Below are 209,841 nucleotides of genomic sequence, written 5' to 3' on the forward strand. Positions count from 1 at the left end.
ACCTATTTCAATAACATCTATCGCTTCCATTTCACCTTTAGGACTATCAGCCAAAGAGGTATGGAAAAACTACACGAATAAACAGGCCTTTTTTTCTAAAAAAGATAAGGCACTTGTAGCCCAGCTTAATTCAGAATCAAAATCAGCGATTGTGCTTTTAAAACAATCCAATCCTAAATATCAGGCCTTAGACAATTCGGTATTATATGCCATACACACAGCAAGGCAGGCCATAAAAAATGCCAATTGGATGGCTACAGACAACTTCGGAATTAACATTGGTTCATCTCGTGGTGCAACAGCCTTGTTTGAAAATTATCACAAAACATTTCTTCAAAATCACAAAGCCGAAACACTAACTTCACCAACCACAACGCTTGGTAATATTTCCTCTTGGGTGGCGCACGATTTACAAACACAAGGTCCCGAAATTTCGCATTCTATTACCTGCTCAACAGCACTTCACGCCATGCTCAACGGAATTGCCTGGATCAACTCGGGAATGTGTGATAAATTTTTAGTTGGCGGAAGTGAAGCGCCTTTAACGCCTTTTACGATTGCGCAAATGCAAGCGCTAAAAATATACGCTAAAACAAGTTCTCATTCAGAGCAAAGTGAAACTTTTCAGTACCCAAACCAGGCTTTAAACCTCAACAAAACCGAAAATACCATGATTTTGGGTGAAGGTGCTGCAATGGCTTGTCTTGAATCTGGCGAAACATCAAATGCTTTAGCTAAAGTTATAGGGATTGGTTATGCTACCGAAATTTTAGAGCACAATGCATCTTTGTCTACGAATGCCATTTGTTTTCAACGCTCTATGGCAATGGCTTTAGGTCATTTAAACCCAGACCTTGTCGATGTTATCGTCACGCATACACCAGGAACTGTAAAAGGCGATCAAGCCGAAATTAATGCAATTCAAACTATTTTTTGTAACAAAATTCCTTCATTAACTACTAATAAGTGGAAGATAGGTCACAGTCTTGGTGCTTCCGGACTTTTAAATATTGAAATGGCGATTATGATGTTACAACATCAAGCATTCATTTCGGTACCTTACCTAAAAGTCGATACACCTAAGCGCATAAAAACAATCCTTGTAAATGCTGTCGGATTTGGTGGAAATGCGGTGTCTATTTTGCTTTCAAAATAAAATTGTAAGACTCTTTTAAAGGTCTTATATTTCAATATTAATTTTTAATACAAACCGATTATGGAATGGTTTTCTGCTTTAGATGGATTCTCTCAATTCTTTTGGATTATTGCGCTGATAGGCTCACTGCTTTTCGTCTTTGTAATCATTACAACTTTCGCAGGAATTGATGGTGGCAGCGAAATTGGTGACGTAGATGCCGATATTGATGCCGACACCGGTATAGGCTTTCAGTTTATTACCTTTAAAAACCTTGTAGGCTTCTTTACTATTTTCGGGTGGACAGGCATTGCTTGTCTTAATGCCGGATTATCGAAACCGCTTAGCGTTGTTATTGCTGCTGCTTGCGGACTCCTAATGATGGCCATAATGGCTGCCATGTTTTTTTCGATGCAAAAATTAGCCGATAGCGGAACTCTAGATTATAAAAATGCTGTCGATGCGATTGGCGAAGTCTACCTCACTGTTGGCGCAAATCGTTCAAAAATGGGCAAAGTAAGTGTTCGTGTTCAAGGCACTTTAAGAGAACTTGAAGCCCTTTCCGATTCGTTAACCGAACTCAAATCGGGAACCATTATTCAAGTGGTAGATGTGACCAGCAATGGCATATTAATCGTAGAACAAACCAAAAAACCTATAGAACCAATTAAAACAAAAACCTATGAAATTCCTTCTGACACAACAAGACTTTGATTTAGGCTTTCCAATAGTTATCGTTATTGCGATACTCATTGTATTTGTCTTTCTAATTATTCTTATTAAACGGTATAAACGCTGTCCTTCAGACCGTATTTTAGTGGTCTACGGAAAAGTTGGTGGAGGTCAATCTGCTAAATGTATTCATGGTGGTGCTGCCTTTATTTTTCCAGTAATTCAAGACTACGAATTTTTAGATTTAACGCCTATTTCAATAGAAGTTAATCTTGTTAATGCCTTATCAAAACAAAACATTCGTGTTAATGTTCCGTCGCGATTTACCATTGGTGTTTCTACCGAACCTGGTGTGATGCAAAATGCTGCCGAACGTTTATTAGGACTTGCACAACAAGATGTACAGGAACTGGCGAAAGAAATTATTTTCGGACAATTACGTCTCGTTGTTGCTTCTATGGATATTGAAGAAATTAATAGCGACCGAGATAAGTTTTTAACCAATATTTCGCAATCGGTAGAATCTGAATTGAAGAAGGTCGGACTCAAATTAATCAACGTAAACATCACCGATATTGTTGATGAATCGGGTTATATTGAAGCCTTAGGTAAAGAAGCTGCAGCGCACGCCATTAACGCGGCTCGTAAATCGGTTGCCGAAAAAACCAGAGATGGATCTATTGGTGAAGCTAACGCTGTTCAAGATGAACGTACACAAGTTGCTGCTGCAAATGCTCAGGCTGTTGAAGGGGAAAACACTGCAAAAATAGCCGTTGCCAATTCTGATTCCTTACGTCGTCAACGTGAAGCCGAAGCAGAACGTGTCGCTATCGCTGCCGAAAAAGTACAAAGTGCAAAAGCCTTAGAAGAATCTTATGCTGCTGAAAAAGATGCCGAAATAGCCAGAGCAGAACGCGAACGCTCATCTCAAATGGCCGATGTTATCGTTCCTGCTGAAATTGATAAACGCAAAGTTGAAATTGATGCCGAAGCCGAAGCAGAAATGATTCGTCGTAAAGCAAAAGGTGAAGCAGATGCTATCTTATTTAAAGCGCAAGCCGAAGCACAGGGTCAGTTTGAAGTCTTAACCAAACAAGCGGCTGGTTTGCAAGAAATCGTTAAAGCAGCCGGAAATAGTAGTCGTGATGCGGTGTTATTATTAATTGCTGATAAATTACCAGAATTAGTAAAAACTCAGGCCGATGCTATTAAAAATATCAAAATTGATAAAGTGACCGTTTGGGAAAATGGTGGCAATGGTGAAGATGGAAAATCGTCTACCGCTAATTTCCTATCTGGAATGTACAAATCTGTACCTCCGCTTCAAGAGATGTTTAATATGGCTGGTATGGATTTACCGGAATACTTAAAAGGGAAAGACAAAACAAAAACGGAAGACCCAAAAGCACTTCCGAAGCAACCAGATAACAAAGAAAGTTAATTCTTAAAAAAGTCCGCTACTAAGCGGATTTTTTTTGTTCATTGGTTTATAATTATATTTACAAGAAACATCCAATTATGACATCGTTTATTAAAATCTGCCTCGCTTTCGTTGTATTTCAAACCATGGCCTTTGCGCAAACCGATCCAAACATATTTGATAAGTTTGAATCCAAGTTTTATACCATCGATGGCTATAAAATCAACGTCGAAGTTTTAGGGGAAGGTGATCCCATTTTCTTTCTGCCTGGAGGTCCTGGAAATTCACATGATTATATGCAAGGCGCTTTTGGTCAGTATTACAAAACGCATACTGTTGTGTTCTTTGACTGGTTAGGTCGTGGTAAAAGTGATAATGCCAAAGATGTTTCAGAATACAGCGTAGAAAATGATGTCGAAATGATTGAAAAACTTCGGAAGCTTTTAAAATTTGATAAAATATCACTGGTTGGTCATTCCTACGGAACAGTGCCTGCACAAGCTTATGCCATCAAGTACAAAAATAATGTCAAAAATATGATATTGATTAATGGCTTTCATTCGGGTGCTATGTGGCAAGCCAATTGCGATAGCTATAACCATTATGCCAAAACTCATTTTCCAGAAAAATGGAAAGTAGTCGACTCCTTACGATCATTAGGTTATGTATCGAGCCAGGAACCTTTAAAAACCGTGTATGGTAATTTTCCGACCAAATATATTTACTATCACAATACCAAACTAAAGTCTAAAGCGCCTAAAACCAAACACCGAAGTTGGGCTGGTGATGTATACACGACAATTATTGGTCCAGACGGTGATTTTGATGTGTCGGGAAGTATGATTAATCAAGATTACAGACAGCATTTAAAAGATGTTAAAGCCAAGACTTTAATCGTTGCAGGCCGTTACGATGGCGTCTCAACACCAGAATTCGCCGTTCAATATAAAACCTTTATGCCGCAAGCGCAATTTGAAATGTTTGAGCAAAGTGCTCATAATCCATACCTTGAAGAACCTGAAAAATTTTATGCGCTTTTTGATAAATTTATGGGTATAAAATAGGTATTTTTGAACGCTATAAAGACGAAACAATATGAGTATAACTAGACATAATTGGACGAAAGAAGACATTTTAGAGATTTATAATAAGCCTTTAATGGAGCTATTATATGATGCGGCAACCATTCATCGCGAGCATCACGATCCTAATACTGTTCAAGTCTCCACATTGCTTTCTATTAAAACGGGTGGCTGTCCTGAAGATTGTGGCTATTGCCCACAAGCGGCACGATACCATACCAATATTGAAGGCAACGACCTTATGTCTGTTCAGCAGGTAAAAGCGCAAGCCTTACGTGCAAAATCTTCAGGAAGTTCTCGTGTTTGTATGGGAGCCGCCTGGCGAAATGTAAAGGATGGTGAAGAATTTGATCAGGTTTTAGAAATGGTAAGAACCATCAATAAACTCGATATGGAAGTGTGCTGCACACTTGGAATGATTACCGAAAATCAGGCGCAACGTTTAGCCGAAGCAGGCTTATACGCTTACAACCACAACTTAGATTCTTCCGAAGAATATTATAAAGAAGTGATTTCTACGCGTGGTTATGAAGACCGTTTAGAAACTATTGATAATGTTAGAAAAACCAATGTAACTGTGTGTTCGGGTGGTATTATTGGAATGGGTGAAAACATCGAAGATCGGGCAGGAATGCTGGTCGCTTTATCGACTTTAAATCCGCAACCCGAATCGGTACCAATCAATGCCTTAGTAGCTGTTGAAGGGACGCCTCTTGAAGATCAACAACCGGTTTCTATCTGGGAAATGATTAGAATGGTCGCAACGACAAGAATTGTCATGCCAGAAACCCAAGTACGCTTAAGTGCTGGTCGTACCGAAATGACACGCGAAGGTCAAGCCATGTGTTTCTTTGCTGGTGCTAATTCAATTTTTGCTGGTGATAAGTTATTAACGACTCCTAATCCTGATGTTGATGCCGATATGGAAATGTTTAAACTGCTAGGTTTAAATCCGCAAAAACCTTTCATTAAAAAAATGCAACCGCAAACGGTAGAAGCTCAAGATTCGCAATACCAGGCTTTAGGAGAAAAACCAAAATGGTCGCGCCCAGAACATACCATTGAGCGCAATGAAGTTGCCAAACAACAAGCCAAAGCATTAAAGTAAGGTTCTTTTAAGGTGTTCTATTCGATATTTTAACAAACAATTAATTCTGTTTGGTAACGTTTTCTTAACTTTGAACACTAATTTTTTTTAATGCCTACACTTAATCTTCAAGATATTCCTCGGGTGAAGACAATCACAAAAGAGGATTTTATAACACACTACTTTAAACCGCAAAAACCTGTGGTTATTGAGCGCTTTATTGAGGATTGGCCTGCCTATACCAAATGGAATCTGGATTATATCAAAGCCATTGCTGGTGATGTGGTCGTCCCACTTTATGATGACAGACCTGTCGATTATGAAGACGGATTTAATGAGCCACATTCTAAAATGAAAATGAGTGACTATGTCGATTTACTAAAAAGTGAGCCGACCAAGTATCGTATTTTTTTATGGAATATCTTAAAGGAAATTCCGCAATTACAAAAGGATTTTACCTATCCCGATTTTGGCTTAAAACTTATGAAAAGCCTTCCGATGCTCTTTTTTGGAGGTCAAGATTCGCATACGTTTATGCATTATGATATCGATCTGGCCAATATTTTCCATTTTCATTTTCAGGGCAAAAAACTGTGCATCTTATTCGACCAGAAGCAAAATGACTATTTGTATAAAATTCCGCATTCCTTAATCACACGAGAAGATATCGATTTCTCAAATCCCGACTTCAATAAATGGCCCGCTTTACAACAGGCAAAGGGATGGCAATGTGAATTAAATCACGGTGAAGTGCTTTATATGCCCGAAGGTTACTGGCATTATATGAAATACCTTACTCCAGGTTTTTCTATGAGTTTAAGAGCTATTGCACGAAATCCTAAAAATTTAGGAAAAGCCATATACAACGTATTAATAATGCGTCATTTTGATAATTTAATGCGTCGTGTTAAAGGACAAAAATGGATCGATTGGAAAAACGAACAAGCCATAAGCAGAACACATAAGAGTTTTTAGCAAAAACACCTCAGAATTAAAAACTTATAATATATTTGCGTTCTCAAATTTTTTAAAGACAAACAATTATGAAAAACATCCTTTTAATTTTCGCTTTAATCTCTGTATCCTTTGTAAATGCTCAAGCGTTTGAAGGTAAAGGAGATCAAAAATTTCAAGTTGGTGCGAATATTCAAGATGAAGCAACAGGAATCAATGTAAGTTTTGATTATGGATTAGGCGACAATATTTCTGTGGGTATATCTTCGGCTTATGCGTTAGGAATTGACGACAGATTAGATGCCGATTTTGGAGATCGTTTTGATTTAAAAGCACGATTTAATGCCAATTTAGGAACTGTCTTAAATATTGATGATAACTTCGATTTATATCCAGGTTTAAGCTTGAGTTTGAAAAATTTTGGAGGTCATCTTGGTGCGCGTTATTTTTTTAGTGATGGCTTTGGGATATTTACTGAAACTACATTCCCATTAGCAAAATACAGCAATGACAAATCAGATATAGGCTATTATATCCACAATCAGTTTGCGGTAAATATTGGAGCAACCTTCAATTTATAATAGCAAAAACATAAATTTTAAAAAAAGCATTTCATCATTGGAGATGCTTTTTTTTATGGAATCAACTCGCGTATTTTATCATATACCAAATGAGATTCCCAACCGCGATACAACAAATAATCGGCTAGCTTTTTTCGTTGCTTCTGAACATTTGTCTCTCTTATCGATGCTAATTTTTTTTCAGCTAAGGCATGAAATGTTTCCAAATACTCTTGGTCATTCAGTTCTTTAAGTGCTATAGTAATAAGTGTATTATTAATCTCTTTACGCTTTAATTCGAGTTTTAAACGCTGTTTTCCCCATTTTTTTATTCGGAATTTACCACGCACAAATGCTTTGGAAAAGCGTTCTTCATTTAAGAAATTATGTGCTAATAAATGCACAATAATTTGATCTCTTGCCTCAGGAATCATGCGCATATCATATAATTTTTGAGTCACATCTTGATGACATCGCTCTTGATAAGCACAATAATGCTCTAAACGCTTTTGCGCTTCATCGACAGTATATGTTTTTGACGGATACATTGTGCAAAAATATAACAATTTGTTAATAAAACTGTGGCTTTCAACCTTTAACAAAAGAGTAATTTTGTATATTAGCACGTTTGCTTTGCGGCAAGCATAAATTTTAATTATCCCTATGAAAAAGAATTACTCTCTAGTCTTCTTAGCAATGCTATGTTTTGTCGTGTCTAGTTATGGGCAAACAGAAATCTTTAACGTAAATGGAGGTGGGACACTTCCTGCTGATTGGTCAGAGACAAACAACATAACGAATGAACCAATTGACAAATCTACGTATTACATGGTGCAGCCAGGTAATCCAGGAGATTTTTTAGAAACAGCTGCTTATGATTTAAGTGCATATGCAAATGCAACTTTTGAAGTAGATATGAGATCTTTTGGCAGTGGTACCCATAGAGCTTTATTAGTTGAAGTGTCTACAGATGGAGGGACAAACTTTACTCAATCCTACTCAACTCCGATTACAACAACTACTTATATAACTAGGACCGTTAATATTGCTACTGTATCGAATAATACTGTTCTCAGGTTTTCTGCTGACGGGACATCAGGGAGAGGTATAAGAATGAGGAACTTGATATTAACAGCAATTCCACCTTCCGGACCTTCAATAACAGCAAACCCTACAACCATTACAGGTTTAGATTATGCCTTTGGCAATGGTCCTTCAGCATCACAAAGTTTTGATATTGAAGGCACCTTATTAGTCGCTGGAACAACTGTAACATCTAATTCAACCGATTTTGAAGTTTCGCTTTCACCTGGAAGTGGTTATGCAAACTCAGTAAATGTTCCCGCAGGTACTTTAAATGGCATTACTACTATTTATACACGTTTGGTTGCTGGATTAGCCGTAAACACCTATAGTAGCACAATTTCAATATCTAATGCAACTCCAGGAATAGGAACAACACCTACCATAAATGTGAGTGGTGAAGTAACACCACCTCCACCTGCTAATGACGATTGTTCTGGTGCTATTAGTTTAACACCTACACTCACCTGTAGTTATTCAACGTATACCAATTTTAATGCTACAGATAGCAGTAGTGAAACAGCACCTGGGTGTGCTAGTTATAATGGTGGTGATGTATGGTTTTCGGTACTAGTTCCTGCATCTGGAGAACTAACCATAGACACCAATAATATTGACTTTACCGATGGAGGAATGGCCGTTTACTCTGGTGCTTGTGGTAGTTTAGCTCTAATAGAATGTGATGATGATGATAGTACTAATGGTAATATGCCTTATATATCTCGTAATGACTTTACACCAGGAACTACAGTATATATAAGAGTTTGGGAGTATGGCGGTAATGATTCTGGTGATTTTGGTATTTGCGTAACTGCACCAGCACCACCAAATACAACTGTAGATTTTTCATCGGCAACCTATACCGTTAACGAAAATGGTGGAAGCATTGACTTATGTGTTGATATTTCGGCACCAAGTGCCAGTGTGAGTACCTTTGTGGATGTTGATTTAACCTCAACAAACGTACCGCATGTGACCTATACCTTAACAACGCTTGAGTTTACTGCGGGTAGTTCGGCACAGCAATGTGTAACTATTCCAATCACAGATAACACGAGTTGTGGTGACAGTAAAAACTATGCATTTGAACTTACAAATGTTACTGGTGGAGATGCTGCTACAGCAGGAAGCCTCGACGCAACTGTATTAACGGTTACAGATAATGAAAGTACAGGAGGCACCATTCGCACTTTAGCTTTTGAAACTGGTGATGACTGGACTTATACAGGTGGCGGCACCGTCAATTCTACAGCTAATAAATTTAACGGTACTGCTTCGTATCGTTTAAGTAATTCTACAAATATCACAACCTCTGATTTTGATATTTCTGCGTATACCAACGTAAAATTATATGTTGCTTTTGCAGCTAATGGCCCTGATTCTAATGAAGATTTATTTTTAGATATTTCTTACGATGGTGGTACGACATGGACAGGCACAGGCTCTATCATGTTAGTAGATGGTTTTAGTAATTCACCACTCGATATTGGTGATACCAGTGCTTCAGACCCTACAACAGTGGCTTCAAACCCTTGGGTAGCCTCAATTCCTGATAGTGAATCTCAAATTAGCGTAAGGCTAAGAACTGCTGGATTAGATGGTGGCGAGTTTTATTTTGTAGATGATATCATCTTAACCGGTGATTATTGTGCGCCATGTACACCAACACAAACCGTGACCAACTTTACACCAACTTCGGGACCTGCTGGAACCGAAGTAACCATAACAGGAACCAACTTAAGCACTGCTGTTGTTTATTTTGGTCTTGACTTAGCGACTATAGTCTCGCAAACCAATACCGAAATTGTTGTTGAAGTTCCTGATGGTGCGACAACAGGTGCCATTACTGTTGAAGAAAGTGGCTGTCCTGTTGATACTGCCGATTTTACAATTATTAGTACATCTGGACCTTGTAATGGTTTAGATGACCTCATCATGACCGAAATCTATGATGCCGAATCGGGAAGTTTAGGCTATATAGAAGTGTTTAATGGTACAGGTGCAACGATAGACTTAAGCACCTATTATATTAGACGTTATGGTAATGCGACGCGTCTAGCTAGTGATACTTACACAGACTACCTTTTCCCTAGTATTTCAATTACTTCGGGACAGGTTTTATATGGAAAAATAAGTACCGATACAGACACCGCTTCACCTGATTTTCAATTTACAGCATCTGGTGGTAGTGCAGGTATTAATGGCGCTGATATTTTTCATTTACGTAATGGCAGTACCGTTATCGATATTTATGTGGAACCTAATACAGATGCCGAAGGTGACAAAGGTTATGTTGCCAGACGTGATGTTAATACAATGGGGCCAAATAACCCAGATGACCCAGCTGATTGGTCACACCTTTCTACCGAAAACGAATCTAATTTAGGCACGTTTGCTTTTACAGGTACTGTGGCTAACTTTTTAACTGTTGATACACATCCTAATGATGTCTCTGGTTGTGGCGATGCTGTGTTTACAACAACGGCAACTCCAGGAAATGCCGGCACCTTAACTTACCAATGGTATTTTAATGATGGTGTTAGCACAGGCTGGACTACCGTTACAAGTGGAAATTTACCCTTAGCAACCGTATCGGGAGAAACCAGTAATCAGCTGACGCTCTCAGGAAACTATTTTAGCTATACAGGGTATCAGTTTTATTGTTTAGTGACCGAAGATGGCACTTGTGATAATGCTTCAGACGCTGCGCAATTAAAATCTGTAGTAGTAACCTGGTCAAGTGGTCAATGGAACTGGAGTAATTCGGCTACGAACGTAAATCCTCCAACAATATCAGAAATCGTTATTATTGATGACACCTATGACACGACTGCCAATGGAGATATTGATGCTTGCCAGCTGGTTATTAATTCTGGTGTTGGCCGTACATTAAACGTGACCAATTCACACTATGTAAGAGTGGTAAATAACGTTATAAATAATGGAACACTAACAGTACAAACTCATGGTGCTTTTGTACAAGACGGACTTGGTCTTGCTGGTACCGGAACTGCAGGTACATTTACCAATAATGGAACCGCTAGTGTTATTAAACAAACTGAAATTTTAAATGATTGGTACGAGTATACCTACTGGAGTTCTCCGGTTTTAAATCAGGATTTAAATGCTGCAACGCCTTTTACGCCAGCAACAAGACGATTCTATTTTGACACTTCCAACTATTGGGATGAGCATACCGATGGAACCACCAATGGTGTTCCAGATGATATTGATGATGCGCCACCTTATGATTGGCAAAACGCTTCAGGTGATACTATGGAAATGGGAAGAGGTTATGCCGCGACATCATCGCCAATGGGCTTATATCCTGGAACAGATCAAGCCACTTTTGAAGGCGAATTTTTTACAGGTGATTTATTTAAATCGGTCATTAGAAATGGCTTCGCAGGAGATAACGATTGGAACTTTATTGGTAACCCTTATGCCTCTGCTATTGACTTTGTAGATTTATATACTGAAAACAGTACAATTATTGATGGTGCTGCTTATTTATGGGCGCAATCATTACCACCTTTAGATACCAATCCAGGTAATGAACCTTTAAATTTCAACCAAGCAGATTATGCTATTATTACAGTTGGTAGTGGTAATACTGCAGGTGCAAACATGGTGACTCCTAACAATTTTATTCCGTCTGGTCAAGGTTTCTTTGTAAGTGCTATCAATACTGGCGGAAACTTAAGATTTACCAATGAAATGCGTCGCGCAGACAATACTAGTAACGATCAGTTTTTTAGATTTAGTGATCCTGAAGACAATGCTATCGCTTATGACACCAATAGATTGTGGGTGAATCTTACTTCAGATAATGGGGTCTTTAATCAAATATTAGTAGCTTATGTAGATGGCGCAACTAACGGAGAAGACAGCTGGAGTTATGATGCGCCTAGAAATCTTTCTAGCGGATTAGCTTCAGTAATATATACCTTTATAGACAATGTAGATACGAGATATGCTATTCAAGGAAAAGCGCCAAGTAGTCTAACTCTTGATGAAGTTATTCCTGTTGGTTTTAAAACCAATATTACTCAAGCGACCATTTACAAACTATCTATTGCAGACTTAGAAGGTGAATTCTTATCAAATAATACCATTTATTTAAAAGATAAATTACTAAATACTATTCATGTGCTTTCTGATAGTGACTATACCTTTACTTCAGAAACCGGTGATTTTACCGAACGTTTCGAAATCGTATTCCGTCAAGAATCGCTTTCAGTAACCGAAAACGAAGTCTCTCCTAACGATGTATCTATCGTGGAATTAGGTGATGGAGATGTTGAAATTTCAGTCGGTCAAAACTTAGTGATTAAACGTGTGGAAATCATTGATGTTGTAGGACGCACCATTTACCAATTGCAAGGAAACAGCAGTGTGGAAGTGTATAACTTATCACGCTTAAGCCAAGCTGCTTATATTGCTAGAATTACACTATCTAATGGTCAAATTATCACAAAGAAAGCCATAAAAAGAAAATAAATAGTAAGACAACAAACGTGTCTAAAAGGGGTTTTAATTTTAAATTAAAGCCTCTTTTTTTTAAAGGTTATTTTATACTGTACTGAAGTGAGAGAATAAGGTTGCGGCCTGGAGCAGCAATTCCAGAAGAATAGGTTTGATACCTTTGGTCTGTAATATTTTCTAAAGACGCTATTAATGTTGTTGCTTCAGAAATTTTATACTTCGTTCTTAAGTTAAAAGTATACCAGGAAGGTGCATAGGGATTACCATTGCCATCTAAAGCATAAATATAATCTTTAGCCTGTTCTGAAGGCGCTAATTGATTAAAAGATAATTCGTTATTGTATTCGGCAAAAGCATCCACTTGAAATCTTTCATTTTGCCATACAAAATGTGTATTTCCAAAACTAGGCGCAATATGTCTTACCGGAATTTCAATACCGTTATCATCTTCGGTACCACCAATAATATTGTATTGAGACTTAAATTTAAAGTGTTTGGTGAAATTAATTTTTACTCCAGCTTCAAAACCATAAATCCATGCTTTTGATGCATTTTGAATGGCTTGTACATTACTTAGTTCACCATCATACTCAATTTGAGATTCGCCGTTAAGGGTAAAATCTCTTCGGATTAAAGCATTATCTAAAAACGTATAATAAGTCGCCATATCAACAATCACCAGATCATTAAAATTGAGCCTTAAACCCAATTCGCCACCATAAGCATATTCAGGTTTTAAATCTTGATTAGGTACAACCACCGAACCCGGTTCTGAGTCAAAAACCTTTCCAATATCATCAATATTTGGTGCTCTAAATGCTGTAGATGCATTGAGTTTCCACTGCATGATGTCATTAGGCATCCAACTTATTCCAGCGGTTCCTGTTAAAGCGCCTGCATCTAGTTTTGCCGAATCGAAAGGCAAGTTTAAATACTCATTATTTTCTTTAAAATCGGCATTAGCCAAAACATGATTGTAACGCAATCCTGATTGAAACACAAACTTTGGATTTGGTTTATATTTAAAGCTGGCATAAGCTGCAATAGACTGCCAGTTGGAGCCATCGGGATATCTGGTTACCGTAGCGTTTGAAGTATTAGACGCAATATTATAGACACTTCCTGTAGAATTAACCTGATTGTAAACATATTCTAATCCGTAGAAAAGTTTACTTTTTGTGCTTACGTCTTTTTCCAAATCGATATTAAGTGAATAGGCATCAACTGATTCTTCTCTTATTGATCGTTCTTCAGATTGAAAATCTCTGTCCATTCTACTTTCCTGAAAATTCTGGTAAGCCGCTGTAGCTTGAATTTTATCATATAAATTGGAATTACTACTCAATTTAGTAACCTGCAAATTGCTCATAAACCAACGTTGCGGACCATAATTCCACTCTGCAGAACGCAAATGATCACCTCTGTATCGTATTAATCGGTCATAACGAGAGTAATCTGATGTGCTAGAATAAAACAAGCCTAAATCGAAGCTTAAATTCTCTTTAGGTTCATAGCGTACTTTTTGCAAAACATTAATCTGGTCATAACCTGTTGGCTTTTGTATAAGCGGATTTTCATTTTGAACAATCACATCTTCACCATTGATGGTTTCTACATATTCTGGCCTTAAATAGTCATCTGGACCATGTTTCCCCATACGTAAATCATCAAAATCAGTATAACTTAAACTGCTTAAAAATGCCCATTTTTTTAAGCCAAAATTAAAATCTAAATGACCTGTTTTTTCCTTATTGGCAGTGGCATATCTTAGGCTTGCATTAGCATTAAAGTAAAGTGAATCTTTGTAGGACAATTGCGGTTTTTGAGTATAAAAACTCATCACACCACCAATGGCATCACTTCCGTAAACAACCGAACCTGCACCTAAGGTAATTTCGGTATTTTGAATGGTAAATGGATCTATAGAAATCACATTTTGTAAATTACCACCTCTAAAAATGGCATTGTTCATTCGCACACCATCAACTGTGATTAGTAATCTATTGGTAGAAAACCCTCTAATCATTGGGCTTCCTCCACCTAATTGGCTTTTTTGGATGTAGACATTTCCTGTACTCTCTAGTAAATCGGCACTGGTTTGCGGATTTTCAAACTGAATATCACTAGCGCTAATATTCACAATAGTTTGAGAGATATCTCGTTTGCTCTGTTCAAATTTTGAGGCTGAGATAATAATTTGATTGAGGTCTTCAATTCGCGGTGTGAGATACACGATAAAATCAACACCTAACTGTTTGATTTTAATGGCTTTCTTTTTGTAAAGAATATTTTGAAAGTAAATGACTTCTTCTTGCGTAAATTGTTTGATAGAAGCTTTTCCATCTAAATCGGTAATGACCGATTTATCCTTTTTAAAGTTATAAATAGCGACACCAGAAATAGGGGCTTTGGTTCCCTCTTCTAAAACTGTTACCGTTTGAGAATTGCTGAATAAAAAAGAAAAGATAAATACAACTGAAAGCGTAAACTTCATAAATCTTAATTAAATACCTGATTAAAAACCTGCAAGGATTTTGGTTTTCTAAAACTGCCCAAATGTAATTCAAAATATAACAAAAGCATCGTTAGAAACGCTTGTCTTTGTTTTGAATTTAATTTCACCTCATTAAGAGTATCAAAATTTGTGCCTAAAAGCTGTTTTAGCGTCGTTAAATTTTCTCCAGAAACGCTGTAAACATCTTGCTTTTTGGTTTCAAAAAAACCGGTATTCAAATTAAAATAATTGTGATTCATGTCTGACACATCCGGATAGAAGCCGAGATGTTTGGTTAAATTCAATAAGAACAGAAGGTGAAAATTAGAAAATTCATCTTCGGCATCGAGCCATCTAAACGCCGTTTCTAAGTAGTGGTACAATTGCTGATTTTCTTCTTCCTCTCGTAATACAGTTGATAAGACTTCGGCTAAAAACATAACAATAGAACTCTTATAGATATTGGTATGTAGACTTGTAAAACTGAAATCTATCCGAACCTCTTTGATTGTTTGTAGCGATTGATTTTTTCTGAAGTTCTCTTCAATTTGAAGTTGCGATAATAATTGATAATATGCCGCTTTAGAAGCCCCTTTTTTACTGCTTAAAACACCTCTGAGTATATAACTAACCACACCTCGGTGAAGTGTAAAACACTTAACAATAAGATCATTATCTCTGTATTTGAGTTTAGAGAGAACAATCACTTTGGTTTTGATAAGCATAGGGTGAAATTAACGTACTATGAGCAGTTTTAAAACTTTGGTTTCAAAAGAATCTAAATCTGAAATATGAAACAAATAGACGCCAGAAGCTACGATATTACCTCTTAGATTTTTTCCATTCCAAATACCTGTCCCGCCATCAATAGCAAAATTATAGTTGGCTTTAGATATACGCTGATTTACTCGAGACTGCGCCTCTGCAACTAGGTTGCCTTCGATGTCTGTTATTTTCACATTCACATTTTCGGTTAATCCCGAAATTTTTACACCATTGTTTATGTCATTCAAATCATCAAACCCCAAAATATTATATTCTGGTCGTACCGGATTTGGATAGACATAAGCTTCCTCTAAGGTTTCTTTAGGTTTAGAACCTCCAGATAAAAATGCCACTAAGCCTTTGGTGGTTGCAATGTAGACTTTACCAGATTGGGGATCAATAGAAATATCGCTAATAGCATTAGAAGGGAGCGGCGAGTTATCTTTGGTAAATTGAAAAATAGTTTCTTGTCCGTCTGGAGAAAAATAAAAGACTCCAGAATCTAAAGTTCCAACCCATTTATTATCTGAACCATCAACTTTGATGTCGGTGATGTATTGATTTGATAAGAGTTCGGTAGGAATACCATTTTCAAGAATTACTATTTCGTTCACACTTGGATCTGGATCATCTATAAAGCCAGAGGTATTAAAAAGCACTCTTAATCCTCTTATGGTACCAATCCAAAGTTGATTACGACTATCTAATGCAATGGATCTAACGTTATCAGATGGCATGTTTTGTGCTTCAGAAGCCACAAAATTAATTGCACCAGTGTCTGTATTATAACCAATTAATCCATGTTCAAGGCTCGTTAGCCATTTCATACCTCCAGAACCAATCTCTAAATCAATAAACCCATTTTCATCATTTAATGCATCAGAAATTATATCAGAAAAGCTATATCCTTGCCATTGATTTGTAGCTGGATCAAATGATTTAAGGGCGCGATCAACCTTAGAAGTAGCTGTCCAGATAAGGCCATTACTGTCAAACTTGAGAGGTCCTTGCCGAATGCCTATAAAATTTGGAGCACCAGGGATCACTAAAGATTCCAGACCGCTGTTATCTTGGTTATATAAAACATCGGCAACTTCATTATTTAATTCTAAAATACCATCCTTAAAAGAACTGATAAATACCTGACTTGGATTAAAGGGATTTATAGCAATATCACAAAGGTTTCTAGCGGTAAGTAAACTATCGAAAGGGATATTATTCCAGTGCTCATCTTTTAGCACACTGATACCTCGGCTATGCAACGGGAATGAATTAAGAAACACATCATATTCGCCATAGGTGACCCATAATTGATCGTCCCCTGCCTGAATCTTAAAAGCAGCATTACTAGAAGGGCCTTCTGGCAATATCACGTCATACTCTAAAGCGTTATCTGGAATGGTTTTTAACACACCTGTGTTATGTGTGCCTATGTACATATTATTTTCTAAAAGCGTAGCACAGGTAAAATTAGTATCAAAGTCTTCGTTGGTAGAGGCATTTTGAATTGGTACAAAATTTTCCGAATACACAAAAACATTTTCAGATAGCGTCACTATTAAATTGCCATCAACAGCTCTGACATCTGATGGTAAATTGCCATAAGTAAATAAAGCATTTAAATTGTCGTTAATAATCTCATGTATTACTTTATTAAGCTGAAGTACATAAAGTTTAGCGCCTACATTTGTTATAGCAGTATAATTACCATTACTTATGGTGGTCCACTGTTGAAAATCAATTAAATTAGGATTAGATAACGCTGCTTTTTTTATCCCGTTATTGGACCCACAAGCTGCGTATATATTGCCATTAAATATGGCGGTTTGGTTCACGGTAATCTGGCTACCGCCATTACCAATAAAATAGGAGTCCCCAAACTGTAAATTGGTGAGATCATAAACCGATATCCCATAATCTGTTGAAATATAAAGTAACCCTTCATATTCATAAAGGTGATTAATTTTTTTCAAGGCAGGAGAAATCGTTTCTTTTTCTAGTATATCTACAACTGATAATATTTCGGATTCGCCATCAAAAATAATTTCTATAAGCCCTGTTTCATAACCAACAATTAATAAATCAAAATCTTCACTATATCGTATGGTGGCTATAGATTCTCCAGACAACCCATTTATGGTTGTAATGGTTTCTATTTCATTTGAAAACACATCATAACTAAAAATTGCATTTTCTGAAGCTGCATAAATTTTATCTTCACTTCTAGTAATATCTCTAATTTCAAAATATGAAAAATAGCCTTCCCAAAGTGTTGAGAAATCTTGAGAAACCCCTTTAAACGAAACTAAAATTAAAAGGACAACAAGTATTCTTTTTAACATATCAAATATTTTTTACCAAATATATTTATATCTAACGACTTTTTCCTCAATATCATATAAGGTATCGCAATAAAAAAAGCTTTCAGTATTACCTGAAAGCTCTTTTCTCTATTATTTTTGAGATGTATTATACGACACCTTGGGCTAGCATGGCATCTGCTATTTTTACAAATCCAGCAACATTAGCACCTTTTACATAATCTACATATCCATCAGGTCTCGTTCCATAAGTCACACAAGATTCGTGGATATCATCCATAATTCTGTTTAGTTTTTCATCAACTTCTGCTCTGGTCCAACTTAATCTGAGTGAATTCTGGCTCATTTCTAATCCAGAAGTAGCTACACCTCCAGCATTAGATGCTTTTCCTGGAGAAAATAACACTTTAGCATTTTGAAAAGCTTCTATGGCTTCTGGTGTTGTTGGCATGTTGGCTCCTTCAGCAACCGCAATCACATTATTACTGATAAGTTGCTTAGCTTCGTCACCGTTTAATTCGTTTTGAGTTGCACATGGCAATGCGATATCACAATTTACAGACCATGGACGCTCACCAGCGTGATAGGTAGCAGAACTATATTGGTTAACATATTCACTTATTCTACCACGTTTCACATTTTTAAGATTCATAATAAATGCCAATTTATCGGCATCAATACCTTCAGAATCGTGTATATATCCGCCAGAATCTGACATTGTAACCACTTTAGCTCCTAATTGAGTTGCTTTTTCACAAGCGTATTGTGCGACGTTTCCAGATCCAGAAATCACTACTGTTTTTCCTTCAAACGAATCACCATTAGTTGCTAACATATTTTTAGCAAAATAAACACAACCATAGCCCGTTGCTTCGGGTCTAATTAAAGATCCTCCATAAGAAATTCCTTTTCCGGTTAAGACACCAGTAAATTCATTTTGAAGTCTTTTGTATTGGCCAAACATATAACCAATTTCACGAGCACCAACACCAATATCTCCTGCAGGAACATCGGTATTTGGGCCAATATGTCTATATAACTCGGTCATAAATGACTGACAAAAATGCATCACTTCGGTATCACTTTTTCCCTTAGGGTTAAAATCAGATCCACCTTTACCACCACCCATTGGCAATGTTGTTAAGGAGTTTTTAAACACTTGTTCAAAACCTAAAAACTTAAGTATACTCAAGTTTACAGAAGGATGAAAACGCAAACCACCTTTATAAGGGCCGATAGCAGAGTTAAACTCAACTCTAAATCCGCGATTTACCTGTGTATTTCCTTGATCATCAATCCAAGGCACTCTAAAAATAATGGTACGCTCAGGCTCAACCATACGCTCTAAAAGCATTTTACCCTGGTACTTTGGATTCTCCTCAATAAAAGGAATCACAGTTTCTGCAACTTCGTGTACAGCTTGTAAAAATTCAGTTTCATGACTGTTTTTATCTTTTACAAGTTTCAGAAAATCTTCAATTTTATCTTTCATTTATTAAAGTATTAATAATGTATGTTGATTTTTACAGCACAAAGATACATTATCTTTAAAATGTATGCTCTTTTTTTTTGATATTCTCAGTCATACTTTAACAAAATATTAAATTAATATTATGTCGTTGTTCGGATATATTTACATTTCGTCTAATTATTTGGTAGTTAGTCTAGTTTTTATATATTTGTTAATAAACAAGCCCTCAGTAAAATAAGACCTATGACGCTTAATTTTAAACAATTAACATTTATATTCGTTTTCATACTCGGTATAAACGAATGTTATTCGCAACTTGGTTTTTCTCATGAAATTGGTGTCATTGCTGGTCCAGTTGCATTTCAGTCTGACTTTGGTGTTCGAAGAGATTTTGAAACCAATGCAGGAAACACTGGTATAGGAATTGGTATCGTACACTATATCAATTTTGCTTATCGGGCAGATTGTAACTGTTACTCTACGGATACATTTTTTAACGACCATTTCAAATTGCGTAATGAAATTTCCTGGAACAAGACCAAATTAAACCATTTTGGTAAATGGGTTGATGCTTCAAGAACGAGTATTAATGCTGAGCGTTTACGACGCCATTCTGGGATTGCTCAAAATTTTGATATTGGAACTCAAATTGAATTTTTCCCTAAGAGTATTCGGTCGTTTCAGTCTTTTAGCTATTCGTTTGCACCATTTGTAAGTTTAGGCGTCCATTTTACAGCCTACAATCCTAAAGTTGAAACCACTTATGGTGATGGTAATATCCAAAATATGGATAACTTTTTTTCTGGTTGGGTAAATGCTGCAGATCCAAATACCAATGAAGATCCGTTTTTATTTAATGAAAGTGGAACCACCTGGTCTATGGTTGGTAGTGTTGGTACGCGCTATAAATTAACGGTGCTTTCCGATTTAATGCTTGATTTAAGATGGCAATATTATTTTAACAATAGAATTGATGGCTTAGATCATAATCTACCATCAAATAAAGCTAACGACTGGCTGGTTTGGTTAAATTTTGGTTATATCTATTACTTAGACTAAACATCATAAACATATCATAAAAAAAGACCAAGTAAAAACTTGGTCTTTTTTTGTATGAACTCTAAGCTATTCGTTAACCAATAGCTTGTTTTAAATCGGCTATAAGATCTTCTTCATCTTCAATACCAACACTTAATCTAATAAGTGAATCGACAACACCTGTTTTTTCGCGCTCTTCTTTCGGGATGCTCGCATGTGTCATACTTGCAGGATGACCTGCTAAAGACTCAACACCTCCTAAAGATTCGGCTAAGGTAAATACCTTAAGGTTTTCAACAATCTTAATAGCTTCTTCGTAATTATTCCCTTTGGTTGTAAACGAAACCATCCCACCAAAATCATTCATTTGAGCTTTAGCAATATTATGATTTGGATGACTTTCAAACCCAGGCCAATAGACCTTTTCAATTTTTGGATGATTGGCTAAATATTCAGCAACCGCTTTTCCATTCTCACAATGACGCTGCATTCTAATGTGTAAGGTTTTAATTCCTCGCAAGGCTAAAAAACTATCCTGAGGACCACAAACTGCGCCACTAGCATTTTGAATAAAATACAAACGATCTGCCAGGTCTTTATCTTTAACGATTAAAGCACCCATGACCAGATCACTATGTCCGCCTAAATATTTTGTAGCAGAATGCATCACAATATCGGCTCCTAAGTCTAAAGGTTGTTGCAGGTAAGGAGTCGCAAAGGTATTATCTACTGCTAAAAGCACCTTATGTTTTTTTGCAATTTCGGCTGTAGCTTTAACGTCAATAATATTCATCATAGGGTTGGTTGGTGTTTCAACCCATATTAATTTTGTATGTTCATTGATATAGCTTTCTATATTTGAAGCATTTTCCATTCCAATGAAATGGAATTTAATCCCAAATTTTTTAAAGACGCTGGTAAACAATCTGTAAGTTCCGCCATATAAATCATTGGTTGAAATAACTTCATCTCCAGGTTGTAATAATTTAATTACAGCATCAATCGCAGCTAATCCCGAACCAAATGCTAAACCATGATTTCCATTTTCTATACTGGCAAAAGCATTTTCTAAAGCGTTCCTAGTAGGATTGTGAGTTCGAGAATACTCGTAACCCTTATGACCTCCAGGTGTAGATTGTGCATAAGTTGATGTTTGATAAATGGGCGGCATAACACTTCCGTAAGCTGGATCATGTTGTTGCCCTCCGTGTATTGTTTTTGTGTTGAATTTCATTCGTTTCTATCTATTTTATCTGAAAAGTCATCAGTCGTAAATCAACCTTCTAAATTTCAATTTCATATGGTAAGCAACAAATTTAAGGTTTAATTCGTTGTATTCAAATCTAAGTAATACCTTTATTGTTTGTTTAACAAAATGCCCAACAGTTTGAAAAAAACCTATGCCCTTTTAGTCGTATTAATCACCTTGATTTCTTGTAATAAAGAAACTAAGATTGAGTTTTCTGAAACCCACATCGAAACTTCGGAACATGCTGATATATCGATGAATTTTCCTAAAGCTGAAGGCACTGAAGAGATTGCCCGTAAAATCAATACAACACTTGAAACTTACATTGTAAATCAAACTAATTTAGGAGAAAGTACAGCGTCAGATTTAACCATTCCTGATGCCATAGCAAAATTTAACTATGACTATAATAGTTTCAAAAATGATTTCCCCGATACCTCTCAAAAATGGGAGGCTTTTATTGATGGCGAAGTAACCCATCGATCACCAGAGCTTATTTGTATTGCGATAAACTCGTATCTGGATACGGGAGGCGCTCATGGGAATACGAATGTTCGGTTTTTTAATTTTAATCCGCAGACTGGAAAATTATACCAGACTAAAGATCTTATCGGAAATATTAAAGGCTTTTCTGAAGTGGTAGAGCAAAAACTAAAGGATGAAATAAATAAAAATTCTGAAGCATCGATGACAGATGAATTCTTCGGAAAGGATTTTCAGCTACCAGAAACTATAGGTTTTAGCGATGAAGGTGTTATCATTTTATACAATCCTTATGAAATTGCTTCTTATGCTCAAGGCATCTTAGAATTTACAATTCCTTTTGAAGACTTGAATTCCTTTTTAAACATCTACTAATCGGCATCCTTTGTTAAACGTTTGATCACAGGTTCAACAGTGAGCCCTTGACCAATAATGGAGAAAACGACGATGATGTAAGTCATTACTAAAAACAACTCACGATGCATATCTTGTGTTAAACTCAAAGCCAATGCTATTGAAATACCACCGCGTAATCCACCCCAAGTCATTATTAAATTGGTATGTTTTACAAATTGTAATTTTTTATCAAAGAACTTGATCGGCAGCCATAAAGACACATAACGACTCAACAATACTAGTGGCACCGCAATTAAACCGGCTAAAATATAGTCCAGACTAAAGGTTAGCACCAGCATTTCCATTCCGATCATGACAAATAAAATCGTGTTAAGCAATACATCTACTAATTCCCAAAATTTGTCGACATACATTTCAGTAACATGAGACATTGAATTTTTCCGAACCGTATCATTTCCTACGATCAATCCGGCAGTAACCATGGCTAAAGGTGCAGATAAGTGCCAGTGGTGTGCCAGCAGACTTCCACCCATTACTGTGGCAATGGTGATAATAACTTCAACCTCATAATCATCGATAGACTTTAGCAATTTATAAGTGATATAACCCAAAACAAGCCCTAAACCTATTCCTCCTAATACTTCTTGCCCAAATAGTTTAGCAATTTCACTAAAAGCAATGGCTTCATCAGGTTTAGCAGCAATTGCAAAAATGGTTAGGAATACCACAACGCCAACGCCATCATTAAATAAAGATTCACCCACAATTTTTGTTTCCAGTTTCTTAGGAGCTCCGGCTTTTTTTAAGATGCCTAAAACAGCTATTGGATCGGTTGGCGAAATCAATGCTCCAAATAACAGACAGTAAATAAACGAAACATCAAGCGATAAAAGTTGTAACAAATAGAAGGTTAAGGTTCCTACTAAAAATGTCGAAACCAGCACGCCTAAAGTTGCAAAGACTAAAACTGGCCATCGTTGAATTTTAAGCTGATTAAAATTGGTATGCAAAGCACCAGCAAAAAGCAAAAAACTTAACATAATATCAAGCAAGACCGTTTTAAAATCTATTTGTGATATAAGTGCTTTTTCTCGTAATAACAAGGTATCATCAAATTGCCCGATAGCTACAACTATAATAGTAAACACAATAGTAATGAGCATCAAACCAATGGTAATTGGAAGTTTTAGAAACCTTACATTAATATACCCAAAAAGTGCAGACATTACGATTAAAATCGATGCTATTGCATAATAATCCATAAGCGCTTAAATTTTCGATAAAAGTAACTAATTTTCTTCTGAAATCAGTTTACTTTGTAACCAGCGAAATAATAAAACATCGTCTTGACCTATTTCAAGATTTGCAAAACCATATCATGAAAAAAGTTTACCACCTAAAAACATGTAGTACTTGTGTAAGAATTATTAAAGCTTTAGACTTACCCGATGATGTCATATTTCAGGATATAAAAACTGAAGAAATAACGGTTAAGCAATTAGAAGAACTCGCCAAATTAGCAGGAAGTTATGAAGCCTTGTTTAGTAAAAGGGCAAAGCTTTACAAAGAAATGGATCTGAAAAATCAAACACTAACCGAAAAAGATTTCAAACATTACATTTTAGAGCACTATACATTTTTAAGCCGACCTGTTTTGGTTTATAATGATCACATTTTTATTGGTAACAGTGCCAAAACAGTAGACGCAGCTAAGACTTTTATACATTCTAATGAATAGCAGAAAATTTGCAATTATCGCATTGTCACTGGTTCAGCTGCTATATGGTTTGAACTATACCTTTGCAAAATTCATTATCAATGAAGGGTTCATTAAAACATTCGGATTAACCCTTTGTCGTGTTGGTGGTGCAACACTATTATTCTGGATTTTTGGATTCTTTTTTAAAGCCGAAAAGATTGACAAAAAAGATTATTTTACCTTCTTTCTTGGCGCTGTGTTTGGAGTTGCCATAAACATGCTACTTTTTTTAAAAGGATTAGAACTCACCTCACCTATTCACGCTTCGGTGATTGTTACAACAACACCAATCATCATTTTAGTTTTATCGTCTTTCTTCTTAGCCGAAAAAGTCACAAAACTTAAAATTTTAGGGGTCTTTCTTGGGTTTTGTGGTGGAATTCTACTCACCGTATTAGGGAAATCTACTCGTATAGGAGATAATGTTCCCTTAGGAAACCTCTTTATTTTTATCAATGCAATTTCCTATAGTATTTACATCATAATTATTAAAAAATTAACGGCAAAATACCATCCGTTTACATTTATCAAGTGGCTGTTTTTGTTTGGGCTCTTTATGGTGATTCCTTTTGGATATACTGAAGCTTCAGAAATTCAATGGCATACCTTCACACCTTATGTTTGGTTTTCGGTAGCCTTTGTAGTTATTGGAGCAACATTTGCAACCTATGTTTTAAATCCGCTAGCTTTAAGATCACTCAAAGCTTCCACAGTTGGTGTCTTTATTTACCTTCAACCTGTAATCGCTGGTGTATTTGCTATCGTAATGGGAGTTGATGCTGTAAGTCCGATAAAAATTATTGCGATGTTACTTATTTTCTCAGGCGTTTATCTGGTGTCTAAAAAACCCAAAGTATCAGCTTAAATTTTTAGGGACTTTTCCTTCTATTCTCGTATCTGCTTTAGTTAGTCTTTTAAAGTTTTTAGTTCTAGGAAATGCCTCAGATAACTTTAATAGCGCCTCAGGTAAAGTGGTTAGTTTTCGGGTTTTTAAATCAATCCAGGCGCCCAACATATCACTAGATGCTAAGTGTTCCCCTTGGTCATTATAAAAATTATGCTCAAATTTAAAGAACATCCCATCCTCACTTAATCCAGATAATTCTAAACTTACAGTAATAGGTTTTCCTATAAATGATTCTTTGTAATAATAGGTATGTTCATAAAATACAACCGGACCAACACCAAATTTAGAAAGTGTTTCCATAGAAAATCCGTAATCTATAAAAAACCCCATTCTGGTATGACTCATAAAATTAGTATATGCCGAATTGGCCAAATGACCATTAGCATCAATATCGCTCCAGCGTATTTCAAAATCTTTTTTATACATCTCAATAATTTTTTAAGGCTGCAAAGTTATGGTTTTTTGATAATGTCTTACTATGATTCATAACTTTATGATTTTCCTTACCTTTGCTCAACTTTTAAAATTCGTTCATGATACAATCAATGACTGGTTATGGTAAATCTGTTATACAGCTACCAACTAAAAAAATTTCAATTGAAGTCAAATCACTAAATAGTAAAAACCTTGACCTCAACACACGTATGCCTTCCATGTATCGTGAAAAAGAATTAAGCATTAGGAAACTCATCGCTTCAAAATTGGTGCGAGGTAAAGTAGATTTCTCTTTGTACATGGAAATTACAGGTGAAGAAACTTCAACACAAATAAACAAAACGGTTGTGACCCAATACATGAAGCAACTCAAAGAGGTTGTTGATGGTGATGCCACCGAATTATTAAAAATGGCGATTCGTCTACCTGATGCTGTAACTACCGAGCGTGACGACATTGATGAAGATGAGTGGAAACAGATTGCTGAAGCTATAGACAATAGCTTAGAAAAGATTCAAAAGTACCGATTAGATGAAGGTAAAAGTTTGGAAACCGATTTCATCAACCGGGCAACCAATATTTCAAAATTACTCGATGAGGTCATCGCTATGGATCCTGATCGTATTGAAGGCGTTCGTGAACGTTTATCAAAAGGCATTGCCGAAATTAAAGAGAAAGTTGACGAAAACCGTTTTGAACAAGAACTCGTCTATTATATCGAAAAATTTGACATCACCGAAGAAAAAGTGCGTTTAAAAAACCACTTGGATTACTTCCAAAAGGCTTTAAAATCTGATGATTCTAACGGAAAAAAACTCGGTTTTATTTCTCAGGAAATGGGACGGGAAATCAATACTATAGGTTCAAAATCAAATTATGCACCTATGCAAAAGCTGGTGGTTCAAATGAAAGATGAACTCGAAAAAATTAAGGAACAGTTATTGAACGTGCTTTAATATAAACGAACTATAAACCATACTTGTGTCAGAAATAAAAAACAAAAAGAGAGGTAAATTAATTGTATTTTCAGCCCCTTCAGGTTCGGGAAAAACAACGATTGTAAGGCATTTGCTAAAACAAGAAGAACTCAATTTAGAGTTTTCAATTTCAGCAACATCCAGAGAAAAACGTGGCAATGAAATTCACGGAAAAGATTATTATTTTCTAGACATCAAAGATTTTAAAAACCGAATAAAAAATGATGAGTTTTTAGAATGGGAAGAAGTGTATCGCGATAATTTTTACGGCACACTAAAAACGGAAATCGAACGTATCTGGGGAAAGGGTAAACATGTGATTTTTGATATTGATGTGTCGGGCGGACTTAGAATTAAAAAGAAATTTCCGGAAGAAACCATTGCTATTTTTGTAAAACCACCAGACCTTAACGAACTTATTATAAGACTTAAAGAACGTGGTGAAGAAAGTGAAGATAAAATCAGCATGCGTGTTGCCAAAGCACCTGCCGAACTCGCTACAGCGCCTTTATTTGATAAAATTGTGCTCAATAAAGATTTAGATAAAGCATTAGATCAAGCCTATACGTTGGTTTCAGATTTTATTAAACAATAGATTATGAAAATCGGACTCTATTTTGGGACGTTTAATCCCATTCATGTTGGTCATTTAACGATTGCAAATCACTTAGCCGAATACAGTGATTTAGACAAAATCTGGTTTGTTGTGACACCACACAGCCCTTTTAAAAAGAAAAGTTCATTACTAGATAATCGTCAACGTTATGAAATGGTGTATCGCGCCACCAAAGATTATATCAAACTCGAACCAAGCGATATAGAATTTAACTTGCCGCAGCCCAATTACACCATAAATACTTTAACTTACCTTCAGGAAAAATATCCTCAGCATACATTTTCTTTGATTATGGGAGAAGATAATTTGAAGAGTTTTCACAAATGGAAAAACTACGAGCTCATTTTAGAACATCACCATATTTATGTGTATCCAAGAATTTCTGAAGGCCTTACAGATACTCAGTTTGACAAGCATCCTAAGATTCATCATGTACAAGCACCTATAATGGAATTGTCTTCTACATTCATCCGTAACTCAATTAAAGACGGTAAAAATGTTCGCCCTATGCTACCAGAACATGTTTGGGAATATGTAGATGAAATGCATTTTTACAGGTAAGTTTTTGTATAAGCTTAAAACGTTTATACTGAGTTGTGTATCCATATTGTTTTAAGAATACGGATTCTTCATTGTATTCTGAAGGACAATTATCAAAAATGATAGTAAGCATTTTCAAAGTGCTCTAACGACTTTTCCTTTTTATTCCATACTATAGCGATGATATCAAAACGGACTTCAACATCCATGGCGTTTGAAGTAACATAATAATCTACAGCCTTAATGATTCGCTGAATTTGTTTGGGTTTTAGAAATTGTTGCGGGTCGCCAAAATCAGCACTCGTTCTGGTTTTTACTTCTACAATTGCGAGTATGTTTCCTTTTTGAGCTATGATATCGACTTCGGCTTTTTGATACACATAATTACGAGTAAGAATCTCATAACCGTTTTTTAGCAGAAAATCAACTGCCAAGTCCTCACCTTTTTTTCCTAATTCGTTGTGATTTGCCAAAATTTACGTGATTGGTTGTCAGCGTATAATAACAGTCTACGCTTTATAATGTTTGTCAATATACGCAATTGCTTCATCTTGAGAGTAAACCGCAAATTTTTTATAGCGATGATGTACATCTACAATCTCATCTAAAGCCTTTTCTACAAGCGCTTTATTTTCCCAGGTATTAAGATGTGCGACAACTGTTTTTAAACATCCGTTTTTGTAGGCAATCTGCCCAAGCACATGTACCAATGTATCTGAAACGCGACGTGTTTCGTCAAATTCCAATTCCTTTAGCAACGGCAAAATATCCTGCGGATGTGTACGTCCTCGAAGTTCAATCCCATGACAAATCTCTCGTCTAATTTCTTTATCAGGATGATTTAAATAGGTTTTGCACCAGGCCAGAACAGGAACAGGGTTTTTCTCTCCCATTTTTTTAATTGAACCAATCACTGCATTTCTAACACGATGATGAGCATCAAAAAGTCCGATATCCATAAAGTACTGCACCTTATCAAAATGAAACTTACCAATCTCACCAGCAGCATTCACAACGGTTTGACGTATCAATTCATCATCAGATAACATCAGTGTTGTTAATACGGAAAGAATATTTGCCTGTAAATGTGTTTGCGAATAAAAGATTTTACCGATGGCTAAATAACCTGCTTTCCGAATATAGGTGTCTTCATCTGAAAAATAGGTAGTAATATAATTTGTTTGCCCTTGACTTAAGTTGTTAGTAATGTTTGTATTTATGTGTACAACAAGAGCGTCTCGTTCAGATTTAGACAAATCGTAAAATGCCATAATTAGTGTTCAAAAACAAGAGTTGTATTTTCTTTTTTAACAGTTAATGTCACGGTTTTCCCTAAAACCATAGCGCGATTATCTTTTTCATGTCCTGCTGGCATGTTAAACGCAATAGGGAAATCATAATCTGATAAAGCATCTAAAATCAATTGCTCAACTGAAGTGCCCCAAAGTGTTGTATTTTTTCTCAATTTACTCATATCACCAACTAAAACACCTGCACAATTATCAAAATAACCAGCGCGCTTCATACTTTGCAACATACGGTCAATATGATATTTATACTCGCCAATTTCTTCAATAAATAAAATTTTTCCAGAAGTATTTATACTTGTTTTAGAACCTAACATAGTGTGTAACATCGTCAGGTTTCCCCCTACTAATGGTCCGCTAGCCTCGCCAATTCTATTATAAGAAGATCCTTTTAAAGTATAATTCACTGGCATTCCAAAAATGGTCGATCTAAAGGTTTCTACGGTGGCTTTGATGTCTTCTAAATCTTCGGTTAAACTCACACCCATTAAAGCATGAATGGACTGAAACCCTTCGTTATGCAACTGGCTATGTAAAGCGGTAATATCACTATACCCAATCAACCACTTGGGATGTTTTCTGAATTTAGTATAATCTAATTTATCTAAGATTCTAACCGCTCCGTAACCACCTCTAGCACACCAAATGGCACTAATAGTAGGATCGTCTAATGCATTTTGAAAATCTTCACAACGCTCGTCATCTGTACCTGCAAAATGGTTAGCCTGTTTAAACACATGCTTTCCAATAACCGCATGTAAGCCAAAACTATCTAATAGTTTTACAGCACGTTCTACTTCTTCATCTCTGTTTTTAAGAATTCCAGAAGTTGCAACAATAGCAACAGTATCTCCAGCTTTAAGGTATGGTGGTTGAATCAAAACGGCTTGTTGTTTTTGAATAGACTTATCTTGTGCTTTTACAGTTCCGAAGAAAAAAGAGAAGCAAATCAAGGCTAAAAAATAATGAATTTTCGACATACTGTAAATGTACATTTTTTCTCATAAAATAAATCCCTAAAATTTGTAAATACTGCGTTTCAAAATCCTTTGCAAAATGCGTACTTTTGTCCCAATTTAAATGAATCCATTGTCATTAAAAATAAAGTGAAAATTCTTGTTTAAGACTTTTCGACTAAGATCGACATGACACAATCAAAACGCTATGAATACGCCTAAACGATATACAATTACTGCGGCCTTACCTTATACTAATGGACCAATTCATATTGGTCATTTAGCTGGTGTTTATGTCCCTGCAGATATTTATGCACGCTATAAAAGATTAACGGGAAATGATGTCGCTTTCATGTGCGGAAGTGACGAACATGGCGTGCCTATTACAATTAAAGCTAAAAAAGAAGGCGTTTCGCCTCAGGATATTGTCGATAAATATCATGCGATTATTAAAAAATCTTTTGAAGATTTTGGGATTACCTTTGACAACTACTCACGTACATCGGCAAAAATCCATCATGATACAGCATCAGCGTTTTTTAAAACATTATACGATAAGCATGAATTTGTTGAAGAAGTTACTGAGCAACTCTACGACGAAGAAGCTAATCAATTTTTAGCCGACAGATTTGTTACTGGAACTTGCCCAAAATGTGGAAACGAAGAGGCTTATGGTGATCAATGTGAAAACTGTGGGTCGAGTTTAAATGCTACCGATCTTATCAATCCGAAATCGGCCATCACTGGCAATGTCCCAACCTTAAAAGAAACCAAGCACTGGTTTTTACCTTTAAATAAGCATGAAGATTTCTTAAAAGAATGGATTTTAAAAGGCCATAAAAAAGACTGGAAGCCTAATGTTTACGGACAAGTAAAATCGTGGATTGATGACGGTTTACGACCGCGAGCTGTGACCCGCGATTTAGATTGGGGAATTCCGGTGCCAATCCCTGGTGGCGAAGGTAAAGTGCTTTACGTATGGTTTGATGCGCCTATTGGTTACATATCGGCAACTAAAGAATGGGCTGAAAAAGAAGGTAAAGACTGGGAACCTTACTGGAAAGACCAAGACACCAAATTGGTTCACTTTATTGGTAAAGATAATATTGTATTTCACTGCATTATTTTCCCTTCCATGTTAAAAGCCGAAGGCTCGTATATCTTGCCAGACAATGTTCCTGCCAATGAATTTTTAAACTTAGAAGGCAACAAATTATCGACCTCCAAAAACTGGGCAGTCTGGTTACCTGATTATTTAGAGGATTTTCCAAATCAGCAGGACGTATTGCGGTATGCATTGACGGCTAATGCTCCCGAAAGTAAGGATAACGACTTTACCTGGAAAGATTTTCAGGCGAGAAATAATAATGAATTAGTAGCCATCTTCGGAAACTTTATCAATCGCGTTGTGGTGCTTACCAATAAATATTACGATGGAATAGTTCCGGAAGCTTCAGAATATACCAAAGTAGACACCGAAACATTAGCTGCTGTAAAAGCGTATCCGGCTGTCATTGAAAGTTCTATTGAACGCTACCGCTTTAGAGAAGCGAGTCAGGAATTAATGAATTTAGCACGTTTAGGCAACAAATATCTAGCCGATGAAGAGCCTTGGAAACTTGTAAAAACAGACGAAGCTCGTACCAAAACCATCATGAATATTGCCTTACAAATTGCCAGTGCTTTAGCAACATTATGCGAACCGTTTTTACCATTTACTTCAGAAAAATTAAAAGGAATTTTAAATACTTCTGATAATTCTTGGTCTAGTATTTCAACAAAAGACGTCTTAATTCCGTCAGGTCACCAAATTGGAAAAGGCGAATTATTATTTTCAAAAATTGAAGATAAAACCATTCAAGAACAACTAGACAAACTGGAAGCCAGCAAAAAAGCTAATGAAGCGGCAAACAAAGCCGTCGAACCTCAAAAAGACCTGATAACGTTTGATGATTTCACCAAACTGGATATACGCGTTGGGACCATTCTTGAAGCCGAAAAAATGCCAAAAACAAAAAAACTATTAATTCTAAAAGTTGATACCGGAATTGATATTAGAACCATTGTGTCTGGGATTGCTGAAAGTTTTACGCCAGAAGAAGTGATTGGCAAACAAGTTACCGTTCTGGTCAACTTAGCACCAAGAGCCTTACGAGGTGTTGAAAGTGAAGGTATGATTTTAATGACCGAAACGCCTGAAGGCAAGTTGGTATTTGTAAATCCGGATACGACGGTTAATAGTGGCTTGCAGATAAGCTAATTGGCCTGATTCTTGAATTTGTAAAACCAACTAAAAACAAACACTATGAAATTATTAACACTAAACGTTTTTGCAATACTTATACTTATCACCAGTTGTGATACTGCAAAAAAAGAAAACACCACAAGTTCTGAGGCTACAACTCCAAAAACTGAAACGGCTTTAGAAGATACCAAATGGAAATTGGTTACCTTAATGGGTAAAGATGTGAGTGATAAAGATGCTTATATCACCTTATCTTCTAAAGATCATAAGGTTTATGGTAATGCGAGTTGTAATAATTTTAATGGAACTTATCAATTAAACGAAGGTTCCAGAATCACATTGTTAAAAATAGCAGCAACACGTAAAGCTTGTCCGGATATGTCTGTTGAAACACCTTTTTTAGAAATTCTAGAAAAAGCAGATAATTATGCGCTCAACGGAACCAAATTGACTCTCAACAAAGCTAAAATGGCACCTTATGCTGTTTTTGAAGCGGTCAAATAATCTTATAACATCTAGTAATCAACCTCGTCGTTTAAATACTGCGAGGTTTTTTATTACTTTCAAGTTTTCAAAATTGTCCTATGATAGCCTATATCGTTTCCCAAACCAAACTACCCGAATCTTCAGTAAAACAAACTGTTAACCTACTCAATCAAGATTGTACAATTCCGTTTATTTCGCGTTATAGAAAGGAAGCTACTGGCAATCTGGATGAAGTACAAATTGGTCAAATTGTTAAGTACAAAGAACAATTTGAAACTATAGAAAAACGAAAACTAAGCATCTTAAAAACACTCGAAGAGCAAGGTGTTTTAACTTCAGAATTAGAAGCTAAAGTTAAAGCATGTACAGAAAGCACAACACTTGAAGACCTCTACCTTCCGTATAAAAAAAGCAGAAAAACTAAAGCTGAAACTGCCCGTAAAAACGGATTAGAACCTTTGGCAAAAATCATCATGAGTCAAAATGCCAATGATCTGGAATCTATAGCATATCGCTATGTAAAAGGTGTAGTCGCTTCGGTAGAAGAAGCATTTGAAGGCGCCCGTCATATTATTGCCGAATGGATTAACGAACGATCTGATATTAGAACGAATCTCAGACATCAGTTAGAGCGTCATGCCATGATTTCTACTCAAGTTGTGAACGCTAAAAAAGCCGATGAAAATGCTCAGAAATTTAAAGATTATTTCGATTGGGAAGAAGCTTTAAGCCGTATTCCATCTCACAGATTATTAGCTATTTTAAGAGCAGAAAATGAAGGTTTTATTCGTGTAAAAATCGAGATTGATGACTCACGTGCTCGCGATCGTATAGCCCAAAAAATCATTAGGAGTCAAAATGCTTGTGCCGATCAAATAGAGCTTGCTATATCTGATGCCTATAAACGTCTTCTATTACCTTCATTAAGTAACGAAGCACTACAAAAAGCAAAAGATAAAGCTGATGAAGCTGCCATTTCAATTTTTGCCAAAAACTTAAAACAATTACTACTTGGTTCTCCTTTAGGAGAAAAGCGGGTTTTGGCGATTGATCCCGGATTTAGAACTGGCTGCAAAGTGGTTTGCTTGGATGAAAAAGGCGATTTAAAGCATAACGAAACTATCTACCCGCATCCACCCAAAAATGATCAAAAAGGAGCGATGAAAAAAATTAGTTTTCTAACTGAAGCCCATCATATTGAAGCTATTGCTATTGGAAATGGTACAGCCTCGCGTGAAACCGAAGCTTTGATTAGAAACATAAGATTTAAAAATGATATTCAGGTTTTTGTGGTAAGTGAAGCTGGAGCTAGTATTTATTCGGCATCAAAAATTGCTCGTGAGGAGTTTCCTAATTATGATGTTACCGTAAGAGGCTCGGTGTCTATTGGAAGACGCTTACAAGATCCCTTAGCCGAATTGGTAAAAATTGATGCCAAGTCTATTGGTGTTGGACAATACCAGCACGATGTTGACCAAAACAAGCTAAAAAAGGAATTGGATGTTGTGGTCGAAAACTGTGTGAATTCGGTGGGTGTTAATATCAATACTGCCAGTGAGAGTTTACTGAGTTACGTTTCCGGAATTGGTCCTAAATTAGCTAAAAACATTGTAACGTATCGTAGTGAAAATGGTGCTTTCACCAATAGGACCAGCATTAAAAAAGTCCCTCGATTAGGTGAAAAAGCCTTTGAGCAAGGCGCTGGATTTTTAAGAATTAAAGAAGGTGATAATCCGTTAGATGATTCGGCAGTTCATCCGGAAAGCTATACTATAGTTAAAAAAATGGCCAAAGATGAGGCTGTTTCGCTTTCAGAATTAATAGGTCATAAGGCCTTACTTCAAAAGATCGATTTGAAAAAATATTGTACCGAAACCGTTGGATTATTAACGCTTAAAGATATCGTTAAAGAACTTGAAAAACCTGGCTTAGACATTCGGGAACAAGCCAAAGTATTTACTTTTAATCAACATATTAAAACCATAACCGATTTAAGAACTGGGCAATTATTACCTGGAATTGTCAATAATATCACCGCTTTTGGATGTTTTGTTGATATAGGAATTAAAGAAAGTGGTCTAATTCACGTTTCTAATTTATCTGATAGTTTTGTCAAAGATGTTAACGAGCATGTGCATTTACACCAGCAAATTATTGTTAAAGTCTTAGATGTTGATGTACCAAGAAAACGTATTCAGCTAAAATTACATCAACATTAAACGCTGTCTTAAGTACCTAATTTTAAATTTTTAAGCCTCATTAAATTCATTTAATGTAAATTTAGGTTAAAACACATTTATGAATACAGCATATTTTCACAGCCTGAAACCTAGTCTAATTCTTACATTTATTTTAGTGCTTTTTGTCAATTTCTCAAGTCTTAAGGCGCAAAATACGACTAAGGACGATAAGGTATTATTAGATCTCTATGAAACTTATAGTGAATCTCCAAGAGAAGTTGTATACGTGCACTTAAATAAATCCACCTACGTAAATGGAGAAATGTTGGGATTTACAGCTTATATCTTTGATAAATTTGCCAAACAACGATCGGTCGCCACCACCAATTTATACTGTACCATATCAGACCTTGACGGAAATGTAATTAAGCAAAAATTAGTGCATGTAAAAGATGGCATTGCTTCTAATGTATTCTACTTGGATGAAACACTGCTCAGCGGAAGCTTTATGTTTAAAGCCTATACCAACTGGATGTTCAATTTTGAGGAACAAAATCATTTTCAACAGGTATTTAATGTGCTGGATGCCGATACACAAACTGAAATTGATTCCAAAACAACAGACAACCAACTTGACATTCAGGTGTTAGGTGAAGGCGGACACTTAGTTTTCAACACACTTAATACAGCGGGTGTTATTGTTAAAAACAAATCTGGAAAAGGCCTTGCAAATGCGACTGCCGAACTTATTGATGATACCAACCAAGTTATTAGTTCATTTCAGTTAAATGCTTTCGGAATTGCTAAAATTATTTTAAATCCAGAGCCAGGTCGTCGTTATTTTATTAAAGTATATCACAATGATCATTTTGAAAAATCGGAAATAAGCAACATCAAAACCCTAGGGTTTAATATGACTGTTACCGATTTAAAAGATACTTTCTTAGTCACTTTCGCAACCAATACCGCCTCATTAAAAACCCTACAAAAAAAACGCTTCAAGCTTGCTGTTCACAATGGAAATGAAATCCTTATTGTGCCTTTTTTTATGACTGAACTTTCTGAAAAACTAATGGTTTACAAATCAGATGTATTTACAGGCATTAATATTTTAACCGTTTTTGACGAACAAAACAATCCGCTTCTTGAACGTATGGTGTTTAATCATTCAGGAATGGAAAGAGGTGCAACCCAATTTGTGTCTTCTATTCCCGATAAAGATTCGTTGCTAATTAAACTTAAAGTAGACCATCATCAACTCAACAGTTTTCATAATGTGAGTGTTTCGGTATTACCTTCAAGTACAAAAAGTTACAATCACCATCACAATTTAATCTCTCAAATTTATTTACAACCTTACATCAAAACGCCTATTGAGCACGCCGATTACTATTTTAAAGATACCAGTAGAAAAACAAAATATCAGTTAGATAATCTTTTACTTACACAAGGCTGGAGTAGTTATAATTGGACCCGTATTTTTAATTTTGAAAGTATTTACAAATATCCTTTTGAGCAAGGTATTAGCGTGACCTCAAATATTAACGGTAAAACTAAAGCTGCAACTTATATTAGTTATCCTTTAAAATCGACTTCTTCTAAAATTTATACCATTACCGAAAATGATAAGGCCATACTCAGTCAAAATTTAGTTCCGGTTAATGACGAACAGTTTAGAATTGGATATCTCAATAGAAAAGGAGAACCACGAGCTCCAACCATTTACCCTCAATTTTACCCTTCTGTATTTCCAAAATTTAGCGCATCGTATGCCTATGTTCAACCTGAACAATCTGAATTAACCCCAAATATGGTGATTCCAAAAACACCGAGTTCTTGGAGCGATTTAGAGCAACTAGATGAAATTGTTATTAATGCAAAGAAAAAGAAAACAAAGCTTCAAAAATTACAAGAGAAAAAAACGAAAGGGCGGATTTTTGAAATCAATGACGATCAACGACTCAGAGGAACTCCGCTGTATATTTATTTAAATGAAATTGGCTTTGTAGCCAATTACGACCTTCAAAATGGAAAATTTACCGTTACCAATCCTAGAGTACATTGGGGAAATAATAAACCAATCATCTATTTAGATGACGCCTTTCTTCAAGAAGACAGTATTGACTTTTTGGCCACACTAACTCTTGAAACCATTGATTATATCGATGTGGAATACCATGGCTTTGGAGGCGGCATTAGAGGTCAGGCTGGATATATAAAGATTTATACAAGCAGCGAATTCTTTTACAGAAATGATGGTAAAAACAATACCGTATCTAGTTTTGATTTTCCATTAACTTTTGATGAAGACAAACAATTTTACACGCCTAAATATCAATTTTACAACACGACGTTTTTCAGTGAATATGGCACTATTGATTGGAAACCAAATTTAAAAGCAGATCAAGATGGTATGATTCGTTTTAAAGTGAAAAAACTAGAGAACGAAAGCATGAATATATACATCAATGGTATTGTAAATAATCACCTTCTGCTCTCTGAAATTAAAGTTATAGATACTAGCAATTCTAATTAATAGTAAAAAATTGTGTAATGTTTTAAAATTAAAAGAGACCATTGTTACATGGCAAAAACATTTACAGAATTTTCTACAAACGCGATTTTAAAAGTTGGAAATGAAACTTTACTTCAAGCTTATGACACTTCAAAACCTATAGGTTTATACACTTTTGTATGGGCTACCAACACGCCTGTAAAAGTTATTGTAGATGGTGTGCCTTTGCATTTAGAACCGCATCAAATTTTATCATTAACAGCCATTCAGTATTTTCAATTTGTAGAAGGCAGCGCTGTGATTGTCTATCAATTTAATCGTGAGTTTTATTGTATTAAAGATCATGATAAAGAAGTGGGTTGTGTTGGTTTGTTATTCTTCGGAAATGAGCACATTCCAATTATTACTTTGCAAAAAGAAGAGCAGCATAAGTTCTCTCTGTTACATGAAATGTTTTTAGACGAACTTGAAACAACGGATACTATTCAGGCAGAAATGCTACGTATGCTGATGGCTCGATTTATTATTAAAACGACACGCATACTTAAGTCTGATACCGAAAATCATAAAACCTTAAAAGGGAACAATGATTTATTGAGGCATTTTAATCTTTTGGTCGAAACCCATTACAAAAAAGAGCACAGTGTTGCTTTTTACGCCGAAAAACTGAACAAATCTCCTAAAACCTTATCCAACAATTTTGCCAAGCATCAAAAAAGTCCGTTACAGATTATACACGATCGCATCGTTTTAGAAACCAAACGGCAATTGTTATATACCGACAAATCTTCAAAAGAAATTGCTTACGACATTGGTTTTGATGACGCCTCTCACTTAAGTCGCTTATTCAAAAAACAAACAGCATTAACGCCTTCAGAATTCAAAAAAAGCATCAAACCTTCCAATTAGGGAAAAATTGACAAGTCGCAAGGAAGTCTTTCCATTTTTTAAGATTCTAACCCATTGCATCTTTGTACTGTAAAATTAAAACACTATAAAGATGAATTTAAAACACATATCTATTTTCAATTTAATTGAAATATTCAGAAGAAATCACAGCAAAATCGCACACACTATCAGTCCGAAAACTCATTGTGAACAAAGTCACATTCACGATTTTTATTGTGATGCAGAAAAACCTTTTATTGGTCATCCTTCCGAAGCACAAGCTTAACAAAGGGAAAAATTGACATCTCAAAAGGAAAAAACTCCATTTTAAAACCCTTAACGGCATTGCATCTTTGCAGTGTAAATTTTTAATAAACATTTAAAATAAATATTATGACAACATTTGATATCCCAACAAGAGACAAGGTTAGTGAAAACAATCAAGCCATTTTTGACAACCTCAACAAAGCTTTAGGTTTTGTTCCAAATCTTTATGCAACCTATGCTAATAGTGACACAGCGTTAGAAAACTATCTCAATTTTGCCAATGCAAAAACCTCGCTATCTGCAAAAGAAAAAGAAGTTGTAAATCTAGCTGTAAGCCAGGTAAACAATTGTATTTACTGTTTATCTGCTCACACAGCCATAGGAAAAATGAATGGTTTTAATGATGCACAAATTTTAGAATTAAGAGCAGGTAAAGCCTCATTTGACAACAAGCTAGATGCTTTAGCCCGATTAGCAAAAAACATTACAGAAAATAGAGGCAACACCGATCAGGATGTCTTAGACAATTACTTTGCGGCAGGCTATACCAAAGCAAATTTAATAGACACTATTTCATTGGTAGGTGACAAAACAATTTCAAATTATGTACACAGTACCACTAAAGTTCCTGTAGATTTTCCATTAGCGCCATCATTAGAAGACGCCTTAGTATAAACCTAATTAATAACATAAATATATAACAAGATGAAACAAATAATTTCAATATTCGTAATGGTTTTAGCATTTACCTTAACCTCAAATGCACAAGACAAAATGATGAAAGATGCTGTTGTTAAAACGGTTTCTTTAGAACAAACTAAAGGTGAATTCACTCAAAAGGAAATCACTTTAAAAGAAGGAGCTTATATTTTTGAGATTTCAAATAATAGTGTAGGTCATGACGTTGGATTTGTTCTGGTTAAAAAAGGCAAAGATGCTTCAAACCCAGAAAACCACATCAAATCGGCTTATGTTACAAAAGCTGTTGGTAATAACAAAAAAGAACAATCTAACCTCACCAAACTGGAAAAAGGTTCTTATGTTTATTTTTGTCCGTTAAACCCAACACCAGAATATACACTTACAGTCAAGTAATTTATTTTTGACCGATTATTTAAAGGCTTCCAAATTGGAAGCCTTTTTTTATTGTACAGCTATTGTAATTTTAATATTTATATTGCGACTCTTATTTACATAAATACTTATTTTGTAGATTTGGACTCCTAAAAATTAAACTAGAAATTAATGACACACAAAACTACCTACATTCAAAACATTTTCACATCAAGAACTAATAAACGACGCCTACTTACCTCTATTTTTACGTTCGCTATATTAACGATTTCAACAGCTCAAGAGTTTCAAATTACCGGAGAAGCCATAGAGGTTGAAGGTCCTGTTTGTGAATATTATCCAGCTCCTAACCAAGAACCTTATTCTATTCCTAATACTTTAGTACGTGCCAGACAAGGTGCCGAATCTAATGGAACCGTATGTTCTAATTTTATTGTCACTTACAATGGTTTTACACCTGAAGCTCAAGCTGCATTTCAGTATGCTGTTGATATTTGGGCCAACACCCTTGAATCTGATCAACCTATTAGAGTTGATGCTACTTTTTCTCCTTTAGGGGCTAACGTTCTAGGAAGTGCCGGACCAACGGGTTTTATTCCATTAACAGGACCCGGAATTCCACCTAATACAGCCTATGCAAGAGCTTTAGCTGAGCAAATTACTGGAACCGACACTAATGCTGGAGGTCCTGATATTTCTGCTAACTTTAGTAGCACCGCAAACTTTTACTTTGGTTTAGACGCTAATCCGCCTTTCAATCAAGTTGATTTTGTCTCGGTTGTATTACATGAATTGGGTCACGGACTTGGTTTTTTGGGTTTTGCAACTACAGATGAGACAAATACTCAAGGTGTATTGAGAAATTCTGGTTTTGTACATAGTTATGATAATTTTGTTGAAACTTTAAATGGGGATTCTATTTTAAGCTTTACAGATCCTTCAGCAACCTTATTAAATCAGTATACTGGAGGTAATTTATTTTCTAATAGTCCATTAGCATTAGCTGCAAATGGCGGACTCATACGACCAGAGTTATGGGCTCCATCACCATTTAGTCAAGGTTCAAGTTACAGTCACTGGGATGAATTTGTGTTCCCTTCTAACAATGTAAATTCGTTAATGACGCCTTCTATAGGAAATGGGCAAGCAAACCATAATCCTGGACCTATTACTATTGCCCTTTTTGAAGATATGGGCTGGGCTGTTTGTCCGTCACTTAGTGTTGAAGATATTACACTGGAAAGTTTACAAGTGGCGCCTAATCCGTTTAATGAATCCATCCGAATTACACTTCCTGGAAATTATAACGACAGTGATTTTAATCTATCAATATATGATATAAATGGACGTGTTGTTTTTGAAAAAGAAACCTCTAGCGCCAATAGAACAATTGATATTGATTTATCGCCATTAAAAACATCAATGTATTTTATGCAGTTAGAAGACCAAGCAACTGGTGTAACCATCACCAAAAAAATTGTTAAGCACTAATTAAACTGAAAATTATACGTAAAACCCATGAAATCTATTCATGGGTTTTTTTGTGTCTAAAAAAAGCGTGACACTTTAAAGTTAAGGTCACGCTTATCTGCTATTCATCAATAGATATTATTAATCATTAATCCCTAAACTAACGCTATCTATTGCTGCTTACTTTTGTTGAATATAAGACAGGGACAATAAACGTTAATATACTGATGCCTGCAAAAATTATCATGGACAAATTCATGGACAAAATTACTTAAACTCCTAAGCCTCAACAAAATCGGTGATTGAAGTAGCTCTCGAAATCCCTAATTTCTTTCTTAATCTGTATCGGTTTTTTACAACACTATCGGTTGAAACGCCTAAAATGTTTGCAATTTCTGGTGTTTTTAAATTTAGTTTCTCAAGGGCAAGTAATCGTTCTTCAGCATTTGTTATATCACTGTGAGTCATTCTAACTTTTACAAAAAACTTAGGGTATACATTTTCAAATTTGGATTTAAAGGTTTCCCAGTCTTCGGCAGTTAATATTTTAGACGTGGTTAAATCCTGAAGTTTATCCAATTTATTTTCTGATTTTTGATCCGCTTTCAAGACTTTTAATTCAGAGGACAGCAATTCATACTCTCGACTTTTGTGTAATAATTCGGAAGTAAAAATTTCCAGCTCTTTTTTATGATTTGCTATGTTAAGTTTTAACCGTTCGGCGCGTTGTTTGATGAAGTAAATAATTGCAAGCGCTATTAAAATAATAACAGAGAGTACAAAAACCCATAGTTTCTTTTTACTTTCTTGTATGGTCTTGTCTTTTTGAAGAAGTTCTATTTTAGCATTTTGCTTTATAATTTCTTGCTCTTGTTCTTTTGTTTCATAAAGAGTTTGATAATAAGAAAAGGCATTCGTTTTGGTAACGCTATTTATAGAATCATTTAATTGACTATAAGCTCTAAAATAGTCTAAAGCTTTGGCTTTATTATTTTGAATCAGATGTATGTTTTGTAAAACTTCATACAATTCTAATATAAGGGATACTTCGCCCCATTTTTTAGCAGATTCTAATGTTTGCTCTGCTAAAAACTTCGCCTGACTGTATTTTTTTTCTGCACTTAAAACATTGATTTTTGAAACATTAAATGCGAGGCCAGCAATGGTGTTTTTATCTATACCTTCTATTAGATTACTCGCCTTCTTATAGTGTAGATTAGCTTCGGTATTACGATTTGCTTTAAGATATAACTTGGTTAATTCGGAATGTAGTAAAATCAAATCCAAATTGGACTTCTCATTATAATCATCATAATATTCCAAAGATTTTAATAAGCTGGCTTCCTTAGATTGGTCGTCTTTAAGTTTTCCATAAATAAGGCCTTGATTAAAATAATCAATAAACAATCCGCTTTTTTGATTTGCTTTTTTTCGTTTTTCAATAAGTGCTTTATTCTCTTGAATAGCCTTATCATAAAACCCTAAAGAAGTATAAATATTTGCGATACTTGATTTTATATAATAGACATATTCCTGATCTCCTAAATTTTCATAGTATTGAGCAGCAAGATTATAATCATTAATCGAAGTAGCGAGATTTCCTTTTGAAAAATAAACTTGACCTCTAAAAAAGATAGCATCTGCGATGTAAATTGAATCCTTATCAGAATAATTATCTATCGCTTTTGAGTAATTTTTAATCGCTTCATCATAATTTTTACCATTAAAATAAGCCCCTCCTTTTTTAAGGTATATTCCTCCTAACAAATACGTGTCATCGGTTTTATCCTTCAGCCCTTCAACTTTATTTAAAAGCTTGAGTGCTCTTTCTCTTTGTCCTAAATGCGTGTTGATAGCGTTTGAGGCTCTTAGGGTTGCTTCAATAGCAGACTCATACTTTTTTTTCTTAATTGCTAAATCAACATAGGTTTCGGTAAAATTTGCCAACTTAACGATATCATCTCTCCAATTAAAATTAAACAGCAAACTATCTAAAGCATTAAATTTCTCTTGGGCTTCTGTGGTCGTTTCAATAATATGAACATAATACTCAGGAGTCTCTTGGGCTGTTATAAAAAGCGAATAAAAAGACAGTAAAACAGTAAAAGGAGTCCCTCTTAATCTCAACATTTGAATGGTTATTTTTAAAGTAAGCAGATGCGTTTTTATAAACTTGGTGTGGGATATTGACCATACAAGATAGTGCTTAAAGTATCAAATAAAAAGTAATATTCTTAAAAAATAAATGGACAAATAAATGGACACCCAAGCCATAACATCATTAAAACTCTTCACCTATAGATAGCACCATTTAGGTTTAATTCATTGGCTCTCCTCTATTGTTTTATAAAATACTGGATTATATAATCAGGTAGTATTACTCGATTTTTTACCCTTAAACAGTGCTAAATTGCTGATAATCTTATCACTAACACTAAATTATCGAAGTTATGAGCACTAACTCCTATCCCATTGGCCCCATATGGCAAGCTGTTTTAAAAAGCATATGGAAGCAATTATTTAATCCCAATAGCTCACTATACCTACCCAACATTATAAAAAATGGTGACCCAAGTTTAGGCCTTCCATCATATGACCCAGCTACATTTACTGGTAAAAGCAAACCTTTTATAATTAGTGGCGTAGATCCTTCAGTGATTAGCCAGGCCTGCACAGATACAACATCTCCCATACCTCCAGTAGGAAGTGAACCAACATTAGCCTTAGGAGATGTGCTTTTACATAATTTAAGCAATATGAGTTCTGGTAATATGACGTTTGCTACTGATGCGCCTAACGTAACTATTGATGTCACCGTAGGAACTGAAGAAACACCTTTCATCTTAGAAGAAGTCAATGCTACCGATCCCAATTTCTTTTTTAATGTCAAGTGCTGCGATCCAGAATCTACAGGGTCACAAAAATGCAATAAAAGCTGGTCAACATCTGCTCATGGGCAATTTCAAGCAAACGTTTCGGCGTTCAACATAACCTTAGAATCTAAGTTAAACACACCTAACGGAGCACCTCCTACAATTACCATATTAAATATAGTTTTAAAGGTATTACCTAAAGATATTGATCTCAACTTTAATGTAGCCTCATTACCAAAATGGGCACAAACACTGGCCAAAATCGCAGTACAGCAAGGCGTAAACACTAATGCGATTGCTGATGTCATTCAAAGTTTTTTAAATCAGCCGAGTGTAGAAGGGCATATAGAGAAACTTATTAATGCTCAACTCGCTAAAATTTGGGGACAGAGCTCATCACTTGTCTAAGTAAAATTTAATAATAACTAAATACATGTCATTACCTAAATCACATCCTTATCACAAGGCGATTGAAATTGTAAAAGATGACTTTTTAGCCGTAGAAAATTACATGACCAACCTCATTCAAAGTCAGGAAAAATACTTAAATGAGGAAGAACAACTCTTCTACAAGAAAGGCAAAAAGTTAAGACCACTACTCTTTTTATTAGCCGCAAAAATAGCATCTCGTAATCCTAACGAAATACTAGCCGAAAAAGTGCATGCAGGTGCCGCCTCCATAGAAATGGTACATGTAGGTAGTTTAATCCATGATGACATTGTAGATAAGGCACCTATACGACGTGGCTTACCAACAATATCAGCATCTAGAGGCTATGAAATAGCTCTTATTATTGGTGATCTTCAATGGATTAAAGCCACAAGACTGATGTCCAGTTTTATGGAAACCAAAGAAGATATCCTATTAATGAAACGATTCCTTGAAACAGGAGAAGAAGTTTGTAAAGGGCAGTTAGATGAAATGCTTAGAGAACCTGAAGAAGATATCAATACCCTTATAAATAGATACTACCGAACTATCGACAGAAAAACCGGGCAACTTATTTCTTTCGCTTGTGAAGGTGGTGCTCGGATTGTTAACGGACAACCATCAGTGGTTGGTGCTTTACAAAGATATGGCACTTTAATGGGTCGTGCATTTCAAGTAATGGATGATGTGTTTGATATCGTAAGACCTAATTCCACTTCAGGAAAAGAGCAATTAATTGATTTAAAACAAGGAAGGTTATCCTTACCAATTATCTATGCCTTAAGAGCATTGCCAAAAGACCATTTCTTGCAAAACATACTTAAGAACCTTCCTTTAACTGAAGAGCAATTACATGAAGGAATCTCTATTATAAAAAATGGAAATGGCTGGATTGAAGCCGCTTCTGAAGCTCGTGGAATCGCTTCAAAAGCAATCAGTCAATTAATGCTTCTCCCTGAAAGCCCTTACAGAAACATTTTAATTGAACTGGCAGATTTCACTGTGAACCAAGGAATCTTTGATGAACACGAAATAGAAACAAATACCAATTAAACAACATATAAACCTTTAATAAACAATATTATGAAAACTAATCAACTACTAGGAAATGACGATTGTAGCCTCATTGACAGATTATGGAAATTCTTATCAGACCCTGCTTCAGATAAATACTATATCAAAAACATTATAAATGACGGTTTGAAAGTCCCAAGTTTGGGTATTGACATCGCTCCTTTTGCAACTGTAGATGTTGGAGACATCCCAAAACAACAAATGTTTAAGGAACCTGTAATTGGTTATATGAATTTGACAATGACCGATACTGTACTCAGCGGAATTGGCTCTTATTCTAGTGGCAATCTTACCTGCAAAGCAATATCTCCAACCGATACGCAAGTCGATCTTAATGTTTTGTTTAGTTCGGTGGCTTTTTCAGGAAAATATGATGTTGGATCAGGTGGGCTTGCTGGATGCGCCTTAGCCACAGGCGCTGCTCTTACTGGAGGCCATGTACACGGTAGCACTTTGGCTTCTGGAGTGACTCCACCAGATAACAATGTTGAATTGGCACAGTGGTATCGAGATGTTGCATTGCCGAAATCTGAAAATGGTAAAACCTTAGTTGGCGCTTATTATACACATCAAGACACCATTCAAAAAGTGCAATTAGCAAACAATAATATGTCGCAGCAATACCGACAAGTATTAGCGCAGTCGCAGCAAGCACAAACCAAAGGCGCGGTCGTAGACGCTACAACGTTCTATCAAGAAGAACAATCAGGATCAAATCCTCCAGGATCTGCTCCTAAAGTAGGAAATGGAGACCAATATTCTGGTGGTTTTGCAGCTCATATTGCTTTGGTAAAAGCTACAGCATATATGATGGGGTCTGAAGGCTATACACTTGAAGACAGCAACGATTATAGCGAATTATTAAATGCAATGAGTCAATTTGATGATAATATCCTTGCGTTTCAAAAAACCAATCCTACTGAAGTTGATACAACAACTATAATGCAATACGTAGCAACGGCGACACCTGTAAACGCTGATTCTAAAATTCCTGTTTTTGAATTTACTCAAGATAAAAACGGTGACATTACGGCAACTCAAGTTGGAGAAAAAGACACATGGCCTTTAAATACAGCTTTATACGATCAAACATACGCTGCCAGAGTCGAACCTCTAGTAATTAGTCCTGAAGACACCTTCAATATTGATGGTAATTTTAGCGATGCAGCTCAACAATTAAAAATTGGAGTCACAGTTGATTTTTCTAATGCTACAGGAACTTTAGTAGCTACAGCCAAATCCATAACAATGTCTTTAGGAAGTCTTAAAATCACCATTTCAGACAGCGGATGGAATGGTCATGAATCCTTATATGACAAAATCGCTTCTTGGATTGCAAACAGTAAGTTTTTCCAGGATATCCTAAAAAGCAAAATGCATAAAGCGCTTAATAGTCAAAGCACATTAGATAGTTTCTCTAAAGTATTAAACGCAGGTATTAAAAAGCTGGGGCTCTAGAATAGATTCATAAATAAATTAAAACCAAAGCAGATGAGTTTTTCTAACCTTACCGAACTATTAAACTTCTTAAAAGGATGTGTGAACAGTAATGGAACTCAGTTTTCCTTAACCATAGGGAAAATTGGTTCTGAAAGTATTGATCATATTATCAAAAGCTATCTGTCAAGCAATCAAACTGCATTAGTTCTTAAAGACCCAACAACACCTTCAATTTCTGAAAACCATATAAGTTTTAGTGGTGTTATAGATACTTTATTAGGACTAACCCCTGCGTTAATTGATCTTGAATTTGGCTTAGATGGTACTCAAAAAGCGACACTTATTGTAAGTTTAAGTCCTTTAAGTTCAAAACAACCAAACCTTAATAAAAACTGGACATTAGGAACATCGTTTCCTATCTGGGCTACCTTAAAATCACCACTTTCAAAGTTAGAATTTGCAACTCCAGTATTCTATATCTCTTCGATATCGAGTCCTGCTACATCAACGCACCCAACGCTTTCAGAAGGGTTAAACTTTACGGCTGCTGAACTTGAATACAAAGGAGTCTTGGCGATATTGAATAATTTTCCAAGTACATTTAAATTTAAACAACTACATGGAGGTTTTAAAAACACCTTAGAAACTCCTTATGTTACAATCAGTTCAGATCCTATAAGTCCAATACCGATAGCTTATTTGGATATTCCATTTGTTTTTTCGGCGGTTAGTGAAAAATACACTCAAAGGGGAAAAATACCAACAAATCCTCCTGACATAAGTACGTACCTTCAGCTGTCATCAAGCATTAAAATTGGAAGTGTTGTTATTCCTCTAAAAATGCAGTTCACTCAGCTTGGAGCTGTAATTGCTTTAGTTGCTGAATTGGAAGGCGTTAGTAATTATGCCCTTTCTGAATTTAAAGCGCTTATTAATAAAGCACCCATTGGTAATTACTTAAGCCAATATGTTGATATCGGAAACACTGTCGGGCTTAGAGATCTTGGTATAGTTTTAAGCACAAGTCCTTTTGGACTCGCCGCCATTTACTTAGATTTAGGCACAACAGCTCCTTTGACGGTTATTAAAAATTATGTAGAAATTCCAGACATATCTGTGAACTTCTGGGTAAATGACCCTCAAAACACTAAAGATATTACAGCAACAATCAAAGGTCAATTTAATTTTTTAACTGATGTTCCTGTAGATATTACAGCTGTTTTTCCGCAAATGATTTTTAGTGGAGGCTTAGAACAAAACAGTAACCTTACCATTAAAAATCTCTTTCAAAAATTTATCCCATCTGTTAAAAACATACCAGATATTACCATTGCCAACCTGTTTGTCATGGCTAATTTAAAGGAAGAAAATTACAACTTTAATCTAAACGTTGTCAGTGAATGGAAAATTCCTATAGGTATCGCTGCGTTTCAATTAAAAGAAGCCGAAGTGGCATTATCGTACCAAAAAGGTGCTAAAGGATTTGGCGGTGAAGTTTCTGCTAATGCTGCACTTTTCAATAGTTCTAATACTGAAATTGCCTCATTCTATGTAGACTGGAATTTACCTAGTGATTTTCTTATTAAAGGTGAATTTCCTAAAATCAATCTTTCTGATCTTGCAAGCACATTAACAGGAGGATATTTGAATGCAACAAATGGTCTCCCAGAAATTGAATTAGAAAACTCAACAGTTTCCATCACAATAGGTGAAGCTGGTGTTTCCAATTATTATGATTCCAATTATTATGAAGTAATGGACGCCAATACCACTTATGATTTTTCTCTTAGCACAGAAATCGATGTGGATAAAATAGGCAAAGCAGATTTATATTTTGAAATTAAAAAAACATCTGAATTAGGCTTTATAACTGGTCTTGTAGTGCAACCTAATTGGACGCCTGCTTCTATATGGTCTGGACTCAAAGGTGTTTTTGACATCTTGGTTTTGAAAGAAGCCGGACTTATATTGTCTTCAATTGATGATTCAAATTTTAGTCCGCCAAATTTTGAAAAACTACCTTATAAACCGGACGCCATTCAGCCAGGAATTACATTCTTTTCAGAATTAGAATTAAAAGGTGACGCGTTATCACTTATTGGAAAATTATTTGATTCTGATATCACACTTCAACTCTATGCTTTTGTAAATCCGAAAGATCTTAGTACTTCAGAAATTAAAGCTACCTTACCGGGTTCTCAAGGACAAGGCATTATCACCTTTAACGGGCTCACCATTGATATGAAGCCAGGTGCAGGAGAATTCTCTATTGATGCTTCTGCAATTTTAAGAATTCATGGTGAACAATTAACGGTTATTGGCTCAGGAGTTTTACATATAACTCCGCCGTCAGCAACATTCTCTCTAGATATTCATTGCTGGAAACACCCTTTTGGTATCAAAGGGCTTACCATAATAGATTTTGGTATTGGTGTTGGGATTAATGATACAGGTGTTACTATGGGGCTTCTTGGAAATTTTTTAATTGGTGAAGCAGGACAGGACCAATTTAAGTTTCTAATAGGTGGAGAGATTATTGATTTTGAAGCTCCTGGCGCTTTTGTATTTGGTCTTGATGATACAGATCCTAACAATCCATTAAAGATTACAGATTTAATTCAACAATTCACATCATTAAATTTAAGTGAAGTGCCGCTTCTCAATGGTCTTGCTTTTAAAAATATTGACTTTTATGTAGTCGATGATCCCAATGGCTGGCAGGCTCCTAACGGACATTTCTATAAAACAGGTATAGGTGTTGATGCCGATATTTTATTCTATACCTATGAACTAAAACTATTGATGGAAGTCAATTTTGATAAAGGAATTATTGCCAATGGGAGTATTAATAAACCTATAAGTATCCTAGATATACTCACAATATCAGATGCAACTGGAGATAAAGGTCCAAATGCTTCAATAGATACTACTAATCTAAGCCGGTTAAGCACTGTAAACGGGCTATTAAATGATGCTTGGGTAACGGCAAAAAATGACGATGATTGTACGGTTTCAAATATGGACCGCCTATTATATCCGGAAACTTTTACATATCCTGAAAACAGCTTGCCTGCAGCCGTTGGTTTTTTACCAATTAATATTTTAAGATCTGATATGGAAGCTGATCCATACTTTAGTTTTTCTGGCGGAATACAATTTTTAGGACTAACAGAAACATTTTCAGGATCTGCCACAAGTGATGGCTTTGAAGTGAATTTTCATGCTGAATTAGCAGATTTGTTTAGAGCACAGTTTATGTGTTCTTATGCCAAAGGTAAAAGCTTTACTGGATCTGCTCAAGGTCATTTTGACCTAAGTTTAGATTTTCCTAACGGTTTATCAATAGACGGAATACCTATTTTACCTGCATTTTCAATTCACGGACCCAATGCAAGTTTAGATATTGCTTGTGCTATTAATTTAAGCGACCCTTATCTATCCTTTGATTTAGATTTTAATTGGGGAAGCTTTCATTTTAATCCCAAGTTTAGAATCGATGCAAAAGCCGTTGTAGATTTACTCTCTAACCTTTGGGAGCATATTAAAAATTGGATTAATACCAATTTAAAAACATTCTTTAAAGACCTTTTAAGCGATGTTACAAAATTTGTGGAAGCCATTGCTAACGGTGTACTCAAACTAGGTCAAGATGCCTTTTTTGTGGCCAGAGCTCTTTATAAATTTTTCAAACAAGAAATAACTGCTGTCGCTAAATTTTTATACCACGAAATAGAGTTTGGATTTACAGCTGTAGTAGAAGCCTTAGTCAAAGTATTTGATGTAGGGATAGACGAAGTATTGCGAATAATGGAAGCCATCGGAGAACAGTGTGCTGTTGCTTCAGGAGACCTTTTAATTGGAAGTGGTGACCCTATAACAGAAAATAACTTTTAAAAATAAATATTATGGCAAATTTTGATATGGCTGTTGGAATAGACGGCGGAACAATGGATCAAGGAAGTAAAATTATTTATGAAAAACTGTATCCAAAACTGTTTACAGGAAGTCAAAAAATTAAATTGGAAGGCATTGATTTTACTGTGGGATGGAATGTAAAATCGGCACCAACATTCACCCTTTCGGCACCTAGTAATCCCGAAGCATTAATTCGTGCCCATTTAATGGACTGGAATCATCAATATCCTGTTGAAAAACAAACCATAGTTGAAACCTATTTGAACTCTATGTCTGGCAGTATTTTTCAAATGAACATGAAAGATGTTGAGATGACTGTTTCCAGTACGAGTCATTCTGGAACCGATCAGGTAGATGTAACTATTATCGTTGAAGCTAGCAGTACTAACGGAGTTATGACTTTAAACCCAATCAAAGCAACAGGAAAAACAAGTAACCCATCAGATCAATCATTAATCAATTCTGTTATTCTTCCTCAGGCAATGACAATGGCTAGAACTATTTTAAGCGGTATTAACCTTCCGCCTCTAAAATTTGGTGATGTTAAGCTTACGGCTCCTAATTTGATAGTAACTCAAAATCATATTGTAGCTTTAGCTAATCTGGAGGGCAAATCTGTTCCGGCTCCACCATTTCCTTCCTCGTGGCCATCAAACCCGTTTTTTGCACTCTTAAGTAGTGATGCTAAAATGGAAATGGCAAAAACATCGACCAGTTATATTAACGGGAAATCATTTGGGAAAAGTGGTAAAATTGGTTTTAAAATAGGCGACTTACATTATGGTGCTAAAATAACAATGGGAACATTAAGCATCGCTGACGCTGGTGCAACATCCATTAAATTTGAAACTACAGGAACTGGTAATGTAAATGCCGGAATTAAGATTGGATGCACAAATATTGGTATTAATTACGATTTATATGCCAAACCAAAACTAGCTGGCCAAATAGATCTTAGCATCGAGAATGGTGTAAATATTGTGGCTAAAACCTCAAAAACGGATACCTTCGTACTGGTTTTAAAACCTTCAGGAAATCCTATAGAATGGATTTTGTCAGCAATAACCGACCCACTATTACAAACGATAACGGCTGCATTTTCACCCTTAATTAGCACGTTATTTAATGGGTATTCCTATAATACAGGACCTTTACCTTCGATCCCAATTGCAATAGACGGCATTACACTTACAGCAACTCCAACAGGTGTGACACTAGGCGACTATAATGGTATGATGAGTGCCACAGGTAATATTAACATTTCATAAATTAAAACCACAATATTATGCCACCTACTACAAAATTTATGAGTTCAGGAAGTGTGAGTTCTGCAAAAGCTATGACAGTCGATTTTATCAACGTTGGGCAAGGAAATGCTGTTCTGGTGAGTTTTCCAAATGGAAAATTTCTATTGGTTGACTGTGGTTCACAAAAAACTAGTTTAAGTGGAAAGCCATTTACTCATGCAAGAGACTATATTACTAAAGTAACTAATGGCAGTCAAATTGATACCGTAGTTATTACTCATGGAGACACAGACCATACTGCTTTTATTCCCTATCTACAGGAAACTAAAAGTCCGGAATATGTATTTTATGGCGGAAAACGATCACATTTAGATGCCGATGTTTTAAAATGGATTCAAGGTTTGGAAAAAACTAAAAAAAACGTGTTCTACTATAATAAAAATTATTCTTCTTTAGCTCCTGATGCCGAATATGGCTCACCGACCAATGATGGTGAACCTGAGGTTTACACCCTATCAGCAAACTTTGATGGAGGTGATCCTAATTCGAACAGTGTTGTTTTATTAATCGTTTATGGAAGTCAAGGCGTGTTATTAACTGGTGACGCTGATGTATCTACCGAGAATTTTATTATTCAAAATATTCCAAAAGTCATTCTGAAACGATGTACATTGTTTATGCTAGCACATCATGGGTCATATTATTCTACGGGTCAAGCTTTTCTAGATATTATTACACCAAATTTTTCTACAGTTTCTGCTAGTGGAACCAATAAAGCGTATGCACACCCAGATTGTATAATTATGGGTATGTTATCTAAAAAAGTTTTGGATGGTGCCATCAATCATGGAGTAATTTGTAGTGATGGTAAAAATTTACCTTATAAAAAATCGAACACAACCAAAGCTATAATAACAACGGCTACCAATGGAGATATTCGTTATGTAACGGATGGTACTAATTATAAAATTTTAGCTAGTTCTACTAATACTAATCGTTTTATGATGCCTATGGAAGAACGTGCCATATCAATTAAGGAAAACAAAAAAAGCCCAAACTATCATATCTAGTTTGGGCTTATAAATTAATTGTTTATTTCCCTAACATTAAAAGTTCATTGCAAACAATTTCAGTCACATAACGTTTTTGACCATCTTTATCATCATAGCTTCTTGATGTTAATTTTCCTTCAATAGCAACCTCTTTTCCTTTGGTTACATATTTCTCAATAATTTCGGCGGTTTTACCCCAAGCGACTACATTGTGCCATTGCGTATCGGTTATCTTTTCGCCTTCTGCATTTTTATAGCTTTCATTTGTAGCTATTGAAAATTTGGCTAACATTTTTCCTGATTCAAGATTAATGATTTCTGGATCATTTCCTAAGTTTCCGATTAATTGTACTTTGTTTCTTAACGTATTCATAAGATAAGGTTTTAATTATATTGAATGTCATTTGTTCGATTCAACACTGCAAATATGAAACAGCTTGCAAATGTTAGTCGGTAGTTACTTGCTTAAAATCGTTTGTAAATGTTTGTAGTCGTTTGTACATGTTTGTAAGTTTTTGACCCACGGCATCTATATACAATTTACCACAAGTTTCTAAAGTTTGATTTATAAGTGAAGATTATCACTTTTTTTGAAGTACGTAATTCATTTAACCCTCTACCGTTTACCGCTAATTCAGTAAATCTGAGATTGAGCATCTTGCCGACCATTCAAGGTCTAATTAAACTATTACAGTCAATGAACTTGACAAACTACATCTATAATTCTACTAACATTATAGACTTATTTGTCCTTTTTGTCCTCTTTAGGTTGAGGAATAGACACTTTTAGAACATCGTCTAATGTGCCTCTTATTTTTAAGCTGTCTTTTTCGACTGGCTTTTTTTCTTTCTCGTTATTCATGTTATTAAGTATTAAACCGCCCACTCAATAGGCTTTCTGAATTTAACATCTTCAACCTCAACTACATCATCTAGCATGGATTTATTCCATCTCGGCTTATATTTACCCATATCAATAACCGTACACCCAAAATTTTGCAAGGGACTTGCAAATTGGGTCGGAGGGAATAAAATCATTTGCTCAACTTCTTTATGAATCGTATTTATTAATCTTAGTGGTGGTAAAAAATCACTGTCAGCTGATACAAGAACAACCTTATCACAAGATTTATTATAAGAATCTTCAATCATTTTAACCGCTAAATTAACATCTGTTTCTTTCTCTTCCCAGTGCATATAATTTCCTCCACAACCACTTCTTACTCTACATGTCATTGGTTTATCTGTATATCTTCCATAATGAATTTTAAGTTTGTCTTTATTGATTTTTTTATTTATTTCCATCAACATATTTTGACGCTTGGTTTTACCATAATTTTTAGGTCTTGCAGTAAAATACCTAACCAAAGTAAGCTCTTCATCTTCTTTTAAAAATTGTTCAAATAGGGAAACAAAATCAATCCAGTAAAACTTTCTCCAATCAGGTTTATGTTTTGACATTCCTTTAATTCCGTAATAAAAATTGAAGCCATCTACATAAAATGTTACTCTTTTTTTTTGCATAAGTATCTGCATTAAAATTATTTACACCAAAGATATATTAAAAAATAAAATATGTATAGGAAAGTATAAAACAAAAAAAAGCCCCTTGTTTCAGAGGCTGACTAAAGTAATAGAATACTTTAGGGTGCGTGCTACTACATCTGAGTAACAGTACAAATATACAAATAATATGTTAAACTTTATGCATTTAATCGATAAAATATGTACTTCAGCAGAAATATATGCATTTCATCGAGTGATATGTTTTTTTAACACTTGTTTTAACAATTATTACAAATCATTTATTAATCGTTTGTAACTCAAAACACTCTCACTCTCAACCAAAAACTTCTCAAAACGCTCTTGACTAGATAATGTACGAGTATTAAAACGCGCGCTAAATTCATCTAAATAACGCTCTAAATGTTTCTCGCTTACTTGGTGGTATACACCGTATAAACCACGCTTTAAAACGCTCCAAAAGTTCTCTATTGAATTCGTGTGAACGTTCCCCTCAACATAAATATTAAGTGAGTGTTTAACGTTGTCATGTGTATAACTCTTTTTTAAGTGATTATAAACTGGTGCTTCATCTGAATATATCGTAGAACCTTTAGGAACATGCTTACTAATTAAACTCCCAACATTGTTTAAATCAGCACTAGGTACATGCTTTAAAACAACTTTACCATTTCGCTCAATGATACCTATTACCATTTTCTTTGGTTGGTACGGTTTACCTTCGTTGGTAAATCTGTAATCCTCTTTAGAGCGTTTTTTACCGTAATGTCTGTTTTTGTTGTTTCCGCCAATATAAGCCTCGTCAACTTCTACCATATTATTTTCTCCTAACATTTGCGGAGACTTCTCTTTTAGCATTTCTCTAATTCTATGTAATACGTGCCAAGCTGTTTTTTGTGTGATGCCTAAATCTAAAGCAAGCTGAACAGAACTAATCCCTTTTTTATGTGTTGTAGCTAAAAATATAGCTGCAAACCATATTCTTAAAGGAATATTAGAATTATGAAAGATCGTTCCAGTAGTGACTGTGAAATCCTTTCTACATTCTTTATCACCACATCTAAAGCCTCTTTTAGTTGTATAAACTTTTAAACTCCCGCAATGCGGACATGCCTCTTCTCCATTCCAACGGATTTGTTGGTAGTAGTCTCTACATGTTGATTCTTCTTTGAAGTAATCTAAAAGCTGCGGAAGTGATTTAAAGTTCATGGTTGTTGGTTTTGATATATACAAATATATACGTATTATTTTGCAATATCAAATATATTTGCATTTATTTACGTATTATATTGTAATTATTTATAAATTTGTATTGTGATTAGAGACTTGAAAAGTTTATATGCTGTTATAGTTGAAAACAAAGTCGTTGTCTTTGAGACTAATCTTAAACTATTTGTTGAGAAGTTTAACGAATTGGAAAAAGAATCGAGAAATTACGACTACTATTATAGACAGTTTAAGAAAAAAGAAACACTAGAGTTTGAAAATACTAATGGTGTCAAATATCACTTACAAAAACTTTTGTAGTTTTGTAAAATACAAAAACGCCAGAGGGTTCAGTCAATGGCGTTTTAATAGTAATCTTTTGTAGTGTTTAGGATTTTTGGTTATGAATCAAGCCCTAATATCTCTTGCAGCGATGTATATATTTGCAAAGCCTTTCGATTACTTGGTAAATAAAAGAGGTTGAGTATACTAAACTCGATTTAGGAATGGCTAATGAGACCATCTTCAACCCCTCTCTCATCTACGGTATTTTAAAGCATCCTATTAGGATGCTTTTTAATTATATACATTGTTACTCGGTTTAACAAAATATCTATATTTCTTACCTACTTTAGTTGCCCCAATAATTCCATCACGATAAAGTCTAGAAAGTTTTATTGTAGCAATATTAAAGGCTTTAGACTCATCAAACTCATTATCTAAAGACAATAGGGTTTTAGCAACATCTTCTGCTGTACCTTTAGTTATATGTTTTAAAGCATAAAGCACTTTTTCTTTCTGAACCCATTCTTGATCGTATCCGTCACTCATAGCTGTAAAATCATGAGCAGGCTCATTAAAAGGGATTGATGTTTGAGGTTTAGAATCTGCCTCATATCGCTTCTTAAGAAGTCTTACTGCCTCTAAAGTAGCAACCAAATCTTTTTCTTCTTGCAATAGCTGTTTGTAGAATAGTTCCTTGTTCATGTCGTTTATTTTTAGTATATTTGACTCTTATAATTAGAGTCGGTGGCGGGATTCGAACCCGCTAATCCTCTCCTGCAAAAAGAGACACCTTAACCGTTTGGTTACACCGACAACAATTGTATTTTATCAAAGAAAAATAGGATGTTAATAGTTTCTCAGGACTAGCATCCTTTTTTTTATTCCTTCTTGTCTACAAAGCTACAAAATATTATTGAATAACATAGAAAGTAAAACAAATTTTTTTGTATTTATTTTTATTTCACTTTATTTAAAAAAATAAGTACGTAAAATTCACACTATCCTAGTGTTTACATGACAAATACAATTTTACAAAATAGTTTTGTTGTGTATAACAAAACATACAAATAGAGTTATTTAGTGTTAAATAGTATTGTTTTTATATACTTTGCTTATATCTAAATAACTCTATTTAATATAATCAATCTATAAAGTTTATCAAGTACTTTGTGGTAAGTAGTATATAGATGCCTGACCCACAACCTTTTAACTCAAATAAGCCTCTTTTTAAAATAAAACACTTATCTTTAATTATCATGAAGTTTTATAATCAATATCGTTTATATTTTATCCTTTTTTTGCTTTTGGGATGCTCAAAACCAGATGTAGCGCCCTCTTCAACTTATAATGACAATGACAACGAAACAGGCGGTGGTTCTAATAACTCAAACCCTTCTGGATTAACCATTGATAATGAGTTACGGCCTTTTTATGATAGCTTTATTGAAGCCATGCAAGAACGTGGGCAAAACTTAGGAGACTTACCAATAAGTATCGAATTCGTCAATCAAATATCGGCCCCAAACAGCAGTCAATTTTGTGCTTACGGCTATCCTAATTTTAATAATACAGGAGCCGCAAGAGTGGAAGTCATAAATTCATTTGGTTGTTGGGATCGATGGACAAGCATTCAAAAAGAAAATTTAATGTATCATGAGTTTGGCCATGCGCTCCTATCTAGAGGTCATATGGCAGGTTATTTGCCCAATGGCTCCGAACGCTCTTTAATGTGTAGCAGTAGCGATTGTAATAATTACCGAGTCTATACGGTGTATCAAGAAGTACAAAGAGATTATTATTTAGATGAATTGTTAAACATAGGCATTGCCATTCCTGATTGGGCTGTAGAAAAAAACTATACCGCAACATTACTCGAGGATTCATTTTCAGATATCCAAGACTGGGAATTTGAAACCGAAACCGTCAACGGAGAGAGTAGCACAAACCCGTATACTTTTTTTATAGAAGATACTGAATATTTTTCACCTCCGTTTGCGCTCGGGATAGCTTCAGAAAGTAACTCAGAAACTGCAACTTATGGCCATTGGTATAAGGATTATACGATTGATAATAGTAACGACTGTTCGAATCTTATCGTAAAAACGGACCTAAAGTACAATGGTTTAAATGAAGGTTTATTTGCGGTTATTGTAGACCTTTATGATACCGTTGATACCGATTTAGAGTTTGCTCAATATTATACTATTTTAGATACTAATTCGTCAACAACTGTTTTTGAAAACTTCGAAACTAATGTCATTTGTATTCCAAATGAAACCACTAAATTTAGAGTTAGGTTTTATCTAGAAACACAATCGGCTTCAACAGTTTATATTGATAATCTTGAAGTTGATTTATACGAATAAATTAGATATAGATTATGCAAAAACAATGTCCAGAATGTGGCACCAAGATCGTCGGTAGAATTGATAAGAAATTCTGTAGTGATGCCTGCCGAAATTCCTATAATAATGCCATTAATAAGGATTCTAAAAACTTGATTAGAAACACTAATAATCGCCTTCGGAAAAACTATCGCATCCTGGAAGCACTCAACCCTGAACAAAAGAAAAAAGTCTCCAGAGCACGACTCATTGAACAAGGATTTGATTTTAATTATTTTACGAGTATCTACACCACAAAAGCAGGTACAATCTACTATTTTGTGTACGACCAAGGGTATTTACCTCTGGAAGAAGATTACTTTGCCCTTGTTAAACGAGACAGTTAATTTACTGTAACAATTGCATAAATCTCACGACCTATAAGCACTAACCTATCCTTCTTAAATGAACGCTATTTTATTTATCCCTGTTGTTTTGGTTTTAATTTTTATAAGTGTGGTCGGACTCATCATCTTCATAACTTATTATTTTAGCAAAAAGCAGGTTATTATTAGAACCTTATCAAAAATTCCGCGCAAACCTGCATCTAGTTTAAAAACCAATGAGCTTTCAAAAGTCACCGGCAAGGCTTTACATGTTACAGCGCCATTAATTGCACCTTATACCGAACGCAAATGTGTATTTTACCAAATTAGGATTCAGCAAAAAGTAAGCTCTGGGAAAAATTCACGATGGAAAACCTTAGTCCGTGAAGAAAAATTTCAAGATTTTTTTGTCGACACAAATAATGATTTTGTCATCGTAAAACCTCAAGAACATCCGCGAAATTACATTTGTTATCTGGTAAAAGACAGCAAGCAATCGTCGGGTACATTTGACGATCCTACACCACAATTTGAAGCAGTTTTGAGACGCTATAATATTAATCCTGAGAATTTCTTCGGATTTAATAAACGTCTGCGTTATGAAGAAGGTATTATCGAAATTGGCGAACGCATCACTGTGGCAGGTATTGCAACATGGAAAACTTTAAGCGAACCTATTTCTGAATATCCCTATTCAAAAATTGCGGCTTTAGAAAATGATCACAAACAAAAGCTAATCATCACCGATTTACCTGAAGTCATCAACCAAAGACGAAGCTTATAAAAGCATTATTTCCAGTTTTGACCTTTCAATTCAATGGCCGCTTTTAAAATATCTTTCTGACTTATTTGCCCGACTAATTTGCCGTTTTCTACAATAGGAAAACGCCTAATTTTAGATTCTAAAAATTTATTAGCCGCATCAAAAACGTTCATATTACCATCAATGGTTTCTACGTTTTTTGCCATTCGGTTTTCAACGGTATGTTGCTCCATAGGCATATTATAATAACGACTTTCACTAATATCCTTCAAACAGTCACCTTCCGAAATAATGCCCACCAATTCGTTATTTTGATTAACTACTGGTCCGCCAGAAATTTTATTTTTAATCAATATTTGTATCACTTCTTCAACCGTTTGTTCCGGTTTAAACGTAATTAAATCACGTGTCATAAAATCATTGACCGTAATTGAAGTTGCTTCAGCAGTATTTTGCTGCTTTCGTGCGCCTTGAAAACTTTTTATGCCCATAACCAATTTTTTTTGTGTTGACTTAAAGTTACTGAAAATAAGTGAATAATACCAACCTGTACATTCAATCGATAATTTGTAAATTACAGACTTATTAAAACCACACATGACACATCAAAAAATTGCTGTTATTGGCTGCGGTTGGTTGGGTTCCCCTTTAGCAAAAACACTTGTTAAAGCGGGTTATAAGGTTCATGGCTCTACAACAACCAAAAGTAAATTAGCGGTATTAGAAGCGGCTCAGATCAAGGCGTTTTTGATTCAATTATCTTCGGAAGGCATCACTGGTGATCTTCAAGCATGTCTTTCGGGTTGCGAAACATTAATTCTAAATATCCCTCCTGGATTGAGTAAAAATCCCGACAAAGATTATGTTCAACAAATGTCTTATGTCGTCAAAACCATTGAAGCTTCTTCCGTAAAACAGGTCCTTTTTATAAGCTCAACTTCAGTCTATGACGATGAGGAAAGCTTTCCTATTATCACCGAAACTTCAGCTACCTCCGCTTCAAAAAAAGCTGCGCAACTCATAAAGGTTGAACGTCTTTTTCAGCAACATAAAAGCTTTAAAACGACACTTTTAAGATTTAGTGGATTATTTGCAGAAGACAGGCATCCAGCACGATTTCTTTCCGGAAAAACAAACCTTAAAAATGCTGATGCTCCCGTTAATTTAATTCACCGAGAAGATTGTATTGCCATCATTATAACACTTTTGCAGTTAGACATTTGGGATGCTACTTTTAATGCCTCAACACCAATACATCCTACAAAAAAAGACTATTATACTTCGGAATGTAATCGCCTTCAAATAGCGATTCCTGAGTTTGATGAGACCAAAAAAAGCCAAGGAAAAATTATAGATTCAAACACATTGGTACGCCTTTTGAATTATGATTTCAAAGTAAAACTTTAACAATTAGCAGACTTTTAAGAATATATGCCATTTAATTTTTTAGTTTTGGCGCTATAAATTATGAATATCATGAAAAAACTTATACTTCTTTTAGCTTTAGCAGCTACCTTTGGTGCAACTGCACAAACCAAATCAGAACTCACTAAACATTTTGAAGCCTACTATAAGCAAATGAAAAGTCAAGGAGATGTACAAGGCGTTATTAACGCTATGACACATCTTAATGTTCTACAGCCTAGTCAGGCACGATTAGATACCTTAGCTTACATTTATGCTTCAGAAAACAGAAATCTTGAAGCTCTAAACACCTTAGGTATTGATCAGAATCCTACAGATACAGATATGAATACTGAGGTTAAAGCGATTGCATTAAAAGCTTTAAATCAACCACAACGTGCTCTGGTTTTTTATGAAGAATTATTTAAACGCAGTGCCAATTCCTATTTGGCTTACGAAATTGCCGATCTTAAAATTCAAACTAAAGATCTTGCAGGCGCTAAAGCAAAAGTAGACTATGGTTTGGTAAATGTAAAACCAGAAGAAAAACGCGCTTATTACGAATCTCAAAGGCCTTATGAAGTCTCTCTTAAAGGCGCATTAACCTATTTAAAAGCGTTGATTTTATTCAATATGAATCAAACAGATAATTTAGATGCTGCCATTGGTTTGTTAGATGAAGCACTTGCTTTAGATGCCAACTTTAATCTTGCTAAAATTAGTAAAGATGCCTTGGTCGCTAAAAAAGAAGGCAAACAATAATTATTGTTAATTAAGACAAAAAAAGCACCCAAATTGGGTGCTTTTTTTGTGTTGTATAACTAACAAAATTACCAGATTCTAACGCGCTTTTCGGGAGCTAACCACATAGCATCACCTTCTTTAATATCAAATGCTTCGTAAAATGCATCGATATTTTTAAGCGGTTGTGTCGCTCTTACAACACCTGGAGAATGCACATCTGTTTTTACCTGAGTCTCTAAAGCGTCTGGTCTACTTAAGGTTCTCCAAACGGTTGCCCAAGACATAAAGAAACGTTGTTCGGCAGTAAACCCATCGATATCTTCTGGTCTTCCATGTTCTTCAAAATACAATTGTAATCCATCATAGGCTCCAAGTAAGCCTCCTAAATCACCAATATTTTCACCTATTGTATTACGGCCATCAACATATAAACTGTCCCCTAACTGTATTGCAGAATATTGTTCGACAAGCGCATCACCTCTTTTGGTAAATTCGGCTAAATCTTCTGGTGTCCACCAGTTCACTAAATTCCCATCACTATCAAACTGAGCTCCCTGATCATCAAATGCATGTGAGATTTCGTGACCAATTACAGCTCCGATGCCTCCATAATTTACAGCTTCATCTGCAGTCCAGTTATAAAAAGGCGGTTGCAAAATTGCGGCTGGGAAAACAATCTCATTATTTAGTGGGTTAAAATATGCGTTTACCATTTGTGGAGGCATATTCCATTCGGTTTTATCTACTTTCTGACCTAAGTCTGACAAGGTTTCTTTTAGATTCCATTCAGAAAAAGCCATCATATTTTCAGCATAACTATTACCTTCTTTAATCATTAACTCTGAATAGTCTCTCCATTCATCAGGATATGCAATTTTAACTGTAAATTTATCTAGTTTTTCAATAGCTTTAGCTTTAGTAGCATCACTCATCCAATCTAATTTATCAATTCTGGTTTTGAATGCTGTGATCACATTTGCAATCATTTTTTCTGCTTTTTCTTTTGCTTCAGGCGGAAATTTAGCATCGACATATAATTGACCAATAGCCTCACCTACACGTCCAGTCACATGATCCATTGCACGATCTTCGGCAGGTCTTTGGGTTTCTGTACCTCTTAAAGTTTTACTGTAAAAATCCCAGTTTGCTTTTTCAATTTCAGTAGATAAAAATCCGGAAACACCATTTAAAGTATTCCATTTCATTATCGTTTTTACATCTGCAATTGGTGTTTCTGTTAATATATCCTGAAGTGCTTTCATATAACGAAGCTCTACCACATAAACTGTATCTAGTTTTTGCTGAACACCAGAATCCTCTAAGAACTTACTCCAGTTAACAGCTGGTGTTAATGCTGTAAGTTGTTCAATACTTCTAGGGTTATTAAAATTACTAAAATTACGTCTTTCAGCTTTATCAAATTGCGGCTCGGCCAATTTGGTTTCTAAGGCTAAAATCATCTCAGCTGCAGCTTTCGCTTCGGTTTCGTTATAATCAATAAACTGCATCATTTTGGTCACATGATCAACATATTGTTGACGACGCTCTTTAGATTTTTCATCTTGTAATACATAATAATCACGATCTGGCAATCCTAATCCGCCTTGAGTAATATATGGTGCATAAATACTACTGTCGTTGATATCTGGAAATATCGAAAGATTAAAAAATGGTGCCCCAACACCCGTAGTTTTGGCATATACCGTTTGCATATCAGAAATCGTTTTAATACCATCAATAGCTTCCAGTAAAGGCATTAAGGGTTTGGTTCCTAATTCATTTCTTGCCATCGTATCAAGCTCAGATTCAAAAAATAAAAGTGCTTTTTTCTGATCTGATCCTTCTTCATAGGCATTTAACTCTTTTGCTCCCTTAACAATGTCTAACACATCATTGCGTGTTGATTTACGCAATACGTTAAAGCCTCCCCAACTGGCTTCTTCCTCTGGAATACTCGTTGTTTTCATCCAGGTACCATTGACGTAATTGTAAAAATCGTCTTTTGGATTCACAGAAGTGTCCATGTTTTCGAGAACAATTCCAGGAATTTTCTCTACTGAGGTAATCTCTTCTTTGGGTTCTTCCTTACATCCTATCAAGGCAAAAAGTCCCAACACAGAAACTACCAAAATACTTTTGATATTGGTTTTCATAATTGTGATTGAAAATTAAATTTGATTAAAATTAGTTACTAATTAGAAGTCTCAGCAGGTCTTTTGTTACATATTAACAAAACATTAAGAGAAATTTCTACTTACAAATTAGTACTATTCGGGCTTTAGTATGTTGTTTTTTTCAAACTCATACTTCTTATTAATCTGTAAATTAAGGTGAGACACCGTTACCAACAACTCTTTGATAGCTATTAGTTTTTGCTGCTTAGGTGTATTATGTAGCTTTAAAAAACTATTCAATTTTTGAGCTTTGGTCTCTAGAGCTGTTATCCTAGCCATAATTTCATTGGTTTGTAATGCTTTGGGCATTTCGGCACTAAACTCCAGTAAGAAGGTTTTTAATAGTAAAGGATCGCCTTTAAAAAAGGCTAAATCTCCTTTTTTTAATAAGTCGATTTGAATATTAAGCTCTTGAAATTTTTGCCAATCGTTAACCCCTTTTTGAGATTCTGAACTTAAACCAAAATCAACATATTTTAAAGCTTCAATGTCTTTTTGAGTAATGGTTTTAGCATCTGTTTGTTCTTGAGTCTCTACTATGACTTCAGAACTTTTATCGTCTTTACACTGAGTAAACAATAATAAGCTAATTAAAAAAAATGCTAAATTACGTATCATTGGGCATATGAATTTCAGGGTAAATATAGGCAAAGCCACTAAATTCTAATTGCAATTAACAAAATTTAATATGCTGTTAATTTTACCATTTTATGTTTTATGTAGTTCTTATTCTTATTACTTTTGATGAACATTTAAACATCTTGCATCTATGCCTAAAGTATTAATAATTGGTGCCTGCGGACAAATAGGATCTGAACTCACATACAAACTTCGCGAAATTCACGGTAATGATGCTGTGATTGCAAGTGATATTAGCTATAATAACCTTGACGTTGTCAACTCTGGAATATTCGAAATTGTTGATGCACAAGATTACAGTTCTGTAAAAATTTGTGTCGAAAAATATCAAATAGATACCATTTATTTAATGGCTGCTATGCTAAGCGCCACTGGAGAAAAATACCCGATGAAAGCTTGGGATTTAAATATGAATTCTCTTTTTCATGTTTTAAACTTAGCTAAAGAAGGCTTTATTAAACAAATTTTCTGGCCCTCAAGTATTGCGGTTTTTGGACCTACAACACCTACTTTAAACACACCTCAACACACCACTATGGAACCTACAACAGTGTACGGTATCACAAAACAAGTTGGTGAACGTTGGTGTGAGTATTATTTTAAAAATTATGGGGTTGATGTAAGAAGCTTGCGCTATCCTGGTATTATTAGCTGGAAAACCATGCCTGGAGGCGGAACGACAGATTATGCTGTTGAAATCTATCATCAGGCCATTCTTGATGGGCATTATCAGTCTTTTTTATCTGAAAACACCGAGCTTCCGATGATGTTTATGGATGATGCCATTGACGCTACGATTAAATTGATGCAAGCGCCTTCAGAAGCGATTACCATTCGTTCATCTTATAATTTAGCAGCCATTAGCTTTACACCTAAAGAGATTTCCGAAGCTATTAAAAAGCATATTTCAAATTTTGAAATCTCTTATGAACCCGACTTTAGGCAGCAAATTGCCAACAGCTGGCCAAAGTCTATTGATGATTCTTCAGCCAGAACAGACTGGAACTGGAACCATAAGTATGATCTGGAAAAAATGACTTCTGAAATGATCAATCAGCTACGTAAGAAATATCAGAACTCTAAAATTAATTCTTAAAACTTTGATGACATTTTAACTGTTGGGAGATGTACCTACAAAGAGGTATTAATCTTAAACATTATAAAATGAACTCAAAACTTATTCCCTTAGCTTTAACTTTAATTGGAGCACTTTGCTTTGGTGGAAGTTTCTTTGTGTCTAATTCGTCATCTGGTGATTTAGATATTGAAATTGATAAAACAGCGTTTATAATGCCTGCTGCACATCGCGTTTATGCGAATCCTGATGCTCTCAACGGGAAATACTACTTATTTAAAGCAAAAATCACCAATACAAGTGACGTGACTTTAGAAGATGTTACGGTAAAATACCGCATTCCAGATTATATTGACTGGACAGAACTTACGGTATCTGGGGAAATGTTTCCCGGACAAACCTTGGTGATTCCATGTTATCCAAAATTTAAAGACAACATCACCGAAAAAACGACGGAGTCTATGGAAAAAGCCGAAATTGAAATCTCCTGGGATGGTGCTGAAGACGATGATATTATCGAAGAAGAATTTGCGTTTAAGCTTACCAATCGCAACGAATATGTATACACCGGAATAAAAAAAGAAGAAATAAGCACCTGGAGTGATGTTTATGACAATGATGCTCTTATTGCTTGCTTTGTAACTCCTAATGATCCTATTGTCAAATACTACACACAAAATCTTCAGGAAAAATTAATGAAAGGTGAGGCTGCATCAGTTTCAAAAAAACCAGAAGATGGGGTTAAGTTCTTAGCAGGAATATACGAAGCTACTAAAAAATCACATATGGTTTATAGTGGCACTAAAGGCATACCGCAATCTACAGATGATGTCGCTTCCATGATACAACAAGTGAGATTACCTCGCGAAGTGATTACTGGAAATACAGGCTTATGTATAGAGTTAAGTTGTTTGTATGCGAGTGTACTGTCTGCCGCTGGTATTGATCCTATAATTTACATGGTTCCAGGTCATGCATATCCTGGTTTTAGAATGAATGGTCAATATTATGCCATCGAAGCCACTGGAATTGGAGGTGAAGGACTCGGCAATATTATGTCTGCAGAAGATGCTTTTAAACAAGGTCAAAAACAACTTCAAGAATTTATGCAACGATCGCAAAGTGGTGATCCTCGCTATACCATTGTCGATGTTCATGCTGTCAACCAACAAGGCGCAACCGCCATGGATTTAAAAGACAACGATTTTATGCGAAAAAAAGTAGATGATATTGTAGCGTCTTGGTCAAACGGACAACCTGTAACCCAAGACAACACGTCTACCAAGCCAAACAATAGAATTAACATGCCAGATAATCGTATTAGAACAACCAATGCCCTTTCATTTTCAATTCCTAACGGCTGGCAAACCATGATGCGTCCTGCTCCAGACATGCCCATTCTTACTGCGCAAGTTGTGGCACCAGATCAAATGACAACGGTGAGTATTTTTGATATTCCGGTTTCTAATACACAACAAGCCATGGCAGCTATCAACCAATATTTTTACAATTACGGTATGGAAATGCAATACCAATCAAACGGAAATGCACTTGCAGGGCAAACCCACTCTGCAAATGGTACTTTTAATTGGGTGGGGAAAACCTTAAAAACACAACAAGGAATTCGATTTGTCGCTGTTGGAGCTCCCGATTATCTATACAATCAAAATTCAGGAATTATTAATCAAGTCTATAATAGCATCCGATAATTTTAAAATACAATATTATGAAAACAATAATCACATTTATAGTTGCTGCCTTATTAGTCAGTATAGGATATTCACAACAGTCTAACCAAAAAATAGAAATGGTCATTGATGCTATTGGAAATGCAAAAATTAATATTTCAATGACGATGAATGCAGCACAATGGCAACAATGGAATGGCACATATGGTGCCAACCCTTCAGCTCTAAAAAGAGATATGGAACGCAGTATGCCTGCTTATATCGTTGACGATTTTAAGCTAGACAAAGACGATATGAATCGCTCATTTAATTTGAGTTTGAATGCTTATGGGGTTTGTAAAATTGACAAGCGTGGACGATGGATTATGGATACCGATCAAAAAGATGCACAACTTACTGAATTAACAGAACATAAATACATGTTAGTAAGTAGTCCGCCAGAATTTGGAGGAACAGTACAGCAAACCTTTATTATTGAATTTCCTGAAGCTGCCGAAGACATCAAAATTGATAAGGATTCTTTTGGTAAATCGATATTCGAATTTGAAATGGAAAACCCTTCCACATCTTTTAGCTTATTGCGTTGGTCTGGTTTAATATTACTGCTTCTTGGCGGAGGTTGGTTAGGAAAAAGCACCTTGTCTAAAAATTAATGATGACATTTTAACCCTAATTCGATGTCTGATAAATAGAACATTATATCATAAAAACAAAATAATCGTTTCAAAATTCAATATAAAACTGGTCGTTTAACGTGTAAAATTAGATTTGATAGCATAGTATTTGTTGGAAAATGAAATAGTTGTATCTTTCTCTTGCTTAGCTATAAAACATGGGGGAAGCTTACAAAATTAACCATCAACTACAACTAATTACAGCTATTAAAGACAATAATTCTATTGCCTTAAAAGAATTCTACACGTCAAATTACCCAAAAGTTGAAGCATTAATTTTAAAAAATAGTGGATCGCAAGAACATGCAAAAGATGTGTATCAAGAAGCGTTTATTAGTATGTGGAATAACGTTAGAAACGAATTATTTACCCCTCAAAATGATTCGGCATTACAAGGGTATTTATATCAAATTGCTAAAAACAAATGGATGGATGTTCTACGATCAAAACGTTTTAAAACCACTCAGTCTTTGACTGAAGAACGCACCTTGTTTTTAAAGCAAGACGATACTATCGAAGAGGACACCTATGATGAAAAACTAAACATAACCATGACCGCTTTCAAGGATTTGGGTCAGCCTTGTAAAGATTTATTAAAGACCTTTTATTTTGAAAAAAAATCACTGCGTGAAATCGCTTTGCATTTAAATATTGAAGAGACCTCTGTGCGTAATAAGAAATACAGATGTATGGAAAAATTACGAGCCATTGTTCTAGCTTCTAAATCATAAAAAATTGAAAGATAATAGCAACATATCACAAGAATTATTAGAAACCATTGAACGTTATTATAACGATACAATGTCTAAACAAGAACGCTTGGACTTTGAATTACGGTTAGATGAAAGCCCTGAGTTTAGAACTCAGGTTGAAGACATCAAAACTTTAATTTTAGGTATTGAAAACCAATCGTTAAAAGAGCAACTGGATGTTTTTCACAAAGACATCCCTACAACCCACTCTGAAACACCAATGGCATCAGGTGTTTTTACGTTCCGGAAATTAGCTGCAGCTGTCGTTATACTTCTGGCCGTCACTGGCTTTTGGTGGTTTAGCACGCCTCAAAATGACAAATTGTATAGTAAGTATTTTACTCCAGATCCTGGTCTGCCTACAACCATGAGTAGTCATTCTAACTATGATTTTTACGAGGCTATGGTCAATTATAAACAAGGTGATTACCAAACAGCCATAGCAAAATGGGACGCCATACAACCTAAAAATGACACCTTGAATTATTTTTTGGGAGTTGCTTATTTAGCAGATAAAAATGAAACTAAAGCCATCGGTTTTTTAAATGAAGCGACTCAAAATACAGATTTCCCATTGTTAAATGATGCCTACTATTATTTAGGCTTAGCGTATTTAAAAGATGGTAACATTGACTTTGCAAAAAAGAACTTACAGAAGAGTTCAAATGAAAACAGTAAAAAGTTACTCGAAAAATTAAATTAAGTTTATGGAATCTATCAAGAAAATTATTATTGCACTATGTTTCTTGACAGCTTCACTTGCGTCTGCTCAATATGCAAATTCTGAAAGTTTAAAACAACTTGACAGACTTATAAGTGAAAAAAAATATACTGAAGCTCAGCGTTATCTTGAGGAGAACATCGACATATTTAAAGCAAAAAAAGACTATTATCTTCTAACCGACTATATTTATTATACAGGTAAAATCAATCTTCAGCTTTATAATAAAAAACAAGCCAGCACCTCTGTACATGACTATGCAGAATCATTAACCTCAGCAACAGATTCTGCAAAAGTATTACGACAAGTTAAGCTCGAACTTGCCACCTATTATGAATTGGTTGGAGACACACAAAAAGCATATGATTCAAATTTGGAGGCGCTTCAGATCACTAAAAGCTGGAAAGAGGCAACTCCAGAACATTTTGGGCTGATTGAAAATAATCTTTGCGTGCTCTTAACAAGAAAAGGTGATGTAGCAAACGCCATAAAACATGGTAATAACGCACTACGACATTACGAATCCTATCCTAAAACCAATAAAACCAATCTTTATGTGCTTTACAGCACCATGGGTGGTTCAATGTGGTATGAAGCTAAAATTGACAGTGCGTTATATTTTTATCAAAAAGCTGAAAAGACCTTAAAATTGATGGAACCAAATCCTACAAATTCATTTTATAGGCCAGCTATCTTAAATAATAATATTTCAGCAATCTACTCGACTCAAGGTAATTTGGACAAAGCCTTAGATGCCATGAAATTCACGGTTAATAATCTTAATCAATACATTGTTTCGGATGTTGCCGATTCTAAAAAGGAAAGCGCTTATGAGTTCCTATTTATGTCTATTGAGAACTTTGCTGGAATTTATAAGGATATCGGCAATTTTGAAAAAGCAAAAGAGCTGTTAGAGTATTCCTATAATGCAAAGAAAAAACACTTTGACTCTGAAAGTCCCGAATTATACAAAGCGAAAATTTTACTAGGACAAATCCATTTAGCATTAAAAGATTACAATCAAGCTAAAACCTTTTTAGACGATGGTCTATCACATATAGAAAGAACTGAAGGCGGTAATAATTTTTGGGCAGCTGATGGGCATTCCTATAAAGCAAGACTCCATGAAGAATTAGGAGATATTAGCCTTGCAAAACAGCATTACGAAAATGCCGAAAAACTATACCAAGCTGCGCTTCAAGGTGCTTATGATAATATTTATTTAGATTTCATCATAAATGCGAGTCATTTTTACGCCAAAAATAATGACGAAGAAAAAGCATTGGCCATGGCACAAAAAGCCTATGACTATATTAAGGAAAATCAAGGTTCAACGACTACTTTTGAAATTCAACAAGCCTTAAATCTTGGTGAAATACATTATGAATTAGGAAATTATAACGCCGCATTAAACAATGCTGAGGCGACTGAAGGATTGCTCAAAAAAATGCTTCCTACGCAAACCAATCCTTTAGATTCCACAAAAATTATTTTGTACAAACCACAAACTATTTTACTTAAATCGCGCTCAGCATATAAACTAAACGGAAAAAATAATTCTATTGCTGACTTAAAAGAGCAATTTAAGACTTTAAAAGAAGCTATTTCTATTGTAGAAAAGCAAAAAACATTCCTTGGAGATGACACGAGTGTTTCTCTTTTAATTGAAAGAAATTCTGATCTTTTTGAGTTTACAAAACAACTGGCTTTAGATTTATATGAAAAAACCAAAGACAAGGCTTATCTCTTAGAAGTGATAAGTATGCACGAATCTATTTTATACAATAGGATTAGAGCTCAATTAAACTCAAGAACTTCGATGACTTATGCCAATATCCCTAGCGACGTCCTTGAGCAAGAAAAGATAATTAAAAATGCCATTCAAGAATCTTTAGGGAAAAGTGACAATTTAGACGCTTATATAAAAGCCAATTCGCAATGGAAAACGCATTTGGAAACCTTAAAAAATGATTATCCAAAATATTATAATCTGCGATTTGCTTCTATAGCTAAGTCTTTAAAAGACATTAAAACCAAACTCCCAGAAAACACAACAATCGTTCGATATATCTACATCGATAAAGAATTATACGTCAATCTAATTTCAAAAAGCGGAATAGAAATTTTCAAACTCCATCCTGAAGGGTTAAACTCAAAAATTACTAGTCTACAAGATGAAAATGCCTTATTTCAAAACAATTACAATCTCTCCCATGAACTATATCAGCAATTGTGGAAACCCTTTGAACAACACATCAAAACGAAAAAGGTCGTTATCATTCCAGATAGGGATTTATTCAACCTCAATTTTGAAATGCTTACCAATAAGGAGCTTTCCAATCCTAAGGAATTAGCAACACACAGTTTGCTTTCACAATACACAATCTCATATAATTACAGTCTTTTTTTAATTGACAACGGAAGTCATAGTGTTTCATATAATAACAATTTTGTCGCCTTTGTTCCTGAGTTTAATGATCAAATGAAATCTGATTATCTTTTGTCTATTAAAGACTCCCTAAACATAGACAAAACCTACCTCACCTTGTTACCACAACCCTTTACAAAAGATTTGGCAAACCTTTCTACGCGATTATTTAAAGGCACCTCTTTTTTAAACGAAAATTCAACAGAGCATATTTTTAAGAATAGCGCCAAAGAGCACAAAATAATTCATATTGGCACACATGCCGAATCGAACAATATTTCACCAGAACTATCACGATTGGTATTTGCCAAGTCTATGGATTCTTCAAATACCGACGACAATTATTTGTATACTTATGAGATATACAACACCAATCTCTCTTCAAATTTGGCTATTTTAACTGCTTGCGAAACCGGAAAACCAACCTACCAAGCTGGAGAAGGCATGATTTCTTTGGCGCACGCCTTTAATTATGCTGGTAGTGAAAGTATGCTGACCAGTTTATGGAAAATTGACGAACAATCCAGTGCTCAAATCATTCAAAGCTTTTACAGATACATCAAAAAAGGATTACCAAAAGATGAAGCCTTACAAAAGGCAAAATTAGATTATATTACAACCGCAAAAGGAAGAACAGCAGCTCCGCAATATTGGGCTGGATTGGTTCTTATTGGAGACACGAGTCCTATTACACTTAATAACTCCTCAAACCTTGTGTTTTGGTTAGGTCTTGCTATTGTAATTATTATATTAATTGTAATCAGGATACGGAAAAAGTCTAAGGCATAAAAAAAGAGTTTTCATTAACTGAAAACTCTTCTTAAACAATAAACCTGTATTAATATTCCCTAATAAAATTAATAGCATCCAAGCTTATTAATAAGTCATCGATTTTTTTATCAAATGTGAGCATAAAAAAAGCCAACAAAATAATTTGATGGCTTTTATTGTTAGGTATTCTTATTTAATTTGATATCATCACTTTCTTAATAATGACTTGATTTGTTGATTTATCATTAATATTTAAAAAGTAAAGACCAGATGTTAATTGACGAATATCTATCATCGTATTGGTAGATGTAAAGTCTCCCTTATTTACAACTTGTCCCAGTTGATTAATTAAGTGCCAATCTCCGTTAATTAATGTTTCAGATTTAATATTTAAAACATCTTTTGCTGGATTTGGATAAATACTTAAAATCTCTGTAGTAGAAAACTCATCTAGATCTAATGTTGCACCTGGACCTAATAAATAAATTGAACCATCTTTAACTTCTACAGAAAAAATTACAAAATTACCACCATATTCGGCTTCGATAGTTTCGGGTATATCAGTAACTGTGAGTGAATTTGAAGTCAGAATTTCAAAAATAGCTTCACTAGATGGCAGATAACCTAAAACAACATTAAACTCGCCACTGATATCAGCATTGTTTTGAACTACAAGTCGGTCATATTCGGTGCCAACTGTAGGTCCATCTATTTCAATATTAAAAGTTGCATCAGTTCCTGTGGTAAGATTCCCTGCAATGTTTAAAACACCTGGTGAATTTCCTGGAGATATTTCAGAATTTACTTCAAAACCAGAAGGAAATCGAATGGTACCACTTCCACCAAAATTAGAAAACTGACCTTCAGTAAACACTTCTTCTATAACCAAGGTTCCTGCATCACTAATAATATCTGAACCATTATATAAATCTGTCAAGTTTATAGTTGAAATTCCTAAACCAGCTGTTTTTATAATTCCTCCAATGCCTTGATTTTGAAAGGAATGATTTGTTCCGCTAACATAACCTATAGTAATATTATCAGCATTAATATTGTAATTCACCAAGTTAAAAATTCTAATTCTTCCATTATTAATATTTAAATCTCCTTGATTGTGTTCAATATCTGTTTCGAAAGCCCAGATTTCAAAATCATCTTCTATTTCTTTCAAACCAGGACCATCTATAATTAAACTTCCATAATTAATCAAAAGCGATTGAACATTGACATCTTGCTTTGAAATTTCACCAGCATTCCAAATAATTGTACCTCCTACATTATTGTTAATTAACGAATACATCGACAAATCTCCATTGATAACAAGTGTATTATTTCTTCCAACGATAATCTCTTTAACACTGGTCGTACCTGCTCCATCTGTATACGCTATATCGCCTACACCAGGTTGATTAAAATACACAATGTCATCTGCGGTTGGGAGACCATTTGGGTCCCAATTGGCTGGATTGTTCCACAAGCCGTCACCACCTTCACCATCCCAGGCTATCGCAGAGGCATAGTTTATATCGGTTACTGTATAGTAGACACCATCAGACTCACACTCAACACCAAAAGTAACCTCAATACCAGAAGTTTGATTTTCAGGAACTAAAAGTGTTGTTGCAGTACCACAAGAACCTTGAGCTCCTTCAATAATTTGAAAAGAATCTCCTATTTGAGGTCCAAATCCGGTCATATAAATTACCATAGAACCGTTAAAAAAGTAATTTCCTTCACAACTTATTTGTGTGAAAATATCAACTTCATTGACATATAATTCTACTGTACTTGTCACATCAACAATAAAGTCACCCAATAACACAATATTGCTTTGGGTAAATAGGGATGATCCATTTCTAAGTTCAAGAGTCCCATAAGGTTCAAACGTAAAGCCTTCGTAGTAAACAAAACCATTATCAATTAAAATATCGTCACCATACTGAGGCACATCAAAATAGGACCAGTTGTAGGGGTCACTCCAACTATAACCATCACCACCTCCCGTAAATTCGTTTTGAGATAAAGCACTCATTGAGACACAAAGTAGTGTCATAAAAAATAAAATTCGTTTCATAATTAATAGCATTTAAATGTTTATATAAGAACACATCGAAACATTATTAATATGTGAGCATAAAAAAAGCACTTCGTTAAAAGTGCTTTTCAATTTTAAAACTAAATTAGATTACATTTTGAAGCTATCGGTAAATAATCTGTTACCCGATTTTAATCTTAAGAAATAAGAGCCTTTTTCTTCAGCAGATAATTTATAAATACGCTTAAGTATTTTACTCCCTTTCAATTCATCAGCATAGATGAGTTCTCCATTAAAGAATAATTCAATCACTAACGGTTTTTCTTCAAGTGTTAAGTGGGATATCATTAAATCATGATTTTCTAAACGCACTACAGGTTTAAATTCTTTGGTTTCCATATCGTGTAGAAATAAAACCTGTTCTGCTGCTATTTGAAAAGGCTTAACTGTAATTTCAAAATCCTTAATGATTTCAAAAGTATAGAGTCCATCTGCCAAAGCAGTAAAATCAAACTCTTGTGTATACGTTCCATTTCTATCTATTGTCTTTGAATAGATTACAAATCCTTGATTGTCTTTAATTGTATATTGGTGTCCTTTTTTAACATTCGAGAATTTTAAAACAGTAATCACTTTGTTTGAACCATCAATGTAATTTTCATTGGCGTAACCTGTTGCTATCGTCAACATCATTACAAATACTACTAAATTTTTAATTGTTTTCATCATTTTTTGGGTTTTATGATTAACACTACAAATGTATAGCAGAACAGTCTCTAAGAAAACAACAGATTTGGCTGATTTATATGTTATATTAACAATAACTTATGATAATAAATATATGAAGGTTAAAATAGTATAATTTTGTGCTAATTCTGAATAGAATTTTAAAATCTATTGCCTTAAATTTGTAAGTAATTAAGACCTATGAAAAAAAGAAAGCCTACACTCGAAAAAATTAGCCCGAATTTTGGTAGTTCCGTTTTTGTTAAAAAGAGTACCTCTAAAGACAATGAACAAAAACCATTTTGGCATTTTCATCCAGAAATAGAACTCGTTTACGTTAATAAAGGTCAAGGTAAACGGCACATTGGCAATCATTTATCCTATTTTAATAACAGCCAGTTAATTTTAATTGGCTCCAATTTACCTCATAATGGGTTTACAGATCGATTAACCCAACATGGAACCGAAATTTTAGTTCAGTTTAAACCCGAATTTTTAGGACCTTACTTTTTTGATATCCCAGAAATGAGCCATATCAACACGCTTTTTGAACGTGCTAAAAATGGTATTATTTTTAAACCCGAAACCAAACGACGTATTGGTAAAAAAATTGAAAAACTTAATGATGTTGTAGGTTTTGAACGTGTAATACTGTTATTGAAAATTTTACAAAAGTTAGCAGAAGCTAAAGATTATGAGATTTTAAATGCCGACGGCTTTGTTTTTGAAACCGAACTTCAGGATAGCGCAAAAATTGATATTGTCTATAAACACATTAATCAGAATTTTCGAAACCATATCTCTTTAGATGATATCTCAGATAAAGTAAGTATGACGGTTCCTGCATTTTGCAGATACTTTAAAAAATCTACTGGAAAAACATTTACAAAACTCGTCAACGAATATCGAATTGTTCATGCGACCAAATTATTATCAGAAAGTCAGATGAGTATTAGTGATGTTGCTTTTGAATGTGGTTTTAACAACTTTTCCCATTTCAATAAATTATTTAAAGAATTTACTGGAAAGAGCGCTTTAAAATATCGAAAAGAACTCACGCAAATTATGCAATCTTAGGTGCTACTTTTCACCATCCCATTCGGCATAAAACTGTTCTAAAAACTGCTCCATAAACTGATGTCTTTTCAATGCAATTTTATGAGCTGTTTTCGTATTCATTAGATCTTTTAAACGCAGTAATTTTTCATAGAAATGATTAATTGTAGGTGCCGTAGACGCTTTATATGCTTGTTTGGTCATATGCAAATTAGGTCGTATTGATGGATCAAATAGCTTTCGGTTTTTAAATCCTCCGTAATTAAACGTTCGTGCAATACCTATAGCGCCTAAAGCATCCAAACGATCGGCATCTTGAATGACATCCAATTCGGGTGATTTAAATTTTTGAACTTCGTTTCCGCCTTTAAATGATATGTTTTCAATGATTTTAACAACATGCTCAATAACTGCGGAATCGGTATTAATTCCGAATAAAAACGTTCGTGCCTTTTGGGGCCCAACTGATTCATCTCCATCATGAAATTTGCTATCTGCAATATCGTGAAGTAAAGCCCCAAGCGCAACCACAAATACATCGACATTTTCATTTTTAGAAATGAGCATACTGTTATTAAACACTCTTAAGGTATGAAACCAGTCATGTCCGCCTTCAGCATGTTCTAAGGTTTTTTTTACAAATGATTTTGTTAACTCAACTTGTGCTGCTTCGCTTGTGGTCATGACTCTAAATGAATAGCGTTAGTAATGGTTGCTTCTAAAGTGCTTATTAATTCTGAATGATTTTCAACTTCACTTAATAGTATGGGTTGATGCACTTTAAATTTAATATGGCTTCCAATTCCCATCGGAAAGGCTCCATATTGAAGTGTTTTCCATGAATTATTTACAGTAACAGGAACGATAATAGCCGAAGGCACATGCTTGAACAACAATTGCAAGCCTCTGGTTTTAAAAGGCTTCGGAATCCCATTTTTACTACGAGTGCCTTCCGGAAAAATTGCAGCAGCTCGTCGATTTTCTTCAATGTATTTACCAAACTCTGCCATAGCAGATAAGGCTTGTCTCGGATTTTTACGATCTATTAAAACCGAACCGCCATGACGCAAATTATACGACACACTTGGAAAGCCTTTTCCCAGTTCTTTTTTGGCCACAAATTTAACATGATGCTTCCGCAGGTACCACATAATTGGAGAGATATCGTACATGCTCTGATGATTAGAAACAATAATTAAGGGCTTGTTTTCAGGGATTTCATAAGCATTATCCCAACTAAAGCGCGTTCCTAAAACATTCAAACAACGTAATAAAAAAAACTGAAGCGCATCAACACTTAGTTTATGTGCCTGATAACCAAATACGTTAAAGCAAAACCATTGTATCGGATGAAAAATAAGCAAGGTCATTCCGAAGACAATAAAATACACTACAGTTAATGGATAAGCTATGAGTTTTTTCATAGCGTAAAAATACTAAACCTAATCAAAAATTGATTCAGTTATTTCAATTTCGTAAAGACCACGTTTTGGACTAGTGTAGAAGATTCAAGTTAGATAACCTCAGGTGTTCTGGTTTTGACGAAATGTTTGCATCATGGGATAAAAAAAGCCACGATATAATCGTGGCCATATGTTATTGATTGTCTTTTTTGTTGTCTTGGCCTAAGCTCAAGACGCTCATTTAACAGTGTTCGTTGTAAGCATCCATAAGGTTTTCAGCAATTAATTCAGCTGGACGACCTTCAATATGATGACGCTCTAACATGTGTACCAATTCACCGTCTTTAAATAATGCCATACTTGGCGAACTTGGAGGAAAAGGAACCATATGTGCTCTTGCAGCATCAACTGCATCACGGTCTACACCTGCAAATACAGTGACAATATGATCTGGACGCTTTGCGTTTTGTAAACTTTGTCTTGCTCCAGGACGCGCATTAGCTGCTGCACATCCACAAACTGAATTGACAACAATTAAGGTTGTTCCTTCTTTTGCTAAAGCAGCTTCTACAGCATCAGCTGTTTGTAATTCTTCAAAACCTACTTTGGTTAAATCCTCACGCATTGGTTTTACTAATTCTGCTGGATACATATATTTTTATATTTTAATTATTACTAATATTGAACTGCAAAGATAAGCAAAATTAGTAGGACCTATACCAATTTTAGTAAGCTGTTTGAATAGTATTATTCAGGTTTTCAATACCGATATGTTTCAAGGCGAACTATGATTTATCTTGTGAAAGTGTATAAAAATCCATCGAAAGCAATCCCTTCATCTAAAACAAGTTGACTATTAGTTAAAACATTGATTTCTAGATTAATGTTGTCGTCTATAACTATGGTGGTAATTTCACCATTTGTTAGTGCTTGAAAATCATAGACGCCTGAAGGGTAACCATCAAAAACAACATCTGTATTAGTGTTGACGATAGTTAACTGTTGTGTTTCAATATCAAAATCCCAGGTAATAATACCCAATTCAAAATCTTGGTCTACACCTGCTAACCCTCCAGAGACATTCACTAAAGACCATGGACCTTCAAGTGTTGGTTCATTATTTGGCGTTCCATCATCATCATTTTGGCAAGACATCGCCACAAAAATAAGAGCAACTAAATAGATATATTTTTTCATGATTCGTTTGATTTTATATGTAGTAGATGCTATGACCTCGAAAAGGTTGCGTTGATTAGTAACAAAACTAAAAATATATCAACTAACAAATGTTATATTTGAAATTCATAACAAAATAAAATACATACATGAGTTTTGCAAAATGGATAGGAGGTGCCTTAGGTTGGTCTTTTGGAGGACCAATAGGAGCAATTATTGGACTTGCTATAGGAAGTTTCATTGATGGTGCATCAGAAAATGGTGGCTTTTTATTAGGTGACGGAAACCCGAAGCAGCAAAGACGTTCTAGTCGTCCTTCATCGCGACCAAGAACCCAAACCAGAACACGTCCGCAAACACGTTCGGGCGACTTTGAAGTAAGCCTGTTAATCTTGGCTTCGGTGGTTATAAAAGCAGATGGTAAACAAGATCAAAGTGAACTGGATTTTGTGCGTCAGCAGTTTGTTAGTATGTATGGCAAAGATAGAGCAAATCAAGCATTTAGGCTTTTTAAAAACATAAGTAAACAACAAATCCCTACACGTAAAGTATGCTTACAGATACGTGAAATGATGGACCATGCATCACGACTTCAATTGTTACATTTTCTCTTCGGAATAGCCAAAGCCGACGGTATGGTAACCGATGATGAAGTCTCTCAAATTTATATGATTTCTGGTTATTTAGGTATTAGTTCGCGAGACTACGGAAGTATTAAAGCGATGTTTTATAACAGTAGTGACAACGCTTATAAAATTTTAGAAATCACCAAAGAAGCTACTAATGATGAGGTAAAAAAAGCCTACCGAAAAATGGCAAAAAAATACCATCCTGACAAAGTCATTCATTTAGGTAAAGAACATCAAGCGGGCGCTGAAGAAAAATTTAGGCAAGTTCAAAAAGCCTATGAACAATTGCAAAAGGAACGTGGGTTCTAATACTTCCTATATTTTTTCAAACCTAAAACCTATTAAACATCTGTAATTATTGTCTGACTTAAAGCACATTATAAAATTCTATCGCGACTGCTACCAATTTGATTTAAAAGGAATTAGAATTAAAAATTTTATTTCAAATCAATGTGAGAAAAGATGGATTCCTGGCTCTTCTACTTTTTTTAGAGATCCTAATTTAAGAATCCCGGTCGATAAAAATTGGGCTAAAACTGCAGAACAAATTTTGTTCTTAAACTCTAAGGAAAAAACACTCTATGCTGGTTCGGTTTTTATTAAAGGGAAACAACACACCTTAGGGTCTAAAAGAACAGCTTACGTACCGCTTTACATTCATGAATTAATTTTATTTGAAGATAATAACACGCCTTATGTTTCGGTCGAAGATACCTACATAAATCCAGACTTTATTGAACTGGCCAATAGTATGGACAACAGCTTAGATATTTCTCAAGATGTCGTAGCAAAAAATACACCTTCAAATCCGTTTGGTTCAGAAAACTTAAAAGACCTCAAAACATTTTTCAGCAAGTACTTTTCTTCATGGAATTCTTACGATCTTAAAAACTATGAGGACATCAACTTTAGCTTTAATAACTATTTTGAAAGAAGCAAAATAATAGAAATCAGTTCCTTAAAATTGCTATCGTGTTTCATGCTAGGCATTTTTAAAAAACCCGAAGGTTCCGTAGGTATTTTAAACGAATTGACATTCATTTCTGAGCATCATAGCAAATCATCTATTTTAAATTTATTCTTCAAACTCGATACGTTTGAAATCACATTTTTAAAGAAGCGTGACATCTACTTACCTACGACTTTAAGTCGTAAACAAGAGTCTGCTTTTTATGCTACGGATGCCTATCCTATTACTCAAATAATTGGGCCTCCCGGAACTGGCAAATCCTTTACTATAGCGTCTCTCGCCATAGATGCCATATCTAATAATAAATCGGTTTTAATTGTAACACGAAATGCGCAGGCTTCGAAGGTTATAACCAATATTATTGAAGAAGATTTTAAGTTAAAACGTATTGTGATAAAAGCCTATAACCAAATTTATAAAAGGAGTCTATCTTCCAAACTGGGCAAGGCTATTTCTATTAATCCGCGTCGGAAACTAGACCCAAAAGCGTTACAAAAACAAATCAAAAGCATCCTAAAAACCATTGATAATATTGAAAATGCTATTATTGATGTTGAAAATGAAGAATTAAAATGGGGCGCCTTTTATTCAGAATATCAAGAAAATTTCTTTTCTAAGTTTAAAGATAAATGGTTTCAATATCAGAAAAGAAGAACGAAACCAATTGGAGTTCTCAACGATTCACTCAAATATGCTCAAAATGAAAAAACCAGACTTGTAAAAAAGTATATTACACAAAAGATTCAATACGACTTATTACAGTTAGTTCAACGAAAAAAAATAGAGTTTCTAAAACTCAATGCTTCGCTAAAAGAAAAAAACCTCACACTTGTGGATAAAAAATTGAAACAGGTAGATTTTAAACTTATTCTAGAAGCATTACCATTATGGGCCACAACCACAAAAGAAATTTCCAAATGTTTACCATTACAGGAAGAACTATTTGACTTGGTTATCTTTGATGAATCATCGCAATGCGATATTGCATCGAGCATTCCGGCATTATACAGAGCAAAAAAAGCAATTATAGTAGGTGATCCTCATCAATTGCAGCATATTTCGTTTCTGTCAGATAGTAAGCAATCAGAGTTAAAGCAAAAATATAATATCCGAAAAGCAATTCCCGATTATAGAAAAGAAAGTCTCATCGACTGGATTGATAGTCGACTCTCTAACCCAGAGCAAACCACTTTTTTGGACGAACATTTTAGAAGTAAGACGGATTTAATCCAATTTTCCAATCAAAGTTTTTATGATAACCAGCTAAAATTAATAAGATCTAACCCTATTTCGGATGCGACATCTTCAATTGAAATAGTAGAAACAAATGGTATTCGTAACGACAACGGAACTAATCTTATAGAAGTTAATAAAATTCTAGAAAAGTTAAAAGAAATCGCTACTGCGCATCAAGATCTGGACGAATCATTAACGCCTTCTATTGGAATTATTAGTCCGTTTACTCAGCAAGTTCAGTTGTTGAAAAAAAGTGTTTCTAAAACCATTCCATTCGACATCACAAAAAAACATAACATTTTAATTGGTACGCCGTTTCATTTTCAAGGTGAAGAACGAGACATTGTATTTATTTCTTTTTGTGTTGATCAAAATACTCATGTTGCATCTCTCAACTATTTAAACAGAGAAGATGTTTTTAATGTACTCATTACCAGAGCGAGAAACGAACAACTTTTATACACTTCTATAACGCCCTCTTTGTTACCAGCAAACTCACTTTTAAAACGTTATCTCGAATCTAAAACAGCACCAGTCAATAAAACAAATGAGGAGCATATTTACGATGAATTTGTAATGAACGTTTCTAGCTTTCTTTTGGATCAAGGAATAGAGGCTGTGCACAAAGCCATTATCGTATCTGGTGTGGTAATAGATTTAGTCGTCGTTCAAAACGGCCATTATTACTGCATCGATTTAATAGGATATCCTGGAGATTTTGAGGCCCAGTTTAGTTTAGAGCATCTTAGGATTCTAAACAGAATGAACACACAACTTTTTTTCTTAACTTATAGCAGTTGGTACTTAAATCAAGAAAGTGCACAAAAAGATCTTGTGAAATTTATTCGAAAGGAACCTATTTTTAAGAATGGATAAAGCCCATATACAACAAATCATTCTTCAAGAAATTGAGACAACTAAATCTCAAATATTAAACTATGAGGAACTCACAAAACCTATTGCTCCAAGTGATGCTATAGGTCGTGTAAGTCGGATGGATGCCATCAATAATAAAAGTGTTAATGAAGCATCTTTACGACAAGCCGAAACAAAACTTAACAACCTAAAACGTGTACTAGCTAACCTTAAAAATGAAGATTTTGGCATCTGTTTAAAGTGCAAGCAACCCATTCCTGTTGGACGCATCCTTATAAGACCCGAAAGCTTACTTTGCGTTAATTGTGCCCGATAACCTCCTCTGTTTAATTTGGTATCATAATTGTGAACTTTAATCGAATAATTTAAGGAGACCTTTTCAACTTTTGACCATTAATAAGTAAAACAGTGTATGAGCGATCAAGACATTTTAGTACTATTTAAAAATGGTCAACGCGATAAAGCGTTTAAAAAACTATACCACCTCTACCCTAGAATTGAAAAATTAATTCTCTCTAAAGGAGGTTGTAAAGCAGATGCCAGTGATGTGTTTCAGGAAGCGCTTATCATCTTAAACCGAAATCTCGAAACTTCCAATTTTAAGTTAACCGCTTCATTTTATACCTATCTGTATTCGGTTTCCAGATTTGTGTGGTCAGACATTCAAAAAAACATCTCCAAACAACAACTACAAGAACTCAATGCGCAAGAGGTTGCAGTCTTTCAGGAGGTGATTGAAGAAAAAAAATACCAGCTTGCCGAGCATGCTTTTTCCGAAATAGGAACCCGATGTCAACAATTGCTACAACTGTTTTATCTCAAAGCCATGTCATTTCATGATATCGCTAAAGTCATGCAATTTAAATCTTCAAAAATTGCAAAAAATCAGAAGTACAAATGCTTACAAAAAGCAAAAGACATCTATCAAACCCAACTAAAATCGGTTCAATCTTAAAATTAAAAGCATGGAAACTTACAATCAACATATCGCCTATATAAACGATTACCTCAATAACTTACTTTCAAATGAGGCACGTCAGGATTTTGAATCAAAACTTCAAAACGATAACGAATTCCATTCCCTTTATGAAGAACATCTTGTGTTTATAAACGGATTAAAACGTCTAGAAATTAAAGCCGATATCCTACAAGGGAAACGTGCTTATCTCACCGAAAAATGGCTAAAAATTGCAGGTATATCTATCATCCTTATTGGTGTTTTGGTCATGGTATTTACGTTGGTTTTTAAGGCTTCGGAAGTTGAGCCAACTTCAAATAATGAGAATCTAAATACGATTATTAGTGATACCGTTTCTACAGAAAAACCCGCATCTGAAATCCATATAGATGCTTCCGAAGAAAAAAAGACCACAAGCACGGCTGAAATTCCTACATCTCCTTTGGAAACAACACCCCATTTAGATGCATCTGAAGCTATTTCAACAAAGGCCAACACGTTCAGAAAAAGAGCGCAAATGGTCACCCTAAATACCCAGAAAGACACAACCATTAAAGCACCCGAAGGCACCATTTTAAAGATTAGTAAAGGGGCGTTTATCAATCCAAAAACCAAACAAGTTATTCAGGGTAACATTCGTTTAAACATTACCGAATATTATAAACTTTCGGATATATTGATGGCAAATTTGACAACGGTTTCAAACGGAAAACAATTAGAAACTGGCGGCATGCTTTATATTGAAGCCCTACAAGGGAATACCAAATTAGAACTCCAAAAAAACAAACCTATTGAGATTTCGTTTCCTAATCAAAGCCCAAAATCTGGTATGCAATTATTTTCTGGTGAATGGGAAGATGAAACTATCAACTGGCAGCTTCAAAATGAATCTATAGAAGAATTAGAACATCTCGAAATCCTTGAAGCAGGTATCGAAGTTCCGTTTTCTGTTGTTGAGCAAGCACCTACATTTCCAGGTTGTGAAAATGCAGACAATGATATTAGAAAACAATGTACGACCAAAGCCATTTCAAAATTTATTAGCCGAAACTTCAATACCGATTTGGCTCCTGGTCTTAACTTAACCGGAAAACAACGAATCAATTGTATTTTTAAAATCGATCCAGAGGGTCGTATCGTTTTTGTTCAAACACGTGCCGCTCATCCGAGACTAAGTGAAGAAGCCGAACGTGTAATAAATTTATTACCAAAAATGAATCCTGGTCTGCAACGCGGAAAAGCGGTAACAGTTCCTTATTCTTTACCTATTGTTTTTGATATTCCAGACGAACGTACCGTAACTAGTTTCTTTGGAACTATAGACAGCGTGACCACCAGCACCTCTGTAATTTCTCCTCAAAACATAAGCGTAAACCCTATTGAAATGGACACTATTTATAGTGATCGTAGAGGCATCGTTGAACAGATAAGAGAAGTCATGCATGATAAAGATTTCCCTGTAGATTCATTATTTATAAATGCATGGCAACGTTACAAACAACAACGACTCATAAGAGAAATTGGTACTGCAAATTTGAGACGTTATATGTTAAGAAAATCACTTTTTGAAATGGATAACACGAAATTCAAAATTCTTGATGATGATTCGATAACACGTGGCGGACATATACTAAGAGTTCCTTGGGATGAAACTAAAATACCAACAACTACCAGAGTCATGAATCTCACTCCGAAACAAGTGTTTGCTGCTGGATCAGAAGCTATAACTGCTAAAGCGTTTGAAGCGCGATTAAGCAACGAAAGCGATACTAGTATTTCTTCGAGAGACGCCAGCTATTATGTACTGAGCACTTCAAAATTAGGATGGATTAATTGTGATCGCTTTATCAATAGAAACACAAAACGTATCCCCTACAAACTCAAAATTAAAAACGCAGAAGGCGCACATATAAATATGGTTTTTAAATCGTATAACTCTATTTTACCTAGCTGGCATACAAATGGCGTTTATGATTTTCAAACTGTTGGTGCTAATGAAGCTATTATTCTGGTTGCTATACAACGAAAAAATGGAAAACTCTACTACGATACCATAGATACCAAAACAGAAGCCAATCCTAAAATTGATTTTAACTTTAAGGAAGTTACTATTGAAGAATTGAAGAGTCAATTGGAGATTTTAAATACCTTTAAATAATATGAAACTAATCATACCCATGATGTTAGCTTTATGCGCTGTGTCTCTAAATGCACAAGACCTAACGGGCATCTATAAAGTTGAAAGACATGGTACAACGACTTCACTCTCACGTACATTAACCTTAAATGCAGATGGCACTTTTGAGTTTTATGCCTATAAAAAACATGAACGAAGAATTCCTAATGACGTCCATCTTTACGGAAAAGGAACTTGGACAATAGACAAAAAGGTGATTACTTTTTCTACGGAAACTTTAGACCTTGATGAAAAGTACACGCTAAATTTTAATAGTTCTAAAGCTAGATTCGATACAAAGTCGCCAAGAGATACTTCGAATCGTACTATAAAAACATCCATCCGGTTTTATGATTCTGAAGTGTTAATTGCTAAAGGATTGAAACTTATTAAAGACTAACTGAAAATACTTTTGTTTTTTGACAGACAAGGAAGCACAACTGAAGAATCTAACCTCTAAACAAAAAGAAGTCATCTTTCATATCTTCTATCTGAGCATCTTCGTTAGTTATAATATAATCAATAGCTTGGGTCGTAAATTCGTTCCCTTTAGATGTTAATGATACAATAGCATTGTTTATGACTATCATATTATTTTTTAGAGCCAGATCCAAAACGGTTTTAGAGCGTACTTTCTGCCAGTTGATATGCTCATTTAAATGGTTAACATGACGCTCGGCTTCTTCGTCATGATTTTTTAAATGAAGTAAAAACGTAAGTAATGAAACCTCTGTACGCTGTTGTTTCTCTCTGTACATTACCGCAATTATACCTTTACTAGGCGCGAATAAATACACCATTAAAAACAAGACACCAAGCATGGTTGTAATAGAGCCCGCTATAGAAGCATCAAGCCAATGAGCAAACCAGTACCCAGAAATGGCACTAAACACACCAAAGACTATAGAAAGTAGGAGCATTTTCTTTAAATCTGTCGTTAAAAGATAGGCCGTGGCCGCTGGAGCAATCATTAAAGCAACAACTAGAATCGCACCAACAGCATCAAAAGCGCCAACCGTAGTTACCGATGAAACAGACATTAATCCGTAGTGAATAATCGCAGGAGAAAAGCCTAAAGAAGCAGCCAGACCTTTATCAAAGGTACTCAGCTTTAATTCTTTAAAAAACGCAATTAACAAACCTATGGTAACTAAAAGAATCCCACCAATAATCCACAATGATTTGGGACCGACATCAACACCAGAAATAATTAAACGATCAAAAGGAGCTAGAGCCAATTCGCCTACCAAAACTGCGTCAATATCTAAATGAACATCATTGGCTTTTTTAGCAATCATCAACACACCAATACTAAACAGTACTGGAAATACTAAACCAATAGCTGTATCTTCTTTTACCAAACCTGTTTTCTGAATATACTCTACCAAAACCACTGTTATTACACCCGTTAAAGCAGCTAGTAAAATTAGTAATGGCGAATTTAAATCCTGAGTAATAAAGAACCCAACAACAATTCCCGGAAGAATTGAATGGCTTATCGCATCACTAATCATGGCCATTTTTCGAAGTACCAGAAAAGTTCCTGGAATGGCACAGGCGATGGCAACTAAACTAGCAATAAGTTGTATTTCTATTTGTGCGTTACTCATCGTTTTTATTTAATTGATTGTATAAGTTCGAAGCCGATTTAAAGCCTTCATGGGTTAAACTCCAAGTCGTGCCTTGCAGTGTAACATAGTTTTTTTCAACCAGTTTCTTTAATGTTCCTCTAGTAAAACCCTGAAAATTGTTTAAGATTTTAATCTCGTGAGGATGTGAAATATCATCATGTGTTTCGGCAATATGGTACATGAATGCTAGTGTTTTATGCAACTCTAAATCACGTCGGTTTTTTATAAATCGAATCTGTTTAAATAATAAGCCTCGACTTGGAGAAAACACAAAAGAAACGAATACAAATACTGCAGCAATAAGAACAATTACTGGTCCTGTAGACAAATTGTTTTGACTGGCACTTATTGCGGTTCCGAATACTCCAGAAAGCGCTCCAAAAATCGCTGCCAAAAACACCATAGTTGCTAAACTATTCGTCCATTGTCTAGCTGCTGCGGCAGGTGCTAACAACATAGCACTCATGAGTACAACACCTACTGTTTGGAGCCCTAAAACAATCGCCAATACAATAAAACTTGTGATTAATATATCAATCGTTTTGGTATTAAACCCAAGTGTTTTAGCATAGTCTTTATCGAAAAGTAAAATCTTAAATTCTTTCCAAAACAACAACAGTACAATAAGGCAAATTCCGGTAACGATGGCCATCATCCACACATCACTTTCAACAAGCGTAGCCGCTTGCCCAAATAAATATTTATCCAGTCCTGCCTGATTAGCATTAGGTTGTTTTTGTATGTGTGTAAGTAAGAGCATTCCGAAGCCAAAAAACAAGGACAAAATGAGTCCGAGAGCTGTATCAGATTTCAAATGGGTTTTAGTAATAATACCTCGAATCCAAAACGTACCAATTAATCCGCTAACCAAAGCTCCCAATAATAAAGTATTACTGTCTTTTGCTCCTGTCATAAGAAATGCAATGGCAATACCGGGAAGTGCGGCATGTGAAATGGCATCACCAAGTAAACTTTGCTTTCTGAGCACTGCAAAGCTTCCCAGCATACCTGTTACGGCACCCAGAATGGCTGTACCAAGTGTAATGGTTCTGAGCGTGTAGTCAGAAAACACTAAAGAGAAATACTCCTGAATATTCATTATTCCTGTATGCTTACCTTATAATTAATACCATAGGTCTTGGTCAAATTATCATCATTAAAAATATCTTTCACCGGACCCGTTGCAATTTTTTTCACATTCAAAAAGGTGACCCAATCAAAATATTCGGGAACTGTTTGTAAATCATGATGCACAACGATAACTGTTTTGCCTGCTTTTCGTAATTCTTTTAAAATATTGATGATGGCAATTTCAGTTGTAGCATCAACACCTTGAAACGGTTCATCCATAAAATAGATGGATGCATCTTGTACAAGAGCACGTGCTAAAAATATACGCTGTTGCTGGCCACCAGACAACTGACTTATTTGTCGGTTTTTAAAAGGCAGCATACCAACTTTTTCAAGGGCTTCTAAAGCTGCTTTTTTTTCTTTTTGACGCGGACGCTTAATCCAGCCTAAACTTCCGTAGGTGCCCATCATTACGACATCGAGTGCTGTGGTTGGAAAATCCCAGTCAACACTTCCCTTTTGAGGCACATAAGCTACTAAAGACCGTTGTTTTTCGTAAGATTTTCCATAAATTGTAACACTTCCTGCAATAGGTTTTAAGATGCCTAAAATAGATTTGATGAGCGTTGATTTTCCAGCACCATTGGGACCAACTATAGCCATAAGTACACCTTCAGGGATTTCTAAATCAATATCCCAAAGTACTGGCTTGTAGTTGTAAGCTACTGTTAAATCGTCTACTTGAACTGCAATTTTAGTCATATTTTATGTTTTTGTCTTTCAGAATGAGGCACCTCTTAAGAATCTTTTGTGTGATTACAGATTAGATGCGTATGCCAGTTGATTTATTTCAGTGCATTAACAATCGTATTGACATTATACTCAAACATCCCAATATATGTGCCTTCGGCTGTTCCTGCATTTCCTAAGGCATCAGAATATAAAGTTCCTCCAATGGCTACTTCATGATTTTTAGATTTTACAGCGGCTTGTAAGGCTTCAATGGTTCGCTTAGGAACAGAACTTTCTACAAAAATAGCTTTGATGTTTTTCTCAATAATGAATGCTGACAGTTTTTGTACATCTTTAACTCCAGCTTCGGTTGCTGTTGATAAACCCTGTAAACCAACCACCTCAAAATCATAGGCCTTTCCGAAGTAATTAAAAGCGTCATGAGCCGTCACCAAAATTCTTTTATCCTTAGGAAGCTCATTAATGATTGTAACCACCTTGGTTTTAAGAGCTGTGAGTTTTTCTAAATAAGTTTCTAAATTTTTAGAATAGGCTTCTGCATTTTTAGGGTCCTTTTCGGAAAGCACTTGAGCCACTTTGTTTGCAAATTGCTTAAAATAATCTATATCAAACCATACATGCGGATCGTAATTGGATGCAAAATAATCGGAACCAATCAATGTCTTTTTATCGAGTTCTTCTCCTAAAGCAATTGGTGTTTTGGTCGCACTTCCCATTTTTTCAAATACCTCAACAAGCTTTCCTTCAAGGTGCAATCCGTTATAAAAAATGACGTTTGCTTCTACCAGTTTGGTCACATCACCTTCACTTGCTTTATAAAGGTGTGGATCAACGCCACTTCCCATTAAACCTTGAACATTTACATAATCACCACCTATGTTTTTTACCAAATCGGTAATCATGGTTGTTGTGGTTACTATATTTAATTTGCCGTTGGATGGCGTTTCTTTTTTACAACTGAAACTTACGATGATTAATACTAAGAGTATATTTTTTTTCATTTTTGTTTTTTTAATAATCGTTATTAGTTAGCGTTCATTAAGCATTCTGAAACTTGCGCCTAAACCCACTAATAGATCTTGTCCTTTGGTGATGCTTGTTCCGAAGTAGGCATCTAATTGTAAATCGTTAGACACCAAATACGTAAAGCCAGCATCCCAATAATGGTTGGCCGAACTATCTTCAGGTAAATCGCCATAGAGCTCAGCGTACATCCCAAATTTATCCGTAATACTATAGCCATAAGCCAGCGTATAGATAGCTGCAGCTTCAGGAGAATCATTTCCCCATTCTGCACCAATATTATAGCCTAAGCTGGATTTTTCACTTAAGGTATGTGACAGAGAAAATCTAAAATCGACACCTGTTGTTTCCGGACGGTAATCTTGAGCTGCTGTAAACAATGGGAAAACGTGACCAATTAAGGCTATTTCTGGCATACCATTGTCTTCTTTGGCAATATCAATTTTTACCCCAAGTAACAATGGAGATAAACCGCTGCTTACATTAGCTAATTTATGACCATTAACTTTTGTTACACCTTCTACAAAATCCCAACCCAAACGCAATTCTAAATTATCAAGAATTCCATATCTAATTAGTGTTGTATTGTAGGTATAGGCTTCCTGTTTTGTAGAATTGGCTTCAAAAGATTCATACAAACCACCTGTTTCGATTTGGAGAATTCCTTTCCCTACTGTTGACGAAGCTTCGGTAGCATCAGGTCTGTCTGTGACTAATGCTTCAGTCGTTGAAGGTAACTGACTTGTGTTTTGAGCATAAGAAAACACAGACCACAAGACCAATACTGTACATAATAAAAGGGCCTTGGGGCTATAATTAAGACCATCTAATTTACTTTTAGTTTTCATCAACATAAATAATTTTTGTAAAATCTTCATTTAAAACAATGGTATTTGATGCTATTGAAATTTGAGTCATTTTGTTACTAACAAACTGCTTGGACACCGTTATTGTATTTCTATATTTAATTTGGTTTTGCGCACAAAAATCAAAGAATTCTTTATCATCACTCATCAATCTAGAAATCGTATAGGTGTTCCCTTCGATGGCATCAGACAAAGCAATCGATGTATCTTCAGTAGTGATTTCGCCATCTGCATTGGGGATGGGATCACCATGAGGATCAAACTTTGGATGGCCTAAATAATCACTTATTTTTTCTGCTAATAAATCTGAAGTTTGATGCTCTAATAATTCGGCTTCCCGATGAATATCATGCAGAGACATATCAAACATTTTGAATAAAAATGCTTCCCAAAGCCGGTGTTTTCTTACGACATTGAGTGCCATTTTGGTTCCTTTTTCAGTAAGTTGAAGCGCTTGATATTTTTCGTAATTCAATAAATCTTTTGCCGCTAGCTTTTTAGCCATATCGGTTGCAGCTGCATTTGAAATTCCCAGCTTCTTGGCGATATTTCCAGGCTTGGTATTTTTTATATCGTGCTTGTCGTTGTTGTAAATGGCTTTTACAAAATTTTCAATAGCTATAGACATTTTTAAATAGCTTTAATTAATTTTTAAGTATGCTTAAATATTTTACAAATGTAACTAAAATTTTAATGTTTTGTTAATCCTAAACAGATTAATGTTTGTTTTTAGTTAAATTCAAGCTATGAAAAAAATTACGCTTACGATTGTAATCAGCCTGTTATGTGCCTTTACATTTATAGAAGCTCAGACGCCTTTTACGAAAGACTCGCTTAGCGTGAGTTCTATAATAGGGTTGAATGAAAAAACAAACTACAAAGACTATCAGGTGAAATTCAAGAATGTTATTTCTGATTCTAGATGTCCAAAAGAGGTGATGTGTATAAGAGCAGGTGAGGCTAAAGTCCGTTTAGCGCTTTATAAAAACGGAGCATTTATTTCTGATAAAATTATAATTATTGACGCCAGTGGCTATGTTATTGAAGACAACAATCTGGCTTTTAATGCCGATGATTTTAAAATTTACGGAATGGCTTTAACTCCCTATCCAAAAACCACAGCAGCGATTCCAAAAAAAGAATACCATCTTGAAATTGTCTTTCAGCCTAAGCGACTTTAGTGACAGCCACAATCATCTTTACCACAAGCTTTAGTTACAGCTGTTTTTTTCTTCGGAAGAACGCCAAACTTATTCAGTAAAAACCACAACGCTAAGGCTACTGCAGCAAAAACCAATATATTTTGTATAATCGTATTCATGATAGGTTTGTCGTTACTAATATTGTTTTATTTCATCAGAATCCTAATTAGCAGTAGGAAACTTACTTTAAAAATTGATAAGCTATTAAAGCTACAAGATACGCAAATGCACTCATAATCACCAATTGGTACATTGGCCATTTCCAAGAGTTCGTTTCTCGTTTTACAATGGCCAGAGTACTCATACACTGCATTGCAAATGCATAGAATAAGAGCAAGGAAATCCCACTAGCAAAATTAAATAACGGTCCGCCTAAAATTGGATTCACTTCTCCTGCCATGCGGTTTTTAATGGTTTCTTCTTCGTCACTTCCTACGCTATAAATAGTTGCTAAGGTTCCCACAAAAACTTCTCTTGCCGCAAATGAACTGACAATGGCGATACCAATTTTCCAGTCGTAACCTAAGGGTCTAATCGCAGGTTCGATGGCATGTCCTGCAATACCTATAAAGGAATGTTCTAGTTTATGCGACGCTATTTTTTGATCTAGTTCATCTTGTGTAAGGTTATCTAAAGCGTGTTGTTGTGTTACAATATCTTCTGCATTATTGAATTGTTCACCAGGACCATAAGAAGCTAAAAACCATAATACTATCGAAATTGCTAAAATGATTTTACCGGCTCCAAAAACAAAAGATTTAGTTTTTTCTAAAACGGTTAAGGCTACATTTTTTAATAAGGGCACTTTATAATTGGGCATTTCAACAACAAAAAATGTTTTGCTTCTAATTTTTAAGACTTTATTTAAAATCCACGCAGAAACAATCGCTGCTCCAAATCCGATAAGGTAAAGTAACATTAGGGTTAATGCCTGATAACTTAATCCGAAAAATCGTCCTTCAGGAATCACCAGTGAAATGATAATTAAATACACTGGTAAACGTGCCGAACAAGTTGTAAAAGGTGTAACCAAAATAGTGATAAGACGCTCTTTCCAACTTTCAATATTTCGCGTCGCCATGATAGCAGGAATGGCACAAGCTGTTCCAGAAATTAAGGGCACTACACTCTTTCCGCTCAATCCGAAACGCCTCATAATACGATCCATTAAAAAAACAACACGACTCATATAGCCACTTTCTTCTAAGACAGAAATAAACAAAAACAGAAATGCAATCTGCGGAATGAATATAACGATACCGCCTAGTCCCGGAATAATGCCTTCGGCTATCAAATTAGTAAAAGCGCCTTCTGGCATTAGGTGTTTTGTCCACTCACTTAAGGATGCAAATGCACTATCTATAAAATCCATAGGAACACTTGACCAATCGTAAATGGCTTGAAAAATGGTAAGAAGAATGATCCCGAAGATCAAATAACCCCATACTTTATGAGTTAAAATCCGATCCAGTTTAATGCGCAAATCCTTGGCAGAATTTAAGTCGATAGTTTGCCCTTTTTTAAGCGTATTATTAATAAACTGATATCTCTTAATCGTTTCTTTTTGCTGTAAACGTTTGAGATCTGCCTCACTTTTTGTCTTAAAACTATGAATGGCATCTATTTGATTTCGGTCTACTTTTCCGAAGTTAACATCTTGAGTAATAACCAACCAAAGCTTGTATAATAACTGATTAGGGAAGGCTTTTCTGAGTTTATCAAAATAATCGGTATCAATTTCCGAAGCATTTAAACAGGGCTTAACAGATAATTCTTTATAGTTAGCAATCACTTCTTTGAGCTCGTCTATACCTCTATTTTTTCTTGTACTTATAAGTGCAATTTTGGTCTCCAGCTTCTGTTCCAGATAAGGAATATCTAATTTTATCCCTTTGTAGGTCATCCTATCAGACATATTAATGACTAGAATCGTTGGAATTTCCAGGTCTTTAATTTGCGTGTAAAGTAATAGGTTTCGTTTTAAATTTTCGACATCACTAACCACGACTGCAACGTCGGGAAAATCTTTATCATTTTTATTAAGAAGTAATTCAATAACCACATTTTCATCAAGCGATGATGCGTTTAAGCTGTAAGTCCCTGGCAAATCGATGATATGGGCTTTCACACCTCTAGGGAGTTTGCAAATCCCTTCTTTCTTTTCAACCGTAATCCCAGGATAATTTCCTACTTTTTGATTTAAACCTGTTAAAGCATTAAATACAGACGTTTTTCCTGTGTTAGGATTTCCAATAAGAGCAACATTAATTTGTTTAGCCATTTGAAATCTCGATTAAAATGTGAATTGCAGTTTCTTTTCTAATCGCTAAATGGGTTCCATTAATATTGAGATACATAGGATCTGCAAAAGGCGCCACTTGTACGAGCTCCACCAAATTACCAGGTAAACATCCCATTTCCAATAACTTAAGAGGAATATGTATGGATGAAACATCAGTTATAATACCTTGTTGGCCGCGTTTTATATCTGCTAAAGTGAGTTGCAAGCTTATTTAGATTGATTTTAAGTAAGCAAAAATAAAGTAAAAATTCAGTGTAAAAAAATTGTAGTCGTTTTTTATTGATATTCCTTTTTAAGTCGTTGAATATCTTGTATTAAAGAGTCAATAGAAGCAGGACTTACGCCATTATATAATCCTCTGATTTGCTTCTTCTTATCTATCAATGCAAAGTTTTCGGTATGTATCATTCCGTAATTTTCAGAGCCATCATCTTTAACCACGAGATAGGATTTTCGAGCTAAATCATAAATGTGTTTTCTATCGCCTGTGACCAAATTCCATTTGTAATCGTTAACACCTTTTTCAAGAGCATACCGTTTTAATTGTTCAACAGAGTCTATTTCTGGAGTGACCGAATGAGATAAAAGCATCACTTCATCGTCATTTAGAATTTCTTTTTGAATGCGGTACATCTGTGTGGTCATTATCGGACAAATAGTTTGACAGGTTGTAAAAAAGAAATCAGCAACATAGATTTTATCCTCATAGTTGGCTTGTGTAATTGTGTCTCCATTTTGATTGATGAGTTTAAAATCGGCAATGGTATGGTATTTCTTTTTATGCTGAATGCTACTATCAACAAGAGAGGCATCGATTCTATTGGGCTGATAAATTGGTAAAGGTTTATTGGTATCTAGTGCAGAATACATGAAATAAATAATAACCCCAGACACTACGGCTAACACTAGAAAGAATATTTTGAGTTGTTTTACATATCGCAACATAAACTGATAATTAAGGCTTTATATCGTGTAGAATTGTAAGTTTAGACTGCAAAAATACGACACAATAGCAACAAAATGACTACTTTTAACATGCTATAGTGTTAAAAAAGAAAAAATGACCATCATGAAATTACGACTACTCCTCCTATTGGGACTGTTTAGCACAGTGTCATTTTCGCAAGATTATAATGAAACATTAAACACTATTAGAGTGGCTGAGGCAAAATCTGCATTAAACCGAATGATGCATCGAGCCAATCTTAATACAGGTAACTACGATTTAAAATACCACAGGTTAGAATTGAATGTAGACCCATCGGTTGCTTTTATTTCTGGAGCAATAACCTCCTATTTTGTTGCTAAAAGTGATATGTCTAGCATTACTTTTGATTTGGCATCAAATATGACCGTTACACAAGTCCTACAACGCGGAAACACCTTATCATATACTCATAATTCGGATGAGCTTGTAATCACATTACCAGCCACACAAACTACTGGCGTTTTAGATTCCCTGACGGTTAGTTATTCGGGTAATCCTCAATCTTCTGGATTTGGATCCTTTGAAGTGAATCAACATAATGGTGATCCTGTTTTTTGGACCTTATCAGAGCCTTATGGCGCTAAAGCCTGGTGGCCTTGCAAACAAGATTTAATTGATAAAATTGACTCTGTAGATGTGTTTCTAACAACACCTAGGTTTAATCCCTCTAATGAAGAATACATTTCGGTTTCTAATGGCTTAGAGCAAAGTCAAGTTATCAACGGAAGTAACAAAACCACGCATTTCAAACATCGCTATCCCATTCCAGCTTACCTTATTGCCATAGCAGCTACAAATTATGAAGTGTACTCGCATACGGTATCCAATAATGGAAATCCCTTTGACATCGTCAACTACGTGTATCCCGAAGATTTAGCTGCAGCACAATCTAGCACCGCAGTTACGGTAGATATAATGAATGTGTTTTCTAATTTATTCGAAGAATATCCTTTTGCAAATGAAAAATACGGTCATGCACAATTTGGCTGGGGAGGCGGCATGGAACATACAACGGTTTCGTTTATGGGGAATTTTAGCCGCAACCTTATAGCACATGAACTGGCTCATCAATGGTTTGGAAATAAAATTACCTGCGGAAGCTGGAAAGACATCTGGCTTAATGAAGGTTTTGCTACGTATCTCTCTGGACTGGTTTACGAAAATTTAGATGGTACTAATGTGTTTTCTGTTTGGAAACAACAACGTATAGACATTATTACTTCTGAACCTGATGGCGCTGTATATTTAAGTGATGTAGATACGACAAGTGTGAGCAGAATATTTAATGGCAGACTCAGCTATACAAAAGGTGCAATGGTCTTACATATGCTTCGAAAAAAACTTGGAGATGCTCCTTTTTTTCAAGCCTTACAAGATTATCTTGCTTCGGAAACACTTGCTTTCGACTATGCAAAAACGGAAGATTTTATCGCTATCACTGAAACTTCTTCTGGTGAAGATTTAACCGAATTTTTCAGCGATTGGCTCTATAATGAAGGATATCCGAGTTATACTGTAGAATGGCATCAACCCGCAGCAAACGAAGTTTCTATCACACTCAGCCAAACCCAAAGTCATCCGTCTGTATCGTTTTTTGAAGCACCAGTACCCTTACGTCTTATTGGTACTCTTGGCCAAGAACAAAACATTGTTTTAGACCATACACAAAATCAGGAAAGTTTTCTAGAAACGATAGATTTTACTGTAAATAGTATTGTATTTGATCCTGAATCTGATTTAATTTCAGCAAATAACAATGTGCTTTTAAGCACAGATGAACCAGAATTACACCAACAACTGGTGGTGTATCCTAATCCGACATCCGAAGTTCTTAATGTCGAAAAACCTGAAGGCTTAGAAATTTCAGAAGTAAGAATCTATAATACGCTGGGGCAGTTAGTGAATCAACACGCTTGGAATTCAACAATAGACACCTCGTCTTGGGCTACAGGATTATTTTTTATACAATTTCAAACATCCGATCGGGTGATTACTAAATCGGTGTTAAAAAAATAAGCATAAATCAGGCTAAAACACTACTTTTGTCGCTTAGAATTTTTATGATTTAAGATACATGGAGTTTGTAATAAAGATATCTCAGTTTTTATTGAGTCTTTCACTACTAATCGTATTACACGAATTAGGACATTTTATACCTGCCAAATTATTTAAAACCAAGGTCGAAAAATTTTACCTCTTTTTTGACATTAAATACTCATTATTTAAAAAGAAAATAGGTGAAACGGTCTACGGGATTGGTTGGCTTCCTCTTGGTGGTTATGTGAAAATTGCCGGAATGATAGACGAAAGCATGGATAAAGAGCAAATGTCTCAACCACCGCAACCATGGGAATTTCGCTCAAAACCTGCCTGGCAACGTCTTATTATTATGCTTGGTGGTGTTACGGTTAATTTTATTTTGGCCTATTTTATTTATGTGTTTATTTCGTTTGCTTATGGCGATACTGATATTACTTCCGAAAGTTTAAAAGATGGATATTGGATTGAAAATCCGTTACTCAAAAAGTTAGGTTTTCAAACCGGAGATAAAATTATTAAAATAGACGATGTTAAGGTTCATGCACATTCTGATGTCTTAAAAAATATTGTCAAGACCGAAAAATATACGATTGATAGAAATGGTAAAGAAATTGACATTCAATTACCTGAAGATTTCCTAGGTCAATTATCATCAAGAAAAATACGAGGTGGTCTTTTTAATTTAAGATTTCCATTTATGGTTGGCGAAGTTATAGATACTATGGCTAATAAAACTGTGGACCTTAAAGAAGGTGATATCTTATTAACTGTAAACAACCAAACCGTTAAGTACTACGACCAACTTAGTACTGTTATGTCTAACTATAAAAACCAAACCGTATCCTCTGCTTTTTTAAGAGGAAATGATACCATCACACGCGAATTAAAGGTGAACAAAGATGGACAGGTAGGGATTATTCCTGCTAAGGATTCTGAACGATTTGATGCATTAGGTTATTATGATTTAACATTAAAAGAATACACCTTTTTAGAAAGTTTTGGAGGTGGTAAGGATAAATTTGTTGAAACTGTATTTAGTTACTGGGATCAATTAGGAAAAATCTTCACGCCAAGCACTGGAGCGTATAAAGGTGTTGGAGGATTTAAAGCGATTTTCGATATATTTTCAGACACTTGGGTATGGGAAGATTTTTGGAGAATTACAGCCTTTTTATCGATCATGTTAGGTGTCCTTAATTTGTTGCCAATTCCTGCATTAGATGGTGGTCACGTTATGTTTTTATTATTTGAAATGGTTTCTGGACGTAAACCAAGTGAGAAATTTTTAGAGCGTGCTCAATTAGTTGGATTTATCATATTAATTGCCTTAGTCCTTTTCGCAAACGGAAACGATATCTTCAAGGCTTTTTCCAGTTAAATGAACGACCGAATGTCGATTCTAATTTTAAATTTTAAAAAAAATTAAATAAATTTTAAAAGACGTTTTGACAAACTTAAAAAATAGTATATATTTGCGCTCGCTAAAGCGATAAACACTCCTCCTTAGCTCAGTTGGTTAGAGCATCTGACTGTTAATCAGAGGGTCCTTGGTTCGAGCCCAAGAGGAGGAGCTTTCTTAGACTTCCCGTCATTTTTGACGGGATTTTTTATTTCTAATCTCTTGAAAACCTTATTTTTATTAAGGATGAGCGCAATGAAAGAATCTAATTTTACGGTTCGATACTTATTTTTAAAATAAATCAGTTTTTCAGGAAATATCGAACCGGTAATCTTTTTTTTGATGTTCGCTGGTGATGATTTGTAGAGTTTGTCAATACCATGCATGAATGATATTCCTAGTTTCAAATACTCCTCTAGATTCTTACTCAGACTTTCTATTCTAGCTTTTTCTGCCTTAAGGTCATTAAGCTTTTTTTGAGTCTTCCCTTTCATGCTGTTGTACGTTCCAACATCGATAAGATCATCAAAAAACTTATCCTCAATAGATTCCATTCGGTTACTTAATTTTTTGAGATCCAACCCAATCTGTCTAATACGTAAATCTCTTGATTTTTGTTCACCACTAAATGTCTCCTCTAGTATTTCTTTGTAGAGCTCCAACACATCTTGTTTTATTACAAGCTCACTCAATAAGTCTTCATAAAGTTTATTGACCTCATCAGCTTTATACCTTTCTTTACATTTCGGCTGACAATGATAATAAAAGTGTCTTTTACCATTTCTACCTTTAGATGCACTTCCTGTTAATGACCTTCCACAGTTTTTGCATAACAAATGTCCTCGTAGTGGTAACTTTTCATCAATCTCTGAAAACTTATGAATCTTAGCTTTATGCTTTCCTGATATTATACGTTGAACAGTGTCGAATGTATCTTCATCAATAATAGCTGGATGTAAACCATTAACAATGACCTCATCGTCCTTCTTCCATTCCTTTATCAATATCTTGCCACAATAGACTGGATTCTTAAGCATATTGAGCATACTCTGCTTGGTAATCTTTAAGCCTTTATCGTAATACTTTTTCCTAACTTCTTCAGCTGACAAAACACCCTTGGAATAATCTATAAACGCTTTTCTAATAACATCAGATACTCTATTATTAAAAGTTAAAGTTGCCTTTCCGTTTTCATTTCGATAGTTTTTATAACCATAAGGTGCCATTCCAACAAAACATCCTTCTTTCATGGCTCTTCGTAACCCTTCCTTGGTTCTTATGCTATTCTTATCATTTTCAACTTCTGGAATTACCAAATAGACAGCTAACATAACCTTAGAATCTGGTTGTGATAAATCCAAGGGTTGCTCGATAGCATTAACCTCAATACCTAGATTTTTGAATTCTCGAATAACTCTATACGCTTCCTCTTGATTTCTACTAAATCTATCCCATCTTGTGAATAATAGACAATCAATCGTTTTTCTATTTGCTTTGATGTAAGATGTTAGTTCTTTGAAGGCTGGTCTATCAAAGTTTTTAGCTGAATAATCTTCCTTGAAATGGCGAAGTATATTTATATTTTTATGTTGACAATAAAATTCCAGCACACTCTTTTGATGAGGTAAACTAAAACCTTTGTTGGCCTGCTCATCAGTTGAAACTCTGGTATATATTATTGCGTTTGGCATTTAGCAGATATTAAATAGCGTTCATACTCTATAATGGCAAAAAAGAGTAACTTAGACTTTAGAGTCCTTTCAACTCCAGGAGCTTTATTGGAGTTAGCAACTATATTTTTTGATTTTAGCAGCATAATATATTCAAATATATGCCTTAAAACACACAAAAACAAACAAAATATGTTTTATTAAGCGTTTATACGTAAATATTTATTAAGTTTGATTAAAACAAAGTGAAATGAGTCCAATTCAACAGTTACTCTCAGATAATTTAAAGGCTATACGAAGAGAGAAAAAGATTAGTCAGCAATATATAGCTGATCGAAGTGATATGTTGGCTTCTACATATAATAGGATTGAAAATATGAAGGTCTCCCCTTCTATTGAAACCATTGAAAGGATTGCAAATGCAATTGATATCCCTATTGCTGAACTCTTACAATCTCGTCAAGTCTCAGATAAGTCAATTCTTCAAAAATTGGAAATAATAAATAATCTTTCTGAATATAATAAAAGTGTTGTTGAAATTCTTTTGGATTCAATTATTGAAAAGGACATGCTTGAAAAGGCTCAGAAGGCTAAAATGAAAAAACGATTGGCTGATTTAGATAAAGCTCGTAAAAAATAAGCTAAGTTTAAATTCTTAGAGTTACTACATTGCTTAAAAAAAGAGCTATACCTTACTTTTTTATTTTTTTACACCTACAATAGTGTGGTACAAGTATTATTTTAAAGAACGTTTTATTGTATTCAAATTTAAGTAATCGATTAACATTAAAAAAAAATTAAAATCTACATCAGACCAACTAAAAGATTTAATTGGTTTAATTGGTCTAATCTCTTTTACTCCTTTTATAGGCTTTATAGATTTTAATGGCTTTAACGGTCCTCCACTTGCATTTTAATTAAAATTAAAACAATAAAATAAATGAGCCCATCTAATAAAAGTACTCATTAATTATTTACGGATTTCCGCAGTACTGATAATTATTTATAATAGGGAGATACTGTAAATGTACATTTTTTATCACCGATTATCAAGGAGATTTTCCTTTTTTACTTTTCAAATATTTCTTTAGTTTTTTTCCTCCAAAAAATCCAGCCAAAATCATTGATAATGGAAAACTTATTGGATATAGTATTTTCTCGAAGAAGTCTCCAATAACTTCAACTCTAGTGATTGGAACAAAGCAAAAGACAACTACCAGAGCAAATACAAAAATCAATGATGCTTTAAAATTTGATACATTTTTCATAATTATATTATTATTTATTTCTCCCATAGGGTTTCAACATCTTAAAAGGACGCTTTTCTATTTCACTCCTATTAAGACATGATTTTTCAAGCTACAAAATTTGGTCCCTTACTAAAAGGACACTCCTTTTTGACAACTAAGAAAGCAAGGTAATTACTAGCTTTAACATAAAATAGGACACTAAAAAACACAAGTTAAATCAAGCATTTAGATATTACTGTGACATGGTTTGCACTTGTTTTTAGTAAATGAAAGAAATTGAAATTCAAAAAGCATTTAGTAACAATAATGAAAAATACTTGTACTTGTAAATTACAGAAGAACAGAAGATTTTTTTTATTTAATCAATCGTCTATAATGAAATAAAAATTATATTAAACCAATAGAAAAAGTTTATAAAAACAATGGAAAACAAAAATATAATTATCAATGATATAGCAATCGGCAAAAAGGAAGAAGATTTATTGAATTACTATCCGTACGCTGAAAAAATACAAAGTGTCATACAAGGTTATGCTAATAATCCAGAGCCTTTGACTATAGGAATATATGGTAAATGGGGGGCTGGTAAAAGTTCGCTTTTAAATCTCATTGAAAGGCATATTGAGATGTTTCACAAGGACAAAGATGACAAGCCATATATAAAATTTCATTACAACCCTTGGATATACCAAACTAAAGAAGAGATGCTTTATGATTTCTTTGAAACACTAACACGAAAATTGGTTTACAGTGGTAATGATACATTAAAGAAAGCTGGAAAATTCATCAAAAAATATAGCAAGTATCTAAAAGCTGTAAAATTATCTGCATCAGTTGGTGTTCCAAAAATATTCAACGCTGGCATTTCGGTTGAACCATACGAGATACTTAAGAGGCTTGGTGAAGATTTAGAAGGTGAAGAAAAAAGCTTAAATGAACTTAAAAAACAAATAGATGATATTCTAAAAGAATCAGATAAAAAGATTATAATTTTTATTGATGACGTTGATAGGTTGGATAAGGACGAAATATTTACATTATTCAAATTAATCAAAATAAATGCAGACTTTAAGAATCTGATTTTCATTATATGTCTTGACCAAGAATATGTCGCTAAGGCTATACATCATAGATATGGAAATGATGAGAAATCTGGCAAAGACTTCTTAGAGAAAATAATAAATATTCCTTTAGAGTTACCATTAATTGAGGAAGCAGATTTAGACCGCTTTGTTAAAGAGAAAATAAAACCGATTCTATCAAGTAAAAAGATTAAAGAGGCGGATTTAAAAGAATTATATGACAGTCTAAGTGGGGGTTACTTCAGTTCTCCTAGAGAAGTTGTACGTGTAATAAATTCCTTTGCATTTTCATTCTATGCGATTGGAGATGAAGTTAATGTACATGATTTATTTTGGATTGAGTATCTGAAGGTTAAGTATATAAAGACTTATAATAGTATTAAAGATTATGCTAGTAGAAGTGGTATAAAAACTAATATGCTTTTTATAGATAAAATAGATTTTAATAGTCCATTCGCAAAAGATAAAAACGAGACAGGTTTCAGAAAAGATTTAATGGATAAGCATAAAGAATCATATCCAATTATTAATTTTTTATTTCCAATGATTAGAACAGGAACCGTTTCAGCATATCAAACTCCAAAAATTAAACCTACAAATGTATTAGATGCAGAATTACGCATTAATCATATGAATCATTTTGAAAAATATTTCTCTTTTCATACAAAAGGTAAAATTTCAGAATTAATGTTTTCAAATTTTAAGGCATTAATAAATTCAGACAAAGATAATGAGGCATTAGAAATTATGCATAGAATGATACAGAATACTGGAGAATGGAAAATAGTGTATCGAATTTCATCCGAAATTGAAGTATTATCTGATGAGCTTCATGATAAGTTTGTTTGGTTTTTAATTAAACATATTAATGAGTTTAAAGGAAGGTCAGACACTAAACCATTCAACATAGAGATTGTTCAAAGTATCGCAAAAAAGCTTGTTGAAAAGCGAGACGAGAAAAAGAAACTTATTATTTCTATACCTGATGAATTAGACTATTTGCAAACCTGCTGGTATTTAGGAGTATTTACCTATGATGGAAATGAAATCGAATACATGGAAGAGATTGAGAAGAAACTGATTGCCAAAGCAAAAACTATTGAAAACCATCCATTTTTTAAAGATAGAAATGTAGCTAAAATGACTATGGATATATGGTCTAGGTTGGAGTTTGATGAGTTTCAAGAATATATATTACAGTATTTGAATTCTGAAGATAACATAGTATCATTTATTAGAAGCTTTACTTATCTGTGGAATGGAACTATTAATGGTGTGTTTAAAGAAGAAAATTATCAGTACATATCAAATGTTCTAGGTCTAGATTGTAATTTAATTTTTGATAAGATAATAAGGGTATTGCCAGAATATCAAGACAACAATGACCCAGACCAAATCGAGATTAATTGGAGTGAATACGATGGTAATTCTAATGCACAAAACATTTTACAATTTATTTATTGGCATTTGAAAAGTAATATAAAAGATGGTATTGACAATGAAGATGATGGTGCTCCGATTTATATAAATTAAGATTATTGTATCACATGATACTTATCCGCAGCCTCTCTATTGACATTTGGGTCGTATTTCTAGTAGTTTTCTGTTGAAGTTATAAAACGATGTCTGGACTTTCTTTGAGCTGTTCTTAAATCATCATTTTGTGTCTAAAGTGCAATTACCGAAGCCACGGAGCGGTTTTACTTTATCATATGTTCATCATAATCATGAACATATTACCTATTGATTAGGAACTTAAAATTTCTAGCATTAATTTAATAATCAATTGTAATGTTGTTAGATCTGTTTTATTTAATTGCTCTATAATCTTCGATAATACATAATATAATTTTGCCATTGATAGTCATGGGGTTTATTTTTTAAAGGGTTTAGCCTTTTATTATTTATGTATTTATTTTACTATGAAATCCTAGAAAGTAAAGTCTTTATAGAAAATTAATTAGCTGGTGTTTGATTTCTATAAAACCAAATCACATCTACCGCCTCAATATTGATAGGTTTTTTACGTTAGAAATCTTAACTTTATACTATATCTATATAAAATGTATATTTGGGTTATACTAGAAATATTATGGGAATATTAGAACTTAGAAAAAAATGGATGAAGTCAATTAAGACTGTTGATGATCGTTTCTTGCTGATGGTAGACGCTCTCTATGAAGGTTACTTTAAAAATGAAGTGGTAGCTTACCACCCAAATGGACAGCCTATGACCCGTCAGGAGTATAAGATGGCCTTAGATACTGCCGAAGCCCAGATTGAAAAAGGAGATTTTATTTCTGCTGATGACTTTGAGCGTGAAGAAGACTAATGGCTGATAAGATCAAAAATGTTGTTTGGACTCGCCAAGCAAGAGAATCTCTCAATGCAATCCTTGACTATCGGTATAGAGATATACCAACGGCACGAAAGATAGTGCGTAAAGATATCATCACCTCTTCAAAAGAAATTGTGTTTGCAGAGCAATTTCAAAAAGATGAGATTTTTCCTGAGTACAGAAGAATAGTGGTTCGGGATTATAAAGTACTTTACAAGATGGACAATAGCACCGCATATATACTGAATGTTGTCTGCACAAAGGCAAAAAAATAAAATTTTTTCAAAAGAGATTTTTTATCGCTGATATTATCAATATGAAAATCTTAAATATCTCCTTCTATTTCACTTTCTATTTACTAACTTAGCCATAAGTTAAGAGAATGAAATTAAAATATAAATATCACTAAAGTGATTTAAAATAACTATTTATGAATTTTAATGACCCAAACGACGACGAATTTGATTTCCCCGATATTCCTGGGAGTGACCCTTCGCCTGACACGACTGAAAACCCTATTGAAATTAGCTAAAAATATAAAAAGCTATTGATAAATAAATAGGAAATAGAACTGTAATAAAATACAAACTCACTTCAAGTTTTATTCGTCTTTGCCTATTTTTATTTAAATTATAATTTATCTTATCTTGGGTGTTTTCTATTTCTCTAATAACATACGACAAATAAATCTCTTCTGATGTTAATTTACTGTTTGTTAGGAACTTTTCTTGTGCCAACTTCGATGGAATTCTTCCTTTCTGCATTATTGAACGTGGAAAAACTAAAGTTGCTAAAAATAATATAAACCCTGAAATAGCGAAAGAAAAATACAAATTCATAACAATTACACTTGAAATAGAATCTGTAGTGATTTTTGTAAAAGTATAACCAACAATAGCCGCAAGAATTGTTGATAGAAGTATAATCAAGGAATAAGCTCTGTTTGTTATTTTATCAGATTCTTTAAGTGTATAATCTAAATAATCTTTACCCTCCTCTAATATAAATTTTGCCGAATCAATTGGAAATGATTTCCATTTGGTTTTTGGAATTTTGAAATTCTTCATATGTAGTAAATTTAATTAAAAAATCATTTTCTTTTACTAACTTGGTTAGAGTCATTACAACTAATCTTCCATTAAAAATTAATGAGAACTAATACTAACATTTATGTAAATAGATAAATTGAATGGGAATATCATTAAAAACACATAAAATTCTTTGGGGAAAATCAGGTAATAAATGCTCATTTCCTGATTGTAAAATAGATTTAGTTATGGATGAGAGTGAAACAGATGACCCTTCTATCATTGGCGAAGAGGCGCATATCGTTGCTCGAAAAAAAAACGGACCAAGAGGTGAATCAGAATTAACTGGAGAACAGCGTGATAGATATAATAATTTGATTTTGCTATGTAGTATTCATCATAAGTTAGTAGATGATCAGAAAAACAAATATACAATTGATATATTAAATCAATATAAGAGAGAACATGAACATTGGGTAAGCCAAAATCTCTCACTTGATAAAATAAAAGAACGTGATGAAATTATCTATGCAGGATATATTGATACAATTATTGAACTTGCGGATGTCAATTCTTGGAAAGCTTGGACATCTTATGTTTTTGGAGGAAGTTCACCCACTATGAATAATAAAACCATAAGAAATCTTCGAAAATTAATAGAATTTATTTTATCGAGAGTTTGGCCAAAAAGATATCCTAAATTAGAAATTGCAATAATTAATTTCAAAAATGTAACTAATGAATTTCTTTCTGTGTTTGATAAATATGTAGAAAGGGACAGATCGTCAAGTAAAGGAAAAGAAGATTTCATGGTTTATACTGAGAAATTTTATAGAATAGGAGATTGGGATACTGAAAGGTATAATGATCTTTTAAATAAGTATAAATATCATTGTTTATTAGTAGAAGATTTACTTTTAGAAATGACACGAGCAATAAATCATATTTTTGATTTAGTTCGCTTACACTTATTTCCAAGTTTTAGAATTAATGAAGGTGTATTATTGATAGAAATTGGTCCTTTCTCAGATTTATCATGGAGAACATATAGAACTGAATATAAACAGGAAGAATTAGAAATTCTCTATCCTGGTCTTAGAAAGTTCATGGACATTAGAGAAAAAAGAGATCAAAGTAGAGGACAAGGTATTAACGAAGATTACTTCCCAAAAACCTATTAATAAAAGATTATACTAAAAATTATCAAATTCCTTCGTCTCCGAATGAAATTCCTCCCAAGTAATAAATTTTATAGTTTTGTTTATAAATTGCCTTAAATTATTATTTGTCTCCTCTTCTAGTTTATGCTTTAAAACTTTCATGAAATTCACTCTCTCTTTTTCCGATAAAAGTTCTATAATATCCTTATTGGAATTAAGCATTTGAATGGCATCCAAAGAAATCGACATAGTAGTAGGAACATCATAAATAATACATTGTTTATTATCTACAGCGGAAAGACGTTTCTTAATATTCATCCCCATGTTCCTTGATTTACCAGGCAGGTTATATCTGTCAGTAGACTTTTTCAAAAATGCTTTAATAATATCTGGATCGGCACCCTGGATTGAAGAAGGCTTAATGATCTTAAATTGAATATCATCGCAAGTAGTTAAATAGGATACAAACTCTTGAATCTGAGGTTTTTTGTCAATCTCTTCTTGAACGGAGGCTGATATATTATTGGATACAACATCAAAAATATTTTCAATTACAATTTTTAAAAAATTCTTGTAATAACCTATTGCTAATGATGTAGAGGGTAGAAAACCAATGTCGTAACCTTTAAAAGTCTTAACTATTCTTTTTTGAATCTTCTCTACTTGTAATTTAAAATCATTATAATCAAATTCCTTTTTTCTTTGCTCTTCACTTTCTATTTCCCTATCTGTGCCTTTATATTGGTATAATTCTAACCTGAACTTATTAGAATTATCGACATCATCGTCAGTTATTTCCTCTGTATCGTTAATGTTTTCTTTAAGGTCAGTAAAAAAGTCTTCAATAAAGTCTTTAGAATTATCATCAAAAAGAATAAAGCTTCGCTTTGCTCCAATACGACCTAAAAAAAGTCCAAATTCGAAAACAACATTATGCCTCGTAGCAAGTGCTTTTTTGTATTTACCCGATTTATCTTTTCTGTACTGACTAACAATTTTGTCATCTGGAGAAAAAATAAAAATAGCAAAATCATATATATCGGTAAAATTCTTTAACTGTTCAGCATTGTTAGCACTGCCGCCACTCGTTTTTGTTAATTGAAAAATCCCTTGGTGCCATGCATCGACCTCAAAAACCTCTTTATCAAAATATGATTGAGCCAGTTCTGAAATCCAAATAGATTCTGATACTGAACCTATGAAAACACTTGGCTTTCCAATTTCATCTATTTTCCCCTTTAGATTTTTGACAGCTTCATCATCTGGCAAATGTGGAAAATCATTATTATCCTCTCCCATCTTATTTAATTTTTGATTTGTAAAACTCTATAGCCTTAATATAAATATTCTCATTTTCCTTAAACTTGACTGAGTAGTTTAGAAAGACCTCTTCTGCTTTTAAGTAAATAAGCCTCGCTTCTTCAGATGCTAAGAATTTCGCTAAAATTTTCTCTTCATCTTCACTTAGAAACTCATGATACTTTTCGTCAAGCTCTGCACAAAAAGAGATATTGGACGCTTGTGAAATCACCTGTCTTGGATAAGGCTCGAAACCTCCTATTGGTGTTGTATCTATAGCTAGTCTTTCAAATGCCTTGCTGTAAGCAACATCTCGTTGACCATAAACAACCCTTTTTACAGCAGTCATGGTCATCATTCCTGCACACATCACACATGGTTCTAAAGTAGTATATATTGAATAATCCTTGAGGTTAAAAATTCTTGTTTCCTCTAAGTAACTAGTTATTGCTCTAACCTCTCCGTGCTGAGTAGCATTATCAGTTGAGTTTATGCAATTAAGTCCATAATGCACTGGGATATTTTCTTTATCTACCAATAACGCCCCAATATTATATCCTCTACGTTCACGTCTTGGAATACTATCAGGCTGCCAATCTGCATAGACTAAACTGTAAATCAATAGAGAATGGATATCATCTACTTCTTGTTGAATATCGCTTACTTTTTTCACTTTGAGAACTGGTTTTATAATTTTATCGGATAATGCCTTTGAGGAATCACACCCCAAATTTAAAAGTAAAAAACAGGCACAGACATAAATAATTCTATTCATAAAAATAACATCTAACTAAAGTATTCCAGCAATTTTCAACCCAATAACCAAAATTAGAACAAGAGCAAAAGGGATGTAGAACCACCGTATTGAACCAGAAAACATTACGCTAAACAATTTTTCTTCAATAAAACCCTCCGTACTCTCAGGGTCTAAATTAAACCTTGTTCTGTCTTTTGCCTTGGGGTCAGCAATTACAACTTCATATAACTTTCTAAAAACCCTCTCTTGCCTTAGATAATAGGAGTCCAGCCACCAAAAAGGAATTAAAACCCCTATCATTATAAGCAAATAATATATACCATTGATATTGCTTAAAATTGAATCTTTGCCAAAAGCTATTAAGGCTGACATTAGAGTCATAGTCCATCCTTTTATTAAAAAGGAATTATTAGCCATTCTCCCTATGACTGACTGTATGAGGTCTAGTTCTTTGTGTAAGCTTAAATCTTCATCCATAAGAACAAATTGTTTTATGTTAATTTATATAAAGATAAGAAATCTCTATATTGAAAAAACGTAAACCTTGTGTATTTAAAATAATTATTAAATATCTACCTCTATAGATTTTATCTTCTCTGATTCATGATTAACATTTTGTAATCTGTGATCTATATGTGGGTGTTCCCACTTACCCGTGATTTCATATAACTCATAATAGACAAACCATTCCAGAGTCCATGGAACAATTGTATTAAATAGATTGTGTTTCTTAAAATTCCAATTAAGATCATCTGCTTCAGAGTGATAAAGGCATAGACTATTGTCCTCAGGAAACATGTGAATTTCCTCATTATATTGAATCTCTGGATCAATTACATAGACTCTTGGAGGTTGAAATCCGTCATAAACTATCCTAAACACGTAAGTAATGGATAGATCAGTTGGCTTAGTTTCTCCAGTACAAATAAGTTTTCCCTTTTTTAATGAACAATCAAGAAAATTATAATGCTTCTTTATTAATCTTTTTTGAGTGTTAAGGGTGTGTGTTTTGAGATTATCAAAATGGTTGTTATTAAACCTGTTTTTATGAAACCTTCTATTGGCCATAATTTGTATGTGGTTTGTGTTTCACACCTTCTGATGAGTTAATTTTACCATCTGAATCCGCATAAGCTGTACCACTCAATATTTTATTAGATACTGATTTTAATTGAGCTTCTTTAGCATCAGTATCCTCATCTTTACCTAGTGGAAACTTGTCTCCAAAATATTTTCTCCAAATTTTGCTGGCTCTGTTTTGATTCGGCTCATCATTAACAGCTTTTTCTGAGTCTTTTACAAAATCATCCAGATTAGATAAAAAATTGTTTTTTCTAGCTTCATCGTAGCTTTCAAAGAGATCATCGTAAGGTGTTGCGGGTACAATACATTCAAACGAGTTTTCTAAACTCTCTTGAATTTTAGCTAAAGTATCTTTTATTGCTACATCATCTCTGTCATTGTACTGAATATTAATAGCAGCCAGAATGCACATCGCCAGGCCACTTGGCATTTTATTTCTTTTATAATCTCCCCAACCTTTAAGATATTTAACAATTCTTACTAATTGACCATTATTATCTTTTTCATTCTTAAACCAGTCAACCACATCCTTTGGATCACACTCTTGCAAATCTTCATTCTTTACTGCTAATTGTGGATGTGACCAATCTTCAGGAAAATAATAAGCGGGGAGATCTATATGGTAATCAGCTTTATATATAACTCGTACGCACTTTTTCCTATGCTCAGGAGTAGTTGTAGTAACATCAGCTACAGCATCCTTTATCCATTGTTGTAATGTCGTACCTGAAACACCAACTTCTCTTTTAAAATAAACTCCATCATCAACATCACACTCATCATCTTTTGTCACTATGGTCGTCTTCATTTTGTAAGAACCTTGAATAAAAAATTCAGGATTATAATCTGGATGATTATCTTTAAAGTGGTTTCTTATTGCATCTCTAACCTTTTCTTTAGAGTCTTTTAGCTTATCATTTTTTGTTTTTGAAATTGTTAAATTTCCATTATAGTCATGGAATAATTTATTGCAGTTTGCCATCTTTAAAGTTTTTACAAGTTGTTCAATGACCATGCCATTGAATAGATATGACATGGTAAAGAAGTTTATCAGTTATTTGTTAAAAGTTTTTATCTTAAACATGTATAATTGTCAGTTAAAAATTAATATTTATAATAATATGACTTATTGACATTCAGATTTTTATAACTTCCAGCAAAGAAATTATAAGCTCAATTTCTTTGCAACTCTATTATCTCCCTTATATCTTTTGCTCCAACTATATTAGGATTCTTACGCAAAATATTATCAATATCCTTAACCACTTCATCAAATATATAATCAGGGTTCGGTTGCTTTTTAATTAATGTAATTGCTTCTATATATGTATCCATTGCATCGGAATCTCTACCAAGCATAATGAGTGCAAGACCTTTATTCGCCTTAACCCAGCCTAATTCGAACTCTGAAATTGATTTATCAGAATACTCGATACATTTATCATATTCACCATTTTCAAATTTTTTCCACCCCAATGCACCGAGCAATTCAGCTTTTTCTTGATTTGCAGACTTCTCTTTAACCGTTGTAGCTTCTGTTATAGCCACAACTTCTATACTTAAATTAATACCATTTAAAGCACTTGGGTTTTTAATACCTAAATACCATGTTCCAGATTTAATATCATCTATTCTAACGACTGCTTGTTTTGTGTTTTCAGCCATACCTTCAGGAAAATGCCTGTACTCACTTTTATCAAGAAATAAATTAAGATTACTACGATCAATCAAATAAACATCTGCCGATGCCTCTCCCTCAGGAACATCAATGGCTGAAATTGTACTTGAAGTTATTCCTGTAGGGTCTGCAAGAATACCTCCAAGTTGAATAGCTAAATTCAAGTTCTTAGTTCCACTTTTACCAGCAGAGGTAGAGAAGCTATAATACCATTGAACTGTATTTGGTGGTAAGTCTATTTTAATATATGTCCGTGATTTACCTCCGAATTGCGATCTAGCACCTCCATTGATATATAAATCTCTACTTTCTACTAGCTGTTTTGTTTCTCTTACAATTTCAACCTCTTGAGCTAGTGTAACTTGAAATAATAAAAGTATAAGCAATTGTATGATAATCTTGTTTTTATTCATTTTTTAAAAAGTTTAGGTTATAGATTTGAGAGCATACTATCGCTTTAAATATTATAATAGTTATTAAATTAAATTATTTGAATTGATATAGTTCCTTATGCTATCTGCTATATCATTTGCTCTGTTAGCAAGCTTGGTAGATTTGTTTGAAGACTCAAATCTTTCCCAATCCAACGAGCCACTAGATTTCAATATTCGAAACGGTATAATTGTATAGCCATTATTGTTGAGAAAATTATAGGTGTCTGAGTAGTTTATCCCAGATGGTTGCTCTGCTAAGACTAAAACTTGTGGAACACTATTTTTGAAATGTTTGCCCAGTTTAACACCAGTTTCTGAGGGAGATGCTGGAAGACAATAACAAATAAATCGTATAGATCTAAAAGATGGGTTTAAAAAAATATGTTGCCATCCTCTTCTCATTTGTTTTAATTTTCGTCCAGTGAACAACATCACAAACTCTTTAATGGTAGAAGTCTTTCCTGAGTTTTGTTCCCCTTCAATTACAATAGCTAATCTCATCTATATAAGTTTAAAAGTTAAATTCATTACAATTCAATAAGCAAAAATACAATGACATTACTTATCTAGTTTACGGCAAACCGTAGAGTTATGAGGGAGTTATTTATAGGAAGAATATTTACAAATATATTACAATTAATTAATTGGATGTAGATTTTCAATCATTTCATGAAGGTTTTCTAAATCATCTTGAAGATAACGTTCAGTGGAAGAAATAAAACGATGTCCAGCCATATACTGAACCTCACGAATGTTATTGGAATTGAGCAAGTAGACGATTACTGAAGCCCTAATTTGCTTCACATCCTTAACCTTATAATTTATACGCTTGAGGCGTTTAAATAGATGTCTTAAGATAATATCAAACCTATCTGAGTTAAGTGGAAATAAGGCGTCTGTGTGGCTTTGTATGGCATCTTGAAGTATTTGCCTGTCCTGTTCTATATATTTAAGCAGTGGCACTAATGCCCTTCTGATAACTGATGTACCAACTTCCAAAAACTCAGCTAGCTTTCGAACCAGTTTCTCAACTGATGTTGAGTTGTAAAGATCGATGTTATGCCTAAGCGCATGAAACTCATCTTCGATTCGGTTGATCTTTAAGGTGACCCTCATTCTATCGAGACCATGAACATTCAATCCACCCAAAACATGTAGCTCTAATACCTCAGTTGTATAAGTGAAATGATTAGGGTTTGATGTGTCAAAAGTATTCATGTCTGATAATAATTGCGCTTTGATATATTTATACACAAATTTATGTTCAAATATATGCTTTATTACACAATAATAAAAATAAATTATTGTGTATTTTGCTATTTCAATTATTTGTCCCTACATTTGGTCGATAATCGACATTTATAAAAATCTTCCATTATGGCTGATATCACCGATACGCAGAAATTACTATCAGAGAATCTAAAGGCTATTCGTAAGGAAAAAGGACTTAATCAGAATGTTGTTGCTGAGCGATCAGGAGTTATTGCATCTACGTACTCTAGGATTGAGACCTGCCAAGTAAGCCCTAATTTGTCTACCTTAGAAAAATTAGCTGAAGCTATGGAAGTTCCCATGGAACGCCTTTTCAAACAAGATACTCATGCTGACAAGACCTTACTTGAGAAATTGGAAATGATTAAGAATATGGAGGAGTATAACCAGCAGATCTTGGAGATTATGATTGATACCGTTTTGGAGAAGGATAAGCTGGAGAGAACTCAAAAAGTTAAAATGAAGAAACGCTTATCTGAGCTTGATAAAATCAAGCATTAAAATTCTGTCTTATCAAAAAAATTATAATATTAAACTAATCAAACTTTACCTTAATTCTATCTGAAATTTGATAATGTTTTAATTGGTTTGGATAATCTAAAGACTCCCTTTCGTTCAGAGAATGTAAATGCATTATGCCATTTAAAGTAGTAACTATAAAAACAGTAAAAACCATTATTACTAAGAGAGCTAATATGTAGACTAATTTCAAATAGAACTTAGCCTTAATTTTCAACAACCCAATTATAAAACCCAAAAAAACAACTAAAGGAATCAATAACAATAGATTAGGAATAACAACTAGGTGCATGTCCCTACCTAAAAAAAGCACTATAAAAAGAATAATTGAGCTATATAATATATATCTCAAAGAGTAAACATGGAAATTCATGTTTTCATTATAACAAATTATTTTTTAATAATCATTCTGGTAAAAATAAACTTTCCATTGATCGAAATTCTGGCAAAATAGATTCCTGGACTAATTTTTTTTAAAGATATTACCTTCTTGTCTTTAACATTTTTCAACAATTTACCAGTAATATCATAAATACTAACCTGATATTTTTGTTCTGAATTTTGATTATCAATATTTATAAATTCACCTGCTGGATTTGGGTATAATACTATATTGTTATCTCGAAAAGGGTTTTCAACACTCAAAACATCTCCGCATGAACTATCAGACAAAATTTCCTCTTCATTTGGATTGTAAGCATTTCCATTTATAATCAACTGACCTGTTATCCCCTCATTTTCAATCAACTTATATAGACCACAAAAGTTAGATAAAGAACTATTGTTCTCGATTATTACATCTCCTCCTACATGAGTTAAGTTTTCGAGACCACTCAAATTTGTCAATTCTGTACTTCTAATCACTAAATTACCGTCAATAGATAGAATTGTTTCCAGACCATCTATATTAAAAAAATTATTATTCTGACTACTAGTTGCTCTATCCTCCTCTGGACATTCTCCTATAAGCAAATTGAGAAAAATGCTTGTGTATTGAGCTTGTGAAAGTAAAATCAGATCTTCTAAAGATAAAACACATTGTGTTATTGTAGATACTATATTTGAATAAGACGTATCTATATCCAAATCTGCTGAGTAATCATCAATGAAATTTTGACATGAATTTATTTGAGAGTCATTTACAAAAGTTTCTCCTATTTCTAATATTTCAATTATCGGGGGGAGTTGAAGGTCTTGTTCATTATCGTAAAACATAGGCCATTCATAAATATTCTTGTATAATGAACAATGAGCATGTGTCGACAACGTTCCTGTGCCACCAACTTTTCCAATTACGTCTCCAACTTGAATTATTTGTCCTTTAGAGAGGCCAGATTTAACATCTTTTAGATGAGCTACCCTAAATGCGATAGTCTTATCAACCAATGATTGAATTACTACCTGTTTCTGATAACCACTTTGGATTGCGTTTTCACACAATTCAGTATCACTATTCCTCTCAATAAAAATCACCTTACCATAAAGTGGTGATCGAATGTCCTTACTGCATCCATTATTACCATTTGGACCAGAGAGATTATAGAACCAATCTTGCGAGTTGATATCCATACATTTATGAAGAGGGCTACTAAGATCCTTAAACCATCCCACACTTGTATCTAAAACTCCTTGAAACGGAAATACTAATTCAGTCGTTCCCATATCTCTGAACCCTTGATTCTGATAATGATTAGATTCATGAACCTGAAACACATCAGATTCTACAACAATCTGGTTTCCGTCGACATTTGTTGTAATTCTAATTATGGTATTTGTTGGTTGTGAAATATTATTTGGAGATATCCAATCAACAAAATTTTTAGAATTGATTTCAGTGGTCGTAATTTCATTATCTAAACCTGCACTCAGCCACGTATTTCCATTATCAATGGAATACTCATAATTCATTTCTAAATTTGTAGATATTGGAATAATATCAAATACAATTTTTATGTTTCTACCAGCAACATAAACATCCTCGCCCTTTGGATATTTCACATCGACTAAGCAGTTAACCAAAGACTCTTCTACTTCATCAATAGAACCACAGCCTCCAGAATTGTTAGATATATTTACTACTCCTGTAACTATTCCAAGAAGTCTATTTATTAAACAACAATCTTCTAAAATATTATTGCAAGCAACTGTCAAACTAGCATTCTCTACACCACTTGAGGGACCACAATCTCCTAAGGCTCCATTAGCAGTTCCAATAGTTTCAATTGAATTAAGCCCATCAAGAGAGGTCAACACACTGTTACTAATTATTTCTAGAAATCCCGTTATCTCTCTTAAGTCTCTTAAGCCTTCGATACTAGATAACTGACTATTGTTTAAAATTTGAAGATTCCCACCTATACTACTTAGCCCCTCAAACCCATCTAAGTTTCCTAATACTTGATTCCCATCAATAATTAAATCATTTCCAATATATGCAACGTTATGTAAGCCATAAAGAGATTCTACAGCGGTATTTTGCCTGATAACAATAGACCCAGAAACAGATTCTAATGTTGATAATTCTGATAAATCTGTAATACCAGTAAAAACAAGAGCTAAATTACCTTCAATACCTTCATAATTTTCTGATGCAAATAAATCTAGCTCTTCTTGTGTTGAAAATACAGCATCGCCTTGATATATATTCTGACAGAACATAACTGAAGATAGTAGAATGAAAATATAAAGGACAATTCTATTCATAACCTAAGGTATTATCTTACATAAATGTACTCTTTTTTTTAACTCAAAACACCTCATTTACAATTTATTATAAAAAATATTTACAGATTCACTACCGCTCTGAGAACAACTAAGTAAAGAGTTTTATTTATTAAAAACAACAATTAGTTTCATTGATATTTACTACTTTTAATCTAATGAAAGACAAGTACTCATATTTTCTACCAAATAAAAAGTCATTAAATTTATCTAAAGAACTTGCTGATAAGTTGAATATCCCTTTTAACAACGATGAAGTAAAAAAGCTATCCTCAAATTTACACAGTATTTATTTTAATGAAATTGCCGATAAAATTAATCTAGATAGCAAGACAGTCAATTTCTTCTCTGCATCTACAAGGCATATAAGAGCCTTTGCAAGTAATGATGGCAAAAAAAATAATACTATTTTTTTTGATGAACAATTTGATTTTTGGCTCATGGACATGTGTTTTTTAAATTCCATATTTACTTTTGAAGAAATAAAATCACAGAAAAGATATGAGACGCTTTTAAAAATATATTCAACCGTATTTAAGTGTTTTTATAGCCCATACTTACACGAGAGAATAAGAGATAATATTAAACCTCTATTGTTTACTTATCCTGAATGTACAAAGTTTGCACACAGTATCTCTAAAGCAATGATTGCGTTTATAATATGCCATGAAATTGCCCATGTACAACTAGGTCATATAAATCAAGTTGAGAATCCAAACTTAGAATTCGATGCAGACAAACTAGCATTTGAATATTATGATCAGTTATTGAACTCAAAAAATAAAAAAGGATACTTAGTTTTTAATAATAAATTGCTTTGCTTACCAATTATACTCATGAATTATTTTAGCATTCTTGAAAAATTTAGTTATATTAAAAATGGCAATATCCCCTCTCGCAATACACATCCAAATCCAATTTCGCGAGCTGAAAGACTTTGGCTTGAACTTGAAAAAAGACAAAATTCTGAAACCGAATATCTATTAAAAGTTTTATTATTAGGTCTGAAGGATATAATCAAACCCTTAAATTTGCCAAAAACAATATAACTATGACAAATTTTACTGTGACTATAAATTCGGCAGACCACGCTGATACCCGATATTACAAAAAGCTGATTAATGATGCTGCTAATGCATTAAATCTTAACATACAAACTCATGAAGCTTCAAAACAAGGCAATAAAAACTTTATAGAGGGCTTAGAGGTTCTCGGCTTTTTTCTCTCTGGAGCAGTAGGAATAACGATGAACGAAATATTTCAGTTTGCAGTAAAAAGAATTAAAAAGAAAACGGCTAAAAAAAATCTTGTCATAAAAGAAACAACAAGAGAAATTGAAATCATAGATATTGAAAGTGGAACTAAATTAATTATAAGAGAAGTCGTAAAGGAAATTAATTAATATACTGAACTTCTAAATTAGACACAATCATTATAATCGAACATATCGGAAATCTTAATCTCCAAGCCTTGAGCAATTTTTCGTAATGTTTTCAGAGTAGGATTATAGCCTCTCTCTATCCGCTGAATTGCTGACTTCTCCATATCAGCTTTTGCTCCAAGTTCAGATTGAGATAAACCTCTATCCTTTCTTAGTGATCTAATTCTTTTACCGAATTGCTTCAAATATTCCTTATCGTTTAGCTCCTCCATTGATTTAACGTGTTTTGGAATATATTCTTATTCATAATAATTAAAGGCAACGTATACGTTGCCTTTAAGATATTTTTTATATGTTTGTCCGTACTAATCTCAAAATCAGACAATATGAAAAAACTACTATTTGCCTTTGCCATTGTCCTATTAACATATAGTTGCTCTTCACAGAGTAAACTGGACAATGCTACAGCACTTAAAATCCTTCAGAAAGACTTTAAACAGTCTTGTAAGAATGACGCAGATGACTTTATTAGCACCTTCTATGATGGCCCTAATTACTATGCACTTGAATCTTACTTTTATAATTTAGAGAAACAGGGACTTGTCACTACCAAAAAAATTAAAAACAGGAAAAAGGAGGTTATTGGAGTTAGAATACGTTATACCAAAAAAGCTGAAGCAGAGTATGAAGCAGGTCCAGGATATAGTTCCTTTAGTGTAGCTATGACTAAGTTTATCCCAAAGGAAATTATTGGTATTTCATACCAAGAGGATGGTAATAAAGCTATCGTACAATTCAAGGGAGATTGGGTACATACACCTTTCTATAACTTACAGATAGGTAAGACTAGATGCAACGAAGAAACAGGCACATCCGTTAGAGCAAGTTTTATTCGTTTTGATACAGGATGGCAGTTACAATAACTATGTCCTTTATTAAAAAAAATGTCCTAAGTCGTAGTGCGTTACTTTTAGGACATTTTTTAATTCACGCTAACCCAAGTCAAAATCTTTTGGGACAGCATGAGCAAGATTGCTTTTGAACTGTTCAGTCTTCAAAAGCGATCTTGGCAAAGGGATTCCCTATTTGCATTTACCCTTCTATAAAAGAAAACAGGAACTGTAATAGTTCCTGTCTTGTTTTTAATCCTAAAAATTTGTCCTTAAAGTTCTCGACTTTTTTCACTATCGTGATCCTTGCCCTTATTTAACTCTGAGAGTCGCTGTGCATTTTTTAATGCCGAGACCCAATCAGCATCATAACCTTTCTTCTCGTGAAATACATTCGGAGCTATAAGACTAAAGCCTTCATAGTAACAATATCTTAGCTTTACAGGTTCTTCCTTTAAAAGTGTTTTTATAAACTCAGGGTTATTTTTCACATTATTGTAGAACGTCTTTCCTGAGGCAACGATCCCATTACAAAAACGATTAAAGACTTCCCTTGATGGATAGTAACCTAGTTCTTGTGCTGTCTTTATAACCTCAAAGCTATCCAATGTTCGTCTTAGCTCCAAAAGTCGCAACTGAAAGCCAGCAATGTCCTTTACTTGTTCTTTGACTAGCTCTTTGGCTAGAAACTCATCATAAGCCATATCATCTTCCAGTGTACTATGCTCCAATGTGGTCTGAATGATATCCCAAAATTGTTGTTCTTTCATCATGGCGGTTTGTGTTTAAATTGTATCATAGGACAGATGAATGCTTTAGAGTTAAAGTTCTAAATCTTGTTCTCTGTCTCTTTTAGATAGTTGTTCTTTTAAGTTTTGCAGGCGATTCTGCGTCCTAGTTTTCTCAATTGTAATACGTTCAGGTTCGAAACCCAAGGTTTTTAAACGGTAGCGTCTTCGAAGTCCATGGATACCAACAATCTTTCCATCTCTGGAATAAAGCTTTAATCCAGCTTTTTCAAATTCACTATAATGAACTTTCTCACTTCTCTGTTTTGAAAACACTTCAATCAGTTTCATTTGAATCTGTTGCCTTTCACTACGCTTACCTCTGAGATTCAGCTCCATTTCGATATCAAGTTGCAACATCTGTACTTTTTTTTTCGAATGGTTAACCTTGCTATGCGTAAGTCCTAATTCCTTGTCCTGCCAAGCTTCCATACGAGTCTTTACCTCTTTGAACTCTTTTCTGGTGAGTCTAATAGGTTTGCCTGTGGCAAATTCCAAGGCACTAATGACATTGTGGATATGAAGGTGCTCCTTGTCTGAATGCATAGAACTTATCACCATCGCATTTGGTGCACGTTCTTTGGCATATTTTCTAGCAATTTTTAGAAGTACCTTCTTGGGAAGGTGCTTTGTATCCTCTTTATGAAAGGATATGATCTCATGATAGGCATGATTGGCATTTTTACGCTTAATTAGACGCTTTGATTCATTAGATTCAAACGAATCTATAATATTCTCAATTCGCTTATTTAAAAGCACTGAGCGCTTGTACTGATCTGTCTCACTATTGATGACCTTTTCAAACTGCCTATCCAATCTTATATAGCGGTTCATAGTGAAGCCAACATCATTTTGATCATCCTTAGTGAGGATGTAGCGAATGGTATTCTCCAGTGCTTTTTTTGATTTAATACTCTTTGACTTTATGATCATAATCATGGGTTTATAACTTGTTCAAATGATTGTTCTAGTTTTTCAAGACGCTCTAGAATTTGATTTATCATCTCAGAATCTTCATTGTCCAGAAGTTCTTCTGTGAGTGATATCAGTTTCATTAGTTGTAAATCCAACTGTGATAGTTGTTCTTGGTTATGAAATAAGTTTTCATTGGACTCAAGTTCCCTATCAATGATCTGATATAAAAACTTTGAGATAGAGAGCTCTCCTCTTTTTGTATCTATGAGCTGTAAACGTTCTCTATCAAAACCAAGGGTAAATTCTTTTCTGACTTTTCGTTTTTGTCGCCTGTAGTATTTGTAATAGCGTTTCCAATAAGCTTGTTTAACCTCTTTTATCTGCTCATGACTTGGATTTGGAACTAAGGACAGTTCTTCTTCAAGATATTCATGAACAGATTTATATGGAAATGCTTCAATACTCATTAGCGTTCTATTTCGTTGTCTTGATCTTCTTTGGACTTAACTTTGTCTAGTTCAGATATCCTATCCTTTTGTATGATATGACTCGATGGAATCTCCTTAAAAGCAATATCCCTCTCAATACCAAGTCCAAAAGGAAGTTTTAACTCCTCAAGCTCATCTATAGAGAAACTTCCCCATTCGTCTTCAAAGAGTCCAGTAACATAACCATAACAAACATTGGCCTCTGGATCATACTCCGATGCATACCAAGTCCCAGATCCACATGGATCAAAAAACTTGGCTATAAATAATGGGTCTCTTGTTTCGGATTGGTCTCCAATTTCCTTAAAACGTTGCTGTAATTCTTTTGTGATTAGTTTCATGACTAGTGATTATTTAATTACTATTCATTCTCATTTCTGTAAGGGGACAGATCGATATACTGAATTGAGTACTCAGTTACTTCAACTGTTCCCTCTTGGGATTCCATAGCCAGTCGTTTTTTCAGTTTCGACTGCTTATATGCTGGAGTGATCTTTACCTTTAATGGTTTCTGACCATTAGGGATAACCAGTATCTCACTATCTAGTTCCCTAATCTCATTGGCATACATTAGTGGACGTGTCTTTTTCTGTTTTGAAGATTTATCTTCATAGGTATAGCTCCCCAATAATTTTTCAAGCTCAAAAGCCTTTTTGTCCTGACCTCCGTAGTAGCATTTTACAAAGCAGTTCCCAAGGATATTATCCTTGAGCTCTTTGTAAGGACTTAGGAGGGATTCGTCCTGAAGCACAATGAGCTGTGGTATCTTGAATTTTCGACTGTTACTTATGGTATTGCTGTAATCTGGAAGACCTCCTATGAGAGTTGAAAATTCATCCAAAACCATCATGATATCTAGGTCTTTTTCACTTGGAAGCTTTGAAAAAGCAAAGCGATAAAATGACTGAAACACCAAAGACACCATTGGAGCAAATAGCTTGGTATCACTCACAGGTGACTGAATAAAAAGTACATGCTGTTTTTCTCTAAACGCCTCAAATGAAATATTGGTAACAGATGTAATATCAGCAAGTACTGGGTTGTCACCAAGCCATGAGAGTGCCGAAATCGCTGTGGCTCTTATCGATTTTAAAGTACGCTCAGAATTTCCGGCTAGAGCAAGGAATTTCGACCATACATTTTCAGAGGCCTTATCGGCAAATAGCCTTTCAATAACATCAGGCGACCCTTGATATTCCAATAGAAGCCTATACACATTTCCAAGGTTTGCATGAATACGAGGCTCAGATTCCAAAACATATTGGATAAAAAGAGACAGACAGTCCTCCCCAGAGGTGGAGAAGAAATCGGTTTCCTTCGAGACACTTCCCATGAGCGTCTTTGACACTTTTCTGATTGCTGCCTTATTGTTATGACAACCATCAAGCGGATTGAGATATACTCCGCTTTTTTGAGTGAGATTCATAATAAGAGGAATAGCTCCCTTACTTTTTAGGTATGAAACCGTTTTGGACAATTCAGAAGAGTTATCATTCACCACCATTGAGGAATTACTGTTCATGAGTGTTGGGTATATATGAACCTGAGTTTTCCCCTTGCCGCTTCCAGCCACCACACACATATTTTGCCTGCTCATTTTTAAATCCAAAAATCGTCTACCGTCCACACACCATCCCTTATTACTCTTTGAGATGAGTTTACTTGGGTTTCCAAACTCAGCATTAACACTATGGTCTTTTTGAGTCAGGTCATCAAATATCTCTGAAATAAAAGTACCAATACCCCCTAACGACTCTAGTGCGATATCTATAATTGATTTTATCATGTCTATTTCATTTTTAGGTTAAAAACTTGTCCGTCATCTTAGCAACAAAGCCAGAGAGGACTTCTACTATTTTGGCTACTGCATAAAGACATAAAAGCAAAAGCCTCCAGAGGCCTTTAAGCAGGTATTTGATTGCCGAAACAAATGCACTTCCTTTTGTTTTTTTCATAGCATCAGAAGTTTATTGTATTAGTAAGACCGATATGGATTATAAGCCCTGAGTCCTTGAACAGTTCTTCATAGACTTTGCACATTTGTCCAAAAAGACGGTTATCTTTTAAGTCGTTTGGATAATAAATGATATAAAGTTCCACTCCCTTCAGGTCGGGAATCTTAACTGCCAGACTGAATCTATCAATGACTTTTTCAGGGTTATTAAGTAACAATTGTTGTCCTCCATAAGTGTATACATTCAGATGATCACTGGCTTCAAGAATATCACTATATAAAAGTACCACCTTTGAAGTGGTTCGTAATTTACTTACCGTTTCCATATGCGCTACTAGTGGACTTATAATACTTGAATTGAGATAAATCTTGGATTCATCAGCTTCCTGACTCAACAGAGTATCAATTTGAGTATAAAATTTATTAACCTTTGATTGACGCTCAAGATTATTATCGATTATAGAGCCTTCTAAAAGTTCTGACTTATAAGCCAAATTAACATTGGTATTAGTAATACTACTGTACAGGAATTGGCGTTTACCCTTTGCAAACCGCACATCATCAAAAAAAGGTTTGATATGTGAGAGTTCTGGTCTAGGAATGGTACTATCTGTCTTATCATATAACACAGAAATCGTTATAGACTGTGATGGTTCAGTTTCGCAACCCCATACTAGGAGCGCAAGAATTAGATATATGATTATAGTTTTCATGAGTCTTCGAATTTGTTGTTGATATTATCTTTAGTGTCCATTATGGACTGGTAGTTGAGTTTAAGTTTTGGCAAATCCTTATCAATGTGCCCCGTAAAAAGTGGAGCACAAGCACCATTAGTCTTTAAGAATAGTTCCATTTTAAATTCCTCAAAACAACTTCGCATACGAGTGACTATCTCATCTTCTGTTTGTTTTCCTAGTAATAGCACTTGATATTTATCAGTGAGTTTCTGACGCAGTTCAGGCTGAAGAGATGCGCGTTTTTGACAAAAAGCTTCTTGTTCTGCTTCTAGAGCGTTTAATTCCTTGAGATCATTCCTGTACTTTTTATACTTTAAAATCACCTCCTTATCAGGTTTAAAAGCCCAAATGATCCAAAATGAAATTGTGTATGCAAAAGCATTAATAATTGTAAACACTAGTGGTGAGGTGTTATAAACCTCCGAGAGCTCTGGGTTCATGGTTATCATGTACTGGATTCGCATGCTAGAGAAAAAACCAAAGACAAGCACAATGGGAATCAGAAACAAAAAGAACAGAAGTACCTGCTTTTTTATATTGTTACCAGCATATTTCTTAACCTTATCAGGGGTAAAATGAGAATACCAATAAATGCATATAACACTTAAAATGGCGAGTCCAAAAGAGGACACTCTTGAACCACCTAAAGTATTAAGCGCATCAAAGTTTCCAATGAGTTCCATTGAAGCAATAATGATAAGTAGGGGAATAAATAAGTAAAACCATTTTCTAACTTCTGGTTTGTACTTTTTCACTGCATCATCAAACTTACCTTTCAGTGGTGTGATCTTTCCATCGACGATTTTAATCTTTCGCTCAATATCTTCAAGTTCTTCCTGAGCATCAGAAATATCGCTTTGCCCTTTTAGTTTTTGGATGTCACCACTAAGTTTCGTGTTTAAGTAATCAACCAAATGCTGATAATCGGCTACAAGTGCACCAATGAAATCTCCAATTCTTGTGCCTTTAACTAGCGATTTGAAATCAAGCGTAGATAATTTAGTAGCGGTCTTTAGATGACTCTCTATATACTGGAGGTCTTTTTCATTGATATAGTTCTCCAATTCTTTATCTACTAATCTGGTAATTGTGTTTTTAGGTTTACGTTTAAGTATCATAATTGTTTAGTTTTTAAAGTTTTATGAATTTGTGTGTTGGAATAACAAGAATCTGCACCATTCAATTTCAGCTGGGTAATCAGTTGCACTTGACTCATTAAAGAGTCTGATAATGTCAGACTTGTTAAATGACGGCTTATTGGTAGGGATTAGAATATCCTTACGATTTCTTGGGTTATAAAACGCATCCTTGTTATTTTTTCTATAAGTTGGTAAGTATCTGAAATGCTTTAAGTAATCAGATATTTGCTTGAATGTGTAAATGTTTTCTACTGTCATGATTATTTGTTTTTATTATTAGTGTTTGAATTAGGCCGCTAACTGGTTTTTAAGCCACTTGAATTTTGAATCTTTTGGATTGATGCGTAGTGCATTGTCCGTGATGTGTTTCACCTTTGAAATGATAAATTGAGTATCGTATTCATCCTCAGAGTGAAAGCTTACGGTAAATCGAACATAGGCTCTAGTGAAGTGATATTCATCATTACTGATTCTTACCTTGAGCTTATAGGCTGTTTGATCCATTTCATTCAATAATCCCATAGAAAGTTCCAAATGCTCTAATGCACCTTCCGCTCTGTAGTAATTAAAGTGATGTCTAACGTTTAAGTATTTGAAGTACACCAAACAATATGGTGTTAAGTAGCTTGTGTTGATTTGAGATAACTTCTCTTCAACCAAACTAGGTTGAAATGCTCGTCCGTTAATTAATTTATGGATTGATTCCAAACGACTCAGTTGAGAGTTAGGATTTCTTGTAGGTTTTTTGCTAGATTTTAAATTCCTCATTGTCATAAGTTTTAAATAATGACAAATATCTATCTGAATAACAGCTATTTAACCCTAATAAGCAGAAGTGTAATGAGTTGAATTATTTTATAATAAGAGGAATAATATTACGATTAACTTTCAATGAGTAGAATCATAAGTAGAATCATTGTTTTTTATTACATTTATACTTATGGCAAACAAACCAATAGAATTTAAAGTTCTAGATTTCAAAGCTTTTAGTGAGGCGCTTAATCCTAGTGATAAAAAAATATCATTGCCTAATGCTGTTATGGATGCAGTACCCAAACTGTTTGAGATAAAACATGTAAAACCAAAGTTTATTCTACACGAAGAATATTTATTAAATCCTGAAGAAAAATTGTTCTTTGACTCAAGTTTTTTGAATATCGACCTTAAGCGTTTCCAAATGAAGTTTAATAGGATCAAACTTAATGGACATGAATCTTCAATTGGGAAGCCAGAAATAACTTTGAGTCATGGGGATATTAATGCTTGCCTTTGTTATTTCTTTTATTCTTTTATGGAAATACAACCAGAATATCAATCACATACAGTTGAAAATCTAGAATCATTCTTTAATGCAATTGAATTTAGAAGTGCTGGAAATAATTTTGAAAAACATTTAAAAAACATCAATACCTTTTTAAAACACTTAAAAAAGTGTAAGCCCTTTGATAGTTTTGATATTCAAATAGATGGAAATACATTTAAGCCAATTTTCAAACCATTTGATAAAAATCATTTTACTCCTGCTACTGCGGTTAAGAATTTAAATGGAAAGAAAGCATTCAATAAGAACACCGTACTATATGATGAGATTAAACACCTTATGAGTATAGGCGACTATGTCAGTGCTATAAATTTTTTAAAATCTGGACAAGAATTATCAGATTTACCCTTAAGAAAACAAATAAAAGTTTTAGAGATTCAACAAAAATATGGCCTATTAGATGAATGTAAATCATTTTTAGATAATATTTTAGAAGGATTGGATATTAATATGGTTTCGGATGAGCAATTAGGATTAATCAAATTAATACAATTAAAAGTTTCAAGTCAATCTCACGATTTCAAGAAGGTTTTATCTCTTTTCAAAAATGTCGAGCGGTTATTAGAAAGCTCTCCTTCTGGTATAAGGCTTTGCTCAGCAAACTTAAGAGTAGCTTTTGCTTATGCGTGTTTAAATGATGCCGAATCAAGTTCAAATCATATTGAAAAAGCAAAAAAAATAGCTGAGCAAAAAAAAGAATTACACTTAAGTAATATAGTAGTGATGTATGAAATTATGCTTTACTATTTCCTAGATGTTGATTACATAGAGAATCCTTTCGAATCTATTGTCCAATGTCAATATAATTTTTTCAAAAACACCACAAGTAAAAGTGAAGAAATAAGGTATCAAACTAATTTAATACAGGTCATTAATCAAGCCTTATTTATTGAAAGTGCAATGTTACTTCATCACGCAGAAAAAGATAAGGCCGATATTAGATTGGTCTTAGCTAATTTGTTAGCTTATGTTGCAAGATGTAATCCTAAATCAGAAGGTTATTCTGAATTACTTTATTTAATCTCCAATAGTAAATTTAAAGACCTTATTATAGATGCTATGGATCCAACTGATGGCGGCAGAACATCTTTCCAAAGTAAAATACAACCAATTACAACTTACTTAAGAAAACTTCAGGAAGTAGTAATTCCATTTTATAATTCACCAACAATTGATAAATGGAATCAAATAAGGCATGTGCTTGATGAGTTTGATAATAAATAAAAGAATAAACGAGCTTAGAAAGGAACTAAAAAGTGAAATTCTAGGCCATATTAAATATACAGATTCGTCCATTATTATAAATGGATCATGGAAGCACGATGATTTTCATTTTGATTTCAATTCTCAAACAAGCTTCAGTGATTTAGATTTATATAGTTACAATCTAGAAAAAAAAAGAGCTTTAGACGCACAACAAAGTATTCAAAAGAATTTGAATAAATACAAAATTAAAGTTTCTATTCACCCCAATAACCTTCTCAATGAAGTAAATATTGAAACACTGAATAAAATTTTATTGCCAGAGTATTTTTTACAATCTTATATAAATGATAAACTTCATAAGCAATGTCCATTACGAAAAAACTATATAAATTCTAAGTTTAGTCTTATAGCCTTAAGAAATAATAGTAAACAACGTTATTTTGATATTTTAAACTTATACGATGACTTAGAATTAAATAGGCTCTACAAAATAAAAATTGGAATTACTAAAGATATTATTGAAAATACAACATGGGTGAGATTAGAAAAAAAATACCCCAAACTGAATCTTTTAGGTTTAACCAAAAAGATAACAAAAGATATGGTGATGGAGAAGATAAATGCTACTGTTTTAGGTAAAGATGAAAATTTCCTAATAGAGAATATTAGAACAAAATTTCATAAATTATGTTTTTAGGCACAAACTTAGGACATGGGTCTGCTGTGGCTTTAGTAAATAATGAAGGTGAATTAATATTTGCCATTGAAGAAGAACGTCTTAATCAAATTAAAAACACAGATGCTTATCCCAAACTCGCTTTGGAAATTGTTAACAAAAAATATGGTCCTTATTTTTCTCATTTTGAAGGTTGGCATTTATGGAGAAGAATGTATTTTAAAGGGATTGTTCATACAATAAGATATATTAATGCAGATACTTCATACATCAAGTACCGCTTTATACATGAAATAAAGCGTCTTTTCCGATATATTAAACTCTCACAACCTAAATTTGTTGGACATCATAAATCTCATGCCTATAGTCTTTTACCTTGTGGTATGGAATCGGACACATTAATTTTCGTTAGTGATGCATTAGGAGAAAATGTATGTACATCTTTATATTTTTGGAAGAATAATAAAATGATACATCTTGCTAGTTCAGACTACCCTAATTCCATAGGAAGCATGTATCATCAATTTGCATATCATGTCGGATTTAGAGGAAGGCAAGGTCCAGGAAAACTTATGGCTCTATCTGGTTATGGAAGTCCTATCTGGTATACTATTTTGAAAAAATATTTAAGAATAACTAAAGGAAAACTTCAGTTTAATGATTATCCTATATGGAAAATGCGAGAAGCTTGGATGCATTTTGCAAATAATGCCCTCGATGAAAAAAACACACAAGAATTAAAATTAAAGGAAGAAATTTTAAAATCAAAAGATAATTATGAATTAGCTATTGATTTAGCTGCTTCACTACAAAAATTGTTTAATGAAGTAAGTCTTACCATAATAAATCAAGGTATTGATCTATTAGAGGAAAAAGGTCAAAAAACTAAAGCCATAGGTCTTGTGGGCGGTGCTGCATTGAATTGCCAATCAAATGGTAAAATAAAACGCTTTTATTCATCAAAAAAGATAAATGTTATAGTCTCTCCATGGTCAGATGATGGAGGCACTGCGATCGGTGCAGCGTATTATGCATACTATAAGAGTAATTCTAAACAGTTTAATGTTTTAAAATCTAATCCATTTTTATCTCATTTACCAGAAGATTATAAGGGGTTTAAATTAAAAACTGATCAAATTAAAGGTGTAGCAAAAGCGTTACAACAGGGTCAGATCGTGGCCATATCTTCTGGAAGAATGGAATTTGGGCCAAGAGCACTTGGAGGTAGATGTATAATTGCAAAACCAACTATTGAAAATAGAGATAAGTTAAACGCTATGAAAAAAAGACCTTCATTTATGCCTTTTGCTCCTGTTGTTTTCAAAAAAGATTTCAAATTCTTTTTTGAGGGAGAAGGTTCAGAATATATGGCTTGGACAGTGAAAATCAAAGAACAGTATAAACAAGATATTATTGGAGCAGTGCATATTACTAATGAAGCTAGAGTTCAGGTGCTTAACAATGAAAGCACTTCATTATTAGCTAAGATAATGACCCATTATAAAGCTGTCGAAGGAAACTCTGTACTATTATTAACTTCTTTAAATGCAAACAGAGAACCTATTTCCTTTACCATTATGCAATCTGAAAAAACATCAAAAAAACTTGGTTGCGATATATTTATATCTGATGACAGGGTGGTTAAATTTAATCAATAGGATAATTAACACTCCCAATACCTAAAGGGACTTCCATGATTTTTGGATGATAAAAACCATGCCCCCAAAGATTATCTTCACCAAAACATTCTCCATGATCTGCACAACAGATTAATAATGTTGGTTGATTTTCCGATGATATGAAATCTAATAAAAATTTTAATTCATTATCTATATTTTCTAAAGCCTTTATTTGCTTTGAATGAAGTCTTTTATCATAACCACTAGTGTCAAAAGTTCTGACACGAGCTCTAGACTTTAAACTAGGTTTTATTAATCCACCATATTCATAAGGCTCATGTGTTTCTCCTATATTGATAAGCATCCCAAATCCTTTCGATTTGTTTTTTTCAATAAACTGTTTTGCTAATTCACATTGATGCTTTAAATGTATTCCAGTAAAAATAAACTCTTCAAAACATGAAGTCAACCATTCATGTTTAAACCATGACATTGCGCCTAAACCTAGAGTTTTTTTATTGTAATCTCTGAACCCTTCAAAAATACTTTGGGTTCCTTTCGGGAAATTCACAAGAGCATTAATTAAATTATTTCGCTCATTGATTCTTAAAATAGGTTTTGAAAAACGATTGTAATAAGGCCGTTTATTTTTTGTCGATGGAAACATCCCTTGATACATGGAAACATGAGATGGAAGAGTAAATGTAGCTTGAGAATATGCTTTTTCAAAATCAAAATACTTATCTAGAACTGGAGTTCTAGCCATTTTGTACGTGTCCCACCTGCAACTATCTAAAGTTATTAGTAAGAAATTTGGTATGTCAGCCATTTAAAAAAATTTATACCAAAATATTAAAATTTATGTGAATGATGATCTATGGACAGCATTCTCTAATTGGCTTAAAATAGTTTTAATGACTATTAAGGCTATAGGTTTTGATTGGGAGGGAGTAATTTCAAGAATAGAGGGAGATAATTTTAACGATTCAGCAGCTTCATTTTTATCAGTTGAAAAAGAAAGATTTAGATCTGTATATTTCAAACATAATCATATAATAAATAGAAGTTCTGTTTCATGTCAAAAAGAAACCTTAAAGTTAATGTGGAAGAATATATTAAATGAACTTGGAATTTTAAACCAATTAAATTCATTTTTAGAATTTTTGAATTCTCGTCCAAAAAGTAAAATAGATTTTCGAATGATTAGTTTATTAAAACTACTTAAAGAAAAAAACTATAAATTAGGGCTATTAAGTAATAACTCTTCTGAAGAAGCACTTAAGTTAAGAAAAAAGAAGGTAGATATTTATTTTGATACATTTCTTATTTCTGCTGAAATTAATATGATGAAACCTGACCCAAAAGCATTTTATTATTTGGCTAAACAATTAAATGTGCAAATTCATGAGATGGTCTTTATTGATGATTCTAAAAGAACTATTTCTATGTCGGATTTATCAGGTTATCTCCCAATACACTTCATCTCATTTGAAGATTTACTTCTAAAATTGAAAGGGTATAATGTAATTAATCATGATGACTATACTAATTTAACTAGCAGTTAGTAAAGCTCAAGAATGACTTACATTTCCAAGAACTCTGCCATCAAAAGCTTTAGCTTTTACTAAATTAAAAAAGACAACTAATACCAGTTATCTCTTTTAATTTGCTTCTCTTCTTCATTTTGTAGTATCTCTTGCATACGCTCCTGGTCCGTCAAACGTTCATTTGCTTTCAACTTTTGTAGAGGAATTTCTTTTGTCCTGGGCAAAATTTGCCCTTTGTTTTTGTCATTTTTTGCTTTGTCTAACGTGTAATTTTCTTTATTGATAGTTTTTAATGCGTAGTAAATACGTTTGGCATTCTTTCGTTTCTGTGGATTATTTAATATGTTTCCATAGTCATCTGTTAAGGTGATAAGGTCTAATTCTAACAACTCAGTAATTGCTGTCGTGACACTTCTTGATGAGAGTCCAACTTTTGAGAACTGCGAATGGCTGATCCAATCTCTGGGTTTCACATTTCCTTGAGGGTCTCGCCATCCATAAGTATTACGTGCGATTTTTAAATACACCCTTACAGCTGAAGCAGACAGATCAATCATAAGCTCATCGAAGAAACGATTCGGTATCGGTGTCGTGTATTTAAGCCTCATGATCATTAAAGTCAATCACTGGTAATTCTTCGTTCTGATTGGCAAAAATTTGAAAATCATTTGGAAGATGAAATAAGCTCAAGTACCACCCTTTATTTGGGGTCACTTTAATAATTCCAACCTTGTTATGAATAACTTTCCCTCCTGAATTAGGAATCTCTTTTCGACTAACGACATTATAAAATGTAGACATTTTAAGTTTTGTTTTAAGTAACCTTTAACCTTAGGTCTAAAGACCAATACTACCCAACTCATAAAAACTTTTCGTCATATACTTTTACGACATCGATGTTCCGTACTATATCTTTTGCGACGTTATGTCTTGAAAATATAATACCCTATTAAATAAGGGCTTCTGCGACACCATTTTTGTGGTAAACAAATCAAAAAGTATTAACTAAATAAATAAGTTTTTGTGAGGTTCAATAGTATTTATAGTTAAAGGTACTATTAGTATTATATTCCAATTCCAATACAAAAGCAATCTTCATTTGAGATTGCTTTTTATATTGTTATGCTACCTGTAAGAACTTTTCTGCTGTCTCTAGATATCTGCTCTCTGATAGCTGCAGATAGTTAAAACTAGATTCTGGACTCACATGCCTGAGGATGGCACTTACATCTCTAACAGTTCCTCCACGTTCTAATATTTCATTAGCTTTTCCATGTCTAAATGAGTGAGGTGTGATATCTTTATCAACCATAGCATCTTTAGCTATTTGCTTTACCCACCTTTGAATACTCTTAACAGTATAAGGTTTGCTTGTTTTTGGGTTCACTAATAGATATTTTGAGGATACGGGCATACATAGTCTTATCCCTAAATAAATGTTCATGAGTTCATTGGTATCACTTCCCCAAACCACTAGATTATATCGCATCGTTTTTCGAGTTCTAATTTTAGCGGTTCTAAGCCCATTGATTCCTTGGCTTCCTATATCAGTAAGTTTGATATCTAAAAGCTCGCTAACTCTCATTCCTGTATCCCAAAGAAGATGAAGCACCAATTTCTTTTGGAGATCGCCTAGATATCTCTCATCCAATATATCATTCATGAATTCAAAATCTGAACTCGTTACTATAGCTTTTTCTGGGCTTATAAATTTTATGCGCTTTATTTCTTTCGGATTTAAATTCACTTCATTTCTTCCTTGCCAGAACCAGAAGAAGTTTTTTAAAATATCCGATGAATAAGCTATCGTTGCTGGAGCATAGTTCCCTCTCATACTGTTTTGGAATGCAACAACATCATCTCCAGTCACATCCATTAAACATGATTTCGGCATAATGTAATACATAAAATCATCCAATCGTTTCTTGTATCTATAAAATGCAGAATTAGTGTGGCCTTCTTTCCACTTTAAATAAATCTGTATTGCTTTTTCAATTGTCATAATCCATAAAAGACCCGCCAAAGGAAATCTAGCGGGTCTTTCATATACCCCTGCTACCTATGGTAGATTTGACAATCAAAATATATTAATGCCAAATCTCGCTTAGTGAGAGATACAATGATAAACTCGCGTTGTTTCCTTAGTTTGAAACATATGCTCCAAACGACCCTTTCGGGCAACGAGGTTTCTTTTTAATTTGTTTACCACTTATAGTGTATCTCATAATAAAAATAAAATCAAGATTCATTCTAGCGAACCTTAATCAAAAGTTACTACTGGTACTTATGGCCTTGCCATGATATAATGGAGATAAGCAAAGCAGTTTTTATCTACCAGTTAGTCACTTAAGCTTATCACTCCATCTCTATACAGTCAGTTCTTTTCCCCAACACCCTAAGGGTGATTAAACAATTTTTATAATTGTCAATCCTTATCGGTTACAATTCAATACACCCAAATCTTTTACTCATTTCATCTCATAGCTTTATGTCCTTTGATCCTTTCAAGGTGAGCTATTTTGCTAGAGCGAACTTTAGAAATGATAATCAGCTATTCGGCATCCTTCAAAAGGATAGAATGATGCACCTCTACTGTTTTGGAAAAACATCCAGTGGTAAAACGACATTATTGCAGACTTTAATGTCTGAAGATCTGTTAGCTTCTCGTGGATTTATGTTCCTTGATCCTCATGGTGATTCAGCTTCTTTTATGGACAGCTATATTCGTAAGCGGTTTCCTTTAACTAAGTACATCTATTTTGATGTCACTGATCCAAATATTCCTTTTGGATATAATCCGCTTCGCCATGTTTCAGCTTCGAAACGTTCCCTAGTAACCTCCAATATCCTTGAGATATTTCAGCGTAATTGGAAATCCGCTTGGGGAATGAAAATGGAACATATCTTAAGAATGTGCCTTCTTGGTCTATTGGACAGACCTCATTCAAACCTATCGGACATTTTAAGAATCATTTATGATTCGTCCTTTAGGAATTCTTGTATTCCTTATATCCGAAATGAAGCGGTCAAGACCTTCTTTGAAAAGGAATTTCCAAAGTATAAGCCGAATGATTTATTTCCTATCTTAAATAAATTAGGAGCACTTCTTTCTCACGATATCGTAAAACGAATATTGGTTGATAATACGGATCAATTATCTCTGAGGTCAATAATTGATAATGGGACTGTACTCATTATCAATTTAGCTAAGGGTGCAGTAGGAACAGATGTTGCTAATATCCTTGGTGGACTACTGCTCACTTCCCTATCATCTGCAGCCTTTTCTCGTATTGATTCTCCAGTTGAAGATCGAAAACCTTATTTCTATTACATCGATGAGTTTCAAACTCTCAGCGGTTCAGAGCTTATCTCTGAACTCTTAGCTCAAATTCGAAAGTTCGCTATTGGACTTAATCTTAGTAATCAGTTTTTGTATCAGCTTGACCCTGATGTTAGAGCTAGTCTTCTTGGAAACGTTGGAACAATTATTTGTTTCCGTTTAGGTATTCAAGATGCACGACTTATGGAAAAGGAGTTTTATCCTGAATTTAAAGCCTCAGATTTCACTTCCCTTCCCAATCATTCCATTTACCTCAGACTGATGATCGATGGTAAGCCCTCAAAACCTTTTAGCGCAGACACTGTTTTATAGGTCTCTGTGAATTTCTAATCCGTGCCAATTGGTACAACTAAAAACAGATTTAAAAATGAAAACAAAATTGCCCTTTACTCAGCTCTTTAGCTGTAGTGAAATTGAGGTCTGTTATAAACGGCCTCTATTTAACAAAATGATGCATATCAAAGGCTCTAAAGATGCTGATCAGATTTTAAGGTCCTATATTGACTTAGAGCGCATTGATCTTAAGGAGTTCTTTTGGGTCATTCCATTATCAAACGCCAATCGTGTTCTTGGAATTTCTGAAATTGGCTCTGGAACTATTAAAGGGGTAGCCACAAATATTCATGAGATTTATCAGCTTGTGCTGCTAACCAATGCTTCTAGTCTAATCGTGGCTCACAATCACCCCTCTGGAACATTAAAACCTTCTGCAAATGATAAACAGATAACAAAAAAACTTATGAAACTTGCCGAGCTTATCGATGTAACTTTATTGGACCATCTTATCATCACCTCTGAGAGTTACTTTTCGTTTTCTGATAATCACATGCTCTAGCAAGCCCTCCCCTTTTCTCTTACTTAACCTTAATCACTTCTCTTTTTATGCCCAAGACTCCAATAACTTACTATGGAGGTAAGATAAATATGGTCTCTGCGATACTTCCACTCATTCCCAAACACCGAATCTATACGGAAAGTTTTTTTGGAGGTGGTGCAATATTTTTTGCTAAGTCCCCTTCTGAAGCAGAGGTCATTAATGATACCAATAATATGGTGGTCAATTTCTATGAAGTAGTAATTACTGACTTTGATAATCTTAAAACAAAAATTGAAGCAACGCTGTTTTCAAGAGCTACCTATTCAGTTGCCGTTGCCATTTATAGAATGCCTCATTTGTTTTCTAAACTACAACAAGCCTGGGCATTTTATGTAGGAACGAATATGGGGTTTACTTGCCAAATTGGGTCTTGGGGTTATGACAAATATTCTAAGCGTGTGAATTCGTTTCGTAACAAGAAACTCTTGTTTGATGAAACTGTATGTAAACGTTTAGAAAATGTACAGATTGAAAATGTGGATGCTTGTAAAGTGATTTCTTCTCGAGATACAGAAGATGCATTTCATTATGTCGACCCGCCATATATCGATTCCAATCAAGGACATTATTCAGGGTATTCTAAAACGGATTACAAGAATTTATTGGATATCCTTACTAATGTCAAAGGTAAGTTCATTTTAAGCTCTTACCCTTCAAAACTCCTTAGCAAATACACCAAGAAAAACGGATGGCATACTATCGTGTTTGACAAGCCCCTATCTGCTCAAAAAGCAGTTTCTGGAAAGAAACGAAAACGAAAAACAGAAGTACTCACCGCAAACTACTCGCTAAGCGAGATTAAAAAAATAAATACTAATCCGCGACAAGTCGTCGCATAAATTCTTTTTAAAAATGAAAAAAGTAATTGACAAAACCGTCAACCTAGATTTGGTTGGCGTTAATGGAAATGCATTCGCAGTAATGGGTGTATTCCAAAAACAAGCTAGAAAAGAAGGCTGGAGTACCTCTGAAATTGAAATGGTACTCGCTGAGGCGAAAAGCGGAGACTATGACCATTTGCTCGCAACGATTATGAATCATTGTGAAGCTAAAGACGAGGAGTTATGAAGATAAGAGAAAAACGAAGACTTCTTATTTACTTAGAATTACTTCTTGAAAGATTCATTACAGAACAACAAAATGAAATTCATCCGAATGTTATCAAGTACTTCTTAACTGAAGAGCTCATTGACATCGTCTTATGGACGTATCCAAAAACTTGGACACATGAAGTTTTAAAAAATAAAACAGATAAGGAGCTAATAGAACTCATAGGTAGTGATTCAAATATAGTGCTATATCTTATAGATCACATTGAAAAAACTACTCCTTTATATCCTCAGTTAACACGGGAGGAAGTAACTCGATTCTTCTCAAGAACACAAAAGGAAACGCACTACTTGGCATCAAAACCAGTTGATCAGTGGGATAAGTACGATGTTTCAAACTATCGGTCTCTTCTCTTAAAAACTGGAACTACGAAAAAGGTCTTTGGCATATTCACATCTGATGTACTTGCAGAAGATGTCTATGCCGTGACCACCAAACCATCTTACTTCTTTGATACATATGAGGAAGCAGAAGGTGAGATCAAAAACATAGAGTGAGAAGGACAGTTCAAAGCCAATGAGCTGAAGATTCATAAACTCTATTTAATAACATAGTAACATTTAAAATTTAATATCATGAAAACAAGCAAACAGCAATTAATGAAGTACTTTGCTACGGTTCTTCGGGGTCGTGCATTAGGAAAACAGACGGATTCTTTGATGGGTAAAAACCTTGCGTTTTACTTTTCAAGAAGAGAACTTATCGAGATTTTGAAAAAGAAATTTAATGGAACTATTCCAAAAGAACATGATCTTGTGGAATTGGAAAACAAAGAACTTCTAGAACTCATCGAGGATGAACTTTTTATCATTTCCTATGTCACTGAAAAATGGAGTAAAGAGATTCCCGAAAAGAAACCTCCTGCTGAAAAATCTCCGGCACGATCAAGTCAAACTCAAAAACCAAAGCCCAATGACAAAAAAGATCAAAAGACAAGCTAATTTAGAGAAAGCTTGTGATCATGCTTTGTGGCTCAACTTCAAACATCGAGTAGATGGTAAAACCTTTGGAGTTATCCAAAGCATCGAAGGTGATTATCTTGTTAGTGAAATCAATCACCCATCTCTAAAAGGAGAAGACTTTGAGGTTTTACCTAGAGATTATTCCAATATGACCTATAATCATATTCGTCATATAGGTATGGATGAGAATCCACTTGCTCACTTTGAAGAAATCAAAGGAATGTTCTCTACTATACATGGTGAGATTTTGAGATTTATTTTATCTCACAAAATTCCACTTGAGAAATTTATTCGTTATGAACTAGCCTCTCGTGGTCATGATGAAAATCATAGGGGGGTTGGGTTTGAAAAGTCGCAAGAAATTTGGCTTACATAATTCAATAGGAAAAGCTGTCATTAGTATGGCAGCTTTTTTTAATTGCTTAACTAATAATAGGTCAAAAATATTTATTACCTTTAACATTCTCCCTATGTACTTATAGCTAATATTGTGAATTTTAAAACCATGAATTATGAGTGCATTTTTCAAATCGATTGCCATGTGTTTTTCAGGTGGTGGATATCGAGCAGCTTGCTTTTCTCTTGGTGCCATTTCTTTATTCGAAAAGATTGATTTATTAGATAAAGTAAAAGCCATATCAACCGTGTCTGGAGGCACTATTACTGGTGTAAAGTATGCGCAATCCCAAATCGATGCTTTGAATTTTGATTCATTCTATAGTGACTATTACAACTGGTTAACTGATGATAATCTCACTGAACGAGCAATTTCACATATTAAAGCCGATGCTATATGGAAGAAAGAAGAGAATAAGCATAAAAGAAAAAACCCAATTAATGCTTTTGCCGTTGAGTATAATATATTTACATCGCATAGAACTTTAGGCGATTTTGAAGATTGTGTCATTAATAAAAAGACACATTTAGATCGTGTTGTTTTTAATGCTACAGATTTTTCTTCTGGATTACAGTTTCGATTCCAAAATGTTAAAGGCACAAGATTAAGGTTTGGTAATAGCAATGCTCATAGTAAGTACAAAGATCTCATTCCAAAGATTAAACTTGGAGACATCTTAGCCTCTTCTTCTGCCTTCCCTGGAGGCTTTGAACCAATTGGATTCCCTACCGACTTTGTAAAAGGTTATGAAAATAAAGATGAAGATGATGATGAAATTGGACTTATGGATGGAGGTATTGTCGATAACCAAGGTGCTTCAGTATTTATAAAAAATGATCCAAAGCACAATCCACATGATTTATTCTTTATCTGTGACGTCGCCTCTCCCTATATGAAATCTTTTCAGTTTGCTGATAAAAATTCGCTCACTAAATACTTGACTTACTTATCAAGTATTCCTGCGTTGTTATTGGTAATATTAATGGCAATATTCTTTTTTAAATCAGGATGGTGGATACTCTATACATTTTCTGTAATTCTAGGGGTAGCCATGCTTTGTATACAAGGAGTGTTTCTTTTAGCTTCCAGATACATTAAAAAAGCTACAGGTATCAATCAGGGACTTGTAATCCCTCCAAGACGTTTTGGTCTTTTTGTTATTGATAGAGCTAAGTCTCTTATAAAAATGGCAACTGAAGTTTTCTTAAAAAATGACAGACGTCAAAATGCCAATAGTATTTATAACGCTTATGGAGACATCACTACAACAGCAACTATATATGAACTTCGCTGTAAGGATGGTAAGCCAGAATATCAAAGAGATTGGGAGTTGATTGAGGGACATATTGGAAGTATTAGTGATGACATTAAAGCTGTTTCTCTTAAGAGTGCAAATTTTGGAACAACGCTTTGGTTTAGTGATGATAATAAAAAAGAAAATGTTCTCGATGCTATAATTGCCTGCGGTGAGTTTACCGCATGTTATAATCTATTAGCTCATCTTATAAGATACCATGAGGATAAAATCAAAATAAATAACTCAGAAGAGCAACTTCTATTTCAAAAACTTAAATCACTATGGGATGAATTCTCTAAAGACCCTTATTATCTAATTAACCTTAGAAAAACTAATGCGCCCCTTTAGGATGATACTCATACTCTTCTAACTTATTGTTCCATTTAAGCTCATAGATATCCCATTTCTGACCATCTGAACGCTTCTTTTCAAGTTTCTGTGCAATAATAACTTGCTCTCCATCGGTTCTGACCGTAATCATGCCATACTTTGCTACATTACTATCTCTGAGTCTATTCATCCTCAGTTCATAATGTTCCTTCTCTTTTTTGGTAGTAGCTGCATTCATACGCTCTTCTATTTTCTTAAGAAGTGCGTAGAACTTTATTGGATAAGAAAACTCATTGGTACTCCTTGCTAGCTCAGTACTGAAAATAAGTGGACGCTTTCCTCGACTGTTCTTACCAAATGAGCCAAGAGCATCAGGACGTGGATGAGAGTGTGATTCGTTATCACCACTTGAGATAATTGTAGCAATTGGATTGATTGCACTTAAAAAAGAATCAAGTACATCACTTGCTCCATGATGACACGCTTTTGCAATATCACATTGAAATCTCCCTCTTGTCTTAGAAATTATCAAATCTAGTTGAAGACTCAGTTGTTCCAATTCTTGATTCAGCGCTCTTCTTTTATCAACAGAAAGTTTATTATCACTAACTAACTTCTGTTTTAATTTGTAAATCTCTTTTTCAAGATCACTCATTATGTTTTCATCCTTGGAATAATACTGAGAAATGTAATCTTGAGATTTTGTGTTCAAGTCCCCTCCCAATAGTACTTTAAGCTTGCCGTAATGTAATTTAAACACTATTGAATGCCCATTTTTTGTTTCTCCTTCATCTCCAAGTTTTTTAAGACATTCTCTTTTCTTTCCTTCAAACTCTACTGTCTCAGTTATAGGAGCTAATATTTCTAGTTTAAGTGGGTTGTTACCTTTGTAATGATCTAGATGCTCTTTTGAAATATCCAAAAACTCAAACTCCACATCAGGGTTATTCTTTTTTGCAGATACTAAAGTCTTTAAGTAGTATTTAGTTGATTTAATGTTCTTGGCTAATAAATCATGCATTTCTTTGTTGGTGAGTACCGTGTCCCATAAGTGGTAAGTTTTCTGCCTTGGCTTTGGTGGTACTTTTCTCCCCAAATCATACATCCAAGTCTTTTTATCTATTCCTTTTGTTAATCTCTCAACAATTCCATTGTGACAGACCTTTTTAATCTTTAGTTTTTTGTTATTGAAAATATTATGAAAACCATAGTAATGATCTAAATCGGGATGAGATATAATTGCATAATCAATCTCCTTTGGTTTTTTAACACCAGTCGTTGCATCTGTAACATCATCAACGCCTGCAACTTTTCTATATCTTAAATTATACCTCCAGTTTAAAAAACGTGACATATTATCTCCTCCTGTACCATCAAAGCCAATTCCTTCACCTGCATCTATTAAGATAATCTCATCATCAGGAGTTACTAAATGGCAGCCATCACCTTGACCTATATCAACAAAGTTGATCTCCAGCATACGCTTATCTGTAACCCATTCTTCTTTTAACCACCCTTCATTGCCACGACATTTCATCTTAACCCAATCACCACTGGTCTCTCCTAGATACCGAGCGTAGTCACCTAAAATAAGATGATTTGCTGCATTTTTACTTGTACTGTCTTTTGGTAGAAGCCTGAGAACAACATCTCTTTCACTTATGAAATATGCCTTTTTAGTATCTAACGCCATTGTAAAAGGTTTTAGGATTAGTCAAGTTAAATCAATTACTAGTCTATAACAATACGTAGTTCTACGTATATTTAATAGAAATCACTCTTTGTGTAGAATAATTTCTACATTTAATGCGTTGTAGTTATATACAACTCTTTTACTTATGATTAATCTTCCCTTCCCTCAACCAAAAGATTTCTTTACTCATTTCTATCTGTGTACTTATTTTTTCAATCCTAACTTTAAGAAAAATCACTAACCATGAGTATGCCAACCAACGTGCTTATTGTTGAACGAGAGCCATTGATAACCTATTCAATACAAGAAGCCTTACATCGTATCTCTGAGTCTCAATCAGGAGTAAACTATAATACAACATCTGTTTCTAATTATGAGTCAGTACGTTCTAAAATAAAGTCACTAAAACACCTTAATCTCGTGTTTTTAAATATAGACATGTTTTTGACTGGAGGCGAAAAATCAAAATTAATTATAGATATGATAAGCATCTTAAAAAAGACCTCTCCTAAAGTCCAAGTGTTGACTTTAACGTCCTATCGTAATAATTATATGATACTTGAAATTATTAAAACAATTAATCCCGAGGGCGTTTTGTTAAAACGTGATATTGACTTTGAAGACTTAATTCACGCCATCAAGAATGTTATTAATAATATTCCGTTTTACAGTAAAACTATATTAATGTTACTACGCTCTCGCATGACTTGTCATATTTCACTAGATGAAAAAGACCAATTAATTTTATATCACTTATCAAAAGGTGCTAAAACTAAAGACCTTTCGAATCTGGTTTTCTTATCTAAAAGTGCTATAGAAAGCAGAAAACGTAACTTAAAAATACTCTTCAATGTGGAAAAAAAGAATGATTGTTATCTATTAGACCAAGCTCGAATAAAAGGATTTATCTAGCTAGAGCATAATCTCAAAGCACATGATTATGCAAATAAAGTGTAATTAAAATGTCGTTAAACGGACTTTTTCCATTTAAAATTTAAAGCATTCCACTTTAGAATACTAAGACAAAAACTTGATCCTTTATATTACAGTGTGTCTATTTTATTTACCAAATTTTATTTGGTTACTATGAGAACTTCTTGGGACACTTCCATCAAACATTTGGCAAGACATGGATTATTAAGCGACATCCTAAGTATTGAACAAATAGCTTCAATTCCTAGTTCAAACCTATCGCGATGGAGACATGAATCTGATAGTAAGTATTTATATTCTGAAATTAACGAGATTATAAAACAAGAAATTGAATTCATTAAACGAATGAACCAGTCTTCGAAGATCAAGAAAATCAACGAAAGTTACTTTAAGCTAGCGGATACTTTTCATCATGTAATTTCAAACATTAAAGGTGTAAAATCTATCCTTAAATCACAAAAAGAGCTTATTGTGAATACCATTGATTCCATAGTTGATACTGTCCCAATTAATAATGCTCTAAAACTATTTAATATTTCAAGAACCACCTATCAAAACTATAAGACCATTGTTATTCATAAATGTGAAGCCTCTTATTTTAAATGGTATACTAGACGCTTTTCAAATCAATTATTAGTTAAGGAAGTAAGTACCATCAAGAGCTATTTGCCTAATGACGATTATCGTCACTGGTCAAAATCGTGTATTTACTTAAGAGCAATTAGAGATAACACCTTATCCTGTGGACTCTCTACATTTTATAAGTATTGCAGGTTACTAGGTTTTTCTAATTTGAAAACGTTTAAAAAAGCTGACGGCTATAATCCTTTGGAAACTTCAAGACCTAATGAGGTTTGGTGCGCTGATGTTACTATCTTTAAAACTCAGGATCATATAAAACACTACATCCATATCTTAATGGATCATTATTCTAAAAAAATTATTGGATATCGTATTGAGGGATTTAGTTCTGGAAAAGCGATCAGATCTTTATTACAAAATGCTTATAAAAAATCCAGACCAAAGAATACTGTGTTTCTAACAGATGGTGGTTCAGAAAATGTTAATACAACTGTCTCATCACTTTTAAAATCTTATAACGACACTATTACTCACAGGGTCGCTCAACGAGATGTGCTATTTTCAAACTCCATGATTGAGGCCTTTAATAAAGTTTTAAAACATCAGTTTCTATATCCGAGAACGATTAGTAATAGAACTTCACTTGAAAACGTAATGAGAGAAGTCATACCAATCTATAATAGTGTAAGACCACAATTAAGATTAGGCGGAAATACACCTGACGAAACTTTTAATGGCAAACCAATTAACTTTAATCAGTACTCTGATTGCTTTAAAGCTCAAAAAGCCATTCGAATTGTTCTAAACAAACAAAATTCTTGCAGATCATGTTCATAAAAACTATCTACAAATAGAAAATCAATAAGAGCGGCAAAATCAATTACTTCTCTTTTGAAATTAAACTTGTAAAATCTTAATCTTCTTGAGTTTAAAATATAACTATTTCATTTATAGTCGATTCCCATAAATGGGACAACTCATTTTAAAATGACCTTGGGAATAGCAGTTCATAAGTTTTTACTAATCGTTTTCACTTACAAACATAGCGAATTTGGTTTATTTGACTAATCCTATTTGGTTTTATTTATTCACAACAATAGTATTATTCGCTGTTCAATTTGTAGCTTTGTATAGCGTTTAGACATTATTAGACGTGTTAATAAGTATAAAGACTATGAGTGATTTCGGTTCTATATTAAAAAGTTTACGTAGTGAAAAAGGTTTCTCGCAGGAAGCATTTGCAAGTAAAATAGGTGTTCACGTTACCAACCTTTCTAAATATGAGCGTAATCTTTCAGTTCCATCTTTAGAAGTTGCCAAACGTATGGCAGAAGTATTAGAGATTTCTTTGGATAGATTAGTTCACGGTGAGAATAAAGCACAGGACACTCTTGAAGACACCGACTTACTTACATTATTTAACAAGGCTCAAAAACTCTCCAAAAAACAAAAGGAAACCGTTAAAGATTTCCTTTCTGCTTTTGTTCTTAAGGCTGACTTAACTCAAAAGTTAGCACAGTAAAAATTACTCATTTCGAGCGGCTCTTAATTTATTCTTTGCACATTATGCCATCAATCCGCTCACTATCATCGTCGCCTTTAATATTAGATGTATAATAAAAACAACTGTCTTCTATTTTAGTAACTTCAACTATTATCCCACCAACACTATTAACCTCTTTTTGAAAATCAGTTAAAGGCATTTTGTCTGCATCATAAAATATGACATAGCTACAATCATTTAGCCATTTTAATTTAGAGTATCTTTTTACTCCTTCACTATCAATTTCCACTTGTGTTGTATCGCTTCTAATAATCCTGTAAGGTGTAGTTCCTTCTGTATCATTTGGAACAACAAATCTACCTTTCTTAAAATCATCACACTTTATTTCTTGTGAACAAGAAAAAATACTAGCTAACGATAATATTATGATTAAAGCTTTATTAATTATTTTCACAAACATTTTTTAAATTCTCCTTTAGTTTATAAAAATCTTCCTTATAGGTTTCTTCTGCTTCCTCCAACTCTTCTTCATATATCTCTACTAATTTTTCATATTCAGGATTATCATTAAGTTTTGCAGCTATTATCGCAATATTAGAACGCAAAGGATATAAATAATTGTGAACAGACAACTCTCTTGGGTACTTATTTAACAGCTCGTCAACTCTTGATATGGAACTATTACTATCAAAATAAGGAATAATTGTTTCTTCAAAGTATTCTGGAATAACTTCTATAAGTTTATTAATATCCCTTTCATCTTTAACTAACCAATCAGACAAAGGAATGTTTCTTAATCCTTTTTCCATCCCTTTCTCCATATAACGCAATATGTCAAAAAGGTGATTTCCTAATGTAAGATAAGGTCTATCCTTAATCTTGGTAATAGATTTATATATACTTTCTATTCTTTCCACCTTTATTCTTATTTCAGGTTTTATTACAATAGAATTACCTTTTTTAAAAAAGAATAAATCAACTATTTGAGTACAGCCATTAACATCCCTTATAAATTCACGCTTTTTTTTATTTAATCTAAAACCTCTTTTTTCAAAGTCAGGCTCAAGACCTCCTAATAATTTGCTAGATATTTCCATTATTTTCATTGTTCCTCTAATAATTTTCGGTCTACAGTAGTAGCTCTTGTTTGGGTAGTTGAGTTGCTAATTGTCTGTCCTTTTACGCCTCCAGCGTTTTTTCCAACTAATTCTACAGATTCTCCACCATTAAAAAATCTTTCCTGTTGCTTTGATAGTTTTGCGTTTCCTGTCTTTGTTTCATTAACAAGTTTTATTTTACCTGTTTTAGGGTCTACTACAACATTATCAAACCTAACTTTCGTCCCATCTTCAAACTTCCCTGTAACTTGTGTCAATATTTCATCTCCTTTAAATTCTTTTCCTAGAGATTCTGTTATAAGGTTCTCACCTTTAGTTCCAATATCTTTATTTTTAGCTAATATTTTAGCAGCATCACTTACTTCATCACTTTTTCCAAATAATTTTCCAAGTGCTTTAAAACCTGCTTTTAATAATGGCCCTCCATACTTAATAGCTGCTCCTCCAATAATAGTCACTTCGTCTATTGGGCTAATTATAGTAAGTGCTGCTATTGCACCTTTACCTTCAGCACTACTTTGCTCTAAATACTGCTCTTGGGTCATTTTTCCCTTTAAAAGCTGCTTGTCTCTATATCTTTGACGCATGTCAAAACCTGTATTTTCAAGTCCTTCAAGTTCTATTCCTGAACCTAATTTATTTTCTTGAAAAGCGTACGTAGAGTTATAAACATACTTTTCTGCCAATGGGTCTATCTGCCAAAACCTACCAATTGCTGGGTCGCTGATACGGTATTTCCATTCGTGAACATTTAAACCTAAATCTTTATTCAATTCCTGGTCTTGATACGTCTGATAATTGTTCTCGGATATTACATTATTATTATATCCTTTATGCTCTAATCCGAATGGGTAAAAGTTTCTCTCCTGTATTATCTCTGATGATGTAACAGCTCCATTATTGTTAAAATCCGAATAAGAGATTCTTACATTATTCCATATATCTGTGTATTGGTAGACATATCTGTATGAATTTCCATCAGGCTCGACATAGCCCTCTGGATGATAGAACTGTTTCAATATTCCATTTTCGTATAAAAAATTATCTGCGTAATCCGTTGTAGTAACATTTCCTCCAACTGTCTTTTTCTTTTGAAGTTTGATACCATCAGCAGAATACACATAATCCAATACACCCGCATTTGCGCCTGTTACCGTTATCTTGGCGGGCATATTTAGGTGGTTATAGAGAACCTGCGCTATACCTTTATTAGCATCCGATATCATATTCCCGTTAGTGTCTACACCTACGCAAAAAATAAAAATTCGGTCACGTTTTTTTCAAGGTTGACCCTCTAAAAATATTTAAAAGAACGTTTTTTTATTGACTACAATATATGGTTTTATGATTAATTCCGCACCAATAAAATCCAGTTTTTTAACCTTAAAAACCCTCTGTATTTTATTGGTTTCCTTTGCCTCGGTATGTTTACATAAAACGGGTTATAGTACTTCCTCGCACCACCAATGGCGTAGCTATAACCAGTTTTATGTAAAATACTCCCTTTCCAACAACATCAGCCGACGCGCCCCAAGCTTCCAACGCTCACAGCCGAACACGAATTGAAGATTGTTAGTTTTGATTGACAAGATTGTGAAGACTGAACGCCCTGCGGTTGTCTCATTTTAAAAGATTGCGGAACTCATCCGCATCAGCCAACAGCTTCCGCAACCTTTTAAAACGTTTTCAGAGGAAGCAAACGTTTTAAAAAGATGAAGATTTAGGCGGTTGTCCCGATAGCTATCGGGATTGAGCGCAAAGGCAATCTTCAGCTTTTTAAAATGATAGAGGTTTTGCGACGATTGAGCAAAATAATTAACCTTTCGTAGTGCGCTGGCAGTAGCGTCGGCAAAAAGCGGTGGATTAGCGGATATTTTACATAATAGCAGTTATAACGACTGTTTTTTATCTTTCTAAAATGATAACGTTAAAAACTGTGCGAAGCGGACTTATAACTTCTATTATGTAACATAGCTTGGGGCAGTTTTTGGTGTGAGCTTGGGCTACAACTTTTTATAAAAATCTCATTTTTGTAAAGTGTTGTAATTGCATTGGAAGCCAAAAACTGCAAGAGCGTTGGCGAGGAAGCAAAGCAAATACAGAGGGTTTTTGCGGACAAAAAACTGGATTTGCTTTGCGTGGATTCTAACTTATTGGATGGAAGTTGTTCACGATGTCGTGCAGGTTTTCTAAATCGTCTTGTACATATTTTTCGGTTGAAGATATGTAACGATGCCCTGCAAGATATTGAACCTGTCGCAAGTTGTGTTTTGATAACCAATTGACGATTAAACTTGACCTTATTTGTGAGTAACTTGTTACCTTGTGATGTGCTTCCAAAAATGAGTTGTTCGTTGTTTTTCGTGCTTATCTTTTTAGATAGGTAACTTCTTGTTTGCGTGGTATAATTCAATAAATCCATCATTTGGCAAGGTTGCAGTTTTAGTGTTCTTGCATTGCTTCTTCGTGTACTTGGGATGTCTATTTTTCCTTTGTTCAGTTGCACATATTCTTCCTGTAAATGATAGAGCTCTATTCCTGTAATTCCTTGGAATACCATTAAGCCCAACACCACTTTATCCCTTAATTTGGTCGCTTTAAAAAAGGTATCGTAATGTTCTATATCGTAGCTGTAATATAAATCCTCCAGTTCTTCTTCACTTAATAAATTGCTAATGACTTTGATACGTTTGCCTCTTATGGTCATATCTTCCGCAGGATTTTCCATTGTTTCGCCTTTTTCTATCAGATAATCGTAATACAGCTTAACTGCTCGTAATTCATTATTGGTTGATGAGCGTTCATAATTCTTTTCTGTTTGCAGATATTTCGCGTATTTCAATAGGTTGCTATATGTTAATTCTTCTGGTGTAATTCGCTTTTCTATAATCTCGCTATCGTTAGTTGCTTTTATGATTTGGCGCAATCGAAGTTTAAAACTCATTCCACCTAATCTGCCACCTTGTGAGTTTATAAACAAAGCTTCATTTTTATTGGCTTTATAAAATTCTGGTCGTGCATCATATACATAATCTTCGAGGATTCTTAAATTGTAAGAGTTGATTGGTACAAAACGTTCCCTTTTATTCTTTGTTTTTTTAACTACAATACGTTCCTTGTCAAAAAGCACATCATTGAGATTTAAATGTACTGCTTCGTTTCTTCTCAATCCGCAACTGTATAGAACTACCAATATGGCTTTATCACGTAATCTAAATTTTTGTAATGGACTTGTATATTCTGTGGCTTTAAATAACTCTTTAATTTCGTTTTGGGTAACGATATCGGTTTCATTTAGTCTATCGGTTCGCTCAAAACGTAAGTGTATGGATAGTGATTTTGCATTGTGTTTTTTTAGATATTCGTTAAAGCGTTTTAATGAACTGATATGACCGTTCAAACTGGGATTACTTAACGCTCCAACCAGTAAAAGAACTCCTGTAAAAAAATAGGCGAATACTTTACAATGCCCTTGCTATAACCCAAGATGTCCAACCAGTCTTTAAAAGAGATTAATAAAGCCTTGTAAGTTTTGCTATTGAGTTTTAATTTTTTCACTTCGGTATGTGTTTTTTAGAGTTTAGTGGCGAAGTTTATTTGTGCAATACAGTTATCCAATGCGTTTTTGATCAAGTTTTTAAGTTCCTTGTATTCATCAATATTTACGATTTCAAAGTGATAGAGCTGTCCTTTTTTACCTTTTACTTTCTTGATGTAATTCTCTAATAATAATTGATTGTTATAACGCCTTAACGTAGTTTCCTTTACTCGTAGATTTCTGCGGATTTCTGCATTTGTAAAGGTTGTTTGATTATTATTTGCCAAGTACGTCTTTAGACGTTCTAAATGGTTTCTACAAGCTCCTGTAATGGTATCGGACTTTCGCAATAAGACTTCTATAATCAGTTCGTTGGCTTCTTGTATATCTTCTATCGTCGTCTCAATGTATTCCTCTCCAGTTTGGGTGTCGAACTTCGACTCTCGTTGGTATTGTTTATAAAATGTAATCGCTTCTATGAACTGTAAATAATGGCTGTTGGTTCTTCGTGGTTTAAATACACTTTGTGGCAACTCCAAGTATTCTGCATAAGGATTGATTACTTTAATTGGTTTTAATAATCGTTGTACATTTTGTAGTAATTGTTTGGATTCTATTTGCTCTTGTATATTGATTTTTACAGCACTCATAAAACGTTGGTAATTCATTATTCTTTGGTCTTGTTCTGTGCTTTCGTCAATGTAGAATAGGAAAGAACGGTTGCTATTATCCTCGTAGATGCTTTCCTGTGTGGTACATCCTGCTACAGATACAGGACCTTCAACTGTTAAATGGATTGTTTTGGTATTGCCTTTGGTGTCTTTGTGTACAACCGTTTTTGTAATTCGCTTTTTGGATTGTAATTCTCGTAAAGGGTAGAGTACAGATTCTGCTCCGTCTAAATCTTCTATTAAGATTAATTTGTGTTGTAGTTCTGTGCGATTGAAGTAATAAAAGGCATTGGCTGATAGTACTGTAATCTCAACTTTATCTTCATCAGGTATTAATTCTGCAACTTTAGATTGTAAATGTGTTTTTCCTGTTCCGGAACTGCCCAAGCTGATGCAATGTAAAGGATTGTTGGTTTTTCTGCTTGTAAATATCAAGTACATTAAAATCCTGTTGTTCACTTCGCCGATAACTCCGCTTTTTCCTATGAGTTCATTGGTTTTGGTCAGTAAGTTTTTTGACCTTAAAAAGGTTTCTGCTTTTTTGGTTTCCGTAGCTGTTAACTCTTTTCCTATAGATGTTACTTGCGATTGCTCCAATAAAATGAAGCGATAGTTTTCAAGTTCTCTCGTTAAATCCTGTATGGTTCTACGTGCTATACTTGTTCCTATTTCAAGGCGTTCCGCTATTTTACGCACCAGTTTTTCTACTTGGTTGTCATTGTATAAATCTATCGAGTGTCTTAATACGTTGTGTTCTTTAGGCTTTTGAACAGATAAAGCAATGCGTAAAGTTTCGAGCTTGGTGGTCTTGATACCTCCTAAAATGTGGACTTCTAAATATTTTGTAACGTACTCGTAGTTGTTTGGGTTGGATGTGTTGAGAGTGTTCATAAGTTTTTACTAATCGTTTTCACTTACAAACATAGCGAATTTGGTTTATTTGACTAATCCTATTTGGTTTTATTTATTCACAACAATAGTATTATTCGCTGTTCAATTTGTAGCTTTGTATAGCGTTTAGACATTATTAGACGTGTTAATAAGTATAAAGACTATGAGTGATTTCGGTTCTATATTAAAAAGTTTACGTAGTGAAAAAGGTTTCTCGCAGGAAGCATTTGCAAGTAAAATAGGTGTTCACGTTACCAACCTTTCTAAATATGAGCGTAATCTTTCAGTTCCATCTTTAGAAGTTGCCAAACGTATGGCAGAAGTATTAGAGATTTCTTTGGATAGATTAGTTCACGGTGAGAATAAAGCACAGGACACTCTTGAAGACACCGACTTACTTACATTATTTAACAAGGCTCAAAAACTCTCCAAAAAACAAAAGGAAACCGTTAAAGATTTCCTTTCTGCTTTTGTTCTTAAGGCTGACTTAACTCAAAAGTTAGCACAGTAAAAATTACTCATTTCGAGCGGCTCTTAATTTATTCTTTGCACATTATGCCATCAATCCGCTCACTATCATCGTCGCCTTTAATATTAGATGTATAATAAAAACAACTGTCTTCTATTTTAGTAACTTCAACTATTATCCCACCAACACTATTAACCTCTTTTTGAAAATCAGTTAAAGGCATTTTGTCTGCATCATAAAATATGACATAGCTACAATCATTTAGCCATTTTAATTTAGAGTATCTTTTTACTCCTTCACTATCAATTTCCACTTGTGTTGTATCGCTTCTAATAATCCTGTAAGGTGTAGTTCCTTCTGTATCATTTGGAACAACAAATCTACCTTTCTTAAAATCATCACACTTTATTTCTTGTGAACAAGAAAAAATACTAGCTAACGATAATATTATGATTAAAGCTTTATTAATTATTTTCACAAACATTTTTTAAATTCTCCTTTAGTTTATAAAAATCTTCCTTATAGGTTTCTTCTGCTTCCTCCAACTCTTCTTCATATATCTCTACTAATTTTTCATATTCAGGATTATCATTAAGTTTTGCAGCTATTATCGCAATATTAGAACGCAAAGGATATAAATAATTGTGAACAGACAACTCTCTTGGGTACTTATTTAACAGCTCGTCAACTCTTGATATGGAACTATTACTATCAAAATAAGGAATAATTGTTTCTTCAAAGTATTCTGGAATAACTTCTATAAGTTTATTAATATCCCTTTCATCTTTAACTAACCAATCAGACAAAGGAATGTTTCTTAATCCTTTTTCCATCCCTTTCTCCATATAACGCAATATGTCAAAAAGGTGATTTCCTAATGTAAGATAAGGTCTATCCTTAATCTTGGTAATAGATTTATATATACTTTCTATTCTTTCCACCTTTATTCTTATTTCAGGTTTTATTACAATAGAATTACCTTTTTTAAAAAAGAATAAATCAACTATTTGAGTACAGCCATTAACATCCCTTATAAATTCACGCTTTTTTTTATTTAATCTAAAACCTCTTTTTTCAAAGTCAGGCTCAAGACCTCCTAATAATTTGCTAGATATTTCCATTATTTTCATTGTTCCTCTAATAATTTTCGGTCTACAGTAGTAGCTCTTGTTTGGGTAGTTGAGTTGCTAATTGTCTGTCCTTTTACGCCTCCAGCGTTTTTTCCAACTAATTCTACAGATTCTCCACCATTAAAAAATCTTTCCTGTTGCTTTGATAGTTTTGCGTTTCCTGTCTTTGTTTCATTAACAAGTTTTATTTTACCTGTTTTAGGGTCTACTACAACATTATCAAACCTAACTTTCGTCCCATCTTCAAACTTCCCTGTAACTTGTGTCAATATTTCATCTCCTTTAAATTCTTTTCCTAGAGATTCTGTTATAAGGTTCTCACCTTTAGTTCCAATATCTTTATTTTTAGCTAATATTTTAGCAGCATCACTTACTTCATCACTTTTTCCAAATAATTTTCCAAGTGCTTTAAAACCTGCTTTTAATAATGGCCCTCCATACTTAATAGCTGCTCCTCCAATAATAGTCACTTCGTCTATTGGGCTAATTATAGTAAGTGCTGCTATTGCACCTTTACCTTCAGCACTACTTTGCTCTAAATACTGCTCTTGGGTCATTTTTCCCTTTAAAAGCTGCTTGTCTCTATATCTTTGACGCATGTCAAAACCTGTATTTTCAAGTCCTTCAAGTTCTATTCCTGAACCTAATTTATTTTCTTGAAAAGCGTACGTAGAGTTATAAACATACTTTTCTGCCAATGGGTCTATCTGCCAAAACCTACCAATTGCTGGGTCGCTGATACGGTATTTCCATTCGTGAACATTTAAACCTAAATCTTTATTCAATTCCTGGTCTTGATACGTCTGATAATTGTTCTCGGATATTACATTATTATTATATCCTTTATGCTCTAATCCGAATGGGTAAAAGTTTCTCTCCTGTATTATCTCTGATGATGTAACAGCTCCATTATTGTTAAAATCCGAATAAGAGATTCTTACATTATTCCATATATCTGTGTATTGGTAGACATATCTGTATGAATTTCCATCAGGCTCGACATAGCCCTCTGGATGATAGAACTGTTTCAATATTCCATTTTCGTATAAAAAATTATCTGCGTAATCCGTTGTAGTAACATTTCCTCCAACTGTCTTTTTCTTTTGAAGTTTGATACCATCAGCAGAATACACATAATCCAATACACCCGCATTTGCGCCTGTTACCGTTATCTTGGCGGGCATATTTAGGTGGTTATAGAGAACCTGCGCTATACCTTTATTAGCATCCGATATCATATTCCCGTTAGTGTCATATGTATATTCTGTTGTTGAATTAGCTCCATCTACAAAACCATAATTATCATTACCATTATCTAAAACTTTCTTAAGTTGATTGCTTTTATCTTCATAGATATATTCTAAAATATCCATATTACCAAACGTAGTCGCATTTGAATTGGTATGACCTTTTCTAGTTAGATTAATAATATTGCCATTTTTATCATATGAAATTCCAGAAACGTGATAATTTGTAGAATTACTCGTAGCGGCAGCAATTCTATTTAAGGCATCATAGTCATAAGTATACCATCTAAGAACATTATCATTAAGTGTCTTCCATTCTGTCTCAGCAATGTTACCATTATAAAGTTTAGTGCCATTATGGTCTTCAGTATTATAGTTAATCTTAAACCCAAACAAGTCACTCCCTAGATTGGTTGGATCATTAATACTTTTTAACCAGCCTCTTATATTATATGAATAATCTATAGTTTGAAGACGTGATTGAAGCGTACTTCCACCAACTCCTTTTTGCTCTAATTGACCTAATTCATCATAACTATTCTCTACTATGACTTCTTTATACTTTTGTACATTGATTCTTTGTTTTTGAATTGTTATTCGATTGGCAGAATCATATTCAAATTCGTCTTCAACATTGAGTACTGAACTACCTGATTTATCATGGTTAATTGATGTTTTTAAAACTCTACCATCAAAAGTTAATAAACTCTTCACTTTGTCTGTAATATGTGAATATGTATTATTACTATATATATAAATTGGTCTAGATTTGGCATCGTAATAATTAACGGTTGTAGTCCAATTATTGGTTCCTAGAATTCTTACTTTACTCCCTGTTGCTAAACCTTTCACATTTGTAATAGGTGTTATACCATATGACACTTCAGAAGTTGCTCCTGATAAATCAAAAACATAATTGTCATAGTAATTTATAGTGTGTATTTCATTTACACTTATTGGAATTGTATTTGATGTATAATATGTATTTGAATAACCAGTCCCAGAAGCAACCTTAGTTTCATACTGTTGTATATTATTATTTACTGAGTTTTGAAAGTTCAACCTTGTTGCTGAAGAGTTTTTTTCTCCAGTATAAATGACTCTGCCAAAAACATCATATTTTGTAAACAACCATTTATTTTGAGCCTTAAGATTTTGATCTTGGCTCATAACAGGTTGGTCTAACCGATTATAAACTATATACTCCCAGCCTTTACCAGGGATTTTCTTTTCAACTAATCTATTTCTATGGTCATAAACATACTGATAGCATAGTTCACTTAACTCTGTTGCATCTGGTTTTGCTGTTTGAGGCTCAGATTTTGGAGGTAGTACATATGATAAATTACCATAAATATCATACACATAGTACGTATCATGTGGAACATTAGTTTGAGCACTTCCACTTACTATTGAAGTACCATAAGTACGTTTTAAAATAACACGCCCTTCTGCATCTTTAAACTCTTCTGTAGTATGAGCCTTAGTACTAGAACCATCATGATTTTCATCCTTGGTTATACTTTTATATAATTCCCCTGAACTATAATTTCCGTTAAGGACTAAAGTTGGTGTATAAGTATTATTAGCAAAACTTAATGTTACCTCATAACGTTTAACTTCATTAATGGTATTACTTAGGTATGACATTTCAATTTCATGACCTCCTCCCATTCTCCAGTCATAGCCTGGAGCTGCTTGTTTTAAAACACGACTTAAAGGTGAGGTTTCAAAGTCTTTTTCAGAATATGGATTGGTGGTATTCTCATATTTAGCAGTATTATAAAACGTATTGGTTTGCGACAACGCTGTATAGCTGTAAGCGCCTCCATTAGCAGAAATTGCAAATGGTAAATATTCTTTCTGCTGTCTTCCTAAATCGTCATATTCAATGTGAGTGATGATGTCTTCTTCATTACCACCAGCTCGTATCCCTATACTTTGCTCTGCTCTTCCTAAACCATCAAAGTAAGTAACACTCTCTATTTTTTCTTCGTTGGCTAATTGTGACACATCGCTAGTAGCTGCCCGAGGTGTAATATTATGTACATAGTTTACATTAGACAAACCTGTTCCACCACCAGTCATTACTGTTACATTTAACGTCTCTTGTGGAAAACCAAATGAATTGAATGTTAATGAAGCTACTCCTGTACTTCCCCATTGGATTTTTACAGTATAATTTGTAAAACCAGAACTTCGTTGTGGTGAGGTTGTGGACAGTATCGTTCCATTAGAAACAGTCCAACTAGACGAATGAACTAAGCCATTATCAAATGAATATAAGTGAATACTATTTGGATTTACACTTGTTGCACCATTTAAATCTTGACTAAATCCTAGACTTGCAAATGACAATGTTACCAATGCAAATAATATCGTACTTTTTTTTACTAATTGTTTTATAATAATCATAATATTTAGTTTTTATTGGTAATTAATTGTGCAGTCTTCAAATGAATACTCGTTCTCATTAGGACTTGAAACCGACAAATCAATCTCTGCCATAATTCCAGAGGATGTTCCTGTAAGTGTAAATGTGTAGGATGTATTTTGAATGGAAAGATCAAACACTAAGATTCCTGTTGACGTTGTCTCATTCCATGTTCCTGATACATTATCAACTGAAAATACAATAGTTTGCAAATTATTTGTCAACTCAGATTCTTGTATCCAAGTCAAAGTACTTGCCTCTTTTTCAAATGTTGATGTGATAGCCAGATCATAATCATCACTAAATGTTTTAGTCGTTACTAAATTAAAATCTGCTAATTGCTGTGCATTAAGCGTGTTGGTCATTTGCATAACAAATAGGCAAATGATAATACTATATATTGTTTTCATGTGTTCTAAGATTTAATATTGGTTTTGATAGAAATATGCATTCTCGCTAAGTATGTTACCATCGGCATCCTTAACACGCTTTAACCTGTTAAATGGGTCATATTCATAAGTCATTTCGTAGCCTTTTTCATCTACAGTGCTTGTGATACCCAAAATAGGATCATACCTGTAAACCGATATTAAAGCGTCTGGTAATCCATTTCTCAAACTAGTTTCATTAGCAGCACTTAAATTATCAGCCAGCGTAAAATTGGTTCCAAGTATCACTTCAATATTGGCATAGGTAGCATTAGTGACTTTGGCAACAGGTAAAGATTTATTAAACCCATAGATGTAACTGATGTGTGCTCCATCTACTTTACTCACCTCTAACGGATTATCATAGGTGTCGTATTTATGAAACTCTATTCGCTTCTCAGGAGTAATAGTTCCTTTGCCCACTTTAACCTCTTTAGGCAACACAACGTTGGTATGGAATTCATGATAAATAGTATGAGTTTCACTTACTTTTGTCCCATTTCTGAAAGTTTGTGTTTCAAGAACTTCATTAACCTTATTAAGTGCTATGAGCTTATTTTTTATGGTTGTAGTGTTGCTATTTAAGTTAGTGCCTACAGGATAAAAATATTTGGTCTGAAGATGTTCTTCAACACCCGACTTATCATAGTAGGTATCTTGTTGACTTATCTGGTAGTTTAAAGAATTATACAAAAACTCTTGTCTACTCTCTTTTACAGTTGTCCCACCGTTATAAAAGTATTCTTTAGTTGTTGTTCCTTTAAGTTTTGCCCAACCCGATTTGAAGTCAGTACCAATTACTGGAAAAGCACCACACGGTTGTTGTGCTTGATTTGGCACTTGACAAAAACCTCCTCCTTCTGCAGGGGGATGGTTTTGAATAGTTCCATTATTATAGAATGTCCAGTCAGTAAAATATTGTAAAAGATTACAATTTGGTCTAAACACACTTCTGTCTGTAAATAGAAAGTCTTCCTGAAATTCATAATTAGGATCACCATTTGAATCCAAATAACTAATTTCTTTTAAAGGGTCGCCAGATTGATTATAAGTTTTTTGTTCTAGTAATAGACCTCTTTTGTAATCTAGATTTTCTTTTGGTTTGGGCTGTTCAAAATCAAATGTTGCAGTTACACTTGGATAATCATAAGGAGAAGTATAACTATAAGTAGTAGAACCATTATTTTCTTCGTATACTTTAACATGCCTGTAACCCACATAACTCCCTTGAGATAGTTCAACATTAACCCCTTTTTCAATGACTTCATACTGAATAGTTTGTGGTAAAAGAGAATGACATATATTTTCTATGTTACCAAAAACATGTCTACTGGTATTTTTTTGGTAGGTTCTTACCAATCGATCAGCCTTGGCATCCACCACACCTGAGGACAAACTACTATTACTTTCATCCAGATACTCAAACTTAATTTTCTTATCATTAAGCTGCGAATCAATTGCGTTTTTAAATAGAATCTCTTTAATGCGAACACCTCCACCTATCATTGCTTGTTCTACATTTTGACTTTGATCTGAATAAACTACTTCAAAATCTCCTGAGATTTGATAGGTATTTGCGTTTAAGTTAATGTAAGGAGCAAGTGCCATAGTATAGGTTCCTGCTGGAACATTTGAAACCTTAACACAGTTTTGATCTAAATCTACATAAGCCTCATAAGACCCATTATATATTTTTATAATGTGATCACTTAAGTACTGACTGGGATTGGCAGTCACATCAGAACTCACATAAATATCTTGATCAAAATCCAGAGTGAATGTTTCAATAGTAACCGTAGGAGCAGAATTACCATTATGATTGTAAACAAAATTATTAGTAGAGTCTGTTTGAACTAAAATGTTTCTTGGGTTTTGCATATAGTCATCATACCCAATTAATTGATCTTGATAGTAAGAATAACTGTTATGCTCAAATACGAATTCTTTAACTCCGCCTGTTGGATATTCAATTGATTTTAAAAGCCCTGTAGTTACTATACTTTCAGAGTAAGAAATATTATCACAACTGGTTTGACCAACATCTATACCACTATAATAACCCCAACTATCACCTCTCACATCGTCTTTATTAAATCCGGGAAGATCTTGCTTGTTATTATACACTAAATTGTAATCTTGATTAATGCCTCCTGCTGTTTCAGTCACTTTTGTCAACCAAACACGCTTAAAAACTAACGGATTAAGTGAGGTATCACTTGTTTCCTCATAATTAAGATTAAAAGTCTTGTTAACCGTAGAACCCTTTTTAATAGTAATACTTTTTAATGTTCTACCATTAGTCTCTGGGTGAGTATATGTAAGATCTAAATCAAATTTTACTTTAATATTATCTCTTGTAAACGTAATTTCATTAATTTTCTTTGTTGTGGAACTTATGGATTGATAGGATACCGACTCCGCAGGTTCCAATATACCTTTGTTGTAGGAATTGTTAACCAAATCATTGTATCCAGCTCCAAAATTTATTATCGTATTTGAAGTTCTACTTGTAGAAGCTGTGTAATTTTCTATAACATTCTGATAGGTGATTGTCGCTAGGTCATTTCCCTTGCTAGTTTCGATCTTTGACAAATGCCAAGCAGAGTTTGCATTATAGCTTGAAGCAGCAGCAGAAACATTGAATGTTGACAAATTCCCTTGTACTTTTGTACCTGTAAAAGGTGTAGAAGTTGACGTTTCAACAACATCAAACGTATATTGATAACCTTTAGCATCTGTAACTTTAAAGGCACTTATGACATAATTTGAATCATGTGTAATATCTATTTCAAAATTACTTGTTCTACTAATATACTTAGGAACAAGATTAGATCCCTCTTTGAGAATGACGAATCTACCTGAATATCCCATAAAATTAAATTGATATAAATCAGGTTTATTATCATATTTATTTCCTGATTCGCCAACAACCAAGAAATTGAATTCTGTCTTTTGAGCTCCACTCAAACTGTTATAGCTCCAATAATCATTTAAATGATAGATTCCTGTTTTGTTAGTTGTAGACGTACTCTTTGTAATTTCATCAGGTTCTCCTCTTACAGTTCTGGATATTGTTCCGCCTGCCATTAGCGACCAACTGGTTCCTGTCCAACCTGACCTATTGTTGATCTGTACGCCTTGGGTATTATAACTAAGTGAAATCCCCATAGAAAGATCTCCAGTAAGTCCTTTAGAATAAATAGGAATTGAAATATTAGGTTGACCAGTATAATAGCTAACTGGCACTTCTTCAAACTGCATCAAATTAGCTACAGTTGGTGAGGGCGGAATGACCTCAGGTAATTCTTGTCCAAACGACATGATGGATATCATGACTGCAAATACAGTCATAATAGGTGCTACAAAATTTTTCATCTAAAAAATAGTTTAATTGTTAACGGAATAGCAAAACCTAAAATCCAATTTGGGCTGAAGACTTAATAACTGATTTTGCTGACATCTTTATGTCCATAAATCTATTGATGAAATTGAAATTTTGTTTGTAATTTTTGCTTTCAAAATTTAAAGTCTTTGCTTTATTTTTTAAAGCACAATCCTTTAAGTTCTCTTACTCCCTATAAGTATTTTAGTAGCGTAAATATTAAATCCTAACCATTTTATTTACATACTTATGACAAAGAAGATAAATGTCTTAATTGTAGAAGACGAGCCTCTAATTATTAATGTATTAGAGAACGCCCTAAACCAAATAAGTGAAACCAATGTATTTGATTTTAGAGTAAAATCTGTAATAAATTGTGACTTGGCTAACGAGGAGATTCAAAACGCATTAAAATCTCATCCCATCGATCTGATTCTATTAGATATCAGTATACCCGCATCAAGCGACAACAAACTACTATCTGGTGTAGACATAGGAATTAAAACAAAAGAACTGTTTCCCAATGTTAAGACGATTGTGTTTACGTCAGATAGCAATAACTACAAGCTTAATAACATACTCAAAACCTTAAATCCAGAAGGGTTTTTGATAAAAAGTGATATCGACTATATTAAACTTGTCGATTCTATCAATGCAGTCATTAATAATGAGCCTTATTACAGTAACTTCATAATTCAACTTATGAGGCGTCATATTTCAAATGATTTTACGCTGGATAAAATAGATAGAACCTTGCTTTACGAAATATCCAAAGGCACTCAAATGAAAGATATTACACAGATCATTCATTTATCTAAGAGTGCTGTGGAATATAGAAAACGAAATTTAAAACAACTTTTTGAAGTCAAAAACGCCAACGATACACTTTTGATTTCAAAAGCAAAAGAGTATGGGTTTATTTAAATATAATGACTATGAATTCAAAATTAAAAGTAAACGCATTTAACCTACAGGAGATTCTTATTGTGCTGCTGATTATTGGCGTATTTATGCTTATTGCGCTACCAAACTTGATGCCTTTAGTTGCGAAAGCTAAAAGTATTGAAGCGCAGATTCAGTTAAAATATATTTTTAATAATCAAACGTCGCATAAGTACTTATATTCCAAATACACTTCAGATCTCTCTGAGCTAGATTTTGAAGCGCCTAAAACCGTCAAAGAAAACGGAACTGCAAACTATGTTTACGAAATTTTAAGCGCCGACAACACCAATTTTACAGCTAGAGCTACTGCCATTACTGATTTTGATGGTGACGGCATTTTTAACGTTTGGGAAATCAATCAAGATGGTACACCTAAACAAATAGTAAAAGACTAATGATAGTAATCAAACTCATATTAATAGGACTCTTTAGTATGATCTTTTATCAAGATTATAAAGATCGTCAAGTGTATTGGTTTCTATTTCCGTTAGTTGGACTCTGTAGTGGAATTTTGTTTTACAAAAGCACACTTCCAGAATTATTCTGGAGTTCTATAATCTTAAACTCAGTTTTTATTGCGTTTTTATTATTAGTTGTACTTCTGTATTCTAAACTTACTCTAAATCTCAAAATTTCCGAAGCATTTGGATCAGGTGATGCCTTTCTTTTTACTGTCCTTATCTTTTCATTTTCGACAGTATCATTTCTTATCATTTTTGTATTTGCCTTATTATTTTCACTGGTTATTCATTTGCTACTGAAAAAGTATTCTGCAGTAAAAACAGTTCCTCTTGCCGGTTATTTAAGTTTGTTTTTTGGATGCTCATACATCGCTTTTTGGCTAGGTATCACTAACTCCTTATACACCATATAGCATGATAAAAGAGAATTTTAAAACACCTGTACAATTGTCTCAACTCATTAGTAGTGAGCAGGCCTATGCCTACAAAATCATTCCTGTAGATGAGCAGGATGATCAAATTATATTTAAGTCTGAAAGCACTTCTGAAACCTTAAAACAGGAATTACAGATTATATTAGGTAGATCTGTCAGGCTTATTAAAGAATCTCCTGAAAACATAAGACAATATTTATCTTCTAACTTCAGAATTAGACATCAGTCGCAAACCCAAGCACTTAATTATTCTTCTGATTTTCTTGTGCAACTTCTTACTACCGCTAAGGATATCGGAAGCAGTGATATTCACTTTGAAGTTTACGAGCATAAATGCCGCGTTCGATTTCGTTTGGATGGAAAACTGAAAGAGTATTTTATCATTAGTAAAGAAGAGTATCCAATCATCATCAACAAATTAAAAATTAAAGCTGGATTAGATATTTCAGAAAAAAGACTGCCACAAGACGGACGTATTACAATCAATACTGAATCGGATGAATTTGACATAAGAGTGTCCTCACTTCCAATTTTAAATGGCGAGAAAATGGTACTTAGAATACTTAGTAAAGATGCTGATCATATTGAGCTTGGGGAATTAGGATTTTCGAACAAAGAATTAAATACTTATAGAGAAACTATAAGAAAACCTAATGGAATCGTGCTAATTTCTGGCCCAACAGGCTCTGGAAAAACAACAACACTCTATGCGACACTTAAACTACTAAATGACGAAGAGCGAAATATTCTCACCATCGAAGACCCTATAGAATACACCCTCGAGGGCATCAATCAGGTTCAGCTCAAGGAAAATATAGGTCTCGATTTCACCAGCACCTTAAGAACGTTTTTACGTCAAGATCCTGATGTGATTATGGTAGGAGAAATTCGAGATGCCAAAACTGCGAATATGGCTATTAGGGCTGCACTGACTGGGCATTTGGTGTTATCTACTATTCATACCAACTCCGCATGGGCAACTATAACCAGATTAGTCGACATGGACATCCCTTCATTCTTAATTGCTAGCACACTCAATGTTAGTGTCGCTCAACGACTAGTTAGAAAGTTATGTACTACCTGCAAAGACGAAACTCCAATTGTAACTACTGATTTCCCTAAGTCTTTTACTATCCCAAAAACATTAAAATATCAATCAATTCCTGTTGGTTGTGATCATTGCTATTACACAGGATATTCAGGAAGAAAAGCCATTTATGAGATTATACCTATCACCAATGATCTCATGTCACGTATTAAAAACAATCATCTCGACATTGATGATTACATCAAAGCAGAAGGAATTTCAACATTGAAAGATAATGCTGTTGAACTCATAAGAAACGGAATCACCTCTGTTGAAGAAGTGTATGCTTTACTAATTTAAAATTACTTTAAATGAAATCGATACTATCCATTATTCTCATATTTCTTGCACTTTCATTTGGACAAGCGCAAACCAATGATCGCTTGTTATCTATTGGAAACAAACTAGATAGTTTATCGGTTACTAATTCTGGGCTCATTGAACAACTAGATGCCAGTATTTCCCTAAATGAAGTATCACTCTCTAGCTTTTTACTGGCGGTTTCCAATGTTCATAACATAAATATAAACGTGTCTCCAGAGCTTAATCAAATTAAGATTACTAATAATTTTTCTGATGTTACTGTATCTGATGTACTTGTGTTTTTATGTAAAGAACATCAATTAACTATTGAATTTACAGGCAGTATTTTATCCATAAAAACCTTTAATCCAATTAAAGAGGACACCACTTATCCTATTGGTGTTGATTACAATCCCAGCAACGAAACCATCGCCATCGATACTAGAGAAAACGACTTATATGAAGTATTTAAACATATTATGGATGCAAGTGCTAAAAACCTCATGTTTGCACCAGGCATGGAACATTTAAAACTTACCTCCTATATTAAAACCACTGATTTCGATGCTGCGATGCAGAATATGGCGCTTTCCAATGATCTTATTCTTACTAAAACAAAAGATAATTTTTATGTCTTTGATAATCAAATTACTAGTGATGTAAATAAAAAAAGAAGCATAAGAAATCGTCTTAATCCAAATTTAAGTTTTAAGGTTCTTAATAAAAATAATAAGCTACTTGAAGTTGACTTTTCAAACTCTCAAATCGCAGATGTTATAAAAACCATTGCAGATTCATTAGATATAAATATGTTCTTAGCATCGCCTTTGGAAGAATCTGGAACAGTAACACTTAAAACAAAGTCTATAACTTTTGATGATCTGCTAATAAAAATGTTTGAGCCACAAGTCGATATTAATCCTATTGATATTGATAATTCTACCACTTCTTCAAATGGTAGAAATAACAGCTCTGAACTCACTAATCCAATATCTAAAAACTATACGTTTAAGAAAGAAGGTAATATCTATTTCTTTGGAACGGCCAATCAGTTAAGTGTAAGAAAAGTGGAAATTATAACTCTGAAGCATCGCTCTGTAAATTTGATGTCTGACCCTGAGTCCATGTCGCTCAATAACAACGTTAGAGATAATTTCATAGCAGTAGACCAGGGCTATAGAAACCAGATCAATTACAATTCATCTAATGGTAGCAATATCAATAATAGACAGCAAAACTCCAATAATAGAAATAGATTAAGCGAAAATCAAGAAGCACAAAGTATATTAGATATTGTTCCAGAGGAGATTAAATACGGTTTAGACTTTAAAGTCGATTTTGAGCTTAATAATATTTACGTCACTGGTACAAGTGCTAGAATAGAGTTCTTCAAAGATTTTATTCGAAATATAGACAAAACCGTTCCTGTTATTTTAATTGAGGTGATGATTGTAGAGGCACAAACCACCAATACCTTAGAGGCAGGAGTAAGCTGGGGAATTGGAAATGAACCGCAAGTCGCACAAGGAGGCATATTCCCATCTACCGATTTAACCTTAGGTGCTCAGACCATAAACAAAATTATCAATGGCTTTAGTGATACATCCGTATTTAATTTCGGACGTGTTGTTCCTAACTTTTTTGCTACCATTAAAGCCATGGAGACTAATGGTGATCTTAAAATTAAATCCACTCCAAAACTAGCAACACTCAATGGTCATAGAGCGTCGTTTTCCAACGGACAAACATCTTACTATGCGATTGTTCAACGAAATATCATAGGAACCGATAATCCGCAAACGTCAGAGATTAGAAACTACTTCCCTATTGATGCTAAACTTGGATTAGACATAAAACCTTACGTAACTGGCGATAAACAGGTTCTATTAGATATCAATGTGATACAGTCCAGTTTTGGACAGCGTATCGCTGATGATGCACCACCAGATATTAATTCTCGTAATTTCTCTTCCATAGTACGTATGAAAGATCAGGACATTGCTGTTTTAGGTGGGTTAGAAGAGAATTATAAAAACAATTCAGGATCAGGAGTACCCTTTTTAGCTAGAATACCAATCATTAAGTGGCTATTTAGCAAACGGGTAAGAGAAGGACGCAAATCAAAACTCACTGTTTTTATTAAGCCTACAATTATTAATTAATGAAGGACAAACTTATATCATATCTCACCTATGGAAACCGCTTTTATAGCATAGAGCAGTCGCAAGCTAATGGTGATGTGGTTTGCTATGGAATTGAGCTAAAAAAAACAAAAAACCAGGTTGATGTTGAAAAATGTTTTCAGTTTGATTCGCTTCAAGAAGCTTCTAAATATATCCCTAAAGGAAAACCTGCTTTTTTAGTTGTAAATAATGATCAGGTCATCACTAAAAAAATTGAAAGCCGTGAAACAGACCCTCTGAAACTAGTACATCATGTCTTTGCAAATTTAAAGATTGATGAGTTCTACTATGAGGTATTACAACAAGACAACATTCATTTTGTCTCCATCTGCCGAAAAACTTATGTTGATGAGTTATTTGAGCAGTACAAATCAAAAAATATTTCAGTAATTAATTTTTCTTTAGGAAACTTGATGATTGCATCAATAGCCCATTTTATTTCTGAAGACCACATCCACAGCTCGAATGCAATTATTTCAAAAGCTGATGACCAGATTATTGATATTCAGCCTCAGAAAGAAATACAAGAGGTTAATTATAATTGTAACGAAACTACTCTAGCGCATAACGAATTATTAACCTTTTCGTCTGCACTAAGTTTAATCACTAAAACTAAAGTAACTACCTCTGTCTTTAGTAAATCTGAAAATCATCTTTTAAAAGACTTCAAGGAAAAACGGTTTTTTACAAAGTTCATGAAAATAGGATTGTCATTTTTGTTTGTTTTATTACTTGGTAATTTCTTTCTCTTTAATAATTACTACGATAAAGTGAGTGAACTCAAAGTGACTGCTCAAGTTTTAAATTCATCAAAGAGCAAAGTATTTCAGCTTAATAAAAAAGTTCAAAAGACTCAAAAAATGGTAGAAGATGTCTTAAAAAGTAATGCCTCTAAAAGCTCTTACTATGCTGATGCCATTATTACGAGTTTGCCTGATCAAATCTTATTATCAGAGCTCAATTATCAACCACTGCTCAAAAAAATAAAAGCCCAAAAGCCAATTCATAATGATACTAATGCCATTATCGTTTCTGGAGCATCTTCAGAAAGCATTTTGGTATCTCAGTGGATATCAGAACTAGAAGCTTTAAAATGGATAAAACATATTGAGATTATCAGCTTTGATGACACCTTCAAATCATCATCGGAGTTCTCTTTTAAAATTTACATTGATGATGACTCAAAAAACTAAAAATATTATCCTCATAGGCTGCTTTATCTTACTAGTATGGATTGCTTATCAATTTGCGTTTTCAAATACTATAAGTGTAAAACAACAATACAATAGCTTAAAAAAAGAAGCTGCCATGTTTGATAACATGCCTTCACAATTATCATCACTAAAACAAAAAGAAAAGTATTATGATTCGTTACTGGTGAAATTTAAGCTTAAAGGTAATTCGATTCAGAACATCATACTTAAAACTATCAACACTTATGCTGATAGCACCAATATTAAAGTCAATAATTTCATAGAACCTCATCAGATCAAGCAAAATGATTTAACCATAAATACCTATCAATTCACTTTAGAAGGTAATTACAATGCGATTATAACTCTCATTCATAAATTAGAGCAACAGACCAAGTTTGGTGAAGTGATCAATCTGGATTTTAAGAAAAAGAAAAACTTTAAAACTGGTAAGTACTATTTGCAGGCTCATGTACTACTTAGGAGTTTTGGGTAATTAAATGGACTATATGATACTACTCAATCTAAACATAGGTAAATACATTGCTATTAGTATGAATCCAACAAAGACACCAATAAAAATAATAATGAAAGGTTCTAATAAAGTAGATAACATCTTAGAACTATTTTGAACTTTAGCTGCATAGATCGTATTAAGTTTAGTGAAAATATATTCTGTCTGATTAGTCTCTTCAGACACCTTAACTAAGGTTATCATTCTATCATCAAATAAGTCATGATTACTCAGAGAATTACTGAAAGAATGTCCCTGCACTATGTGCTTTTCAACATCATCAAGTGCAGTAGTAAGTGGATAAAAATCAATCATTTTCTTGACCAAACCTACGCTACTAACGATAGGTAACTTTGAAGCTGTGAGTAGCATCATTGACTGAGTAAATTGTGACAAATACATTGTTTTTAAAAACTTCCCGATAAAAGGTATTCTAATTAGTGTCCTATCCTTAATACGTTTGTACCAGTACTTCTTTCTAACCACCATATTAGTAAGTATGAAACTAAAAATTAATAATAAAATTAGCCAACCATAATTTTGAATCGTATTGGATAAATTCACAACAAACTGCGTAATCGCCGGAAGCTCTACGTTTTGTTGTTTGAAAATATCCTGAAACATAGGTACAACAAACTGCAACATAAAAATGACAACCAAAATGGCTGTAGTTAATATGATCGTTGGGTAGGTTAATGCACTAATGAGTTGTCGACGTTGTTCATTTTTTTTAGCATAAAAATCTCCAAGTTGTTGTGCTATTTTTGACATAGTTCCAGTTTCCTCTCCAATTTTTATAGAATGATATTCATAGTCTGAAAAATCCTTATAAGGCTTTATCGCCTCTGAAAAACTTTGACCGTTTACAATGGCTTTGAGTATCGCTTCTAAAATGATTTTTGTTTTCTTATTCTTTTGAGAATTAATAATGAGTTCTAAGGATTGTTTCAAATTTATTCCAGCATTAAGTAGTACGCTCAGCTCACTATAAAAGGCCTCTTTTATCTTATTAGAAAACGGTTTCTTTAAAACCACAATCTCTTTATTTAAGATAGATTCAATAGAATTATTGCCTTTAGTCGCGATAGTTTTATGTTCATGTATGTTATCTAGTTGAAATGCCATTAATCCATAAATTGTATTGCATCATTTCGTTTGAAAAAAAACAGATGTTGATCTCCATATACTTTTGGTAATTCTAATCTAAACGCATCTACTTTAAAATCTGAGGTTTTGTTGCCGTTGAAATAAAATAGTTTCTCATCAATCTGTACGTGAAAGGTATCCACCGATTTGGTGATAAAATTCTTACTGAACCTGTAAACTACCGAGTCTAGTTCAGATTTAAAAACCAACTTATCATCCCTTTCAACAAACGATACTTTCCCGTGCTTAGCAATATCGATCCATAAGGATTGCTCCAACCTGCTTAATTCGGTATTGGTTTTTAAATTCTCTTGTATAGCCCACATATTTCTTTGAATAAGTGTTAATACCGTAAAGGCCATACCAATTATGATGGTTGATATTATGATAACAATCAGCATCTCATTGAGCGTATATGCGTTGATTTTTGATTTCATTAGTTGTAAGTTGTTATCACTACTGTTTTATTAGTTAAGGGGTGAAACGCTGAGAGCTGGATGAATTTTTGCTGTTCTTGTTGCTCTTCAGTAATAGAAATATTCCATCCTAAATAATCATCTTGATATGGCACTGCTAATTTCCCGCTACTATATAAATATTCTAACTCACAGAGATGTGATGTAATTGGTCTTGTATTATTTCTGATCGTATTAGAAAATACATTGTTTAGAATCATACTTGAGACCATAAATATGACTATAATCAAAACCGTAGCCACCAAAGTCTCCATGATACTAGAGCCTTTTATCTTTTTTAGTATAACCATTTCATAACTTGTTTTGGAGATTTATCAAGTGATAATCCAACATATTCTTCGCTCATCTTATCAATATTAATCTCAGCATTAAATAGATGGTTTTGATAGGTAGTACCATCTTCTCTGACTATGAAATTGTTGGTATATACAGAGCCATACACTGTGCCTCTTAATTCTAAGTTCTGCTCACAATACACCTCTCCTTCGATAATTACATCGCTTTCTATTTCGAGTTGAGCCTGGTAGTTATCAGCCGTAGTCTTACCCAAACATAAAAGACTCCCTTTGATTTGAGATTTGGATGTCATCTTTAAAAAATGGTCTTGCTCTTTCTCATAATCACTAATCAATACTAAAGCTGATGGATATCCAAGTCTAACGTGGTCTGAAACTAAAATAGAACCAGTTGCTAAGGCCTGGAATGTACCTTTTACGTTGTCTTTAATTTCTATTTCAGGTGCAATTAAAATTATATCAGTAAGTAATGAGGACTCATCAACAGTTATTTTAGTATTCGAGTGAACAATGATATGTCCGCTAAGCTCCATATCAGTCAGCATAATTTCGTTAGGACTGTATGCCAGAAGTAAGTTATTATGAAACGAATTAACTACTTTTTTCTTAGCATTGAGATCGAAATATTGAACTTCCGTTTGCTTTGTCCATTCACCTCGAGATAATAAAGTAATATACTGACGCATTCTATTATCCAGCTGAGGGAATTTTTTGCTTTCTTTAATCTCGCCATATACGGCTCGAGTTCCATAATAGGGTTGTCCAGAAATGTGACCTGTTTTTACGCCTCGCTCAGGCAATAGTGCTGTTCCTGTAATTTTTGTTATTCCTACTACCACTAATGGTTTTCTATTGTCATTGAGAAATAATGCTATTTTAGATTTCTGGCCTTGCTGTCCCACTATTGCAACTTTAGCAAGCTTTTTATTTTTGATTTGAGCTTCTGAGTATACCTTTTCAAACACGCCCCAAAACTCCTTATGGACTCTTAGAGATTTATAGTCTTCATCCATAAGAGGAATCGTCAGCGTATCATTCCCTTTATAGGATTGTGCTTGATGATCATAAAACCCTCTATCGACCAATTTAGTAAGTTCAATAATATGATTCGTTTGTAATCGAAATCGCTTATGAACGTGAGTCAAAATAAGAAAAGAGGATAAGAGTAGTGCTATCACTACAATTATAAAAGTGACCATCTGTAATGAGCCTGCCTTTAACTTTTTTATTCTCACCCCTTTTTGCTGAATGTTTTATTATTGTTTTTATACCTAAGGGTCACTCGATTTTTATTCCCATAAAGCAGAGTCATACTATCTCTGGATTCACCTGATTTAAAAAGACACTGCTTTCCATCAACACTAACAATAAACACATTCTCTTTTCTGTTTTTCCCTTTTACAATACCTAAGTATTCTATTGTTCGCCATGCTATTGTTTTCTGTTTACTTTTAATGACCTTAGATCTTTTCTTTTTCAATACTGTTCCTAAAAAAGGATCTTTATCGACTGTACTAATCGAAAAAGCATCTATTTTGGTGTCTAGTTTAAACTCTTTAGCAGCAACAGGTAGTTGCGAGTTTAATTCTGGAAGATCAGGGTTTAGACCTGAAATTAGCTTGTAAGTGAAAGTCCCCCAAACGCCTAGTACCAAAACTAGTAATATGTATGTTTTCTTTTTAGTCTTCAACGATTAGGTTTTGAGTGGTGAACTGAGTTTCATAGGCGAAATTAATTGCCTTAACACGCCATTGGTAGCTATTAGCTTCTAAGGCTTTTGTAAAACTTGAAGTTGAAATAATCGTATCCGCAACAATTTGCTGAGTGGATTCAAAATCAGGAGTTGCTATCTGCAATTGGTACTGATCTGCAAACTCAATAGGTTGCCATGAAAAGTTTATGGAAGTAATTGAAATAGTAGCATTGTTAGTTGGAGCCATAATGCTGACCGTCTCATTAGATATATCTTCAACAGCTATAATCTCTTCACAACTATAAAGACTTACTAGCATTAGAAAAATCAGTAGCTTCTTAACCATTTATATAAGTATCAAATTTGATCTAAGATACTTACTAAGGTGCTATCTCTATTGTGCAATATGCTTTAAAAAACTAAGCGTTTTGCTTTAAATCAATAATAAGATATTTTGATAGTAAAGAAAAGGATGGACTTTAGTCCATCTTTTTCTTTATATGTAAGTAGAATATTAATAGTATTCAATAACACACATAAACTCATTTGCAACTTGGTCTGCTTGATTAGTAATATCTTTTAAAACTAACTTTCCCTCTGGAAGGTTTTTGATGTTTACATAAACATCTTGTGAAAAACGAAATCCATCTTTCATCATTGCAAGTGGCGATTTAAGTTCAAAACTCGAATTAAAGTCATCCGTGATTATAACATTATTAATATCTGTTAAAGCAAATTGTACTGTTCGTATTGATGTCAATCTATTTTTTGGTAAATACCAACTTACTTTAGTTATGATAGACTCTGCCTCTTCTGGAAAGTTTAAAGTAAATGATTGTCCTGCAAGTGGGTTTTCTCCTCTTGCTGGATGAGCTATCTTTATATACTTCTTTTTGAGACCACTATTACTATAGGATGGATAAAAGTTAACTGATGAAGCTTCTAGGGTATAAAAATTAACACCTGAAACGCCATAATTATTCTCAAAAATAGCATCTCTAATTTCTATATTTGCAATACCACTAATATTGTTATTGAACCCATGATTTACTCTAACAAAATCATCTAAAGAGTTTCTATGTGGGAACGAACAATTTTCATAAAGAATTTTTCCAGTACCTCTCCATGAGTTATTTTGATAATTAAAGTCATGATAACCCATCATCACTGAATTTTTGAAATTCACATTTAAAGAATTCCCAACAGTTCCTGTGCCTTGAAGATTGAACTCAAAATGCTTTAAAGTATTTATATCAATAAAATTAGGATCCTGTTGCTCAAGTCCAAATTTAAAAACTTGAGAACCAAAATCTGCATTTATCTCAATATTGCCTTGGTTCCAATTACTTTTAAGAACCCTTGCATGCTCATTTTTTAGTTCAAATCTTCCATTAATAATCCTGAAATCATTCACACCTCTACTCGCGTTATTATCTCTCAATTCGAAAATATAAGTGTCACTTTCTGGTTCAAAGCCAGACCAATCACAATTCACAAATTTAAAATGCCCTCCATTATCCGAAATAATGGTACTACCAATTTTTGACCAGAACTTTGTCTCATTGAACCAATAATTTAAAAACTGACCAGAATCTTTCACATCCATAATTACTTGGATTTCTCCATTGAAAGAGCACTTTTCAAAACTCCATTCAGAATTTGTATTAGGGCTTGTTCCTCCCCTTATCGTAAACACTCTGTTATATCTTCCTAGAAATGTACAACGCTCAAATAGATAATCCTGAGCACCTCCATTGGATTCAGAATAGAAAGCATTCGTAGTTGATGAATTACCAATAAAAGTTATATCCTGAAATGTAATAAACAAACCTCTATCTAAATTTCTGAACGCATAAGTATTTCCAGTATTTGTAAGTGATAGTATTGCATTACCATCTGAAAAGTAATTAATTCCTGCCAATCTTACATTATAATTACTATCTATATCATCTGTAAACAAGGCATCTGCACCTATAATATATTCTCCTGAGGGTATAAAAATTCCTGAATAAGACTGTCTATTACTAACAAGAGCGTCAAAATCGTGAAATCTAAACTTCCTTTTAAAAGCACTTAACGTATTTTGAAATGCAATTGTATTGTTGGATATAAGAGTTAAATCTGTCGTATCTCCTCCATCTCCCTTAGCTCCAAACCATTTTACATTTAGTGCACTATCAACTAAGCTACGCTTCCATCCGTCGAAAACCAATCCTCCATCATTCTCATTAGCCAACGTATTATCATACACAAAAACGCCTCCACCTCCATCATGCTTTTCGTGATAACCTAAAACAATGGCCGTATTAATGTCGGTACCACAGTTGTTATGAATGTCATCTAGCTCTGAAACGGTATCAATAGTAATTATTTTTGTTGCACAGATTAATAAACTTTTTAGAACATCGTTATTAGCTTTCACTGGTACCCAATCCTTTCCTGTAAAGTAATATAAACCAGATATACCATCAGTTTGATAAACAAATATTCCCTCTTTAAGATTATCCATTTTTAAACGCTCTTTTTCAGTAACTTGAGCTAATGGATTTTTAATACTCTCCAAGTTCATTTCCAAAATTGAACCTAATTCTTTCTCCTGCGAGCTAATACTACCAGATATCAGTAAAGCACAGATAATAACTAATAATCTAAATTTTTTCATAATATTTTTTTAATGTTAATATTCCAAATAAATACTATTACACCAATGATGTTGAACTCAATTGGAAGTTACTAATCACTAAAAAGGTTTTATTAAAGAATCTGCTTTAAAAAAATAAGATTTTGCTTTAAAAATTGAGGCTTAAGATTAAGAGTATAAAAGTATTTAATATAAAAAAACTTATTTCAATAAATTTTTACCACACAACTCTTTGAAAATCAGAATTAAGCGGTTCGATAGTAGACTATGAAGGGGAGCAAACAAAAGTTCAACAGTAATGTTGGACTTTTTTTGTGGATTAAATTGGGCGAAAAGTTTATCCCGAAAACGAAGTGATTCGGGGAGCCCAAGAGGAGGAGCAAACAAAAGTTCAACAGTGATGTTGAACTTTTTTTGTGGATAAACTTTACTAAAATAAACGCATTTGTCCGCTCTTAAATGGCTCGTGAAGTTCTGTGTTTAATATAGGCATAGATTTCCCTTTAAAATATTTAAGTCGCGCTAATGCAACAAGGTCATTAATTTGTTTGGCAATATGCCCTTCTCCGCGCATGCGTTGTCCAAATCGTGAATCATTGAGTGTGCCGCCATGACAATTTTCTATTTGATGCAACACTTTTTCGGCTCTGTCTGGCATCGCTTTGTGAATCCAATCAGTGAAAATTTCCCCTATTGCGCCATTTAATCGAACAATGGTATGTGCAATGCTTAGTGCTCCAGCTTCTGAAACCGCTTTTGCAAGTGGCAAGATTTCATGGCTATTAATTGACGGAATTATAGGTGCCAGCATCACATTAACAGGAATCCCATTATCACTTAAAACTTTTACGGTTTCTAAACGTTTTTTTATCGTCGCCGTTCTGGGTTCTAGAATACGTCTTGTGGCTTCAGATAAGGATGTTATGGATACATTGACACTAACTAAATTATCTTGAGCCAAGGCTTTCAAAATGTCTAAATCTCTTAAAATTAAGGCGTTTTTTGTGATGATACCAACCGGATGTTTATAATCAGAAAACACCTTTAAACACTGTCTTGTAATTTTAAATTGCTGCTCTGCTGGCTGGTAACAATCTGTATTTCCCGACATGATAATCGGGTAAGCTTTCCAGCTTTTGCGTTTGATAAATGTTTCCAGTAATGCTGGAGCATCTTTTTTAACAAGAATCCGTCGCTCAAAATCTAATCCTGCACTAAATCCCCAATATTCATGACTGTTTCTGGCATAACAATAAATACAACCATGTTCACAACCTTGATACATATTCATAGAGTAAGCCATCCCAACATCTGGGCTTTTCACTTGATTGACTATCGTTTTAGGAAATACTGAAAGATACTGAGTTTTATTTGGGTCGGCATCCTCGCCTTCTTTAGCACAATACTCTAAAAAATCAGCACGTTGTTCGTGACTCAACTCAAAAAAGCGGTTATGAACATTGGCTTGAGCACCACGACCTTTAAGAATTGATTTCTTTAACATATTGCTTATTTTTTTGTAAAATTACAAAATAATACAATGCAAAATGTATGGGTTTCAATTCTTTTTAAAAAATCCTGAGTTTTATTTTCCTGGGAAATTCGCTTTGCGTTTTTCTAAAAATGCAGTAGTGCCTTCTTTAAAATCTTCGGTTCCAAAACATTTACCAAATTGCTTGACTTCAGTTTTATAACCATTAACACCATCTTTATAATTCGCATTGATTGATTTTATAGCTGATTTTATGGCAACAGTAGAATTACGCATAATTTTACCTGCAATTTTTTCGGCTAAAGCCAGAAGCTCACCTTCTGCGGTCACGTGATTTACCAATCCGTACTCCAGAGCCTGATTAGCATCAATCATTCCGGCTGTCATGACCATTTCCATAGCACGACCTTTTCCAACTAATTGCGGTAAACGCTGCGTACCACCATATCCTGGAATCACACCTAATGACACTTCGGGAAGTCCCATTTTTGCATTGATACTGGCAATTCTAAAATGGCAAGACATGGCTAGTTCTAAACCACCACCAAGCGCAAAACCGTTGACAGCTGCGATAACTGGTGTTGATAAATTTTCGATATAATCAAATAATAATTCTTGTCCTTTGGCTGCTAATTTTTGTCCGTTTTCAACATCAAAATCAGCAAATTCACTAATATCGGCTCCTGCAACAAAAGCTTTTTCTCCACTTCCGGTGATGATAATCACTTTAGTCTCTTTATGCTTATTTGCCGCTTTAAGTGCCTCATGCAATTCTTGTATAGTGGCTCTATTTAAAGCGTTGAGTTTTGTTGGTCTATTAACTGTTATTGTAGTAATACCGTTATTTGTACGGCTTAAAATGTTTTGGTAACTCATAATGTATTGTATTATTTCTTCGGAAATGTAACCTTAAAAATGGTGCCTTCACCAGGTTGAGATGTAAAGGTAATATTTCCTTGGTATGTTTCTACTATATTTTTAACCATTGCCAAACCTAATCCCATACCACTGCTTTTGGTGGTGAATTTAGGTTCAAAAATTTTGCTTTTATTTTCTTCAGAAATCCCAACGCCATTATCTTCTACAGTGATATTTACCAAATCATTTTCTGAAGTTACTCTAACTTCAATTCGAGGGTTTTCTTTAGCTTCTGGAATTGCCTGAATTCCGTTTTTAACCAAATTTGTCACAACACGAATTAATTGGGTTCGATCAAAATTTGCCATAATTTCATCTGCTTCCGAAGAAAAAACTATATAATCTTCACTAAAAATATCTAAGCCCAGTTTTACAATATGAGCAACATTAAGTGTTTCATTTTGCTGGGCTGGCATTTTTGCGAAATTTGAAAATGCTGAAGCTATAGAACTCATCGTATCAATTTGCTGAATGAGTGTCTTGCTATATTCATCTACTTTTTGATGAATCTTCGGATCTTCAGGATCAAACTTACGCTGAAAACTTTGCACACTTAAACGCATTGGTGTGAGCGGGTTTTTAATTTCGTGAGCAACCTGTTTCGCCATTTCTCTCCAGGCCTGTTCGCGCTCGCTTCTAGCTAATTTAACAGCGCTTTCTTCAAGTTCATCAATCATACTATTGTACGAATTGACTAAGGTAGAAATTTCTTCACTCGACGTTGATATATCTATTCTCTTATTGCGTTTCTCAAGACGTGTTTCATTGATTTTATCGGAAATCGTTTTTAGGGTTCGCGTGATGTATTTTGACAATAAAAATGCTAAAATTATAGCAATCAACATCATGAATAAATAGGCATAACCCAAGCGCTCTAAAAACTCATTGAGTTCTTTGTTTAAAAAATCATCATTTTCTAAATACGGGAGATTTAGTATTGCTAAAGGCTTCGATTTACTATCATAAATATAGGTGTAAGACGATTGAAAGGTCTCTCCGTTTTTTTCGTTTTTTACAACAAACCGATGATCTGCACCATTTGAAATTGAATTTAAAATATCAACGTCAATACAGTCTACAACAGTATCTTTAGTAATACTTGCCTTTGACGACTTTAAAAGTGTGCCATCTAAATCGTACAAGATGACCCTTAACCCATGAATAACATCAATACGATAAATTTCATCTTTAAAAATTAATGGGATTTTTTCGGTTTCAACAGGATAGGTCGTCTCTCTAATCACATAATTAATATCACTAATTATGGCACGCTCCTTTCGTTCTAACCGCTCTTTGTGATAATCTATCGCTTCTTCGTTGTATTGGTAGATTGTAACACCTGCAATAAGTATTGAGGCAATCAATACCAATAAAATCATAGCAAAAAAAATGCGAACTCGTAAAGACAATTTATTTAATCTCATATCAAAATCTGTAGTGCACTAAATGTAACAATAATTAAACCAAAAGTACTTGGCACTAATTCTAAATTTAAAATACTATCATTCTATATGATTTAAGAGATTGAAGCATATTTAAGCATCAGGGTTTTTACTTCTGATGTTTTTATAAATTTTAAAGCCTAACATTAATAGTAGACCTAAGACTAAAATTCCGATGACACCAAACACCCAATTAATAGCACTTTTGAGTAGGACTAAGAAAATGACTGCAAACAATATAAAGGTGGCACCTTCATTCCACAGACGCATGAAATTTGAAGTTTTCCTCACATCATCCTGTTGTAATTGCTTGTAAAACTGATGTGTTTTTAAATGGTAAATAATCAGGAGCACAACGAAGGTTAATTTCACATGCATCCAGGGCATCTTTAACAACACAGGATTTAGAATTAATAGCCAAACTGCAAAAAAAGTAGCTAATATTGCCGAAGGCCAAGTGATGATATTCCATAAACGTTTCGCCATTAATTTGAGTTGCTTTCCTAGAATTTCTTTTTCGGGAGATGGTTTATGAAACGCTTCAATTTGATACACAAATAGCCTAGGAATATAAAATAAACCCGCAAACCATGTGATGATAAAAATAAGATGTAGTGCTTTTATATAATTGTAATATTCCATTAATCTTCTACAAATAAATAGTTTAAGTTTTTAGCATTAAAATCTGTATTAAACTGACTAATTCGGTCTGTAATCATGCTATTAAATACATCTAACTGTTCATTAATTTTAGCCGTCAATTCATCTTTAACAGCGATATCCTGTTCTGTTGGCGGAAAATCTCCCATACTAACTAATGAATTTAAATGTCCTAACTTATTGGTTAATCTAATTGGGAAATTCAATGGGTCTTGACCACTTCTATTTTTAGTTTGATACAAAGCTTCTTCTATTTTAGTAAAGTCCTCTTTGAGGTTTTTTGCATCTTCTAACAACTGTTTTAAATTGTCATTGCCTTTATATTGGGTTTCAAAAGCCGTGAGTTGTTTTTTGATCGCTCTAATTTTCTTTATGGATTTGTGAGCCTTATCCATAGTTGTATTCACATCTTTAATAAAATCAAACTGCTTTTGCATATCGGCTTGTGTACTTTCTGCTCTTGGGTCGGCTATGATATTAAATGATTGTGATGTTGCTTCCCCATTCACATTTAAATCTACCTTATAAGTTCCCGGAATAGCCTTAGGACCACTCAAACTTGCCCACCAGAGAATCATGCCGTCGAGTTTTTCGGCACCATCATAAGTCATATTCCAAACAAACTGATTCATACCTTTCTTCACCTCTAACTTATCTTTCTTTTTATTTTTTGATGAATAGGTCTTAATCGTATCACCTTTCGTATCAAAATAAGTTAGTGATACCTCATCGGTTTCAGCATCATAGCTTTTTAAATTAAAATAGGTCATCACACCGTTAGGATGATTGGTTCCTGCGGTTTTACTACCTTTTCTATAACCGCCATCCATGCGATAGGTGTCTTTAGGTTTAAAAAGTTGAGACACTTCAGAATTAGAACCGTATAACTGATGTAAAACGGTTAAATCATCTATAATCCAAAGGCTTCGCCCTTGAGTCGCTACGATTAAATTATTGTCTTTTAGAGCTAAATCTGTAATAGGAACAATAGGAAGATTTAACTGAAACGGCTTCCAGTTTTTACCATCATTAAATGAGATATACATTCCTGTTTCGGTTCCTGCGTATAATAAACCTTTCTTTTTGGGGTCTTCGCGAAGTACTCTGGTAAAATGCTCGGGATTGATGCCGTCGGTAATTTTCTTCCAGGTTTTACCATAATCGGTTGTTTTATATAAATAAGGCGCAAAATCTCCAGTTTTATATTTAGTCCCAGCCACATAGCAGGTTCCTGCATCAAAAGCACTTGGTTCGATACTATTAATCATCATCCATTCTGGCATTCCTTTAGGTGTTACATTCTCCCAGTTTTTTCCGCCATCTCTGGTAACATGAACTAATCCGTCGTCACTTCCAACCCAAAGTAATCCTTCAGTAATTGGAGATTCCTGAGCTGCAAAAATGGTACAGTAATACTCCACAGATGTATTATCCTGAGTAATTGGTCCTCCTGATGATTTTAATTTTTCAGGAGCGTTTCTGGTTAAATCCGGACTCACAATCTCCCAGGATTGCCCTTCATTTTCGGTCACATGCACATGCTGTGAAAAGGTATACAAACGGTCTGGATTGTGTTTTGAAAAGATAATAGGAAAATTCCATTGAAAACGATATTTCATGCCTTCAGCACCATGACCCATTGGGTTATCTGGCCAAACATTGATTGCTCTAACCGTTCCGCGTTTATGATTCACTCGTGTTAAAAATCCGTCATAACTTCCGCCATACACAATATCATTATCTTCGGGATCTACAGCAATATGAGCCGATTCTCCACCAGCAGTGCTTTCCCAATCGTCTTCGGTAATTGAACGTCCATCCGTTCTATGCGGAATCCTAACTGTTGAATTATCCTGCTGTGCCGCATAAATACGATAAGGAAAATGGTTATCTGTAGTCACACGATAAAACTGAGATGTAGGCTGATTGTGGTAAGTACTCCAGGTTTCACCACCATCATAAGTCACTTGGGCGCCACCATCGTCTCCAATAATCATTCGGTTGGGATCTTCTGGTGCAATCCATAAATCATGATGATCGCCATGAGGCGCATTGTAAGTTTCAAATGACTTTCCGCCATCGGTACTTTTATGATAACGTACATTTAAAACATACACCACATCAACATCTTTAGTATCGGCATAAACCCGTGTATAATACCAGGCACGCTGACGTAATTTTCGTTCACTATTAACCTGATTCCAAGTTTCGCCACCATCATCACTTCGGTATAAACCCCCTTTGTCTTTGTGTTCAACGATTGCCCAAACGCGTTGGTTATTCACTGGAGAAACCGTTACACCAATAATTCCGAGTGTTCCTTCGGGAAAGCCTTTTTTGGTTGAAATTTCGGTCCAGGTTTCACCTTTATCTGTACTTTTCCACAGTGCAGAACCTTCACCTCCTGAGCTTAAACTATAGGGTGTACGTTGCACACGCCAGGTTGAAGCATATAAAATTCTTGGGTTTGTTGGGTCAATCAATAAATCGACAACACCAGCCTGTTCATTAGCAAAAAGCGTTTTCTTCCATGTTTTTCCGCCATCAATACTTTTGTACACACCTCTGTCTGCAGTAGGCTTATAAATATTTCCCAAAACAGCAGCATAAACGATATTGTGGTTTGTTGGATCGACCGCAATTCTTGGTACATGACGTGAATTTTTCAATCCTGAAGACGTCCATGTTTTTCCGGCATCGACACTTTTCCAAATGCCATAACCCGAAGACACATTACCACGAACTGTTTTTTCTCCGCCGCCAACATACATCACATTAGGATCGCTTTTTGAAACTGTAATGGCACCAATACTTCCGCCGAAAAATCCATCAGAAATATTATCCCAGCTGCGTCCGCCATCTTGTGTTTTCCAGATACCACCACCTGTAGCACCAAAATAATACAGATTCGGTTTATTAGGAACTCCCGTTACAGCAGCACTTCGTCCACCACGAAAAGGGCCGAGAAGGCGATACTCTAAAGCATCATATTGTGATTCATTAAAAGATTGGGCGTCGAGTTGTGTTACATTTCCGAAGAGAAACACACACAAGAATAAGGTAATTAGTCGCATTGTCTGGATGGTTTTAATGATAGCTTAAAAATAAGCATAAAAAAATACTATGCTACAGACTTATTTAATTTTAACTTCACTTCGCGACGTAAGAAGAAAGCCGTGACGAGTGTTGACAGTACATCTGAAATTGGAAACGACATCCAGATGCCCAATTCTCCAAAAAATATAGGCATGACATACATGAGCGGAATAAAGAAAATCGCCTGTCTTGTCAAGGTTAAAAGTAAAGCAGGCAATGCTTTACCAACCGCCTGAAAATAGGCCGCTCCAATAAGTTGTAAAGCGACAATAGGAACTGCAGCAAAAGCCCATCGCATATTGTTTGGCGTGACATCAATAACATTCAAATCGGTAGTAAACCATTTGGTGATCACTTCTGGAAAAACCATCAAGCCAATAAATACAATCGTTCCTAAAAGTGTAGCGTATTTTATAGCCGTATAAATAACTTCTTTAACACGATCAAATTGTTCGGCACCATAATTATAACCTGCAATTGGAATAAAACCTTGGGTAATACCAAATACGGGAAATAATGCAAACATCATCATTCTACCAACAATGGCATAAGCCGTTACGGAGGTTTCACCACCAAAATTGAATAAGGCATTATTAACGAGTAAGAAGGTGACACTCACCACAGCTTGTCTTGCTAGTGTTACGAAGCCTAAAGATCCTATTTCGGAAACTATAGTTTTATCTAATTTAAAATGCGATAGGTTGATTTTTAATTCGGAGTTTTTCGACAAAAAGTACCATAGAATAAACAGAAACGACACAATATAAGAGCCTGTGGTTGCCCATGCTGCTCCTGCCATTCCCATGTCTAACAGGTTGATAAAGATATAATCGAATAGTAAATTTCCAATGGATGGAATCAACATGGCGTACATTGCAAATTTTGGGTTTCCTTCGGCACGAATCACATTATTGCCCATCATGACGAATCCTAAAACAGGCACACCATAAAGAATGATTTCATAATAGATTTTTGCTGGATCAAAGATGCTACCTTTTCCTCCAAAAGCAGGAATAAGTGTATCCACAAAATAGAGTCCGAAAACCGCAAATGAAATCGTAAACAAAAACGTTAGCGTGATTTGATTCCCAAATGTTTTTAAAGCTTTTGGTTTGTTGTCTGCACCTAAAGCTCGAGAAATAATAGATGAACCTCCAACACCAATTGCCATTCCTAGAGCGGCAATAAAAAAGGACACAGGAAGCACCACATTAATGGCAGCTATAGCTGTAGCACCAATCCACTGCCCCACGAAAATGGTGTCGACCAAAATATTAAGAGACATGACTAAAATCCCGATAGAAGCTGGAACCGCCTGCTTAATTAAAAGTTGCCCTATGGGTTGCGTTCCTAAATCTTTAGAGGAGGTTTTTGCCATTATGATTCAATGCTTGTAGAAGTTGCCCATTCGTTAATCCACTTTGATAGTAAATCTACAAATGCTTTATCGTCATTTAAGCATGGAACCGTTGTAAAATCTTGTCCGCCCATTTCATGGAAAATTTCTTCCCCTTCCATAGCAATTTCTTCAAGTGTTTCTAAGCAGTCGCTAACAAATGCTGGCGTGACTATCGCCATTTTTTTAAGTCCTTCTTTACCCAAACGTTCAATGGTTCGGTCGGTATAAGGTTGTAACCATGGGTCAAATCCTAAACGTGATTGAAAGGACGTTGAAAAGGTGCCTTCTTTTAAATTGAGTTTTTCACCAACAAGACGTGTGACTTCCAAACATTGGTGTCTGTAACAAGATTCGTGAGCTGGTGATGGTGTGGCACAACAACTTCCATCAATTTTGCAATGTGATTTAGTGATATCACTTTTTCTAATATGACGCTCAGGAACACCATGATATGAGAATAATAAGTGCTCGTAATCTTTCCCTTCTAAATGTCGAGCGATAGAATTTGAAAGTACTTCAATATAATTGGTATTGTTGTAAAACGCTTTTAAATCCTGAATTTTTAACTGCGGAAAATGGGCTTTTCGAATTGCTTCAGCTAGGACTAAAATTGTTTCAGTAGTAGCCATTGCAAACTGTGGATACAACGGCATTAAAAACACCTCATCAACGCCTTTATCGACCAATTCCTGAAGCCCTTTTTTAATAGTCATACTTCCGTAGCGCATAGCCAATGCTACAGGCAAATCGACTTGTTTTTGAATCTTATCTTGTAATCTTTCAGACAATACAATTAATGGCGAACCTTCGTCCCACCATATTTTTTTATAGGCTGCTGCCGAAGCTTTTGGTCGTGTGTTTAAAATAATGCCTTTTACGAGTAATGTTCTAGCCCACAGCGGCACATCGATAACGCGTTCATCCATTAAAAACTCTCCTAAATATTTCTTTACATCTTTAGGCTCTGGACTATCTGGCGACCCTAAATTGACGAGTAAAACTCCTTTCATGTGTTTTCTTCTAGCAATAATTATGTTGCAAAAATACGATAGTATTTCATAATAGAGTTCGATTTTATACGTTCACTAATTGAAAAGGGTACTTTACTCATTTTCGGTTTGGCGACCGCTTAACTATCTTTTATATTTAGCTTAACTAATTGACCACTTATGAAAAAAATAATAGTTGCTACAGTAATCGTATTATGTTCAACCTTTGGTTTCGCTCAAGACAACAGTTTGCTTTGGGAGATTTCTGGAAACGGGTTAACTAAAAATTCATATCTCTACGGCACCATGCATGTAAGTAGGAAAGTCGCTTTTAGACTAGATGACGTGTTTTTTAAAGCGCTCGATAAAAGCGAAGTTGTTGCCCTAGAATCGGACCCAACAAAATGGTTAGAACATTCTTATGAGGATTTAGATTTACAGTATAACAATCTTAGTTATTCGTACAGAGACAACTTTTATTCTCGACTCTTTAAACTGGAACCAGTTAAAGAATTGTCGGTAAGAAATATCATTCGCTTTGATAATAATATCATCAACGGATATCTCTATCGTAAAAATGAACGTTCTGATAATTTCGAAGAAGAAACCTATCTGGACATGTTTATTTTTCAGGCAGGAAAGAAAAACGGAAAACCCATTATAGGTCTTGAAGATATTAGTGAATCTCGATTTTTAACAACAAAGGCACGTTACAATCCGAATAAAAAGAAAATGGATCCTTGGTTTGCAAAAATGCTCAAAAATGAAAACGGTTATTTAATTCAGGAGGACGTTTACAGAAAACGAAATATTGCATTATTAGATTCTATTGGAGCAGCAACAAACACCAATTTTTACAGAGAACACATGCTGTTTAAACGCAATGAAAATATGGTTGTGGTTATGGACTCGGTGATGCCTAAAACATCCATATTTGCAGGTGTTGGCGCTGCACATCTTGCAGGCGAAAAAGGCATGATTCAAATGCTTCGAGATCGTGGTTATACGGTAAAACCGTTAACGTCCAAACAAACTGAATTTGCGCAATCTGAAAAAGAAAAACTCGAAAACTTATTTACCCAACCTAAATTAAAGGTACATACGACACCAGATGGATTTCTAGCCATTAAAAGTTTTGACGAATTACGAGAATTTACCTTTAATAATCTTAAGTATTATGTGGCTCCCGATATGACCAACGGAGCTTACCTAACCATTAACAGGCTTAACACCTTCGACTTCTTACCTAGTGAAAAAGATAAAGTGACCCTCGATTACATTAAAGATTTACTGTATGAAGATATTCCAGGTGATATTATCGAAAAGAAAGAGATTAACGCGCCCTATCCTGGAATAAGTGTTTTAAATAAAACTAAAAAAGGGGACTATCAAAAGTATCATATTTACAAAACACCATTAGAAATTATTATCGTGAAATTTGGCGGGAAACAAGATTTTGTACTAAACTATGAAAGCGAAATTTTTGATTCTATAAGGTTTAAATCTGAAACAGAAGACTATACTACATTTACCGATCCGTTAAAAAAATACACCTTTGAATTTCCTGAATATTACATTACCGACAACCTTTCAAAACCTGGAAAGAAAACGGTTCAAGGTGTGATTGGTTCTGATTATTACTTTTTTCAAGAAGCACCAAATCACGATGTAAGCTATATTGAAGAAGATGATTTTGAAGCGGCCTTTATTCATTCAAATTTTTATAAAGAATTAAAGATTGAAGCCTTTGATGGCAAGCTTAACTCAAAAGCTTTTAGTAGTTATGAATCTTCCGCAGAATTAGATACAATTACACACAAAAAAATATGGCTTAAATCGATTGTAAAAGATGGTAGTTATTACCTGTTGGGCTATGTTGGATTAGATCATGAAAAGGCCCAGTCGTATTTTAATTCTTTTTCGGTTAAAACTGCAAGTTACGAGCGTTTTGAAACCGTGACTGACACCTCGTTATTGTTTACTGTAAACTCAACCACTAAAGCGCCTTTATCGTATCGAGGTTACTATTCGCGAAACAAAAAGCCTTATGATGAAGTTAATAAAACAACAGTATATACATCAAAATCTAATGAACGTATCTATGTAAAACGGACCAAGTTTCACGATTTATACATGTCTGAACATATCGATAGTTTATGGAGCGATTTAAAAAACGACCATAAAATCTTTAACCGAATCAAAAAGCAAAAGCCTTTAAAAGTTTTTGATGAAAAACAGTTTAAAGATCAAGGCAACAACATTTACACCTATTCTTTAAAAGACTCGCTGAGTCGTAAAAAAATACTCGTAAAGTACATTCAAAAACAAGGAGTGGTTTACAAGTTATCGGCCTTAACTGATGACGTTGGTGAACCTTCTCAATTTATTTCAGAATTTTTTAATTCGTTCACACCTATGGACTCGTTACTTGGTGAAGATATTTTTAAAGACAAGACACCTCAATTCTTTAACGCTTTAAAAGCTAATGATAGTATTATAATTGATGGTTATACCGAATTGAATTTTAACAAAAGTCATGCAAACGCTTTAATACAGGCACTAAAAACTAACACCTTCACTGAGGATAGAGAAAAAATTAAAACCTATTTAGTTGGTAAATTAATACAAGTAGATAATAGCGAAGCCACCTACAACTTTATCAAACAGCTCTATACCGATTCGTATACAGCGCCAAAAATTCAGAATACCATACTCAACGCCTTACTTCAGCGAAGCAGTAAAAAATCAACCGAATTGGTGTTAGATTTAATGCAAATAGATGTGCCTTTAAGCAATCGCTATTCACAATTCAATTATTATAAAACCAAGTCAGATTCTTTAAAAACAATCAAACAATTATATCCAGATTTGCTTCAGTACACAAGCATTGAAGAGTACAAAAAGCCCATTTACAGCTTACTAACCAAACTATTGGACAGCAATTTAGTAAAACCAAAAATTTATAAGTCTTCAAAAAAACAAATCATTAATGACGCAAAAATTGAAATCAAGCGCAGCTTAAGCAAAACTAACTTTTCTAATTCGAGTCATATCGTATTAGAACATTATACCAAATTGTTATTTCCTTACCGAAAAGAAAGCGACGTAATCGCATTTTATGACAGGTTAATTGAAAGCAAAAATGAAAATGCATTAACCACATTATTTGTCCTTCTCAAAAAGAACAATGAACCCATTTCCGAAGCCTTAAAAAAAGAAACACTTTACAATGAAAAAGCGCAATCTTTACTTGTCGAAAAATTAGAAAAACAAAAATTAGTAACCGATGCTATTATTAAAATCATCGACTTAGAAACCTTTGCTAAATCTAAAGTAGTATCAAAAAAGTTCACGAGTACAAAAGACTCGATTGTCTTGTTTGATAAACGTCAAATCGAAACCGACAAACAACAACCGTTGACCTTATTTATTTTCAAAAAAACCAAAAAGGATGGCATCAGAGAAAGATCATATCTCAATTTTATTGCCTTTGAAACTTCTGATTCTGGCCATTACAAAACCGAACCGTATTACATGACTAAAAACACTTTAGGGGTTTATCTTAGTGATACAACTACCGAAGAGGAAGTTATTGAAAATCAACTCATACTTATAAAACACAAAAACAGAAAACGCGTGTCTAATAATAGAAGTTATGACGAATTTGACTTTTAACTCAACGACATCAAATACTTTTTTGGTGTCGTTCCGTATTTCTTTTTGAATGCCGAAATAAAATGACTCGAGGTGCTATAACCTACTTTTAGGCCCACTTCATTGACATTGTGATTCCCAGCTTCCAGAAGTTTTCTAGCGACTTCCATTTTATAATCAAACAGGAAGCTAAACACAGAGTCACCATAGATTTGCTTAAAACCTTCTTTGAGTTTTTTTAAACTCAATCCAATCTCATCTGAAAGCTCTTGTAAAGTAGGAGGCTCGGCCATTCTGGAAATGATAATATCTTTGGCTTTTCTAATTTTTATCACATTGGTTTCGTCGACTAAAAACGGACATTGCTCTATATCGGCATCTTCACTCCTGTTAAAATATAAACTTAGCAACTCAAGCGCTTTTCCTTTAAAATATAGGGTTTTAATAGACGAATTGAGATTGTAGTTAATCAATTGATTCAGTGCAATTGCCATCGACGGTGAAATCTTTCCGTCTTTATAATATTTTTTGTCCTTATTCTCATCACTTAAAAAAGTGATATAATCGGCTTCTTGTGAGAACAAACCATGAAACTTTTTAATAGAAACCAATACCGTAACCAACCACGAATAGGGAGGCACTTCTAAATGAATTGGTAAATCGCGTTGCGGATTATATAATAACAACGAATTTTCGGCTTCAATTTTTAAACGATAATTACCTTTATTAAAAATGAATTCACTCGAGCCTTTAATACAAAAGTGAAACTGAATAAACCGACTATCAATCTCACGTTCAAGAGTTTGAACAGCATGCGATTCGTTTTGATAGGTGAGCACAAAAAACCCTTCGTCTAATTTGGTTTCATCAAACGAACTTCTAGCGATATTTTTTGCATCTGAAAGAGGCGTATTATTTTTCATGTTATTTAGATTCATTCTAAACTGAAACGTTTTAAAGTCTTGATTTCACTGCAAAAGTATGACATTTATCATATTATAATAAGAAATAAGCCTAAAAAACCAGAAACGATACTTAAAGTTCTTCTAGCGTTGTTTTTTATCCACGTACCTTAGTATTTTTGTTCTCGTAATTTTCCAAATCAGGTATGGAGCACTACAGCAGATCAAAAGGAACAACATTTTATGCCATAGGCCTCAGCTATAAAAAAGCCGATGCCAAAATACGTGGTCACTTTAGTTTAGACGACGCCTCTAAACTTGCAGTATTAGAACAAGCTAAGCAAAATGGTATTGAGAGCATTGTGGTGACTTCAACGTGTAACAGAACTGAAATCTACGGATTTGCCGAGCATCCTTTTCAACTCATTCAATTACTTTGCAACAACACCAAAGGTACTGTTGACGAATTTCAACAAGTTGCCTATGTCTACAAAAACAAAGAGGCTATTGCTCATATGTTTCGTGTAGGCTCAGGATTAGACAGTCAAATTCTTGGAGACTTTGAAATTATAAGTCAGTTGAAAGTCAGTGCAAAACTGTCTAAAAAACACAACTTATTCAATCCGTTTTTTGAACGCTTAATTAATGCCGTTATTCAGGCATCAAAACGCATCAAAACTGAAACTGAAATTTCATCAGGTGCAACATCAGTTTCATTTGCATCAGTGCAGTACATTTTAAATACGATTGAAAAGGTTTCAGAAAAAAATATTCTACTCTTCGGAACTGGTAAAATTGGAAGAAATACTTGTGAAAACTTGGTTAAACACACCAAAAATGAACACATCACTCTAATCAATAGAACAAAAAATAAAGCCGAAGCTATCGCAGGAAAGTTTAATCTTCTCGTTAAAGATTACGCGCATCTTCAAGAGGAAATTAATACTTCAGATATTTTAATTGTTGCCACAGGCGCTCAAAATCCAACGGTCGACAAACATTGTATTCAAAGTACTAAACCGCTTCTAATTTTAGACTTGTCTATTCCAAAAAATGTCCATGAAAATGTCACCGATTTAGAGCATGTGACTCTTGTGCATTTAGATGACTTATCGCAAATTACCGACGAAACTTTAGAACGCAGAAAAGCTCATATTCCTGTTGCAGAAGCCATTATAGAAGAGATTAAAACCGATTTCAACGCTTGGTTAGCAACCCGAAAATTTGCACCAACCATAAAAGCATTAAAACATAAATTAGCAGATTTTGCTACGGCCGAATTAGATACACAACGCAAAAAAATGAGTGATTTCAATGAAGCGCAAGCCGAATTGATTAGCAATAATATCATTCAAAAAATCACCAACCATTTTGCGCATCATTTAAAAGATGATACCATTTCTACAGATGACAGCCTTGAACTCATAAAAAAAGTGTTTCAATTAGAAGCAACTACAGATAATGTCTAAAACCATCAGAATCGGAACTCGCGATAGTGAATTAGCACTATGGCAAGCCAAAACCGTACAATCACAACTCGAACATTTAGGTCATAAAACACAACTCGTCCCTGTTAAATCTACAGGAGATATTGTACTCGACAAACCTATTTACGAACTCGGAATTACTGGCGTATTTACCAAAACACTAGATATCGCAATGCTTAATGGCGAGATTGATATTGCTGTACATTCGCTAAAAGATGTCCCAACTTTATTGCCAAAAGGCATTGTTCAGGCGGCCGTTTTAAAACGTGGAAATGTTAGAGATTGTTTAGTATTTAAAAACAACGAAGAGTTCTTATCGCAACGAGATGCGGTAATTGCAACCGGAAGTTTACGTCGTAGAGCACAATGGTTAAATCGTTATCCAACACATACTATCGTTGGCTTGCGTGGTAATGTAAATTCACGCTTGCAAAAATTAGAAGACAACGACTGGAATGGTGCCATTTTCGCTGCAGCGGGTTTAGGTCGTCTCAATATGAAGCCTGAAGAGAGCTTTAATTTAGAATGGATGATTCCTGCACCTGCGCAAGGCGCTATTATGATTACAGCACTCGAAACTGATGAAGAAACGCGAGCTATTTGTGCTGAAATTAATCATGAAGATACTCAAATTGCAACATCTATAGAGCGTGAATTTCTAAATCGTTTAGAAGGCGGATGCTCAGCACCCATTGGTGCTTTAGCCTTCGTAAAAGATGAAGAAGTGCATTTTCAAGGCATTTTATTAAGCCTTGATGGAAGTAAAAAAATAGAAGTCCAACGTACTGTCGCTTTAGGTAAACACGACGAACTCGCCCAGTTTTGTGCCGATTATATTATCGAACGTGGTGGAAAGCGCTTAATGGACGATTTAAAAAAATCATCTCAAGCCGTTACTATCTTTTCTACTAAAACTTTAACCGATGATCAAAAACAACTGTTTCATGATGCTGTGGTTTCTGATAGTTCCGATTTTATAAAAATCAGCCTCAATCGTATGACGCATAAAGTCTTACGACCAATGCCAAAGAATGTGATTATTAGCAGTAAAAATGCTGTTGAAGCCTTGCTAACCAACTTTGCGCCTCAAGAATTACAGTTTGAAAACATCTATTGCGTAGGCCGACGAACTAAGCGACTCGTAGAACGTAAAATAGGTCCTGTAAAACATACCGAAAACAACGCTAAAGCCTTAGCCGAATATTTAGTAGACTATATCGAAGGGACTCAAGTCACCTATTTCTGTAGTGATATACGTTTAGAGGCCTTACCTAAAATTTTAAAAGACAATCAAATTGAAGTCAATGAAGTAACAGCTTATGAGACTAAATATGATGCTGTTAAAATTAAAGACACTGTAAAAGGGGTTATGTTTTATAGTCCGTCAACAGTTCAAAGCTACAAACAGGAAAATGAAAATGATGATATTACTGCATTTTGCATAGGAGAAACTACTGCAAAAGAAGCCCGCAGGCATTTTAAAGATGTAAGAGTTGCTAAAGTTCCAACCGTAGAAAGTGTCATAGCTTTGGTGAACCAGTATTTTGAATAACGAAGCGTCATGCTGATCTTGATTCAGCATCACCTAATAATTAATCCGATTCCAGAATTTTAAAGGAATAAAAAACAATGATTAAAAACGATTTATTTTTAAGAGCACTAAAAGGAGAAACCGTAGAGCGTCCACCAGTTTGGATGATGCGTCAAGCTGGTCGTTACCTTCCAGAATTTATGGAAATCAAAGCAAAGTATGATTTTTTCACGCGTTGCCAAACACCTGAACTTGCCAGTGAAATTACCGTACAACCAATTCGTCGTTATGGGATGGATGCTGCTATTTTATTTAGCGATATTTTGGTCATTCCGCAAGCCATGAATATTGAAGTCCAGATGAAACCTAATTTTGGACCTTATTTACCAAATCCGGTTCGCTCTCAAAAGGACGTCGACAATGTTATAGTTCCCGATGTTAAAGAAGCTTTAAACTATGTGTATCAAGCCATTAAAGCCACTAAAGAAAAATTAAACGACGAGATTCCGTTAATCGGATTTGCAGGTTCGCCGTGGACGATTTTATGTTACTGCGTGCAAGGTCAAGGCTCTAAAAATTTTGATAAAGCTAAAGAGTTTTGCTTTACAAACCCTGTGGCGGCACATCAATTATTGCAAAAAATCACTGATACTACCATTGCTTACTTAAAAGAGAAAGTAAAAGCAGGATGTAATGCCGTTCAGGTGTTCGATTCTTGGGGAGGCATGTTATCGCCAGTCGATTATCAGGAGTTTTCATGGCAATACATTCAACAAATTATTGATGCGTTAAAAGCCGATGCGCCTGTGATTGCCTTCGGAAAAGGCTGCTGGTTTGCATTAGATACCATGGCAAAATCTGGTGCTTCTGCTTTGGGTATCGACTGGACCTGCTCTGCTAAGAACGCACGTTATTTAACTGGCGGAAACATTACTTTACAAGGTAATTTTGACCCGACACGTTTATTTTCTCCGCCTTCAGACATTAAAAAAATGGTCCACCAAATGATTAATGATTTTGGTAAAGACAGATATATTGTAAATTTAGGTCATGGTATTTTACCTAATATTCCGTTAGATCACGCCAAGGCATTTATTGATGCTGTAAAAGAATATAAGGTATAAGTTGCTGGGCGTTACCTAAAGGTCGCGCTCTCACCAGTCGCTATCAAAGATGAGCTCCAACAAAGGCTCCATCGCTAACGCAAAATTGAGATACAATGATTACTTTAGTCCTTATTAAAAAACAGACCTAATTAAAGTGTTATGATAAAAAACATTCTAAAAGGCATCCAGGCGTATTCAGGAGCTTTGGCATTAATTTCAAAATTAAAGCTTTGGAAATACTTTTTTATTCCTATCATCATTAGTATCATCACTGCAACTATCATTGGTTTATCTGCCTATGGTTTATCAGATAACCTAGGTCGATTTTTAGCCAAAATATGGATCTGGGATTGGGGAAAAGAAACTTTCACATCCATTACAAGTGTGATTGGAGGCATCATCATTATTGCTATTGGTTTGATTCTCTACAAACACATCATTATGGCATTGTCTGCGCCATTTATGAGTCCGGTATCCGAAAAAATAGAAGCCCATCTTACTGGTATAGAAAAACACCATCACAGAAACACCTCGTTTAAAGAGCAACTCTGGAGAGGGATTAGAATTAATATGCGAAATTTAGGCAAAGAACTACTCATCACATTCCCTATTTTACTCTTAAAATTTATTCCTGTAATCAATATTTTTTCCACAGTTTTATTGTTTTTAGTTCAGGCGTACTATGCTGGTTTTGGGAATATGGATTATACACTAGAACGTCATTTTAAATATAGAGAAAGTATTCAGTTTGTGAGAAAACACAGAGGGATTGCCATAGGAAATGGCATCGTATTTATGCTTTTTTTATTAATTCCGGTTATAGGCGTAATTTTAGTATTACCAATGAGTGTTACTGCAGCCTCATTAAAAACGGTAAACCTGCTCAAAGACGACCAACTGTTAGGTGGTCATAAAACCTTGGTGTAGAATGATACAGTTCGACGGTTTTGAAATCAACCCTATTCACAGTGGTGATGCCTGGAAACTTTGTGATTTTATGGTAGTCAATGAAGACCGTTTAAAACGCTATTTCCCAAAAACCTTAGAACAAAATTTAAATCCGACACTCTCTCAATTTTTTGTTGAAAAAAAAGTCAAAGCCTTTGAGACTAAATCAGAGTTTTTGTTCACGCTAAAAAAATCGGAAACACGTGAGCTTGCCGGACTCATATACATCAAAGAAATCGATTTAGACAACAAGCAAGGAGAATTTGCCTATTGCATTGGGTATCCGTTTGAAGGGCAAGGCTTAACATCAAAATCAATAGAGGCTTTATCGCAATATGCCTTTGAAACCATAGGTTTAAACAGGCTTCAAATTATTGTACACAAAGACAATATCCCAAGTGTTAAAGTTGCTAAAAAGAATGCTTTCAAATGGCAAAACACTTTAAAAAACGAATATACACCTCCAGGCGAACAGCCCTTGGATATGGAACTATATGAACTATACAAAAATGAAAGATAAATTTTTCAACTACATACACGACTTACAAGATACCATCACTTCAAAGCTGGAAGCCATTGATGGTAAAGCGACATTTCAAGAAGATCTCTGGAAACGCCCCGAAGGTGGTGGCGGAAGAACTCGTGTCATAGAAAATGGTAATGTTTTTGAAAAAGGCGGAGTTAATATTTCTGGGGTTCATGGAAAACTTCCTGAGTCTATGCAAGCTTATTTTGGTGTTAAGGATGCCGATTTTTTTGCCTGCGGACTAAGTCTTGTTCTACATCCTAAAAACCCAATGGTACCAACTGTTCACGCCAACTGGCGCTATTTTGAAATGTATGATCAAGCGGGTAATATTGTAGATCAATGGTTTGGTGGCGGACAAGATTTAACGCCTTATTATCTGTTTGAAGACGATGCTAAACATTTTCATCAAACCTGTAAGACTGCTTGCGATAAACACCACCCAGAATTTTATCATAATTATAAAGCGCGTTGCGACGATTATTTTTACAATGCCCACAGAAATGAAGGTCGTGGTGTTGGTGGTTTGTTTTTCGACTATTGCAAACAAACCGATGCGATGAGCATGCAAAACTGGTACGACTTTGTCACCGAAGTTGGTAACAGTTTTTTAGAAGCCTATGTACCCATTGTAGAAAAAAGAAAAGATTTAGACTACACCAAAGCGCAACGGGATTGGCAAGAAATTAGACGTGGTCGTTATGTAGAGTTTAATCTCGTTCATGATAAAGGCACGCTTTTCGGATTAAAAACCAACGGCCGTATTGAAAGTATTTTGATGAGTTTACCGCCTCATGTACAATGGGTTTATGACCATCATCCAGAAAAAGGCAGCGACGAAGAAAAATTAATAAACGTATTACAAAACCCTATTGATTGGGTTTAAGACACTAAAAAATATACTACTATGTTTCCACTTAGACGAAACCGAAGATTAAGAACCAATGAAGCGATTAGAAGCTTAGTTCGTGAGACGATTATTACACCTAATGATTTTCTTGTGCCACTTTTTGTCGTTGAAGGAAAAGGCGTTAAGCAAGAAATTCCATCGATGCCAAACTATTATCGATTTAGCCTTGATTTATTAGAACACGAAGTCAAAGAGTTATGGGCATTAGGTTTAAAATCGGTATTGCTCTTCGTAAAAGTACCAGACCAATTAAAAGACAATAAAGGTACTGAAGCTCTAAATCCTGACGGACTCATGCAACGCGCCATAAAAACCGTAAAAAATGTGTGTCCGCAAATGCTGGTCATGACCGATGTCGCACTTGATCCTTATTCATCTTATGGTCACGATGGCATTATTCAAAACGGTATTATAGTCAACGACGATACCGTCGATGTCTTAGTAGAAATGAGCCTATCTCATGCTCAGGCTGGTGCCGATTTTGTCGCACCAAGCGATATGATGGATGGTCGTATTTTAGCCATTCGGGAAGCCTTAGAAGACGATGGATTTACCGATACTGGAATTATGAGCTATTCGGCAAAATATGCCTCAGCATTTTATGGTCCGTTTCGTGATGCTTTAGATTCTGCGCCTGCAGATGTGAAAGATATTCCGAAGGATAAAAAAACCTATCAAATGGATTTTGCTAACCGCTTTGAGGCTTTAAAAGAAACTGAAATGGATATCGATGAAGGTGCTGATATTGTGATGGTAAAACCAGGTTTATGCTATTTAGATATTGTTCGCGAAATAAAAAATGAAGTCGATGTTCCTGTGGCTGTTTATCAGGTTTCTGGAGAGTATGCCATGCTTAAAGCAGCCGCCGAAAAAGGCTGGTTAAACCATGACGCCGTGATGCTCGAACAGATTACGGCTATTAAACGTGCTGGTGCAGATGTGATTGCAAGTTATTTTGCTAAGGATGTTGTAAAATTATTATCGTAAATTCGTAGTTATAAAATTCAAAAAAATCCATGGGATTACTCATATTTTACGCCATTATTTCCATTTTCTTTTCCTTTTTATGTTCCATTCTAGAAGCTGTTCTTCTAAGTGTAACGCCTACATTTCTCAATTTAAAGAAAAGTGAAGGTAAAGCCTATGCCGAAGACTTAGAGCTATTAAAAAAGGATGTTGATCGCCCACTTATTGCGATTCTGACTCTAAATACAATCGCACATACTGTGGGAGCGATTTTAGTTGGTGTACAAGCAAAAGTGGCTTATGCAGAACTCTACGGAACCACCTCAAGAAGTATTTTTGGTGTCAAGTTCACAGAAGATTTAATGGTTGGTGTTGTGTCAACAATCATGACGATTCTTATTTTAGTGGCTTCGGAAATTATCCCAAAAACCATCGGCGCCACCTACTGGAAACAACTAGCTAATTTTACTACCAAAGCCTTAAATGTTTTAATCTTTCCGTTAAAATGGACCGGAATTCTTTGGATTCTTCAACTTACTACCAAGTTAATTGGCGGTAAAGGTCATGGCAGTGTGTTAAGCCGTGAAGGTTTTTTAGTTATGGCAGATATGGCACATGAGGAAGGCGTATTTCAGGAAAATGAAAGTAAAATTATCAAAAACCTGCTCACCTTTAAAGAGGTCTTTGCTAAAGATATCATGACTCCAAGAACAGTCATGAAAGCTGAAGATGAAAACACAACTGTTGAAGATTTTTTCAAAAAGAATATGAACCTTCGATTTTCACGAATTCCTATTTATTCTGATAATCCAGATAATATTAAAGGTCTGGTTTTAAAAGATGAGATTTTTAAGGAAATGGCTTTAGATAATGGAACTAAAAAGCTGTCAGAATTAAAGCGTCACATTATCGTTGTAGATCGCAACTTAGCCATTCCTAAATTATTCGAGCAATTGGTAGAAACGCGTAATCACATGGCACTTGTGGTTGATGAATATGGCTCAGTAAGTGGCTTGGTGACTATGGAAGATGTGATTGAAACTTTACTCGGATTAGAAATCATGGATGAAAGTGATAATGTCACAGATCTTCAATATATGGCTAGAAAAAGCTGGGAGACACGAGCTAAAAAATTAGGAATTCTGGACGCTAACACTTCTGAAGACAACAACCAATAATGGAAACTTGCATCATCAATTCGCCTCTTGGGTTTACCAAAATTATTGGTGATGAAGATGGTATTTGCCAAGTTACTGTATTAAATTCTGAAGAAAAAGAAACCGATATTATTCCTGATGAATTGGAAGATTGTGCTATTCAGCTACAGGAATATTTTGAAGGTTCACGCACTAAGTTTGATTTAAAATTAAATCCGCAAGGCACTGAATTTCAAAAATTAATATGGACCCTTTTGGAGGAGATTCCCTACGGAAAAACAGTCTCTTATCTGCAATTATCAAAACGATTAGGTGATGTCAAGGCGATTAGAGCCGTCGCTAATGCTAATGGTAAAAACCCTTTATGGATTATAGTGCCTTGTCATCGTGTTATTGGTAGTGACGGAAGCCTTACAGGATATGCTGGAGGATTACACAGAAAGCAGTGGTTGCTAGAACATGAAAGCCCTTATAAACAACAATCTTTATTTTAATGTATAGATACTTAAGTCAAGTATTAAAACGTTTTGTTAAGCCTTCAACTTTATTTAAATATGGCTTTAACTGGTCGCCAATGTATAGGCGAACCACAGCTAAATTAATTGAAGTTAGCGACGATTTACACAAAGTGGTCATCACGATGAAACCTCAGTGGAAAAACCGGAATTTTGTAGGTTCTATATTTGGAGGAAGCATGTTATCGGCAACCGACCCAATTTACATGATCCAGCTTATACAAATCTTAGGTGATGATTATGTTGTTTGGGACAAATCTGTGGAAGCACGCTATAAACGACCTGCTAAAAGCAAAATATTTGGTGTCTTTGTGTTTTCCGAAGAAGACATTCAACAAATAAAACAAGATGTAGCTCTAAACCATGAAATTGATCTTGTTAAAACGATGAGTCTCGTGGATAGCAACCAAAATAATATTGCTACTTTTAAGAAAACAATTTATATCGCAGACAAGCAATTTTACAAGGAAAAATTAAAACAACGTCGTACATAAATACAATGAAATACTAATGAAATTTTTAAAAAAATTCTTCAAATGGACATTAGGCATTATCGCCTTATTGGTGTTACTCTTATATATTTTTGATTACGGTTATATCTTAAGAGGTGTCCGTGTGGTCTATTTTACAGGACATGACACAGCATTTATCGATGACTACCCGTATTTTGAAAACGATACCATTAGCAAAGGAGCCACTACAGATGAATGGGCTAATCATAAAAATTACAATTCGGTAACAGTAACACCAGCCTTAGAAAAAGCAAATCAAGATTGGGGAACCATAGCCTATGTGATTATTAAAAATGATAGTATTTGGTTTGAAACTTATTATGATGGTTTTGATGATACCTCAAAAACCAATTCATTTTCGATGGCAAAAAGTTATACCTCAGGCTTATTAGGAAAAGCTATTATGGATGGCTATATCGAGAGTCTAGACCAACCGCTTAGTGATTTTTTCCCAGAATACAGCTATGCAAAAACTACTGTTGGTGACTTGTCGTCTATGGCATCTGGATTGGATTGGGTAGAGCATTATACGAGTCCGTTTTCAGTGACAGCCAGAGCAAATTATGATGATGATTTAGCTGAAACCATTTTAAATCAAAAAGTCGTAAAAACACCTGGAGTTGCATTTGAATACTTGAGTGGCAGCACCCAATTACTGGGAATGGTCATCGAAAAAGCTACAGGAAAAACACTTTCAAATTATCTTTCTGAAAGCTTCTGGAAACCTTTAGGATCGTCGGAAGATGCACTTTGGCAGTTAGATGACGAGGACAACAGACTGGCTAAAGCATTTTGTTGTATCGCTAGTAATGCTAAAGATTTTGCCCGATTTGGAAAGTTGTATAAAGATCATGGACAATGGAACGGACAACAATTATTAGATTCTGCATTTGTGGCAAAATCCGTTACACCACGATTTCCTGAAAGTCCAGAATATGGCTATGGTTGGTGGCTTAAAGACATGGGAGACAAAAGTTTTTTTATGATGCGAGGACACCTAGGCCAATACGTTATTGTTGAGCCGGATGACAATGTTATTATCGTTAGATTAGGACATCGAAAATCGCCAGATAACAATACACATACATTTAGTAACGATATTTCTTTGTATATTGAAGAAGCTTACAAGATGTTAGGCACACCTATCAATTAAATATAAATCTCTAACCATTAGAATGACTTAAAATCTTTTTCACTCATGATTACGAAATTACATATAGAAAATATTCTATTTTTAGATATTGAAACGGTTCCTGAAACCGAATATTATTCTGAATTGGATGCCACCAAACAGCAACTTTGGGAACATAAATCACAGTACCAGAGACGTGACGAATATACTGCTGAAGCGTTTTATGAGCGTGCAGGAATTTGGGCAGAGTTTGGTAAAATCATCTGTATTTCGGTTGGATATTTTAAAATGGAAGGCGACATCAGAACTTTTAGAGTTACTTCGTTTTATGGTGATGAAGTCACAATTCTGAAGGACTTTAAAAACTTGTTATTAACTCATTTCAGTTCAAATAAACATTTGCTTTGCGCACATAACGGTAAAGAATTTGATTTCCCCTACATTGCCAGACGTATGATCATTCACAATATCGAATTACCTTATAAGTTAAATCTCTTCGGAAAAAAACCTTGGGAAGTTCCTCACCTGGACACCTTAGAACTTTGGAAATTTGGCGACTATAAAACCTACACCTCTCTAAAATTACTGACTAATGTATTAGGCATTCCTTCTCCAAAAGATGATATCGATGGCAGTGAAGTATACCGCGTGTATTATAAAGATCAAGAAATTGACCGTATTATCACCTATTGCGAAAAAGACACCATTGCCGTTGCTCAAATTTTCTTAAGATTACGTGGCGACGACTTATTACATGATAATGAAATTATTCATGTATAGGATCAAGACTTTAACTCTAGTTAATGACAACCTTTTGAGTTTTCTTTTGAACACTATTCTTTAATGCCACAATATAAGCGCCTCTTGCCGCAGATAACACATCAATACGGTGTGTGGTCTGAGCACTGTCTAAAGTTATTTGTTTAACCAGTCGTCCCTGAATGTCGTAGATGCTTACATCTGTATCCTCAATCAACTGCCCTTTGATATACACAACTTTTGTATTGGTACTTGTATAGATCTCAATCGTGTTGTCTTCAGTAGAAACTGTACTTAAAGTGTCTTCATTAAATCGTAAATAGTATCTTCCAATATTACTTAAGTCTTCATTTAATGTTATAGTATAATCACTATTATTTAATAAGGTAAAAGTATTATTAACGCTATCTTCTAAATAGACTTCTATATTTTCTGGTAATGTGCTTTCAGAAATACTAATGGTCAATTGCTGACCTTGCGCGATATGAACACCTAACGGAATCACAGCGTTAGATAAAGCATCAAACCCCAGAGATTGAATTGCCATATCAATACCATTATTATCTTCTAATAGGTGAGAATACAAAGCGAAATTTGAAGGCGCCTGGTCTCCAAAGACGCTAGAATCATAGTTAAAGTCCATTCCGTTAGAAGCATTATTGGTAAAGTAGAAATCTGTTTTGTAAACGCCTTGTGTAGCATGACTTAATTCTAATTGTAGATGAACAATACTTGAACTTCCGTCTTGTCGGCCCAATATAAAATCATCTGAACTTCCTATACTTCGCATGGTTGGTGTAAAACTTATCGACCCGTTATTAGTTGCAGAGGCTACTAAAAACCCTTGACCTGGCGTGACAATAGCATTGGGGTTAGCATCAGAATAAGCCTGATTCCATATTTCCCAACCATTGGCATTCCCATTATAGCCGTAGATTCCTGAACTCTGAGTATCAAACTGTGAATTATTTACTGAAAGAAAATCGGAAAGCTTTATATAGGACGGATAAGGATTTCCTACAAGATTCCATTCTGGATTGTTAGGTCCATTATTCACAATTGGTATGCTTAATGCTCTCGTCGTCACTAATCCATCAAATGTAAAGGTGCTTGCATCTGTAGAAGCTGCTCTGTAACCAATACCAGCATACATAGGTGCCGTTTCAGTAGCTGAATACAATACATAAGTATCTGTGATTTTATCAAATGGTCCGAATAAATATAACGTGTTACCCGTATTACTTAGAATATTAGGATTAGCTTGCCTGAAATTTAAAAACGATTCCCCAAATACTGGTGGTGCAATAAGGTCATTGCCTCCAGTACTAGCTGTTGTGTTTACATGACGTTTGTACTGCACATTTCCGATAACAAAATTACTGACAATTAAGCTTGCATATTCATTAGAATCGGATTCTAAAATAACATTGTCATTAGTAATTAAATTACCATTAACCGATAATGACTTTGCTTTTTCAATAATTATTCCTGCGCCAGTATTAACTCTTATATCATTGATTTGAATATCGTCAGTAACTGTATACGTTCCATCTAAAACAATGGCATTATCAGTTCCTGTTAATGCTGATGGTGCGTATGGTGTCCAAGCGCTATTTGTGTAAATTAAATCTCCTGAACCAATAAGTTTTACCGTATAGTCTTCTACTTCACCCCAGGTAAAATCTTCACAAGAGGTAGGAATCCCATCATACTTTAAAGACACGCGCATTCTTGTATCTGTTTCAGTAGCACTCAACGGAATAGTAAAATTACCACTAATAGGCGTATTGGTCGTAGGTGCTTGAGAAAACACAAGCTCACCTGAGTCTTCAAAATCACCATCTTTATTATAATCAATCCAAACAGCATAACCTTCAGAATAAATCGTACCTGTCCAAGTAGGTGTTATAGTAATCGTATACTGGTTGCCTTTTCTCAAAGCCGTTGATATATTGGTAAAATCAGAATAAAACTGAGCATCTGAAGAATTATCTATAGTGTTTAATTGTACACGGCTAATATATTCATCATTAACATTCTCACTTTCAGAAACACAATAACTTAAAACTTCCGGTAATGTCAATATTGCCACTTCATTACTATCTTCTGACTCATTTCCTGCAGCGTCTTTAGCTATCACTTTAAAAACGTAAATCGTTTCAGGAGTTAAGTTTGTAACTTGATAATTTGTCGTTGGGACATTCGCAATAAGGGTTCCATCCTGATACACATCATAAGTCACAACCCCTAAGTTATCGGTTGATGTTTCCCATGCTAAATCTACTGTGGTATCAGTAACATTGCTTGCTAATAGATTTAATGGTGTTGTAGGACTTTCTGTATCTGGCGCGAGAGTCGTAATAGAAACCGTATTACTTTGAGGAGAGCTGTTTCCAGCAGCATCTTTGGCAATAACATAAAAATCATAGTTGGTTAAAGGGCTAAGTCCTGTAACTTGATAAGAAGTCGTTGGTATTGTAGCTATCAATACGCCGTCTTGATAAATTTCATATTCAGTAACAGCAATATTATCAGTTGAGGCATCCCAACTTAAGTCTACAGAATTAGCAGTGATATTAGCAGCTGTTAAATTTGTTGGTTCAGTAGGCGCTTCAGTATCTGGAATAGCTGCTTCGGTAAAACTCCCTGTAAAAACACCTCTTCCGTAGGTAGAAGCAATGACCTGATTCGTTGTATCATCACCACTCACATCCCAGTAATCTAACGACGTTACGCTCACATCACTCATACCGTTGTAAGACTGTGTCCATGACGGATTAGCAGTATCAAAATCTATAGTTTGCCAAACACCTAACTGGGTTGCAACAATAGCTTCGTTAGGACTTAAAGGATTCAAAAGAAAGTCTCTCACAGGTATATTAGGAAGATTTCCTTCTTTACTTACCCAGCTTTGACCTTCATCATCAGAATACCAAATGCTTGTTACCCCATAATTATGAATGGTAACAATTAAATCTTCAAAGGTTTCACCAAATCTAACTGAAGACACAGAGCCCACGAAAGGCGTTGTAATTGTTGTCCACGTCGCAGAAGAATTAGTCACATTAGTTAACCTTAATAAGCCTCCATTTGCTGTCCCGACATACCATGTATTTGCGGCAAAAGGTGATGCTCTAAAAGCGGTTGGTTTTGATGTTAAATTCGTAGCATTAGAAAGTGTACCACTTGAGGCGTTGTTAACATTAATACTTCGAATAGAATAAGACGTACCCGAAGAATTATTAGACAATAATCGATTTGCATCATCATCATAACCCATTTGATTCACAAAATCTCCCGTTGTTTGACTATTAGCTAAAGAAGTGGCGCCTCCATTAATTCGACTCACACCATCCCATGGTAGATCAAATCTGTAGATAACATTAAATACGTAAGTGGCAATCATATAATCACCATCTTTATCTACAAAGGTGTAAAAACCATCACCATCACTTAGTTCTTCAGAAGAATTTATACCAGGCGATGTGTTTGCATCTCTAAAAGCCTGAGTCCCGTTATCTTGTGCGCCAGCTGAAAAAATGCCATTGGTGTCACCTGTTCCGTCAGGACCTATTCCTGCTTTAACAAATTGCGTGACATTATAGCCGTTGTTTCTGGTACTAATCGTTCCTCCTGCGTTATTCGAATAAGATATACCACCATCATGTCCAAAAAGCATAGCGGTTGAAGAGTTATTCCCAAAGGCAATAGAATGCTGATCAGCGTGAACAAATTGATAACCAAAACCACCATACCAATGCGAAAGCTGTGTATATGTTGTTCCTCCATTAGTTGTTTTAAACAAATCGATTCCTCCTACATAAAATGTATCATCATCGGCAGGATCAGCTTCGATTACTAAATCGTAAAATGCTTGTCCGCGACAAAAGTCATTTGCTGCTATATTGGTATCGGCATCATTAGGTAAATTTAAGGATGTAATACTTCCAAAAGCATTTGTTGTTTCGTAAATATGAACCGGAGAATTAATGCCTTCGGTTAATGCATAAATTTTATTCGCATTAGTTGCAGAACACTCCAACTCTACTCGATCTGAATCGGTTAATGGAGATGCGGCAGCTTCGGTCCATGTGCTTCCATTGGTAGAACTAAATACACGACCTCCACCTTCTCCAATAGCAGAACCAATTGTCCCTACCCATATTCTATTATCTGCACCAACTTCAAAATCGTTAGGAATATAGTAATATGTTTCTCCACCAAAAGAATGTTGCATATTAGCAGATTCTATTCTATTCCAATTTGCACCACCATCTGTAGAACGATAAATTCCTGAAGATTGTAAACCCAGCCAGTTATTAGGATTAGCTGCGTCACCATAGATGTGAGCACCAACTGCCACAAACAGTTCGGTAGATGTTCCATTATCCCATGCTAAAATATCATTGACGTAATAAATACCTGATAGGAATAAGTTTGTAGCACTAAAGTTAATATCTCCACTATCTGCTGGTGGAATATTTATGGCGTTCCAAGTTGTACCACCATCTGTAGTAACATAAACGCCATTACCTACCACATCACCAGCGGTGTATTGTTCTCCAGTACCTGCATACCATATATTAGAATTTCTAGGATCAACGGTTAATGAAGTCACTGATAGATTACCAGGCACATTATCAACTCTGGTCCAGGTTGACGCAGCACTACCTATATTTGTATTTTTCCATAGTCCGCCACTTACACCACCTGCATACACCGTATTATTAGTTAAATCATTGGGATCAAACATGATAACACGGGTTCTTCCTCCAACATTATCAGGTCCTCTTTCTACCCAAGCATTATCAATACTGCCTGGTGATCTAAACATTGTTCTTTGTTGTACTAATTGTTCTCGTAAAAGTGTTAACTCGCCATCATCTAATCTTCCTGTAGATGGGTTTATTGTTAGCTCCCACATTTGTTCAAAATAGCGATTAGGTGGTAAGCCATGATGCTTACGTTTTTTCTTATCCCAGCTAAGGGTGTTTTTAAACGGACTATTATTTAAATAGTTTTTATGCTTTTCTCTTAACGCTTCGACTGAAAGTTGAGGTTCAACTGGGATCTTTTCAGATTGAAAATTGAACAGATAAAAAGTACCTATAGACAATATAATTAGGCAAAAAACTATAGTGGGGTATAATTTTTTATTCATGTTGGACTTGGGTTAATTTCTGAAAAATCAAATGAATCAGAAGAAATTTTGTTATCAATAAAAATGCTGAAAATAACGAGTTTTTGTTAAAATTTAATTAAAATGAATAAGTTTTTTGATTATCGGTATAAAAAACTAAGAATTATCCCACAAATAATAGCAACAAATGTTGATATACAACACCATCATTTATATATGAAGATTATGGTCAAAAAATAAAGTCCAGATTTCATATCTGGACTTTATTTTTTAATTATGTGAGTAAGCTTATAATGATTTTTAAGTCTATAAAAACTTTAAGAATTACTTAATTACTACTTTTTCAGTTCTCTCTTGAATTCCGTTCTTTAGAGACACAATATAAACTCCCGTTGAAATCGACGACACGTCAATACGATGGATAGTTTGTTGGTCGCTCAAAATCATCGTTTTAATCAACCTTCCTTGTATATCATGAATTGCTAATTGCGTGTCTTCTAATAATTGTCCTTTAACATATAATGTTTTAGGTTGTGTTGTTGCGTAAATATCAATTGTATTAGTTTCACTGCCAGGCGTACTTAAGGTTGTTTCAGCAAATCTCAAAAAGAACCGTCCAGTACCTGTAACATTAGTGTTTGTAGTAAAGGTATAATCTGATGTATTTAACAAAGTAAAGGTATTGTTAAGTACATCTTCTAAATAAACCTCAGTACTTTCATTTAGCGTTGTTTCAGAGATACGAATAGTGACTTGTTGTCCTTGAGAAACATGAACACCTAATGGTATGGCAACATCAGATAGATTAGTATTTCCAATAGATTGAACGCCGTAATTACGTCCTTGATTCTCTTCAACTAAATGAGAATAGATTGAAAACCCTGGTGCTGTTCCAAAAAGTCCAGAATCATAATTATGATCCAAACCTAATGAGGCATTGTCTGTAAAATAGAAATCTGTATGATACCTATTAGAGACATTACTCATTTCTAATTTTAAATGTGAAATGTTTGTGTTATTACTTTCTCTTCCGAGGATAAAATCATCATCACTACCTATAGAACGCATACTTGGTGTAAACACAATTTCTTCAGGATTTGTTGCTGTAGCAATTAAAAAGCCTTGTCCAGGTGTGATTTTTGCATTAGGATTGGCATCAGAATAAGCCTGATTCCAAATCGTCCATCCATCAGTAGCGTTTCCGTCATAACCATAAATTCCTGAGCGCTGGGTGTCAAATTTAGAGTTATTCGCACTCAAGAAATCAGATAGTTTTATATAAGAAGTGTACGGATTACCAATTAAGTTCCACTCCGGGCTTTGAGGACCAGATATAACTACAGGTGAATTAACATCTCCCATTTTTACTAATCCTGTAAAAGTAAATGTACTAGCATCAGTTGATGCTGCTCTATACCCAACTCCTGCTTCTAATGGAGCAGTTTCAGAATCTGTATATAACTCATAAGTTCCTGTCACTTTATCAAATGGTCCAAATAAAAATAAGGTATTTGCTGTATTGCTCAATATGTTAGGGTTTACAGCTCTAAAGTCCATAAATGATTCTCCAAAAACTGGTGGTGCAATCAAATCGTTGCCTCCTACACTAGCAGTTGCATTGACATGTCGCTTATATTGTGCAGTTCCAACGACTAGATTACTAACAATTAAACTTGCATATTCATCAGAATCTGATTCCATAACCACATTATCAGCAGTCTTTAATGCGCCATTTACGGTTAATGACTTTGCTTTTTCAATAACAATTCCTGCACCATCGCAAACTGTCATATCATTAATTTGGATATCATCGGTTACATTGTAAGTCCCATCTAATACAAATGCATTGTCTGTATTTGTAATAGGTGAAGGCGCATAAGGCGTCCATGCGCTACTGGTATAAATTAAATCGCCAAACCCAACAAGAATTACCGTATAATCTTCTACTTCTCCATAGGTAAACGTCTCGCAAGATGTTGGAATTCCGTTCCATTTCATAGAAACTCGCATTCTTGTTTTAATTACTGAAGCAGTCGCTGGAATTGTAAAACTTCCACTAACCGTTGGGTTTTGTGTAGGTGCTTGAGTAAATACTTGTTCTCCTGAATCTTCAAAATCACCATCACCATTATAATCAATCCAAACGGAATAGGCTTCATTATATACTGTACCTGCCCAAGCTGGTGTAATTGTAATTGTATAAGCATTCCCTTTTCTAAGTACTGTTGAAATACTGGTGAAATCTGAATAATCCTGTGCACCAGAAGCGTTGTCGATAGTATTCAATTCTACATTACTGATGTATTCTTCTGTGGAATTAGTACTCGTAGAATCACAATAATCAGCTGTATCATCTAATGTTATAAATGTAATAGCGGTCGCATAACCAGAAGTGGCTGTTGCCGAACACTTGCTTCTAACCTCTACTTCGTATTCTGTTGAAGATGTCAAAGTTGCTAATGCTTGAGAGTTGGTTGTTATATCTAAGATATCAATCCATGTCGGACTTCCAAGTTGGCGGTATCTTAAATCAAAATCAAAAGAAGGCATTGCATCCCAACTTATTGTTGCTCCAGTAGCTGTAATTGAACCTGCAGACAACCCTGTAGGTGGAGTTGGTTCAATTCCCTGATTTTCCCATTCACAAGTTGTATTATTAAATTGATAATCGTCCCAACAATTTGTGGCTGTTGGCTCGATAGGTTGCGTTCCTTGGTTCACCCAAGTACAATAGGTTGGTGATAAATCATCGTTATCAAACTGATAATCATCCCAACAATTTGTAGCAGCGGGTTCTAAAGGCTCTGTACCTTGATTTTCCCACTCACAAGTTGTATCATTAAATTGGTAATCATCCCAACAGTTTGTGGCTGTTGGTTCAGTAGGTTGTGTACCACTTAAATCCCATTCGCAAGTCGTATAGTTATAAGTAGCCGTTTCCCAGCATTCTAATGTTGCTGGTTCATCTTGTAATGTTACTGTAACTACTGCTGTACATGTGTCGGTATTTCCACTAGTGTCGGTCACCGTTAATGTGACATTATTAGCGCCTTCATCGGCACATGTAAAAGTTGTTTGTGAGGCAGCAATAGAAGCAATTCCGCAATTATCAGAAGATTCATTATTTATCTGAGCTGCAGTAATCGTTGCATTGCCACTGGCATCCAGTTGAACCGTTATGTTTTGACAAAATGCGCTAGGATCTTCATTGTCGGCTACAACAGTTATATTAAATGATGCTGTATTTGTATTTCCGTTATTATCGGTTGCAGAATAACTAATAGTTGTCACGCCTAAAGGAAAGACATCACCACTATTAAGACCAGTTCCATCAGTTCGTATCGCTACTAGTTCACCACCACAATTATCTGTAATGGAAGGATCTACCCAATTAGGTTGATTATTTCCACAAGTAAGTGTTATATCACTAGGTACATTAACAAATTCTGGATCTATTTGATCAACAACTGTAACTGTTGCTACACATGAATCGGTTTGATTTTCAGCATCAGTAACGGTTAATGTGACATCAACTGGCGTACCAATATTAGTACAATCAAAAGTATCGATATCAATACCATAATCTGTAATTGCAACATCATCAGAGGAACCACCATCAACATCAGTAGCTACTATTGTTGCATTTCCTGTGTTATCTAACTGGACTGTTATATTCTGACAAACGGCTACAGGTGGATCTGAAGCTGCAGGATCTGCATCAATATTAATATTATCAAGTGCCATGTCACTGCCCCAAGACGATCCGGTAACACCTCTAAATCGAATTAAAACAATTTTATTATCATAGGCAGAAAGGTCAATATTAGTTGCTGATTTCCACGTGTTTTGGCTGTTATCGTTTAAAATGGTCTCAACATTAAAAGTTAAACCATCATCATCACTAACTTCCAGTGCGATATAGCCCGTTTCAATTGGGTTTTCGGTAGCGCTACCTAAATCAGCACCATACATATGGTAATCAAAGCTAATTCTTGCATTTTGCCAACCTGTAAAGTCTATACAATCACTTGTTATGATGGCAGATTTTCGTGGGCTACCAGCTGGAGTTACGTTTGTAGATGCTTCGGTGTATATATACCACGTAGAACCTGATCCTGTTGTTGGACCTGTATTAGCTGAAGGCGTACCTCCACTATCTCTTGTCCAGTCAATATCATCATCGGTGCTATTGACACCTTGTTTCCATTCGTCTGTAAAGGATGTGTTATTTTCAAAACCTTGTGTATAAGGAAATGTTGATATGGTACCATCTAAACACGAATCTAATGTTGTAAATACTTCCGAAGCGGAATAAGCTGACGTAGTAACCGAACATTTGCTTCTGACTTGAACTTCGTATTCTGTAAGATTATCTAATCCACTAATTGTATAAGTATTCATGGTAAGATCTAAAACTTCAGTCCATGGTGTTGTTCCTGTTTCTCTATATCTTAAATCATAGGTTGCTGAAGGCACAGCATCCCAAGCGACATCGGCCGTTGATGGCGTAATTGCGCTTGCTGCTACATTCGTAGGTACACTTGTTACACATGGAATTTT

General features: G+C 34.4%; 185 protein-coding genes and 2 tRNA genes (1 of these 187 cut by a window edge). 98 read left to right on the forward strand and 89 right to left on the reverse strand.

The window, feature by feature from the left end:
- From N4270_RS03015 to N4270_RS03045, 7 genes are all read left to right on the forward strand, one after another.
- Window positions 1-1,156, forward strand: partial view of a beta-ketoacyl synthase N-terminal-like domain-containing protein gene (locus N4270_RS03015; RefSeq protein ID WP_260095318.1) — the 3' portion only. 8 nt of this gene lie to the left of the window's left edge; only the last 1,156 of its 1,164 coding nucleotides appear in the window; its start codon lies off the left edge, out of view; the stop codon is at window positions 1,154-1,156.
- A 60-nt stretch (window positions 1,157-1,216) separates the two neighbouring features.
- The gene (locus N4270_RS03020; protein WP_279309183.1) at window positions 1,217-1,849 is read left to right on the forward strand and encodes a hypothetical protein; all 633 of its coding nucleotides are present in this window, start codon (window positions 1,217-1,219) and stop codon (window positions 1,847-1,849) included.
- Window positions 1,818-3,248 carry a flotillin family protein gene (locus N4270_RS03025; protein WP_260095319.1) on the forward strand — a complete coding sequence of 477 codons (1,431 nt, stop codon included), beginning with the start codon at window positions 1,818-1,820 and terminating at the stop codon, window positions 3,246-3,248. The genes N4270_RS03020 and N4270_RS03025 overlap by 32 nt, the downstream gene beginning before the upstream one ends.
- 77 nt (window positions 3,249-3,325) lie before the next feature.
- Window positions 3,326-4,291 (forward strand): alpha/beta fold hydrolase, encoded by a 966-nt coding sequence (locus tag N4270_RS03030; RefSeq protein ID WP_260095320.1) that lies wholly within the window; start codon window positions 3,326-3,328, stop codon window positions 4,289-4,291.
- Between the two features lie 31 nt (window positions 4,292-4,322).
- Window positions 4,323-5,417 carry a biotin synthase BioB gene (gene bioB, locus N4270_RS03035; protein ID WP_260095321.1) on the forward strand — a complete coding sequence of 365 codons (1,095 nt, stop codon included), beginning with the start codon at window positions 4,323-4,325 and terminating at the stop codon, window positions 5,415-5,417.
- A 90-nt stretch (window positions 5,418-5,507) separates the two neighbouring features.
- Window positions 5,508-6,371 carry a cupin-like domain-containing protein gene (locus N4270_RS03040; RefSeq protein WP_260095322.1) on the forward strand — a complete coding sequence of 288 codons (864 nt, stop codon included), beginning with the start codon at window positions 5,508-5,510 and terminating at the stop codon, window positions 6,369-6,371.
- A 68-nt stretch (window positions 6,372-6,439) separates the two neighbouring features.
- Window positions 6,440-6,931, forward strand: coding sequence for a DUF6646 family protein (locus N4270_RS03045; RefSeq protein WP_260095323.1), 492 nt, complete (start codon window positions 6,440-6,442; stop codon window positions 6,929-6,931).
- Between the two features lie 53 nt (window positions 6,932-6,984).
- On the opposite strand, the gene N4270_RS03050 is transcribed toward N4270_RS03045, so the two are convergent.
- The gene (locus N4270_RS03050) at window positions 6,985-7,458 is read right to left on the reverse strand and encodes a regulatory protein RecX (RefSeq protein WP_260095325.1); all 474 of its coding nucleotides are present in this window, start codon (window positions 7,456-7,458) and stop codon (window positions 6,985-6,987) included.
- A 115-nt stretch (window positions 7,459-7,573) separates the two neighbouring features.
- Between N4270_RS03050 and N4270_RS03055 the strand changes: the two genes are divergently transcribed.
- Window positions 7,574-12,493 (forward strand): Calx-beta domain-containing protein, encoded by a 4,920-nt coding sequence (locus N4270_RS03055; RefSeq protein ID WP_260095326.1) that lies wholly within the window; start codon window positions 7,574-7,576, stop codon window positions 12,491-12,493.
- Window positions 12,494-12,560: 67 nt separating this feature from the next.
- Here the strand turns inward: N4270_RS03055 and N4270_RS03060 are convergent, their stop codons facing one another.
- From N4270_RS03060 to gdhA, 4 genes are all read right to left on the reverse strand, one after another.
- Complete coding sequence (locus N4270_RS03060) at window positions 12,561-14,972, reverse strand: TonB-dependent siderophore receptor (RefSeq protein WP_260095327.1); 2,412 nt, start codon at window positions 14,970-14,972, stop codon at window positions 12,561-12,563.
- Between the two features lie 5 nt (window positions 14,973-14,977).
- Window positions 14,978-15,697, reverse strand: a complete 720-nt coding sequence (recO, locus tag N4270_RS03065; protein ID WP_260095328.1) for a DNA repair protein RecO — start codon at window positions 15,695-15,697, stop codon at window positions 14,978-14,980.
- 9 nt (window positions 15,698-15,706) lie between these two features.
- The gene (locus N4270_RS03070) at window positions 15,707-18,079 is read right to left on the reverse strand and encodes a two-component regulator propeller domain-containing protein (protein WP_260095329.1); all 2,373 of its coding nucleotides are present in this window, start codon (window positions 18,077-18,079) and stop codon (window positions 15,707-15,709) included.
- Window positions 18,080-18,206: 127 nt separating this feature from the next.
- Window positions 18,207-19,550, reverse strand: coding sequence for an NADP-specific glutamate dehydrogenase (gene gdhA, locus N4270_RS03075; protein ID WP_260095330.1), 1,344 nt, complete (start codon window positions 19,548-19,550; stop codon window positions 18,207-18,209).
- Window positions 19,551-19,772: 222 nt separating this feature from the next.
- Between gdhA and N4270_RS03080 the strand changes: the two genes are divergently transcribed.
- Window positions 19,773-20,588, forward strand: a complete 816-nt coding sequence (locus N4270_RS03080; protein ID WP_260095331.1) for a glutamate dehydrogenase — start codon at window positions 19,773-19,775, stop codon at window positions 20,586-20,588.
- Between the two features lie 73 nt (window positions 20,589-20,661).
- Here N4270_RS03080 and N4270_RS03085 read toward each other — a convergent pair whose 3' ends face one another.
- The gene (locus N4270_RS03085) at window positions 20,662-21,801 is read right to left on the reverse strand and encodes a cystathionine gamma-synthase (protein WP_260095332.1); all 1,140 of its coding nucleotides are present in this window, start codon (window positions 21,799-21,801) and stop codon (window positions 20,662-20,664) included.
- 153 nt (window positions 21,802-21,954) lie between these two features.
- Between N4270_RS03085 and N4270_RS03090 the strand changes: the two genes are divergently transcribed.
- Window positions 21,955-22,674 carry a DUF3298 and DUF4163 domain-containing protein gene (locus N4270_RS03090; RefSeq protein ID WP_260095334.1) on the forward strand — a complete coding sequence of 240 codons (720 nt, stop codon included), beginning with the start codon at window positions 21,955-21,957 and terminating at the stop codon, window positions 22,672-22,674.
- Here N4270_RS03090 and N4270_RS03095 read toward each other — a convergent pair.
- On the reverse strand, window positions 22,671-23,918 hold the full coding sequence (locus N4270_RS03095) for a sodium:proton antiporter (RefSeq protein WP_260095335.1): 1,248 nt from the start codon (window positions 23,916-23,918) through the stop codon (window positions 22,671-22,673). The two genes, N4270_RS03090 and N4270_RS03095, sit on opposite strands and share 4 nt — an antisense overlap.
- A 116-nt stretch (window positions 23,919-24,034) precedes the next feature.
- On the opposite strand from N4270_RS03095, the gene N4270_RS03100 reads away from it, so the two are divergent.
- Both N4270_RS03100 and N4270_RS03105 read left to right on the forward strand, forming a co-directional pair.
- Window positions 24,035-24,394 (forward strand): arsenate reductase family protein, encoded by a 360-nt coding sequence (locus N4270_RS03100; RefSeq protein WP_260095336.1) that lies wholly within the window; start codon window positions 24,035-24,037, stop codon window positions 24,392-24,394.
- A complete protein-coding gene (locus N4270_RS03105) occupies window positions 24,387-25,280 on the forward strand; it encodes a DMT family transporter (RefSeq protein WP_260095337.1) in 894 nt (297 codons plus the stop codon). The genes N4270_RS03100 and N4270_RS03105 overlap by 8 nt, the downstream gene beginning before the upstream one ends.
- On the opposite strand, the gene N4270_RS03110 is transcribed toward N4270_RS03105, so the two are convergent.
- Window positions 25,272-25,748 carry a thioesterase family protein gene (locus tag N4270_RS03110; protein ID WP_260095338.1) on the reverse strand — a complete coding sequence of 159 codons (477 nt, stop codon included), beginning with the start codon at window positions 25,746-25,748 and terminating at the stop codon, window positions 25,272-25,274. The genes N4270_RS03105 and N4270_RS03110 overlap by 9 nt on opposite strands.
- Before the next feature lie 107 nt (window positions 25,749-25,855).
- Between N4270_RS03110 and N4270_RS03115 the strand changes: the two genes are divergently transcribed.
- The 3 genes from N4270_RS03115 to nadD are packed head-to-tail and all read left to right on the forward strand — an operon-like array spanning window position 25,856 to window position 27,911.
- On the forward strand, window positions 25,856-26,713 hold the full coding sequence (locus tag N4270_RS03115) for a YicC/YloC family endoribonuclease (RefSeq protein WP_260095339.1): 858 nt from the start codon (window positions 25,856-25,858) through the stop codon (window positions 26,711-26,713).
- 25 nt (window positions 26,714-26,738) lie between these two features.
- On the forward strand, window positions 26,739-27,329 hold the full coding sequence (gene gmk / locus N4270_RS03120; protein WP_260095340.1) for a guanylate kinase: 591 nt from the start codon (window positions 26,739-26,741) through the stop codon (window positions 27,327-27,329).
- Between the two features lie 3 nt (window positions 27,330-27,332).
- Complete coding sequence (nadD, locus tag N4270_RS03125) at window positions 27,333-27,911, forward strand: nicotinate (nicotinamide) nucleotide adenylyltransferase (protein WP_260095341.1); 579 nt, start codon at window positions 27,333-27,335, stop codon at window positions 27,909-27,911.
- Window positions 27,912-28,003: 92 nt separating this feature from the next.
- On the opposite strand, the gene N4270_RS03130 is transcribed toward nadD, so the two are convergent.
- The 3 genes from N4270_RS03130 to N4270_RS03140 are packed head-to-tail and all read right to left on the reverse strand — an operon-like array spanning window position 28,004 to window position 30,177.
- Window positions 28,004-28,363 carry a YraN family protein gene (locus N4270_RS03130; protein WP_260095343.1) on the reverse strand — a complete coding sequence of 120 codons (360 nt, stop codon included), beginning with the start codon at window positions 28,361-28,363 and terminating at the stop codon, window positions 28,004-28,006.
- A 36-nt stretch (window positions 28,364-28,399) separates the two neighbouring features.
- The gene (locus tag N4270_RS03135; RefSeq protein WP_260095344.1) at window positions 28,400-29,161 is read right to left on the reverse strand and encodes a HEAT repeat domain-containing protein; all 762 of its coding nucleotides are present in this window, start codon (window positions 29,159-29,161) and stop codon (window positions 28,400-28,402) included.
- Window positions 29,162-29,163: 2 nt separating this feature from the next.
- On the reverse strand, window positions 29,164-30,177 hold the full coding sequence (locus N4270_RS03140; protein WP_260095345.1) for an LD-carboxypeptidase: 1,014 nt from the start codon (window positions 30,175-30,177) through the stop codon (window positions 29,164-29,166).
- A 184-nt stretch (window positions 30,178-30,361) separates the two neighbouring features.
- Here N4270_RS03140 and metG point away from each other — a divergent pair, with 184 nt between their 5' ends.
- The 9 genes from metG to N4270_RS03185 all read left to right on the forward strand — a co-directional run bounded on the left by metG (window position 30,362) and on the right by N4270_RS03185 (window position 41,299).
- Window positions 30,362-32,413, forward strand: a complete 2,052-nt coding sequence (gene metG, locus N4270_RS03145; protein ID WP_260095346.1) for a methionine--tRNA ligase — start codon at window positions 30,362-30,364, stop codon at window positions 32,411-32,413.
- Between the two features lie 45 nt (window positions 32,414-32,458).
- Window positions 32,459-32,902, forward strand: coding sequence for an META domain-containing protein (locus N4270_RS03150; RefSeq protein ID WP_260095347.1), 444 nt, complete (start codon window positions 32,459-32,461; stop codon window positions 32,900-32,902).
- A gap of 80 nt (window positions 32,903-32,982) precedes the next feature.
- Entirely contained in the window at window positions 32,983-35,103 is a 2,121-nt protein-coding gene (locus tag N4270_RS03155; protein WP_260095348.1) for a Tex family protein, read from the forward strand.
- 79 nt (window positions 35,104-35,182) lie between these two features.
- The gene (locus tag N4270_RS03160; protein WP_260095349.1) at window positions 35,183-37,600 is read left to right on the forward strand and encodes a hypothetical protein; all 2,418 of its coding nucleotides are present in this window, start codon (window positions 35,183-35,185) and stop codon (window positions 37,598-37,600) included.
- Window positions 37,601-37,648: 48 nt separating this feature from the next.
- Window positions 37,649-38,488, forward strand: coding sequence for an AraC family transcriptional regulator (locus N4270_RS03165; RefSeq protein WP_260095350.1), 840 nt, complete (start codon window positions 37,649-37,651; stop codon window positions 38,486-38,488).
- Between the two features lie 91 nt (window positions 38,489-38,579).
- A complete protein-coding gene (locus N4270_RS03170; RefSeq protein WP_260095351.1) occupies window positions 38,580-38,753 on the forward strand; it encodes a hypothetical protein in 174 nt (57 codons plus the stop codon).
- A gap of 107 nt (window positions 38,754-38,860) precedes the next feature.
- The gene (locus tag N4270_RS03175; protein WP_260095352.1) at window positions 38,861-39,409 is read left to right on the forward strand and encodes a carboxymuconolactone decarboxylase family protein; all 549 of its coding nucleotides are present in this window, start codon (window positions 38,861-38,863) and stop codon (window positions 39,407-39,409) included.
- 30 nt (window positions 39,410-39,439) lie between these two features.
- On the forward strand, window positions 39,440-39,829 hold the full coding sequence (locus tag N4270_RS03180; protein ID WP_260095353.1) for a plastocyanin/azurin family copper-binding protein: 390 nt from the start codon (window positions 39,440-39,442) through the stop codon (window positions 39,827-39,829).
- Window positions 39,830-39,979: 150 nt separating this feature from the next.
- On the forward strand, window positions 39,980-41,299 hold the full coding sequence (locus tag N4270_RS03185; protein ID WP_260095354.1) for a zinc-dependent metalloprotease: 1,320 nt from the start codon (window positions 39,980-39,982) through the stop codon (window positions 41,297-41,299).
- 258 nt (window positions 41,300-41,557) lie between these two features.
- Here the strand turns inward: N4270_RS03185 and N4270_RS03190 are convergent, their stop codons facing one another.
- Entirely contained in the window at window positions 41,558-43,408 is a 1,851-nt protein-coding gene (locus tag N4270_RS03190; protein ID WP_260095355.1) for a tetratricopeptide repeat protein, read from the reverse strand.
- Window positions 43,409-43,728: 320 nt separating this feature from the next.
- Here N4270_RS03190 and N4270_RS03195 point away from each other — a divergent pair, with 320 nt between their 5' ends.
- From N4270_RS03195 to N4270_RS03220, 6 genes are read left to right on the forward strand one after another with little or no spacing between them, the layout of a single operon-like run.
- Entirely contained in the window at window positions 43,729-44,559 is an 831-nt protein-coding gene (locus N4270_RS03195) for a hypothetical protein (RefSeq protein WP_260095356.1), read from the forward strand.
- A gap of 25 nt (window positions 44,560-44,584) precedes the next feature.
- Entirely contained in the window at window positions 44,585-45,634 is a 1,050-nt protein-coding gene (locus N4270_RS03200) for a polyprenyl synthetase family protein (RefSeq protein ID WP_260095357.1), read from the forward strand.
- Between the two features lie 30 nt (window positions 45,635-45,664).
- A complete protein-coding gene (locus N4270_RS03205; RefSeq protein WP_260095358.1) occupies window positions 45,665-47,113 on the forward strand; it encodes a hypothetical protein in 1,449 nt (482 codons plus the stop codon).
- A gap of 33 nt (window positions 47,114-47,146) precedes the next feature.
- Entirely contained in the window at window positions 47,147-50,989 is a 3,843-nt protein-coding gene (locus N4270_RS03210; RefSeq protein WP_260095360.1) for a hypothetical protein, read from the forward strand.
- An 11-nt stretch (window positions 50,990-51,000) separates the two neighbouring features.
- On the forward strand, window positions 51,001-52,278 hold the full coding sequence (locus tag N4270_RS03215; protein ID WP_260095361.1) for a hypothetical protein: 1,278 nt from the start codon (window positions 51,001-51,003) through the stop codon (window positions 52,276-52,278).
- A 17-nt stretch (window positions 52,279-52,295) separates the two neighbouring features.
- Entirely contained in the window at window positions 52,296-53,327 is a 1,032-nt protein-coding gene (locus N4270_RS03220) for a ComEC/Rec2 family competence protein (RefSeq protein ID WP_260095362.1), read from the forward strand.
- A 22-nt stretch (window positions 53,328-53,349) separates the two neighbouring features.
- On the opposite strand, the gene N4270_RS03225 is transcribed toward N4270_RS03220, so the two are convergent.
- The 3 genes from N4270_RS03225 to N4270_RS03235 all read right to left on the reverse strand — a co-directional run bounded on the left by N4270_RS03225 (window position 53,350) and on the right by N4270_RS03235 (window position 56,042).
- Window positions 53,350-53,682 carry a single-stranded DNA-binding protein gene (locus N4270_RS03225; protein ID WP_260095363.1) on the reverse strand — a complete coding sequence of 111 codons (333 nt, stop codon included), beginning with the start codon at window positions 53,680-53,682 and terminating at the stop codon, window positions 53,350-53,352.
- Window positions 53,683-54,182: 500 nt separating this feature from the next.
- A complete protein-coding gene (locus N4270_RS03230) occupies window positions 54,183-54,833 on the reverse strand; it encodes an NYN domain-containing protein (protein ID WP_260095364.1) in 651 nt (216 codons plus the stop codon).
- Between the two features lie 270 nt (window positions 54,834-55,103).
- Window positions 55,104-56,042 carry an IS1595 family transposase gene (locus tag N4270_RS03235; protein WP_260095365.1) on the reverse strand — a complete coding sequence of 313 codons (939 nt, stop codon included), beginning with the start codon at window positions 56,040-56,042 and terminating at the stop codon, window positions 55,104-55,106.
- A 105-nt stretch (window positions 56,043-56,147) separates the two neighbouring features.
- On the opposite strand from N4270_RS03235, the gene N4270_RS03240 reads away from it, so the two are divergent.
- Window positions 56,148-56,360 carry a hypothetical protein gene (locus N4270_RS03240; RefSeq protein WP_260095366.1) on the forward strand — a complete coding sequence of 71 codons (213 nt, stop codon included), beginning with the start codon at window positions 56,148-56,150 and terminating at the stop codon, window positions 56,358-56,360.
- A gap of 255 nt (window positions 56,361-56,615) precedes the next feature.
- Here the strand turns inward: N4270_RS03240 and N4270_RS03245 are convergent, their stop codons facing one another.
- On the reverse strand, window positions 56,616-57,026 hold the full coding sequence (locus tag N4270_RS03245) for a hypothetical protein (protein WP_260095367.1): 411 nt from the start codon (window positions 57,024-57,026) through the stop codon (window positions 56,616-56,618).
- A 37-nt stretch (window positions 57,027-57,063) separates the two neighbouring features.
- Window positions 57,064-57,137 (reverse strand) — tRNA-Gln (locus N4270_RS03250).
- Window positions 57,138-57,580: 443 nt separating this feature from the next.
- Here N4270_RS03250 and N4270_RS03255 point away from each other — a divergent pair.
- Genes N4270_RS03255 through N4270_RS03265 form a run of 3 tightly spaced genes read left to right on the forward strand, consistent with a single transcriptional unit; the run spans window position 57,581 to window position 59,818 of the window.
- The gene (locus N4270_RS03255; protein WP_260095368.1) at window positions 57,581-58,690 is read left to right on the forward strand and encodes a hypothetical protein; all 1,110 of its coding nucleotides are present in this window, start codon (window positions 57,581-57,583) and stop codon (window positions 58,688-58,690) included.
- A 14-nt stretch (window positions 58,691-58,704) separates the two neighbouring features.
- Window positions 58,705-59,055 carry a hypothetical protein gene (locus N4270_RS03260; RefSeq protein ID WP_260095369.1) on the forward strand — a complete coding sequence of 117 codons (351 nt, stop codon included), beginning with the start codon at window positions 58,705-58,707 and terminating at the stop codon, window positions 59,053-59,055.
- A gap of 58 nt (window positions 59,056-59,113) precedes the next feature.
- Window positions 59,114-59,818, forward strand: a complete 705-nt coding sequence (locus tag N4270_RS03265) for a GIDE domain-containing protein (protein ID WP_260095370.1) — start codon at window positions 59,114-59,116, stop codon at window positions 59,816-59,818.
- Window positions 59,819-59,823: 5 nt separating this feature from the next.
- Here N4270_RS03265 and N4270_RS03270 read toward each other — a convergent pair whose 3' ends face one another.
- Window positions 59,824-60,288: a CBS domain-containing protein gene (locus tag N4270_RS03270; protein ID WP_260095371.1), complete on the reverse strand. Its 465-nt coding sequence runs from the start codon at window positions 60,286-60,288 to the stop codon at window positions 59,824-59,826.
- A 106-nt stretch (window positions 60,289-60,394) separates the two neighbouring features.
- Between N4270_RS03270 and N4270_RS03275 the strand changes: the two genes are divergently transcribed.
- Window positions 60,395-61,204 carry an NAD(P)H-binding protein gene (locus N4270_RS03275; RefSeq protein WP_260095372.1) on the forward strand — a complete coding sequence of 270 codons (810 nt, stop codon included), beginning with the start codon at window positions 60,395-60,397 and terminating at the stop codon, window positions 61,202-61,204.
- A 69-nt stretch (window positions 61,205-61,273) separates the two neighbouring features.
- On the forward strand, window positions 61,274-61,963 hold the full coding sequence (locus N4270_RS03280; protein ID WP_260095373.1) for a hypothetical protein: 690 nt from the start codon (window positions 61,274-61,276) through the stop codon (window positions 61,961-61,963).
- A 68-nt stretch (window positions 61,964-62,031) separates the two neighbouring features.
- On the opposite strand, the gene N4270_RS03285 is transcribed toward N4270_RS03280, so the two are convergent.
- Entirely contained in the window at window positions 62,032-64,098 is a 2,067-nt protein-coding gene (locus N4270_RS03285) for a M13 family metallopeptidase (protein ID WP_260095374.1), read from the reverse strand.
- Between the two features lie 114 nt (window positions 64,099-64,212).
- A complete protein-coding gene (locus tag N4270_RS03290; protein ID WP_260095375.1) occupies window positions 64,213-64,737 on the reverse strand; it encodes a hypothetical protein in 525 nt (174 codons plus the stop codon).
- A gap of 151 nt (window positions 64,738-64,888) precedes the next feature.
- On the opposite strand from N4270_RS03290, the gene N4270_RS03295 reads away from it, so the two are divergent.
- The 6 genes from N4270_RS03295 to N4270_RS03320 all read left to right on the forward strand — a co-directional run bounded on the left by N4270_RS03295 (window position 64,889) and on the right by N4270_RS03320 (window position 72,885).
- Window positions 64,889-65,854, forward strand: coding sequence for an NAD-dependent epimerase/dehydratase family protein (locus N4270_RS03295; RefSeq protein ID WP_260095376.1), 966 nt, complete (start codon window positions 64,889-64,891; stop codon window positions 65,852-65,854).
- 68 nt (window positions 65,855-65,922) lie between these two features.
- On the forward strand, window positions 65,923-67,542 hold the full coding sequence (locus N4270_RS03300; RefSeq protein WP_260095377.1) for a hypothetical protein: 1,620 nt from the start codon (window positions 65,923-65,925) through the stop codon (window positions 67,540-67,542).
- A gap of 17 nt (window positions 67,543-67,559) precedes the next feature.
- Entirely contained in the window at window positions 67,560-68,174 is a 615-nt protein-coding gene (locus N4270_RS03305; RefSeq protein ID WP_260095378.1) for a hypothetical protein, read from the forward strand.
- Window positions 68,175-68,353: 179 nt separating this feature from the next.
- Window positions 68,354-68,926, forward strand: a complete 573-nt coding sequence (locus N4270_RS03310) for an RNA polymerase sigma factor (protein ID WP_260095379.1) — start codon at window positions 68,354-68,356, stop codon at window positions 68,924-68,926.
- Between the two features lie 4 nt (window positions 68,927-68,930).
- Window positions 68,931-69,650 (forward strand): tol-pal system YbgF family protein, encoded by a 720-nt coding sequence (locus N4270_RS03315; protein ID WP_260095380.1) that lies wholly within the window; start codon window positions 68,931-68,933, stop codon window positions 69,648-69,650.
- 4 nt (window positions 69,651-69,654) lie between these two features.
- A complete protein-coding gene (locus tag N4270_RS03320; protein WP_260095381.1) occupies window positions 69,655-72,885 on the forward strand; it encodes a CHAT domain-containing protein in 3,231 nt (1,076 codons plus the stop codon).
- Between the two features lie 175 nt (window positions 72,886-73,060).
- On the opposite strand, the gene N4270_RS03325 is transcribed toward N4270_RS03320, so the two are convergent.
- Together N4270_RS03325 and N4270_RS03330 are read right to left on the reverse strand one after the other, a co-directional pair.
- Window positions 73,061-74,941, reverse strand: a complete 1,881-nt coding sequence (locus N4270_RS03325) for a T9SS type A sorting domain-containing protein (RefSeq protein WP_260095382.1) — start codon at window positions 74,939-74,941, stop codon at window positions 73,061-73,063.
- A gap of 111 nt (window positions 74,942-75,052) precedes the next feature.
- Window positions 75,053-75,631, reverse strand: coding sequence for a hypothetical protein (locus N4270_RS03330; RefSeq protein WP_260095383.1), 579 nt, complete (start codon window positions 75,629-75,631; stop codon window positions 75,053-75,055).
- A 198-nt stretch (window positions 75,632-75,829) separates the two neighbouring features.
- Here N4270_RS03330 and N4270_RS03335 point away from each other — a divergent pair, with 198 nt between their 5' ends.
- The gene (locus N4270_RS03335; protein ID WP_260095384.1) at window positions 75,830-76,705 is read left to right on the forward strand and encodes an AraC family transcriptional regulator; all 876 of its coding nucleotides are present in this window, start codon (window positions 75,830-75,832) and stop codon (window positions 76,703-76,705) included.
- A gap of 3 nt (window positions 76,706-76,708) precedes the next feature.
- Here N4270_RS03335 and N4270_RS03340 read toward each other — a convergent pair whose 3' ends face one another.
- From N4270_RS03340 to N4270_RS03355, 4 genes are all read right to left on the reverse strand, one after another.
- Window positions 76,709-77,368: an HD domain-containing protein gene (locus N4270_RS03340; protein ID WP_260095385.1), complete on the reverse strand. Its 660-nt coding sequence runs from the start codon at window positions 77,366-77,368 to the stop codon at window positions 76,709-76,711.
- A complete protein-coding gene (locus N4270_RS03345; RefSeq protein WP_260095386.1) occupies window positions 77,365-78,108 on the reverse strand; it encodes a 1-acyl-sn-glycerol-3-phosphate acyltransferase in 744 nt (247 codons plus the stop codon). The genes N4270_RS03340 and N4270_RS03345 overlap by 4 nt, the downstream gene beginning before the upstream one ends.
- A 220-nt stretch (window positions 78,109-78,328) precedes the next feature.
- Window positions 78,329-78,739, reverse strand: coding sequence for a BrxA/BrxB family bacilliredoxin (locus N4270_RS03350; RefSeq protein WP_260095387.1), 411 nt, complete (start codon window positions 78,737-78,739; stop codon window positions 78,329-78,331).
- A 140-nt stretch (window positions 78,740-78,879) separates the two neighbouring features.
- Entirely contained in the window at window positions 78,880-79,284 is a 405-nt protein-coding gene (locus N4270_RS03355; RefSeq protein WP_260095388.1) for a hypothetical protein, read from the reverse strand.
- 128 nt (window positions 79,285-79,412) lie between these two features.
- Between N4270_RS03355 and N4270_RS03360 the strand changes: the two genes are divergently transcribed.
- From N4270_RS03360 to N4270_RS03385, 6 genes are all read left to right on the forward strand, one after another.
- Window positions 79,413-80,201 carry a DnaJ domain-containing protein gene (locus tag N4270_RS03360; protein WP_260095389.1) on the forward strand — a complete coding sequence of 263 codons (789 nt, stop codon included), beginning with the start codon at window positions 79,413-79,415 and terminating at the stop codon, window positions 80,199-80,201.
- Between the two features lie 49 nt (window positions 80,202-80,250).
- Complete coding sequence (locus N4270_RS03365) at window positions 80,251-82,974, forward strand: DEAD/DEAH box helicase (protein ID WP_260095390.1); 2,724 nt, start codon at window positions 80,251-80,253, stop codon at window positions 82,972-82,974.
- Window positions 82,967-83,290 carry a TraR/DksA C4-type zinc finger protein gene (locus N4270_RS03370; RefSeq protein ID WP_260095392.1) on the forward strand — a complete coding sequence of 108 codons (324 nt, stop codon included), beginning with the start codon at window positions 82,967-82,969 and terminating at the stop codon, window positions 83,288-83,290. The genes N4270_RS03365 and N4270_RS03370 overlap by 8 nt, the downstream gene beginning before the upstream one ends.
- Window positions 83,291-83,386: 96 nt before the next feature.
- Window positions 83,387-83,929, forward strand: a complete 543-nt coding sequence (locus N4270_RS03375) for an RNA polymerase sigma factor (protein ID WP_260095393.1) — start codon at window positions 83,387-83,389, stop codon at window positions 83,927-83,929.
- A gap of 10 nt (window positions 83,930-83,939) precedes the next feature.
- Window positions 83,940-86,090: an energy transducer TonB gene (locus N4270_RS03380; RefSeq protein ID WP_260095394.1), complete on the forward strand. Its 2,151-nt coding sequence runs from the start codon at window positions 83,940-83,942 to the stop codon at window positions 86,088-86,090.
- A gap of 1 nt (window position 86,091) precedes the next feature.
- Window positions 86,092-86,508: a hypothetical protein gene (locus tag N4270_RS03385; RefSeq protein WP_260095395.1), complete on the forward strand. Its 417-nt coding sequence runs from the start codon at window positions 86,092-86,094 to the stop codon at window positions 86,506-86,508.
- A gap of 49 nt (window positions 86,509-86,557) precedes the next feature.
- On the opposite strand, the gene N4270_RS03390 is transcribed toward N4270_RS03385, so the two are convergent.
- The 6 genes from N4270_RS03390 to N4270_RS03415 all read right to left on the reverse strand — a co-directional run bounded on the left by N4270_RS03390 (window position 86,558) and on the right by N4270_RS03415 (window position 92,080).
- Window positions 86,558-87,718 carry a metal ABC transporter permease gene (locus N4270_RS03390; protein WP_260095397.1) on the reverse strand — a complete coding sequence of 387 codons (1,161 nt, stop codon included), beginning with the start codon at window positions 87,716-87,718 and terminating at the stop codon, window positions 86,558-86,560.
- Window positions 87,711-88,838, reverse strand: coding sequence for a metal ABC transporter permease (locus tag N4270_RS03395; protein WP_260095399.1), 1,128 nt, complete (start codon window positions 88,836-88,838; stop codon window positions 87,711-87,713). The genes N4270_RS03390 and N4270_RS03395 overlap by 8 nt, the downstream gene beginning before the upstream one ends.
- The gene (locus N4270_RS03400) at window positions 88,838-89,572 is read right to left on the reverse strand and encodes a metal ABC transporter ATP-binding protein (protein WP_260095400.1); all 735 of its coding nucleotides are present in this window, start codon (window positions 89,570-89,572) and stop codon (window positions 88,838-88,840) included. The genes N4270_RS03395 and N4270_RS03400 overlap by 1 nt, the downstream gene beginning before the upstream one ends.
- 83 nt (window positions 89,573-89,655) lie before the next feature.
- Window positions 89,656-90,564 carry a zinc ABC transporter substrate-binding protein gene (locus N4270_RS03405; RefSeq protein WP_260095401.1) on the reverse strand — a complete coding sequence of 303 codons (909 nt, stop codon included), beginning with the start codon at window positions 90,562-90,564 and terminating at the stop codon, window positions 89,656-89,658.
- 27 nt (window positions 90,565-90,591) lie between these two features.
- Window positions 90,592-91,434 carry a transporter gene (locus N4270_RS03410; protein WP_260095402.1) on the reverse strand — a complete coding sequence of 281 codons (843 nt, stop codon included), beginning with the start codon at window positions 91,432-91,434 and terminating at the stop codon, window positions 90,592-90,594.
- A complete protein-coding gene (locus N4270_RS03415) occupies window positions 91,424-92,080 on the reverse strand; it encodes a metal-dependent transcriptional regulator (protein ID WP_260095403.1) in 657 nt (218 codons plus the stop codon). The genes N4270_RS03410 and N4270_RS03415 overlap by 11 nt, the downstream gene beginning before the upstream one ends.
- A gap of 118 nt (window positions 92,081-92,198) precedes the next feature.
- Here N4270_RS03415 and N4270_RS03420 point away from each other — a divergent pair, with 118 nt between their 5' ends.
- The gene (locus N4270_RS03420) at window positions 92,199-92,633 is read left to right on the forward strand and encodes a hypothetical protein (protein ID WP_260095404.1); all 435 of its coding nucleotides are present in this window, start codon (window positions 92,199-92,201) and stop codon (window positions 92,631-92,633) included.
- Here N4270_RS03420 and N4270_RS03425 read toward each other — a convergent pair.
- The 4 genes from N4270_RS03425 to N4270_RS03440 form a co-directional block, all read right to left on the reverse strand.
- On the reverse strand, window positions 92,630-92,773 hold the full coding sequence (locus N4270_RS03425; RefSeq protein ID WP_260095405.1) for a FeoB-associated Cys-rich membrane protein: 144 nt from the start codon (window positions 92,771-92,773) through the stop codon (window positions 92,630-92,632). The two genes, N4270_RS03420 and N4270_RS03425, sit on opposite strands and share 4 nt — an antisense overlap.
- A gap of 62 nt (window positions 92,774-92,835) precedes the next feature.
- Window positions 92,836-94,935, reverse strand: a complete 2,100-nt coding sequence (feoB, locus tag N4270_RS03430; RefSeq protein ID WP_260095406.1) for a ferrous iron transport protein B — start codon at window positions 94,933-94,935, stop codon at window positions 92,836-92,838.
- A complete protein-coding gene (locus tag N4270_RS03435; RefSeq protein WP_260095407.1) occupies window positions 94,928-95,161 on the reverse strand; it encodes a FeoA family protein in 234 nt (77 codons plus the stop codon). Before N4270_RS03435 ends, feoB begins: the two co-directional genes overlap by 8 nt.
- Window positions 95,162-95,232: 71 nt before the next feature.
- A complete protein-coding gene (locus N4270_RS03440) occupies window positions 95,233-95,901 on the reverse strand; it encodes an SCO family protein (protein WP_260095408.1) in 669 nt (222 codons plus the stop codon).
- 124 nt (window positions 95,902-96,025) lie between these two features.
- On the opposite strand from N4270_RS03440, the gene N4270_RS03445 reads away from it, so the two are divergent.
- The 3 genes from N4270_RS03445 (at window position 96,026) to N4270_RS03455 (ending at window position 99,555) form a co-directional block, all read left to right on the forward strand.
- Window positions 96,026-97,960 (forward strand): M1 family aminopeptidase, encoded by a 1,935-nt coding sequence (locus N4270_RS03445; RefSeq protein WP_260095409.1) that lies wholly within the window; start codon window positions 96,026-96,028, stop codon window positions 97,958-97,960.
- A 58-nt stretch (window positions 97,961-98,018) separates the two neighbouring features.
- A complete protein-coding gene (gene rseP / locus N4270_RS03450; RefSeq protein WP_260095410.1) occupies window positions 98,019-99,362 on the forward strand; it encodes an RIP metalloprotease RseP in 1,344 nt (447 codons plus the stop codon).
- Window positions 99,363-99,481: 119 nt separating this feature from the next.
- Window positions 99,482-99,555, forward strand: a tRNA-Asn gene (locus tag N4270_RS03455).
- Here the strand turns inward: N4270_RS03455 and N4270_RS03460 are convergent.
- Window positions 99,521-101,074, reverse strand: coding sequence for a recombinase family protein (locus N4270_RS03460; protein WP_260095411.1), 1,554 nt, complete (start codon window positions 101,072-101,074; stop codon window positions 99,521-99,523). The genes N4270_RS03455 and N4270_RS03460 overlap by 35 nt on opposite strands.
- 229 nt (window positions 101,075-101,303) lie before the next feature.
- Here N4270_RS03460 and N4270_RS03465 point away from each other — a divergent pair, with 229 nt between their 5' ends.
- Entirely contained in the window at window positions 101,304-101,693 is a 390-nt protein-coding gene (locus N4270_RS03465) for a helix-turn-helix domain-containing protein (RefSeq protein WP_260095412.1), read from the forward strand.
- 409 nt (window positions 101,694-102,102) lie between these two features.
- On the opposite strand, the gene N4270_RS03470 is transcribed toward N4270_RS03465, so the two are convergent.
- Window positions 102,103-102,348: a hypothetical protein gene (locus tag N4270_RS03470; protein ID WP_260095413.1), complete on the reverse strand. Its 246-nt coding sequence runs from the start codon at window positions 102,346-102,348 to the stop codon at window positions 102,103-102,105.
- A gap of 377 nt (window positions 102,349-102,725) precedes the next feature.
- On the opposite strand from N4270_RS03470, the gene N4270_RS03475 reads away from it, so the two are divergent.
- The 3 genes from N4270_RS03475 to N4270_RS03485 all read left to right on the forward strand — a co-directional run bounded on the left by N4270_RS03475 (window position 102,726) and on the right by N4270_RS03485 (window position 105,998).
- Window positions 102,726-104,918: a KAP family NTPase gene (locus N4270_RS03475; RefSeq protein WP_260095414.1), complete on the forward strand. Its 2,193-nt coding sequence runs from the start codon at window positions 102,726-102,728 to the stop codon at window positions 104,916-104,918.
- 559 nt (window positions 104,919-105,477) lie between these two features.
- On the forward strand, window positions 105,478-105,717 hold the full coding sequence (locus N4270_RS03480) for a hypothetical protein (RefSeq protein WP_260095415.1): 240 nt from the start codon (window positions 105,478-105,480) through the stop codon (window positions 105,715-105,717).
- Window positions 105,717-105,998, forward strand: a complete 282-nt coding sequence (locus N4270_RS03485; protein ID WP_260095417.1) for a type II toxin-antitoxin system RelE/ParE family toxin — start codon at window positions 105,717-105,719, stop codon at window positions 105,996-105,998. The genes N4270_RS03480 and N4270_RS03485 overlap by 1 nt, the downstream gene beginning before the upstream one ends.
- A gap of 249 nt (window positions 105,999-106,247) precedes the next feature.
- Here the strand turns inward: N4270_RS03485 and N4270_RS03490 are convergent, their stop codons facing one another.
- The gene (locus N4270_RS03490; RefSeq protein ID WP_260095418.1) at window positions 106,248-106,790 is read right to left on the reverse strand and encodes a hypothetical protein; all 543 of its coding nucleotides are present in this window, start codon (window positions 106,788-106,790) and stop codon (window positions 106,248-106,250) included.
- A gap of 122 nt (window positions 106,791-106,912) precedes the next feature.
- Here N4270_RS03490 and N4270_RS03495 point away from each other — a divergent pair, with 122 nt between their 5' ends.
- Complete coding sequence (locus N4270_RS03495) at window positions 106,913-107,932, forward strand: HNH endonuclease (RefSeq protein WP_260095419.1); 1,020 nt, start codon at window positions 106,913-106,915, stop codon at window positions 107,930-107,932.
- Window positions 107,933-107,944: 12 nt separating this feature from the next.
- On the opposite strand, the gene N4270_RS03500 is transcribed toward N4270_RS03495, so the two are convergent.
- The 7 genes from N4270_RS03500 to N4270_RS03530 all read right to left on the reverse strand — a co-directional run bounded on the left by N4270_RS03500 (window position 107,945) and on the right by N4270_RS03530 (window position 114,278).
- Window positions 107,945-109,210, reverse strand: coding sequence for a nucleotide-binding protein (locus tag N4270_RS03500; protein WP_260095420.1), 1,266 nt, complete (start codon window positions 109,208-109,210; stop codon window positions 107,945-107,947).
- 1 nt (window position 109,211) lies between these two features.
- Entirely contained in the window at window positions 109,212-109,985 is a 774-nt protein-coding gene (locus tag N4270_RS03505; protein WP_260095421.1) for a nucleoside deaminase, read from the reverse strand.
- Window positions 109,986-110,000: 15 nt separating this feature from the next.
- Window positions 110,001-110,444, reverse strand: coding sequence for a hypothetical protein (locus tag N4270_RS03510; RefSeq protein WP_260095423.1), 444 nt, complete (start codon window positions 110,442-110,444; stop codon window positions 110,001-110,003).
- A gap of 580 nt (window positions 110,445-111,024) precedes the next feature.
- Entirely contained in the window at window positions 111,025-112,086 is a 1,062-nt protein-coding gene (locus tag N4270_RS03515) for a CBASS cGAMP synthase (protein WP_260095425.1), read from the reverse strand.
- Between the two features lie 137 nt (window positions 112,087-112,223).
- Window positions 112,224-113,141, reverse strand: coding sequence for a hypothetical protein (locus tag N4270_RS03520; RefSeq protein ID WP_260095426.1), 918 nt, complete (start codon window positions 113,139-113,141; stop codon window positions 112,224-112,226).
- 63 nt (window positions 113,142-113,204) lie between these two features.
- Window positions 113,205-113,663, reverse strand: coding sequence for a hypothetical protein (locus tag N4270_RS03525; RefSeq protein ID WP_260095427.1), 459 nt, complete (start codon window positions 113,661-113,663; stop codon window positions 113,205-113,207).
- 135 nt (window positions 113,664-113,798) lie between these two features.
- Window positions 113,799-114,278 (reverse strand): hypothetical protein, encoded by a 480-nt coding sequence (locus tag N4270_RS03530; RefSeq protein ID WP_260095430.1) that lies wholly within the window; start codon window positions 114,276-114,278, stop codon window positions 113,799-113,801.
- A gap of 261 nt (window positions 114,279-114,539) precedes the next feature.
- Between N4270_RS03530 and N4270_RS03535 the strand changes: the two genes are divergently transcribed.
- A complete protein-coding gene (locus tag N4270_RS03535; RefSeq protein ID WP_260095432.1) occupies window positions 114,540-114,935 on the forward strand; it encodes a helix-turn-helix domain-containing protein in 396 nt (131 codons plus the stop codon).
- Between the two features lie 408 nt (window positions 114,936-115,343).
- Here the strand turns inward: N4270_RS03535 and N4270_RS03540 are convergent, their stop codons facing one another.
- Entirely contained in the window at window positions 115,344-117,656 is a 2,313-nt protein-coding gene (locus tag N4270_RS03540) for a T9SS type A sorting domain-containing protein (RefSeq protein WP_260095434.1), read from the reverse strand.
- A gap of 176 nt (window positions 117,657-117,832) precedes the next feature.
- On the opposite strand from N4270_RS03540, the gene N4270_RS03545 reads away from it, so the two are divergent.
- Together N4270_RS03545 and N4270_RS03550 are read left to right on the forward strand one after the other, a co-directional pair.
- Complete coding sequence (locus N4270_RS03545; RefSeq protein WP_260095435.1) at window positions 117,833-118,723, forward strand: hypothetical protein; 891 nt, start codon at window positions 117,833-117,835, stop codon at window positions 118,721-118,723.
- 2 nt (window positions 118,724-118,725) lie between these two features.
- Window positions 118,726-119,076: a hypothetical protein gene (locus N4270_RS03550; protein WP_260095436.1), complete on the forward strand. Its 351-nt coding sequence runs from the start codon at window positions 118,726-118,728 to the stop codon at window positions 119,074-119,076.
- 17 nt (window positions 119,077-119,093) lie between these two features.
- Here the strand turns inward: N4270_RS03550 and N4270_RS03555 are convergent, their stop codons facing one another.
- Window positions 119,094-119,327, reverse strand: a complete 234-nt coding sequence (locus tag N4270_RS03555; protein ID WP_260095438.1) for a helix-turn-helix domain-containing protein — start codon at window positions 119,325-119,327, stop codon at window positions 119,094-119,096.
- A gap of 114 nt (window positions 119,328-119,441) precedes the next feature.
- Between N4270_RS03555 and N4270_RS03560 the strand changes: the two genes are divergently transcribed.
- Window positions 119,442-119,978, forward strand: coding sequence for a hypothetical protein (locus N4270_RS03560; protein ID WP_260095440.1), 537 nt, complete (start codon window positions 119,442-119,444; stop codon window positions 119,976-119,978).
- A gap of 239 nt (window positions 119,979-120,217) precedes the next feature.
- Here N4270_RS03560 and N4270_RS03565 read toward each other — a convergent pair whose 3' ends face one another.
- The 9 genes from N4270_RS03565 to N4270_RS03605 all read right to left on the reverse strand — a co-directional run bounded on the left by N4270_RS03565 (window position 120,218) and on the right by N4270_RS03605 (window position 126,734).
- Complete coding sequence (locus tag N4270_RS03565; RefSeq protein ID WP_260095442.1) at window positions 120,218-120,718, reverse strand: DUF4240 domain-containing protein; 501 nt, start codon at window positions 120,716-120,718, stop codon at window positions 120,218-120,220.
- Between the two features lie 48 nt (window positions 120,719-120,766).
- On the reverse strand, window positions 120,767-121,666 hold the full coding sequence (locus N4270_RS03570; protein WP_260095443.1) for a relaxase/mobilization nuclease domain-containing protein: 900 nt from the start codon (window positions 121,664-121,666) through the stop codon (window positions 120,767-120,769).
- Between the two features lie 2 nt (window positions 121,667-121,668).
- Window positions 121,669-122,115, reverse strand: a complete 447-nt coding sequence (locus N4270_RS03575; RefSeq protein WP_260095445.1) for a hypothetical protein — start codon at window positions 122,113-122,115, stop codon at window positions 121,669-121,671.
- A complete protein-coding gene (locus tag N4270_RS03580; RefSeq protein ID WP_260095446.1) occupies window positions 122,115-122,477 on the reverse strand; it encodes a DUF2958 domain-containing protein in 363 nt (120 codons plus the stop codon). The genes N4270_RS03575 and N4270_RS03580 overlap by 1 nt, the downstream gene beginning before the upstream one ends.
- A gap of 20 nt (window positions 122,478-122,497) precedes the next feature.
- Complete coding sequence (locus N4270_RS03585) at window positions 122,498-123,922, reverse strand: type IV secretory system conjugative DNA transfer family protein (protein ID WP_260095447.1); 1,425 nt, start codon at window positions 123,920-123,922, stop codon at window positions 122,498-122,500.
- Window positions 123,923-123,935: 13 nt separating this feature from the next.
- A complete protein-coding gene (locus tag N4270_RS03590; RefSeq protein WP_260095449.1) occupies window positions 123,936-124,091 on the reverse strand; it encodes a hypothetical protein in 156 nt (51 codons plus the stop codon).
- A 4-nt stretch (window positions 124,092-124,095) separates the two neighbouring features.
- A complete protein-coding gene (locus tag N4270_RS03595) occupies window positions 124,096-124,803 on the reverse strand; it encodes a hypothetical protein (RefSeq protein ID WP_260095451.1) in 708 nt (235 codons plus the stop codon).
- Complete coding sequence (locus N4270_RS03600) at window positions 124,800-125,945, reverse strand: hypothetical protein (protein ID WP_260095453.1); 1,146 nt, start codon at window positions 125,943-125,945, stop codon at window positions 124,800-124,802. Before N4270_RS03600 ends, N4270_RS03595 begins: the two co-directional genes overlap by 4 nt.
- Before the next feature lie 309 nt (window positions 125,946-126,254).
- Entirely contained in the window at window positions 126,255-126,734 is a 480-nt protein-coding gene (locus tag N4270_RS03605) for a hypothetical protein (protein ID WP_260095455.1), read from the reverse strand.
- Between the two features lie 172 nt (window positions 126,735-126,906).
- Between N4270_RS03605 and N4270_RS03610 the strand changes: the two genes are divergently transcribed.
- Genes N4270_RS03610 through N4270_RS03620 form a run of 3 tightly spaced genes read left to right on the forward strand, consistent with a single transcriptional unit; the run spans window position 126,907 to window position 130,827 of the window.
- Window positions 126,907-128,511 carry a hypothetical protein gene (locus N4270_RS03610; RefSeq protein WP_260095458.1) on the forward strand — a complete coding sequence of 535 codons (1,605 nt, stop codon included), beginning with the start codon at window positions 126,907-126,909 and terminating at the stop codon, window positions 128,509-128,511.
- On the forward strand, window positions 128,492-129,190 hold the full coding sequence (locus N4270_RS03615; RefSeq protein WP_260095460.1) for a hypothetical protein: 699 nt from the start codon (window positions 128,492-128,494) through the stop codon (window positions 129,188-129,190). The genes N4270_RS03610 and N4270_RS03615 overlap by 20 nt, the downstream gene beginning before the upstream one ends.
- Window positions 129,181-130,827 (forward strand): carbamoyltransferase C-terminal domain-containing protein, encoded by a 1,647-nt coding sequence (locus tag N4270_RS03620; protein WP_260095462.1) that lies wholly within the window; start codon window positions 129,181-129,183, stop codon window positions 130,825-130,827. The genes N4270_RS03615 and N4270_RS03620 overlap by 10 nt, the downstream gene beginning before the upstream one ends.
- On the opposite strand, the gene N4270_RS03625 is transcribed toward N4270_RS03620, so the two are convergent.
- The gene (locus N4270_RS03625) at window positions 130,817-131,617 is read right to left on the reverse strand and encodes a sulfatase-like hydrolase/transferase (RefSeq protein ID WP_260095464.1); all 801 of its coding nucleotides are present in this window, start codon (window positions 131,615-131,617) and stop codon (window positions 130,817-130,819) included. The genes N4270_RS03620 and N4270_RS03625 overlap by 11 nt on opposite strands.
- 85 nt (window positions 131,618-131,702) lie before the next feature.
- On the opposite strand from N4270_RS03625, the gene N4270_RS03630 reads away from it, so the two are divergent.
- Complete coding sequence (locus N4270_RS03630) at window positions 131,703-132,353, forward strand: HAD family hydrolase (RefSeq protein WP_260095466.1); 651 nt, start codon at window positions 131,703-131,705, stop codon at window positions 132,351-132,353.
- Between the two features lie 77 nt (window positions 132,354-132,430).
- On the opposite strand, the gene N4270_RS03635 is transcribed toward N4270_RS03630, so the two are convergent.
- The 3 genes from N4270_RS03635 to N4270_RS03645 form a co-directional block, all read right to left on the reverse strand.
- Window positions 132,431-132,943 carry a replication protein gene (locus N4270_RS03635; protein WP_260095468.1) on the reverse strand — a complete coding sequence of 171 codons (513 nt, stop codon included), beginning with the start codon at window positions 132,941-132,943 and terminating at the stop codon, window positions 132,431-132,433.
- A complete protein-coding gene (locus N4270_RS03640) occupies window positions 132,933-133,136 on the reverse strand; it encodes a hypothetical protein (protein ID WP_260095469.1) in 204 nt (67 codons plus the stop codon). The genes N4270_RS03635 and N4270_RS03640 overlap by 11 nt, the downstream gene beginning before the upstream one ends.
- Before the next feature lie 319 nt (window positions 133,137-133,455).
- A complete protein-coding gene (locus N4270_RS03645; protein ID WP_260095470.1) occupies window positions 133,456-134,229 on the reverse strand; it encodes a tyrosine-type recombinase/integrase in 774 nt (257 codons plus the stop codon).
- A gap of 528 nt (window positions 134,230-134,757) precedes the next feature.
- Here N4270_RS03645 and N4270_RS03650 point away from each other — a divergent pair.
- The 8 genes from N4270_RS03650 (at window position 134,758) to N4270_RS03685 (ending at window position 140,666) form a co-directional block, all read left to right on the forward strand.
- A complete protein-coding gene (locus N4270_RS03650; protein WP_260095471.1) occupies window positions 134,758-135,987 on the forward strand; it encodes a type IV secretory system conjugative DNA transfer family protein in 1,230 nt (409 codons plus the stop codon).
- A gap of 55 nt (window positions 135,988-136,042) precedes the next feature.
- Entirely contained in the window at window positions 136,043-136,510 is a 468-nt protein-coding gene (locus tag N4270_RS03655; RefSeq protein ID WP_260095472.1) for a JAB domain-containing protein, read from the forward strand.
- 47 nt (window positions 136,511-136,557) lie between these two features.
- Window positions 136,558-137,391 carry a DNA adenine methylase gene (locus N4270_RS03660; protein ID WP_260095473.1) on the forward strand — a complete coding sequence of 278 codons (834 nt, stop codon included), beginning with the start codon at window positions 136,558-136,560 and terminating at the stop codon, window positions 137,389-137,391.
- A 13-nt stretch (window positions 137,392-137,404) separates the two neighbouring features.
- Window positions 137,405-137,620 (forward strand): hypothetical protein, encoded by a 216-nt coding sequence (locus N4270_RS03665; RefSeq protein ID WP_260095474.1) that lies wholly within the window; start codon window positions 137,405-137,407, stop codon window positions 137,618-137,620.
- Window positions 137,617-138,159 (forward strand): hypothetical protein, encoded by a 543-nt coding sequence (locus tag N4270_RS03670; RefSeq protein WP_260095475.1) that lies wholly within the window; start codon window positions 137,617-137,619, stop codon window positions 138,157-138,159. Before N4270_RS03665 ends, N4270_RS03670 begins: the two co-directional genes overlap by 4 nt.
- A gap of 78 nt (window positions 138,160-138,237) precedes the next feature.
- A complete protein-coding gene (locus N4270_RS03675) occupies window positions 138,238-138,603 on the forward strand; it encodes a hypothetical protein (RefSeq protein ID WP_260095476.1) in 366 nt (121 codons plus the stop codon).
- The gene (locus tag N4270_RS03680) at window positions 138,575-139,000 is read left to right on the forward strand and encodes a hypothetical protein (RefSeq protein ID WP_260095478.1); all 426 of its coding nucleotides are present in this window, start codon (window positions 138,575-138,577) and stop codon (window positions 138,998-139,000) included. The genes N4270_RS03675 and N4270_RS03680 overlap by 29 nt, the downstream gene beginning before the upstream one ends.
- A gap of 136 nt (window positions 139,001-139,136) precedes the next feature.
- Window positions 139,137-140,666, forward strand: a complete 1,530-nt coding sequence (locus N4270_RS03685) for a patatin-like phospholipase family protein (protein WP_260095479.1) — start codon at window positions 139,137-139,139, stop codon at window positions 140,664-140,666.
- On the opposite strand, the gene N4270_RS03690 is transcribed toward N4270_RS03685, so the two are convergent.
- Window positions 140,650-142,341, reverse strand: a complete 1,692-nt coding sequence (locus N4270_RS03690) for a ComEC/Rec2 family competence protein (protein WP_260095481.1) — start codon at window positions 142,339-142,341, stop codon at window positions 140,650-140,652. The two genes, N4270_RS03685 and N4270_RS03690, sit on opposite strands and share 17 nt — an antisense overlap.
- Before the next feature lie 243 nt (window positions 142,342-142,584).
- Between N4270_RS03690 and N4270_RS03695 the strand changes: the two genes are divergently transcribed.
- The 3 genes from N4270_RS03695 (at window position 142,585) to N4270_RS03705 (ending at window position 145,378) form a co-directional block, all read left to right on the forward strand.
- Window positions 142,585-143,253: a hypothetical protein gene (locus N4270_RS03695; protein WP_260095482.1), complete on the forward strand. Its 669-nt coding sequence runs from the start codon at window positions 142,585-142,587 to the stop codon at window positions 143,251-143,253.
- Window positions 143,254-143,427: 174 nt separating this feature from the next.
- On the forward strand, window positions 143,428-144,693 hold the full coding sequence (locus tag N4270_RS03700; RefSeq protein WP_260095484.1) for a DDE-type integrase/transposase/recombinase: 1,266 nt from the start codon (window positions 143,428-143,430) through the stop codon (window positions 144,691-144,693).
- 337 nt (window positions 144,694-145,030) lie between these two features.
- Complete coding sequence (locus tag N4270_RS03705; RefSeq protein ID WP_260095486.1) at window positions 145,031-145,378, forward strand: helix-turn-helix domain-containing protein; 348 nt, start codon at window positions 145,031-145,033, stop codon at window positions 145,376-145,378.
- Window positions 145,379-145,406: 28 nt separating this feature from the next.
- On the opposite strand, the gene N4270_RS03710 is transcribed toward N4270_RS03705, so the two are convergent.
- The 5 genes from N4270_RS03710 to N4270_RS03730 all read right to left on the reverse strand — a co-directional run bounded on the left by N4270_RS03710 (window position 145,407) and on the right by N4270_RS03730 (window position 151,578).
- Window positions 145,407-145,814: a hypothetical protein gene (locus N4270_RS03710; RefSeq protein WP_260095488.1), complete on the reverse strand. Its 408-nt coding sequence runs from the start codon at window positions 145,812-145,814 to the stop codon at window positions 145,407-145,409.
- Window positions 145,801-146,457: a hypothetical protein gene (locus N4270_RS03715; protein WP_260095489.1), complete on the reverse strand. Its 657-nt coding sequence runs from the start codon at window positions 146,455-146,457 to the stop codon at window positions 145,801-145,803. Before N4270_RS03715 ends, N4270_RS03710 begins: the two co-directional genes overlap by 14 nt.
- A gap of 5 nt (window positions 146,458-146,462) precedes the next feature.
- Window positions 146,463-147,650 (reverse strand): hypothetical protein, encoded by a 1,188-nt coding sequence (locus N4270_RS03720; RefSeq protein WP_260095490.1) that lies wholly within the window; start codon window positions 147,648-147,650, stop codon window positions 146,463-146,465.
- Between the two features lie 755 nt (window positions 147,651-148,405).
- Window positions 148,406-149,878, reverse strand: coding sequence for a tyrosine-type recombinase/integrase (locus N4270_RS03725; RefSeq protein ID WP_260095492.1), 1,473 nt, complete (start codon window positions 149,876-149,878; stop codon window positions 148,406-148,408).
- Window positions 149,879-150,051: 173 nt separating this feature from the next.
- Window positions 150,052-151,578, reverse strand: coding sequence for a hypothetical protein (locus N4270_RS03730; protein ID WP_260095493.1), 1,527 nt, complete (start codon window positions 151,576-151,578; stop codon window positions 150,052-150,054).
- Between the two features lie 163 nt (window positions 151,579-151,741).
- Here N4270_RS03730 and N4270_RS03735 point away from each other — a divergent pair, with 163 nt between their 5' ends.
- On the forward strand, window positions 151,742-152,089 hold the full coding sequence (locus tag N4270_RS03735) for a helix-turn-helix domain-containing protein (RefSeq protein WP_260095486.1): 348 nt from the start codon (window positions 151,742-151,744) through the stop codon (window positions 152,087-152,089).
- A gap of 28 nt (window positions 152,090-152,117) precedes the next feature.
- On the opposite strand, the gene N4270_RS03740 is transcribed toward N4270_RS03735, so the two are convergent.
- From N4270_RS03740 to N4270_RS03760, 5 genes are read right to left on the reverse strand one after another with little or no spacing between them, the layout of a single operon-like run.
- A complete protein-coding gene (locus N4270_RS03740) occupies window positions 152,118-152,525 on the reverse strand; it encodes a hypothetical protein (RefSeq protein ID WP_260095488.1) in 408 nt (135 codons plus the stop codon).
- Window positions 152,512-153,168 carry a hypothetical protein gene (locus N4270_RS03745; protein ID WP_260095489.1) on the reverse strand — a complete coding sequence of 219 codons (657 nt, stop codon included), beginning with the start codon at window positions 153,166-153,168 and terminating at the stop codon, window positions 152,512-152,514. Before N4270_RS03745 ends, N4270_RS03740 begins: the two co-directional genes overlap by 14 nt.
- 5 nt (window positions 153,169-153,173) lie before the next feature.
- On the reverse strand, window positions 153,174-156,839 hold the full coding sequence (locus tag N4270_RS03750) for a DUF6443 domain-containing protein (protein ID WP_260095495.1): 3,666 nt from the start codon (window positions 156,837-156,839) through the stop codon (window positions 153,174-153,176).
- A 12-nt stretch (window positions 156,840-156,851) separates the two neighbouring features.
- Complete coding sequence (locus tag N4270_RS03755; RefSeq protein ID WP_260095496.1) at window positions 156,852-157,268, reverse strand: hypothetical protein; 417 nt, start codon at window positions 157,266-157,268, stop codon at window positions 156,852-156,854.
- 12 nt (window positions 157,269-157,280) lie between these two features.
- On the reverse strand, window positions 157,281-160,661 hold the full coding sequence (locus N4270_RS03760) for an RHS repeat domain-containing protein (RefSeq protein ID WP_260095497.1): 3,381 nt from the start codon (window positions 160,659-160,661) through the stop codon (window positions 157,281-157,283).
- Between the two features lie 256 nt (window positions 160,662-160,917).
- On the opposite strand from N4270_RS03760, the gene N4270_RS03765 reads away from it, so the two are divergent.
- From N4270_RS03765 to N4270_RS03795, 7 genes are read left to right on the forward strand one after another with little or no spacing between them, the layout of a single operon-like run.
- Complete coding sequence (locus N4270_RS03765) at window positions 160,918-161,592, forward strand: response regulator transcription factor (RefSeq protein WP_260095498.1); 675 nt, start codon at window positions 160,918-160,920, stop codon at window positions 161,590-161,592.
- Between the two features lie 11 nt (window positions 161,593-161,603).
- Window positions 161,604-162,008, forward strand: coding sequence for a type IV pilin protein (locus N4270_RS03770; protein WP_260095499.1), 405 nt, complete (start codon window positions 161,604-161,606; stop codon window positions 162,006-162,008).
- Window positions 162,008-162,487 (forward strand): hypothetical protein, encoded by a 480-nt coding sequence (locus tag N4270_RS03775; RefSeq protein ID WP_260095500.1) that lies wholly within the window; start codon window positions 162,008-162,010, stop codon window positions 162,485-162,487. The genes N4270_RS03770 and N4270_RS03775 overlap by 1 nt, the downstream gene beginning before the upstream one ends.
- 1 nt (window position 162,488) lies before the next feature.
- Window positions 162,489-163,895 (forward strand): GspE/PulE family protein, encoded by a 1,407-nt coding sequence (locus N4270_RS03780; RefSeq protein ID WP_260095501.1) that lies wholly within the window; start codon window positions 162,489-162,491, stop codon window positions 163,893-163,895.
- Between the two features lie 11 nt (window positions 163,896-163,906).
- Entirely contained in the window at window positions 163,907-166,060 is a 2,154-nt protein-coding gene (locus tag N4270_RS03785) for a type II secretion system protein GspD (protein ID WP_260095502.1), read from the forward strand.
- On the forward strand, window positions 166,060-167,274 hold the full coding sequence (locus tag N4270_RS03790) for a hypothetical protein (RefSeq protein ID WP_260095503.1): 1,215 nt from the start codon (window positions 166,060-166,062) through the stop codon (window positions 167,272-167,274). The genes N4270_RS03785 and N4270_RS03790 overlap by 1 nt, the downstream gene beginning before the upstream one ends.
- On the forward strand, window positions 167,255-167,770 hold the full coding sequence (locus N4270_RS03795) for a hypothetical protein (RefSeq protein WP_260095504.1): 516 nt from the start codon (window positions 167,255-167,257) through the stop codon (window positions 167,768-167,770). Before N4270_RS03790 ends, N4270_RS03795 begins: the two co-directional genes overlap by 20 nt.
- 9 nt (window positions 167,771-167,779) lie before the next feature.
- Here the strand turns inward: N4270_RS03795 and N4270_RS03800 are convergent, their stop codons facing one another.
- The 14 genes from N4270_RS03800 to hemH form a co-directional block, all read right to left on the reverse strand.
- Entirely contained in the window at window positions 167,780-168,913 is a 1,134-nt protein-coding gene (locus N4270_RS03800) for a type II secretion system F family protein (protein WP_260095505.1), read from the reverse strand.
- On the reverse strand, window positions 168,913-169,371 hold the full coding sequence (locus N4270_RS03805) for a hypothetical protein (protein WP_260095507.1): 459 nt from the start codon (window positions 169,369-169,371) through the stop codon (window positions 168,913-168,915). Before N4270_RS03805 ends, N4270_RS03800 begins: the two co-directional genes overlap by 1 nt.
- On the reverse strand, window positions 169,371-169,700 hold the full coding sequence (locus N4270_RS03810) for a hypothetical protein (RefSeq protein WP_260095508.1): 330 nt from the start codon (window positions 169,698-169,700) through the stop codon (window positions 169,371-169,373). The genes N4270_RS03805 and N4270_RS03810 overlap by 1 nt, the downstream gene beginning before the upstream one ends.
- Window positions 169,688-170,905, reverse strand: coding sequence for a hypothetical protein (locus tag N4270_RS03815; RefSeq protein ID WP_260095509.1), 1,218 nt, complete (start codon window positions 170,903-170,905; stop codon window positions 169,688-169,690). Before N4270_RS03815 ends, N4270_RS03810 begins: the two co-directional genes overlap by 13 nt.
- Before the next feature lie 32 nt (window positions 170,906-170,937).
- Window positions 170,938-171,396, reverse strand: coding sequence for a hypothetical protein (locus N4270_RS03820; RefSeq protein WP_260095510.1), 459 nt, complete (start codon window positions 171,394-171,396; stop codon window positions 170,938-170,940).
- Window positions 171,386-171,718 (reverse strand): hypothetical protein, encoded by a 333-nt coding sequence (locus N4270_RS03825; RefSeq protein WP_260095511.1) that lies wholly within the window; start codon window positions 171,716-171,718, stop codon window positions 171,386-171,388. The genes N4270_RS03820 and N4270_RS03825 overlap by 11 nt, the downstream gene beginning before the upstream one ends.
- Before the next feature lie 195 nt (window positions 171,719-171,913).
- Entirely contained in the window at window positions 171,914-174,061 is a 2,148-nt protein-coding gene (locus tag N4270_RS03830; protein WP_260095512.1) for a hypothetical protein, read from the reverse strand.
- A 409-nt stretch (window positions 174,062-174,470) separates the two neighbouring features.
- Window positions 174,471-175,544 carry a PA0069 family radical SAM protein gene (locus N4270_RS03835; RefSeq protein WP_260095514.1) on the reverse strand — a complete coding sequence of 358 codons (1,074 nt, stop codon included), beginning with the start codon at window positions 175,542-175,544 and terminating at the stop codon, window positions 174,471-174,473.
- Between the two features lie 81 nt (window positions 175,545-175,625).
- Entirely contained in the window at window positions 175,626-176,408 is a 783-nt protein-coding gene (locus N4270_RS03840) for an enoyl-CoA hydratase/isomerase family protein (RefSeq protein ID WP_260095516.1), read from the reverse strand.
- 11 nt (window positions 176,409-176,419) lie between these two features.
- Window positions 176,420-177,874, reverse strand: coding sequence for an ATP-binding protein (locus N4270_RS03845; protein WP_260095518.1), 1,455 nt, complete (start codon window positions 177,872-177,874; stop codon window positions 176,420-176,422).
- 111 nt (window positions 177,875-177,985) lie between these two features.
- Entirely contained in the window at window positions 177,986-178,534 is a 549-nt protein-coding gene (locus tag N4270_RS03850; protein ID WP_260095519.1) for a CopD family protein, read from the reverse strand.
- Window positions 178,534-181,626, reverse strand: coding sequence for a glycosyl hydrolase (locus N4270_RS03855; RefSeq protein ID WP_260095520.1), 3,093 nt, complete (start codon window positions 181,624-181,626; stop codon window positions 178,534-178,536). Before N4270_RS03855 ends, N4270_RS03850 begins: the two co-directional genes overlap by 1 nt.
- A gap of 47 nt (window positions 181,627-181,673) precedes the next feature.
- Window positions 181,674-183,026, reverse strand: coding sequence for an MATE family efflux transporter (locus N4270_RS03860; RefSeq protein WP_260095521.1), 1,353 nt, complete (start codon window positions 183,024-183,026; stop codon window positions 181,674-181,676).
- A complete protein-coding gene (gene hemH, locus N4270_RS03865; RefSeq protein WP_260095523.1) occupies window positions 183,026-184,057 on the reverse strand; it encodes a ferrochelatase in 1,032 nt (343 codons plus the stop codon). Before hemH ends, N4270_RS03860 begins: the two co-directional genes overlap by 1 nt.
- A 159-nt stretch (window positions 184,058-184,216) precedes the next feature.
- Here hemH and N4270_RS03870 point away from each other — a divergent pair, with 159 nt between their 5' ends.
- Window positions 184,217-187,711, forward strand: coding sequence for a TraB/GumN family protein (locus N4270_RS03870; protein ID WP_260095525.1), 3,495 nt, complete (start codon window positions 184,217-184,219; stop codon window positions 187,709-187,711).
- Here the strand turns inward: N4270_RS03870 and N4270_RS03875 are convergent.
- The gene (locus N4270_RS03875) at window positions 187,708-188,613 is read right to left on the reverse strand and encodes a helix-turn-helix transcriptional regulator (protein ID WP_260095526.1); all 906 of its coding nucleotides are present in this window, start codon (window positions 188,611-188,613) and stop codon (window positions 187,708-187,710) included. The two genes, N4270_RS03870 and N4270_RS03875, sit on opposite strands and share 4 nt — an antisense overlap.
- Before the next feature lie 185 nt (window positions 188,614-188,798).
- On the opposite strand from N4270_RS03875, the gene hemA reads away from it, so the two are divergent.
- From hemA to N4270_RS03935, 12 genes are all read left to right on the forward strand, one after another.
- Window positions 188,799-190,061 (forward strand): glutamyl-tRNA reductase, encoded by a 1,263-nt coding sequence (hemA, locus tag N4270_RS03880; protein WP_260095528.1) that lies wholly within the window; start codon window positions 188,799-188,801, stop codon window positions 190,059-190,061.
- Window positions 190,054-191,631, forward strand: a complete 1,578-nt coding sequence (hemC, locus tag N4270_RS03885; RefSeq protein WP_260095529.1) for a hydroxymethylbilane synthase — start codon at window positions 190,054-190,056, stop codon at window positions 191,629-191,631. Before hemA ends, hemC begins: the two co-directional genes overlap by 8 nt.
- A 77-nt stretch (window positions 191,632-191,708) precedes the next feature.
- The gene (gene hemE / locus N4270_RS03890; RefSeq protein ID WP_260095530.1) at window positions 191,709-192,734 is read left to right on the forward strand and encodes a uroporphyrinogen decarboxylase; all 1,026 of its coding nucleotides are present in this window, start codon (window positions 191,709-191,711) and stop codon (window positions 192,732-192,734) included.
- 141 nt (window positions 192,735-192,875) lie between these two features.
- Entirely contained in the window at window positions 192,876-193,643 is a 768-nt protein-coding gene (locus N4270_RS03895; RefSeq protein WP_260095531.1) for an EI24 domain-containing protein, read from the forward strand.
- 1 nt (window position 193,644) lies between these two features.
- A complete protein-coding gene (locus tag N4270_RS03900; RefSeq protein ID WP_260095532.1) occupies window positions 193,645-194,184 on the forward strand; it encodes a GNAT family N-acetyltransferase in 540 nt (179 codons plus the stop codon).
- Window positions 194,174-195,076, forward strand: a complete 903-nt coding sequence (hemF, locus tag N4270_RS03905) for an oxygen-dependent coproporphyrinogen oxidase (RefSeq protein WP_260095533.1) — start codon at window positions 194,174-194,176, stop codon at window positions 195,074-195,076. Before N4270_RS03900 ends, hemF begins: the two co-directional genes overlap by 11 nt.
- Window positions 195,077-195,097: 21 nt before the next feature.
- On the forward strand, window positions 195,098-196,087 hold the full coding sequence (gene hemB, locus N4270_RS03910; protein WP_260095534.1) for a porphobilinogen synthase: 990 nt from the start codon (window positions 195,098-195,100) through the stop codon (window positions 196,085-196,087).
- Between the two features lie 29 nt (window positions 196,088-196,116).
- Complete coding sequence (locus tag N4270_RS03915) at window positions 196,117-197,244, forward strand: CNNM domain-containing protein (RefSeq protein ID WP_260095535.1); 1,128 nt, start codon at window positions 196,117-196,119, stop codon at window positions 197,242-197,244.
- Window positions 197,244-197,717 (forward strand): methylated-DNA--[protein]-cysteine S-methyltransferase, encoded by a 474-nt coding sequence (locus N4270_RS03920; protein ID WP_260095536.1) that lies wholly within the window; start codon window positions 197,244-197,246, stop codon window positions 197,715-197,717. The genes N4270_RS03915 and N4270_RS03920 overlap by 1 nt, the downstream gene beginning before the upstream one ends.
- Window positions 197,717-198,232, forward strand: a complete 516-nt coding sequence (locus N4270_RS03925; RefSeq protein ID WP_260095537.1) for a DUF4442 domain-containing protein — start codon at window positions 197,717-197,719, stop codon at window positions 198,230-198,232. The genes N4270_RS03920 and N4270_RS03925 overlap by 1 nt, the downstream gene beginning before the upstream one ends.
- A gap of 16 nt (window positions 198,233-198,248) precedes the next feature.
- The gene (locus N4270_RS03930; protein ID WP_260095538.1) at window positions 198,249-199,403 is read left to right on the forward strand and encodes a serine hydrolase; all 1,155 of its coding nucleotides are present in this window, start codon (window positions 198,249-198,251) and stop codon (window positions 199,401-199,403) included.
- 45 nt (window positions 199,404-199,448) lie between these two features.
- Window positions 199,449-200,162, forward strand: a complete 714-nt coding sequence (locus tag N4270_RS03935) for a 3'-5' exonuclease (protein WP_260095539.1) — start codon at window positions 199,449-199,451, stop codon at window positions 200,160-200,162.
- A 16-nt stretch (window positions 200,163-200,178) separates the two neighbouring features.
- Here N4270_RS03935 and N4270_RS03940 read toward each other — a convergent pair whose 3' ends face one another.
- Both N4270_RS03940 and N4270_RS03945 read right to left on the reverse strand, forming a co-directional pair.
- Window positions 200,179-205,302, reverse strand: a complete 5,124-nt coding sequence (locus N4270_RS03940; RefSeq protein ID WP_260095540.1) for a GEVED domain-containing protein — start codon at window positions 205,300-205,302, stop codon at window positions 200,179-200,181.
- Window positions 205,303-205,605: 303 nt separating this feature from the next.
- Window positions 205,606-209,841: GEVED domain-containing protein (locus N4270_RS03945; protein WP_260095541.1), on the reverse strand; the 4,236-nt coding region annotated here is incomplete at its 5' end.

The organism is Psychroserpens sp. SPM9, assembly GCF_025153525.1.
Lineage (GTDB): Bacteria > Bacteroidota > Bacteroidia > Flavobacteriales > Flavobacteriaceae > Psychroserpens.

What these genes read in the sequence shown, in the direction of transcription:
- N4270_RS03020 (WP_279309183.1), top strand. Translation starts at nt 1,217, where the DNA reads ATGGAATGGTTTTCTGCTTTAGATGGATTCTCTCAATTCTTTTGGATT.
- N4270_RS03025 (WP_260095319.1), top strand. Translation starts at nt 1,818, where the DNA reads ATGAAATTCCTTCTGACACAACAAGACTTTGATTTAGGCTTTCCAATA.
- N4270_RS03030 (WP_260095320.1), top strand. Translation starts at nt 3,326, where the DNA reads ATGACATCGTTTATTAAAATCTGCCTCGCTTTCGTTGTATTTCAAACC.
- bioB (WP_260095321.1), top strand. Translation starts at nt 4,323, where the DNA reads ATGAGTATAACTAGACATAATTGGACGAAAGAAGACATTTTAGAGATT.
- N4270_RS03040 (WP_260095322.1), top strand. Translation starts at nt 5,508, where the DNA reads ATGCCTACACTTAATCTTCAAGATATTCCTCGGGTGAAGACAATCACA.
- N4270_RS03045 (WP_260095323.1), top strand. Translation starts at nt 6,440, where the DNA reads ATGAAAAACATCCTTTTAATTTTCGCTTTAATCTCTGTATCCTTTGTA.
- N4270_RS03050 (WP_260095325.1), bottom strand. Translation starts at nt 7,458, where the DNA reads ATGTATCCGTCAAAAACATATACTGTCGATGAAGCGCAAAAGCGTTTA.
- N4270_RS03055 (WP_260095326.1), top strand. Translation starts at nt 7,574, where the DNA reads ATGAAAAAGAATTACTCTCTAGTCTTCTTAGCAATGCTATGTTTTGTC.
- N4270_RS03060 (WP_260095327.1), bottom strand. Translation starts at nt 14,972, where the DNA reads ATGAAGTTTACGCTTTCAGTTGTATTTATCTTTTCTTTTTTATTCAGC.
- recO (WP_260095328.1), bottom strand. Translation starts at nt 15,697, where the DNA reads ATGCTTATCAAAACCAAAGTGATTGTTCTCTCTAAACTCAAATACAGA.
- N4270_RS03070 (WP_260095329.1), bottom strand. Translation starts at nt 18,079, where the DNA reads ATGTTAAAAAGAATACTTGTTGTCCTTTTAATTTTAGTTTCGTTTAAA.
- gdhA (WP_260095330.1), bottom strand. Translation starts at nt 19,550, where the DNA reads ATGAAAGATAAAATTGAAGATTTTCTGAAACTTGTAAAAGATAAAAAC.
- N4270_RS03080 (WP_260095331.1), top strand. Translation starts at nt 19,773, where the DNA reads ATGACGCTTAATTTTAAACAATTAACATTTATATTCGTTTTCATACTC.
- N4270_RS03085 (WP_260095332.1), bottom strand. Translation starts at nt 21,801, where the DNA reads ATGAAATTCAACACAAAAACAATACACGGAGGGCAACAACATGATCCA.
- N4270_RS03095 (WP_260095335.1), bottom strand. Translation starts at nt 23,918, where the DNA reads ATGGATTATTATGCAATAGCATCGATTTTAATCGTAATGTCTGCACTT.
- N4270_RS03100 (WP_260095336.1), top strand. Translation starts at nt 24,035, where the DNA reads ATGAAAAAAGTTTACCACCTAAAAACATGTAGTACTTGTGTAAGAATT.
- N4270_RS03105 (WP_260095337.1), top strand. Translation starts at nt 24,387, where the DNA reads ATGAATAGCAGAAAATTTGCAATTATCGCATTGTCACTGGTTCAGCTG.
- N4270_RS03110 (WP_260095338.1), bottom strand. Translation starts at nt 25,748, where the DNA reads ATGTATAAAAAAGATTTTGAAATACGCTGGAGCGATATTGATGCTAAT.
- N4270_RS03115 (WP_260095339.1), top strand. Translation starts at nt 25,856, where the DNA reads ATGATACAATCAATGACTGGTTATGGTAAATCTGTTATACAGCTACCA.
- nadD (WP_260095341.1), top strand. Translation starts at nt 27,333, where the DNA reads ATGAAAATCGGACTCTATTTTGGGACGTTTAATCCCATTCATGTTGGT.
- N4270_RS03135 (WP_260095344.1), bottom strand. Translation starts at nt 29,161, where the DNA reads ATGGCATTTTACGATTTGTCTAAATCTGAACGAGACGCTCTTGTTGTA.
- N4270_RS03140 (WP_260095345.1), bottom strand. Translation starts at nt 30,177, where the DNA reads ATGTCGAAAATTCATTATTTTTTAGCCTTGATTTGCTTCTCTTTTTTC.
- metG (WP_260095346.1), top strand. Translation starts at nt 30,362, where the DNA reads ATGAATACGCCTAAACGATATACAATTACTGCGGCCTTACCTTATACT.
- N4270_RS03150 (WP_260095347.1), top strand. Translation starts at nt 32,459, where the DNA reads ATGAAATTATTAACACTAAACGTTTTTGCAATACTTATACTTATCACC.
- N4270_RS03155 (WP_260095348.1), top strand. Translation starts at nt 32,983, where the DNA reads ATGATAGCCTATATCGTTTCCCAAACCAAACTACCCGAATCTTCAGTA.
- N4270_RS03160 (WP_260095349.1), top strand. Translation starts at nt 35,183, where the DNA reads ATGAATACAGCATATTTTCACAGCCTGAAACCTAGTCTAATTCTTACA.
- N4270_RS03165 (WP_260095350.1), top strand. Translation starts at nt 37,649, where the DNA reads ATGGCAAAAACATTTACAGAATTTTCTACAAACGCGATTTTAAAAGTT.
- N4270_RS03170 (WP_260095351.1), top strand. Translation starts at nt 38,580, where the DNA reads ATGAATTTAAAACACATATCTATTTTCAATTTAATTGAAATATTCAGA.
- N4270_RS03175 (WP_260095352.1), top strand. Translation starts at nt 38,861, where the DNA reads ATGACAACATTTGATATCCCAACAAGAGACAAGGTTAGTGAAAACAAT.
- N4270_RS03180 (WP_260095353.1), top strand. Translation starts at nt 39,440, where the DNA reads ATGAAACAAATAATTTCAATATTCGTAATGGTTTTAGCATTTACCTTA.
- N4270_RS03185 (WP_260095354.1), top strand. Translation starts at nt 39,980, where the DNA reads ATGACACACAAAACTACCTACATTCAAAACATTTTCACATCAAGAACT.
- N4270_RS03190 (WP_260095355.1), bottom strand. Translation starts at nt 43,408, where the DNA reads ATGTTGAGATTAAGAGGGACTCCTTTTACTGTTTTACTGTCTTTTTAT.
- N4270_RS03195 (WP_260095356.1), top strand. Translation starts at nt 43,729, where the DNA reads ATGAGCACTAACTCCTATCCCATTGGCCCCATATGGCAAGCTGTTTTA.
- N4270_RS03200 (WP_260095357.1), top strand. Translation starts at nt 44,585, where the DNA reads ATGTCATTACCTAAATCACATCCTTATCACAAGGCGATTGAAATTGTA.
- N4270_RS03205 (WP_260095358.1), top strand. Translation starts at nt 45,665, where the DNA reads ATGAAAACTAATCAACTACTAGGAAATGACGATTGTAGCCTCATTGAC.
- N4270_RS03210 (WP_260095360.1), top strand. Translation starts at nt 47,147, where the DNA reads ATGAGTTTTTCTAACCTTACCGAACTATTAAACTTCTTAAAAGGATGT.
- N4270_RS03215 (WP_260095361.1), top strand. Translation starts at nt 51,001, where the DNA reads ATGGCAAATTTTGATATGGCTGTTGGAATAGACGGCGGAACAATGGAT.
- N4270_RS03220 (WP_260095362.1), top strand. Translation starts at nt 52,296, where the DNA reads ATGCCACCTACTACAAAATTTATGAGTTCAGGAAGTGTGAGTTCTGCA.
- N4270_RS03225 (WP_260095363.1), bottom strand. Translation starts at nt 53,682, where the DNA reads ATGAATACGTTAAGAAACAAAGTACAATTAATCGGAAACTTAGGAAAT.
- N4270_RS03230 (WP_260095364.1), bottom strand. Translation starts at nt 54,833, where the DNA reads ATGCAAAAAAAAAGAGTAACATTTTATGTAGATGGCTTCAATTTTTAT.
- N4270_RS03235 (WP_260095365.1), bottom strand. Translation starts at nt 56,042, where the DNA reads ATGAACTTTAAATCACTTCCGCAGCTTTTAGATTACTTCAAAGAAGAA.
- N4270_RS03245 (WP_260095367.1), bottom strand. Translation starts at nt 57,026, where the DNA reads ATGAACAAGGAACTATTCTACAAACAGCTATTGCAAGAAGAAAAAGAT.
- N4270_RS03255 (WP_260095368.1), top strand. Translation starts at nt 57,581, where the DNA reads ATGAAGTTTTATAATCAATATCGTTTATATTTTATCCTTTTTTTGCTT.
- N4270_RS03260 (WP_260095369.1), top strand. Translation starts at nt 58,705, where the DNA reads ATGCAAAAACAATGTCCAGAATGTGGCACCAAGATCGTCGGTAGAATT.
- N4270_RS03265 (WP_260095370.1), top strand. Translation starts at nt 59,114, where the DNA reads ATGAACGCTATTTTATTTATCCCTGTTGTTTTGGTTTTAATTTTTATA.
- N4270_RS03270 (WP_260095371.1), bottom strand. Translation starts at nt 60,288, where the DNA reads ATGGGCATAAAAAGTTTTCAAGGCGCACGAAAGCAGCAAAATACTGCT.
- N4270_RS03275 (WP_260095372.1), top strand. Translation starts at nt 60,395, where the DNA reads ATGACACATCAAAAAATTGCTGTTATTGGCTGCGGTTGGTTGGGTTCC.
- N4270_RS03280 (WP_260095373.1), top strand. Translation starts at nt 61,274, where the DNA reads ATGAAAAAACTTATACTTCTTTTAGCTTTAGCAGCTACCTTTGGTGCA.
- N4270_RS03285 (WP_260095374.1), bottom strand. Translation starts at nt 64,098, where the DNA reads ATGAAAACCAATATCAAAAGTATTTTGGTAGTTTCTGTGTTGGGACTT.
- N4270_RS03290 (WP_260095375.1), bottom strand. Translation starts at nt 64,737, where the DNA reads ATGATACGTAATTTAGCATTTTTTTTAATTAGCTTATTATTGTTTACT.
- N4270_RS03295 (WP_260095376.1), top strand. Translation starts at nt 64,889, where the DNA reads ATGCCTAAAGTATTAATAATTGGTGCCTGCGGACAAATAGGATCTGAA.
- N4270_RS03300 (WP_260095377.1), top strand. Translation starts at nt 65,923, where the DNA reads ATGAACTCAAAACTTATTCCCTTAGCTTTAACTTTAATTGGAGCACTT.
- N4270_RS03305 (WP_260095378.1), top strand. Translation starts at nt 67,560, where the DNA reads ATGAAAACAATAATCACATTTATAGTTGCTGCCTTATTAGTCAGTATA.
- N4270_RS03310 (WP_260095379.1), top strand. Translation starts at nt 68,354, where the DNA reads ATGGGGGAAGCTTACAAAATTAACCATCAACTACAACTAATTACAGCT.
- N4270_RS03320 (WP_260095381.1), top strand. Translation starts at nt 69,655, where the DNA reads ATGGAATCTATCAAGAAAATTATTATTGCACTATGTTTCTTGACAGCT.
- N4270_RS03325 (WP_260095382.1), bottom strand. Translation starts at nt 74,941, where the DNA reads ATGAAACGAATTTTATTTTTTATGACACTACTTTGTGTCTCAATGAGT.
- N4270_RS03330 (WP_260095383.1), bottom strand. Translation starts at nt 75,631, where the DNA reads ATGATGAAAACAATTAAAAATTTAGTAGTATTTGTAATGATGTTGACG.
- N4270_RS03335 (WP_260095384.1), top strand. Translation starts at nt 75,830, where the DNA reads ATGAAAAAAAGAAAGCCTACACTCGAAAAAATTAGCCCGAATTTTGGT.
- N4270_RS03340 (WP_260095385.1), bottom strand. Translation starts at nt 77,368, where the DNA reads ATGACCACAAGCGAAGCAGCACAAGTTGAGTTAACAAAATCATTTGTA.
- N4270_RS03345 (WP_260095386.1), bottom strand. Translation starts at nt 78,108, where the DNA reads ATGAAAAAACTCATAGCTTATCCATTAACTGTAGTGTATTTTATTGTC.
- N4270_RS03350 (WP_260095387.1), bottom strand. Translation starts at nt 78,739, where the DNA reads ATGTATCCAGCAGAATTAGTAAAACCAATGCGTGAGGATTTAACCAAA.
- N4270_RS03355 (WP_260095388.1), bottom strand. Translation starts at nt 79,284, where the DNA reads ATGAAAAAATATATCTATTTAGTTGCTCTTATTTTTGTGGCGATGTCT.
- N4270_RS03360 (WP_260095389.1), top strand. Translation starts at nt 79,413, where the DNA reads ATGAGTTTTGCAAAATGGATAGGAGGTGCCTTAGGTTGGTCTTTTGGA.
- N4270_RS03370 (WP_260095392.1), top strand. Translation starts at nt 82,967, where the DNA reads ATGGATAAAGCCCATATACAACAAATCATTCTTCAAGAAATTGAGACA.
- N4270_RS03375 (WP_260095393.1), top strand. Translation starts at nt 83,387, where the DNA reads ATGAGCGATCAAGACATTTTAGTACTATTTAAAAATGGTCAACGCGAT.
- N4270_RS03380 (WP_260095394.1), top strand. Translation starts at nt 83,940, where the DNA reads ATGGAAACTTACAATCAACATATCGCCTATATAAACGATTACCTCAAT.
- N4270_RS03385 (WP_260095395.1), top strand. Translation starts at nt 86,092, where the DNA reads ATGAAACTAATCATACCCATGATGTTAGCTTTATGCGCTGTGTCTCTA.
- N4270_RS03390 (WP_260095397.1), bottom strand. Translation starts at nt 87,718, where the DNA reads ATGAGTAACGCACAAATAGAAATACAACTTATTGCTAGTTTAGTTGCC.
- N4270_RS03395 (WP_260095399.1), bottom strand. Translation starts at nt 88,838, where the DNA reads ATGAATATTCAGGAGTATTTCTCTTTAGTGTTTTCTGACTACACGCTC.
- N4270_RS03400 (WP_260095400.1), bottom strand. Translation starts at nt 89,572, where the DNA reads ATGACTAAAATTGCAGTTCAAGTAGACGATTTAACAGTAGCTTACAAC.
- N4270_RS03405 (WP_260095401.1), bottom strand. Translation starts at nt 90,564, where the DNA reads ATGAAAAAAAATATACTCTTAGTATTAATCATCGTAAGTTTCAGTTGT.
- N4270_RS03410 (WP_260095402.1), bottom strand. Translation starts at nt 91,434, where the DNA reads ATGAAAACTAAAAGTAAATTAGATGGTCTTAATTATAGCCCCAAGGCC.
- N4270_RS03415 (WP_260095403.1), bottom strand. Translation starts at nt 92,080, where the DNA reads ATGTCTATAGCTATTGAAAATTTTGTAAAAGCCATTTACAACAACGAC.
- N4270_RS03420 (WP_260095404.1), top strand. Translation starts at nt 92,199, where the DNA reads ATGAAAAAAATTACGCTTACGATTGTAATCAGCCTGTTATGTGCCTTT.
- N4270_RS03425 (WP_260095405.1), bottom strand. Translation starts at nt 92,773, where the DNA reads ATGAATACGATTATACAAAATATATTGGTTTTTGCTGCAGTAGCCTTA.
- feoB (WP_260095406.1), bottom strand. Translation starts at nt 94,935, where the DNA reads ATGGCTAAACAAATTAATGTTGCTCTTATTGGAAATCCTAACACAGGA.
- N4270_RS03440 (WP_260095408.1), bottom strand. Translation starts at nt 95,901, where the DNA reads ATGTTGCGATATGTAAAACAACTCAAAATATTCTTTCTAGTGTTAGCC.
- N4270_RS03445 (WP_260095409.1), top strand. Translation starts at nt 96,026, where the DNA reads ATGAAATTACGACTACTCCTCCTATTGGGACTGTTTAGCACAGTGTCA.
- rseP (WP_260095410.1), top strand. Translation starts at nt 98,019, where the DNA reads ATGGAGTTTGTAATAAAGATATCTCAGTTTTTATTGAGTCTTTCACTA.
- N4270_RS03460 (WP_260095411.1), bottom strand. Translation starts at nt 101,074, where the DNA reads ATGCCAAACGCAATAATATATACCAGAGTTTCAACTGATGAGCAGGCC.
- N4270_RS03465 (WP_260095412.1), top strand. Translation starts at nt 101,304, where the DNA reads ATGAGTCCAATTCAACAGTTACTCTCAGATAATTTAAAGGCTATACGA.
- N4270_RS03470 (WP_260095413.1), bottom strand. Translation starts at nt 102,348, where the DNA reads ATGGGAGAAATAAATAATAATATAATTATGAAAAATGTATCAAATTTT.
- N4270_RS03475 (WP_260095414.1), top strand. Translation starts at nt 102,726, where the DNA reads ATGGAAAACAAAAATATAATTATCAATGATATAGCAATCGGCAAAAAG.
- N4270_RS03480 (WP_260095415.1), top strand. Translation starts at nt 105,478, where the DNA reads ATGGGAATATTAGAACTTAGAAAAAAATGGATGAAGTCAATTAAGACT.
- N4270_RS03485 (WP_260095417.1), top strand. Translation starts at nt 105,717, where the DNA reads ATGGCTGATAAGATCAAAAATGTTGTTTGGACTCGCCAAGCAAGAGAA.
- N4270_RS03490 (WP_260095418.1), bottom strand. Translation starts at nt 106,790, where the DNA reads ATGAAGAATTTCAAAATTCCAAAAACCAAATGGAAATCATTTCCAATT.
- N4270_RS03495 (WP_260095419.1), top strand. Translation starts at nt 106,913, where the DNA reads ATGGGAATATCATTAAAAACACATAAAATTCTTTGGGGAAAATCAGGT.
- N4270_RS03500 (WP_260095420.1), bottom strand. Translation starts at nt 109,210, where the DNA reads ATGGGAGAGGATAATAATGATTTTCCACATTTGCCAGATGATGAAGCT.
- N4270_RS03505 (WP_260095421.1), bottom strand. Translation starts at nt 109,985, where the DNA reads ATGAATAGAATTATTTATGTCTGTGCCTGTTTTTTACTTTTAAATTTG.
- N4270_RS03510 (WP_260095423.1), bottom strand. Translation starts at nt 110,444, where the DNA reads ATGGATGAAGATTTAAGCTTACACAAAGAACTAGACCTCATACAGTCA.
- N4270_RS03515 (WP_260095425.1), bottom strand. Translation starts at nt 112,086, where the DNA reads ATGTCATATCTATTCAATGGCATGGTCATTGAACAACTTGTAAAAACT.
- N4270_RS03520 (WP_260095426.1), bottom strand. Translation starts at nt 113,141, where the DNA reads ATGAATAAAAACAAGATTATCATACAATTGCTTATACTTTTATTATTT.
- N4270_RS03525 (WP_260095427.1), bottom strand. Translation starts at nt 113,663, where the DNA reads ATGAGATTAGCTATTGTAATTGAAGGGGAACAAAACTCAGGAAAGACT.
- N4270_RS03530 (WP_260095430.1), bottom strand. Translation starts at nt 114,278, where the DNA reads ATGAGGGTCACCTTAAAGATCAACCGAATCGAAGATGAGTTTCATGCG.
- N4270_RS03535 (WP_260095432.1), top strand. Translation starts at nt 114,540, where the DNA reads ATGGCTGATATCACCGATACGCAGAAATTACTATCAGAGAATCTAAAG.
- N4270_RS03540 (WP_260095434.1), bottom strand. Translation starts at nt 117,656, where the DNA reads ATGAATAGAATTGTCCTTTATATTTTCATTCTACTATCTTCAGTTATG.
- N4270_RS03545 (WP_260095435.1), top strand. Translation starts at nt 117,833, where the DNA reads ATGAAAGACAAGTACTCATATTTTCTACCAAATAAAAAGTCATTAAAT.
- N4270_RS03550 (WP_260095436.1), top strand. Translation starts at nt 118,726, where the DNA reads ATGACAAATTTTACTGTGACTATAAATTCGGCAGACCACGCTGATACC.
- N4270_RS03555 (WP_260095438.1), bottom strand. Translation starts at nt 119,327, where the DNA reads ATGGAGGAGCTAAACGATAAGGAATATTTGAAGCAATTCGGTAAAAGA.
- N4270_RS03560 (WP_260095440.1), top strand. Translation starts at nt 119,442, where the DNA reads ATGAAAAAACTACTATTTGCCTTTGCCATTGTCCTATTAACATATAGT.
- N4270_RS03565 (WP_260095442.1), bottom strand. Translation starts at nt 120,718, where the DNA reads ATGATGAAAGAACAACAATTTTGGGATATCATTCAGACCACATTGGAG.
- N4270_RS03570 (WP_260095443.1), bottom strand. Translation starts at nt 121,666, where the DNA reads ATGATCATAAAGTCAAAGAGTATTAAATCAAAAAAAGCACTGGAGAAT.
- N4270_RS03575 (WP_260095445.1), bottom strand. Translation starts at nt 122,115, where the DNA reads ATGAGTATTGAAGCATTTCCATATAAATCTGTTCATGAATATCTTGAA.
- N4270_RS03580 (WP_260095446.1), bottom strand. Translation starts at nt 122,477, where the DNA reads ATGAAACTAATCACAAAAGAATTACAGCAACGTTTTAAGGAAATTGGA.
- N4270_RS03585 (WP_260095447.1), bottom strand. Translation starts at nt 123,922, where the DNA reads ATGATAAAATCAATTATAGATATCGCACTAGAGTCGTTAGGGGGTATT.
- N4270_RS03590 (WP_260095449.1), bottom strand. Translation starts at nt 124,091, where the DNA reads ATGAAAAAAACAAAAGGAAGTGCATTTGTTTCGGCAATCAAATACCTG.
- N4270_RS03595 (WP_260095451.1), bottom strand. Translation starts at nt 124,803, where the DNA reads ATGAAAACTATAATCATATATCTAATTCTTGCGCTCCTAGTATGGGGT.
- N4270_RS03600 (WP_260095453.1), bottom strand. Translation starts at nt 125,945, where the DNA reads ATGATACTTAAACGTAAACCTAAAAACACAATTACCAGATTAGTAGAT.
- N4270_RS03605 (WP_260095455.1), bottom strand. Translation starts at nt 126,734, where the DNA reads ATGAGGAATTTAAAATCTAGCAAAAAACCTACAAGAAATCCTAACTCT.
- N4270_RS03610 (WP_260095458.1), top strand. Translation starts at nt 126,907, where the DNA reads ATGGCAAACAAACCAATAGAATTTAAAGTTCTAGATTTCAAAGCTTTT.
- N4270_RS03615 (WP_260095460.1), top strand. Translation starts at nt 128,492, where the DNA reads ATGAGTTTGATAATAAATAAAAGAATAAACGAGCTTAGAAAGGAACTA.
- N4270_RS03620 (WP_260095462.1), top strand. Translation starts at nt 129,181, where the DNA reads ATGTTTTTAGGCACAAACTTAGGACATGGGTCTGCTGTGGCTTTAGTA.
- N4270_RS03625 (WP_260095464.1), bottom strand. Translation starts at nt 131,617, where the DNA reads ATGGCTGACATACCAAATTTCTTACTAATAACTTTAGATAGTTGCAGG.
- N4270_RS03630 (WP_260095466.1), top strand. Translation starts at nt 131,703, where the DNA reads ATGACTATTAAGGCTATAGGTTTTGATTGGGAGGGAGTAATTTCAAGA.
- N4270_RS03635 (WP_260095468.1), bottom strand. Translation starts at nt 132,943, where the DNA reads ATGAGGCTTAAATACACGACACCGATACCGAATCGTTTCTTCGATGAG.
- N4270_RS03640 (WP_260095469.1), bottom strand. Translation starts at nt 133,136, where the DNA reads ATGTCTACATTTTATAATGTCGTTAGTCGAAAAGAGATTCCTAATTCA.
- N4270_RS03645 (WP_260095470.1), bottom strand. Translation starts at nt 134,229, where the DNA reads ATGCCGAAATCATGTTTAATGGATGTGACTGGAGATGATGTTGTTGCA.
- N4270_RS03655 (WP_260095472.1), top strand. Translation starts at nt 136,043, where the DNA reads ATGAAAACAAAATTGCCCTTTACTCAGCTCTTTAGCTGTAGTGAAATT.
- N4270_RS03660 (WP_260095473.1), top strand. Translation starts at nt 136,558, where the DNA reads ATGCCCAAGACTCCAATAACTTACTATGGAGGTAAGATAAATATGGTC.
- N4270_RS03665 (WP_260095474.1), top strand. Translation starts at nt 137,405, where the DNA reads ATGAAAAAAGTAATTGACAAAACCGTCAACCTAGATTTGGTTGGCGTT.
- N4270_RS03670 (WP_260095475.1), top strand. Translation starts at nt 137,617, where the DNA reads ATGAAGATAAGAGAAAAACGAAGACTTCTTATTTACTTAGAATTACTT.
- N4270_RS03675 (WP_260095476.1), top strand. Translation starts at nt 138,238, where the DNA reads ATGAAAACAAGCAAACAGCAATTAATGAAGTACTTTGCTACGGTTCTT.
- N4270_RS03680 (WP_260095478.1), top strand. Translation starts at nt 138,575, where the DNA reads ATGACAAAAAAGATCAAAAGACAAGCTAATTTAGAGAAAGCTTGTGAT.
- N4270_RS03685 (WP_260095479.1), top strand. Translation starts at nt 139,137, where the DNA reads ATGAGTGCATTTTTCAAATCGATTGCCATGTGTTTTTCAGGTGGTGGA.
- N4270_RS03690 (WP_260095481.1), bottom strand. Translation starts at nt 142,341, where the DNA reads ATGGCGTTAGATACTAAAAAGGCATATTTCATAAGTGAAAGAGATGTT.
- N4270_RS03695 (WP_260095482.1), top strand. Translation starts at nt 142,585, where the DNA reads ATGAGTATGCCAACCAACGTGCTTATTGTTGAACGAGAGCCATTGATA.
- N4270_RS03700 (WP_260095484.1), top strand. Translation starts at nt 143,428, where the DNA reads ATGAGAACTTCTTGGGACACTTCCATCAAACATTTGGCAAGACATGGA.
- N4270_RS03705 (WP_260095486.1), top strand. Translation starts at nt 145,031, where the DNA reads ATGAGTGATTTCGGTTCTATATTAAAAAGTTTACGTAGTGAAAAAGGT.
- N4270_RS03715 (WP_260095489.1), bottom strand. Translation starts at nt 146,457, where the DNA reads ATGGAAATATCTAGCAAATTATTAGGAGGTCTTGAGCCTGACTTTGAA.
- N4270_RS03720 (WP_260095490.1), bottom strand. Translation starts at nt 147,650, where the DNA reads ATGCCCGCCAAGATAACGGTAACAGGCGCAAATGCGGGTGTATTGGAT.
- N4270_RS03730 (WP_260095493.1), bottom strand. Translation starts at nt 151,578, where the DNA reads ATGAACACTCTCAACACATCCAACCCAAACAACTACGAGTACGTTACA.
- N4270_RS03735 (WP_260095486.1), top strand. Translation starts at nt 151,742, where the DNA reads ATGAGTGATTTCGGTTCTATATTAAAAAGTTTACGTAGTGAAAAAGGT.
- N4270_RS03745 (WP_260095489.1), bottom strand. Translation starts at nt 153,168, where the DNA reads ATGGAAATATCTAGCAAATTATTAGGAGGTCTTGAGCCTGACTTTGAA.
- N4270_RS03750 (WP_260095495.1), bottom strand. Translation starts at nt 156,839, where the DNA reads ATGATTATTATAAAACAATTAGTAAAAAAAAGTACGATATTATTTGCA.
- N4270_RS03755 (WP_260095496.1), bottom strand. Translation starts at nt 157,268, where the DNA reads ATGAAAACAATATATAGTATTATCATTTGCCTATTTGTTATGCAAATG.
- N4270_RS03760 (WP_260095497.1), bottom strand. Translation starts at nt 160,661, where the DNA reads ATGAAAAATTTTGTAGCACCTATTATGACTGTATTTGCAGTCATGATA.
- N4270_RS03765 (WP_260095498.1), top strand. Translation starts at nt 160,918, where the DNA reads ATGACAAAGAAGATAAATGTCTTAATTGTAGAAGACGAGCCTCTAATT.
- N4270_RS03770 (WP_260095499.1), top strand. Translation starts at nt 161,604, where the DNA reads ATGAATTCAAAATTAAAAGTAAACGCATTTAACCTACAGGAGATTCTT.
- N4270_RS03775 (WP_260095500.1), top strand. Translation starts at nt 162,008, where the DNA reads ATGATAGTAATCAAACTCATATTAATAGGACTCTTTAGTATGATCTTT.
- N4270_RS03780 (WP_260095501.1), top strand. Translation starts at nt 162,489, where the DNA reads ATGATAAAAGAGAATTTTAAAACACCTGTACAATTGTCTCAACTCATT.
- N4270_RS03785 (WP_260095502.1), top strand. Translation starts at nt 163,907, where the DNA reads ATGAAATCGATACTATCCATTATTCTCATATTTCTTGCACTTTCATTT.
- N4270_RS03790 (WP_260095503.1), top strand. Translation starts at nt 166,060, where the DNA reads ATGAAGGACAAACTTATATCATATCTCACCTATGGAAACCGCTTTTAT.
- N4270_RS03795 (WP_260095504.1), top strand. Translation starts at nt 167,255, where the DNA reads ATGATGACTCAAAAAACTAAAAATATTATCCTCATAGGCTGCTTTATC.
- N4270_RS03800 (WP_260095505.1), bottom strand. Translation starts at nt 168,913, where the DNA reads ATGGCATTTCAACTAGATAACATACATGAACATAAAACTATCGCGACT.
- N4270_RS03805 (WP_260095507.1), bottom strand. Translation starts at nt 169,371, where the DNA reads ATGAAATCAAAAATCAACGCATATACGCTCAATGAGATGCTGATTGTT.
- N4270_RS03810 (WP_260095508.1), bottom strand. Translation starts at nt 169,700, where the DNA reads ATGGTTATACTAAAAAAGATAAAAGGCTCTAGTATCATGGAGACTTTG.
- N4270_RS03815 (WP_260095509.1), bottom strand. Translation starts at nt 170,905, where the DNA reads ATGGTCACTTTTATAATTGTAGTGATAGCACTACTCTTATCCTCTTTT.
- N4270_RS03825 (WP_260095511.1), bottom strand. Translation starts at nt 171,718, where the DNA reads ATGCTAGTAAGTCTTTATAGTTGTGAAGAGATTATAGCTGTTGAAGAT.
- N4270_RS03830 (WP_260095512.1), bottom strand. Translation starts at nt 174,061, where the DNA reads ATGAAAAAATTTAGATTATTAGTTATTATCTGTGCTTTACTGATATCT.
- N4270_RS03835 (WP_260095514.1), bottom strand. Translation starts at nt 175,544, where the DNA reads ATGTTAAAGAAATCAATTCTTAAAGGTCGTGGTGCTCAAGCCAATGTT.
- N4270_RS03840 (WP_260095516.1), bottom strand. Translation starts at nt 176,408, where the DNA reads ATGAGTTACCAAAACATTTTAAGCCGTACAAATAACGGTATTACTACA.
- N4270_RS03845 (WP_260095518.1), bottom strand. Translation starts at nt 177,874, where the DNA reads ATGAGATTAAATAAATTGTCTTTACGAGTTCGCATTTTTTTTGCTATG.
- N4270_RS03850 (WP_260095519.1), bottom strand. Translation starts at nt 178,534, where the DNA reads ATGGAATATTACAATTATATAAAAGCACTACATCTTATTTTTATCATC.
- N4270_RS03855 (WP_260095520.1), bottom strand. Translation starts at nt 181,626, where the DNA reads ATGCGACTAATTACCTTATTCTTGTGTGTGTTTCTCTTCGGAAATGTA.
- N4270_RS03860 (WP_260095521.1), bottom strand. Translation starts at nt 183,026, where the DNA reads ATGGCAAAAACCTCCTCTAAAGATTTAGGAACGCAACCCATAGGGCAA.
- hemH (WP_260095523.1), bottom strand. Translation starts at nt 184,057, where the DNA reads ATGAAAGGAGTTTTACTCGTCAATTTAGGGTCGCCAGATAGTCCAGAG.
- N4270_RS03870 (WP_260095525.1), top strand. Translation starts at nt 184,217, where the DNA reads ATGAAAAAAATAATAGTTGCTACAGTAATCGTATTATGTTCAACCTTT.
- N4270_RS03875 (WP_260095526.1), bottom strand. Translation starts at nt 188,613, where the DNA reads ATGAAAAATAATACGCCTCTTTCAGATGCAAAAAATATCGCTAGAAGT.
- hemA (WP_260095528.1), top strand. Translation starts at nt 188,799, where the DNA reads ATGGAGCACTACAGCAGATCAAAAGGAACAACATTTTATGCCATAGGC.
- hemC (WP_260095529.1), top strand. Translation starts at nt 190,054, where the DNA reads ATGTCTAAAACCATCAGAATCGGAACTCGCGATAGTGAATTAGCACTA.
- hemE (WP_260095530.1), top strand. Translation starts at nt 191,709, where the DNA reads ATGATTAAAAACGATTTATTTTTAAGAGCACTAAAAGGAGAAACCGTA.
- N4270_RS03895 (WP_260095531.1), top strand. Translation starts at nt 192,876, where the DNA reads ATGATAAAAAACATTCTAAAAGGCATCCAGGCGTATTCAGGAGCTTTG.
- N4270_RS03900 (WP_260095532.1), top strand. Translation starts at nt 193,645, where the DNA reads ATGATACAGTTCGACGGTTTTGAAATCAACCCTATTCACAGTGGTGAT.
- hemF (WP_260095533.1), top strand. Translation starts at nt 194,174, where the DNA reads ATGAAAGATAAATTTTTCAACTACATACACGACTTACAAGATACCATC.
- hemB (WP_260095534.1), top strand. Translation starts at nt 195,098, where the DNA reads ATGTTTCCACTTAGACGAAACCGAAGATTAAGAACCAATGAAGCGATT.
- N4270_RS03915 (WP_260095535.1), top strand. Translation starts at nt 196,117, where the DNA reads ATGGGATTACTCATATTTTACGCCATTATTTCCATTTTCTTTTCCTTT.
- N4270_RS03920 (WP_260095536.1), top strand. Translation starts at nt 197,244, where the DNA reads ATGGAAACTTGCATCATCAATTCGCCTCTTGGGTTTACCAAAATTATT.
- N4270_RS03925 (WP_260095537.1), top strand. Translation starts at nt 197,717, where the DNA reads ATGTATAGATACTTAAGTCAAGTATTAAAACGTTTTGTTAAGCCTTCA.
- N4270_RS03930 (WP_260095538.1), top strand. Translation starts at nt 198,249, where the DNA reads ATGAAATTTTTAAAAAAATTCTTCAAATGGACATTAGGCATTATCGCC.
- N4270_RS03935 (WP_260095539.1), top strand. Translation starts at nt 199,449, where the DNA reads ATGATTACGAAATTACATATAGAAAATATTCTATTTTTAGATATTGAA.
- N4270_RS03940 (WP_260095540.1), bottom strand. Translation starts at nt 205,302, where the DNA reads ATGAATAAAAAATTATACCCCACTATAGTTTTTTGCCTAATTATATTG.